Genomic DNA, 161894 nt, shown 5'->3' with positions numbered 1-161894 from the left:
CACCCCAGCACCCGCGCCGGCCCCTGCCCCGGTCCCGGCGCCGGCCCCTGCAGCGGACCCCTCGGCCGCCGCCCAGGAAGTGGAAAAGCTTCTCTCGGCAGAGACGGCGCGTTGCGAAGGCCTCGCCGCCATCGCTGCCCAGGCCGACCGGCTCGGCGTCACCTTCAACGTGGCGGAAGCCATCAAGACGAAAATGAGCGTGGCCGATGCCCGCTCCAAGGTTTTGGACGCGGCGGCGGCCGGCGACGGCGAAAACATTTCGGCCATCGCGAGCCCGAAGGCCAAGGCCGAAACGAGCAAGGTTCTCGACGCGGGCGCCAAGGCCTCCGCGTGGAAAAAGGCAATGAAGCGCAAGTAAGCGCGGCAACAGGAGAATATCGCAATGTCTACCGTTCTCTCAGAAGGCCGCCGCATCGGCGCCCACATCATCAGCGAGTCGGCCGGCGAAACCGGCGGCATGCGCTCGCGTGAGGTCGGCGTGCTCACCGGCGCGACCAAGTTCCTAAATGGAACCGTGCTCGGCCAGGTCTCTGTCGGTGCCGCCGTGGCCGCTGCCAACGCCGGCAACACCGGCAACGCCACGATTTCGGCGGTGACGACCGGCCAGGGTGCAAAGTCCGGCGTCTACAAGGTGGACTTTACCGCCGCGACCAAGTTCGACGTGACCGACCCGGATGGCTTCAAGATCAAGTCCGGCCAGACCGGGGCGGCTTATGCCGACGACCTCGGCTTCACCATCACGGCCGGCGCGACGCCGATGGTTGCGGGTGACGGCTTCACCATCACGGTCGCCGCTGGCGCCAAGAAATACAAAAAGCTGGACCCCGCCGCCGGGGACGGCTCGCAGAACGCCGCCGCCGTCCTGTTCGGCGACGTTGACGCCACCGCCGCCGATCAGAAGGCGGTTGTTTCCGTCCGCGAAACCGAAGTGAGCGACTTCGAACTCGTCTGGCCGGTGGGCATTTCGGACACCAACAAGGCCGCCGCAATCGCCGCGCTCGGCAAAAAGGGAATCATCGTTCGCTAACAACGGCGACGGGAAAACGAGGAACCGCACCTATGCATATGGACATCTTCAACGACGACGCGTTTTCCGCCGTCTCTATGACCGTGGCGCTTGAAGACTACGAATTCAAGCCGAACCTGATCGGGTCCATGAACCTGTTCACGGACGTTCCGATTTCGACCGAACACGTCTCGGTCGAGCGCCGAAACGGCAACGTGTTGAGCATCATTCAGACCTCGGAACGCGGCGCGCCGCTGGAAGAGGGCAAGCGGGATGGTCGCTCGATCCGCAAGTACGATACCAGCCGTATCGCGAAGGGTCACACCATCCGCGCATCCGAGATCCAGAACATGCGCGCGTTCGGCACGGAGTCGGACCTCGAAACCATGATTGCCTATGTGGGCCGCTACGAACAGCGTCTTATCGGCGACGTGGAACTGACCTGGGAAAACATGCAGCTTGGCGCGCTGCAGGGCAAGGTTCTGGACGCTGACGGTTCCGTGATCGTGGACTGGTTTTCCGAGTGGGGAATCGCGGTTCCCGATGAAATCGACTTCGCGCTGGACACCGCCACCACGGACGTCGAACAGAAGTGCCGGGCCGTTATCCGCGTCATGATGGACGCGAGTCGCGGCGCCTGGACGATGGGCACCCGCGTGGTCGGCCTCGCCGGTGACGCCTTCTTTGACAAGCTCACCGGCCACAAGAGCGTTCGCGAGATCTACTTGAACACCTCGCAGGCGCAGACCCTTTCCCGCGCCTTCGGCGTGGCGACTCAGAGCGTGTTCAACGCCGGCTCTTATGCGGTGTTCGACTACGGCGGTATTCTGTTCATCAACTATCGCGGCAGCGACTCGTTCAGCGACGCCGGCACCCCTGGCACCAAGGCCGGCTTGGGCATCAAGTCGACCAAGTGCAAGTTCTTCCCGATGAACGCGCCCGATGTTTTCCAGAAGGCTTTTGCGCCAGGTGAAGCCTTCGACATGGTCAACACCATCGGCCGCCCGCTCTACGCGATGATGATCCGCGACGAGAAGCGCAACTTTTGGGTTCGCCCCGAGGTTTATTCCTATCCGCTGTACATCTGCACGCGGCCGGAAATGCTGCTCACCGCCAAGGCGACCGCCGCCGGTTAATCCGGCGGCTCACTCCCATGGATTGGCACGGCCTCATAGACGATATGACCGGCATAGTTCGGGATACGTTCGGCGAGGCCGTGGCCGTCATCTACAGGCGCGCCGAGACTGGCGAAATCAAGTCGGACCTGATCGCAATCTTCGATTGGGAACACGCCGAGCTTCAGGCCGGCGGCAAGGTGTCCACCACGTCCCGCATTCCGGTGCTTGACGTGCGCAACGCCGACCTCGGCTTTGATCCTTTGCCTGATGACGAAGTGACGATAGCGGGCCAGGGCTCTTTCCGCGTCATCGACACCTTTTCGGACTCGACCAAGAACACAAAGCTGCATCTGCGAAAGAAATAGGCGATGGCCTCGGCACCGCATCCGCGAAAGCTTATCCGCGCCGCCGCCGTCAACTTACTCGCGACGCCGGACGCCAGCACGCCGCCGGTGTTCCCTACGGCGGCAAAGGCCCGAGTCTACAACAGCCGAGACTTTCCCGCCGACGCGCGCATCATGCCCGTGGTCGTGGTCTACAGCGGCGACGATGTCATCGACCCGGACTATCGCCACGATGGCGGGGTGAGGCGACGCTTTCTCAAGCTCATGGTCGAGTGCTACGCGGTCGGCGATGATGGCGCCGAGGCCGTGGACGATTGCGCGCTTGAGGTTGAAAACTGGCTTCACGCAAACCCCACGCTCGGCAATCTGGTTGAGTGGTGCACGATCAACTCGACCGTTATCGCCTTCGCCGAGACGGCCGAGGTCGCGTTGTGGACCGCCATTCTAACCTTCGACGTCATCTATTACACGCAACTGATTGAGGTTGAGGGCCGCCGCCCGACGACCGTCATGCTTGGCTATGATCCCGATACCGGCCCCGGCCATGAGCCCGATTACATCGACGTAACCGGAGTGATGCCCGATGCTTGAGCGCCGCGAAAAGGACATCACGGACCTTGAGCGCCGGGTATCGAATTCGGTCCTTGTGGGCAAGGTTTCGCAGGTCGACCACGCGAAAGCCCGTTACCGCGTGAAGGCCGGCAAGTTCGAAAGCGACTGGCTACCATTTACCAGCGCTCGGGCTGGCGAAACGCGGACCTATGACAGCCTCGACGTGGGCGAACAGGTGGTTATCGTCTCGCCCTCTGGCGACCCCTCTCAGGGCGTCATTGTGGGCTCTATCGCCACCCAGGCGAAGCAAGCGGCGGACAAAGGCAACATTCACCGGACGATATACCCGGACGGCACGGTCGTTGAGTATGACCATGAAGCCAAGGCCTACAAGATGGACGTCGCCGAGGGTGGGAGCTACGCCCTCAACATCGGCGGTGGCGCCTCGATACACGCCAGCGGCGGCGCAATAAAAATCAAGGCGCCTGGGGCCATCGACATAGAGTCCGCCACCCTCACCCACAACGGCAAAGATATTTCCTATCTGCACGAACACACCGGCGTTGAGCCTGGCGGCGCGAACACCGGCCCGGTGGCGTAAGGGGAACCGCAATGCTCGGAATGGACGCCCGCACCGGCAAGCCGCTTGAAGGCCTGGCGCACCTCAAGCAATCCATCACGGATATTCTTTCGACCCGCATCGGCACGAGGGTGATGCGCCGCGAGTACGGTTCGGATCTTCCGAACCTTGTAGACAACCCCGTGAATTCGGATTTCGCGGTCGACCTCTATATGGCCCTCGCCGAAGCGATCACCCGATGGGAGCCGCGCCTACGATTGCGGGAAGCTTCGTTTAATCCGCTCGGCGACGGCGCTATAGAATTCGGGCTAACCGGCGAATATCTGCCGGACGGAAAGATCATCACACTTAGCGGAATTGTCATCAAATGAGCGAGGCGCAATATACGCTTGAAGGACTTCCCGTCCCGGCGGTTATTGCGACCCTCTCTTACGAAGAGATTCGGCAAGCCACGATCAACAAACTTGTTGAGCTTGACCCGGATTATTCCGCGTTGCTGGAAAGCGACCCCGCGATCAAAGTAATCGAAGCGTCGTCTTATCAGGACCTTGTGTTGCGCGAGCGCGTCAACGACGCCGCGAAAGCCAATCTTCTGTTCTTCGCCAAGGGGTCCGACCTCGATCACCTCGCCGCGTTCTATGACGTGCTTCGCCTGGTCGGCGAAACGGACGCCGCCTTGCGAAGCCGCACCGTCCTGGCGATTCAAGGCCGGTCCACCGGCGGGCCGGAAGAGCGCTACAAGTTCCTCGCCCGTACCGCTGATGTCCGCGTAAAAGACGTGGCAGTCTATCAGGTGGACGGCGGGCCAAAACTTCGCGTCGCGTTGCTGTCCCGTGTCAACGGCGGCGTCCCTGATGCGGCCATGCTGGCCGCTGTAGAGGCCGCCGTTACGGCCCCGGATGCCCGTTCGATCAATGACGTTATCGAGGTCGTTTCGGCTACCCAGGCGCCGCAAAACATCGTCTTGAACGTTTGGCTTCTGCCGAACGCGCCTGCCGCGATCATTGGCAGCATGGAAACGCTCATTCGGGCCGCTTTCTTTGACGAAGGCGGAATCGGCTTCGATCTTAATCCGTCTTGGATTTCGGCCCGAGTCCATATTCCTGGCGTCGCCAAGGTCGAGGTCGTCACCCCGGCGGCTCCAGTCATTGAGAATGACAACCAAGCGGCAACGCTCGGCACCATCACCGTGAACCTCGCCGGGAGGTCGCGTTGACGGCACTGCATCTTCTCCCAAACAACGCCTCGCCCTTTGAGCGCGCGCTATCCATGTCGCTGGATAGGACGCCCGATTTCGGCGCGATCATTGATAGTATCGCAGGCCTGAAATACGGCACCATCCCGGCCGCCTTCTCGCCCTGGGTCGTGGCGGAATACGGGCTTGGCCCGATATCCGAGTATTTCGAAAACGACGCCGAAATCATCGCCGCCGGCATCCCGTGGCAGCGGGTCCGGGGCACCCCTGCAGCCGTCCTGGCGGCGCTGTCCTGGCTTGGCTACACCTCGCCCTCAATCGAGGATCAGAACGAACGGCGCCGGAAGTGGAACCGCTATCAGGTCGCCATGGGTTTGGTGCCTGAAGCTGAATTACCCGTGCTTCGCGACGCCGAATATCTGGTCGGCATTTCGGACCCGGCGCGCTCGGCATTCATTCGCGGCTGGCACGGCTACAACGTCCGCGCCCTCGAATGGAGTGAAAAGAAATGGGGCGAGTCCCTTTGGGGTGACGACAGCGGCATTCGGCTGGCCGGCGGAACCGTGAAGTGGAGTCATGGCGAAGACCTCACCGCCAGCATCATGGCGACCCCGGAAGAGCGCGAAGCCCTGGGGGTTAACGTCGCGGTCGGCGACGTGCTTCAATGGGGCGCGTTCCCTTGGACGGCGCCCGGCATTTCATGGAACGGCGTTACCGATGCCGGCGCCTTCAAATCGTTTCTGCTGTCCAGCCTGTCCGTTTACGTGGCCTTCTATGACGCCGCCGGCCAGGTCATCGGCTACCGCCGTCCCGTAGCCGTTCGGGACGTGACCGCGAACCATGACTCGGCGCCGGGACAGGTGTTCTTTCAGGTCGAGGCACGAACCGACTTCGGCGATAGCGAGGGCGAACAATGCGCTTCCGTGGGGCTGGTTTTCCGCGCTCACAACGCTAACGCCGCGAAGCCTGGCAAGCTTTGGCTCGAGCCGCAAGAAATCGCCTTTGAGCCCGGCTTTGACCCCGCCGACATGAAGATCGGTGCCGTCCCGGTCGACTTCACCTTCCGGCGGACAGTCCGCCAGCACGTCACCATCGAATTGGAAATCTGAAAATGGCGAACGAACAATATCTGATCTTCGACAAGGCGACCCGTCCCGACCTGGCCGATATCTATGACCGTTCGCAGGCCAGCCCGCCGCGCGAGCGGGTGTTGATGCGCGAGCGCAAGTTTGCGCAGGGCGCCGAGTTCAACGAAGCGTTTTCTATCGAGGCGAGGAAGCGAACCAACATCGGCAACATGGTTGCCAGTGACGGCGACCGCCGCAAGGGTTGCGAAATCATTGTGGACCCGTTCACCGGCGACACCACTCTGGCGGCCGGCGAGGTGTACGTGCGAGGCGATATCCGCCCGGTTGGCGAAGCCACCTTTGCGGGCCTGCCGATTGTGGGCGATGTCGTGGTCGGCGTTCGCGTTTTGCAAACGGTCGTGACACATGAGGAAGACGAGTCCTTGCTCGGCCTGCATGAGGAAGCGATCGTTTCCTACGGCGAACCTGGCGCGGCTCGCGAAGAGCTTTCGCTTGTGTGGGGATGGGACGGCGACGGCCAAGCCGGCGCCCTGTATCGCGTCTACCAGATCCGCGACGGCTTCGTTGTCGACCAAACCCCGCCGCCCTCGCTGTCCGGGTTTAACGCCGCGATGGCGGCTCAAGACTATGACGCGCACGAAAATTATGTGGCTCGCGGATGCCGGGTTACGGCTCTCGGCCTGTCCGCTGGCAAGCAATGGTTTTCAATCGAGGAAGGCACCGCCAATATCCTCGGGTACAAGCGCACCCGGAACACCGCGACTCGCTTCGGACAGCCCGAAGAGCCGGATATTCTCAACATCGCCTCGGAACCGCATACGTTCGATGATAGCGGCACCGGCACCGCGACTATCGCCCTCAACCGCTCGCCGATCAACTCGGTCGCGCAAGTCATCGTGACGAAGGAAGTTACCGAAACCATCGTGCGCGGCGCGGTCGCGAACACGACCGACTTGCTCGGGCACACCGGCGTGGTGTCTATCTCGCTTGTGAAGCAAGGCGCGACGACCTACGCCTCGCCCGCCAGCTACACGCGCAACGGCGACCGTATCGATTGGTCGCCAGGCGGCCCGGAACCGGCGCCCGGCTCTTCTTTCGATATCACCTATCGTTACCTCGACGCCGTGGTGCCCTCGGTTGTCACGCCTACCGGCATCACCATTTCCGGCGGCGTCACGGGCGGCAACGTGTTCGTGAGCTACAACTTTAATCTGCCGCGCCACGACCTCATCTGTCTCGATAGGGACGGAAATGTCGTTTACCTCAAGGGCATTCCCGCCGTTGAGCAACCGCAGCCGCCGGCCCCGCCTGCTACGTTGCTTGCGCTTTGCGTGGTCGAAAACGATTGGTTCGGAACGCCTGCCATCATCAATAACGGCACGCGGTCGCTTCCGTTCTGGCAACTCCAACGCATGTATGACCGCCTTGTCGACGCCATCGACCTGATAGCGCTGGCGCGTCTGCAAATGGACATTTCGGCGCGTGAGCCGGTGGCGAAAAAGGGCGTGTTCGTGGACCCGCTCAATGACGACCGCTACCGCGATGCGGGCGAGGCGCAGAACGGGGCGGTGTTCAACGGCTCATTCCAGATTCCGATCATCCCGAGCTTCCAAGCCTTTTCGATGGCGGCCCCGGCATGCCTCACCTACACAGAAGAGCCCCTTATCTTGCAAGAGGCGGTGACGGGTTGCACGAAGATCAATCCTTACCAGTCATTCGCGCCGCTTCCGGCGAAAATGTACCTGACGCCCTCGCAAGATTTTTGGACGCAAACCCAAGACGTATCGCTTTCGCCCGTCACTCAGGTGTTCGGCCAAGGGAACCGGACGCGCGTGACCAATGTCGAGGTCATCACGTCTACGCGCGAGGCTACGGCCTACTTCCTTCGGCAGATCAACGTCGCGTTCGAAATCGATGGCTTCGGCTCGGGCGAGATCCTTCAAAAGCTCACCTTTGACGGTATCGACGTGACGCCGGCCGGTCCTCTCGCTGCCGATGTCAACGGCAAGGTGGTGGGTACCTTCACTATTCCGGCGAATGTCCCCTCGGGCACCAAGCACGTCGCCGCCGTGGGCGCTGGCGGCGATAGTGCCGCCGCCGAGTTCACCGGCCAGGGCCGCATTGAGATCAGCACTAGCCAACAGATCACGACCGTACAGCGTTTCCGTGATCCGCCGCCGCGCAACACAGGCGGCGGTAGCGGTAACGGACAAGGCGGGAACGGCGGAAGCCGCACCGACCCGGTGGCGCAATCTTTCATGTTCGGCGAAGGCCGGCACATCGCCTCTATCGAGGTGAAGTTTTGCGCCATCGGCGACGCCTCGCAGCCCGTGCTTTGCGAAATCGTCACGATGGATAACGGCTACCCGACGACCGATGTCATCGCGCAGACCGAAACCGATATGCATTCGGCGATTATCGGAACCTGGCACAAATTCACCTTTGATCCCCCCGTCTTCATTCCGGCCGGCGTGGAAACCGCATTCGTGCTCAAGACGAACGACCCGAACCATTCGGTTTCGTTCGCGGCGCGCGGCGGCTTCGATGCGGCCCGGCAGGAATGGATTGGCGCGCAGCCCTACACCATCGGCGTTCGTTTCAGTTCCTCGAATGCCACGACTTGGACCGCGCACCAAGACGAAGACCTTACCTTTCGCCTCAACGCGGCGAAGTTCGATCCGGTGTCCAAGACAATCGCCCTCGGCACCGTCACCGCGATTTCGCTGTCTGATTTCATCGCGGAAGCACAGGTGTTCTTGCCTACCGGCGACACCCGCGTCGTGTTCGAAATCGAGCCCGTGGGCGAAACTCCGGTGCGGATCGAGCCCGGCCAGGTGTGGGAGCGGCAATCGTTCTTCACCGGCAACGCCGCTTTGCGCGCCATCCTGACGGGCACCGACAAGGTTTCGCCAATCATGGGCCGTGACGTGCTTGCGATCAAAGGCACGATGCAGGCCAACGGCGTCTATGTCAGCGACGCGTTCACGATGGGGAACCTGATCCGCCTCGACGCAGTGATGAAAACCAAGCTGCCGGCAGGCTCGGCCCTTACCGTTCACTACGACAAGGCTGACGATAATTGGCTACTGCTGCCGCAGGCGTCGGCGACGGTCCTGGCGGATGGCACCTTTGAGCGGACTTTCCGAACTACCGGCCTGACCGCAATTCAGGGCCGTATCCGTCTCACGCTCACCGGTTCCCCGGCGGCCCGCCCGGCGGTGTCCGACCTTCGCGCCTTCTCGATTTGAGGTTGACCAATGACCATCGACACCGCAACCCCGAACCGGAACTATCCGCTGCCAAGCGCGGGTAACGACCTCGCGCATGACGTGGCGCGCCTGATAGCCGCTTTGCAGGCCGTAGACGTGGACGTCGCAGCCATTCTCACCGCCCTGGTGCAGAAGGCCCCGCTACTCAACGCCGCGCTTTCTGGAACGCCTACGGCCCCGACGCCGGGCAGCACCGACAACTCGACCCGCATCGCAACCACTCAATGGGTGCGAGCGAACTTCGCTGACTTCATCGGCGCCGCACCGGCGGCCCTGGACACCATCGCGGAACTAGCGGCGGCGTTGCAGAATAACCCGGACATCATCACACAGATTCTGACGTCAGTTGGCCTCAAGGCGCCGCTTGCGAGCCCGGCCCTTACGGGCGTGCCCACGGCGCCCACTGCCGCCGCTGGCACCAATACGACGCAACTCGCCACGACCGCGTTTGTTTCTGCCCTGGGGGCGCTTAAGGCGAATCTCGCTAGCCCCGCGTTCACGGGCGCGCCTACGGCCCCCACGCCTGCAGGCGGGACTAACAGCACTCAGCTAGCCACCACGGCGTACTTGGACGCTGGCCGCCTTGGACTTGTCGCGAAGACCATCACCGACTGGAACACCGCCCTCGACAATGGCTGGTATATGGGAGCGGCAGTTGCCAATGCTCCTGATGCCAATTGGTACATCGGCGTTGTGGATGCACATCGAAACGACGCTTCGGGCTTCTGCACGCAAACAGTCCATAGGTTCGACTCGGCCACCGCTGCGAACACCCTTGCTTGGCGGCGTCATCGCGCAAATGGTGTTTGGGGAGCCTGGTACAAGCTCCAGATCAGTCAAGCCGAACAGGACGCGCGCTACGCCCTGAAAACCTCGGTCGGCACGATGGCAGCGAGGTCTATGACCATCACAACCGCCGCGCCCTCGGGCGGTGTTGATGGCGATGTGTGGTTTCAGGTGTAATCATGTCGTCATATGTGAAAGATGCCGGCGTCTGGAAGCCTGCGCTTACTGCCAATGCTAGCCGGATCCATATCAAGGACGGCGGGGTCTGGAAGCTACCTAAGCAGGGCTGGGCAAAGGATGCCGGTGTATGGAAACCGTTGTTTCCCCCGCGCATTAACTATCTGGGCTACACACTATTCCCGAACCCCGGCAATCAGGACTTCACTGTTGCTTCTGTCACAGTACCAGATGACTGTATTCTTGTAGCTACACTGCTTTCGTACGGCCCGGTGTCAGCGACCCCTACTGCTATGACGGTGGATGGTTCGGCAGGCACACTTGCTATTGCCACGACCTCGAATAACTACAAGGGTAGTATGGGGTACAAGGCTGTTTCAGCCGGCACTCATAGCGTTACTATGAGCCTTAGTGGTGGTAACGGGCAAAGTGGTGTGGCAGACGCTATCATGGCCTTTTGGGCAGTTACCGGGTACAGAAGCGGTGTACCTGTGACACAAAAAGCCACCGGCACTGCTACGTTTGCTTCTGCAACTATGACTGTGCCAAATGACAGTGCAACCATATGGGCACTTCTGCTAAGTAGCAACCCAACTAGGGTGTGGTCACTTGCTACGGAAAACCAATACGTTCTTGGACCTTCTGGCGGACGCAGCTTTGCACTAGCCCTCTTAGGCTATAACACTCCTGGCTCATACACGGAGACCGTTACGCTAAATAGCAGTAACCAGTCAGTGTTCTTGGGCATGAACTTTACATAAGAAAGGATTACTATGAGTAACGACATCTTCCTCGTAACTAACGAGGCTGGACTACGGTATACACAAGGTAATCCTGGCTGGATAACAGGTGACACGCCGGAAACCGCTCGTCGGTTGACGGCTGACGAACTCGTCGCCGCCGGCTATGGGCTGAAACTGATCGATGAACCGCCGACCTTTGATGCCGGTAAGCAGGCGTGCGCGGTCGCGCCGATTGATCAATGGGAACTCACGGAAACCACGGCTACGGTAAAGTACCTTGTCACCGATCTGCCTTTTGAAACTGTCCGCGACCTTAAGCTCGCCGCGTTAGCCGACAAGCGCTGGACCGTTGAGACCGGCGGAATCGCCATCAACGGCGCCCTGGTTCGAACGGACGCGAACAGCCAGGCTAAGATTACCGGCGCGGTTTCGCTTTTCCAGAACGACCCATCCTTGGAAGCGATTGATTGGGAGGCTCAGCCGGGCGTTTGGGTCACGCTGGACGCGGCCACCATGAAGGCTATTGGCATCGCGGTAGGGCGGCATGTCCAAGCCTGTTTCAGCCGCGCCAGGGCGTTGTCGGCCAGCATCATGGCAGCGGCAGATATCGAGGCCTTGGACGCGGTAGATATCGAGGCCGATTGGCCGGGCCAATGAAGCCCCGTCTCGGCGGTAAACGCAACATCCTTCGTTTGCGAAACGTCAACGCTGGCCTATGAAAGCGTTGACATTCGGAGATCGCAACTATGGCTGGCACTCAATTTCTGCACGGCGTCGAACTTATCGAAATCGATGACGGCCCCCGCCCCATTCGCACCGTCCGCTCTTCGGTCATCTTCGTGGTCGGCACCGCCCCGGACGCGGACGCCCTGGCGTTCCCGCTGAATACGCCGGTGTTGATCGCCGGTAGCCGCGCCGAGGCCGCGAAGCTGGACACCTCGGTCGGTAAGACCCGACTCGGCACCCTGCCGAACGCGGTCGACCTCATCCTTCAACAGATTGGCGCCGTCATCGTGGTTTGCCGTGTCGACGTGGGCGCTGACGATGGCGAAACCCTCGCGAACGTGCTTGAGGGCTGTTACAAGGCGCTTGAGGCGCAATCGGCCGTGGGCGTCACCCCGCGTATCCTTATCGCCCCTGGCTTCACCGGCGAGCGACCAGTCGGAATCGCCGGCCATGGCGCCATCACCCCCGGCAACGGCGGCGCAAACGGCACGTTCGCCCTTGCCTTCACCGGCGGAACCGGCTCGGGCGCCGAGGGCACCTTTACGGTTGCCGGCGGCCAACTCACCGCGATTACGATTACCAAGGCCGGCCGCTACAGCGTGGCCCCGGTCTTCTCGTTCGCTGCCTCGGCAGGCCTCGCGGGCGCCGCCTCGCCCGTCACGCTCGGCGCCACAGCGAACGCCGTTGTAGCCGAGCTTATCGGCATCGCGGAACGGCTTAAGGCCGTCATCATCGCGGACGGCCCGAACACGAACGATCCCGCCGCGATCACCTATGCCGACGACTTCGGTTCGAAACGAGTTTACGTGGTCGACCCTGGTGTGAAGGTTCCGCGCGGCGCGAACGTCAACAGCGAACCGGCTTCCTCGGCCGTTGCTGGCCTTATCGCCAAGATCGATAACGACCGCGGATTCTGGTGGTCGCCGTCAAACCAGAACATCAACGGCATTGTGGGCACCGACCGCGCAATCGATTTCGCCCTGGGTGACGCGAACAGCCGCGCAAACCTTCTCAACGAAGGCAACGTCGCAACGATCATCCGCGAAGACGGTTTCCGCCTTTGGGGCAACCGCACGCTGTCCAGCGACCCGAAATTCGCCTTCCTGTCCGTGGTTCGCACGGCGGATATCATCAATGACTCCATCCTTCGCGCTCACCTTTGGGCCGTGGATCGCAACATCACCAAGACGTACATTGATGACGTTGAGGAGTCCGTGAACGCCTACATTCGCAGCCTGGTTGCGATGGGCGCCCTTATCGGCGGCCGGTGCTACGCCGACCCGGACCTCAATTCGCCCGCGTCCATTTCCGAGGGCAAGGTGTGGTTCAACATCGAATTCACGCCGCCGTACCCGGCCGAGCACGTCATTTTCCGGTCGCGCATCGTCAACGACTTCCTTGAGGATCTTGTGCAATGAGCACCCCCACTTTTGCGCTGCCGCGCCAGCTTAAGGCGTTCAACCTGTACAATGACGGTCTTTCCTACGCCGGCCGGTGTGACAGCCTCACGCTTCCCAAGATCGCGTTCACGACCGAAGAGCACCGGGCCGGCGGCATGGATGGCCCGAAGAAATTGGAAATGGGCACGGAAGCGCTCACCGCGTCCATCATTCTTTCCGATTACGACCCTGCCATCATCAGCCTTATCGGCGTCGACGGCATCGCCCTGGTCGCTCGCGGCGCCCTCCAAGCCCAGGGCCAGGCCGCCGAGGCGGTGGTTATCAACATGCGCGGCATGTTGACGGAAGCCGAATTCAGCGAGTGGAAGCCCGGCACGAAGTCCACCAAGACGCTTACCTACGAACTCGATTACTTCCGCTATCGCCAGGCGGATGTCGAGTTTGTGGAAATCGACATCATCAACATGGTTCGCAAGATTGGCGGCATCGATCAGCTTGCCACTCAGCGAACCGCAATCGGCCTGTAAGGAAGCATGAACGATGACGACCGATATTCGCAAGCAGAAGCGTCACCCGCTGGTCGAGCCCATCACGATTGAAGGGCGCGAGGTCACGGAAGCCATCTTGCGCCGGATCAAGGGCAAGGACATTCGGGATATGGACCGCCAGGATTCGGACCTGGACAAAACGGCGTTCATCATTTGCCGCCTCGCCGGCTGGCCGCCCGAGGCGTTCGATGAACTGGACGCCGAGGATATCGACGCGCTCGGCAAGATCATTGAGGGTTTTATGGGGAGGCGGAAGCGAGCGGCCTAACGCTCGAATCCGTCTCTAACCTCATGGCGGATATCGCCGTAATCTTTCACTGGCCGCCGTCCGAACTTTGGGAACTAGACCTTTCGGAACTTGTGATGTGGCGGGGCCTCGCCGCCGCTCGCGCTGGCAAAGCGAAAACGTAAATGGCCGGGAAGCCCACGGCGGAAGCCACCGTAAAGCTATCGCTGATCGACCGGATCACCGGGCCGATTAAGCGGATACAAGCGCGCCTCGCCGCGCTTGGCACGCGCTTGGGCTTTGACCGCATCGGCGCATCCGTCAACCGCCTCGGAAAGAGCATTGTAGGCCTCGGGAACGGCCTTACCCGCACGACCGCGCGGTTGTCTTCGTTCGTGGCCCTTCTCGGCCTCGGCGCCTCGGGTGCCGTCGCTGGCGCCTTCGCCCTGGCGAAGAGTGCGTCGGACCTCGGCAGCGAGATAGGGGAAGCCTCATTCAAGCTCGGCATCGGGGTCGAGGCGCTGCAGGAATACCGCTTCGCCGCCAAAATGAGTGGCATAGAAAATGAAACCCTGACTAAGGGTATTCAGAAGCTCGGAATCAACGCCTCGGAAGCCGTCAAAGGCAATAAGCAGATGGCGAAGAGCTTCCGCGCGCTCGGCGTTCCGTTGAAGGATACCAAGGGCAAGATGCGGTCGACCGAGGCCGTTCTTAATGACACCTTCACGGCGTTGGCGAAGATCAAAGACCCGCTTCGCCGCAACGCCCTGGCGTTCAAGCTGTTCGGCAAGTCCGGCGTCGACATGGTCAAGATGCTTTCCGATGGCGCGGAAGGCCTGGCAGAAATGCGGCATCAGGCGCGGCTAACCGGCACCGTCATGAGCGCCAGGGCCGCCGCCGCCGCCGATGAATTCGGCGACAACCTTGACGCCCTGTTGATCCGTTTCGAAGGCCTGAAGCTTTTTCTCGGGGTCCAGCTTCTGCCCGTCTTAAACGAGGTCATTGAGGCCACCACGCAATGGTTCGATGCCAACGCGGGCCTTGTTCGGCAAACAATTTCGGATTGGGTGAAGAGCTTCGCGCAAGTGCTTCGCGATCTCATGAATCCGGCTTCGGAGATCCGGCAGCATATCGCCGGCATGGCCGAAGGTTTTTCGTCTTTCCTGGCGACGATCAAGCCCGTTGTGGACTTCGTCGGCGGCCCGATGAACGCCACGCTTCTAGTGCTCGGGGCGTGGACGGCGGCACCTCTCATTACCGCCCTTACGGCGGTCACGGCGGCGTTCGTCACTCTCGGCGTCACGATCATGGCGACGCCCGTAGGCTGGATACTGGCGGCTGTTGCCGCCATCGCAGCCGCCGCGTATCTGATCTATCAGAATTGGGATAAAATCGCGAAGTGGTTCGGCGAATTTTGGGATTACGTCAAGGGCCTGTTCGCCTCGGCGGTAGCGTACATCCAAGGAATCGCGGGCAAGCTCTACGATGCCGGCGTCGCCATGGTTCAATCCATTTGGGATGGCCTCAAATCGAAGTGGGCGGACGTGGTCGCCTGGCTGAAAGGCGCCGTCAACGATTTGGTCGGCTGGCTTCCTGATGTCATCAAAACCAAGCTCGGCATTGACATAAACGCCGCCAAGCTTCCCGAGGGGCCGAATGCCCCCGCCGCGCGTGCAGGGGCCGCCGTGGGCGCGCTTGTGCCGCCGAAGGTAGAAACTCCCCCGCCGCCCTCGGCGCCCTTTGTGTCGGGCCAGAAACCGGCGGATATGGGCTCGCTGTCCGCAACTATCCGCGACCTCATGAAGCCGTTGAGCGAGGTGACTAAGCAGGGCTCGCCGACCAAGACTGACGAAGTCGACGCCGGCACCGTCAAGGCGGCTAGCATACAGATAGCGGAACCGCTCACCGTTCATGAGCCGCAACAGATCAATGCGCCGCTCAACGTTGGCGGCATCACCGTGAACGTGCAAGGCATGACGCCAGGCGAGGCGCAGCTAATGGTTACGCGCGCCATCGGCGCCGCCCAAGCCAGGCAGCAAGCTAACATTCAATCGAGCCTTTCGGATTGATGCGATGTCTACAATGATGGGCCTCGGGCCGTTCCGTTTCAGCCTTTCAACGGCGGCCTATCAATCGCTTGAGCGAAGCGATGAATTCCGGTGGGTCGCGCAAGAGCGCATCGGCCGCGAGCCCGCCGCGCAGTTCATCGGGCCAGGTCAAACCACGTTCGCCTTGAGCGGGACGATTTACCCGCACTTCCGGGGCGGATGGGGCCAGGTCGAGGCGATGCGGGCTATTGCCAAGACCGGGGCGCCGCAAATGCTGGTTTCCGGGCTCGGGCGAATATTCGGATTGTTCTACATCGAAAACGTGTCCGAAACGCAAACCATCTTTTGGGATAACGGCGCCCCTCGCAAACAAGAATTCAACCTTGATCTTAAGAGTTACGGCGCCGATGGGGGCCTTTTCTAAGTATCGTGGGTACGGCGACGCGGTAGGTTCGGCTATGGTGTTTGCGAATTGCAAACTGGTGGCAGATGAACATTTACCGCGCCAGCGATGGCGACATGGTCGATGAAATTTGCTGGCGCTTCTATGAGAAGGGCCAACAGCCGCTTGCCGTCGAACGGGTCTATGACGCGAACCAAGGCTTGGCGAAGCTCGGGCCGGTGCTGCCGGCCGGAACTCTTGTCAATCTGCCGGATCTTCCGCGCCCGCAAGCCACCCCGATAATTCGGATTTGGGGTTAGCTATGACCCCGTTTGCTTCCTTCTCTTCCGATGGCGCGGACATCACCGGCGGCCTCGCCGACCGGCTTCTCTCGGTCGAGTGTCATGACGAAGCCGAAGACAAATCGGACCGCGTGACTATCGAGCTTGACGACCGCGCCAGGTGGAGCGACGGCGCCGTCGCCGCGCTTCCCCTTATCGGGTCCACCATCACCGTAACCCTCGGCTACCGCGAGGGGCAGGCGACCGAATTCGGGCCGTACCTCATTGACGATTTGGAAGTGTCTTCGCCGCCCCGGACGCTTCGCGTAACCGGCCGCTCGGCGAAGATGCCGAAGTCGTTCCGCACCCCGAAGACCGAAAGCTATCATCAGAAGACGGTCGGCGCGATCATGAAGGAAATCGCCGGCCGGAATGGCTATGAGGCCAAGATTGATCCGGCGTTGTCCGGCATCGTCATGCGCCATATCGATCAGCGCAACGAGTCGGACATGGCCTTTGCGACGCGGCTCGCGGGCATGCATGACGGCGTCGCCAGGCCGGTGGCGGGCAAGCTCGCGGTGGCGAAGCGTGGCACCGGCAAGAGCGTCACCGGGGAAGCCCTTCCCGAGGTCAAGCTTACCGAAACCGATTGCATCAAATGGTCGTTCAAGTATTCGGCCCGAGACGAAGCAGGCGAGGCCGGTGGCCTGGACGAAGGCGGCGGCGGTTCCTCGGCACAAGGGGCTGCAGGGGACGCCGGGGATACCGCCAGCGGGCAAACCGAAGGCGAGTCCATCATCGACCTGCCGGAAGATGAAGACGGCGGCGAGGGCGATAAGGGCGGCGTCCGGGCCTACTGGACCGATATTCGCACCGGCGAGACGAAGGAAGCCACCTCGGGGCAAGAGCCCTACCACGACCTCCGCTATAGCTATCACAACGAAGCCGAGGCCCAGGCGGCGGCGGACGCCTACAAGAACAAGAGCGCTCGCGGCAAAGCTTCGTTCTCTTGTGACATCGGCGGCGACCCGACCGTGCAGGCCGAGGCAAAGCTTATCCTGTCCAGTTTCCGGCCGTACATTCCGGCGGAATGGCGGATCAAGACGGCGACGCACCGCTACGGCCCGAGCGAGGGTTATACGACCGCGATTGACGCCGAGCTATTCGCGGAAAAGCAGAAAGACGTTCCGGCCGGCGTCAAGAAAACCAAGCCCACGGACGACGACAAGATTGACCCGGACGCGCCGGCCGAGCCGGTCGAGCCCACGGCGCCGACCGATGGCTTCATTATCGATGTCCCGGCCGATGGGGCGGCGCAATGAGGCTGGTCGACAACTGGCGCAAGGTCGCCCGGCACTCTTGGGCTATCCGGCTCAACGGTTTCGCCGTGGTGTCCGTGCTTCTGTACGGCGCCGAACAGGCCTGGCCGTTCCTCTACGGCTACGTGCCGATTTCAACGCCCTTGTTCGCAGCGATCACCGGCGCCCTTTCGGTTGCCGCCGGGATCGCGCGTCTCATCCCTCAACAGAAGATCTCAGGAGCACGAAAGCAATGGCAAGCAGGGCGAGCGCACGCGCGTACAAAGCAATCGCGACCGTCATGGCCGTCGCGTCTCTGGTCGGCGGCCGGTACATGGTTTCGGCGCCCGGCGAAGAGCCGATCCCGGCGGCGGTAAGGCTCGCGGTCGACGCGAATATCATCCCTTGGGAAGGCCTTGTGCTGTCCGCGCATTGGGACCGCTTTTCGAAGCGCTATGACATCTGCCACGGCGACACCCTCATCAACGGCAAGCCCGTCACCGCCGGCATGCGCTTCACAAAGGAAGACTGCTACCGAATCCTGATCGTGCGCGTCGTCCATGACTATTACAAGCCGCTCACCCGCTGCATCGCCGGCTTCGATACCCTGCCGATTTCGCTTCAGGCGTCCATGATTTCCGGCGCCTATAACTTCGGCGTCGGCTCGACCGAGAAGCGGACCGGCCTTTGCGGGTCCAGCGCCGCCAGGTTCGCCCGAGCCCGCAACTTCTATGCCGCTTGCGAGGCGCAAACCGCCTTCAACAAGTCCGGAGGCCAGTTCGTGCAGGGCTTGGACAATCGCCGCAAGAACGGGGACGCAACCCGCATCGGCGAGGCCGAGCTTTGCGAGTCCATGCCGGCGACCGGCCTGCCCGTGAGGCCGAACTAATGGAAAATCTCAAGGCCGTTTTCATCCCGGCAATCGACATGGTGCTTCGCGTCGCTGGCGCCGTATCGCTCGCGGTAATCGCGGGCTTCCTGATTTGGTGGCTGTCATGATGGCAAAGATCAAACTCGCCGTTGGCGTCTTGGTGCTGCTCGCCTTCCTGGCGCTCTTCGGCGCCGCCGCTTGGTATCGAGGCGACGCCATCGAGGCGAAGGCGGAAACCGCACGCGTGCAAGCCAATCTCGACAAGGCGGTCGAGGCAAACAAGGTGAGCGCGGACACCATAGACCGCATGCAGAAGCAAGACGCGCTCAACGACAAGATCTCGGCGGAACTGATGCAAAAGCTTGCCGCCGCGAACACCGCATTGACGGAAAAAACCACGGCTCGGGCCGACCTGAAAGGCAGCAATGAAACCGTTCGCTCTTACCTCGACACTCCTGTTCCTGATGACTTGCGCCGGCTGTACGACCACTAAGCCGGAAGTGATCGTCAAATACGTGACTGTCAAAGAGAAGGTGCCGGCGGACCTCATAGCGCCGGTGCCGCCGGCATGGCGCAAGGCCGGCGGCCCGGCGAAAACCGAAGATTGGATCACGCGCGGCGACGTCAACGAGTCCGCGCTCAAGGTGTGCACTGCCCAGGTTGGCAGCGTGCGCGAATGGAACGGGGAGCCGTAGGGCGATGTCGCAAACCGGTGTAGAGCGGACGCTTGGCATATTGCTAGCCAAGGTCGAGGGCATCGAAAAATCCATTGCCCTGGCGGATACGCAGCGCGCCACCGTGCACCGGCGCCTTGACGAAATGGTGAGCGAAGTCGGCGACCTTCGCGCCGAGGTGGCAACCATGAAAGCGGACGTAAAGGACTCCAAAACGATTACGGACGAAGTGAAGCAATGGAAGCAACGCGGCATCGGCGCGCTGTTCGTGTCCGGCATCGCAGGATCAGCCTTCGGCGCCGCCGCCGTGGGCTTCGTGATCTATTGGTGGGAATCGGTCTTGCGCGTGTTGCGAAGTGCCTAGGGCTAGTCCTTGATATGCAGGGTGTCTTTCAGGCTAACATCGACGCATTGCCACTTCGACGGGGTGTCGTTTTGAGGGTTGATGAGACTGCCATCGTTCGAACAGTTATCACCAATGACCCAAGCATTGTCGCCAAGCTTTACATTGATGCAGTTTTGGAAGTCGCCAGCAGTAGCACACGCCTGGCGGGCTTCACCAAACTTGCTGCATAGGTCTACCCATTTGCACAGGTGAGCGTGCCGAGCTTGGCTTTCCTGATCAGCTTTCGCACGGGCTTGGCTAGCTATCGCACGCTCTGCTGCTTGCTCCTGTTCAAGCTTAATCTGCGCAGCGGATTTTGGAGGCTGTACAGGTGGCGGATCAAAAATTCTTGCCAAAATCCCTATGGAAGCCAACCCAAGGAACGCTATCAGAAGCGGCCTCAGCGTGTTCTTAGTTTGATCGCCCATATCACTTGTCCCCCTTGCGATACAGTAGTCTTTGGAGATCCCTCTATACCGCTTTCTTCGGATACGCGATGACCCGCGCCGGCAGATGCGCGCGGGCGGAGGCCGGAAGCATCATATAGGCCCTCAAGAAATTGATCGCATAGAATGGCGGAGCGCCGCTGTCCACGCGGTCTGTAAGCCACCTATTGACCTGTACCGAGGTCTTTCCGAGAAGCCCGGCAAGCTGTTTCTGTTCCAGCCCGGATTGCTGGAAAAGCAGTTCGAATTCGCGTTTGTCGTCGGCGGCGGTGCTCATTTGCTCACTATACTTTTTGCATATTTTCCGTTCAACGCCGCAATACCGCAACCTTGCCGCCGCCGGTCATGATCGTTTTGACCGATTCCGCCGCCGTGTCCGCCATCTGTTGAGCCGCGCCGGTGAGAAGGTAGGCGTAGCGCTTGGTCGTTTGCGTGTCCATGTGGCCTAGCAGGCCGCCGACTTGCGAAAGCTCCAAACCGGCGGAAAGGCCGGCCGAGGCGAAGAACCGGCGTAGGTCGTGGGGCACAAGATTTTCGGTGATGCCGGCGGCCTTCATCAGGGCTTTCCATGGCTTCGTGACGTTGACAAGGTGTCCGTGGCCGTGGCGGCCGGGTATCAGATACGGGTTGCCCTTCACCTCGGGGATCTTCGCGATGACCTCGCGCGCCAGGGCGGACAGCGGCACGATTTTTTCGCCGGTCTTCGAGTCCGGGAGGTGAAGGCCGTCCGCCTTTACCCACTCGCGTTTAGCGGTCTGGATTTCGTTTCGGCGAGCACCGGTGAAACACAGAAGCTCGACCAGGCCCGCGAAAAAGGGATTCGGTTCCCAAAGCGCATTGATCGCTTGCAGCAACCGGAACGCCTCGTCGGCCTGGGGCACGCGCTTGCGCTTGTGCTCTTTGTACCGCTCAACATGGACCGGATTGGATTTGCGTGGGCGCCAGCCCCATTTTTCGGACAGGTTGAAGGCCTTTGAAAGCAGGGCGGCGACGCGGTTCGCCGCGCTCGGCGTCTTCCTCATCTTGAAATGCAACGCCTCGACCTCGGCGTCCGTCACGTCTGCCACGGCTTTGCCGGGGCCGAAGTGCGGCAGAATATGGTTGTTCCAAAAACCCTCATTGTCTTTCCGATAACCCGCTTTGTTGCGGCCCTCGGAATATTCCAGATGCCGGTCGCGAAGCTCGGCCATCGTCGGCCGCGCCTCAAGTTCCGCCTTCTCCCCGGCGGGGTCTTCGCCCCTGGCGACGCGGGCCAGAACGTCTTTCGCCTGGGTGCGGGCTTCTGTGAGAGTGATGAACCGGAAGTCGCCGACCTTATAGGCGCGTTGCTTGCCGACCTTGTTCCGATAGGACAAGTAAAACACGGACTTTGTCGCCAAGTAGCGAAGGCGAAGGCCTGGCGTCTTAGGATCGTTCCATGCGGTGCCAGGCGGCCCGCTCGCCGCCGGGCCTTTCTTATCCTCGGCCATGGGTCTAGACGCGCATAGGCATGAGCACGGCGAACTCGCCGGCAGGGCCGCCAGCGCTCACCATGAGCGGGTCGCCTGCACCGGTGAAGCCGAGCCGAATCCGCTTCGCCCCGAAGGCCTTTGCCATGTCCGCAAAATAGCGGCTGTTGACGCCGAACGCGTCGACACCCTCGGGCGACTCGCCACGGAAGACGGCGGACACCGTACCGAAATCAGGGTTGTTCGCGGTGACGGAAATGCCGCCCTCACAGGGGGCCACCTTGACCGCTGTTTGCCGCTCGCGCCTCACGCCGCTTGTGGCGCGATGAAGCTTGCCGATCTTGCTGGCGTCCAGTTCGAATTCCTTGAACGGCCCCTTGGGAACAACCCGGCGCCAATCAGGGAAGGTGCCGTCGATAACCTTTGTGCGGATGACGAAGTCGCCGAAGGCAAATTCCGCCCTGATGTCATCAACGGAAAGAACGACCTCTTTGCCAGCCGCGAGGTGAGCGACAGCCTTGATAGCGGCTCGAGGAATGATGACGGTCGGGCGGCTGACGATGTTGGCGACAGTCTTCGCCTGGCGCGAGCCGAGGCGGTGGCCGTCCGTGGCGATGGCCCGCACCATGCCGTCATCGTTGAAGCTGAATTCAAAGGCGACGCCGTTGAGGTAATAGCGGGTTTCTTCGGTCGATATAAACGGCATTGTGAGGCCGAGAAGCCACGACATGACGCCCTCGGCGAGCGGGACGCGGCGGAAGCCAGCGTCGGAGAAGTTCGGCCCGTTGAGGCGCGGTGCATCCTCGGCGGGCATCGGGATAATGGCGGCGGTGAAATCGCCACAGGCGAACGACACGCGCGCCTCGCCCGGCATCTTGCGGATTTCTACCGTGGCGCCGTCCGCGCCCTTGATGAAGTTCGCCAGGGTGCGCAACGGCACCGCGAAAGCATCGCCCTTTCCTTCCGCCGGCACACTGGTTTCAATCGCTAGGCCGATGTCGAATAGCGAGACGCCGAGGCGATGCGCGTCGGCGTCCATAGACAGGGTAACGCATCCGAGAATCGGGATAGTGTTGCGCGGCTCGCTGTATGGCAGGAGGGCGGCCAGCGCGTGCCGGAACGCGGCGGCCTCAACCTCAATGGATAAGCCTTCGTCGGCTTTCTGCGGCTTGCGGACGGTATCGAGCATAGCTAGACCTCATTGATTAAATGCAAACGGTTGATATGCACCATGAATAGGCTAGCGTTTGCAAACTGTCAACATCTGCCAACACATTGCCATCAAACTTTTGCGAAAGGGCGGGAATTGGTGCTATCAGATGCAAAGAGCGGCCCGTGCGAATGATACGGTTTGCGCGGTGCTGATAACCCCTGGAAAAGCTGGAAAGCTGTTTCGTAATGATGGGGTCGCGTGTTCGAGTCACGCAAGCGGCACCAAATTTCTCCACGAGAACCAAATAGTTACCGGAGGCCGGGCGGTGAGCCGTCTGCCCGTGAACCATAGGCAATGGGGCAGGCGATAAAAGATCACCGGCGGGGGAATCTGCCCCAACGGAATAAGGGGCTATATCTTTGGTCCTTTCAGACCATTGCGTTCGTCAGGACGGACCTCGGTCGATTGTGGGCTTGCAGGCAAATCAGACAGTCTCGCGATCGCACCGGCTGATAACCCCAAGCCCCCCGCCCTATCGGTCGGTGCGTGCCCGGCTTGCGGACCTCAAAATCCTAACCACAAAAGCGAGCCGGGCTTCCATCCGCGTGCCCGTGCCGAGACGTAATTTGTCGGAAATGCCATGAGGAGTTGGACGGTCTACCACGTCGATTTCGGAGCAGAGGGCAACAGCCCGCTTCTAACTGAAATCGGAAGCGTTGAAGCCGACAATCTTTTGGCAGCGGTGATGAAGGCACAAGCTTTGTGGCCCGATGAGAGATCAATGACCGTCCGCCCGGCCGGAGAAGACAGCCAATCGGCACAGCCGCCGGCCCCACAGCGCGACACCGATTGAACCCAGGGGGCGATCGGACCGCTCGCTACGGCTCCAAAGCCCCGACATGATCCGGCCACGCCTTCCGTACTACCCGGCGTGTCACACAAGCGGCATGATTTTCACGCCTTCCCAGCCCTGCACCACGTCATCGGCGCATCTCGGCCATTGTCGGGAGTAGCTGTTGGTGGGAAACTCCCTTTGTCAGCATGGGAGGTCGAAATGCCCAATGGTTTCAAGACCGGAGACGTCGTCAGGCTGAAATCCGGAGGCCCGGAAATGACTGTCAGCGACGGGGCGGCTTCCGGCACGTATCTGTGCCACTGGTTCAACCGCGAGGGCGACGTCTGGACGCCGCAGCATGCAGGCTTCAAGCAGGACCAGCTGGTGGCGGTCGACCGGCCGAGATAGTCGTCGCCTTCTGCCCTTAGGAATCCTTCGATCCGGCTGCGTCGGATCCGGTAGGCTTGTCGTCCGGTCGAAAAAGGACCGACGGATTTTGCTTTGCCTCGCGTTCAATGGCTGAAGCGTAGCCGCCAATGGCCACGTCCAACCGGAGACGAGAGCATGATCCGCCCCACCCTATTCGTCGTTGCCCTTGGCCTGCAGACCGCTGCCGCGGTTGCCCAGACAACGGCGCCGGCCCCTGCCCCGGCCCAGACGGCGCCGAGCACCTCGGCTCCGGCCGCCAAGTCCGACCTCACCAAGTCCGGCCTGACGCTGGAAAAGTTCGAGGCGCGTCGAGAAAAGGCGTTCACGCGGGCCGACAGCGACAATGACGGCAAGGTCAGCCTCGCCGAATGGACCGCTTTCCAGACCGCGCGCAAGGCCAAGGCCGATCCGGCCAAATCCTTCGCGCGCATGGACACCAACAAGGACGGCTTCGTCGACAAGGGCGAGCTCGACGCCTTCCTCGCCAAGCGCTTCGCCAGGCTCGACAAGAACAGCGACGGCGTGCTCAGCGCCGGTGAGAGGCCAGGCCACAAAACCGCTCCCAATGAGGAGCAATGACCACGAGGTTATGCCGCGCAATGACACATGGGAGCGCCCCTGTTGATGGGCGCCGATCCGGACGAGGAACTGGTACACCGCATTGGCGCCGGCGACCCCGCCGCCGTGCAGGCGATGGTGGCGCGCAAGCTGCCGCGCATCCTGGCCCTGGCCACAAGGATGCTCGGCGACCCGGCGGAGGCCGAGGACGTCGCCCAGGAGACTTTCGTGCGCATCTGGCGCCACGCATCGGGCTGGCGCCAGGGGCACGCACGCTTCGACACCTGGATCCACCGGGTGGCGCTCAACCTCTGCTACGACCGGGTGCGGCGCCGGCGCGAACGGACGACCGACGAGCTGCCGGAGGTGGCGGACGAGGCGCCGCTTCCCGATGCCATGCCGGGCGACGAAGAGCGCAAGGTCAACCAGGCGCTGCAGCGCATCGCGCCGCGCCAGCGCGAGGCGATCGTGTTGGTGTATTATCAAGAGCTGTCCAACATCGAGGCCGCCGGCGCCATGCAGGTCAGCGTCGATGCGCTGGAAAGCCTGCTCGCGCGCGGCCGGCGCGCTTTGCAGGCCATGCTCGTTGGAGACGATGGCGATGACTGAGACAGCAAGGGCATTGCCGGCTTCGCGGCCCAGGACGTGGGGGGCCACGTCGGAACGGCGGAAGGGGGAACGGGATGGCTGAGAAGAGAACGCAAGGGCCGATGGATGCCAAGCGCTTCGCCGCGCTGGCGGATGCCTATGGCAGCACCTTGCACCGCTGGCCGCCGGCCGAGCAGGCCGCCGCGATGCTGTTTGCCGAGACCGAGCAAGGCCTCGCCATCCTGGCGCGCGCCGGCAGGCTCGACGCCATGCTCGACCGGCATCGGGTCGAAGCACCCAGCCCGGCACTGCATCGCATGATCGTCGTCCGCGCCGCGACCGAGGTCAGGCAGGAGCGCCGCCGGCGGTTCTGGTGGCTGGGCTTCGGGCTCGCGGGCGCCGGGCTGGCCGGCGCCGTGGCGGGGCTGGCACTGGTGACCGTCGTCAGCCCGGATATCCAGCCCGATCATTATGTGATGGACGCCAATGCCACGTCGTTCGGCGACGCCGGCCCGGATGCCGACCAAACCGAGGAAGATTTATGAACCCCCGTCTTGTCGCGGCATCCTTGGTGCTCAACGTCTTTCTGGTCGGCGCGCTCGCGGGCGGAGCGGGCTGGCTGATCGGCAAGTCCAATCCGGGCTATTCGCTGGAATCGGCCGGCGGCAGGTTGCCGGCCGCCGACCGCAAGGTCTTCCGCCAGGCGTTGCGCGAGGTGCGCCGGGAGTCGCGTGACGTGATCCTCGACGGACAGGCCGCGCGGCGCGAGGCGGCGAACCTTCTGCAACAGCCGGCTCTCGACACCAATGCGCTTGCCGCCGCCCTGGAGCGGGCGCGCAACGCCGATCTTACCGTTCGCACCAGGCTGGAACAGCGCATCATCGAATTCGCCGCATCGGGCTCGCCGGAGGACCGCCGGCTGCTGGCGGATGCTTTGTTGCGACGCGCCGGCCGGCAGCCGCCACCTGCAAAAAAATTGCCATAGGCGGCGACGGAAAGGGCAAGCGCGCTCCGTTCAAGGGAAAGAGGGACAGGCCTGTGACCGCCTTCGGCGGCGGGCAGGTTCTCTTCGACCTCGAAACTTTCGGAGTATCCGATGAACAGTCTGACGAAATATTCGCTCGCAGCCGCGCTCGCCATCGGCGGAACGGCCGCCGCAAGCGCCGCCTCGGCGATGCCGATCGCACCGGTTGCACCCTCGCCGGCGCTTATCGAGCATGTCGCCTGGGGCTGTGGCCCGGGCTGGCATCCTAACTATTGGGGCCGCTGCGTCCCCAACCGCCGCGTGATCTATCCCGGTTATTATTACTGGGGCGGGCCGCGCGTCTATGTCGGCCCGGCCTGGCATCCTTACCACCGCTGGCACCACTGGCGCCGCTGGTGATGACCTGCTCATGACGCCGGTGCTGCGGCCGGCGTTGTGAACGCTCTTGCTATCATGCAACATGTCGCCCGGCGCGATCTGCGTCGGGCTCGGACGGAGGCTTCGTTGGCCACACCGGTTTCAAAGTCCGTATCGCCTGATCCGGCGCTGGTGGCGCTCCACCGCTTCGGCCTCGGCGCAAAACCCGGCGACGATTTCGGAAAGATCGCCGCCGATCCGCGCGGTTACCTCAAGGCCGAGCTCAAGCAGCAGGACATCGCGCTCATTTCCCCCGACGACCCACGGAATGCCGGGCTGCTGGACAGCACCGCGGCGATCCAGGCCAGCATGGCGGCAACCATGGAGCGCAAGGCGGCGCGGGCCGAGATGGCGGCGGTCGTCATGCAGCCGATGGCAGCGGATGATCCAGCCGGCCCCGCCGTGGCAAAAGCCAAACCCGCGGTGCCGCGTGTCGAAGCCGACATCTATCGCGACGAGGCGCAGGCCCGGTTCGACAAGGCGCTCACTGCGGCGCCCGGTTTCGTGGAGCGCCTGGTCGGCTTCTGGTCGAACCATTTCTGCGTCTCCGTCGCCAAGGCGCCGGTCGTGCGGGCCTGCGCCGGGGCCTTCGAACGCGAGGCGATCCGGCCCTTCGTGCTCGGCCGCTTCGCCGACATGCTTTTGGCCGTCGAGCATCATCCGGCCATGCTGTTTTATCTCGACAACCGGCAGTCCATCGGCCCCGATTCCCGCGCCGGCAAGCGGCGCGGACGCGGCCTCAACGAGAATCTCGCCCGCGAGATCCTGGAGCTGCACACGCTGGGCGTCGGCAGCGGCTATACTCAGGCCGACGTCACCAGTTTCGCCGCCATGCTGACCGGCTGGACGATGGCCGGGCGCGAGGGGCGGCTGGGCGAGCCGGGAAGCTTCGTCTTCAACGCCAATGCCCATCAGCCGGGCCAGGCCGCGCTGCTCGGCAAGACCTATCCCGACGGCGGCATGGGCCAGGCGGAGGCGGCGCTCAACGACATTGCCCGTCACCCGGCCACCGCGCAGCACATCGCCACCAAACTTGCCCGTCATTTCATTGCGGACGATCCGCCCCCGGCGGCGGTCGCCCGTCTGGCCACGGTCTTCACCAAGACCGACGGCGACCTGCGAGCGATCGCGTTGACGCTGATCGACATGCCCGAAGCCTGGTCGACGCCGCTCACGAAGCTGCGCTCGCCTTTGGACTATGTCGTGGCGCTGCGGCGAGCGGTCGGCGCCACCGCCGGCAACGAACCGCAACGGTCGCTCGGCTGGCTGAACGTGCTCGGCGAGCCGCTGTGGCGACCGCCGGGGCCGAACGGCTTTTCCGACCAAACGGATGCATGGGCCTCGGCCGAGGGCCTGAAGACGCGGCTGGACATTGCCTGGCAGGCGGCGAAGCAGGCGGACGATGTCGGCGATCCAGACGAGATGCTGGCCTCGCTGATCGGCACATCCGTGTCGGCCGAGACACGGCAGGCGATTTCGCGCGCGGAGTCCAAGCAGCAAGGCCTGGCGCTGCTGTTGATGGCGCCGGAATTCCAGCGCCGGTAATTCCAGCGCCGGTAATTCCAGCGCCGGTAACAGTGATGGAGATGCGGCCATGAGCCTTCTTTGCGAAACCCCCAGCCTGTCCCGCCGCGCGGTGCTGATGAGCGGCGGCGCGCTGTTTGCCTGGGCCTATCTGCCGCGCTTGGCGCGCGCTGCCGACAATCGCGATCCACGCCTGATCGTCATCGTGCTGCGCGGCGCGCTGGACGGGTTGTCGACGGTCGGTCCGGTCGGCGATCCAGACTATGCCGGCCTGCACGGCGATATCGCGCTTTCGCTCTCAGGCGCCAACCCGGCATTGCCGCTTGACGGTTTCTTCGCCGTCAACCCGGCAATGCCGGTGTTTGCGCGCCTGTTCAAGGCGGGCCAGGCGGCGGTCGTGCATGCGGCGGCGACCGGCTACCGCGACCGCTCGCATTTCGACGGCCAGGACGTGCTGGAAAGCGGCCTGCCGGCGCCCGGCAACGCCACGACCGGCTGGCTCAACCGGGCGTTGGCCAGCCTGCCGGCGGGCGAGCGTGTGGCGAAGCTCGGCGGACTGGCAGTCGGGCCTTCGACGCCGCTGGTGATCCGCGGCGGCGCGCCCGTGCTCGGCTGGGCGCCGCAGGCGCTGCCGACGCCCGGCGACGCCTTGGCCGAACGCGTGCTCGACCTCTACAACCATCGCGATCCTGTGCTGGCGGCCGCACTTCAGAAAGGGCTCGACGCCGACCGCATGGCGCTGGGCGACCAACTCGACGGCAAGACGATGAAGCCCAAGGGCGGCCTCGACAACGCCGCCGGCATGCGGCAGTCGGCGCAAGGCGCGGCGAGGCTGATGGCGGCCGATGACGGGCCGCGCATCGCAGCACTCGCCTTCGACGGCTGGGACACGCATGTCAACGAAGGCGGCGCCACCGGCCGGCTCGCCAATCTGCTCGGCGGCCTGGACGGCGCCTTCGAGGAGTTCGAGAAAGGGCTCGGCGCGCGCTGGAAGGACACGGCGGTCGTCGCCATCACCGAGTTCGGCCGCACAGCGCGCATCAACGGCACGGTCGGCACCGATCACGGCACCGGCACGGTGGTGCTGCTCGCCGGCGGCGCGATCAAGGGCGGCCGCGTCATCGCCGACTGGCCGGGACTGAAGCCGGCGCAGCTCTACGAAGGCCGCGACCTGGCGCCGACCAGCGATGTGCGCGCGGTGCTGAAGGGGCTACTGGCGGATCAGTTCGGGCTTTCCGCTGCGGTGCTTGGCGACAAGGTGTTTCCGGAGTCGGCGGCGGTGAAGCCGATGCGGGACTTGGTTGTTTGAACGAAATACGCCCGCGCCGTTTTCGGGCGCGGGCGTCCACGCTTTTCTGAAAGCGGTCACCACCTCCAATAGCCGGGGTGCCAGCGGTGATGCGCCCAGAAGCCGGGATGCCAATGGCGCACGGGCCGGATGAACCTGCGTCCGTTGGGCACGCAATTGCCCCAGCGGTTCACGTGCCAGCCGGGACCGCAGCGCCAGCCGACGGTTTCGATGGGCAGCGGCGCAGCAACAGGCTTGGCCATTGGCATGGCCTGCGAGCCGACACTGGACAGCATCAACGTGCCGGCAGCCATGGCGAGAGGCAGAAAGTATTTTGCGAACATGCGTTGTCTCCGTAAATTTGTCCCTACCTCCGTGAAACGGAGGACAGGGCCTAATTCCGTCGGAGCGGTGCGGATCACATCCTCGTTAGCGGCCAGATCGGCGGCAGCAATCCGGATATCCTCTCAATTCCCTTAGTCCCTCGACATTTCCAAGTTGTTTTGCTTTTTTGTCTGGAGATGGGGGAGAATATGTCTATTTCCGTTCTTGTTGTTATTGGTGCCGGTGCGGCTGGCTTAGCAGCAATTGTCAGCGCTGCAAAAAAGTCTGCACAGAAGAAACGTCGCGCTTTGCTTCTAGCAAAATATGGCGACGAGGAGATCGCGGATTGGATCATGATCCGACGAATTTGGCAGGGCATGACCTTTGAGCAATTGATCGATTCCTGGGGAAAGCCAGCGGATATGACCGAGCGGGTCTATAAAACGAAAGTCGCGCACACGTTGAAATACAACCAAACTGGCAAGAACCGCTATAGCGATCGCGTTATAGTAGAGAATGGCATAGTGGTCGGCTGGGATCAGAAATAATCGCCATTTATTTAAGGTGATTCTAGTTGAGCGTCGCCACCGTCTTCAGCGCGCCGTCCAGCATGTCGCCCTTCTCGTCCTTCAGCGCCGCCTCGCGGAGGCGGCGGATCCAGTCGGCGGCGTCCTCCCTGCCCTCGAGCATGGGAAGCGCCGAGAGCACGCGGTCGAATTTCGACTGGGCGCGGGCATGGGTGTCGCTGTAGCCCTTGATCAGCCGCCGGCAGTTCAAGATTTCGACTCCGAACGCATAGTCTTCACCTGCCTTGCTGAGCGCCAGGCCGTACCAGCGCTCGAGATGCTCGACCTCGACCCTGTGGCGCAGCAGGCGGCGGCGCCAGCGGCGCAGGCCGCCGATGAACCACAGCATAGCGAAGCCGGTGAAACTGTCGGTGCGGATGTGACGGCCGCGATTGATGCGGCGGTCGAGGAAGGCGGCGAGTTTTGGCCGGTTCTCGATGTAGCTGCCGAGCCCCGCCGGCAGGGTGCCGCAGAATTCCTCGATGCGCGGATGGAAATATTCGGTGACCTGCAGGACCGAGCCTTCCTTGACGCCGACCTCCTTGCGCACCCGCTTGTCTCGCGTCGAGCGTGTCTTCAAATCCGCGACGCGGATCATGTCGTCGTAGCACATGGCGTTGGCGAGATGCTTTGCCGCGGCGATCGACAGCGTGTAGCCGCGCTCCGCATTGTCCAGCGCCACCGCTTTGCCCAACCGGTCGAGGTATTCGCCGCCATAGGCGATGTCCTGGTAATCGACGACCTTCTTCAGCCCGCGCTCGGCCATGTCGCGCACGGGCTCCGCGAGCAATGCCACGCGACCGGCAAGCTCCTGCCAACCCTGAAGGAGGGTTTCCGGTCCGCTGACCTTCGCCGTCGACTTGGGTTCGGCCGCCGCCGGCTTCGCTGTCTTATCGTCGGCCGGCGCTGCCGCAATCCCGCGCGCGCGATCGTAAGCAGCGCCGAAGGCGGCAAGGCTCGGCTTGACGCCACGGCCGCCGGCGCCGATCGCCTGCTCGTAGCTTTCGCGGGTGAAGGGCAGCGCGTCGGAGCCGGCCAGCGCGCCGAGCAGGCTGGCCGAGATCATCGTGCCGTTCTCGGCGGCAATCTTTTCCATGTCGAAGGCGATGAAGCGCCTGGCCGCCGCTTGCGCCGTCGCATGCACTTTTTCCGACGAGGCGCGGCCGTCGCCCGGCTCGATCTTTTCCGAGACGGCGGCGATGCGGTGCGAGGACGTAATCAGCGTGGTGCGCTCAGGCGTGACGAAACCGCGGATGATGGCGCGGCCCGCCTCCATCAATTCGGCGGCGATCAATATGTCGACGTCACCCTGCGAAGGCGACAGCGCGAAAACCGGCAGCCGGCCGGTGTCGCGGGCCATCTCGATATAATAGATCGTCGCGCCGGTGCGCTGCGCGACGCCGGCCACCGAGGTCGATTGCGCGATATAGCCGTTGCGCTCGGCGACATCGGTGATCCAGTCGGCGAGCACGCCGCCGCCTTGGCCGCCGACGGCGAGCACGGCGAGCTTTATCACACGCTCGTCGTCGGAGGCGCCGGCCTTCGGGCGCAGGGGAGAAGCCTGGTCAAGCATCGGCGAACATCAGGCGGCGGCTCTCGCGGCGGCGCTGCAGAAGGCCGATCGCGGCGCGGCGCGCCCCTTCGAGGAAACGGTCCCAGCGGCCGGGATTGTGGACGACGTCGGCGCGGTAGAAGGACGGGCAAAGCACGGCCGCATCCGCCACCTCGCCGCAATTGCCGCAGCCGACGCAATTCTGGTCGATCGAGGCGACCGGATCGTCGCGCAGCGGATCGTCGAGCGACTTGACCGACAGCGACGGGCAGCCGGAGAGCCGCATGCAGGCATGGTCGCCGGTGCAGATATCCTCGTCGACGCCGAATTTCGGCTTCACCACGCGCTCGCCGCCCTTGATCGCCTTGTCGACCAGGGGCTTCTCGCGGCGCTGGCGGTTGAGCATGCATTCGGACGAGGCGACGATGACCTTCGGCCCCTTCTCCTCAGTGGTCAGCGCGTCGCGCAGCGCGGCTTGCATCTTGCCGACATCATAGGTGCGGTCGATGTGGCGCAGCCATTTGACGCCCATGCCCTTCACCGCTTCGTCGATCGGATGCCTGGTCGACTTGGTCCGGTTGTTGGCGCGTGAGGACAGGATGTCCTGGCCGCCGGTGGCGGCCGAATAGAAATTGTCGACAATGACGATGACGCCGTCATTCTTGTTGAAGACGGCGTTGCCGATCGAGGAGGTCAGGCCGTTGTGCCAGAAGCCGCCATCGCCGACGAAGGAGATCGAGCGCCGCTTGGCGTCCGGCGAATTGAAGGCGGAGGCCGAGGCCGGCCCCAGCCCATAGCCCATGGTGGTGGCGCCGAGCTCGAAGGGAGGCATGATCGAGAACAGATGGCAGCCGATATCGGAGGCGATGTGGTGCTTGCCGAGTTCCTGCTCGACCAGCTTCGTCGCGGCGAAGATCGGCCGCTCGGGACAGCCGACGCAGAAACCCGGCGGACGACCGGGAACGACATTGATGAGATCGGCGGTGTCGACCCCTTCACCCAGCTTGTTCGGCGCGCGGATTTCGCCCGGCAGCAGGTGCGGAGCGTTGGCGCGCAGGAAGGAGCCGATGCCGTCGAGCATGACCTGCCCGGTATATTCGCCGGCCATCGGCAGATGCTCCTTGCCGACCAGCTTCGTGCCGCGGCCGGCCTTGTGCAGCATCGCGGCAAAGGCCTGCTCGATATAGTTGGGCTGGCCTTCCTCGACGACCAGCACCGCCTGCTTGCCTTCGCAGAAGGCGAGGAACTCGTCGTCGACCAGCGGGTAGACGGCGTTCAGCACATAAAGCGGCACGTCGGTGTCGCCATAGGTGTCGGCAAGGCCGAGCCGCTGCAGCGCGCGGATGACCGAATTATACATGCCGCCCTGCATGACGATGCCGACCGAGCCGTGGTCCGGCCCGAACATCTCGTTGATCTTGCGGCTCTTGATGAAATCCACCGCCGCCGGCCAGCGCTTGGCGACCTTCTCCTTCTCATGCAGGAAGGAAGCGGGCGGCAGCACGATGCGGCCGGTGTCGCGGCGCGGCGCAGACAGCGCATCGGCGACAGACATTGGCGGGCGCTTGTTATCCTTGGCGGTGAAGTGGCCGTGGACGTGGCAGCAGCGGATGCGCACCTGCAGCATCACCGGCGTATTCGACGCCTCCGACAGCTCGAAGCCGTCCTCGACCGCCTTGACGATCGACGGCAGGTTCGGGCGCGGGTCGAGCAGCCAGACCTGGCTCTTCATGGCAAAGGCATGGCTGCGCTCCTGCATGATGGAGGAACCCTCGCCATAGTCCTCGCCGACGATGATCAGCGCGCCGCCGGTGACGCCGCCGGACGCCAGGTTGGCCAGCGCATCGGAAGCGACGTTGGTGCCGACCGTCGACTTGAAGGTGGCGGCACCGCGGATCGGATAATGCACGGAGGCGGCGAGCATGGCGGTGGCTGTCGCTTCCGAGGCGCTTGCCTCGAAATGCACGCCTAGCTCGCCCAGGATATCCTGCGCGTCGGCCAGCACGTCCATCAGATGGCTGATCGGCGCGCCCTGATAGCCGCCGACATAGCCGACGCCGCATTGCAAGAGCGCCTTGGTGATGGCGAGGATGCCCTCGCCGGCGAATTCCTCGCCGGCGCCAAGCCTCAGCTTTTCGACTTCCTTGGCAAAAGACCGTTCGGCCATCTCTGCCTCCTTCCGTTGCCGCCTTCCCGTTGCATTTGGGCAGGCGGCGCTTGCGTCAAACTCAGATGTCGTGCTTGCGGATGTTCTTCAGCATCTTCTGCAGGATCGCGATCAGCGCGGCATATTCGGCATCGTCGACACCGTCGAACATCGCCTCGAACGCATCATGCATGGCCGGCCAGGCGCGGGTGAACAGCGCGCGGCCCTCATCGGTCAGGAATACATGGCGGATGCGGCTGTCGGTGACGCCTTGCTCGCGCCGCACCAGGCCCTGCCCTTCCAGCGTGTCGAGCGTGCGGCTCAAGGTCGACTGTTCGATCACCGTGTAGACCGAGAGGTCGTTGACGGTGACGCCGTCGGTGACTGACAGCACGGCGAGCGTCCGCACCTGCTGAATGGTCAGGCCCTGCTTGCGGAAGTCGTCACGTAAAGTAGCGTTGTAGCGGCCCATGATGCGGTTCATCAGATAGGGCGCGAATTGCTGCAGGCCGATCTGGCCGAGGGTCGAGATGCGCTGGCGCTTTTCCGGAAGCTTCTGTTCCATCACAGCCTCCCCGCCAGAAGGAACCCGGAGCCGCCGCCGAGGCCGGCGCCTGGGTGCGTGGAAGCGCCGATATGATAGAGGCCTTTGATGCCGGTCTCGTGGTTGCGGCTCGCCTTGAACGGCCGCCACAGGAAGGACTGGTCGATGGTCGACGAGCCGCCATAGGGATCGCCGCCGACAAGGTTGATGTTCATGGCTTCGAGGTCCGCCGGCGAATAGGCGCGGCGCGCGATCACGCTCTCGCGGAAACCGTCGATGTGGTTGGCGAGGATCGCCTCGACGCGGTCGGCATAGGCTTCGCGCAGCGCTTCGGTCCAGCCGCCGTCGGCGGGCGCTTCGAGCTTGCCGGCGGCATCACCCCTGACGTGGCGCGGCGCCTCCGGAAGCTGAAGCCAGAGGATCGCCCTGCCCTCGGGGCAGCGCGACGGGTCGAGCGCATGCGGCTGGCCGACGCAGATGGTCGGCACTTCGGGCAGCAGGCCGCGCACCGCCTCGTTGCAGGCCTTCGACACGCCATCCAAACCCGGCGTCAGATGCAGCAGCGCCACCTTGTCCAGGCCCTCGCCGCGCCAGGCCGGCGGCTTGTCCAGCGCGTAATGGATCTGGAAATTGCCCTTGCCATAGCGATAAATGCGCGTCGCTTCGACGTCACGCTTTGGAGCCGCGTCGCCGAGCAGGCGGCCATAGAGCTGCGTTGGCGTGACCGAGCAGATGACGCTCTTTTCGGCGTTCAACGTCTCGCCGGAAGCGAGCCGCACGCCGGAGACGCGGCCACCGCTCTGGATGATCGAGACGACGTCGGCGTCGACGCGTATCTCGCCGCCGCGCTCCTTGATCAGCGCCTCGAAAGCGGCGAGCAGGTTTTTCGCGCCGCCCTTGACGATCGGCGCGCCGGCCGCCTCCAGCGCGAAGGCGATGACCTTGGCGATCTGGCCGGAGAAGGCGTCTTCCGGTCCAAGCCCGGCATGCAGCACCCAGGGCGCCCAGAGCGCACGGATAAGGTCGGAAGTGTAGGTCGTTTCCAGCCAGCCGCGCGCGGGCACCAGCGCCTCGCCCATGAACGCGGCAAGGTTGCGCGGGCCTCGCCGCCAGGCCTCGCCGGCGATGAGCTTGGTCGTCGGATAGGACCACAGTGCGCCGCCGAGCAGGCCGAACAGCAGCCCGGCATTGCGCTCGATACCGCTGACATCGCCGCCATGGCGGTCGCCGTCGCCGGAGGCGATCCGGTTCAGCGTCCCGATGTTGGCGGCACGGTCGGTGGTGAGCACGGCATGGCTGCCGTCGGGCGTGAGCACGCCTGTCGGGGTGGCGGTGTGGCAGAACTCCAGTCCATGCCGCGCAAGGTCCTTGCCGAGCGCGGCGAACGCCGGCGAGGTGATGAACAGCACGAAGGTCGTGGCCATCACGTCATGGACGAAGCCCGGCGCCGTGATCTCCTCGCTGCGCACGCAGCCGCCGATACGGTCGTTGCGCTCGAGCACGAGCACCTTGGCGCCCTTGGCGCCAAGCATCGCCGCGCAGACCAGGGCGTTGATGCCGCTGCCGACGATGATGTGGTCGGGGGCGGTCATTGGGCGCCCCCGGATGACGGGAGGCCAATCAGGCTAAGCCGAGTTCCTTCGCGCCCCCCTCTGTCCTGCCGGACATCTCCCCCTCTAGGGGGGAGATTGGCAGTTTTGACGCCCCACATCGTCCTGCGACGTGCGAAATTGGCGAAAGCGGAGGTGACATCCAATCTCCCCCCTAGAGGGGGAGATGTCCGGCAGGACAGAGGGGGGCGCCGTAGAGTGCTGACGCTACAGAACGGCCGCCTTGACTGCATCACTCCATTGCCCTCGAGCATGATCTTCTCCCGAAGACCGCCACCTCGCCTTACTTGCCCGGCACCAGCGCCAATGCGCGGATCGGGCTGCCGGTACCGTGCTCGATCTTGAGCGGGGCGGCGATCAGGATCGCGCCCTTCGGCGGCAGCTGGTCGAGGTTGCAGAGGCTCGCCAGGCCATAACGGTTGGCCTTGTGCATCAGCGTGTGCGCCGGGAATGGCGGCTCCATGCCGCCGGCCTTGCCGGCATCGGTGCCGATCGTCTCCGAGCCCCAGCCCTTGATGTCCTTGGCTATCAGGAACTGGATGGCCTCCGCCGTCGGGCCGGGCGTATGCGGGCCGGTCTCATTGGCGTTGAGGAACTCGGCTTCCGAGCCGTTGCGCTTGTACCAGTCGGTGCGCATCACCACCCACTCGCCGGGATTGATGGCGCCGTGCTTGGCTTCCCAGGCCTTGATGTGATCGACGGTGAGCAGGAAGTCGTGGTCCGCGGCCGCCTCTTTCGAACAGTCGATGACGTTGACCGGGCCGATGAAATTCTGTGCCGGAATGGTGTCGGTGGCGCCGTCCGGATAATCCTTGCCGGTGATCCAGTGCTGCGGCGCGTCGAAATGCGTGCCCGAATGCTCGCCGAGTTTCAGCCAGTTCCAGGCCCACCACGGACCGTTCTTGTCATATTTGGAGATCGCGTGGATCTCGACCTTCGGCGTGTCGACGGCGAGTTCCGGCGGCAGCTTGATCAGGGGCGTATTCGGCCCGAGCGGCGCCGTCAGGTCGACCACCTTGATTGCTCCCGAAAGCAGCTGGCTGGCGACCTCGCCGAGGAGTTTCTGCGTGTCCATGGTCTTTCGTTCCCTCTTGTATCGTGATCATCAAGGCTCGTTGCGGCCCTTAATATACCTACTAGACGAAAACATATGCATCTGCAATTATCTTTAAGCATAAAGCATTTTGGGGCGGGGCGTGAGCGAGTTCGACGCCATCTTTGTCGGGGCGGGCCATAACAGTCTGGCATGCGCCGCGCATCTGGCGCTCAAAGGTTGGAAAATAGCGGTTTTCGAACGCGGCGAGACGATCGGCGGCGCAGTACGGACCGCCGAGTACACGCTTCCCGGCTTCCGGCACGATTTCGGCGCGATGAATTTGAGCCTCTTCGCCGGCTCCGCCTTCCACCGGAAATATGCAAATGAATTGAAAAGCCACGGGCTGGAGTTCGCGCCCGTGGCCGACTGCTTCGCCAGCGCCTTCCCGGACGGGACATGGTTCGGCGTCAGCAACGACCTGGAAAAGACGGCGTCGCGGCTGGCTGCCTTCTCGGCGGCGGATGCAGCCACATGGCGCCGCCTGGTCGGCGCCTTTCCGGGCGAGGCCGAACATCTCTTCCGGCTGCTGGGATCGCCGATGAGCGCAAGGGCGCTGGCCGGCAGCGCATGGAACATCTGGCGCAAGAAGGGCCTGGCCGGCGCGCTCGACACGGGACGATTGCTGCTGTCATCGCCGCGCGCGTGGCTCGAGGAAAATTTCGAGACGCCGCATGTGCGCACGACACTCGCGGCCTGGGGCATGCATCTCGATTTCGCGCCCGACATCGCCGGCGGCGCCGTGTTCCCTTACCTGGAATCGATGGCCAACCAGAGTTTCGGCATGGTGCTCGGCAAAGGCGGCGCCGATACCATCATTCGCGCGCTTGCCGGCATGCTCAAGGTGGCCGGCGGCAAGATCACAACAGGCGCGGAGGTGTCGGAGATCACGGTGGCCGGCGGCCGGGCGACGGGGGTGCGGCTGGCATCCGGCGAAACCCATGCCGCAAGCAAGGCGGTCATTGCCGGGGTCGCGCCGAAAGCGTTGCCGGGCAAGCTTCTGCCCAATGGTTCGGGTGACGCCGGCTTCGATGCGGCGATGAAGACATACCGCCACGCGCCGGGTACGATGATGATCCACCTGGCGCTGGACGACCTGCCCGACTGGAGCGCAGGCGCCGAGCTTCGCCAGTTCGCCTATGTGCATCTAGCGCCGTCGCTCGACGCCATGTCGCGCGTTTATCAGCAGGCGATCGCCGGCATCCTTCCCGATCAACCTGTCCTCGTCGTCGGCCAGCCGACGGCGGTCGATCCGTTGCGAGCGCCGCCAGGCAAGCATGTGCTATGGGTGCAGGTGCGCATGCTGCCGGCGGAGATCCTTGGCGATGCCGCGGGCAAGATCGCGCCCGCGCACTGGGATGCGGTCAAGGACGCCTACGCCGAGCGCGTGCTCGACATCATCGAGAGCTATGCGCCGGGATTGCGCAAAAAGATCCTCGGCCGCGCGATCTTCTCGCCGCTCGATCTCGAACGCGAGAATCCGAACCTCGTCGGCGGCGACCAGATCTGCGGCAGCCATCATCTGGCGCAGAACTTCCTCTTCCGCCCGACGCGGGGCTTCGCGCGCTGGAGCACGCCGGTCTCAAACCTCTACCTCACCGGCGCCGCGACATGGCCAGGCGCCGGCACAGGCGCGGGCTCCGGCTACATGCTCGCCCAACAGCTGGGAGGGAACTAGAGCATGATCCCGAAAGTGGGAACCGGTTTTCGGAGAAAGATCATGCTCCAATAAAGAGCTAGAATTCCGGGATGGACAAGGCGCGGTTGCCCACCACCGAATGAAAACGCCGCGCAGACAATGACAACCAACAAGGGGAACGACCATGACCATCAACAGACGTGACTTGCTTGGATATGGCGCAGCGGCGCTCAGTGCCGCCACGTTTGGCCTGCCGAGGGCGGCAAAGGCGGCGGACGAGCTCACCATCGCCTACAACGTCAACTTGCCTTCATGGGATCCGACGACCGGACCCTCGGCCGTCAATCCGACCATCCAAGGCCTTTATCAATCGGTATTTGACCAGATCATCGGACAGAAGCCCGATCTTTCCTTCACGCCGGGCCTGCTCACCGAATGGGGCTGGAACGACGACCGCACCAAGGTGACGATGACGGTGCGCGACGGCGTGAAATGGCATGACGGCTCGCCCTTCACACCGGAAGACGTGGTGTGGTCGCTGCAGCGGGCCGGTGACGAGAAGACCGGCAATCCGATCCAGTTCGTCTGGAAGAACGTGAACAACTTCAAGATCGACGGCAACAAGATCACCGGCGACGTCGTGCAGTTCGACCCGGTCTATTTCAAATGGATGTCGTTCCTGACCGGCTACATCATGCCGAAGGCCTATTACGAGAAGGTCGGTGCGGAAGGCTTCGAGAAGGCGCCGATCGGCACCGGTCCCTATATGGTCGACAAGTTCGAGCGCAATGCGTTCCTGCGGCTGAAGGCCAATCCGCAGTATTGGGGCACCAAGCCCGCCTTCGAGAATGTGACGATCAAATTCGTCACCGACGCGGCGAGCCGTGTCGCCGAAATCGAGTCCGGCTCCTCGCAGGTGACGCTCGAAATCCCCTATGAGGAATATGACCGGCTGATTGCCAAGGACGGGCTTGCCGGCTCGATCAAGAATGTTTCCGACATCGGCATGATCTTCTTCAACGACATCGAGGCGATGCTGGACAAGAATGTCCGCCAGGCCGCCGTGATGGCAGTCGACAAGGAGCTTCTGGTCAAGCGGCTGCTGCGCGGCTACGGTCAGCCGATCGCCACGCTGGAGACGCCGGAATACACGGCCTTCGATCCATCGATCAAAGTCGAGCACAATCCGGAGAAGGCCAAGGAGTGGCTCGCCGCCTCCGGCTATTCGCCCAAGAAGCCGGTCAAGTTCACCATCCAGACGACCAAGGGCTTCAAGCCCAAGGATTATGAGATGATCCAGGCGATCGTCGGCATGTGGCGCAAGGTCGGCATCGAGGCCAATATCGAGGTCTACGAGATCGCCAAGCATTACGAGCTGCGCGCCGCCGACAAGCTGGCGCCGGCCGCCTTCTACAACTGGGGCAACTCGATCGGCGATCCGACCACCTCGACCGGCTTTGCCATGTATGGCCCAAGCCCGCATTCGGTGTGGGACAGCCAGGATCTGATCGATATGATCACCCCGTTGTGGGGCGAAAAGGACGAGGCCAAGCGCATCGCGGGCTGGAAGGCCGTCGACAAATACATCGCCGAGCAGGCCTATGTGCTGCCGCTGATCCAATATGTGCAACCGATCGTGCATTCGAAAAAGGTCAATGTCGTGCAGCATGTGTCCGGCGCGCTGCTGCCGGCGCTGATGACCCCGGCCGCCTGATCGTCGGTTCTGGATTGCCGCGCGCCGTCCGCAAGACGGCGCGCATTTTCATCCGGACATATGGGCGCATGCTGCTGCAAAGATTCCTCGTTCGTCTTTTGACGATGCTGGTGACGCTGTTCGGCGTCGCCGTCGTCGTTTTCGTCGTCATCCGCGTCGCCCCCGGCGATCCGATCGCGATGATGCTGCCGCCCGGCGCCAGCGACGACGACATTGCGCGGCTGCGCGCGCTCTACGGGCTCGACAAGAGCATCGTGCAGCAATTCTTCATCTGGCTCGGCGGCGTGCTGCATGGGAATTTCGGCACGTCGATCTCGCTGCGCCAGGACGTGCTCGGCCTGGTGTTCAACCGGCTGCCGGCGACGCTGGAGCTGGCGACGGTCGCACTGCTGATGGCGACCGCGATCGGCACCACCGCCGCGATCCTCGGCGCGCGCTCGCGCGGCACGGCGATAGAGGCCGGCATTGACGTCGCCAGCGGCGCGACGCTCTCTATCCCCGATTTCCTCTGGGGCCTGGTGCTCATCCTGCTGTTCGGGGTGCTGGTGCCCGTCTTCGACATTTCCGGCCGCGTGTCGCCGCAGCTCGATTTGCCCTTCGCCACCCAGTTCTATCTGGCCGAGAGCATTCTCAGGCTGCGTTTCGACCTCACCTGGGACCTGCTCAAGCACATGCTGATGCCGGCGGTCGCGCTGGCGCTGCCGCTGGCGGCGATCATCGCGCAGCTCTTGAAACAGTCGCTGAAGGAAGTGCTCGATCTCGATTATGTGGTGCTGGCGCGGGTCAAAGGTTTTTCCGAGACACAGGTCATTCTGCGCGAGGCGCTGAAGAATGCGGCGCTGCCGACGCTGACGCTGGTCGGCGTGCAGTTCACCTTCCTCATCGGCGGCACCGTCATCGTCGAGCGGCTGTTCTCCTATGAAGGCCTCGGCAACATGGCGATCGACGCCGTCATCAACCGCGACCTGCCTCTGATCCAGGGCATCGTGCTGGTGTTCGCGCTGCTCTTCGTGCTGATCAACCTCGCCGTCGACATGATGTATGCGCTGCTCAATCCGAGGCTGCGCCATGGATGAGGCAAATGTCGCCAGGCGAGGTTTGAGCCCGAGGCTGTGGCTAGCCGGCGGCTGGCTTCTGCTGGCACTGCTCGCGGCCATCTTCGCGCCATTGATCGCGCCGCAGGACCCGCTGGCGCAGGATTTGATGCTGGAACGCCTGCCGCCCTTCTGGCTGGACGGGGCCGAACCCGGCTACTGGCTCGGCACCGACAGCCTTGGACGCGATCTGTTGTCGCGGCTGATCTTCGGCGGCCGCATCGCCTTCATCGTCGCCTTCGCGGCGGCGACGTCCGCGTGCCTGCTCGGCTCCGCGCTCGGCCTGATCGCCGGCTATTTCGGCGGCTGGCCCGACCGCATCATCTCGCGCATCGTCGATGTCTGGATGGCGTTTCCGCCGGTGCTGTTCGCGATCCTGCTGGTCGCGGTGCTGGGCACCGGCCTGAGCTCCGTCATCCTCGCCATTGCAATCATCGACTGGACGCGCTTCTGCCGGGTGATCCGGGCCGAGGCGATGAGCCAGGCGCGCATGGATTATGTCGAAAGCGCGCGCATCGCCGGCTATGGCCGCGTCGGCATCATGCTGCGCGAAGTGCTGCCCAATGTGCTGCCATCGGTGGTGGCGCTGCTGTCCCTGGAGATGGGCATCGCTGTCATCGTCGAGGCGATCCTCTCCTTCGTCAATCTGTCGATCTCGACCGACGACCCGACCTGGGGCAGCATCATCGCCGAGGGACGGCTGTCGATCCATCAGGCCTGGTGGGTCCTGGTGTTCCCGCTCATCACGCTGATCCTCACCGTGCTTTCCTTCACCCAATTCGGCGAAGCGCTGAAGGCGCGCTTCGATCCGGTGCTGCGATGAGCGCCTGCCTCGACATTCGCGGCTTGAGCGCCGTGCTTCCCAACGGCCAGCGCGTGCTGCGCTCCGTGTCGCTCAGCGTGCAGCCGGGCGAGGTGCGCGCGCTGGTCGGCGAGAGCGGCGCCGGCAAGACGATGATCGGCAAGGCGGTGCTTGGCGTGCTGCCGAAAAGCGTGCGCATCGTCGAAGGCGAGATGCTGATCGAGGGCGAGGACCTCGGCCGCCTCGATCCGAAGGCGCGGCGGACCTTAATCGGCGCGCGCACGGCGCTGATCCCGCAGGATCCGCTCACCGCACTCAACCCGTCGCGCCGCATCGGCCCGCAAATGACCGACCGGCTGGTGCGCATCCTCGGCTGGAGCACAGAGACGGCGGACCAGCGCATCCGGCAGTTGCTCGACGAGGTGCAGATCCGCGATTCCGAGCGCGTGCTGAAGAGCTATCCGCATGAATTGTCCGGCGGCATGCGCCAGCGTGTGCTGATCGCGGCGGCTTTCGCGGCGGAGCCCCGATTGATTGTCGCCGACGAGCCGACCACGGCGCTGGACGTAACGGTGCAGAAACAGATCCTGCGGCTCATCGCGCAACTGCAGCGCGATCATGGCACGGCGATCCTGTTCGTCACCCACGACCTCGGCGTGGTTGCCAAGATCAGCCAGAAAGTGTCGGTGCTCTATGCCGGCAAGGTGGTCGAGGAAGCTGATTCGAGCGCCCTTTTCGCTAACCCGCAGCACCCCTATACGCGCGCGCTGATGGCGGCGACACCGCGCTACACCGACCCGTTTGCTTCGCTAAAGCCGGTGGACGAAAGCGTGCTTGCCGGATTGGCCGCAGAGATCGCCGCCGCCGACCAGGCCTGGAGGCCCGGCCATGGCTGAGCCGCTGTTTTCCGTGCGCGGGCTGAAGGTGGCGCTGCCCGACATGACGCGCAAGCCGCTGATCGGCCGCGCGCCGCTGGCCGAGATCCTGAAAGGGCTCGACTTCGATCTGCCCATGGGATCGGTGACCGGCATCGTCGGCGAATCCGGTTCGGGCAAATCGACGCTCGGGCGCGCGCTGGTCCGGCTGCTCGAACCTAGCGCAGGCTCCATCGGTTTCGAGGGGCGCGACATCAGCCGTCTTTCGGAAGCCGAGCTCAGGCCGCTGCGCCGCGACCTGCAGATGATCTTCCAGGATCCGATGTCGTCGCTCAATCCGCGCCACACGATCTTCAACATCATCGCAGCCCCCTTGCGGCAGAACGGGCTTGGCGACAGGCTGAAGGAACGTGTCGCGGAAGCGCTGCAGCGCGTCGGCCTGCCGCAGAATTTTGCCAGCCGCTATCGTCACGAATTATCAGGCGGACAGCGGCAGCGCGTCGGCATCGCGCGGGCCCTGGCGCTGTCGCCGAGATTCGTGCTGGCCGACGAGATCGTCTCCGGCCTCGACGTCTCGACGCAGGCGCAGATCCTGACGCTGCTGGAAAAGCTGGCGGCCGAGATGGGGCTGACGGTCGCCTTCATCAGCCATGACCTATCGGTGATCCGGCGGCTCTGCCAGCAGGTCATCGTCATGCGCGAAGGCAGGATCGTCGAGGCCAGCGCCACCGACGCGCTGTTCGAGAACCCGAAGGAGAGTTACACGCGCGACCTGCTCGCCGCCATTCCGCTGCCGGAAATCGATCCGGACTGGCTGCGGCCGGCAGCAAAGGCGCCCGAGTGAAATGGGCCATTCGCACACCGACCAGCGGGCCTCGGATGTGCGCAAGGACAAGTCAGCCCGCCAACGGAGGGTGACATGAAATACGCAATCCAGGCGGCGATCCTCGCGGCCTCTTTGTTCGGCGCAATGGGAGTGGCTTCCGCGGATTCGATCCCCGGCATGCGCGGACACGACCATACCGGCATCACCGTGCCGGACATGAAGCAGGCCGTCGATTTCTTCACCAATATCGTCGGCTGCAAGAAGGCGATGTCCTTCGGGCCGTACGCGGATGACAAGGGCACCTTCATGCAGGATCTGCTTGGCGTCGATCCGAAGGCGGTGATCGAGGAGATCACCTTGGTGCGCTGCGGCTATGGATCGAACATCGAACTGTTCAAATACACGGCGCCCGACCAGAAGGATTTGACGCCGAAGAACAGCGATATCGGCGGCTTCCACATCGCCTTTTATGTCGACGATGTTGCCGCGGCGAAAACCTATCTCGAGGCAAAGGGTGTTAGAACCCGGATGGGACCGCTGCCGGTGAAGGAAGGGCCGGCCGCGGGCCAGACCATCCTCTATTTCCAGGCGCCGTGGGGGCTGCAGCTCGAGGCGATCAGCTACCCCGAAGGGATGGCCTACGAGAAGGGCGCCGAAACCGTTCTGTGGAGCCCGAAGGATCCTACCAAGTGAGCTGTTGCTCGCGAACGGGCGATCGTTCAATTGTGAAACTTTAAGCTTGAAATAATTGCCCGGCAGCGCGATAGTGCTTTTGGGATCGCCGGCGTTGCCGGCGGTTCTCTAAGCCTTAGAGCGTTTCATGCAATTCCGGACGGAAAACCGCTACGCACTTTTCCTGGAATTGCTCTAGAGGAGATCGCAAGACATGAAGGTTGCGGTTCTCGGCGGCGGACCAGCCGGACTCTATTTTGCCATTTCGCTCAAGCTGCACGATGCCGCGCATGAGGTGACGGTCTATGAGCGCAATCGCCCGGACGACACGTTCGGCTGGGGCGTGGTGCTGTCGGCGGAGACGCTGCAGAACCTGACCAGGAACGACCCCGTCAGCGCCGTCTGGATCAAGAAGCATTTCGCTTATTGGGACGACATCGCCGTCATCCATGACGGCGTGCGCACGGTGTCTTCAGGTCATGGCTTTTGCGGCATCGGCCGCAAGCGGCTCCTGGTCCTGCTGCAGCGCCGAGCGCGCGAGCTTGGCATCAAGATGATGTTCGAGACCGAGATATCCGATCCCAAACCGTTCATGGAAACGCATGACCTGGTGGTCGCGGCGGATGGGCTGAACTCGAAATCCAGAGCCGCCTTCGCCGATGTCTTCAAGCCCGATATCGACACCCGCAAATGCAAGTTCGTGTGGCTCGGCACCACGCAGAAATTCGACGATGCCTTCACCTTCATCTTCGAAAAGACGGAGCATGGCTGGGTGTGGGCGCATGCCTACCAGTTCGACAGCGAGACCGCGACCTTCATCGTCGAATGCAGCGAGCAGACCTGGGCTGCGTTCGGCTTCGGTCAGATGACGCAACAGGAATCGATCGCGGTCTGCGAGCGCATTTTTGCAAAGCATCTCGGCGGTCATCCGCTGATGACCAACGCCAACCACATCCGCGGTTCGGCCTGGATCAATTTTCCGCGGGTGCTGTGCGAGCGCTGGTCGTACAAGAACCTGGCGCTGATGGGCGACGCTGCGGCTTCAGCCCATTTCTCGATCGGCTCCGGCACGAAGCTGGCGCTGGAGAGCGCGGCGGCGCTTGCCGACTATGTCGAGTCAGAGCCCGACCTCGAGGCGGCCTTCCGCAAATATGAGGATGCGCGGCGCACCGAGGTGCTGAAGCTGCAGTCGGCGGCGCGCAATTCGCTGGAATGGTTCGAAGAAGTCGAACGATATCTCGGGTTGGATCCAGTTCAGTTCAACTATTCGCTGCTGACCCGCTCGCAACGCATCAGCCACAAAAACCTTCGCCTGCGCGATGCCGAATGGCTGGCGGCGGCCGAGGAGTGGTTCCAGCGCAAGGCCGGCGCCGGCGGCAACATGCTGCGCCGCGCGCCGATGTTCGCGCCGTTCAAGCTGCGCGACATGGCGCTCACCAACCGCATCGTCGTCTCGCCGATGGCGCAGTACAAGGCGGTCGACGGCTGCCCGACCGACTGGCATTTCGCCCACTATGCCGAGCGCGCCAAGGGCGGCGCGGGGCTCGTCTATATCGAGATGACCTGCGTCAGCCCGGAAGGGCGCATCACGCCCGGATGCACCGGTTTCTACAAGCCTGAACACGAGGTTGCCTGGAAGCGCCTGGTCGATTTTGTCCATGCCGAGACCGAGGCGAAGATCTGCGCCCAGATCGGCCATTCCGGCGCCAAGGGTTCGACCCGCCTCGGCTGGGAAGGAACGGACGAGCCGCTGCCTTCCGGCAACTGGCCTGTGATGGCGCCGTCGGCCGTGCCGTGGTCGCCGCAAAACCAGGTGCCGAAGGCGATGGATCGCGCCGACATGGACATGGTGCGCGACCAGTTCGTCGCCTCGGCGGAGATGGCCGAGCGCTGCGGCTTCGACATGCTGGAGATCCATGCCGCGCATGGCTACCTGCTGTCGGCCTTCATCACGCCGTTGACCAACCGGCGCACCGACGAGTATGGCGGCTCGCTTGCGAACCGCATGCGCTATCCGCTGGAGATCTTCCACGCGGTGCGAGCCGTGTGGCCGGCGGAGAAGCCGATTTCGATGCGCATTTCGGCCAATGACTGGGTCGGCATCGAAGGTGTGACGCCGGCCGACGCGGTCGAGATCGCCAGGCTGCTGCATCAGGCCGGCGTCGATCTCTGCGACGTGTCGGCCGGGCAGACTACCATCGCCGCCAAGCCGGTCTACGGCCGCATGTTCCAGACGCCGTTCTCCGACCGTATCCGCAACGAGGTCGGCATGGCGACCATGGCGGTCGGCAACATCTATGAGCCGGACCATGCCAACTCGATCCTGATGGCCGGCCGCGCTGACCTGGTGGCACTGGCCAGGCCGCATCTCACCGATCCCTACTGGACCCTGCATGCGGCGGTGACGCTTGGCGACCGCGGCGTCAAATGGCCGGATCCTTATCTGCGGGGACGCGACCAGATCTACCGGTTGGCGGAGCGCGAAGCAGCGGCGGGGCTGAAAGTATGAGCGCTGCGCGCGAAATTACCGGCAAGCATGCGCTGGTCACCGGCGGCGGTACAGGCGTCGGCCGTGCGATCGCGCTGGCGCTGGCGGAAGCCGGCGTCAACGTCACCATCTGCGGGCGACGGGAAGCAGCACTCGCGGAGGTCGCGAAGGAAAGCGACCGGATCTTCCCCGTCGCTGCGGATGTTTCGAATGAAGCCCAGATGGCGGCTCTCCACGATAAGGCGGAAGCGGAGCGCGGACCGTTCGATATCGTGGTCGCCAATGCCGGCATGGCCGGCAGCGCGCCGGCGCACAAGACATCGCTGACCGACTGGCAGCGTACGCTCGACGTCAACCTCACCGGCGCCTTTCTGACTCTGAAGCCGGCGCTGGCCGGTATGCTCGCGCGGAAGACAGGTCGCATCGTCTTCGTCGCCTCGACCGCCGGGCTGAAAGGCTACGCCTATGTCGCGCCTTACGTCGCCGCCAAGCACGGCCTCGTCGGACTGATGCGGGCCTTGGCCGTTGAAAACGCCAAGTCAGGCGTGACCGTCAACGCCGTCTGCCCCGGCTTCATCGAAACGGACATGCTGGAGGAGTCGGTCCAGCGCATCGTCGAGAAGACCGGCCGCTCGGCGGACGACGCTCGTGCAAGTCTTGCAACGACGAATCCGCAAGGGCGGTTCATCCAACCCGAAGAGGTCGCCTCGGCGGTGCTTTGGCTGTGCAGCGACGCCGCGCGGTCGATCACCGGGCAGGCGATCTCGGTCTCAGGGGGCGAGACATGGTAGCGGGGCCGACCTCCACCGGGCCGGGCAAGGAGAGGCTGCGGCTGTGGATACGCCTGCTGCGCGTCTCGCGCACCATCGAGGCCGAGCTGCGCGAGCGGCTGAAGAAGGAATTCGACACCACGCTGCCGCGCTTCGACGTGATGGCGGCGCTCTACCGCTCGCCCGAAGGCATGCTGATGAGCGACCTGTCGCGTTTCTTGCTTGTCTCGAACGGCAATGTGACGGGCATCGTCGACCGGCTGGTTTCGGAAGGTCTGGTGACACGGGCGCGCCGCAATGGCGACCGCCGCACCTCGATGGTGCGTCTGACCGAGGAAGGCTCGAAATCCTTCGCCGCGATCGCCGCCGCGCATGAGAATTGGGTTGGCGAGCTGCTCGGCACTGTCAGCGAGGACGAGGCGCGCCAGTTGACCGGCATGCTGAAATCGTTCCGCAGCAATTGGGAGGGACGCGAATGAGCGCCATGGCCAAGCTCAAGCCGAAGCACTTCCTGTGGGAGGTCGAAGGCCGGGTCGCGAAAATCCGGCTCGACCGGCCGGAACGCAAGAACCCGCTGACCTTCGACAGCTATGCCGAGCTGCGCGACACATTTCGCGAGCTCGTCTACGCCGAGGATGTCGACGCCGTTGTGTTCCTGCCCAATGGCGGCAATTTCTGCTCGGGCGGCGATGTCCACGACATCATCGGGCCGCTGGTCAAAATGGACATGAAGCAACTGCTTGCCTTCACGCGCATGACCGGCGACTTCGTCAAGGCGATGCTCAATTGCGGCAAACCGATCATTTCCGCCGTCGACGGCGTTGCGGTCGGCGCCGGCGCGATCATCGCCATGGCCTCCGATATCCGCATCGCCACGCCGGAGGCTAAGACCGCGTTCCTGTTCACCCGCGTCGGGCTTGCCGGCTGCGACATGGGCGCTTGCGCGATCCTGCCGCGCATCATCGGCCAGGGCCGCGCGGCCGAGCTGCTCTACACCGGCCGCACCATGAGCGCTGCCGAAGGCGAGCGCTGGGGGTTCTACAATCGCCTGGTCGAGCCGGCCGCGCTCGAGGGCGACGCGCTCGACATGGCGGCGCGCATCGTTTCCGGCCCGACCTTTGCGCATGGCATCACCAAGACACAACTCAACCAGGAATGGTCGATGGGCCTCGACCAGGCGATCGAGGCGGAAGCGCAGGCGCAGGCGATCTGCATGCAGACCGGCGATTTCGAACGGGCATACAAGGCGTTCGTGGCAAAGGAAAAGCCGGTGTTCGAGGGAGATTAGGGATGGGTGTGTTGTTGGAGACGCTGGCGGGACAGCGCCCCCCTCTGGCCTGCCGGCCATCTCCCCCTCTAGGGGGGAGATTGGATGTCGCCCCCGCTTTCGCCAACCACCAACGCCGCAGGATTGAGTGGGGCGCCAAAACTGCCAATCTCCCCCCTAGAGGGGGAGATGTCCGGCAGGACAGAGGGGGGCGCCGTAGAGCGCTGCGCTCGCAGAACTGCGGGGGTGCAAATGCCTGACCGCACCTTCCTCTCGTGGCCCTTCTTTGAAGACCGCCACCGCGCGCTCGCCGAGCAGCTCGACGCCTGGTGCGCGAAAAGCCTTCCCGTCGACCATCACGACGTCGACGCCGCCTGCCGCGAACTCGTGGCTACGCTTGGCCGGGACGGCTGGCTGAAGCCGACGGCGCTCGACCCCGCCAATCCCGGACCACTGGACGTGCGCACGCTCTGCATCACGCGCGAGACGCTGGCGCTCCATGACGGGTTGGCCGACTTCGCCTTCGCCATGCAGGGGCTGGGCACCGGCGCGATCTCGCTGTTCGGCACGGCGGACCAGCAGCGCTGGTTGGAGAAGACGCGGGCTGGCCAGGCAATCTCGGCCTTCGCGCTGTCGGAGCCGCGCTCGGGATCGGACGTCGCCAACATGGAGATGACGGCAGTCCGCGACGGCGGCGACTATGTGCTTTCCGGCGAAAAGACCTGGATTTCCAATGGCGGCATCGCCGATCTTTATGTCGTCTTTGCCCGCACCGGCGAGGCGCCGGGCGCGAAAGGGATTTCCGCTTTCGTCGTGCCGGCGGAGACCAAGGGTCTCGATGTCGCCGAGCGGCTCGAGGTGATCGCGCCGCATCCGCTGGCGCGGCTTTCTTTTGACAGTGTGCGCGTTCCGGCTTCCGGCCTGATCGGCAAGCCGGGCGATGGTTTCCGCATCGCCATGTCGGTGCTCGACGTCTTCCGCTCGACGGTGGGCGCCGCGGCCCTCGGTTTCGCGCGGCGCGCGCTGGACGAGAGCGTCAAACGCGCGGCCGAGCGGAAGCTGTTCGGCGCGCCGATGGCCGAGCTGCAGATGGTGCAGGGCCATATCGCCGACATGGCGCTGGATGTCGATGCCGCGGCGCTCCTCATCTACCGCGCCGCCTGGACCAAGGACATGGGCGCGGCGCGGGTCACACGCGAGGCGGCGATGGCGAAGCTCTTCGCCACCGACAAGGCGCAGAAGGTGATCGATAAGGCCGTGCAGCTGCATGGCGGCGACGGTGTGCGCAAGGGCCATATCGTCGAGAGCCTCTATCGCGAGATCCGGGCGCTGCGCATCTATGAGGGCGCCTCGGACGTGCAGAAGGTGGTGATCGCCAGGCAGGTCATGGGAGCGGCGTAAGACCTTGCGGACCGTATTTGAAACCGGGGGAGGCTAGACATGCACACCATTTTGCAGCCGGAAGGCTGGGCCAAACCGATCGGCTACGCCAATGGCGTCGCGGCGCATGGGCGACTGGTGTTCGTCGGCGGCCAGGTCGGCTGGAACGCCGAATGCAAGTTCGAGACCGACGATTTCGTCGGCCAGGTGCGGCAGGCGCTCGCCAATGTGGTCGCGGTGCTGGCCGAAGCCGGCGGCGAACCGCAGCACATCACCTCGATGACCTGGTATTTCACCGACAAGGCCGAATATCTTGCCAATCTGAAAGGGATCGGCGAGGCCTACCGGGCCGTCATCGGCAGGCATTTTCCGGGGATGGCCGCCATGCAGGTGGTGGCGCTGGTCGAAGACCGCGCCAAAGTGGAAATACAGGCGATGGCGGTTATTCCGGAATGAGGGGCGGCCGGCTTGGGCCAGGGTTGATTCTCGATAGCAGGTTGCTGGCGCGCTCACCCTAAGCCACCAATTCTCAACGTCGGCGCTGCCCCTCATCTGGCTGCCGCCATCTTCTCCCCGTGAAACGGGGAGAAGGGCGCTGTCATCACTCGTCTTCCCCAATCGCCAGCGCTGCAAAAGGCGCCGAGATTGCGGTGGGGAGAAATGCCCGGCAGGGCAATGAGGAGGCAGCGCCAACGTCCCAAGCAGATGCTAATGTGGTTCAGCGACCGTATCGCAAGAGGCATTTCCCAGCCGCTTGGCTACCGCCACAATCTGTGATCAGATGATCACGCTCCCCTTTGGCGGGTATGTATTCGCACATAGACGTTGCCGACACCCAAGGAAAGCAAAAGCGTGGCTCTGGGCTTCGAACCCGTATCGGGACGCATCACTGTACAGGATGGCGTCTACCAGCAGCTTCGCCATGCCTTGATGGTCGGCAGCTTCGATCCCGGGCAGGTGCTGACCATCGCTTCGCTGGCCGAGGCTTTCGGCACCTCGAATATGCCGGTGCGCGAGGCCTTGCGCCGGCTCGCGGCAGAGAATGCGCTGGAGATCTCGCAGAACGGCTCGGCCTGCGTGCCGGTGGTGACGCGGGCGCGGCTCGACGACCTCTGCCGGGCCCGGCTCGCGGTCGAAGGGCTGGCCGCCGAGCTTGGCGGGCCGCGCCTGACCGCGGCCGACGTCGCCTCCCTGCAAAAGGTTACCGACGACCAGCAGGCGATCGGCCGCGACGGCAGCATCTATGAGTTGATCGCCAAGAACCAGCAGTTCCATTTCGCCATCTACCGCGCCTCCGGCTCCGACGTGCTGTTCCAGTTGATCGAGACGTTATGGCTGCGCTTCGGCCCTTATATGCGGCTTTTGTCCAACCACGTCGCGCCGCTGATGCGCGCCGGCACCATGGAGCCCTCGGGCAGGCATGCCGCGATCATCGCCGCGCTCAAGGACAAGGATTTTTCCCGCGCCCGCGACGAAGTGGTGGCTGACATCACCGCGACACAGGAAACCTTGCGCGCGATCTGTCCTGACGTGCCCGAGTCCCGCGCTGTGGATTTCGCCGCCTTCGGCAAGGCACCCTGACTCGAGGGCGCGCCGGCCATCCCGCAGCGATTTGGCGGCGTCTCGTGGACCAAAGATTGCCGCGCACTTCCTGGTTGCCGTCCGGCATTTCTTCTGCGCCGCCAATTGATCCCCGCCCGGTTTTGTGATCACATGATCACAAGGGAGCGAGAGACAGCAAATGTCCGGCTATTTTCTCTATCATTCGATCGGCACTTTCCCCGGCAAGGCCAAGCAAATGGCCGCCGCGCTGGCGGAATTTTCCGGGGTATGGTCGGCAGAGGATGACGGCCAGTGGCCGGCCGCGCTGGCCGCACGCCAGCGCTTCATCGATGCCTGGACGCGATTGATCGAAGCACAGCAGGGCACGTTGACCACGGCCGAGAATGTCACGGCCGCGCTTTACAGCCTGGTCGGCGGCCTGCCGGCCGAGCGCCTGGCGGGAAAGCGGCTGCTGGTTGCCGGCGATTGTTTTCCGAGCCTGCATTTCCTGCTTGCGGGATTGGCCGAGCGCTTCAGCTTCACGCTCGATACCGTGCCGCTTCGGTCCGGCGAGAGCTGGGTGCGCGACGAGGATTTCATCGCCCGCTGGCAGGAAGATGTCGGGCTCGCGCTCATCACCTTCGTCACCTCGACGGCCTCGCATCGCTGCGATGTCGGGCGGCTTGCCGCGCATGGCCGCGCCATGGGCAGCATTGTCGGCGTCGACGTCACGCAGGGCATCGGCGTGGCCCCGTTTTCGGTTGCCGCGACGCCGGTCGATTTCGTCGTCTCGACTTCGCTGAAATGGCTGTGCGGTTCCTCCGGCGCCGGCATCTTGCAGGTCGCGCCGGAATTGCTTGCGGCGTGCCGGCCGGAGCTGCGCGGCTGGTTCAGCCAGCCCAACCCGTTCTCCTGGGATCTCGACGCCTTTACCTATGCCGACGATGCGCGCCGCTTCGACCATGGCACGCCGGCGATCCTGGCCAGCGTCGCCTCGCTGCCCGGGCTGGAATGGGTGGAGAAGACCGGCATCGACGCCATCCGCGCGCAGAATACTGCGCTCGTCGAGCGCATCATCGGCGCGGCGCTCGACAATGGCTGGATGCTGCGTTCGCCGCTCGATGCCGGTGAGCGCGGCGGCAGCGTCATGCTCGGCCTTCCGCAAGGCGAGGAACCGGCGAAAATCATCGCGGCGTTGCGCAACGAGCGGCTCTACTGCGACGCCCGCGGCACGACGCTCAGGCTGTCGCCCGGCATGGTGACCACGGAAGCGGCGGTCGATGCGCTGATTGCGAGGCTTGAGGAGCATATCGGCTCGCGGCATCGCCGCGCATCCTGATTTCAGGCACCGCCTCGCCTGCGACGCCCTGGGAGTTGGGCGCCGGAAGAAGCGGAAGAGGAAATGAGTCACTTTCGACGTGGCCGAACCAGAGGGAAGCACAATGTTGAAACGTCTAGGACTGATTGGGGTGGTGATTGCCGCGGGCATGGCCTTCGCGGCGCCCGCCTTTGCCGACAAGATCATGGTAGGCGCCTACCCGGCCAACCCACCATGGGAATACAAGACCGATTCCGGCGGCTTCGAGGGTTTTGAGATCGACGTTGCCAACGACGTCGCCAAGCGCATCGGCGCCGATGTCGAGTTCCAGGACCTCGGCTTCCAGGCGCTGTTCGCGGCGACCGCTTCGGGCCGCATCGACTTTGCCGTATCCTCGATCTCCGTCACCAAGGAGCGGCTGCAGAACCAGGGCTTCACGCAGCCCTATTACGACAGCGACGGCACGATCGTCGGCAAGGCGGATTCCGCCATCAAGTCGCTCGACGACCTCAAGGGCAAGACCATCGGCGTCATCGCCGGATCGACCGGCGAGGCCTATATGAAGGAAAACGCCGCCAAGCTCGGCGTCGCCGAGACCAAGAGCTACAACGCCCAGCAGGATCTTTTGCTCGACGTGCAGAACGGCCGAATCGACGGCGGCGCCGGCGAGCTCGCCGGCTTCCTGTTCGCCATCAAGCAGATGCCGGCGCTGAAGATCCTGGTGCGCATCCCGACCGGCGAACGCTTCGCTATGATGACCAAGAAGGACCACCCGCTGCTTGAGAAGGTGAATGACGCGATCACTGCGATGAAGAAGGACGGCACCATGGCCGCGATCCACAAGAAGTGGTTCGGCGTCGATCCGGAGGCCGGCACCAGCACCGTGACGCCCGGTCCGATCCCGCAATAAGCCAGCGAACTACCGCCGCGGGGGCGCCGGCCAGGCCGGCGCCCCCGCTTCCACCCTTCAGGCCCGCGAAGGCGGTGGGCTTGGCATTGCCTTCATGGTGAGCCGATGGAACTGATCGATACCTTCTTCAACTGGGGCATCCTGGTCCGATCCTTTCCGATCCTGATCCGCGGACTGGGCAACACCATACTGCTTGGCTGCGCGGCCATCGTGTTAGGCACCATTGCAGGCCTCGCGATCTGCCTGGTGCGGCTCTACGCGCCGAAGCCGTTGAGACGGCTGGCGACGCTCTATATCGATATGTTCCGCGCGCTGCCGATCCTGGTGGTGCTGATCCTGATCTATTACGCCCTGCCCTTCGTCGGCATCCGCCTGTCGTCCTTCGTGTCGGCCGCACTTGCACTGTCGCTGGTGCTCGCGGCCTTCACGGCGGAGGTCTGCCGCGCCGGCATCCAGAACATCCCGAAAGGCCAGTTCGAGGCGGCGGCAGCACTCGGCCTGCCCTTCTGGGTCGCCATGCGCAAGGTGGTGTTGCCGCAGGCGATCCGTGTCGTCATCCCGCCGCTGACCAGCAATTGCGTCTCGGTGTTCAAGGACACCGCGCTCGCCTCCGTCGTGGCGATGCCGGACCTCTTGAAACAGGCGACCGACGCGCAGGCGCTGATGGCCAACCCGACGCCGCTGATCGGCGCTGCGATCATCTATCTCGCCTTCCTGTGGCCGCTGGTGCGGCTGGTCGGCTACCTCGAAGAGCGCGGCAAAGCCCGGTCCGCGCACTGATCCCCACCTGAATTGATGATGACCTGAAGGAGACGCCTCGTGAACCAGCACCATGTTTCGAAAGCGCAGGAGGGCGCCGCCTCGTTCCCGGTCGAGAAGATCCGTGGCATGTTCCCGGCGCTTCAACAGGCCGCCGACTTCATCTTCCTGGACAATGCCGCCGGCGCGCAGATCCCGCAAAGCGTGCTCGACGCGGTGACCAATCATCTGGTGTCGCACAATGTGCAGCGCGGCGGCCGCTATGGCCGCAGCGTCACCGTCGATCAGTCGGTCGCCGACGCACGGACAAGCGTGGCGCTGTTGATCAATGCCTACAGTCCGTCCGAAATCTGCTTCGGCATGAACGCCACCTCGTTCATCCGCCTGGTCAGCCTCGGCATCGGCCAGATGCTTGCCAAAGGCGGAGATGGGGAACGCGACGAGATCGTCGTCACCGAAATGGACCATGACGCCAACATCGCCACCTGGCTGGCGCTGGAATCCGCCGGCGCCAAGTTCAAATGGTGGCGCATGCGCGAGGACGGCAATCTGCATGTCGACGACCTCAAGCCGCTCATGTCGGAGCGCACTCGGCTCGTCGCCTGCACGGTGACCGCCCATTCGATCGGCTCGATCGTCGATGTCGCTTCGGTGGCGAAGATCGCGCATGCGGCCGGCGCGGAAGTATTCCTCGACTGCGTGCATTACGGGCCGCACGGGCTGATCGACGTGCAGGCCTGGGATTGCGACTATCTCGTCTGCTCCGGCTACAAGAATTTCTCGCCGCATATGGGTTTTCTCTGGGGCCGCTTCGAAACGCTGAAGCGGCTGCCGACCTTCCGCGAGGATTTCATTCCCGACGAGCCGCCCTACAAGGTCGAAGCCGGCACCTTCATCTACGAGAATGTCTCCGGCATGGACGCGGCGGTGCGCTACCTGGAATCGGTCGGCCGGAACTTCCTGCCCGAGAACAACCGCTCGCGCCGCGACAACATCGTCACCGGCATGAACGCCATCCGCGACTACGAGGTGATGCTGGCGCGCGAGATGCTGAAGGTGCTGAAGGATTGCAATGCCACGATCTACGGCGTCGCCGACGAGGCGCGCATCCACGAGCGCGTGCCGACCTTCTGCTTCAACATCAGCAAGCTCTCGCCGCAGCGGATCGTCGAGGAGATGGCCGCCATGCAGATCGGCATCCGCGACGGCCACATGTATGCGCCAAGGCTGATGAAGCGGCTAAACCTGTCGATGGACAGCGGCGCGATCCGCGCCTCGCTGGTGCATTACAACACGGTGGAGGAAGTGCTCCGGTTTGGGGAAGCACTGCGGGCGATTATTGCGAAGCTGTCGTGAGCTGATTTCGTGGCGAAATGTCGGCAGGACAGAGAGGGGTGTGAAGGAACGCGGCGCCACAGGCACCTTCTCAATCGCCCTGTCCCAGAAGCTCCCGCACCAGGACGAAGCAGATATCAAGCCGCCTTTTTCGCAAGCCTCGCCTTGATACTAGCTACGTCGGCGCGCGGCGTCGCTGCGAACAGCGTCTTGGTGTAGGCGTGCTTGGGGTCGGAGAAGACCTCGGCGCGCGGGCCGTATTCGACCGCTTCGCCGAAATACATCACCATCACGTCGTCGGCGATGTAGCGCACCACCGACAGGTCGTGGCTGATGAAGACGTAGGTCAGCTGAAACTCGTCCTGCAGGTCGGCAAGCAGATTCAGCACCTGCGCCTGCACGGAGAGGTCGAGCGCCGAGACCGGCTCGTCCAGCACCAAGAGGCTCGGGTTCAGCATCAGCGCGCGGGCAATGGCGATGCGCTGCCGCTGGCCACCCGAAAACATATGCGGATAGCGGTTGTAGTGCTCTGGTCCGAGGCCGACCTTCTTCAGCATCTTCATCGCGAGGTCGCGCCGTTCCTCGGCCGGCTTGTCGGTGTTGATGAGCAGCGGCTCGCCGAGCACGTCGCCGATCTTCTGGCGCGGGTTGAGGGAACCATAGGGGTTCTGGAAGACGATCTGCACCTTGCGGCGCATTTCCTTGGTGAGCCCGTCCCTGGCGATGTCGACCTTGTTGCCGTCGATGAAGAGCTCGCCGGACGTGGCCGGATCGATCAGCGTGATGATGCGGGCGAGCGTGGACTTGCCGCAGCCGCTCTCGCCGACGATCGCCAGCGTCTTGCCCTTCTCGACGCTGAAGGAGACGCCCTTCACCGCATGCACGGTGCGCGCACCGCGGAACAGGCCGCCGCCGACATGGTAGTCGCGCTTGATGTCCTTACCTTCGACGACCTTGGTCATGCCCCGGCTCCCGAGGGTGCCGCCTCGAACAGCATGTCCGTGACGGTCGGCAGCCGGTCGCCTACGGCATTTTCCGGCAGGGCGGAAAGCAGCGCGCGCGTGTAGTTGCTCTTCGGCGATTCAAAGAGCGACAGCACGTCGGCCTCTTCCATCTTGCGGCCCTTGTACTGGACGATGACGCGGTCGGCGGTCTCGGCCACCACGCCCATATTGTGGGTGATCATGATCAGGCCCATGCCGTATTTGGCCTGCAGCGAGACCAGAAGATCGAGAATCTGCTTCTGGATCGTCACGTCGAGCGCGGTGGTCGGCTCGTCGGCGATCAGGAGCTTCGGATTGCAGGCGATCGCCATGGCGATCATGACGCGCTGGCACTGACCGCCCGACATCTGGTGCGGGAAGGAATTGAGCCGCTCCGCCGGTTCCGGAATGCCGACCTGCTTGAAAAGCTCGATAGCGCGGGCCCGGCGCTGGGCCTTGTCCATGCCCATGTGGAAGCGCAGCACTTCCTCGATCTGGAAGCCGACGGTGAAGCACGGGTTGAGGCTGGCGATCGGCTCCTGGAAGATCATGGCAATGTCCTTGCCGATGATCTTGCGGCGGTCGGCCGGGCTGATCTTCAAAAGGTCGCGGCCGTTGAAGGTCATGCGATCGGCAGTGACGGTGGCCGTCCATGGCAAGAGACCCATCACGGCCAGCATCGACACCGACTTGCCGGAGCCGGATTCGCCGACAATGGCGAGCACCTCGCGCTCGTCGACATGAAGCGAGACGCCGTCGACGGCGCGGAACGGGCCGGACGCTGTCTGGAACTCGACGACGAGGTTCTGGATGTCGAGCAGCGCCATCACGACCTCCTGAGCTTGGGATCGAGGGCGTCGCGCAGACCGTCGCCGATCAGGTTGATGGCAAGGACGGTGATGAGGATGGCGAGACCCGGGAAGGTCACCACCCACCAGGCGCGCAGGATGAATTCGCGCGCCGAGGCAAGCATCGTGCCCCATTCCGGCGTCGGCGGCTGCGCGCCAAGGCCGAGGAAGCCGAGAGCGGCGGCTTCCAGGATGGCGTTGGAGAAGGACAACGTGCCCTGCACGATGAGCGGCGCCAGGCAGTTGGGCAGGATGGTGGCAAGCATCAGCCGCAGATGGCCGGCGCCGGCGACCTTCGCGGCCACAACATATTCGCGGCTCTTCTCGGCCATGACGGCGGCGCGCACCAGACGGGCGAAATGCGGCTGCAAGACCAGCGCGATCGCCAGCATGGCGTTGAACAGGCCAGGGCCGAGGATGGTGACAAGCACCAGCGCCAGCAGCAGCGACGGGAAGGCCAGGATCAGGTCCATGACGCGCATGATCGCGACGTCGACCCAGCCGCGGAAATAGCCGGCAAGTAGGCCGAGCGTGATGCCGCCGGTGAGCGCGAGCGTGACCACCACCGCGCCGATGAGCAGCGAGAAGCGCGCGCCGTAGAGCAGACGCGACAGGATATCGCGGCCGACCGGGTCAGTGCCGAGCAGATATTGCGTGCTGCCTCCGGCCTGCCAGGCCGGTGGCCTGAGAAACGCGGTCTTATCCTGGACGTCGGGCGCATAAGGTGCAAGCAGCGGCGCAAAAAGCGCGGCGAGCACCAAAAGGATGAACACGAACAGGCCGATGACGGCGCCGCGGTTCACCGAGAAATAATGCCAGAAGGTCTTGAGGCCGGTGAGACGATCCGGGCTGCCGGCGGCCATCGGGGCGATTTCGGTCTGGGTCATTTATGCCGCCCTGATGCGTGGGTTGATGACGGCATAGAGCACATCGACGATGAGGTTCACCGCCATGACGATGAGCGCGATCAAAAGCAGACCCGACTGCACGACGACATAGTCGCGCTTGAAGATGGAATCGACCATCCATTTGCCGATGCCAGGCCAGGCGAAGATGGTCTCGGTGAGGATGGCGCCGGCGAGCAGCGTGCCGACCTGCAGGCCAATGGTGGTGACGACGGGAATAAGCGCGTTGCGCAGCGCGTGCACGCCGATGACGCGCGCCGCCGAAAGGCCCTTGGCACGCGCGGTGCGGACATAGTCCTCTCCCAGCACTTCGAGCATGGCCGATCGCGTCTGGCGCGCTATCACCGCCAGCGGGATTGTGCCGAGCACGATCGAAGGCAGCACGAGGTGGCTGAGCGCGGAGCGGAACGCATCCCATTTGCCATGGAGGAGGCTATCGATGGTCATGAAGCCGGTAATCGGCTTGAAGAAGAACTGCAGGCCGATGCGGCCGGACACCGGCGTCCAGCCGAGATAGCCGGAAAAGAAGATGATGAGCAGCAGGCCCCACCAGAAGATCGGCATCGAATAGCCGACAAGCGCGGTGCCCATCAGCGACTGGTCGAACCATGAGCCGCGCTTGACGGCGGCGAAGATGCCGGCGGGAATGCCGATGACCATGGCGAAGATCATGGCGAAGAAGGACAATTCCAGCGTCGCCGGGAAGAGCGTCTTGAACTCCTCGAGGACCGGGCGCTTGGACGAGATGGAAACGCCGAAATCGCCGGTGGCGACCTCACCGACATAGCGCGCATACTGCTCCCAGATCGGCAGATTGTAGCCGAACTGTTCCTTGAGCTCTTCGTAGCGGGCGGGGGCGACGCCATGCTCGCCGGCCATGGCGAGGATCGGATCGCCCGGCAGCAGCCGGACAAAGGCGAAGGCGCAGATGGTGATGCCGACCAGGGTCGGAATCAGGAGGGCGATTTTGTTGAGAAGGTATCGGAGCATCATCAAATGGAACGGGGCGGCGCTGGAAGTTGCGCCGCCCCGTTCGCAATATTACTCGGACTTGTCAACGCCGTCGAAACGGTGAATGCCGAGCGGGTCCATCTTGAAACCGGTGACATTGTTGCGAACGACCGCGTAGACCTGGCTGTGAGCCAGGAGGAATGCGGGCGCTTGCTTGGCGAAGATCACCTGCGCCTGCTCATAGAGCTTGGTGCGCTCGGCCTGGTCGCTGGTCTTCTTGGCCTTCTGGATCAGGTCCTCGAAGTCCTTGTCGCACCAGCTGGAGTAGTTCGACACGCCGATGGCCGAGCAGGCGAAGAGGGTGGCGAAGAAATTGTCCGGATCGCCATTGTCGCCGGTCCAGCCAATCTGGAAGGCGCCTGGCCGGTCCTTCTTCTTGCCTTCCTCACGGTACTTCGTCCACTCGTAGTTTACGATGTTAGCCTTGACGCCGACCTTGGCCCAGTCGGCCTGGATCAGCTCGGCGGCGCGCTGGAAGTTCGGGTTGTAAGGACGGACGCGATCGGAAGCCCAAAGCTGGATCTCCTTCAGCCCGGCATCGGCCAGCACCTTCTTGGCCGCTTCCGGATTGTAGGTATCGGTCTTCACGTCCTTGTTCCACGACCACATGGTCGGCGGGATCAGGTTTTCGGCGGGCGTGGCGCCGGCGTCCTGGAACAGCGACTTGATCAGGGCCTCCCGGTCGATCGCCTGGTTGAGCGCATGGCGCACTTCCGGTTTGTCGAGCGGCGGGATGGTGGTGTTGTAGCTCATATAGCCGATGTTGAGGCCGGCCTGGTCGAGCAGGGTAACGTCTTTGTTGGCCTTGATGGTGGCGATGTCGGCCGGATTCGGGTAGGGAGCCACATCGCATTCGCCGGCCAGCACCTTCTGGATGCGGGCGGTCGCGTCAGGCGTGATGGCGAAGACCAGATCGTCGATCTTTTCCTTGCCCTTGAAGTAGTCGGGATTGGCCGCATAACGGATAACCGAATCCAGCTGATAGTCGACGAACTGGAACGGACCGGTGCCGACCGGCTTGGTCGAGAAGTCGGCCATCTTGCCGTCCTTCTGGAGCTGGTCGGCATATTCCTTCGACACGATCGAAGCGAAGTCCATGCCGAGATTGGCCAGCATCGGCGCGTTCGGCTCGGTCAGCGTCAGCTTGACGGTTAGGTCGTCGACCTTCTCCCACTTGGCGACGTATTTCGGCATGTCCATGCCGGTGTAATAGTCCCAGGTGAGGTTCGGCAGATACTTGTCGCCGTTCCATGGATTCTGCTTGTTGAACTGGCGATCGAAAGAGAAGACGACGTCATCGGCGTTGAGGTCGCGCGTCGGCTTGAAATAGTCGGTGGTCTGGAACTTCACGCCCGGATGCAGATGGAAAGTATAGACCAGGCCATCGTCGGAAATTTCCCACTTGTCGGCAAGACCGGGCTCGATCTCGGTGCCACCGTGCTTGAATTCGACCAGTCGCGAATAGACGGTGCGCGAAGACGCGTCGAAGTCGTTACCGCCGGTCGTCGTACCGGGATCGAAATTGGCCGGCGATGCTTCCGAGCAATAAACGAGCGTCTTGGCACTGGCCATGCCGCTGAGGACGCTTGCAGCCAGCAACGCGGCTGCAAAAGTCATTGTCTTTTTCATTGAGCACTCCCTGATGTTCTCTCAAGCCCCTCTATCAGGCTCGCGAAGGGCGCATATAAGCACCGTTTCTTCGCCTTTGGAACACCTCGTTTGCGTACCCTATGGGAAGCAGGAAAAGAATCTATTCTTTGCTCGTATTGCAGAAAAAACGAGTAGTTTTTTCTCCTCACGACATTGTTAATGGTGGCAATTTTTTATTGATCGACCGCCTTTCGAAATGGCGGCGCGAGGCATGCCTGCCCGGGATCGCCCCGCGCCCAGGCACGATGCGGGAGGCGAGCAAAGCGCAGGATTTCGACGGCAAATCTTTCCGCGCATTGCCGCAGGGGCAAGGCTTGCACGGTCGCCGATAGAGGCAATACATAGATGATGGGTGGGATTTCCCGGAAAATCCGCGACGGCGTGGAGGACGCTTCCCTGGAAGCGGGCGCCGAGATCGAAGGCGACAGGGAGAGACAGGTGGCAAAAGCAGCCAAGACGACAGCCCCGGCGAAAGCAAAGGCCAAGGCCGCCGCCGAAAGCGACGCGCCCAAAACTGTGAAAGCGGCTGCCGCGCCGAAAAGGAAGACGGCTGCTAGGGCAGCGCCCGCGAAGGCAGCCGCAAAGCCGGCCAGTGCGAAACCCGCAGCGGCAAAGACCAAGACCGCAGCCGCGAAAGTGGACAGGCCGGCCGGCGCCAGGCCTGCCTCGAAGGACTTGCCGAAGGCGATCACCGAGCTCACCGTCGGCCTCCCGCAAAAGCCGTGGCTGAAAAGCTATCCGAAGAACATGCCGGCCGAGATCGGCGCCCTGCCCTACAAGTCCATCGGCGAGTTCCTCGTCGGCGCCTGCAAGCAATTCGCCGGGCGGCCGGCCTTCGTGTGCATGGGCAAGTCGATCACCTATGCCGAGGTCGAACGGCTGTCGGCCGCGTTCGGCGCCTACCTGCAGGCGAGAGGGCTCGAGAAGGGCGCGCGCGTGGCGCTGATGATGCCGAACGTGCTGCAATATCCGGTGGCGATGATGGGCATATTGCGCGCCGGCTATACGGTGGTGAACGTCAACCCGCTCTACACGCCGCGCGAACTGGAACACCAGCTGAAGGATTCCGGCGCGCAGGCGATCGTCATCCTCGAAAACTTCGCCGGCACGCTGCAGACGGTGATCGCCAGGACGCCGGTGAAGCACGTCATCGTCGCCGCCATGGGCGACATGCTGGGCGGCCTCAAGGGCGCTATCGTCAACCTTGTGGTGCGGCGGGTGAAGAAGATGGTTCCGGCCTGGTCGCTGCCCGGCCATGTCAAGTTCAACGCCGTGCTCAAGACCGGATCGAGCATCGCCTTCAAGCCGCCCACGGTCTCCGGCGACGACATCGCGTTCCTGCAATATACGGGCGGCACCACCGGCGTCTCGAAGGGCGCTGTGCTGCTGCATCGCAACGTGCTTTCGAACGTCGCACAGAATTCGCTGTGGGTGGAGGACGCCTATACGGTGAAGCCCAAGCCGGCGCATCTCAACTTCATCTGCGCGCTGCCGCTCTATCACATCTTCGCGCTGACGGTGAACGCGCTCATGGGCATGCAGCAGGGCGCGCAGAACGTGCTGATCCCCAACCCGCGCGACATCCCGGGCTTCGTCAAGGAATTGGCGAAATACCCGATGCACATCTTTCCCGGCCTCAACACGCTGTTCAACGCGCTGCTCAACAATGAGGATTTCCGCAAGCTGGATTTCAAGCCGCTGATCCTGACGCTGGGCGGCGGCATGGCGGTGCAGAAGGGCGTCGCCGAACGCTGGAAGGCGCTGACCGGCTGCCCGGTGAGCGAAGGCTACGGACTGTCCGAAACCTCGCCGGTGGCGACCGCCAACAAATTCAGTTCGGCCGATTTCACCGGCACGATCGGCCTGCCGCTGCCTTCAACCGAGATCGCCATCCGCGACGATGACGGTAACAACGTGCCGCTCGGCGAAATCGGCGAAATCTGCATCCGCGGCCCGCAGGTGATGGCCGGCTACTGGAACCGGCCCGACGAGACCGCCAAGGTGATGACCAAGGACGGCTTCTTCAAATCCGGCGACATGGGCCTCATGGACGAGCGCGGCTACACCAAGATCGTCGACCGCAAGAAGGACATGATCCTCGTCTCCGGCTTCAACGTCTACCCGAACGAATTGGAAGAGGTGGTGGCGCATCATCCCGGCGTGCTGGAAGTGGCGGCGATCGGCGTGCCGGACGAGCATTCCGGCGAGGTTCCTAAATTGTTCGTGGTCAAAAAGGACCCGGCGCTTACCGTCGAGACGCTGATGGTCTACTGCCGCGAGAACCTGACCGGCTACAAGCGGCCGAGATTCATCGAGTTCCGCACCGAGCTGCCGAAGACGCCGGTCGGCAAGATCCTGCGGCGCGCGCTGCGGGACCAGGCTTGAGCGATTATTCCGCCGGTAAGGCACGGGAGCGAGACAAGCGGCTCGATCCGGCAGGCTTCATCAAGGCGAACATGCGGCTGGCGCCGGTGCCGTCAGTGCCGGAGGTCAGGCTTTATCAGGCGCATCCCGGCAGCAGCTTGCGGCGGCTGCTCGAACCGGACGACGACCGCGACGAGGTCGCGGCCGAGCCGCAGCCGCCCTACTGGGCCTATGCCTGGGCCGGCGGCGCCGTGCTGGCGCGCTATGTCCTTGACAGGCCATCGATCGTTGCCGGCAAACGCGTGCTCGACCTCGGCGCCGGGTCGGGGCTGGTCGGCATCGCGGCGGTAAAAGCCGGAGCGCGCGCAGTGATCGCAGCCGAGATCGACCGCAACGGCGTGGTGGCGCTCCGCCTCAATGCGGAGGCCAACGGCGTCGCCATCGAGATACGCGACGAGGACGTCACCGACGGCCCGCCGCCAGCGGTCGACCTGGTGCTCGCTGGCGACGTCTTTTACGCGCAGAACGTCGGGCAGCGGATGATGCCGTTCTTCGATCGCTGCCTCGCTGCCGGCATCGATGTGCTGGTCGGCGATCCCGGCCGCGCCTGGCTGCCGAGACCGCGGCTTTGCCTGCTCGGCGAATATCATGTGCCGGATGTCGGCGGAAATGGCGGCAGCGAGCCCAAGCCCAGCGCGGTGTTCGCCTTTGTCCCGATAAAGGGCGACTAAGGAGTCCAGCAATCGCCCCTCGCCTCACATCGGGCGGCACCGGTCATACAGCACTTTCTTATTCATGGTTCCGAGAGCAAAGCTCGGAACAGCAACCAGCTAAACCCGTTTTACCAGTTCTAACAGATAGAACGAAAAACGGAGAAGTCATGGAAATCCACGACATAAGTCACCGTCGATCGAAAATCGGCGGCCACACGATATTTCTGCGGGAAGCAGGGCCGCCCGATGCTCCCGTCCTTCTTTTGCCACATGGCTACCCGTGCTCGTCTTACCAGTTCAGACGCCTGATGCCGGGCCTGGCCGATCGCTGGCGGACGGTAGCATTTGACTGGCCTGGATTTGGTTACAGCGACACACCGGACCTCGCGGAGTTCGACTATGATTTCAATACCTATGCCGGCGTTCTCGCTGACGTTGCCGATGCGCTGCATTTGGAGCGTTACGCGCTCTGGCTCCACGATTACGGTTCTCAGATCGGCCTCCGTCACGCGATAGCGCATCCGGACAGGATCGCGGGCCTGATCATCCAGAACGGCGACATCTACGAGGATGTGCTCGGGCCGAAATACGACACGATCAAAGCCTGGTGGGCGGACAAATCGGTCGAGAGGCACCGTCCGCTCGAGGAGGCGGTGAGCGAGGAGGGATTCCGCAAGGAGTTCGTCGGCGAGGTCTCGGAAGAAGTCGCCGACCGGGTCCCTCCGGATTTGTGGAAGCTGCATTGGCCGCTGATGAACACGCCGATCCGGAAGGCGGTGTCGGTCCGGCTGATGGAAAAGCTCGAGCAGAACATCGAATGGTTCCCGCGATACCAATCCTATCTGCGCGAGCACCGACCGCCGACGCTGATCGTCTGGGGGCCGCAGGACGGCTACATGCCCGAGCAGTCGGCGCTCGCCTATCGGCGCGACCTCCCGGATGCGGAACTCCACATCCTCGATGATGCCGGGCATTGGCTGTTGGAAACGCATTTCGAGGAAGCCCTGCGGCTGGTGCGCGACTTCCTCCCGCGAACGCTGCCCTAAGCACGGCACTCTCCGCCAAATCCAGAACCCAAGGAGACAAACATGGCGACGAAACCAACCATCGCACGCATCTGGCGCGGCCGCACCCGTCGCGACGTCGCGAACAGCTACGAACCCTATTTGAAGGCAGAAGGCATTCCTCCGCTTCAGCAGGTTGCGCTCGGCGTCCAACTCTTTCGCGAGGACCGGGAAGAGGAGACCTGGTTCACGACCATCTCCTATTGGCCCGACATCGAAGCGATGACCGCTTTCACCAAGGGCGAGCCGATCAAAGTCCATCATCTCGATCGCGACGCCGAATTTCTGATCGAACTGCCCGAGCGCATCGAGATCCACCGCATCCTCGTCGACGATCAGGATCTGCGCTGAGGTCGCCGCCATGAGCAACCTCGCCCTGTTCGGCGTCATGGCGATGGTCTGGGGGCTGACCTGGGCGGCCGTCAAGATCGGCCTGGATGCCGGCGTTCCCCCGATCCTTCTGGCGGGGCTGCGCTATCTGCTGACCGCGGGAATCCTGGCATTTTGGACACAGGGAGCCTTATCGGCCTTCGCGGAAGGCCGGTCGATGCGAGTCATCATATCGGCCCTGCTGACGAATGCCGGAACCTACGGACTGCTGTTCTGGGGCATGCAAACGGTCCCGTCCGGCCTATCCGGCTTGGTCAATCTCGCGCTGGTTCCGGTGCTTCTGTTTGGCTTGGCGGTCCTGCTACGAGAGGAGCGACCCACCTGGCGCCACGGCCTGGCGCTGGCGCTCGGCTGCACGGGTCTCCTTGGCCTCTTCTGGACGCGTCTTGTCGAGCAGGAATCCGGAAACGGATTGGGGCTTGCCGCTATCGTGGCCGGCACTGCATGCTACTGCGTTGGGAGCGTCGTTGCGCGGCCGCTGATCGGCCCGATCAAGCCCCTGACGCTCACCGCAATCCACGCCGTTCTCGGCGGCGCGGCGCTGATCGTCGTCTCGTTCCTTTTGGGCGAGGTTTCGGCGACGCTGCCAGGAAAGATCGACGTCGCTTCGGCTGCGGCCAGCCTGTTGTTCCTTTCCCTCCTCGGAACCATCGTAGCCTACACGATCTATCTGCGCCTGCTTGAACGATGGGGCACCGCCCGCGCCGGGCTCTATGCCTTCATCTCGCCCATCGTTGCATTGGCCGTGGGTGTTTGGCTCTTCGGCGAAAAGATCGGAGCGGCCGAGATTGGCGGCGCCGCGCTGTTGTTGGTAGCGGCAGGATTGGCGTTGTTTGGACGCGACGGCGCCGAGCCAGCGAGGAAATGAAGGCCGTCGCCGATGTCATTTCCCCATCGCATCGCCGGCAACCTGGCCCTTGACCTCGCCAACACGATCAGCCGGCGGGGCACCGACCGGGAGGTCGACCATCTCGCGACGGCGGCGGACATTCTGGCGTGGTCGAGGCAAACCGGCCTGATCGACAATGATTTCGCCCTTCCTTCGGCCGACCACAAGGCTCTGGTCAAAGACGTTCTCGCCCTTCGCCGCGCTGTAAGCGACGCCGGCTCGGCAATCGCTCACGGCGGCGAACCTCCCGCGGCCGCGCTCGACACCATTCGAAAATACGCAGCCGAGGCACTCAGAACCGCCGCGCTCGCTGGATTGCCGGTGTCGTTGCATTTTCGAGGTGCCAACCGCATCACCGGGGCAATCGCGTGGTCGGCCCTCGATTTGGTTCGCGGCGACGAACTATCGCGCCTCAAACAATGCCCGCCGCACGACTGCCGCTGGCTTTTCATAGATCGCACGAAAAACGGTTCGCGACGATGGTGCGAGATGAACAGCTGCGGCAATCGGGCCAAGAAGCAGTCGCGTCGGAGAATGCCGGATTGAGGCGTTTTCCTGAGACCGCGACCGGTCTAACCAGCCGGCACGTTCACCCGCGCGGCGAGGAAATCCGGCAGGTCGGCGACCGAGTCCAGAACGACGTCTGCCATCGGCGCCAGTGAGTCGCGCGTGCCGGTTCCGGAGAGCACGCCCACCGCCAAGCCACAGCCGCCGGCGCGCGCCATCTCCAGGTCATGGCGGTTGTCGCCGACCATGGCGATCTCACTCGCCTTCAATCCGGTCAGGTCGCAGAAAGCGACGACCGTGTCGGGCGCCGGCTTGGAGTTGGCCACGGCGTCGTATCCGAAGGCGGCATCGAAGAGTTGCGCGATACCGAGCGTGGCGAGCGTCTTTTCGGCGCCGCTGGTGGAATCGTTGGTGGCGACACCCATCCGATAGGACCGGTTGTGCAAGGCCCGCAACGAATCGACGATGCCGGGCAGCGCCACTGCCATGGCCGACCCTTGCGCCGAAGTGATCTCGTTGAAGCGGGAAACGGCGTGCAGTTGATCCTCGTCGGACAGACGCGGGAACCAGAGCTCGACGACGTCCATGTTCGAACCGGAGGCGAAGATCGAATCCGGCTTGAAGCGTTTTGTGACGAAGTCGAAGCCGGCGGCGGCAAGCAGCCGGTCGGCTTTCCAGCGGTCGCCTTCGGCGGCGTCCATCGCCATGAAGTCGGCTATGCCGAGCCAGGTTGCGTTGAAGTCGACAAGCGTGCCGTCCTTGTCGAACAATATTCCCTTGATATCCGCCAATCCTTTTACTCCACGCCACGCAATTGGTGGATATGAGCCACCAATCCGGCAGTCGAGGCGTCGCGTTTTGCGGCAGTCTCCTTGCCTTCAACGACAGGCAGCAGACCCGTTGCCAATTCCTTGCCGAGTTCGACGCCCCATTGATCGAAGGAATTGATGTTGAACAGCGTGCCTTCGACGAAGACGCGATGCTCATAGAGCGCAATGATTCGGCCCAATGTGTGCGGATCGAGCTTGCGGTAGAGGATGGTGAGCGACGGGCGGTTGCCGGAGAAGACCCGATGCGGCGCGATCCTGTTGACATCGGCCGGCTTCATGCCCTTGGCCAGCATCTGCGCGCGCGCCTCTTCCAGCGTACGGCCCTTCATGAAGGCCTCCGACTGCGCCAGGCAGTTGGCGAGCAAGAGATCATGCTGGTGTTTCAGCTCGGGCTCGTGACCGACGGCGGCGGCGAGGAACTCGACTGGGATGAAGTCGGTGCCCTGATGCAAGAGCTGGAAGAAGGCGTGCTGGCCGTTGGTGCCGGGCTCGCCCCAGACCAGCGGGCCGGTGGGTGTGGCGACCGCGGCGCCGTCCAGCGTGACGCTCTTGCCGTTCGATTCCATATCGAGCTGCTGCAGATAGGCCGGCAGGCGCGACAGGCGCTGGTCGTAAGGGATGACGGCGCGGGCCGGATATTTGCAGACGACGCGATGCCACCAGCCGATCAGCCCCAGAAGCACCGGAAGGTTCTTTTGCATCGGCGCCGAGCGAAAATGCTCGTCCATCTCATGCGCGCCGTCGAGGAAGGCGCGGAAGTTGCGCGGGCCCACGGAAATCATCACCGGCAGGCCGATGGCGCTCCAGACCGAATAGCGGCCGCCGACCCAGTCCCAGAAGCCGAAGACACGGTCCTGCTCGATGCCGAACTTCGCCACTAGGTCGAGGGCAGTCGAGACGGCGGCGAAATGCTTGCCGACCGCTTCCTTGCCCAACTCCTTCTGAACCCAATCGCGCGCGGTCTGCGCATTCGTCATCGTCTCGACGGTTGTGAAGGTCTTGGAGGCAATGATGAACAGGGTCGTCTCGGCAGACAGACCCTTCAGCGTGTCGTGGATATGGGCACCGTCGACATTGGAGACGTAATGCGCGCGCGGCCCGTCATGATAGGGCGCGAGCGCCAGCGTCACCATCGCCGGGCCGAGATCGGAGCCGCCGATGCCGATGTTGACGATGTCGGTGATCTTCTTGCCGGTGGCGCCGGCCGCCTTGCCGGAGCGGATGGCGTCGGCGAAGGCGCCCATGGCGTCGAGCACGGCGATCACATCGGCCTTCGTGTCCTGGCCGTCGACGATCACGCTCTTGCCGGTCAGGTTGCGCAGCGCGGTGTGCAGCACGGCGCGGTTCTCGGTGATGTTGATCTTCTTGCCTTCGAACATGGCGGCGCGGCGTCCCGCGAGATCGGCCGCACCCGCGAGCTTTTCCAGCATCGTCATCGTATCTGCGTCGACGGCACATTTCGACCAGTCGAGCAAAAGATCGCCATCGGTCGCTGAGAATGTCTCGAAGCGCTTGGGATCGGCGGCGAAAGCCTCGCGCATCGAGCCCTTGGCCGCCGCGCGCTGATCGCGCAAGGCGGCAAGTTGCTTGTCGAAGGATGACTGGTCCACGGGCAGGCTCCTGGCGGGTTTTTAGACCATTTTAACAGGCCGGATGTTTCCGGCGCGTGTCGGCGAGTCATTCTATTGAGCCGATTTCCGTTTCGTTCAAGCGCGGCTTTGCCGCACTGCATCACGCTTTGATGAAGGGGGTGTTGGATGGTGAGTGCGGGAATTTCGCTGCGGGGCGCTGGGCGGAGGCGACGATGCTGTCGCATCGCGCCTTGGGACAGTGCCGCGATGCTGCGCATCGCGCTCTGATGCTGCGCATCGCGCCTTGAACGCGCCGCGACGACGCTTCGCGTCGCGCTGATAGATCACTGGCATAAATCCCAGCGATCAGAAAAATTGATTGGCGCAACCCCTTATGCCACCCATACACTCCACTGGTCCAGCCAAGTGAAAACAGCTGGCCGTCCGAGGAAGATTTCCCATGCCACAGCGCAATGACACGGCCATATGGTCCGGCCTGTTCCGGATTTCGGCTGAATCCGGCCAAACCCTCCAGGCGCAGATCCGCCAGGCGATCGTCGCGGCCATTCTGGACCGACAGATCGCCGCCTCGATGCCGCTGCCGTCCTGCCGAATTCTCGCGGAAAAACTTGGGGTTGCCCGCGGCACGGTGGTGCTCGCCTTCCAGCAGCTGGTCGACCAGGGTTTTCTGGTGGCGCGCGAGCGGCGCGGCCATTTTGTCAATCCGGACGTGCTGGCCACCCCCGCCAAGCCGCACCAGAAGGCGCCCGACCAGCAGAACGAGATCGACTGGAAGGCGCGCCGGCAGATCGCCGCAAGCGACATGCCGCCGCCGGCCAAGCACGACAACTGGATCAAGTCCTCCTACCCTTTCGTCTACGGCCAGTTCGATCCGGCGCTGTTTCCGACAGCCGAATGGCGCGAGTGCAACCGCATGGCGCTGGCAGTGCTGGAGATCCGCAACTGGGCGTCCGACATGGTGGACCGCGACGATCCGCTGCTGATAGAGCAGATCCAGGCCAGGCTCCTGCCGCGGCGCGGCATCTTCGCCAATCCGGACGAGATCATAGTGACGCTGGGCGCGCAGAACGCGCTTTATATGCTCGCCACGCTGCTGATGACCAAGGGCTCGAAAGTGGCGATGGAAGATCCCGGCTATCCCGATGCCCGCTCGATCTTCCGGCTGGCCGGCGCGGATATCCAGCCGGTCCCGGTCGATCAGTCGGGCATCGTGACCTCGTCGATCCCCAGCGATTCCGGCTTCGTCTTCGTCACTCCGAGCCACCACTGCCCGACCATGGTACCGTTGTCGGCGGAGCGGCGGCAGGATCTTCTGGCGCGCGCCAACCGCAACAACCAGATCATCATCGAGGACGGCTATGACAGCCAGCTGCTCGACGAGGCGCCACAGCAGGCGCTGAAGAGCCTCGATCGCTCCGGCCGCGTCATCTATGTCGGCTCGATGTCGAAGACGCTGGCGCCGGGTCTAAGGCTTGGCTACATCGTCGCCTCGGCCGGACTGATCGCCGAGCTTCGCGCGCTGCGCCGCTTCATGCTGAGGCACCCGCCGGCGAACAACCAGCGCGCCGTTGCGCTGTTCCTGTCGCTCGGTCACCACGAGGCACTGGTGCGCAGGCTCTCCGCCGCATTCGATGAGCGGCGCAAGCGTCTGGTCCATGCGATTTCCGCTTTCCTGCCAGAGTGGCGTTCGACCGACTCGGCTGGCGGCACATCGCTCTGGCTGGAAGGGCCGCGGGGTACCGATTCACGCGGCCTGGCGGAAGCCGCCGCGTCGCGCAGCGTCATCATCGAACCCGGCGACCGGTTCTTCGATCGCAGCGAAAAGCCCTCTCGTTTCATGCGTTTGGGCATCTCCTCGATCTCGCTGCAGCATATCGAGCCGGGCATCCGCGAACTTGCCACTGCTGCCGGCCGCAGGCCCGCGGCCGCCTGATCGCCACAGACCTCCTGAAAAAGAGCCGGCACCGCCGGCTCTTTTTGTTTGGGCGCATGTTTGCCGCTTTAGCATTCTGGCATATTCGACGGGATTGCTTGGCCCATAGGCTGTGCCAATGCCGGCGGCATAGTCGGTGCCAGAAGGGGACGAGGCAGGCCGATGGTGGACCAACCGCCGCGCTCGCCTCGCAGATAAAGACAAAAGGTGGAGTGCTTCCATGTCAGTGGCTCTCGAGAAGCAGGAATCGTCGTCGGACCAGCGTTCGCGGCGTTCCGGCGGGCGCGAAGCGCGCCGCGCGATGCGGGCGGCGCCCTTGGCCGACGACATCCGTCCGGTACGGCCGGGGCTTGAAGGCGGCAGTTATGGCCCATTGAGCCAGAACGACCGGGAGCGCATCCACGAAGCGGTGCTGACGCTCCTGGAGACAGTCGGCTTCGCCAATGCCATCCCGTCCTGCATCGAAGCGCTGACCCGGGTCGGCGGCACCTATGGCGACGACGGCCGCATCCGGCTGCCGCGCGCCTTGGTGCTGGACACCATCAGACAAGCCGCGCGCAATTTCACCCTCTACGGCCAGGATCCGAAGCACGACATGCTGATCCAGGGCAAACGCGTGCACTACGGCACGGCGGGCGCGGCGGTGCATCTGGTCGATGTCGAGAAGCGCGAATATCGCGAATCGCTGCTGCAGGACCTCTACGATGCCGCCCGCCTCGTCGACGGGCTGGACAACATCCATTTCTTCCAGCGCACCATGGTGCCGCGCGACATTCCAGACCCGCTCGATATGGACTTCAATACGCTCTATGCCTGCGTGATGGGGACGTCCAAGCATGTCGGCACCTCGTTCACCGTGCGCGAGAACGTCAAGCCGGCGCTGGAAATGCTCTATGCGATCGCCGGCGGGGAGGAGAATTTCCGGGCGCGGCCGTTCGTGTCGAACTCGAACTGCTTCGTCGTGCCGCCGATGAAGTTCGCCGAGGACGCCTGCGGCGTGCTGGAGGCCTGCGTAGAAGGCGGTATTCCGATCCTGCTTCTGTCGGCCGGCCAGGCCGGCGCCACGGCTCCCGCCGCCATCGCCGGCGCGGTTGTCCAGGCGGTGGCGGAAGTGCTGATGGGCCTGGTCTATGTCAATGCCATCAAGCCTGGACATCCGGCGATCTTCGGCACCTGGCCATTCGTTTCCGACCTCAGGACCGGCGCCATGTCCGGCGGATCGGCGGAGCAAGCAGTGTTGACCGCGGCCTGCGCGCAGATGGCGCAATATTACGACCTGCCCGGCGGCTCGGCAGCCGGCATGTCGGACTCGAAGCTGCCCGATATCCAGGCGGGCTACGAGAAGGGCATCACCAATGTGATGGCGGGTCTCTCCGGCCTCAATCTCGTTTATGAATCGGCCGGCATGCATGCCTCGCTGCTCGGCTTCTGCCTTGAAAGCCTGATCATCGACAACGACATGCTCGGCCACTGCCTGCGCTGCGTGCGCGGCATCGAGGTGACCGACGACGCGCTGTCGATCGACACGATCGCCGATGTCTGCCTCAAGGGTCCCGGCCATTATCTCGGCAATGATCAGACGCTGAAGCTGATGCAGACCGAGTATTTCTATCCCGCCGTCGGCGACCGTTTCTCGCCCAAGGAATGGAACGAGAAGGGCCGGCCCGACATCCTGTCGCGGGCGATCGCGGAGAAGAAGCGCGTGCTTGCCGAGCGTTTCCCGCGCCATGTCTCGCGCCTGCTCGACGACAAATTGCGCGCCCGCTTCGGCGAGATGATCAAATTGCCGCGCAACAAGATGGGCGGCTAGGACACGTCGATATTTCGGTGAGGCCGGCCTGACCGAATATCAACGCGTCCGGCCCAAGTCACTCCGCGCTCAGTCCGTATCGCTCAACCACTTCTGGGTTGATCAGCTTGGCGTGCAGCGTCATCAGCACGATCTGCGCGTCGAAGCTGTCGCCGGCCTCAAGCGCCGCCTCGATGCGGCGCTCCACCTCCAATGTCGGCTCCCGGCCGTTGGCCTGCTCGAACACCTGCGGCCCGGCGACGCAATAGCCGCAGAGCTGCGCCACGAATTGATAGGCGCCTGCCGGCGGCTCATCGGGCCAGCGGTCGTTCATCAGATTGACGACGGTGAGTTTCACCCCCTCGGGCACCAACGCCGGGTGCAGGTCGGCCGCGCGCAACGCGTCGTCGAGCTGGCGCAGATCGCCGGAGCGGCCGAACATGCCGAGAAAGCCGAGGGAAGAGCGCCGCTTGGCCACGATAATCTGTCCCTTCGTGAAGCTGCCGAGGTCGACCTTATCTGTGGGTTCCTCGGAGATGAAACAAGGGCAACAGAAAAGGGCGGCCCGCCGTCGGCAAGCCGCCCTTTTTGATTGGCCGAATATATATATATATGGATTCAGTGATTGTCGCGCGGCACGCCGCTGGTATGGGCGACGTCTTGATACTTTACCGCCGGCTTCAGCACCATGCCGGCCGAGAACTGGTCGACCATGCCGCGCTGGATCTCCTGCCACGGCGTCTGGTGCTGGGGATAGTGATAGCCACCATTGGCCTGCAGCGCCGCCCGCCGTTTGGCAATCTCCTCATCGCTGACGAGGATATTGGCCGTGCCCTTCCTCAGGTCGATGCGGACGCGGTCGCCGCTCTTGAGCAGCGCAAGGCCGCCGCCGATCGCGGCTTCCGGCGAGGCATTGAGGATCGACGGAGAACCCGACGTGCCGGACTGGCGGCCGTCACCGATGCAGGCAAGGGCGTGGATGCCCTTCTTGATGAGGTAGGCCGGCGGCTGCATGTTGACCACCTCGGCGCCGCCCGGATAGCCGACCGGACCGGCGCCGCGCATGAACAGGATCGTGTGCTCATCGATGCCCTGAGCCGGATCGTCGATGCGGGCGTGGTAATCCTCCGGCCCGTCGAAGACCATGGCGTTGCCCTCGAAGGCCTCGGGATCGTTCGGGTTTGAGAGGTAGCGCTCACGGAACTCGGGCGAGATGCCGCTGGTCTTCATGATGGCGGAATCGAACAGATTGCCCTTGAGATTGATGAAGCCGGCATTGGCCTTGAGCGGCTTGTCGGCGCTGCGGATGACATCGTAGTTCTCGTTGACGGCATCCTTGCAATTGTCGCCCATCGTCCTGCCGTTGGCGGTGACGGCGCCAGGATGCGGCAGCAGTCCGGCCTTCATCAATTCGGCGACGACCGCCGGCACGCCGCCAGCATGGTGATAGTCCTCGCCGAGATACTCGCCCGTCGGCTGCAGGTTGACCAGCAGCGGGATGTCGAGGCCGATCTTCTGCCAGTCGTCGTTGTCGAGCGGCACGCCGAGATGGCGGGCGATGGCGTTGAGGTGGATCGGCGCGTTGGTGGAGCCGCCGATGGCCGAATTGACGACGACGGCGTTCTCGAAGGCCTCGCGCGTCATGATGTCGGAGGGCTTCAGGTCCTCATGCACCATCTCGACGATGCGCTTGCCGGTCTCGTAGGCGATCTGGCCGCGCTCGCGGTACGGCGCGGGAATGGCGGCAGAGCCCGGCAGTTGCATGCCGAGCGCCTCGGCCAGCGAGTTCATCGTGGTGGCGGTGCCCATGGTGTTGCAATAGCCGGTCGACGGCGCCGAGGAGGCCACGATGTCCATGAACTCGTCATAGTTGATCTCGCCGGCCGAGAGCCTTTGCCGGGATTCCCAGACGATGGTGCCGGAGCCGGTGCGCTTGCCCTTGTGCCAGCCATTGAGCATCGGGCCGACCGAAAGCGCGATCGCCGGAATATTGACGGTGGCCGCCGCCATCAGCAGCGCCGGCGTGGTCTTGTCGCAACCGATGGTCAGCACCACACCGTCGAGCGGATAGCCGTAGAGCACCTCGACAAGGCTGAGATATGCAAGGTTGCGGTCGAGCGCGGCGGTGGGGCGCTTGCCGGTCTCCTGGATCGGATGGCACGGGAACTCGAACGGGATGCCGCCCATCGAAACGATGCCTTCGCGCACGCGTTTGGCGAGCTCGAGGTGATGCCGGTTGCAGGGCGAAAGGTCGGAACCGGTCTGCGCGATGCCGATCAGCGGCTTGCCCGACATCAGCTCGGCGCGCGTCAGGCCGTAATTGAGGTAACGCTCGAGATAAAGCGCCGTCATGCCCGGATTGTCGGGATTGTCGAACCACTCCTGCGAGCGAAATTTCTTCTTCTTGGTGGGGGCGCCTGCCATGGTGGTCTCCGTATTTGTATGACAAATCGATAGGACAATGCGTCCATGCAGGCAAGAGGCAGGCGCAGCCGGAACCCGGACTTTGGTGCGATAGACTTGTTTCGGGCCGCGCGCTACGACCAACCGGCATAGCAATCCGGGAGGTCTTGATGGCTTTGGTGATCGAAGGCGAGGAGCGGATCGCCGCACCCATCGGGAAAGTGTGGGAAGCCCTCAACGACCCGGAGATCCTGAAAGAAGCCATTCCCGGCTGCCAGAGCCTCGAGAAGAATTCGGACACCGCGATGGCGGCGACCGTGGTGCTGAAGATCGGGCCGATCAAGGCGACCTTCAACGGCGAAGTCACGCTGAAAAACATCAAGCCACCGCATTCCTACACCATCCAGGGCGAAGGCAAGGGCGGCGTTGCCGGTTTCGCCAAGGGCGGCGCCGACGTCACGCTGACCGCCGACGGGGCGGACTCGACGGTGCTCAAATACGCCGCCAAGGCCGAGGTCGGGGGCAAGATCGCGCAACTCGGCAGCAGGCTGATCGAGTCGACATCGAAGAAATTGGCGGGGCAGTTCTTCTCGACATTCGGTGAGAAGGTCGGCGCGTGACCCCAAAGAAAAGGGGAGTTATTCGAAAACGATGCTCGGCACTGCGGCTTCGGCTGCGCCGCGCTCTTCCTGGACCCGATCCCAGACCTTGCTTGCTATGTCGCGATAGATCTTCGCCTCGGCGCCCTCCGGCTTGGAGGCGACGACCGGGGCGCCGGCGTCCGAGCTTTCGCGGATGCCCATCTCCAGCGGCACCTCGCCGAGGAAGGTGACGCCGAGGCGCTCGGCCTCGCGGCGCGCGCCGCCATGGCCGAAAATGTCGTAGCGCTTGCCGGTGTCGGGAGCGAGGAAGTAGCTCATATTCTCGACGATGCCGAGCAGCGGCACATCGACCTTCTTGAACATGTTGAGGCCCTTGCGGGCGTCGATCAGCGCCAAGTCCTGGGGCGTCGAGACGATGACGGAGCCGGCGAGCGGCACCTGTTGGGCCATGGTGAGCTGGGCATCGCCGGTGCCGGGGGGCATGTCGACCACCAGCACGTCGAGCGGGCCCCATTCGACCTCGCGCAGCATCTGCGTCAGCGCCGACATCACCATCGGGCCGCGCCAGATCATCGGCGTCTCCTCATCGACGAGGAAGCCCATCGACATCACCTTGAGGCCGTAATTCTGCATCGGCTTCAGCACCTTGCCGTCGACGGTCTGCGGCCGGCCGCGGATGTTGAGCAGCCGGGGCATAGACGGGCCGTAGATATCGGCATCGAGCACGCCGACTTTCAGCCCGTTGGCGGCAAGACCGAGCGCCAGGTTGACCGCGGTGGTCGACTTGCCGACGCCGCCCTTGCCGGAGGCGACGGCGATGATGGCATCGATGCCGGGCACGCCCCGCTTGCCATGGCTCTGCGAGGCAGGCGCGTGCGGCGCGGGGCGCTGCGGCGCAGGCTGCGGAGCGGCGGGCCGCGGAGGAGCCGGGCGCGGCGGAACCGGCGCTTCCATGCCGCCGCCCTTCTTCTCCGCCGTCAGCGCGACGACGGCGCTGGCGACGCCGGGTATGGCCTTCACCGCGCGCTCGGCGGCGGCGCGCAGCGGCTCCAGCTCCTGGGCGCGCGCGGCGGGAACGGTGATCGAGAAGAAGACCTTGGAATCGGCGATGAAAATCTCGGAGACCATGCCGAGATCGACGATGTTGCCGGTGAAGTCCGGCCCGTTCACCGTCTTCAGGCGCTCGATGACGGATTCCTTGGTAACGGTCATGATCTTTCCTCGGCGTTTGGCGTTCCAAATAGTGCAGTTTCCCGGCAGAACCAAGCCGTGGCGCAACGGCTCGGCCGGCGTGCCCCGGAAAGCGACGGATGGTGTCGGGTTAGCCAACCGGTATCGAGCTTCGAGCCTGAGCCGTGGCCAAACGACCCGGCCGCGCTATCTCCATTGCCATCACGACAATCTGTGAAGGAGACCGTCATGCTCCAAAACAGCAATGCGATAGCCAATCTCGCGGTCAAGGACCTGGACAAGGCCAAGGCGTTCTACGAAGGAACGCTCGGCCTCAAACAAGTAGACGACATGGGCGGCGAGTTGGTCGTCTACAAGAGCGGCGACACATTTATCAACGTCTACCATTCGCAATTCGCCGGCACCAACAAGGCGACGGCGGTAACCTGGGCGGTCGGCGACCGGATCGATGCAATCGTCAAATCGTTGAAGTCGAAGGGCGTCACTTTCGAGCATTACGACATGCCGGGGCTGTCGCTCGAGGGCGACATCCATGTCGGCCAAGGCATGGAGGTCGCCTGGTTCAAGGATCCCGACGGCAATATCCTCAACCTCGCGGGCGGATAGTGACGCGGCCGCGATCCGGCCGTCTCATGCGGCCAGTCGGGTCGCGAAATAGGTCAATGCCGAGATCGTCGCCGTCGCCGGCAAGGTGATCACCCAGGCGACGACGATATTGCCGGCGATGCCCCAGCGTACGGCGGAGACGCGGCGGGCGGCGCCCACGCCGATGATGGCGCCGGTGATGGTGTGCGTCGTCGAGACCGGGACACCGAGCCAGGTGGCGGCGAAAAGCGTTATGGCGCCGCCGGTCTCGGCGCAAAAACCCTGCATGGGATTGAGCCGCGTGATCTTCGATCCCATCGTGTGGACGATGCGCCAGCCACCGAACAGCGTGCCCAGCGCCAGCGCCGACTGGCAGGTGAGGACCACCCACAGCGGCACATAGAAAGTCGGGCCGAGCGCGCCTTGCGAAAAGAGCAGCACGGCGATGATGCCCATGGTCTTCTGCGCGTCGTTGCCGCCATGCCCTAGCGAATAGAGCGAGGCGGAAAAGAACTGCAGCACGCGAAAGCTGTTGTCGACCGCGAACGGCGTCTGCCGCACGAACAGCCAGGAGACGATGAGAACGAGGACAAGCGCCAGCACGAATCCCGTCGCCGGCGAGAGCACGATGGCCGCGACCGTCTTGCCGAGCCCGGACCAGACGATGGCGCCGGTTCCGGCCTTGGCGACGCCGGCGCCGACCAGCCCGCCGATCAGCGCATGCGAGCTGCTCGACGGAATGCCGGCGACCCAGGTGACGATGTTCCAGACGATCGCCCCGATAAGCGCCGAGAAGATCACTGCCGGCGTGACGATGCTGGCGTCGATGATGCCTTTTCCCACGGTCTCGGCGACATGCAGGCCGAAGAACAGGAAGGCGATGAAATTGAAGAACGCGGCCCAGAACACGGCGTAATGCGGCCTGAGCACCCGGGTGGAGACGATCGTCGCGATCGAGTTGGCGGCATCGTGCAGGCCGTTGAGGAAATCGAAGAACAGCGCCACGGCAACGAGGCCGATCAGCAGGGGAAAAGCGATCGTGGCTTCCATCGCCTAAACGTTCTCGATGACGATGCCGCTGATCTCATTGGCGACATCCTCGAACCGGTCGACCACCTTTTCCAGCTGGCCATAGATCTCCGAGCCGATCAGATAGGCCATGGCGTCGCCGCGGCCGTGACGCTTGAACAGATCCTTCAAGCCCTGCTCGTGCAGGTCGTCGGCGCGGCCCTCGACGCGCATGACCTCCTCGGCGATGGCGTTGAGGCGCGCTGCGTTGGCGCCCACTTTGCTGAGCAGCGGGATCGCTTCCGCGACCAATCGGGCGGCCTGGACGATGACCTCGCCCATTTCCCGCATCAGCGGATCGAACTCCCTCACCTCGAACAATTTCACCGTCTTGACGGTCTTGTGCATCATGTCGATGGCATCATCCATCGACTGGATCAGGTCCTTGATGTCGCCGCGGTCGAAGGGGGTGATGAAGGAGCGCCTGACGGCAAGCAGGACCTCGGCGGTGATGCCGTCAGCTTCGTTTTCGAGATCGATGATCTTCTGGCACCAGCGGTCGATGTCCTTGCCCTGCAGAAGCTGCTCGAGGGCCTCGGCGCCGCCGACCACGGTGCGCGAATGCCGCTCGAACATATCGAAGAAACGATCCTCGCGCGGCAACAGCTTGCGAAACCAGCTCAGCATCTTGTCCTTCCTTGCCTCCGCCCTACCCCACATAGCGCCATGCGCGGCGCGGGAAAACAGATAGCCGGCTCAAAAATGTGGACGAGACCCGATTGCGCGTGTCTTGCGAAGCGAGGCGATTTCCTCGACCTTGGACCGAACACTGCGGATCGGATGGCATGATCGACAAGCTGGAATTCTTCATCGCTCTCGCCAAGGAGGAGCATTTCGGCCGGGCCGCGGAGGTGTGCGGCGTCACCCAACCGACCTTGTCGGCCGGCATCAAGCAGCTCGAGGAGCAGTTGGGCGTCATGCTGGTGCTGCGCGGCTCGCGCTTCCAGGGCCTGACGCCGGAAGGCAAGCAGGTGCTGGGCTGGGCGCGCCGCATCGTCGGCGACTCACGCACGATGCGCGAGGAGATGCGGGCGGCGCGCCACGGGCTGTCCGGGCGTATCCGCATCGCCGCGATACCGACGGCGCTCGCCATGGTGGCGCGGCTGACGACGCCATTCCGCGAAAAGCATCCGGGCGTCACGTTCTCGGTGCTGTCGCGCACATCAATCGAAGTGCTGTCGCTGCTCGGCAATTTCGACGTCGATGCCGGCATCACCTATCTCGACAACGAGCCGCTCGGGCGCGTGACCAGCGTGCCGCTCTATGACGAGCGCTATCAGCTGATCACCGCGATCGGAAACCCCTATTCCGACCGCGACAAAGTGACATGGTCGGAGATCAGCCAATTGCCGCTCTGCCTGCTGACGCCGGATATGCAAAACCGCCGCATCATCGACCAGCATCTGGCGGAAGCCGGCGTGCAGGTGCGGCCGACGCTGGAATCGAATTCGATGATCGTGCTGTTCTCGCATATCCGTACCGGCAAATGGTCGTCGATCATGCCGCTCAACCTTGCGGAAACGTTCGGCTTTTCCGAGCCGATCCGGGCGATCCCGATTGTCGAGCCGGACGCCAGCCATACGGTCGGGCTGGTGGCGGCGCCGCGCGAGCCGCACACGCCGCTGGTGCAGGCGCTTCTGGGAGAGGCGATGGCGCTGGCGGACGATTTCCGCGCCCACCGCTAAGTTAGACAATGCAAGCCGCCGGATCTTGATAGAAAATTTCTATCAATCGACGAGAGCGCTTTATTGATTTCGGAGGTTTCCTCTGATTTCGTAAGGACTTAGCGATATTGCGCCCTATGCATGTCGTTGCCCCGAAACCGCTCTATATGCTGGGGTGACATACATTGGCCGCCACGACCAGGGAGGGCGCTGCGTGAGCATGCAGGCCGCAAGTACCGAGATCGCGTCGCGCACGGCGGCGATCATTGACGAGATGAAGGGCCTCGAAGGCCCGTTGCTGCCGATCCTGCACAGCATACAGGAAGAGTTCGGGCACGTTCCGAAGGACGCGCTGCCGGTGATCGCCGATGGGCTGAACCTATCGCGGGCCGAGGTGCACGGCGTGGTCAGCTTCTATCACGATTTCCGCGCCAAGCCTGCCGGCCGGCACGTGCTGAAGCTCTGCCAGGCCGAGGCCTGCCAGTCGATGGGCTCGGATGCGGTCGCGGCCAAGGTCAAGCAGTTGCTCGGCATCGATTTCCACGAGACCACGCGCGACGGATCGGTTACACTGGAGCCGGTCTATTGCCTCGGGCTGTGCGCCTGCTCGCCGTCGGCGATGCTCGACGGCGAAGTCATCGGCCGGCTCGATGACGAAAAGATCGAAGAGATCGTCGCGGAGGTATGTTCATGATCCCGCGCATCTATATCCCGGCAGATTCCGGCGCGCTGGCGCTCGGCGCAGAAAAGGTCGCCAGGGCGATCGAGAAGGAACTCAAGGAGCGCGGCGTCGAAGCCAAGATCGTGCGCAACGGCTCGCGCGGCGCCTATTTCCTGGAGCCGATGGTCGAGGTGGCCACGGCAGAGGGCCGCGTCGCCTACGGGCCGGTCAAGCCATCCGACGTCAAGAGCCTGTTTGACAGCGGCTTTCTCAAGGGCGGCCACCACAAACGCTGGCTGGGCGCGCCCGACAAGATCCCCTTCTTCGCCAAGCAGACCCGGCTGACCTTCGCGCGCTGTGGCGTCATCGATCCGCTGTCACTCGACAGCTACAAATCGCATGGCGGCCTGAACGGTCTGCAGAATGCAGTGGCGATGGCGCCGGCGGACATCGTGAAACAAGTGACCGAATCCGGCCTGCGCGGCCGCGGCGGCGCCGGCTTCCCGACCGGCATCAAGTGGAAGACGGTGCTGGATACGGCGGGCGCGCAGAAATACATTGTCTGCAACGCCGACGAGGGCGACAGCGCCACTTTCGCTGACCGCATGATCATGGAAGGCGATCCCTTCGTGCTGATCGAGGGCATGGCTATCGCCGGCATCGCCACAGGCGCGACCAAGGGTTTCGTCTATATCCGCTCGGAATATCCGCACGCGGTGGCGACGATGAACAAGGCCGTCGCGATCGCCCGCAAGGCGGGCGTGCTCGGCGTCAATGTGCTGGGTTCGCCCAACGCCTTCGACATGGAAATCCGCGTCGGCGCCGGCGCCTATGTCTGCGGCGAGGAAACCTCGCTCTTGAACAGCCTCGAAGGCAAGCGCGGCGTGGTGCGTGCCAAGCCGCCGTTGCCAGCGATCCAAGGCTTGTTCGGCAAGCCGACGGTGATCAACAACGTGATCAGCCTGGCCTCGGTGCCTGTCATCATGGACAAGGGCGCCGCCTACTACAAGGATTTCGGCATGGGCCGCTCGCGCGGCACGATCCCGATCCAGATCGCCGGCAACGTCAAACATGGCGGCCTGTTCGAGACGGCCTTCGGCCTGACGCTGGGCGAGATCGTCGACGACATCGGCGGCGGCACGGCTTCGGGGCGGCCGGTGAAGGCGGTCCAGGTCGGCGGGCCGCTCGGCGCCTATTTCCCGCGCGCCTTGTTCGACACGCCGTTCGACTACGAGGAATTCGCCAAGCGCGACGGGCTGATCGGCCATGCCGGCATCACCGTCTTCGACGACAGCGCCGACATGCTGAAGCAGGCGCGCTTCGCCATGGAGTTCTGCGCCATCGAAAGCTGCGGCAAGTGCACGCCCTGCCGCATCGGCTCGACGCGCGGCGTGGAGGTCCTGGACAAGGTTGCCGCGGGCATCGAGGCGGAGAAGAACCTCGCTCTGGTCACCGACCTCTGCAACACGATGAAGTTTGGATCGCTCTGCGCGCTGGGCGGCTTCACGCCATACCCGGTGATGAGCTCGATCACGCATTTCCCCGAGGATTTCAAGCCCGCGCCGGCGCGCGTGGCTGCTGAATAGGAGCTGGCAAATGAACATCAAGGCCGACTTCCCGACGCTCATCGAAGAGATCGACTACGGCACGCCGGAGTCGAAAGCGACGAAGCAGGTGACCCTGACCGTCGACGGGCAAAGCATCACCGTGCCGGAAGGCACCTCGATCATGCGCGCGGCCATGGAGGGCGGCGTCGAGATCCCGAAGCTGTGCGCCACCGACATGCTGGACTCCTTCGGCTCCTGCCGCGTCTGCCTGGTCGAGATCGAAGGGCGCGGCGGCACACCGGCCTCCTGCACGACGCCGGTGGGCGAAGGTATGGTAGTGCGCACGCAGTCCGAGCGGCTCGACGCCATCCGCCGCGGCGTCATGGAGCTCTATGTCTCCGACCATCCGATGGGCTGGAACGAGAAGGCCGGAACCGGCGCCAGCGAGTTCGATGCGGTGGCGAAGTCAGTGGGCCTCACGGAGAACCGTTACGGCGTCGAAGGCCGCAACCACGTGAAGCAAGAGGGCGGCATCGCGCCCGGCCACGGCTCATTGGCGGTCGACTATATCGCCCGCGACGAATCCAATCCCTATTTCACCTACGACCCGGCGCAGTGCATCGTCTGCTCGCGCTGCGTGCGCGCCTGCGAAGAGGTGCAGGGCACCTTCGCGCTGACCATCGAGGGCCGCGGCTTCGAGTCGCGCATGGTCGCCGGCATGCATGAGGACTTCATCGCTTCCGAATGCGTCTCCTGCGGCGCCTGCGTGCAGGCCTGCCCGACCGACGCGCTGCGCGAGAAGACCGTGCTCGAGAAGGGCATGCCGGAGCGTTCGGCCGTCACCACCTGCGCCTATTGCGGCGTCGGCTGCTCGTTCAAGGCCGAGGTCAAGGGCGACGAGGTCATTCGCATGATGCCCTACAAGGACGGCAAGGCGAACCACGGCCATAGCTGCGTCAAGGGCCGTTTCGCCTATGGCTATGCCACCCACAAGGACCGCATCCTGTCGCCGATGATCCGCGAGAAGATTTCCGATCCGTGGCGCGAAGTGAGCTGGGAAGAGGCGATCGCCCATACGGCAAAGGAATTCCGCCGCATCCAGTATCAGTATGGGCGCACGGCGATCGGCGGCATCACGTCCTCGCGCTGCACGAATGAGGAAACCTACCTCGTCCAGAAGCTGGTTCGCCAAGGCTTCCGCAACAATAATGTCGACACCTGCGCCCGCGTCTGCCATTCGCCGACCGGCTACGGGCTCGGTCAGACCTACGGCACCTCGGCCGGCACGCAGGATTTCGATTCGGTCGAGTTCACCGATGTCGCCGTCATCATCGGCGCCAATCCGGCTTCCGCGCATCCGGTGTTCGCCTCGCGGCTGAAGAAGCGGCTGCGCCAGGGCGCCAAGCTGATCGTGATCGATCCGCGCCGCACCGAGATGGTGAAATCGGCGCATATCGAGGCGGACTACCACCTGCCCTTGAAGCCCGGCACCAATGTGGCGGTGCTGACGGCGCTGGCGCATGTGATCGTCACCGAAGGCCTGTTTGACGAAGCGTTCATCCGCGAGCGCTGCGACTGGGCCGAATTCCAGGATTGGGCGTCCTTCGTCGCCCTGCCGGAGAACAGCCCGGAAACCGTCGGCAAGCTGTCCGGGGTCGACCCGGAAGCTATCCGGGGCGCTGCGCGCCTCTACGCCAAGGGCGGCAATGGCGCGATCTATTACGGCCTCGGCGTGACCGAGCACAGCCAGGGCTCGACCACGGTGATCGCCATCGCCAATCTTGCCATGGCAACCGGCAATATCGGCCGGCAGGGCGTCGGCGTGAACCCGCTGCGCGGGCAGAACAATGTGCAGGGCTCCTGCGACATGGGCTCCTTCCCGCATGAGCTGCCGGGCTACCGCCACATCTCGGGCGACGCGGTCCGCGACATCTATGAGAGCCTGTGGGGCGTCAAGCTGGACGACGAGCCGGGCCTGCGCATCCCCAACATGCTGGACGCCGCCGTCGACGGCTCGTTCAAGGGCATCTACATCCAGGGCGAGGACATCCTGCAGTCCGACCCCGACACCAAGCATGTCGCCGGCGGCCTCGCCGCGATGGAATGCGTGGTCGTCCACGACCTCTTCCTCAACGAGACGGCGAACTACGCGCATGTCTTCCTGCCGGGCTCGACGTTTCTCGAGAAGGACGGCACCTTCACCAATGCCGAGCGCCGCATCAACATGGTGCGCAAGGTGTTGGAGCCGAAGGCCCGCTACGCCGACTGGGAAGCGACGCAGGAGCTTGCCCGCGCCATCGGGCTCGACTGGAACTATACCCATCCGTCGCAGATCATGGACGAGATCGCCCAGACGACGCCGAGCTTCGCCGGTGTCTCGTTCGAGCTGCTCGACCGCGTCGGCTCGGTGCAGTGGCCGTGCAACGAGAAGGCGCCGCTCGGCACGCCGATCATGCATGTCGACGGCTTCGTGCGCGGCAGGGGCAAGTTCATCCGCACCGAATATGTGGCGACGGACGAGCGGACCGGTCCGCGCTATCCGCTGTTGCTGACCACCGGCCGTATCCTTTCCCAGTACAATGTCGGCGCGCAGACAAGGCGCACCGAAAACGTCGTTTGGCATGCCGAGGACCGGCTGGAGATCCATCCGCACGACGCCGAAGTCCGCGGCGTGCGCGATGGCGACTGGGTGCGGCTGGCGAGCCGCTCCGGTGAAACGACGCTGCGCGCGCTGATCACCGACCGCGTCTCGCCCGGCGTCGTCTACACGACCTTCCACCATCCGGACACGCAGGCCAACGTGATCACCACCGACTTCTCGGACTGGGCGACCAACTGTCCGGAATACAAGGTCACCGCCGTGCAGGTGGCGCCATCCAACGGCCCGACCGACTGGCAGAAGGACTACAACGAGCAGGCCAGGCAGAGCCGGCGCATCGCACCGCTGGAAGCGGCGGAGTAGTTCTTGACCGCGCGGCGCAAAGCCACGACGCAAATTTCGCGGCTGGCGCATCGCGCCAGCGGCACCGCTGCCGCGAACCGCATGGTGCCGGAAGAGACGCCGGTGGCGTTCTCCTTTGCCGGCACCACGCATGCGGTGATGATGGCGAGCCCCGCCGATTTCGAGGATTTCGCGCTCGGATTCTCGCTGACCGAAGGCATCATCGCCGATCCAAAAGAGATCGAGGCGATCGAGGTCGAGGATCTCGGTGCCGGCATCGATATCCAGATCAGGCTCAAGGACCAGGCCAACACGCGTTTCCAGGCGCGGCGGCGCAGGCTGGCCGGGCCGGTCGGCTGCGGCTTGTGCGGGATCGAATCCATCGAGGAGGCCATGCGCTCGGTCGACGCCGTTGGTGCGTCGCTCCTTACGCTTCGATCGGAAGATATAGCAAGCGCCGTCCGCCTGCTGTCGAAGCAGCAGCCGCTGCATACTGAAACCGGCGCGGTGCACGCTGCCGGTTTGTATGTTCCCGGCAAGGGCATCGTGATGGCGCGCGAGGATGTTGGCCGCCACAATGCGCTGGACAAGCTCGCCGGCGCGCTGGCCAAGGCCGGCATCGACGGCTCGAGCGGCGCGGTCGTGGTGACCTCTCGCGTCTCGGTCGAGATGGTGCAGAAGACCGCCGCCATTGGCGCCCCGATCATCATGGCGGTTTCGGCGCCGACCGCGCTCGCCATCCGCACGGCCGACGCCGCCGGTATGACGCTGGTGGCGCTGGTGCGCGGGGACGATTTCGATATTTTCACCCACCCCGAACGGGTGACTTCTGGAGTTGCCAAGCATGTCGCATGACGAAGAACACGTCACCAGCACCGCGGAAAAGCTGGTGCGCATGGCCAACCAGATCGCCTCCTTCTTCCATTCGAAGCCGCGCGAGGAAGGCATTGCCGGCGTTGCCGAGCACATCAACAAGTTCTGGGAGCCCCGGATGCGGCGCCAGCTCTTCGAGATGCTCGACGCCGGCACCGAGAATTTCGATGAACTCGTGATCGCCGCCTCGGCCAAGATCAAGCGGCCACCGACGCCGGAGCAGGCCGACAAGAGCCTAGGCTACGCCAGGCCGGCATAGGCTGGAGGCCGTTTCGCGCTGGTGGTGCAAACGCGGCCCAGGCGGCGCCAAGGATCTTACATTCCAACTCTCTAAAGTTTGTCTGCCGTAAGCGGCCTGCCTCTGCTATGCTTGACGCCAGGAAATCGTCTGGCCGGCGGGGTAGTTTGCGTGAGGCCGATCGAGACCAGATACGCCCGGAGCGGGGATGTGCGGATCGCCTATCAGGTGGTCGGCCAGGGATCGTTCGATCTGGTCTTCGTACCGGGCTTCATCTCCAATCTCGACCTGCACTGGGAAGACGAAGGCTACAGCAGGCTGCTGAAGCGGCTCTCGGCCTTTTCGCGGCTGATCCTGTTCGACAAACGCGGCACCGGGCTTTCCGACCGTGTCGACACTCGCCACCTGCCCAGCCTCGAGACCCGCATGGACGACGTGCGGGCGGTGATGGATGCCGCCGGCAGCGGCCGCGCGGCGATCCTCGGCGCCTCGGAAGGCGCGCCGATGGCGATGCTCTTTGCCGCCACCTATCCGCAGCGGACGCGGGCACTGGTGCTTTATGGCGGCTATGCGCATTTCCACAGATGGGTGATGCCGCCGGAGCGTCTCGAAGCTTTCATCGAGACGGCGGAAACGTCCTGGGGAACCGGCGCGACCTTGCCGAATTTCGCGCCCGGCCGGGTGGACGACAGCCACTTCACCCAGTGGTGGGCCCGGTTCGAGCGGCTGTCGGCCAGCCCGACCGCCGCGGCAGCCCTTGCCCGCATGAACGCCGATATCGACGTGCGCGACATGCTCGGGGCGATCAGGGTGCCGACATTCCTGATCCATCGTCGCAACGATGCCCGCGTCGACCCTGACGCCAGCCGCTTCCTGGCCAGGAAGATCCCCGGCGCCCACCTGGTCGAGATCTCCGGGCGTGACCACCCGATCTGGACCGGCGACGTCGACCGCGTGGCCGACCTGATCGAGGAATTCCTGACCGGGGAACCGGCAGTGGCCGATGTCGAACGTGTGCTTGCGGCGCTGCTGGTGACGCGTATTTACGACACGGCCAAGCTCGGCGATCGTATGTGGAGCGAGCGCAGCCTGCACTTCCAGGAAACCTGGCGGCTTTTGGTCGGGCGCCATGGCGGACGCGCGGCCGGAACGCATGCCGAATTGATGATCTCGCGCTTCGATGGGCCGGCGCGCGCGATACGCTGCGCGGCGGCATTGCGCGAGGCGGCACAGCAGATCGGCGTGGCGAGCGCGCAGGGGGTGCATGTCGGCGAGATCGAAATGCGCGGCCAACCGGTCGGGCTGACAGCGCGAGTGACTATGCAGCTCGCTGCCCATGCCGGGCGCGGCGACATCCTGGCCTCGCGGTTGGTCGCCGATCTTGCGGTGGGCTCCGGCCTGCATTTCGTCGATGCCGGCCGCGTCAGCCTTGATGAGCTGGATGAGCCTGTACCGGTGGTTCTGGCGACGTCGGAGCAGCATCTGGAGCCGGCCTGCCGGCCCAAAGCAAAATCTGCCGATCCGGCCGCGCTGACAGCTCGCGAAAGCGAGGTGGTGAGCCTGATCGCCGACGGCAAGAGCAACGCCGCGATCGCCGCCGAACTCAGCCTCAGCGAGCACACGGTCAAGCGCCATGTCGCCAACATACTGCTCAAGCTCGATCTGCCGTCGCGTGCGGCGGCAGCGGCGTTCTCGGCCAGACATGCTGGCCCGGACGGGCCATGAGAGCCATGGCGCTTTCGGGCGAAGCGGTCGAGGCGCCCTAAGAGGTATCAATTCTCCCCATGCGGGCCGGGCGATGCCGCCGAAAAAGCCCCGCGAATTGGAGGATGAAATGCTGAAACTCAGTCGCAAGAGCGGATTGCTGGCATTTGCCGCGGGCGCATTGCTGGCCATCACCCCCGCGATGGCCGAAGACGCTTCAGCCACCGCCGCCTACAAGGACATCCAGGCCACGCTCGGCACAGTGCCGGACATGTTCAAGATTTTGCCCGATGTGGCGGTCGCCGGCGCCTGGGCCGAAATCAAGGGCGTGCAGCTCAATCCGAACACCGCCCTCAACGGCAAGACCAAGGAGCTGATGGGTCTCGCGGTGGCCTCACAGATTCCCTGCCAGTACTGCATCTATTTCCACACGCTGGCGGCCAAGGCGAACGGCGCGAGCGACGAGGAGATCAAGGAGGCCATCGCGATGGCGGCGATCGTGCGCCACTGGTCGACGATGCTCAACGGCAGCCAGGTCGATCTGGCGACCTTCAAGAAGCAGACCGACGACCTGTTCGCTGCGGTCAAAGCCAAGTCGCAATGAGAAAAACCCTGCCCGGCACCAAGCGCCGGGCGGCACTTTCGCACATCAACCGCCCAAGACGATGGGCACATGGAGGATGACATGCTGACCAAGACAGGAAACGTGGACGGCGCCGCGATCAAGAAGGCGATCGAGGGCCGTGACGGCAAGCTGCTGTCGAGCTTCTACACCGACGATGCGCTGGTGCGCGTGATCGATCGCAACAATCCGCCGAGCAAGCCGCGCGAGATCCGCGGCCGTGCGGCGATCAGCACCTTCTGGGACGACATCTGCAGCCGGGCGATGACCCACAAGGTGGATACCACCGTCACCGAGGGGAACAACCTCGCCTTCATGCAAGCCTGCGCCTATCCGGACGGCACGAAGGTGTACTGCGCGGCGATGGTGGAGCTGAAGAACGGGCGGATCGCGCGGCAGACCGTCGTGCAGGCCTGGGACGAGTAGTCAACCGCAAGTCAGGGAGGAGAAAAAACATGTTCAGCGCCAGATGGCAGATCGACGCCAAGTTCGGTCACAAGCAGACCGCGCTCGAGCTGATGCGGAAATGGGAGCGTGAGATCGGCTCTCAGGTCGGGCTCGCCGACATGAAGTTCCAGCTTATGACCGGTTCCGTGGGCGCGCGCGAAGCGACGATCGAGGCGCACCACCAGGTCGAAAGCCTGGCCCAGTTGGAGGAATTCTTCGCCAAGATCGCCAAGATCGACGCACATGCCAAATGGGGCAAGGAGCTGGAGCCCTATGTGGTGTCGGGCACCAGCAAATGGACGATCTTCCGGATCGTGGAGTAGCTGCACCGAAGAGCCGGGGCTGAGAGGCCGCCGGCGAGCACGAAGGCGCGAGCGGCTGCGACGCGGGCGGCCGCTCGTTATCACCAGATCGACAAGGCCAGGGGTCGAGCATCCCGGCACGGCCAATCCGTAGCCTTGGCTGCCTTGTTCATGGCTCACCCGGGCCATGCTCCGCTGGTCCTTTCGGGCGAAGCGGCGCGCACCGGATTGATGCAATGTGCTGTTCCTGCACCATCCAATGCACCCGCCCGTCGAGGCGGCACAACGAAGCAACAAATGCGTCGCGCCGACGCCGCATGGCGGTGGGCGCAATCAAGGGAGCAAATCGATGACCGACGAAACCCATGCAAAACTGCGTGAAAGCCTGCGCGGGAAGGTGATCCTGCGTGACGATGCCGAGTATGACGAGGCGCGCAAGGTCTATAACGGCATGATTGAAAAGCGACCGCTGCTGATTGCGCGCTGCGCCGATGTCGCCGACGTGATCACCGCCGTAAAATACACGCGCGACAACGACCTGCTGATCGCCGTGCGCAGCGGTGGGCACAACGGCGCCGGGTTGGGGATATGCGACAACGGGCTCGTCATCGACCTGGCTACAATGAAGGGCGTCCATGTCGATCCGAAAACGCGCACCGTGAGGGTCGCGGCCGGCTGCACTTCGGGCGACGTGGACCATGCCACCCATCCTTTCGGGTTGGCTGTACCGTCCGGGATCGTCTCGACCACGGGCGTTGCCGGGCTAACACTCGGCGGAGGGACGGGCTATCTCACGCGCAGATACGGTCTCACCATCGACAATCTGGTCGAAGCCGATCTGGTGCTGGCCGACGGCAGCGTGGTGACAGCCAGCAAAACCGAGAACCCCGACCTGTTCTGGGCGCTGCGGGGCGGCGGCGGGAATTTCGGCGTCGTGACCAGCTTCCTGTTCCAGGCCCATCCTGCGAACATGATCTTCGGCGGCCCGGTGTTCTGGGAGGCCAAGGATGCCCTGGCCGTCATGCGGACCTATCGCGACTACCTGCCGGAGGCCCCGGAAGATCTTGGCGCCTTTGTCGGCCTGAAAACCGTTCCCTCGACCGATCCCTTCCCGCGCGAATATTGGGGCAAGCGCGCCTGCGCCATCATTTCCTGCTACAACGGCACCGAGGAGGATGGCCGCAAGGCCATGGCACCGCTGCTGGACAATTTGCCGCCGCCGATCTTCAACTGGATGGGCGTGATGCCGTTCCCGGCCTTGCAGGCGCTGTTCGACCCGCTGTTTCCGAAAGGCCTGCAATGGTATTGGAAGGGCGATTTCGTCAGGTCGCTTCCCGACGAAGCCATCGCGACCCATATCGCGCAGGCCGCCGCGGCGCCGAGCGAATTGTCGCTCATGCATCTTTACCCGATCGACGGCGCCGTTCGCCGCGTCGGCAAGAACGAGACCGCATGGAACGCGCGCGACGCAACCTGGTCGATGGTCATCGCCGCCATCGATCCCGATCCGGCCAAGGCCGCCGACCTCACCAAGTGGGCCAAGACGTATTGGGCGAGCATCCATCCCCATAATGGCGAAGGCGGATACGTGAATTTCATGATGGACGACGAAGGTGAAGCACGCGTGCGGGCGAGCTATGGCGCAAACTACGAGCGGCTGAGCCAGGTGAAGCGCATCTATGACCCCCTAAACGTCTTCCGGGTCAACCAGAACATCAAGCCGGCGACATCGGAGATGGGCAGGACGGCTGCTTAGTTTTTACGCTGCCTCCGCCGACATAGCGACCGTCGCATCCGAGGTCGGATTGCCTCCGGAGCCAGCTTCTCCACGCGGGAGAAGCTGGCGCGGCGTCACCCTACATCAGGCCAAGCTGTTTATAGAAGCCGAGTGCGTCGTAATAGTCGCTCTGGGTCGCGATCTTTCCGTCCTTGATGGAAAACATCGAGGCGCCGGTGAAGGAGAATTTCTTGCCGGTCGCCGCGGTGCCGTCGCCCCAGGCGCCGGTGTTGGTGCCGGAGAACTCCCATTCGAAGGAGACACGGTCGCCATCGACGAGCGGCTTGCCCTTCATCGTCCAGACCGCATCGGGAACAGCCTTCAGGAAATTGTCGATGACGCCGGTCTTGGCGGCCTGCTTGCCCGTGACGGGCTTGCCGACGGACGCGTCGTAATAGGTGACGTCATCGGCGAAGTAGCCGGCGGCCTTGGCCGAGTCGTGCGCATTCCAGGCCGCGACATAGGCCTCGACCACCGATTGCGCGGTATCGGCGGCGAAGGATGGAGCCACGGCAAAAAACGTGGCGGCGATGGCTGCTGATGCAAGAAACTGGCGGCGTTGCATTGTCTTCCTCCCTCTTGGTTGAATGCCTGTCTCCGTCTCCTTCTTCCTGTATGGGAGAAGGTCCGACCTCTCCCACAAGGGAAGGTAAAAGCGCCTAGCCGTGCGCCACCATCACGTGGCGGACGGCGGTGTAGTCTTCCAGCGCGTAAAGCGACATGTCCTTGCCGTAGCCGGACTGTTTCAGGCCGCCATGCGGCATCTCGTTGGCCAGCATGAAGTGGGTGTTGATCCAGGTGCAGCCATATTGCAGGCGGGCAGCGGTCGCCATGGCGCGCGAGACATCCTTGGTCCACACCGACGAGGCCAGGCCGTAATCGCTGTCGTTCGCCCAGCTCACCGCTTCGTCGACATCCGTGAAGCGGGTGACCGAAACGACCGGGCCGAACACCTCGCGGCGCACGATCTCGTCCTCTTGCAGCGCGCCGGCGACGACGGTCGGCTGGTAATAGAAGCCGGAGCCCTCGCCCGGCTTGCCGCCGGTGGTGATCTCGATGTGCTTCAGTTCGGATGCGCGCTCGACGAAGCTCGACACGCGGTCGCGCTGGCGGCGCGAGATCAGCGGGCCGATCTCGTTTTCGGTGTCGTCGGGCCGGTTGTATTTGATGGTCGAGACGGCGGAAGAAAGATCGGCGACGAGCCTGTCGTAGATCTTCTTGCCGGCATAGATGCGGCAGGCGGCGGTGCAATCCTGGCCGGCATTGTAGTAGCCGAAGGCGCGCAGCCCATTGACCACGGCGCCGAGGTCGGCGTCGTCGAAGACGATGACCGGCGCCTTGCCGCCCAGCTCCAGATGCGTGCGCTTGACCGACTTGGCGGCCGCCTGCAGCACCTTCTTGCCGGTGGCGACATCGCCGGTGATCGAGATCATGTTGACCTTGGCATGGTTGATCAGCGTGTTGCCGACGCTGTCGCCACGGCCGAGCACGACATTGACGACGCCCTCGGGCAGGATCTCGGAAAGGATCCTCGCCAGTTTCAGCGCGGTCAGCGGCGTCTGCTCCGACGGCTTGAAGACCACCGTGTTGCCGCCGCCGATCGCCGGCGCCAGCTTCCAGGCCATCATCATCAGCGGATAATTCCAGGGCGCGATGGAGGCGACGATGCCGATCGGGTCACGCCGTACCATCGAGGTGTGGCCAGGGAGGTATTCGCCCGCGACCTGGCCGGGCATCGAGCGCACCGCGCCGGCAAAGAAGCGGTAGCAGTCGACGATCGCCGGAATCTCGTCATTGAGCACGGCATTGATCGGCTTGCCGCAGTTCAGCGCCTCGAGCGCCGCGAATTCCTTCGCCTCGGCCTCGATGCGGTCGGCGATCTTGAGCAGGTAGCCCGAGCGCTGCGCCGGCGTCGTGCGCGACCAGCTGACGAACGCTTGTTCGGCGGCACTGACAGCGGCTTCGATCTGAGCCGGACTAGCCTCCGGCAGATTGAGGATTGTCGCGCCGGTCTTCGGATTGAGAATAGGCTCCTCGGTTTCGGTGCCCTTCTCGAATTTCGAGCCGATCAGCATTTGAGTGTCCATCGGGGTTCTCCCTTAACAGGAGCGAATAGGGAGTAGCGAATAGCGAGTACGTTTGATCATCGATTTCCCTACTCGCCACTCCCTATTCGCTGTTTTTCATTTTCCACTCCCGGCGATCTGGTCGCCGTCGCGGGTCAGGTAATAGGCAAGAAGGATCGGCAGCAGCGTCACCAGCACGACGACCATCGCCACGACATTTGTGACTGGGCGCTGGCGCGGGCGGATCAGTTCCTCCAGCATCCAGATCGGCACGGTCTGCTGCTGGCCGGCGGTGAAGGTGGTGACGATGACCTCGTCGAAGGACAGCGCGAAGGCGAGCATCCCGCCGGCGAGCAATGCGGTTGCGATGTTCGGCAGCACGACATGGCGGAAGGTCTGAAAACCGTCGGCGCCAAGATCCATCGAGGCCTCGATCATCGAGCCCGAGGTGCGGCGGAAGCGGGCGACGGCGTTGTTGTAGACGACGACCACGCAGAAGGTCGCGTGACCGAGCACGATCGTCCAGAACGAGAACGGGATGTCGGCGAGCGCGAAAGCGGAGCGCAGGGCGATGCCGGTGATGATGCCGGGCAGCGCGATCGGCAGGATGACCAGCAGAGAGATGGCCTCGCGGCCGAAGAAGCGCGTCTGCGAGACGGCCGCGGCGCAAAGCGTGCCGAGCACCAGCGCGATCGCCGTCGAGATGGCGGCGACGCGGACCGACAGCGACAGCGCATCCCATACGTCCGGCCGGTTCCAGGTGACGGCGAACCATTGCGTGGTCAGTCCCGGCGGCGGCCAGACGAAACTCTTCTCCTCCGTCGTGAAGGCGTAGACGAAGATCAGCAGGATCGGCAGGTGCAGGAAGAGCAAGCCGCAGGCGGCGGCGATCTTCAGGCCGAGCGGAGCGGATTGACCACGGTCAGAGCGCATCGAAAGCCCCCATGCGCTTGGCGCCCCAGAGGTAGAAGCCCATGATGACGATGGGCACCACGGTGAAGGCGGCGGCCAAAGGAATGTTGCCGGCGGTGCCCTGCTGCGAATAGACGGCCTGGCCGATGAAGAGGCGCGAGGTGCCGATGATCTGCGGGATGATGTAGTCGCCGAGCGTCAGCGAGAAGGTGAAGATCGACCCGGCGACGATGCCGGGCAGCGCCAGCGGGAACAGCACGTTGCGGAAGGTCTGTCCCGGCGAGGCGCCGAGATCGGACGAGGCCTCGACGAGATTGCCGGGCACGCGCTCGAGCGCCGCCTGAACGGGGAGGATCATGAAAGGCAGCCAGACATAGACGAAGACGATGAAGGTGCCGGTGAAAGAGACCGACAGCGAATTGCCACCGACGATGGGCAGCGACAGCCAGGCGTCGAGCAGCCACAGAAGGTTCAGCTTGGCGAGCAGCCAGGTGAGGATGCCTTCCTTGGCCAGGATCAGCTTCCAGGCGTAGATCTTGACCAGGTAGCTCGACCACAGCGGCAGCATGACGCCGAGATAGAACAGCGCCTTCCAGCGGCCGCGCGCATAGTGCGCAGCATAATAGGCAATGGGGAAAGCGATGATCGCCGAAGCAAGCGTGACCAGCGCCGCCATCGTCACCGTGCGCAGGATGATGTCGAGATTGGCGGCCTGAAACAGGTCGCCATAGGTCTTCAGCGTGAACTCACGGTTGATGAGGCCGGAGAACTCGTCGATCGAGAAGAAGCTCTGCAGGAGCAGCGCGAAGAGCGAGCCGATATAGACAATGCCCAACCACAGAAGCGGCGGCAACAGCATGAGCAGCAGCAGGAGTTTCGGGCGGCGCCAGAAGAGGTCGGAGAACGCGCCGCGCATGCCGCCGCTGCCGGGCAGTATGGCGGGCGTGGGGTTGGATTGAACAGCGGCGATGGTCATGGCGCCGCCGCGTGTTGAACGGGATCAGGGGAGGGGCCGCGATCCTTCGCGCAAACCGTTCTCATGCCGGCTCGTCCATCAGATGCAGACTGTCGCGGTTGAAGGTCAGCACCACCGCTTCACCCTCCGCCGGCAGCGCCGCTCCCGCCGGCACCATGGCGTGCAGCCTCAGCCCGTCGGCATCGAGCGCGAGCCTGGTCGTCGCGCCGAGATAATTCGTGCCGACAAGGCGGGCAGCAACGCCGTCGCCGCTTGCCGCGCCTGAAATGCGGATCGACTCCGGGCGCAGGCTTCCCCAGCGGTGCTGGCCAGAATAGCGCTGGACGAAATCCGGCGGCAGCACGTTGGACGAGCCTACGAAATCGGCGACGAAGCGCGTGTTCGGGCGCTGGTAGATATCCTCCGGCGTGCCGACCTGCATGATCCTGCCGTCGTTGAAGACGGCGACGCGGTCGGCCATGGACAGCGCCTCGCCCTGGTCGTGGGTGACGAAGACGAAGGTGATGCCGAGCACCTTCTGCAGCGACTTCAATTCCTCCTGCATGTTCTCGCGCAGCTTGAGGTCGAGCGCGCCGAGCGGCTCGTCGAGCAAAAGCACCTTGGGCTGGTTGACCAGCGCGCGGGCGAGCGCGACGCGCTGGCGCTGGCCGCCGGAGAGCTGTCCGGGACGGCGCGCGCCATAGCCCGGCAGGCGCACCAGCGACAGCGCCTCCTCCGCAGCTTTCAGCCGCTCGGTCCTGCCGACGCCCCTGACCATCAGCCCGTAAGCGACGTTGTCGAGCACGTTGAGATGCGGGAACAGCGCGTAGTCCTGGAAGACGGTGTTGACGTTGCGGCGATAGGGCGGAACGCCTTCGGCGCGCTCGCCGAAGATCGAGATCGAGCCTGCCGTCGGCTGCTCGAAGCCGGCAATCAGCCTGAGGCACGTCGTTTTGCCGGAACCGGATGGTCCTAGCATGGCGAAGAATTCGCCAGGCGCGATGTCGAGATCGACCGCGTCGACCGCGCGCACGCTGCCGAAATGGCGCGAGACTTGTTTGAAGGAAACGGCAGAGGTCATGGGCTCAGTCAGTTCAGTTGCCGGTTAAACGAAGGCGAGTTCGCGCGCCGACCTCCCCCTCGAGGGGGAGGTCGCGGCGAAGCCGCGGGTGGGGGTGGTTGGCGCCAACGTCCATGCTGACCCCCAACCCCGACGCTACGCGTCGACCCTCCCCACAAGGAGGAGGGTAAGGGAGCTCACCGTCCGCCGATGACGCCGATATAATCCGACACCCAGCGGTAATAAGGCACGCACTGGTGGTTCTGGCTGGCGCATTTCGACACCGGCGTCTTCCAGAACTTGATCTTGTCGAAATTCTCGTAGCCGTTGGTCTTGCAGCCTTCGTCGCCGAGCAGCTCGTTGCCCTTGCAGGCGGCGGGCACTACCGGCAGCGAGCCGAACCAGGCCGAGACGTCGCCCTGCACCTTCGGCGACAGGGAATGCTCGAGCCACATATAGGCGCAGTTCGGATGGGCGGCGTCGGCTTCCATCATGGTGGTGTCGGCCCAGCCGGTGACGCCCTCTTGCGGCACGGTCGAGGCGACCGGTTTCTTGGCGGCGACCAGGGTGTTCACTTGATAAGGCCACGAGCCGGAAGCGACCACGCCCTCGTTCTGGAAGTCGTCGACCTGGATCGCGGCATCGTGCCAGTAGCGGCCGACCAGCGTCCGCTGCGTGCGCAAGAGATCCAGCGCCGCCTTGTACTGGTCCTCGTTGAGCTCGTAAGGATCCTTGATGCCGAGCTCCGGCTCGTGGAACATCAGATAGTTGGCGGCGTCTGCGATGTGGATTGGGCCGTCATAGGCCTGGACGCGGCCCTTGTTCGACTTGCCGTCGGGCAGCTTCATCTCCTCGAAGACGACATTCCAGCTCTTGGGCGCTTCCTTGAAGACGTCGGTGTTGTACATCAGGATGTTCGGGCCCCACTGATAGGGTACGCCGTAATGCACCTTGTCGACGGTGAACCAGGGCGCGTCCTTCAGGCGGTCGTCGACGGTCTTCCAGCTCGGGATGAGATCGGTGTTGATCGGCTGCACGCGCTTGCCGGCGACGAGGCGCAGCGAAGCATCACCCGAAGCGGTGACGAGGTCGAAGCCGCCCTCGTTCATCAGCGAGACCATCTCGTCCGAGGTGTTGGCGGTCTTGACGTTGACCTTGCAGCCGCTTTCCTTCTCGAAAGCCGTCACCCAGTCGTAGTTCTTGTCGGTCTCGCCGCGCTCGATATAGCCGGGCCAGGCAACGATGTTGACCTCGCCCTCGCCCTTGCCGAGCTCCTTGACCTGGGCGATGGCCTGGCCCGAGAAGGTCAGCGCAACCGTCAACGCCGTGCATGACTTCAGGAATGCATTCATCATCGATCTCCCATGCTAGGGGCAGCAGCGCTCTCAGGGCGCGGCTTTGTTCCCTGAGCGAAAGGTGCTTTGAAAAATCCGGTTTCGCAAATTCATTTATCAGAAGGCCGATATCGGTTTTTCCGATAGATATCAAAGCCGCTGCCGCGCCATACGCTGCGACTGCGCAAGACCGATGAAGTCGCGCGCGGCCTGCGGCAGACCGGAGCCGCGGCGCCAGACGGTGCCGACCTGGACGACCGGCAGCGAACCGGAAATGTCGCGCGATTCGATGCGGTCGCCTTCCAGAGACCAAGGCCGGTAGACAAGGTCGGGCAGCAGCGCCACGCCGGCGCCGGTGGCGACCAGGCTGCGTACCGCTTCCACCGAACGCGTGCGGAAGGCGACATGCGGCCGGGCGCCGATCGCCGACAGCAGCTTGCCGGTGTTCTCCTCGATCTCGTCGACGGTGAGCATGATCAGCGGTTCGGAGGCGATATCGCCGATCGAGATAATGTCGGCGCTGACGAGCCGGTGGCTGAGCGGGATCCACAGCCTGTAGGCCGAGACTTCCAGGATCTCCGACTGCAGTGCGGTGCGGTCGCGCAGGTTGGACGTGACCATGACGGCGATGTCCAGCTTGCCGCCGACCAGAAGGTGCTCGAGATAGTCGCCATTGTCCTCGATGGCGGAGACCTCGACGCCCGGATAGGCGCGGCGGTAGCGGGCGAGCAGATCGGACAGAACATAGCCGGCGACCAGTGAGGTGACGCCGAGTTGCAGCCGTCCGCCGGCGGCGGCCTGCTCGCTGGAGAAAGACCGGCGCGCATCCGACACATCGGCCAGGATCTTGGTCGCGTGGCGCAGGAACTGGTGGCCCTTGTGGGTGATGTTGAGGCCGCGCGGATGGCGCTCGAAGAGCTCCACGCCGAGGTCGCTTTCCAATTCCTTGATCGCCTCGGTGACCGAGGACTGGGAAATCGAAAGGTTCTGCGCGGCGCCCGAGACAGTGCCCTGCTCGGCGACGGCGACGAAAAATTGCAATTGGCGGATGGTGAAGGCCATGGCGGGACTAAACACCGGCCAATGCAGTGCTGTGAAGTGGGCAAGTGCAAACTTGACGACCTTCCGATTCGTAACTAACTAAGTTACATGAAACGCAACAGCCGATTGTCCTCGACCCTGCATATCCTGGTCCACATGGCCGACGCGCCGGACCGGGCGCTGACCTCCGAAGAGCTTGCCGGCTTCATCCACACCAATCCGGTGGTGGTGCGCCGCACCATCGCCGGGCTGCGCGAGGCCGGCATCGTCACCTCGTCGCGGGGCCATGGCGGGGGATGGCAGCTCGGCCGCGCGCCGGACAGGATTTCGCTGGCCGAGATCAGCGCCGCGCTCGGCGAGACGCTTTTGCCCTTCAGCACCGAGCCGGAAAGCCCCGGATGCCTGGTCGAGCAGGCGGTGATCGCCGTGCTCGACGATTTTCGCCTGGAGGCGGAAAGGCTGCTCGCCGAAAGGCTCAGCCATATCACGCTGGCCGACCTGACGGCCGATTTCCGCCGCCGTTATGACCTGATTGGAATATCCAGCCATGCAGTATGATGTCATCGTCGTCGGCGGCAGCTTTGCCGGCCTCTCCGCCGCCATGTATGCGGCGCGGGGCCGACGCAAGGTGCTGGTGATCGATGCCGGGCAGCCGCGGAACCGCTTCGCCGAACGTTCGCATGGATTCTTCGGCCAGGACGGACGGGCGCCGGCGGACATTCTCGGCGAGGCCAAGGCACAGCTGCTCGCCTATCCCGCCGTCACGGTGATCGAGGGCCGCGCCGAGCGAGCCGCAATTGCCGGCGCCGGCTTCGAGGTTGAGATGGACAATGGCGAGGGTTTCGGCGCGACGCGGCTGGTGCTCGCCACCGGCGTCCGGGACATCCTCCCGGACGTGCCCGGGCTGGCCGCGCACTGGGGCAATACGGTGCTGCATTGCCCCTATTGCCACGGCTACGAGGTGGCCGGCGGGCCGCTCGGCGTGCTGGCGACCGGACCGATGTCGCTGCACCAGGCAGAGCTGATCTCCGACTGGGGCGATGTCACGCTGTTCGCCGACGGACTGTTCGAACCGGACGCTGACCAGGCGCGGATATTGGAGAAGCGCAACATCCGGTTCGAGCCCGCCAAGGTGAGCGAAGTGCAGGACGACGGGTCCGGCGGTCTGGTCGTCAGGCTCGACGGCAATGGCAGCGCTAGCGTGCGGGCGCTGTTCACCGCGCCGCGCAACGTGATGGCAAGCCCGCTTGCCGAGCAGCTTGGCTGCGCCTTCAACGAAGGTCCGCTCGGCCGGGCGATCGTCGTCGACGACAAGCAGCAGACGTCGGTGCCCGGCATCTTCGCGGCCGGAGACGCCGCGCGCCTGATGCACAATATCGCCTTCGCGGTATCCGGCGGCGCGATGGCCGGGGTTGCGGCGCACCAGTCGCTGGTGTTCGGGTAGTTGCTTCCCGTCCCCCGGCAGGGTCAGGCCGTCGCAATGGTCAAGCGCGCGCCGGCATGGCTCAGCGCGGCGGCTATGTCGGGCGGCGGCGGCTGGTCGGTGACGAGCTCGGAAAAGCCGTCGAAGCCGCAGACCCGGACCAGGCCCTGGCGGCCGAACTTGGTATGGTCGGTGACGACCAGCGAGCGCTGGCCGCGCGACAGCACCATGCGGGCGAACTCCGCCTCCTCCAGCTCGTAGTCGGTCAGGCCGGCGGCGGCATCGACCGCGCCGATCGAGATCACCGCGTGATCGACCGAAAAGCGGCTGACGAACTCAATCGCCGAAATGCCGAAAGCCGCGCCCGAATCGCTACGCAGCTCGCCGCCGGCCATATAGACCTTGTTGCCGTTCACCGTCGCCAGCGTGCGGGCAATGTCGGAGGAATTGGTGACCACCGTCAGCCGGCGATGGCCGAGCAGCTCTCGCGCCAGGAAGGAGGTGGTCGTGCCGGTATCGAGCATGATCGCCTCGCCATCGCGGATCGTGGCCGCGACCATCCTGGCGATCAGGCGCTTGGCTTCGGCATTCTCGCGCATGCGCCGCTCGAACGGCGCCTCGGCAACGATCGAGGAAAGGCCAACGGCGCCATGCATCTTCAGCACCGACCCGTCATCGGCGAGCGGCTTGACGTCGCGCCGCACGGTTTCCAGCGAGACGCCGAGCCGCTCGGCAAGGCTGGCTATGGTGATCGTGCCCTCCTCGCTGAGGAGCCGCAGGATTTCGCCGTGCCGTTTCGAATGGATCATCGGGGCGTCCGGGAATTTTGACCGAATTTAAGGCTTTGGCAACGCTTTGAAAGGAGTCGCTTATGTTTTCGGGCAAAACACCCAAAAAAGGTCACAGCTTTTGGATTGACAGCGCTGCCACGCTGGCATGACATTGACCTTGTGACAGGCTCGGAACTGCCGCGGGAGGGTGATGGCAGAGCCGCAACCTAGTGACCAGATCGCCTGGAACCAGCCGGGCGCGAGCTTTTATCGAATCCGCGGGGGCGGATGCCGGGATATCATACCTGGCCAAGGGGCTCGTCGGTGCGGTGCGGGATACCGATCCTGGCGTCTCGCACCGACGAGGCTTTTTTATTTCGTTCCATCGTCGTTGTCAGCGGGGCCAGTTGAGGCCGGAGCGAAGCTGTGAGTGCCGAAGACCGCATCCGCGCCTTGCCGTGCTGGAAAGGCGGCATCGAGATCGAGCCGCTGCCGGGCGGCCTCAGCAACGCCAATTATGTCGTCACGGATGCGGCCGGGCGGCATGTCGTGCGCTTCGGCCAAGACTTCCCGTTCCACCATGTCTTTCGCGAGCGCGAGGTGATGACGGCGCGGGCGGCGCATGCGGCGGGCTTCGCGCCGGCCGTGCACTATGCCGAGCCCGGCATCCTGGTGACGGAATTCCTCGGCGCCAGGACCTTCCTTGCTGAAGACGTGCGGACCAATCTCGGCCGCGTGGCGGCGCTGCTGCGCGGCTTTCATCGCGAGATGCCGAAGCATGTCTCCGGTGCCGGCTTCATGTTCTGGGTGTTCCACGTCATTCGCGACTATGCACGCACGCTGGAGGAAGGCGGCAGCCGCAAGAAGAGTGAGCTGCCACACTATCTGGCCTTGGCCGACGAGCTCGAGCGGGCGCAGAAGCTGCTGCCGATCGTCTTCGGCCACAACGATCTTTTGCCGGCCAATATCCTCGACGACGGCAAGCGGCTGTGGCTGATCGATTTCGAATATGCCGGCTTCAACACCGCGATGTTCGATCTTGCCGGCGCCGCCTCCAATGCCGGCCTGAGCGATGATGAATCCTTCGCCTTCATGACAGCCTATTTCATGAAGGAGCCGGACGGCGAAATCCGCCGCTCGCATGCCGCCATGCAATGCGCCTCGCTGCTGCGCGAAGCGATGTGGAGCATGGTTTCCGAGCTTTATCTCGACGCGCCCGGCATCGACTATGTCGCCTATACCGAGGAAAACCTCGTCCGGCTCGACGCGGCGCTGGAGAACTACCGGACGAAATACGGGACCAAGTCATGACCTTGCCCAGCCATGCCGAAATCGTCGTCATCGGCGGCGGCATCATCGGCTGTTCCACAGCCTATCATCTGGCGCGCGACCACAAGGCCGATGTGGTGCTGCTCGAGCAGGGCAAGCTGACTTCCGGCTCGACCTGGCACGCCGCCGGCCTTGTCGGGCAGTTGCGCTCGTCGGCCTCGATCACGCGCGTGCTCAAATATTCGGTCGAGCTCTACAAGGGTCTTGAGGCCGAGACAGGCCTGGCGACCGGCTGGAAGATGACCGGCTGCCTGCGGCTGGCGACGAACGCCGACCGCTGGACCGAGTTCAAGCGGCTGGCGACCACGGCCAAAAGCTTCGGCATGGACATGCAGCTTCTGTCGCCGGCGGAGGTGAAGCGAATGTGGCCGCTAATGGAGACCAGCGACCTGGTCGGCGCCTCGTGGCTGCCGACCGACGGGCAGGCAAGCCCCTCAGACATTGCCCAGTCGCTCGCCAAGGGCGCGCGCCTGCATGGCGCAAAACTGTTCGAGGACGTGCGCGTCACCGGCTTCATGATGAAGGACGGCCGCATCACGGTGGTGAAGACTTCGAAAGGCGACATCGCCTGCGAGAAGGTGGTGAACTGCGCCGGGCAATGGGCGCGGCAGGTCGGCGCGATGGCAGGCATCAACGTGCCGCTGCAGCCGGTCAAGCACCAATACATCATCACCGAGAAGATCGAAGGGCTTGCCAACGACGGGCCGACGATCCGCGACCCCGACCGCCGCACCTATTTCAAGGAGGAGGTCGGCGGGCTGGTGATGGGCGGCTATGAGCCGAACCCGCAGGCCTGGGCAACCGGACTTCCCGGCGGCGACGTCCCGAACGACTGGGAGTTCCGCCTGTTCGACGACGACTACGATCATTTCGAGCAGCACATGACGCAGGCGATCGCGCGAGTTCCAGCTCTGCAAACCGCCGGCGTCAAGCAGATGATCAATGGACCGGAAAGTTTCACGCCAGACGGCAATTTCATCCTCGGCGTGGCGCCGGAATGTTCCAACATGTTCGTCGGCGCAGGCTTCAACGCCTTCGGCATCGCGTCTGGCGGCGGCGCCGGCTGGGTGCTCGCGCAATGGGTGGTCGACGGCGAGGCCCCGCTCGACCTCTGGGTTGTCGACATAAGGCGTTTTTCTAGCCTGCATCGCGACCGCGACTGGGTCCACGACCGCACGCTCGAAGCCTATGGCAAGCATTACACGATCGGCTTCCCGCATGAGGAATATCTGTCCGGGCGGCCGCGCATCGTCTCGCCGCTCTATGAGCGGCTGAAGGCGCATCGCGCCGTGTTCGGTTCCAAGCTCGGCTGGGAACGGCCGAACTGGTTCGCGCCGGATGGTGCAGCCGCCGCGGACCTCTATTCGATGGGCCGCCAGAACTGGTTCGGCCCGGTCGGCGACGAGCACCGTCATGTGCGCGAGAAGGTCGGCATTTTCGACCAGTCCTCCTTCGCCAAATATGAGCTGACCGGCAGCGATGCGCTGAAGGCGCTCGATTGGGTCTGCGCCAACGATATCAACAAGCCGGTCGGTCGATTGACCTACACGCAACTTCTCAACACGCGCGGCGGTATCGAGGCGGACCTCACCGTGTCACAGCTTGGCGAGGACCGGTTCTACATCGTCACCGGCACCGGCTTCCGCACGCATGACCTGTCCTGGATCCGCGACCATATCGGCTCCGGCCTCGACGCCAAGCTGACCGACGTCACCGAGGATTTCGGCACGCTGTCGCTGATGGGACCGCGCGCCCGCGGCGTGCTCTCGGCGGTGACGGAGGCCGACGTCTCGAATGCCGCCTTCCCCTTCGGCCATGCGCGCGAAATCCAGATTGCCGGCCATAGCGTGAAGGCGCTGCGCGTCACCTATGTCGGCGAGCTCGGCTGGGAGCTGCATGTGCCGATCGCGGCTACCGGTGAGGTTTTCGATGCGCTGATGGCGGGGGGTAAGGCGCATGGCATCCGCCCGGTCGGCTACCGGGCGCTGGAGTCGCTCAGGCTGGAAAAGGGCTATCGCGCCTGGGGTTCCGACATCACGCCGAACGACACGCCCCTGGAAGCGGGGCTTGGCTGGGCGGTAAAGCTTCGCAAGAACACCGACTTTGTCGGGCGGAGCGCGCTGGAGAAAGCGACCGGCAAGACGTCGGCGAAACGCTTTGCCGGCTTCACGGTGGACGAGCCGGAGATCGTGCTGGTCGGACGCGAGACGATCCTGCGCAATGGCGAGCCGGTCGGCTACCTGACCAGCGGGGGCTACGGCTACACGGTGGAGAAGAACATCGGCTACGGCTATGTGCGCAATGCCGATGGCGTCAGCGACGAGTTCCTCGCCTCAGGCGACTATGAGCTGGTGGTGGCGATGGAACGCACGCCGGCAAAAATCCATCTCGAGCCGCTGTACGATCCGGCCGGGACGAAGATAAAGGCCTGATCCGCGCAGCGCAGGTCAGCCGACGCGTAGCGCCAGACAACGGCTCGGCACGGGGTCACGCTCGCCGGGCATCGAGGCATAAGGCCGTGTCTCTTCGAGGCGGCTTATCGTGCCACGCGCTTCCAGCTCGGCGATCCGCCCGGCGAAACCGGCATCCCATAGCGTGTTCTTCACCGTCAGCACGATGACGCCGCCTCGGCGGCAGATGCGGATCAACTCGTCCAGGCCCTCGACCCCGACATGGCCAGAGGTGAAGACACCGGCCGAGACGATGCCGCCATAGGCGTCGTCGGCGAAGGGCAGAGCATCGCCCATCGCCAGGCGATGCAGCGCCGTATAGACGCCCTTGGCGCCGGCCTTGTCCAGCATGCCTTGCGAGATGTCGAGTGCCTCGACCCTCGGATAGCCGGTGATGGCCAGCCATTCGCCGATCAGGCCGGTGCCGGCGCCGGCATCGAGCAAGGGTTCGGCGCCGCGCGGCAAATGGCGGGTAAGCAGCGCCAGGCAGATCGTCGGGTGGCGATAGCCGGCGGACGACATGTCGGCGTCATAGGTCTCGGCCCAACTGTCATAGACCGCGGCCACTTCCTCCGGCCGCTTGGCGGCGTAGGCCGCGCTTAGCGCGTTGTTTTGCTTGCCGTCCGCCATTTCTGCTCCCGCCGCCGAATCGTACCAGCAATGGTAGCCAAGCGGCAAAAACTGTGGAACCGTTCCGCTATAAAACATCGTGTGATGGTAAAGGGGATGACGATGGACGAGGCGCGCGCCGCGTTGGCCACCATTCCGGCGCTGGCAGGCTATGACGGGCCGCTGGAGCGTTTGGCCGGCCTGACCAACATGGTCTACAGGGCCGGCGAAGTGTGTCTGCGCATTCCCGGCAAGGGTACGGAAGAATATATCAACCGCGCCAACGAGGCGGTGGCGGCACGCGAAGCGGCCAGGGCCGGCGTCAGCCCCGAAGTGCTTTATGCCGATCCCGCATCCGGCCTGATGGCGACGCGCTTTATCGCCGGCGCCGAGACGATGTCGCCGGAGAAATTCAAGGCGCGGCCGGGGAGCCCGGCGCGTGCGGGCCAAGCCTTCCGCAAGCTGCATTCATCGGGCGCCGTGTTTCCCTTCCGCTTCGAACTCTTCGCGATGATCGACGACTATCTCAAGGTCTTGTCGACCAAGGACGTGGCGCTGCCTTCCGGCTATCACGATGTGGTGCGCGAGGCAGGCGCGGTGCGCGCGGCGCTTGCCGCGCACCCTATCCCGCTCGCCGCCTGCCATTGCGACCCGCTGTGCGAAAATTTCCTCGATACGGGCGAGCGGATGTGGATCGTCGACTGGGAATATTCCGGGATGAACGATCCGCTGTGGGACCTCGGCGACCTCTCGGTCGAGGGCAAGTTCGATGCGGACCAGGATGAGGAACTGATGCGCGCCTATTTCGGCGGCGAGGCGAGGCCGGCAGAGCGCGGCCGCGTCGTCATCTACAAGGCGATGTGCGACCTCTTATGGACGCTCTGGGGCCTGATCCAGCTCGCCAACGACAATCCGGTCGACGATTTCCGCGCCTATGCCGACGGCCGCTTCGCCCGCTGCAAGGCGCTGATGGAAACGGCGGAGTTTGCGCGGCATCTCGCCGCCGTGCGAGAGGGCTGAACACAGGCCTGAATCCTAGTTCACGCCCTTCGGCACGTTCTCCGGCGGCACCTCGGTCTCCACCACCTTCTGGCGGTGGAAGATGAACATGCCGGCAAGCACGACGATGGCCGCACCGACCAGGATGCGCGGGCTGGGCACGTCACCGAAGAAGACCAGGCCGAAGACCACCGCCCACAGAAGCAGGCTGTAGTGCAGCGGCGCCAGCGTCGAGGCCGGCGCCAGCTTCAGTGCCCTTGTGATCATCAGATGCGCGGCGCAGGAGACGACGCCGAGCAGAAGCATGGCGCCGAAATCGAGCGCCGAGGGCGTGTTCCAGGCGCCGATGGTGAGCAGGCCGCCGACAATCAGCGTGCCGATCGTCTGCCAGGTGACCAAAGTCGTGTCGCTGGTGCCGCGCAGGAGGCGGCCGAGGATGATGGCGAAGCCGAAGGCGATGCTGCCCACCAGCGCGAAGGCCGACGACAGCGAGAAGGCGGCCGAAGACGGCTTCAAAATGATCAGCACGCCGCAGAAGCCGACCAGGATAGCCAGCCAACGGCGCCAGCCGACCTTTTCGCCGAGCAGGAGGTGCGACAGCGCCGCTACGTAGATCGGCCCGGCCATGTAGAAGCTCATCACGTCGGCGAGCGGCAGGTAGACGACCGCGGCATAGAAAAGCCCGGTATCGGTGGTGGTGGCCACGACGCGCAGGAACTGCAAAAGCGGCCGGTCCATGTGAAACAGCCTGGCCGTGCCCTGCTTGGCGATCATAGGGCCGAGCACGATGAAGGCGCCGATCGAGCGGATCAGCACCACCTGTCCGACGGAGAACGAAGCGACCAGCCATTTGCCCATCGCGTCGTTCAGCGCGAACATGAAGTCGCCAGCCAGCATCAACAGGATGCCGGCGAGCAACATGTTCCTGATCGTGAAATTGCGGGCGAGCGAAGCCATGCCGCTCCCTAGCCGCAAGCGGCCGGTTTGACGAGGGAAAATCGGCTAGCCGGTAAGACCAGCGACGGAAATCGGCTGGTTCTAGCCCGCCCTGTGCCGCCGGTTCACCTGCGCCGGCCGGCCGGCGATCGACAGCCGCGTTTCCTGCTTGGTGCGTTCGGCCACCACCTTGCCCCGGGCGATGACGCAGAGACGTTCGGGACGCAGACGCACGGCTTCGATCGCATTGCCGGCATCGAGCACGACGAGGCTCGCCCGCTTGCCGACGGCAAGGCCCAGATGGTCGAGCCCCATGATGGCGGCATTGACGTTGGTCACCATGTCGAAGCAGCGCGCCATGTCGGCCGGGCTCGACATCTGGGCGACATGCAGGCCCATGAAGGCGACGTCGAGCATGTCGGCGGTGCCCAGCGAATACCAGGGGTCGAGCACGCAATCCTGGCCCCAGCCGACGCGGATGCCGAGCGCCTGCATCTCCTTCACCCGGGTCAGACCACGCCGCTTCGGGAAGGTATCGTGGCGCCCTTGCAGCATGATGTTGATCAGCGGATTGGGGATTGCCGAAACGCCGGCCTCGGCGATGAGCGGCAAAAGCTTTGAGACATAGTAATTGTCCATCGAATGCATGGAGGTGAGGTGCGAGCCGGCCACCCTGCCCTGCATGCCGAGCCGTTGCGTCTCGAAGGCCAGTTGCTCGATATGGCGCGACAGCGGATCGTCGGTCTCGTCGCAATGCATGTCGACCATCAGCCCGCGTTTGGCGGCGATCTCGCAAAGCTCCGTCACCGAGCGGGCGCCGTCGGCCATGGTGCGCTCGAAATGCGGGATGCCGCCGACGATGTCGACGCCCATGTCGAGCGCACGGATGGTGTTCTTCAGCGCCGTCGGCGAGCGATAGAGGCCGTCCTGCGGAAAGGCGACCAGCTGCAGGTCGATATAGGGCGCGACGGTTTTCTTCACGTCGAGCAGGGCTTCCACCGCGAGCAGCCGGTCGTCGCAGACATCGACATGGCTGCGGATGGCGAGCAGGCCCATCGAGACGGCCCAGTCGCAATAGGCGAGCGCGCGCTCGCGCACGGCTTCATGCGTCAAAAGCGGCTTCAGCTCGCCCCAGAGCGCGATGCCTTCGAGCAGCGTGCCGGACGCATTGATGCGCGGAATGCCGTAGGAGAGCGTGGCATCCATATGAAAATGCGGGTCGACGAAGGGCGGCGAGACCAGATTGCCGCGCGCGTCGATCTCGGTCGGCGCAGAGCCCGGCAGTTTCTGCTCGACCGCCCGGATGGTTTCCCCGGCAATGCCGATATCGGCAATCCTGCCGTCCGGCAGCGTGCCGCCGCGCACGATGAGGTCGAAATCCATCTGTCGTCACCCTTTTCCCAAGAATCGGCACTCATCGTGGCTGAAAAGACCGCATGGTGCAGCCTTTTCTTTCCCCGGCAGCCGAAAGGTTCCATCGCGCCGCAACTCGCTCTATAAGCCGCCTCTCGTCCTCGTGGCGAATCCGAAATTCTTGGCAAGCCAGAGACAGGATCGGCCGTTGTTTCGCTTCTTCCGCTCCACGGAAAACCAGCGCCTCATCGCGAGGCTGGTGAGGGAATCCTTCCACGAGCATAAATTCGGCTATGGCGCCGCAATCGTGTCGATGCTGGTTGTGGCCGCCATGACCGGGGCCAGCGCCTGGATCCTGCGCGAGATCACCAACGAATTCGTCGTCTTCAAGAGGCTCGACCGCGTCAATCTGATCGCGGCGGGCGTCGCGGCGATCTTCCTGCTCAAGGGCTTTGCAAGCTTCGTGCAGGCCTATTTCATGAGCCGCGTCGGCAACGCCATCATCGCCGACCGGCAGCGCAAGATCTACGATCGCATCCTGGCGCAAGGCATCGAATTCTATCATTCGACCTCGTCGGCCGAGCTGATCGCCCGCATGACCAACAACGCGCAGGCCGCGCGCAGCGTGCTCGATCTCGTCGTCACCTCCTATGTGCGCGACCTGGTGACATTGATCGTCCTGGTCGGGGTCATGGTCTGGCAACAGCCGGCGCTGTCGTTGATCTGCTTCGTCGCTGGGCCGATTGCCATCTACGGCGTCAACCGCATCCTGAAGCGCGTGCGCAAGATCGCGGCGATGGAATTCATCTCGCTCGGCCAGATCGTGCATGTGATGCAGGAGACGGCGATCGGCGTGCGGGTCATCAAATCCTTCAATCTGGAAGCCGCGATGCGCAAGCGCATGCACAAGGCGGTTTCGGATGTCGAAACCCGCGCCAACAACATCGCGACGCTGGAAGCCGCCACCAGCCCGGTTATGGAAACGCTTGCCGGTCTGGCGATCGCCGGCGCGGTGCTGGTCAGCGGCCTGCTGGTGCTGCAGGGCGGCCAGATGCCGGGCAACATCATGGCCTTTATCGCGGCACTTCTGCTGGCCTACGAGCCGGCAAAGCGTCTGGCCCGCGTGCGCATCTCGCTCGAGACGGGCATCGTCGGCGTGCGCATGATGTTTCAGCTCGCCGACCGGCCGCTGACGCTCGCCGAGAAACCCGGCGCCACGCCGCTGCAACCCGGTCCCGGCGAAATCCGCTTCGATAATGTCAGCTTCGCCTATCCGGAGAGCCCGCCGGTGTTCGAAGGTTTTGAGCTGACGCTCGCGGCCGGCAAGATGACGGCGCTGGTCGGGCCGTCGGGCAGCGGCAAGTCGACGATCCTCAACCTGATCATGCGCATGTACGACCCGCAGACGGGCAGAGTGCTGTTCGACGGCCAGGACATCTCCTTCGCGACGCTCGATTCGCTCAGGCGCAAGATCGCTTATGTCAGCCAGGACACGTTCCTGTTTGCCGGCACGGTCATGCACAATATCCGTCTCGGCCGCGAGGGCGCGACCGACGAGGAGGTGATCGCCGCCGCCAAGGCCGCCAACGCGCATGACTTCATCAGCGCCATGGCCAAAGGCTACGACACGGAGGTCGGCGAGAACGGCTCGCTGCTCTCCGGCGGCCAGCGCCAGCGCATCTCGATCGCGCGCGCCATGCTGCGCAACGCCGAGATCCTGCTGCTCGACGAGGCGACCAGCGCGCTCGACGCCGAGTCGGAAGCGCTGTTCCGCGACGCGCTGCAGCAGCTCACCGTCGGGCGCACGACGATCGTCATCGCGCACCGGCTGTCGACCGTGCATCAGGCCGACACGATCGTGGTGCTGGAAAAGGGCAAAGTGCTGGAAAGCGGCCCGCACAAGACCCTGCTCAAGCAGGGCGGGCTTTACCAGAAGCTTTATGAATATCAGCTGATGCCGTGACGCCAGCTTCCCCTTCTCCCCTTGCGGGAGAAGGGGAAATGCGCTCTCTACTCCGGCACGTTCCGCACCGCGCCCTTGTCGGCGCTGGTGGCGAAGGCGGCGTAGGCGCGGAGCGCCGTCGTCACCTTTCGCTTGCGCTTTTCGGCCGGCTTCCAGGCGTCGGCGCCCCTGGCGTTCATCGCAGCCCGCCGGGCATCGAGCTCGGCATCGCTGATGGCGAGGCGGATGGTGCGGTTGGGAATGTCGATCTCGATCGTATCGCCTTCCTGGACCAGGCCGATCGCGCCGCCTTCGGCGGCCTCGGGCGAGACATGGCCGATCGACAGGCCGGACGTGCCGCCGGAGAAGCGGCCGTCGGTGATCAGCGCGCAGGCTTTGCCGAGGCCCTTCGACTTCAGATAGCTCGTCGGGTAGAGCATTTCCTGCATGCCGGGGCCGCCGCGCGGTCCTTCATAGCGGATGACGACGATGTCGCCGGCCTTGATCTCGTTGCCGAGGATCGCCTTGACGGATGCGTCCTGGCTCTCGAAGACGCGGGCCGGGCCAGTGAATTTCAGGATCGACTCGTCGACGCCAGCGGTCTTCACGATGCAGCCGTCGAGCGCCAGATTGCCCTTCAGCACGGCAAGGCCGCCATCCTTGGAGAAGGGCGTCTTGGCCGAGCGGATGACGCCCTTTTCACGGTCGGTGTCGAGCTCGTCCCAGCGGCGGTCCTGGCTGAAGGCCACCTGCGTCGGCACGCCGCCCGGAGCGGCACGGAAGAAGTTACGGACATTCTCGGCCGAGGTGCGCGCGATGTCCCAATGGTCGAGCGCCTCGCCGAGCGTGGCGGTATGCACGGTCGGCAGGTCGCGATTGATCAGGCCTGCCTGGTCGAGCTGGCCGAGGATGGCCATGATGCCGCCGGCGCGGTGGACGTCCTCCATATGCACGTCGGACTTGGCCGGCGCCACCTTGCAAAGCACAGGCACCTTGCGCGACAGCCGGTCGATGTCCTCCATGGTGAAATCGACCTCGCCCTCATGGGCGGCGGCAAGGATGTGCAGCACCGTGTTGGTCGAGCCGCCCATGGCGATATCGAGCGCCATCGCGTTCTCGAACGCGCCCTTGGAGGCGATGCTGCGCGGCAGTGCTGTTTCATCGTCCTGCTCGTAATAGCGCTGGGCGAGATCGACGACGAGATGGCCGGCCTCGACGAACAGGCGCTTGCGGTCGGCATGGGTGGCCAAGGTCGAGCCATTGCCCGGCAGCGACAGGCCAAGCGCTTCCGTCAGGCAGTTCATCGAGTTGGCGGTGAACATGCCGGAGCACGAACCGCAGGTCGGGCAGGCCGAGCGCTCGATGATCTTGACGTCCTCGTCGGAGATCTTGTCGTCGGCGGCCGCCACCATGGCATCGACCAGATCGAGCGCCTGCGTCTTGCCGGCCAGCACCACCTTGCCAGCCTCCATCGGTCCGCCCGAGACGAAGACAGTCGGGATGTTGAGGCGAAGCGACGCCATCAGCATGCCGGGCGTGATCTTGTCACAGTTGGAGATGCAGACCATGGCGTCGGCGCAATGCGCATTGACCATGTATTCGACGGAATCGGCGATCAGCTCGCGCGATGGCAGCGAATAGAGCATGCCGTCATGTCCCATGGCGATGCCGTCGTCGACCGCGATGGTGTTGAATTCCTTAGCGACGCCGCCAGCCTTCTCGATCTCGCGTGCGACAAGCTGGCCGAGGTCCTTCAGATGCACATGGCCCGGCACGAACTGGGTGAAGGAATTGACCACAGCAATGATCGGCTTGCCGAAATCACTGTCCTTCATGCCTGTGGCGCGCCACAGGCCGCGGGCGCCGGCCATGTTGCGGCCATGGGTGGTGGTGCGGGAACGATAGGCAGGCATTGTATGGTCCTTGCTGGCTGGCCACGCCGATGCGCAGCGGGCGGCGCTCGAATTTAGTCGGCAGCGGTTATAGCGGCCATGATCCGGCCTTGCCACATTTTTGCGCTGCACCAGCACGCTTCGGGAAATTTGAGCTGTTCAGGAAATTTTCGCTGCCGCTGTCGGATGATACCTCGGCGGAGCGTCCTTGAGGCAGACGGCATCGAAACGGCACGAAATCGCCGGCGAACCATTTGACAACAAAAGCCAACATGAAGCCCGAGGAGCAAGGCATGCAGAAGATCACCACCTTCCTGTGGTTCGACAACCAGGCCGAGGAAGCCATGAACCACTACATCTCCATCTTCAAGAATTCGAAGGTGCTGAGCGTGACGCGCTGGCCCAAGGGCCATCCCCAGGAGGGCCAGGTGCTGGTCGCCTCGTTCGAGCTCGACGGCGTGCAGTTCCAAGCCCTCAACGGCGGGCCGCAATACAAGTTCACCGAAGCGATCTCGCTGTCGATCGACTGCAAGACGCAGGAAGAGGTGGATCATTTCTGGACCAGGCTCACCGAAGGCGGCGGCGAACCGGGACGCTGCAGCTGGCTGAAGGACAAGTTCGGCGTTTCCTGGCAGGTCGTGCCGGAGCAACTGCCGCGCCTGCTTCAGGATCCGGACCGGGCCAAGGCTGGTCGTGTGATGTCGGCGATGATGCAGATGGGCAAGATCGAAATCGACAAGCTGGAGGCGGCGGCAAAGGGGTGAGCGCGACTTTCCCTTCTCCCCTTGTGTGGGAGAAGGTGGATTGGCGCGTCAGCGCCAAGACGGATGAGGGGTGCTCCAGCGAAGTGAGACGTTGGCTTTCCCTGGAACACCCCTCATCCGTCCTCGCTTCGCGAGGCCACCTTCCCCCACAAGGGGGGAAGGGAAAAACAGGTTACGCCGCTTTGTCGCGCACCTGGTAATCCTTGACCGCGGCGAAGCGGATCGCTTTCCAGCGCTCGGCTTCGTAGTTCAGCGAGAAGGCGTGCTGGGCCAGGAACACCGGATCGTTATCGAGGTCGCGGGCGATGTCGCCGCGATGCGATTCGATGAAACGCTGCACCTCCGCCTTGTCGTCGGCCGAGATCCAGCGGCAGATCGAGAAACGTGACATCTCGAAATCAACCGGCAGCGTGTATTCGACGTTTAGCCGCTCCTTGAGCACGTCGAGCTGCAGCGCGCCGACGACACCGACGATGGCCGGCGAGCCATCCTCCGGCGAGAACAGCTGGACGACGCCCTCCTCGGCCATCTGGTGCAGCGCTTCCTTCAGCTTTTTCGCCTTCATGGCGTCGCCGAGGCGCACGCGGCGCAGGATTTCCGGGGCGAAATTCGGCACGCCGCGGAACAGGATCTCCTCGCCTTCGGTCAGTGTGTCGCCGATGCGCAGCGTGCCGTGGTTGGGGATGCCGACGACGTCGCCGGCGAAGGCCTCGTCGGCTGTGACGCGGGTGCGGGCGAAGAAGAACTGCGGCGCCGACAGGCTCATCGGCTTGCCGGTGCGCACGAGCTTCGCCTTCATGCCGCGCTCAAGCTTGCCCGAGCAGACGCGCACGAAAGCAATGCGGTCGCGGTGGTTGGGGTCCATGTTGGCCTGGATCTTGAAGACGAAGGAGGTCATCTTGTCCTCCGTCGCCTCGACCAGACGTTCGTCGGCCTCTTGGGCGCGCGGCGGCGGGCCATAGGCGCCGAGCGCCTCGATCAGGTCGCGCACGCCGTAATTGCGCAGCGCCGAGCCGAAATAGACGGGCGTCAGATGGCCCTCGCGGAAAGCTTCCACGTCGAGCGGACGGCAGGCCTCGCGCGCGAGTTCCAGTTCCTCGATGAAGGCTTCACGCTCATTGTCCGGCAGCAATCCCGCGACGCGGTTGGAATCGGGACCGTGGACCGGCGTGCGCTCCTTCTCGTCGTCGTTGCGGCGCACCGCGTTCTGCGCCAGGTGGTAGGTGCCCGAAAAGGTCCTGCCGCGGCCGATCGGCCAGGTGACGGGCGCGGTGTCGAGGGCCAGCTTCTGCTCGATCTCGTCGAGGATCTCGAACGGATCGCGGCTCTCGCGATCCATCTTGTTGACGAAGGTGATGATCGGGATGTCGCGCAGCCTGCAGACCTCGAACAACTTCAGCGTGCGCGGCTCGATGCCCTTGGCGGCGTCGATGACCATGACGGCCGAGTCCACCGCCGACAGAGTGCGATAGGTGTCGTCGGCGAAATCCTCGTGGCCGGGCGTGTCGAGCAGGTTAAAGACGTTGTCGTCATATTCGAAGGTCATCACCGAGGTGACGACCGAGATGCCGCGCTCGCGCTCGATCTTCATCCAGTCGGACCGCGTCTGGATGCGGTCCTTCTTGGCCTTGACCTCGCCGGCGAGCTGAATGGCGCCGCCGAACAAAAGCAGCTTTTCGGTGAGCGTGGTCTTGCCGGCATCGGGGTGGGCGATGATCGCGAAGGTGCGGCGGCGCGATACCGCCTGTTCGATGTCTTCTGCCAATTTTTGGAATCCTGTCTGTGGCGCGGGCTTCTAGCAGCGCATTGCCAGCCTGTCGACGGTTTTGGACAGACCGGTTCGACCGGCGCAGCAGGGACACGTGCCGTCGGCAAAAGACCTTGGTCCTCAATTCCACATACCGTCGCGATCGGTCTTGCCGCCGAACCAGGTAACCGACGAGATCTCGGAACGTTTGATACCGATGTCGCGCAACAGGTAGTCCGGCAACTCGTCCAGCCAGGCGCGATCCCTGCGGATGCGGATGATCCGCGCGAGGATGCGCAGGCCGGAACGGCATATTTCGACGCTTGTCGTGAAGAAACGCCCGTTAACGGACGGGCGGGCGACGGGTTTCATTCCCATGCGAAGGGTTGGCATGATCATCTTCCTTTTGTTTGAACGAAGGGACCGGGAGGGCCGTGCAGGCCCTCCCGGTCACGCTGCGCGTGTCAGGACCGATCGTGCTCACAGCTCACATAAGGGTTCCAGTCGGCGAACATGCCGGCGGGGTTGTGCCGCCAGTGCCAGACATGGAGCTCGTAATACGGGTCCACCGGGTGGGCGCCCACCGTCGTCTTGCGCTGCAGGGTGCGGCCGAGGAATTCGGGTACGCCTTTGCCCTTCCAGTCCTTTTCGAAGACGATGTATTCCATGCCGACGAGCTGCATGGAGCCATCGGCCTCCGGCTCGTAGGTCAGCACGTCCGGCTCGCCGAGCACGAGCCTGCCGTCGCCGGCCCGCCCGGGATGGATGAAGTGGACGCCCATCGTGCCGTGCTCGTCATGCGTCGTGCATTCGAACAGCTGCCGGTAGCCATCCGCCTTGGCGACCTCGATGTCGAGATACTTGGCCGACATCTCCCGAGACCGGTTGAGCACCGGATCGGGCATGTCATGGGCGAGCGCGGTGCCGCAAAACAGCGCGGAGGCGCCGACGGCAAGGACAATTTCCGCAAAGCGCTTCACGATCGATCCTCCCCGTCAGGCTGCGGCGTAAGCCGTCGTCGGATCGATCAGGCGCTTGACCTGCGTGATCTTCGTCGCCGGGAAGCCGCTCATCTTGGCGTGACGCTGGATGATCGCCTCGTCCTTGGCGAGATAGACGCAAAAGGTCTTGTCGTCCGCCACGAAGGATTCGACCCACTGGATGTCCGGGCCGAGCTCGGCCAGAACGGCGTTCGAGGCCTTGGAGGCGTCGCGAAGCTGCTCGCGCTCGAAGGTGCCGACCTTGGGAATCTCGCGTTCGATGATGTATTTCTGCATGTCACAATCTCCTTGATCTGGGTTCAAATGCCACCGGCGCCCGACCAGGTCGGTGCCCGTGACATCCCGGGGGCCGCTGAGCTAAACTGCAGCTTGGCCCGCCAGGCAGACGGAGAATTACGAAAGAGGCGGCCAACAGTCCTTATGCCGCCCTGATCTTATTCTGATCCTTTGCCTATTGCCGTTACAGGGATTGCTGCCGATGGGAATTTATTGCTTCGGCGACTTCGAACTCAATGAGGACTCGCGCGCCCTTCGCCTCGCCGGAAGCGAGATCGAGGTGCAGCCCCTGGTCTTCGATTTCCTCGCCGTCCTGCTGCGCCATCAGGAGCGCGCCTTGAGCAAGGACGAATTGCTTGAGACGCTGTGGCCCGACGTGACGGTGACCGAGGCTTCGCTGCAGCGCGTCGCGAGCCTTGCCCGCGGGATTCTTCGCCAGGGCGGCATGGAGACGGCGCTGCGCAACCTGCCCCGCTTCGGCTACCGGATTTGCCTGGATCAACCGGCCGCCTTGCAAACCAGGCCGGCGCCGGCCGATGTGGGCGGCAAGCCCTCGATCCCCGGCCTGCCAATTCTGTCGGCGCGGGCTGCCGTTGCAGCGAGAAAATGGCATGACGCCGCGGCCTCTTTCACGCAAGCGGATGCCGCCGACGAGCTGCTGACGGCCGATCTCGAGGAATGGGCGCTGGCGCTGGAATGCATGGGCCGGCCGGCCGAAGCCATCCCGCTTCTGGCGCGCGCGGTGACGGCTTATGGCGTGGCCGGCGAGCGACTGCGCGCGGCCTCCCCTGCAATCACCCTCGCCAGGATCCATCTCGAGAGAGGCGAGCTTGCCGTCGCCAAGGGCTGGCACAAGCGCGCCGCGCAGTTGATCGATGCCGCTTCCGACAGCAGAGAGCACGGTCTCTGGTGCTGGATGGGGGCGCGCATCATGGGCGCGGAAGCCGAGCCGGAACAGGCGCTTGCGCTGGCTGAACAGGCCTTCGCGGTCGGCAGGCACCTCGACGATCCGGTAGTGGAGTCGCTCGGCCTTATCTATCGCGGCTTCTTCAAACTGTGTCTCGGTGAAACCAAAGCCGGGCAGGAGGATCAGGACCTTGCTGCCGCCCTCGGCCTGTCCAGCGACGTCGACCCGGTCGTCGGCGGGATCCTCTACTGCAACATCCTGTGGGCCTGCCGGAATTTCGGCGACTGGTCGCGCGCCAACCAATGGACGCTTGGCTACGAAGACTGGTGCAGGGGGCACGGGCTGGAAGACCTTTCGGGCTCGTGCCGGCTGCATCGCGCCGAAGTGCTCGGCGTTCATGGCACGCTGAAGGAGGCGGAAGCGCTTGTGCGCGCGGCACTCGACCAGCTCGCGCTCGACGCGCCCTGGGCAACCGGCGACGCCTTGCGCGTGCTGGGCGACATTCACCTGGCGGCCGGAGAATTCACGGAAGCCGAAACGGCCTACCGCGCATCGCACGCGGCAGGCTGGGATCCGCAGCCCGGACTTGCGCTGCTGCAACTCGAGCAAGGACAGGCGGAGGCCGCTTTCAGCGCTCTCGAACGTTCCCTGGTGGGCAATGGCTGGCCGACCCTGCAGCGGCGAGGCATCGTCCTCGCCACGCTCGCCAAGGTGGCGGCGCGGACCAATCGGCGCGAGCGGGCGAAAGCGGTGATCGCCGAATTGGAGACCCAGCCGCAGCGCTGGCCGATGGCCTCCATCCAGGCGCTGACCGCGGAAGCCAAGGCGGAGCTTTTCATGCAGGAAGAGCGCCTCGCCGAGGCCGCGCGGGAGCTGCAGATCGCATGCTCGCGCTGGAACGAGATCGGCTCGCCTATTAATGTTGCCGACGCCAGGCTGTCGCTCGCGGCGCTGCTCATCAGGATCGGCGATCGTTCCGGCGCTGAGCTGGAGCTCGGCACCGCGCTGGCGATTGCGAAGAAAGTCGACTCTTCACGGCTCATGCGGCGCTGCGACGAGCTGAAGGGCCTGATCGCCGGAGCGCAGGCGGTAGCGGTGGGCAGCGTCTAGCTCTCACTTTAGGTCTGGCCGGCGCGGTGGCATGAGAGGGAAATCTCTCTCAAAGGTCCGGCATGAGCAGCGCAAAGCAAGTCATCGTCATCGGCGCCGGCATCATCGGCGCCTCGATCGCCTGGCACCTGACGAAAGCCGGCGCGCGGGTGACGGTGGTTTCGGAAAGCGGCGCCGGCGGTGTCGCAACACCCAATTCCTTTGCCTGGATCAATGCGAGCTGGGGCAATCCGGAAACCTATTTCCGGCTGCGTGTCCGCGCCATGGCCGAATGGAAACGGCTGGCGAATGACCTGCCGGGCCTGCCGCTCGCCTGGTGCGGCGGCCTGTGCTGGGATCTGCCCGCGGACAGGCTCGAAGCCTATGCGGCCGAGCATTCGTCCTGGGGCTATGGCATCGAGCGAGTCGGGCGCGAACAGGCGGCGCGCATCGAACCCAATTTGGCGGAGCTTCCCGAGTTTGCACTTTATGTCGCGCATGAAGGCGTGGCCGAGCCTGTGGCGACCGCAAAGGCGCTGCTGACCGATGCCGAACGGCGCGGCGCGCGGCTCGCTAAGGGAAGCGTCGACAGGCTGGCGCTGGTCAACGGCAAGATCACGGGCGTCGTCGCTGCGGGCGAGATCATCGCCGCCGACGAGGTGGTGATTGCGGCGGGCGCCGGCGCTCCGGCGATCGCCGCGACCGCAGGCATCAAGCTGCCGATCGAGACACCGCCCGGCCTGATCGTGCATTCGCGTCCGCACCCAAAGCTGCTCACCGGGCTGGTGCTGGCCGACAGACTGCATATGCGCCAGACCGCTGAGGGCCGTATTATCGCCGGCTCGGATTTCGCCGGCGGCGATCCGGGCGAAAATCCGGAGGCCGCCGCGCACGCGCTGTTCGCCGCGACGAAAGCGATGCTGCGCGGCGCCAACGGACTGGAATTCGACTTCCACACGATCGGCTACCGTCCGACGCCGGTTGACGGTTTCCCGATCGTCAGCCGCGCGGAAGGCGTCGGCGGCCTCTACGTCGCCGTCACCCATTCCGGCATCACGCTGGCGCCGGCGGTCGGCCTGTTTGCGGCCGGCGAAATCCTCAACGGTGAGCGCGATGCGTTGCTTGAACCCTACGCGCTGTCGCGTTTCGCTCAGTAGCCGGGAGGCCGGCGAAATCCTCCGGTGAGCGGCGCAATCGCGGCTGCAATGCCGAGCAGCCGCGCTTCCGACCATTTCCTGCCGGCTAATTGAAGGCCGATCGGCGAGCCGTCGCGGTCCTGCCGACAAGGGAACGCGAGCGCCGGATGGCTGGAATAATTGAACACCGCGCCATAGGCCGGCAGCATCCAGTAGCTTTCTTCCTTGCCGTCGACCTTGAGCGGGCTGCCCGGCTTGCAGTGCGGGAAGGCCGTGGTCATGGCGACCGGGCAGAGCAAGGCATCGCAGCTGTCAAAGAACCGCTCCCAGGCAAGGATCGATCGGTCGCGGCGGGCAAGCGCGGCGAACCAGCGCGACACCGGCGTCGGCTGCTCCGGCGGTTCCGGCTGCGCGGCTTCCAACATCATGCCGATCAGCTTGCCGCCCTCGGCGAGGTCGTCGCGCAGGTCGAGCTTCGGCAATTTCGCTTTCTCCACAACCGCGCCAGCCGAGGCGAGCTGCGCGGCCAGGCTTTCTACGGCGGCACGGATTTCGGTGGCAACCGGGAAGCCCGGGAAAGATTCGGCCACGGCGATGCGCAACGACTTGAGTTCGAGCTTCGGCATCGGCTCAACCGGCACGGGCGCCAGGTCGGTGTCCGCGCGGTCCGGTCCGGCAATGATCCGATAGATCAGCGCCAGATCCTCGATGTTGCGAGCAAGCGGGCCAACACATGACATCAGCCGCACGCTGCGCGGCAAGGCGCCCGGAGCGGGAAAGGCGCCGGCCAGCGACACGCGATGTTCAGTTGGCTTCAGGCCATAGACGCCGCAGAAAGCAGCGGGCAAGCGTATGGAATCCTGCATGTCGGTGCCGACTTCGAACGGAGTCATGCCTGTCGCTATTGCCGCGGCCGCGCCACCGCTTGAGCCGCCCGCCGTGCGCGACGGATCCCACGGATTGGAAGTGCGCCCGAACAGCGGGTTGTCGGACTGCCAGTCGCCCAGCATAGTGGCGACGTTGGTCTTGCCGACCAGTATGGCGCCGGCTGCTTTCAGCCTTTCGACCACAGGGCTGTCCTGCCTAGCCCTGTAGCCGGCGAAGGGCGGAAAACCGACGGTGGTCCTCATACCCGCCGTCTCGTGCGCATCCTTCAGCGTGAATGGCACCCCGTGCAGCGGACCGAGCGTGTCGCCGCGAGCCTGCGCCGCATCGGCCAGCAGGGCACGTGCCTGCGCCTGTTCCCGATCGAGGATGACGACAGCGTTGACCGCCCCGTTGTGCCGGTCGATCTGGGCAAGCTGCGCATCGAGCGCCTCGATCGCCGAAATTTTTCGCTGGGCAATGGCTGCCGCGAGCTCGGCAGTCGAGGAAAACCCGATATCCATGTACACACTCCGGCTGCTTGCCGCGCTTCGCCTTGAACATGGCGGATGAGGGCGCGGCTTCAAGCCGAATTCAGCATCCGAAGCTTACGGGCGCTTGATCGAAATTGCGCCAAGTGCCGATTTCCCTCACCCTGCCAGAGCCAACCGGACGGCCGCCGGCGCGAAAGGCTTGATGCTGGTGCTGCCGCGGGTCATCGTCACGAAGCTCGACTGCGGAATCTCATGCCAGGTCCGACCGTCCCGATGGAACGGCTCGGAGACGATGCAGCGGCCTACTGTCTTGGCGAAGGCACCGGTATAGAGCGTCGGCGCATGCTCGTCGGTGGCGTAACGAACGGCGTGCAGCGCCCGACCGTCGCTGAAGGCGGCCGTCAACTTCAGCGACGGTTCGATGCCGGCACGGCGCGCAGCATCGAGCACCCGGCTGGTGGCGCGCGACACCGCGCCTTGTGGATCCTGCGCGAGGCCTTCGCCGATCATGAGCTGAAAGAACAGTTCGGAATCCGTGCTGCCTTCGATCTCGTCGAACAACGTATCGGAGAGCGAATTCTCGAGCGCGCGCCGGATCTTCTCGAAGCCGCCGATCTGGCCGTTATGCATGAACGACCAGCGGCCCGAAACGAAGGGATGGCAGTTCGCGCGGCTGGTGGCGCCGCCCGTCGAGGCGCGCACATGGGCCAGGAACAGGCCGGATTTTATCTGGCGTCCAAGGCTCCTGAGATTGGTATCGGACCAGGCCGGCAGGACATCGCGGTAAAGGCCGGGTTCCGGCCGGTCGCCATACCAGGCTACGCCGAAGCCGTCGGCATTGATCGGCGATTTCGCCTCCTTCGCGCCATGGCTCTGAACGATCAGCGAATGGGAGGGTGCGGCGATGACGTCCTCCAGGAAGATCGCGTCGCCGAGATAGGCTGCCCACCTGCACATTGTTTGATCCTCTGTCGATGCGTTCTGGGCGCGAATGGATTCGCGACCCGTCGAGTGCCACAGATGACAGTTAGGAAGCCTGGGCGTCCTTACGCCGCGCTTACGTTTTGCTGATCTCTGCCTGAATCGGGCAGCCTGGATCTTGCTTCAGCCGACCAGCGCCAGCGGGGCCGCCGCCGGCGCAAACGGCCGGATGCCAGTGCCGCCCCTCGTCATGGTGACGAAGCTCGATGGCGGGATCGTCTGCCAGTCGCCACCGTCGCGGTCGAAGGGCTCGGAGACGATGCAATGGCCGGCGCGTTTCGCAAAAGCTCCGGTATAGAGCGTCGGCGCATGGTCGTCGGTGGCGTAGCGCACGGCATAGAGCGCCTCGCCATCGGAAAAGGCCGCGGTCAGTTTCAACGCAGGTTCGATGCCGACGCGGCGCGAGGCCTCGATGACGCGACCGGTTGCCCGCGACACCGCGCCCTGCGGGTCGCTCGCCAGTCCCTGGTCGATCATCAAGAGGAAAAAGAGCTCGGAATCGGTGGTGCCCTCGCGCTGGTCGAAGACCTCGTCGGAGAGCGAGTTCTCCAGCGCGCGGCGGATCTTTTCGAAGCCGCCGATCTGGCCGTTGTGCATGAACGACCAGCGGCCGGAGACGAAAGGATGGCAGTTCATGCGGCTGGTGGCGCCGCCGGTCGAAGCGCGCACATGGGCGAGGAACAGGCCCGACTTGATCTGCCGGCACAGGCTCTTGAGGTTGGGATCGGACCATGCCGGCAGGATGTCGCGGTAGAGTCCAGGCTCGGGCCGGTCGCCATACCAAGCCAGACCGAAGCCGTCGCCGTTGGTCGGCGACTTGGCCTGGGCGCAGGGGCTTTGAGCGATCAGCGAATGGCAGGGCGCGGTGATGATGTCTTCGAGAAAGACCGCTTCACCAAGATAGGCCGCCCACCGGCACATCGTATTCCACCATCAATCAGGCGCGGTCCAGGAGAGCCTTCGGCTCCTTCGCCGCATGCGAGCCTCTGTTGTGCGTGCGCTCATAGAGCTCGCGAACGATTCGGCTGGCCGTAGTCTCGAACAGAAATGGCAAGAAAGCGTGAACGAGCGCGGCGCCAGCCGCCATCGACAGGCGCGAGCAGAACCAGGCGGCGAAAGCCATATGACCGAAATAGGTCTCGCCGACCTTCTCCGGGTGAGCCGTGAACAGTGCCGTAAACCGTGTCGTCATGGTGATCCCTCCTGCCGGGATGAGTCCCGATGGTGAGTATCTTGCCATACGGCTTTGGTTCATTGGTCCCAAATGGTCCTTGCTTTTTGATATTTTGTGGGACATTCATCCCAACATGGCGACGGAAATCGATGAGATTGATCGAAGATTGCTGGCGGAGCTGCAACGCGACGGGACGCTTTCGGTCGACCAGCTGTCGGAGCGGGTGGCGCTGTCGCGCAACGCCTGCTGGCGGCGCGTCAAGCGGCTTGAGGAGGATGGCGTCATCACCGGCCGTGTCGCGCTGGTCGATGCCGACAAGCTCGGGCTCGGGCTGTCCGTCTTCATCCTGGTCCGCACCTCCAACCACGATCCGGACTGGCTGCAGAAATTCCGCGCGGCGGTGACCGGCCTTGCCGAGATCACCGGCGTCTACCGGATGTCGGGTGACCTCGACTACGTGCTGAGGGCCCGCGTCGCCGACGTAAAAGCCTATGACCGTCTCTACCAACGGCTGATCGCCAAGGTGGCGCTGTCGGACGTCTCGGCCTCCTTCGTCATGGAGGAGATCAAGGAGACCACCGTGGTGCCGGTGGAACTGCGCTGACCGGAACTGCCTTGAAAGAAAGGCGTTGATAGCGTCACGGCCGGGTTGACTGAATCGGTACCCGCGCCGATAGGAGTGGGCTCATGCGCACGGCTGTCCATTCTTCCTCCGTCATCGGCCCCACCGTCGGTTTCGTCAGGCTTCCGCATGGCGAAGGCCTGCCTCTGCCGGTCTATGAGAGCGCGGGCGCCGCCGGCATGGATTTGCGCGCCGCGGTGCCGGAGGACCGGCCGCTGCTCATCCTGCCAGGAAAACGCGCGCTGGTGCCGACCGGGCTTGTCCTGGAAATCCCGGAAGGCATGGAAGGCCAGGTGCGGCCGCGCTCGGGTCTCGCCTTCAAGCATGGCCTTACCGTCCTCAACTCGCCCGGCACCGTCGACAGCGACTATCGCGGCGAGGTGAAAGTGCTGCTCGTCAATCTCGGCGACGAGGATTTCCCGGTGACGCGCGGCATGCGCATCGCCCAGATCGTCTTCGCCCCCGTCACCCAGGTTACGGTCGAGGAGCGCGCTCTCGCCGGCGGCACGACGCGCGGAGCCGGTGGGTTCGGATCGACCGGCACCGCTTGAATGGCAATCCCGAAGCTGGTCATCTTCGACTGCGACGGGGTTCTGGTCGACACCGAGAATCTTGCCAATCGGCGCCTTGCGGAATGGCTGACCGCCGCTGGTTATGCGACCACACTCGAATATTGCCGCAAGCATTTCTCCGGTCACAGCATGGTCTCGGTGCAGAAGGAGATCGAAGAGACGACCAAGGTCAGGCTCGGCGGCGACTTCGTCGAGCGCTGGAATGCCGGCCTGCCGGACCTTTTTTCGCACGGGGTCGACGCAATCCCCTATGTGCGCGACTTCATCGATAAGATGCGGGCCGCGGGCATCGCCTATTGCGTCGCCTCCTCGGCGCGGGTTTCGAAGATGCACATCACGCTCGGGCAGACCGGGCTGCTGCCGCTGTTCGAGCATGCGATGTTCTCATCCACCATGGTCAGCCGAGGCAAGCCGTTCCCGGATCTCTTTCTCCATGCGGCAAAGACGATGGGCTTCGCGCCGGCCGAGTGCATCGTCATCGAGGACAGCGTTGCCGGAACGCAAGCCGGCATTGCTGCCGGCATGCGGGTGTTCTCCTATTACGCCGATCCGTTTTCCGATCGCGATGGCCTGGCGGCGGCCGGCGGCATATTGTTCGACGATATGCGCGACCTTGCCGGGCTCGTGCCGATCCGCTGATCGACACGGCTGTGCACCGCAACGCGCCGTGCTAGCGTGAGCGCATCGAGGGGGGCGCGGACTGTGATTTCCACCTTATGCCGCTTCATGTTTGCATGCCTGCTGCTGCAATGCCTGTGCGCGGCCGCGCTGGCCCAGGCCGTCAGCTTTCCGGAACTGACCAGCGCCATTCCCGGGCACCAGGACGTTACCTATTTCGACCTCGCCAAAATGATCGTGCCTGATCTCAAGCCCGGCGACGACGGCTTCTACACAGGAGGCGCGCCTATCGAGATGCGCGACATCCTAGGCGGCAACGACGGCGGATCGCCGCCCGAGACCGTCAACCTGCCGAATGCGGCGGTGCTGGCAATCAAGGCCGGCGGCAAGGACCGGCTGGCGATGCTTCTCGATCTCGGCCAGTCGCAGGACAGCGCCGAAGGATTTGCCGTGCTGGCGCTTTACGACCTCACGGGCAAGCCGAAGCTGCTCGACTCGGTCAATGTCGGAACCGACCAGAGCACCTATTTTCGTGATCCAGGAAAACTCCCGATCAGTGTGGGTGACGACGCGCTGATCACCATGAGCACGCATTTCAATTCGAACCAGGGCTATGTCGGCACGATCCTTATCCTCGTCCGGAATGACCGGTTCGAGGCGATCGACCAGATCAATACGTTCGACGAGAATGTCTGCGCCTACAAGCGCACGCAGGACCTGTCCTTCCAGACGCACGGTGGCGACAGGCCCTACGCGGCGATCGAAGTAACGGTGACCGATGCCACCAAGCCGAGCGGGGAAAGCTGCGAGGAACCGGCGGCCAAGGCCGCCTCGCACGACATTTCCGTCACCTATCGCTGGGACGATGCCAAATCGCGCTATGTCAGGAATTCCGATGCCTTCGAGAAATTGTCGGCAGAGAACGAGAAACGCTTCTGAACGAACCGCAATCATTTGCCCGGCACCGGCCCGCGCGATAGATTTCTCCCACAACCCCGATCATGATTGAGGATCCATCATGGACAAAGGCAAGATTTTTCGCGATCTGCATGCCTCCACCTTCGTCATGCCCAACCCTTGGGACGTAGGCACGACCAAGCTTCTTGCTTCGTTCGGCTTCAAAGCGCTGGCGACGACCAGCGCCGGCTTCGCCTTCTCGCGCGGCCTGCCGGACGGCGCCGTGACCTTCGAGGCCATGATCCATCATTGCCGCGAGGTGACGGCGGCGACAGACCTGCCGGTTTCGGCCGATCTGGAGCGCGGCAAGGGCGACAGCCCCGAACAGGCCGCCGAAACCATCTTCGCGGCCGAAGCCGCCGGCCTTGCCGGCTGCTCGATCGAGGACCACACCGGCGACCAGTCCAATCCGATCTACGATTTCTCGCTGGCGGCCGAACGCGTCGCGGCCGCCGTCGAGGCGGCCCGGGCGCTCAAGCATGATTTCGTCTTCACCGCGCGGGCCGAGAATTTCCTGTGGGGCAAGAGCGATCTCGACGACACCATCAAGCGGCTGCAGGCCTTCGAGAAGGCCGGCGCCGACGTGCTTTATGCGCCCGGCATCGGCGACGTCGAGATGGTGCGCACGATCTGCTCGTCGGTGAGCCGGCCGGTCAATGTGATGGCCCGGCCCGGCTTCACCATCGCCGACCTTGCCATGGCCGGCGTCAAACGCATTTCGCTCGGACCGTGGCTGACCAATTTCGCCTATGGCATGCTGGAGACGGCAGCGCGCGAAATCCAGCAGGACGGCACCTTCGGCTTCACCCGCGCGGCGATGCCGTTCGGCAAGCTGCAGGCGCTGTTCCGTGGCGGCGACACCGACTAAACCAGCTCCTTCGCCGCAACCGCCTTGTGCAGGTGCACCATCATGGCAGCCGCGAAGAGCGGCGTCAGGAGGTTGAGCAGCGGTACGGCGAGGAACAGGGCGATGACCAGCCCGGCCAGGAACACCGTGCCGGCATATTTGCGGCGCAGCGCCTTGGCCTCCGCCTCGGGGCGGAAACGCATGGCGGCGAACTCGAAGAATTCGCGGCCGAGCAGATAGCCGTTGACGATGAAGAAAGCGGCAATGTTGATGCCCGGCACCAGAAGCAAGAGCAGCGCTCCGATGTTGCCGAGGACGACCACGCCAAAGAATTTGATCGCCAGCACAAGCGAATGCAGAGCCGGCACGGCATGGCCGGGCCGATCATTGGGATAATCGGTGCGCTCGATCACTTCGGTGACATCGTCGAGGAACAGGCCGGCGATGATCGCCGTCACCGGCGCGATGAGCAATGCCAACCCCACGGCCAGAACGATGCCGGCGATGATGCTGCCCAGCCACCCGGCCCAGGACGGCAGGCCCGGGAACAGCGTTTGCAGCCAGGGCCAGGCCAGCCATTCGATCAGGCTTTCCAGGCCGACCCACAGCGCCAGCAGAGCGAGCAGCGTCAGCCCCAGCGTCTTCAGGAAGACGGAGCGGAATTCAGGCGAGAACAGCCGGCTGGCGGCGGCACGGGCGGCGTCTAGGATCACGGCAGGTCCAAGCCCTCATCGAGAAACGACGCCTCGCAGATAGGCCGGCTTGATCCTACGCGCAACTATTGGGCGAGCCGGGTCTGTCGAGCCGGAATCGTCATTGCCGCGACGCCGGCGACGACGAAGGCCATGCCGACCCAGGCCGTGGTCCCGAGGCTTTCGCCCAGGAAGACGGCGCCGATGCCGACGCCGATCGGCACGCGCAGATAGGCCTGCGAGGTGGTGCCGACCGAGCCCAGCGTGTGGATCAGGCGGAAATAGATGACGAAGGCCAGCGCCGTCGAGAAGACCGACAGGCCGAGCAGGGCCAGGATCGATGCACCCGACGGCGCAAGCGTCCATGGCCGGTCGACGACCAGGCTCAGCGGCACAAGGATGACGGCGCCGCAAAGCATCGAACCCGCGGCGGGTATCATCGGATCGAGGCCCTTGAAGCCGCGGCCGAAGATCGCCGCGCCGGCATAGGAGACCGTCGCGATGACGATCGCAAGCTGCGCCCACAATTGATGGCCAAGCCCGCCGAGCGCCTGCGTACCGATGATGAGACAGATGCCGACGATGCCAGCGCCGACGCCGACCAGCTTGCGCGCCGTGACGGGCTCATGGCGCGTGATCAATGCCGTCAGCAGGAAGGTGAAGATCGGCGATGTCGAATTGAGGATGGTGGCGAGGCCGGCATCGACCGAGCGCTCGGCGGCGGCGATCAGCGTGAACGGCACGACGCTGTTGAGGCAGGCCTGGAAGGCGAACCGGCGCCATGTTGCCGCATCGGCCGGCATGGCAAGGCCGCGCCAGCGGATGATGGTGAAGAGAATAGCCCCGGCGATCAGGGTCCGGGCGGCAATGAAGGTCACCGGCGGGATCGTCTCGACCCCGATCTTGATGAAGGTGTAGGAAGCGCCCCACAGCACCGCCAGGACGCCGAGCAGCGCGAGGTCGGTGGACATGTCGGTCTTTTCGGAGATTTCTGCGCCTTCCGTTGCGGGGACGATCCGCTTTGTTGTTACGCAATGCCGGACGGAAAACCGGCACGCACTTTTCCTGGAATTGCTTCTAGCCCATGGCGACGCGGAAATGTTTCGATCGCCGTGGAACCATAGCGGCGAAGGCCGCGGCCGATATGGGCCAGTTGCACGCGAACACTGCCGCAGCCGGCGAACAATCGGCGCCAAGGCCGGCCAGACAGATTTTCGGGGTAGGCAAAGCAATGCCAAGTCGCTAGACCCGCGCCCGGCCCGCATGCCAGATAGCTGGGCAGTACTTGGCGGAGATTTTGATGCCGGAATATGACGTGCTTTGCATCGGCAATGCCATTGTCGACATCATCGCGCAGTGCGACGAGGCCTTTCTCGAGACCAACGGCATCATAAAGGGCGCGATGAACCTCATCGATGCCAGGCGCGCCGAATTGCTTTACAGCCGCATGGGACCGGCGATCGAGGCTTCCGGCGGCAGCGCCGGCAACACCGCGGCCGGCGTCGCCAGTCTCGGCGGCCGCGCCGCCTTCTTCGGCAAGGTGTCGAACGATGCGCTGGGCGACATCTACACCCACGACATCCACGCCCAGGGCGTCGCCTTCGATACCAGGCCGCTCGAGGGCGCCCCCCCGACGGCGCGCTCGATGATCTTCGTTACGCCCGACGGCGAGCGTTCGATGAACACCTATCTCGGCGCGTGCGTCGAGCTTGGCCCGGAAGACGTCGAGGCCGATAAGGCGGCTGGCGCCAAGGTGACCTATTTCGAGGGTTATCTTTGGGATCCGCCGCGCGCCAAGGAAGCCATCCGCCAGACGGCGAAGCTGGCGCATGCGGCGGGCCGCGAAGTGTCGATGACGCTGTCGGATTCCTTCTGCGTCGACCGCTACCGCGACGAATTCCTCGAGCTGATGCGTTCGGGGACCGTCGACATCGTCTTTGCCAACAGCCATGAGATCAAGTCGCTCTACCAAACCGCTTCCTTCGAGGAGGCGCTCGCGGCCATCCGCAAGGATTGCAAAATAGCCGCCGTCACCCGTTCGGAAAAAGGCTCGGTGATCGTGCGCGGCGGCGAGACCGTCACCATCCAGGCCACGAGGATCAAGGAACTCGTCGACACGACAGGCGCCGGCGATCTCTATGCCGCCGGCTTCCTCTACGGCTACACGACCGGACGCAGCCTCAAGGATTGCGGCGACCTCGGCTCGCTGGCCGCCGGGTTGGTGATCCAGCAGATCGGCCCGCGTCCGCGCCAGAACCTGCGCCGCGAGGCCGAGCAAGTGGGGCTTCTTTAGAGCTGCCCAACAAGTACCGTTGCGTCACCGCCAATAGGGTCAAAACCGGCTTCCCTGTCGCGCCCCTGTCACAGAGCGCTCCTACACGCAATCTGGGTGTTCCGCGACTGACATTGCGGCACGCCAAACCAGGGATGTGAAGATGCAAGCCAGCAACCTGCCGGGCCGCGGGGCCCGATGCCGTCTCGATTTTTGCTTTCCGCAATAAGATTTTCAGCAATCGCCGGCGCCTGGGAGGAGCGCGGGCCGCAAGACAGATTGATGACCAGATTCCAGAACCCGTCCGACGGGATTTCACAAGAGGCATTGGCAGGCCTTATAACCGAAGCCGTGCACGAGGCGCTGACGCAGCATGGCGTCATGCTGGACGCCGAGGCGCTTGCTTCAGCAAGCAAGATCGCGGGCCATGTGGCTGCCGCCCTGCCCTTCCTGCCGCAAGCACAGCGCCTTGCCATCAGCTCCTTCAAGGGTGAGTGGACCGACCTTGCCTACGACTTCTTTCGTGTGATGACGAACAAGGCCGCGGGCGACGGTGCGGCCATGTCCGGCCGCGCTCTTGAGCGCTCGCCGCCGAAATCGGAGACAGAGAGGCCTGCGGCCCAGCCGATCGCCGAGCGCGCCGCGGAGCTCCAATCGATGCTGATCGAGGATTGGGCCGGCGAGGTCGCCGGCTCGACCTATCTGGAAGAGAAGCTCCGCATCCCGCGTTCCACGCTGCATCGCTGGCAAAGGCGCGGCGAGGTCGTTGCGCTGCGCAGGGGCGGCCGCAAACATGTCTTCCCATTGGCCCAGTTCGTCGACGGCAGGCCGGTTCCTGGGATCAGCGACGTGCTTTCGGCGATCGCCAATCCGAGGCTTGCCTGGTTTTGGCTGAGCCGGCCTTCGCCCGAGCTCAATGGCCGCGTCCCCATCGAGATGCTGAGGGAAGACATGGTCCAGGACGTCATCCGCGCCGCCCGCACCCTATCCTGACTCCTGTTTCGCGGAGTCGATTTTTCCATGTTTATCCGGATTTTTAGAAATTTATCCGGCAAATCATTCGTCATAAAAATGTAACAATTGGCACATTTGGCACATTTCGCAGATTACCTGGCGTTCCGACTGTACTTATTGTTCAGAATGTCCCATCATTGCATTTATATGACGTGATATTTGCGCAACAAGACTTCCATAAGAGTTCAAAAAGCCGCCCTTCCGACACAATCCCTGTTGTCTGAGGCCAACGATTGGGCCATGTCCAGGGCGAAGAAGCGGCGCCGGTGCGCGTGCTTTTTCAACGATGGGGACGGGGGTGGCAAAGCCGAACGGCACGTCAGGCCTGTCTTGAACCTTTGACTGGAGATTCAAGAAAATGAACATCAAGAGCCTTCTACTCGGCTCCGCTGCGGCTGTGATCGCAGTTTCGGGCGCCCGCGCCGCCGACGCGGTCACCGTCGCCGAGCCGGAACCGGCCGAATACGTGAAGATCTGCGACGTCTATGGCGCCGGCTATTTCTACATCCCCGGCACCGAGACCTGCCTGCGCATCGGCGGCTACCTGCGCTATGACATCGGCGTCGGCGATTCCGGCACGCTGGACGGCGTCAATAACGTGCCGGATCACCAGGACGGCCGCGACCACGACACCTATTACAAGAACATGCGTTTCACGCTGAGGACTTATACCGGCCAGGAAACCGAGCTCGGCACGCTGAAGACCTTCACCGAAACCCGCTTCCAGTTCGGCAACTCCTCGGGCGACTACGAATTTGGCGGCTCCGGCTGGCAGGCCGGCAACAAGACGACCACCCTCAACTTCGCCTGGATCCAACTCGGCGGGCTGCGCGTCGGTAAGGATGAAACGGCATATGACCAGTTCATCGGTTATGCTGGCAACGTCATCCAGGACACGATCATCCCTTACGGCATCAAGGACACCAACGTCGTCCAGTACAATTTCGACGCAGGCAACGGCATCACCGGCGTGGTCTCGCTTGAAGAGGGCACCGGCGTCAACACGATCGACAGCTATGTTCCGCATGTCGTCGGCGGCCTGAAGTACAAGGGCGACTGGGGTGCCATTACCGGCGTCGCCGCGTATGACAGCAACTACGAGGAAGTGACCGGCAAGGTTCGCTTGGACGTCAACGTCAGCAAGGAACTGACGCTGTTCTTCATGGGCGGCTACGGCACCACCGACAACAGTGACGACTTTGCTCCGAGCGGCCGTACCCAGTACAAGCCTTGGGGCGGCAACTGGGCTGTCTGGGGTGGCGGCACCTACAAGTTCAACGAGAAGACGGCGTTCAACGTTCAGGCTTCGGCCGACGACGACAAGAATTACGCTCTCGCCGCGAACGTCGCCTACACCATCGTGCCCGGTTTCACGGTCACGACCGAAGTCGACTGGGATCACTACGGCAACTTCGGCAATCCCTCCATCTACGGCAACTTCACCAAGGCCGACAAGAAAGACAGCATCGGCGGCATCGTTCGCTTCCAGCGCAACTTCTGATCGAGCGCAAAAATCATAAACGAAAGGCCCGCGGCACCGCCGCGGGCCTTTTGCTTTGGCTCAAATAAAGAAACAATCGCCGCTACCGCGTCAATTCCCCGCCGTATAGGACGCGATCGCCGCCATGTTGACGATATCGCTGTCCTTGGCGTTGAGCGACACGATCTGCACGGGCTTGTTCAATCCCACTAGCAGCGGACCGATAACGGTCGAGCCGCCAAGCTCCTGCAGCATCTTGGTCGAGATCGAGGCCGAGTGGAAGGCGGGCATGACGAGCACATTGGCCGGGCCGGTCAGGCGAATGAAAGGATACTGCGCCATGACGCGCGGGTTCAGCGCCACGTCGGCCGCCATCTCGCCGTCATACTCGAAATCGACGCGGCGCTTGTCGAGGATGCGCACCGCCTCCTGCACGCGCTCCGACCGCTCGCCCTGCGGATGGCCGAAGGTCGAGTAGGCAAGCATGGCGAGCCTTGGCTCGTAACCCATGCGGCGGGCAAAACCGGCCGCCTCCTCGGCGATGTCGGCGATCTGCTCGGCGTTCGGCATGTCGTGTACGGCGGTGTCGGCGACCATCACCGTCCTGCCACGCGCCAGCACGATCGACACGCCGATGACGCGGTGGCCGGGCTTGGCGTCGATGATGCGGCGCACGTCGTCGAGCGCGGTGGAATAGTTGCGGGTCACACCCGTGACGATGCCGTCGGCGTCGCCCAGCGCCACCATGCAGGCGGCGAAATGGTTGCGGTCGTTGTTGATCAGCCGCTGGCAGTCGCGGAACAGGAAACCCTTCCGCTGCATGCGCTCGTAGAGATAGTCGGTGTAGATGCCGTTGCGGCGCGACAGCCTGGCATTGATGATCTCGAGGCCCGGCTTGTTGAGGTCGATGCCGGCGTTGCGAGCATTGTCCTTGATGACGTCGTCCCGGCCGAGCAGGATCGCCGTGCCGAGCCTCTGGTTCACATAGGAGACGGCGGCGCGCATCACCTGTTCCTCCTCGCCCTCGGCAAAGACGATGCGCTTGGGCTGGCGACGCACGCGGTCATAAATGCGCTGCAGGGTGGAAGCGATCGGGTCGCGGCGGGCGGACAGTTCCTGCGCGTAGCGGTCGAGATCGAGGATCGGCTTGCGGGCGACGCCGGATTCCATCGCGGCCTTGGCCACCGCCAGCGGGATCGCCGAGATCAGGCGCGGATCGAACGGCACCGGGATGATGTAGTTGGGGCCGAATTTCGGCCGGTTGCCCTGATAGGCGGCGGCGACATCGTCAGGCACGTCCTGGCGCGCCAGCTCGGCCAGCGCCCTGGCGGCCGCGATCTTCATCTCGTCATTGATGGTGGTGGCGCGCACATCCAGCGCGCCGCGGAAGATATAAGGGAAGCCCAGCACATTGTTGACCTGGTTCGGATAATCCGAGCGGCCGGTGGCCATGATGGCGTCGGTGCGGATCTCGGCCACTTCCTCCGGCGTGATCTCGGGATCTGGATTGGCCATGGCGAAGATGATCGGATTTTTCGCCATGGATTGCACCATGGCTGGCGTCAGCATGCCCTTGGCGGACAAACCAAGGAAGACGTCGGCGCCGTCCAGCGCTTCGGCGAGGCTGCGCAGATCGGTCTTGACCGCATGCGCCGACTTCCACTGGTTCATACCCTCGGTGCGGCCCTGGTAGACCACGCCCTTGGTATCGCACAGGATGACGTTTTCGGGCGGAAAGCCCATCGCCTTCATCAGTTCGATACAGGCGATGCCGGCGGCGCCCGCGCCGTTGCAGACCATCTTTGTGGTCTTCATGTCGCGGCCGGTGATCTCCAGCGCGTTGATCAGTCCGGCGGCCGAGATGATTGCGGTGCCGTGCTGGTCGTCATGGAAGACGGGAATGTCCATCAGCTCTCGCAGCCGCTGCTCGATGATGAAGCACTCCGGCGCCTTGATGTCCTCAAGATTGATGCCGCCGAAGGAAGGGCCGAGGAAGCGCACGCAATTGATGAACTCTTCGGCATCCTCGGTCGCCACTTCGAGGTCGATCGAATCGACATCGGCGAAGCGCTTGAACAGCACCGCCTTGCCTTCCATCACCGGCTTGGAGGCCAGAGCGCCGAGATTGCCGAGACCGAGAATGGCGGTGCCGTTGGAGATGACGGCGACCATGTTGCCGCGCGTCGTATAGTCGAAAGCGCGGCTCGGATCCTCGGCGATGGCGCGCACCGGAACGGCGACGCCCGGCGAATAGGCGAGGCTCAGATCGCGCTGCGTCGCCATCGGCTTGGTCGCGACGATCTCCAGCTTGCCGGGCCGTCCCATGGCGTGGAATTCCAGCGCCTCCTCGGGGCTGACGGAGGGGCCGCTGCTTTCGGTTTTCCTGGCCATGATGCTTTTGGTTTCCTCGCCTTCGCGCACCCTTGAGGCAGGTGCATGTTTATGTCTTCGGATTAAGGCTACACGGCAGCGCTGTAAACGGCCAAGCGGTCAGGCCCGGTCCGGCTTGCTGACGAGCGCGGCAATTTCCCGCACGGCGGCCCACCGCATCAAAGCCCTCCGTGCCGGAGAACGGCCACTTCTCAAGCCAGAGGCGCTCGCCGGTCGACCGGGCCGACCATCTCGTCGAAGGTCTCCTGCTGGTCGCGATCCGCCAAAATCCCCGCCGCCTTTACCACAAGGGAACCATGGCGTGCTCGACCGGCCCCGGCGCAACCGGGCTCCGTCACGTCAGGTCGCCGCCAGTCTTCCCCTGCTTTTCGCGCCGCCGGCATTAAACCGGGCCGCCACATCTGCTAGCGTTTTGGCATGAACATGCACATGCCGACAGATAACGACGCCCAGGAGACGACGACGCCTGCGCCCGCCACGGCCGGCGTTACGCCGATGATGGAGCAATTTATCGAGATCAAGGCGGCGAACCCGGATTCGCTGCTGTTCTACCGCATGGGCGATTTCTACGAGCTGTTCTTCGACGATGCGGAGAAGGCGAGCCAGGCGCTCGGCATCGTTTTGACCAAGCGCGGCAAGCACCAGGGCAACGACATCCCGATGTGCGGCGTGCCGGTGCATGCGGCGGACGATTATCTGCAGAAGCTGATCGCGCAAGGTTTTCGCGTTGCCGTCTGCGAGCAGATCGAGGACCCGGCCGAAGCCAAGAAACGCGGCTCCAAATCGGTGGTGCGGCGCGATGTGGTGCGGCTGGTCACGCCGGGCACGATCACCGAGGACAAGCTGCTCGCGCCCTCGGAATCGAGCTTCCTGATGGCGCTCGGCCGCGTGAAGGGAGGCGCGACCAGCCAGGCCGGCTTTGCGCTGGCCTGGATCGACATTTCGACCGGCGCCTTCCGCGTTGCCGAGACGAGCGCCGAGCGGCTGCTTGCCGACATCTTCCGCGTCGACCCGCGCGAATTGATCGTCGCAGAGCCGGTTTTCCATGATCCGGAGCTCCGGCCGGTCTTCGACGTGCTGGGCCGGGTCGCCAACCCGCAGCCGCCTTCGCTGTTCGATTCGGCTTCGGCCACAAGTCGCATCGCGCGCTTCTTCCAGGTTGCGACGCCCGACAGTTTCGGCACCTTCTCACGCGCGGAACTATCGGCGATTTCCGGTGCCATTGCTTACGTCGAAAAGACGCAAAAAGCCGAACGCCCGCCGCTGTCGCGCCCCGAGCGCGAGGAGCAGGGCTCGACGCTGTTCATCGATCCGGCGACCCGCGCCAATCTGGAACTGCTGCGCACGCTGTCCGGCAGCCGCGACGGCTCGCTGTTCAAGGCTATCGACCGCACCGTCACGGGCGGCGGCGCGCGACTGCTCGCCGACCGACTGATGGCGCCGCTGACCGACCCGATGGCAATCGCGGCCAGGCTGGATTCGGTGTCGTTCTTCCGCTCCGAGACGCGGCTTTGCCAGGACCTGCGGGCGAGCCTCAAAAGCGTCGCCGACATGCCGCGCGCGCTGTCCCGGCTGGCGCTCAACCGCGGCGGACCGCGCGATCTGGGCGCGCTGCGCGCCGGCTTCGAGGCGGCCGCCGCAATCGCCGAATTGTTCGCGGCGGCCGATCTGCCCGCCGAACTCGCCGCGGCACTGGCCGCGATTCACGCCTTGCCCGCGGCGCTTGCCCGCCACCTCAGCGAAGCGCTCGACGACGAGCTGCCGCTGATCAGACGCGACGGCGGCTTCGTGCGGTCGAGCTACAATGCCGAGCTCGACGAGATGCGGGCATTGCGCGACGAATCGCGAAAAGTGATCGCCGGGCTGGAGCGCTCGCTGATCGAGGAAACCGGCATCCGCTCGCTAAAAATCCGGCACAACAATGTGCTGGGCTATTATATCGAGGTTACGGCCAACCATCATTCGATCATGACCGGCAGCGACGCCGCCAAGGCGCGCTTCATCCATCGCCAGACCATGGCCAACGCCATGCGTTTCACCACGACCGAACTGGCGGAGCTGGAATCGAAGATCGCCAACGCCGCTAACCGGGCGCTGAGCATCGAGCTCGCCGCCTTCGACCGGCTGACGGCGGAGGTGGTGGGCGAGGCCGAACCAATCCGCGCCGGTGCGGACGCGCTGGCGGTTCTGGATGTTTCGTCTGCCCTGGCATTGCTTTCCGAAAGCGAGGGCTGGTGCCGGCCGCTGGTGGACTCCAGCCTCGCCTTCGAAATTGCCGGCGGGCGCCACCCGGTGGTCGAACAGGCGCTCAGGCGTTCCGGCGACGGCCCGTTCGTCGCCAATGATTGCGACCTGTCGCCCCAAGGCGGCGCCAAGGCCGGCGCGATCTGGCTGCTCACCGGCCCGAATATGGGCGGTAAGTCGACATTCCTCAGGCAGAACGCGCTGATTGCCCTCCTCGCCCAGACCGGCTCCTTCGTGCCGGCGCAAAGCGCCCATATCGGCGTGGTCGACCGGCTGTTCTCGCGCGTCGGCGCCTCGGACGACCTGGCGCGGGGCCGCTCGACCTTCATGGTCGAGATGGTCGAGACGGCGGCGATCCTCAATCAGGCCGGCGAGCGGGCGCTGGTGATCCTCGACGAGATCGGCCGCGGCACGGCAACTTTCGACGGGTTGTCGATCGCCTGGGCGGCGGTCGAATATCTGCATGAGAAGAACCGCTGCCGGGCAATCTTTGCCACGCATTTCCATGAGATGACGGCGCTGGCCGGCAAGCTCCCGCGGCTTCACAACGTCACCATGCGGGTGAAGGAATGGGAAGGCGACGTCGTCTTCCTGCACGAGGTCGGCAAGGGTGCCGCCGACCGCTCCTACGGCGTGCAGGTGGCACGGCTCGCCGGACTGCCCGAGGAGGTCGTCGCCCGCGCCAAGGAAGTTCTGCATCAGCTTGAGGAAGGCGAGGTTTCGGGCAAGACCAACCGGCTCGTCGACGACTTGCCGCTGTTTTCGGTGGCGGTGAAGCGGGAAGCGCCAAAGCCGGTCAAGAGCGATGCGCTGGGCGACGCGCTCGGCGCGATCAACCCCGACGAGATGACGCCGCGCGAGGCGCTGGAGGCGCTATACCGGCTGAAGGGGTTAGCAACGAAGCAGTAGAACCAGGCGTGGCCGTTGACTCATTGTACCGATCGGTACAATGTCGGTTATCGACATCGGAACCGACAGGAGATCTCATGAGCCGTCCGCCATTGCCGCCCTTCACGGCCGAGACGGCGGCGCAAAAGGTGCGCCTTGCGGAGGATGCCTGGAACAGCCGCGACCCCGAACGGGTTTCGCTCGCCTATACCGAGGACAGCAGTTGGCGCAACCGGGCCGAATTCATCGCAGGCCGCGCCGAGATCGTCGGCTTCCTCAGGCGCAAATGGGCGCGCGAGCTGGATTATCGTCTGATCAAGGAGGTCTGGACCTGGAACCGCAACCGCATCGCGGTGCGCTTCGCCTATGAATGGCGTGACGACAGCGGCCACTGGTTCCGCTCCTACGGCAACGAGAACTGGGAATTTGACGACGCCGGGCTGATGCGCCGGCGCGTGGCAAGCATCAACGACCTGCCGATTGCCGAAAGCGAGCGGAAATATCATTGGCCGCTCGGCCGCCGACCGGATGATCATCCCGGCCTTTCGGAACTCGGGCTTTAGAGCATGATCCCAAAAAGTGTGTAGCGGTTTTTTGGAAAAGATCATGTTCAAACAAGAACGCTAAGCATGCGACGCATCGCTCCGGACCGCGACCAGTTGCTGGCGATCGTGGCCGAAGTCTTCCGCGAGCACGGATATGAGGGCGCCAGCCTGGCCTCGATCGGCGAGGCGACGGGGCTCGGCAAGGGGAGCCTCTACCACTTCTTTCCCGGCGGCAAGGAGGAGATGGCGAGAGCCGTCATTGCCCATATCGACGGCTGGTTCGAGGACAATGTGTTCGCGCCGCTGCGCGACGGCGCCGATCCGTCGGCCGGGATCGAGCAGATGCTCGCGGCGACGGACAGCTATTTCCGCTCCGGGCGGCGCGTCTGTCTTATCGGCGCCTTCGCGCTTGATGAATCGCGCGACCTCTTCGCCGGCCAGATAAGCGACTATTTCGGCCGCTGGGTCACGCATCTGGCCGATGCGCTGGCGCGATCCGGGCAGCAACCGGACGAAGCCAGCGAACTGGCCGAGGAAGCCGTCGCCGCCATTCAGGGCGCACTCACGCTTGCCCGCGCCGCGGCCGAAACCGATCTGTTTTCCCGCGCGTTGCGAAGGATCCGCAAGCGGCTGGGCGTCCCGGTAAGCGGCTAGATCATTTCCAGGCCGCGCTTGCGCGTCGGCGGCGGGAAGGCGCGGTCGAGCTCGGCAAGATCTTCCGCCGTCAGAGCGATGTCGAGCGCGGCGGCGTTCTGGCGGACATGCTCCTGGCGACCGGCCTTCGGGATTGCGATGACGCCGTCCTGCATCATTATCCAGGCAAGCGCGATCTGCGCGGCCGTGGCGTTGTGTCGGGCGGCGACCGCCTCGAGCCGCGCATTGCGGGCCAGCGCGCCCTGCTCCACCGGCGAATAGGCCATCAGCGGTATGCGGCGCCGCCGGCTCCACGGCGCAAGGTCGAATTCGAGCCCGCGCCGCGACAGGTTGTAAAGCACCTGGTTGGCCTGGACATTGCCGCCGGACGGCAGACTGACAAGATTCTCCATCTCGTCCATGTCGAAATTGCTGACGCCCCAGTGGCGGATCTTGCCTTCAGCCTTCAGCGCCTCGAACGCCTCCACGGTTTCGGACAGCGGCACGTTGCCCGGCCAGTGCAGCAGATAGAGATCGATACGATCGGTGGCGAGGCGCTTCAGGCTGGCCTCGCAGGCGCGCTTCACGCCGGCTCGCGAGGCGTTGGAGGGCAAAACCTTGGAGACCAGGAAGGTCTCGTCGCGGCGCCCCGCGATGGCCTCCGCCACCACTTCCTCGGCGCCGCCGCTGGCATACATTTCGGCGGTGTCGATCAGCGTGATGCCAAGGTCGAGCCCGAGCTTCAGCGCCGCGACCTCGTCGGCGCGGCGGCGCCGGTCCTCACCCATCTTCCAAGTGCCTTGGCCCAGCACCGGAACGGCTTCGCCGGACGGCAGCTTGAGGGTTCTGACTGTTGACGGCATGGCTTTCTCCGCGTAGGGCCGGATCGCAGCACAGCCAAAATCGGAAATCCAGACCAAAGCCGCCTGGCTGCCTGGATTTCCCGGAGTGGGTTAGAGCGGTTCAGCGTTTCGCGGAATCGCCGAACCGCTCTAAGTATTTGTTTCTTCGCAATTTCCAGACGGAAAACCGCTACACACTTTTCCTGGAATTGCTCTAGTTCGCCGGGTGCTTGGCGAGCCAGTCCTGCATCTCCTTGATCTCGGCTTCCTGCGCCTTGACCACGCCTTCGGCGAGCTTGCGAATTTCGGGATCCTTGCCATTGGCGATCACCACCTTGGCCATGTCGATCGCGCCCTGATGATGCGGGATCATGCCGCGGACGAAGTCGACATCGGCATTGCCGGTGTATTTGATCGCCATGTCCTTGTGCATCTTCTTCATCGCCTTCTCGTAGCCGACGGTGGCCGGGCTCTGGGCGCCCATCGCCATCTTGGACATGTCGTGCTTCATCTCCTCCGACGAGGCCGGCACGCTTTCCAGGAAGACGGCAAGCAGCATTCCGGCGGCCATCAGCAGCAGCACGATTTTCTTGGCCAGGGTCATTCAAGCTCTCCTTGTGGTTGGGGTTCGTATCTGGGGGTTTTGCTCAGAGTTTCAACGTTCTCAGCCGCAAGGCATTGGCGATGACCGACACCGACGACAGGCTCATTGCCGCCGCGGCGATCATCGGCGACAGCAATGTGCCGGTGAGCGGATAGAGCACGCCGGCCGCGACCGGCACGCCGAGCACGTTGTAGAGGAAGGCGAAGAACAGGTTCTGGCGGATGTTGCGGATCGTCGCCTGGGCGAGCGTGCGCGCCCTGACGATGCCGTTCAAGTCGCCCTTGACCAGCGTGATGCCGGCGCTTTCGACGGCGACGTCGGCGCCGGTCCCCATGGCGATGCCGACATCGGCGGCGGCCAGCGCCGGCGCGTCGTTGACGCCGTCACCGGCCATGGCGACGACAGCGCGCTTGGCACGCAGTTCCTCGATCAGCCCGCCCTTCTCATCTGGCAGCAACCCGGCGCGGACCTCGTCGATGCCGAGCCTGCCGGCGATCGCTTTTGCCGTGCGCTCGTTGTCGCCAGTGGCCATGATGATCTTCAGGCCCTTGTCGTGCAGCGCCTTGATCGCCTCGGCCGTCGTTGCCTTTACGGGATCGGCGACAGCGACGATGCCGGCGAAGCTGCCGCCGACGGCCACGAACATGGCCGTCTTGCCGTCGGCCTGCAGCGCCTCGGCATCGGCCGCCGGCGTTTGGACGCCGAGATCAGCCATCATCGCTGCATTGCCGAGCGCGACCTTCCGGCCCGACACCATGCCAGAAACGCCCTTGCCGGTGACGGCTTCGAAACCGACGGCATCGGCCAGCTTCAAGCCGCGCGCGGCGGCCCCCTCGACGATCGCCTCGGCCAGCGGATGCTCCGAGCCCTTTTCAAGCGCGGCGGCGAGGCCCAGCAGCTCGTTCTCATCGATGCCGTCGGCCGCAACGACGTCGGTCAGCCGCGGCTTGCCCTCCGTCAGCGTGCCGGTCTTGTCGACGATCAGCGTGTCGACGGCGGCGAAGCGCTCGAGCGCCGCGGCTTCCTTGATCAGCACGCCGGCATGCGCGCCGCGCCCTGTCGCCGTCATGATCGACATCGGGGTGGCGAGGCCAAGCGCACAGGGACAGGCGATGATCAGCACCGACACCGCCGAGACGACGGCGAAGATCAGGCTCGGTTCGGGGCCGAAGATCGACCAGGCGATGAAGGCCAGGATCGCCACCAGCACGACGACCGGGACGAAATAGAAGGACACGCGGTCGGCCAGCCCCTGGATCGGCGCCCGCGAGCGCTGCGCCTTGGCGACCAGCTCGACGATGCGCGACAGCGTGGTTTCCGCGCCGACCTTCTCCGCCCGCATGACCAGCGAGCCGTTCTTGTTCAGCGTGCCGCCGGTGAGTGTGTCGCCTTCCGTCTTTTCGACCGGCAGCGGTTCGCCGGTGATCATGGATTCGTCGATCGCCGAGCGGCCCTCCAGCACGATGCCGTCGACCGGTACCGCATCGCCGGGGCGGACGCGCAAGCGGTCACCCGACTTGACGCTGTCGAGCGGCACGTCCTTCTCGGAGCCTTCGGCGCCGATCAGCCGGGCCGTCTTCGGCGCAAGGTCGAGCAGGGCGCGGATAGCCGAGCCGGTGCGCTCGCGGGCGCGCAGCTCCAGCACCTGTCCAAGGAAGACCAGCGCGACGATGACGGCAGCGGCCTCGAAATAGACCGGGACCGCACCGTCATGGCCGCGGAACTGATGCGGGAAGACGTCCGGGAACAATGTCGCGACGAGGCTGAAGAGATAGGCAGCGCCGACGCCCAAGGAAATCAGCGTCCACATATTCGGGCTGCGGTTGAGGATCGATTCCCAGCCGCGATGAAAGAACGGAAACGCCGCCCACAGCACCACCGGGCTCGCCAGCGCCAACTCTATCCCGGTCTTGGTGTGACCGTCGATGAGGGTTTCGAAGCTGAAGCCCAGCATCGGCGCCATGGCGACGATCAGGAGAGGCACCGAGAGCACCGCGCTGACCCAGAAGCGGCGCGTGAAATCGACGAGCTCGGGGTTAGGGCCTTCATCGCCTGTCGGCACGCCTATCGGCTCAAGCGCCATGCCGCAGATCGGGCAGGAACCTGGCTTGTCGCGGATGATCTCGGGATGCATCGGACAGGTGTACTGCGTGCCCCTCGGCATCGGCTGCGGCTCGGGCCGGCCGGCGAGATATTTTGCCGGCTCCGCCTCGAACTTGGCCTTGCAACCGGCGGAGCAGAAATAGAAGCCCTGCCCTTCATGGCGAACGAAGTGCTTCGCACTCGCGCGGTCGACGCTCATGCCGCAGACGGGGTCCGTGGCCGTCAGGTAGCTCTCAGGCTCGGCCTGGAATTTCGTGCGGCAGCGCTCGCTGCAGAAATGAGAGGTCCGGCCGCCATGCTCGGCCGTCGGCTTGCCGGCGGCCGGATCGACCGTCATGCCGCAGACAGGATCGCGAATCACCGGCTCGCCGACGGGCGCGGTGTTCTTCGCGGAGCAGCAGGCGTCGCCATGCGCATGATGGTGGTGATGGTCGGAATGGGTCATCAGCAATGCCTCCGAATTCTCGAATTGAGGCGGAGGTAGTCCTTCCAGTAACTGGAAGGTCAAGGGGCGGTTTCGACTTTTGCGAAAATCGGCCGGGGCGATTGCGGTACGCCTCGCCGCGCGATGGCAATCGTGGCCGCAGGCCCATACACAGCGCCGCGAAAACAGGCTATAGACGCCGCCGAATGGCAAAGATCTCCTTGAAACTCGACGAAATCATCGATGGCGACGCGCTACGCCGCGACTTGACCGCGCTGACGGCGGCGAGCGCCGGCGACGGTTCAGGCCCGGCTGTTCGCACGGCCGTCCTCCAGTTGCTCAAGGCCAGGATGGCCGAAGGGCGAAAGATCGCCGAGGCCATGCTCAAGCAGGATGGCGGCGGCAATGCCTGCGCCGAGCGGCTCTCGCATCTGATGGATGATCTGATCCGGGCGCTCTATGATTTCGCAGCCACCCATATCTACCGCGTCAAGAACCGGTCCGCGGCCGAGCGCATGGCGGTCGTGGCCGTCGGCGGCTATGGCCGCGGCACGCTGGCGCCGGGCTCCGACATCGACCTGCTTTTCCTGCTGCCCTACAAGCAGACCCCATGGGGCGAGCAGATCGTCGAATACATGCTCTACATGCTGTGGGACATGGGCCTGAAAGTCGGCCACGCCACCCGCAACATCGACGAGTGCCTGAGGCTGTCGCGCAGCGACATCACCATCCGCACGTCGATCCTGGAAGCGCGTTTCCTGTGGGGCGAACGCAAGCTCTATGACGAGTTGCTGACCCGCTTCGACCATGAGGTGGTTCGCACGACCGGGCCGGAATATGTTCAGGCCAAGCTTGCCGAGCGCGACGAGCGCCACGCCAAGGCCGGCGAAAGCCGCTATCTGGTCGAGCCCAACGTCAAGGACGGCAAGGGCGGGTTGCGCGACCTGCAGACGCTGTTCTGGATCGGCAAATATTTCTACCGCGTGCGCACCGGCGAGGAACTGGTCGAGAAAGGCGTTTTCACCCAGGCCGAATATCGCGAGTTCCAGAAGGCCGAGGATTTCCTGTGGGCGGTGCGCTGCCACATGCATTTCCTCACCGGCAAGGCGGAAGAGCGGCTGCATTTCGACATCCAGCGCGAGATCGCCGAGGGGCTGGGCTATACGACGCATCCCGGCCTGTCCGCAGTCGAGCGCTTCATGAAGCACTATTTCCTGGTCGCCAAGGATGTCGGCGACCTCACCCGCATCTTCTGCGCCGCGCTCGAGGAAGAGCAGGCCAAGCATGTGCCGGGCTTCAACCGCATCTTCCTCACCTTCCAGCGGCGCAAGCGCAAACTTGCCGGCACGTCCGACTTCATCGTCGACAATCACCGCATCAACGTCGCCGACGACAGCGTGTTCGAGCGCGACCCAGTGAACCTGCTCAGGCTGTTCTGGTTCGCCGACAAGCACGGATTGGAGTTCCATCCCGATGCGCTGAAGCTGCTCACCCGTTCGCTGGGCCTGGTCAACAAGTCGCTCCGGCGCGACGAGGAAGCCAACCGGCTGTTCCTCGACATATTGACCTCGGACCGCAACGCCGAACTCAATCTGCGGCGCATGAACGAAGCGGGACTGCTCGGCCGGCTGATCCCCGACTTCGGCAAGATCGTCGCCATGATGCAGTTCTCGATGTACCATCACTACACGGTGGACGAGCATCTGATCCGCTGCATCGGCGTGCTGGCCGAGATCGAGCGCGGCGACGGCGCCAAGGTGCATCCGCTGTCGCATACGCTGATGCCGGGACTGAAGAAGAGCCGCGAGGCGCTCTATGTTGCCGTGCTTTTGCACGACATCGCAAAGGGCAGGCCGGAAGACCATTCGGAAGCCGGCGCCAGGATTGCCCGGCGCATCTGCCCGCATATGGGGCTGTCGGCGGCCGACACCGAGACCGTCGCCTGGCTGGTCGAGAACCACCTGGTGATGTCGATGACCGCGCAAACGCGCGACCTCAACGACCGCAAGACGATCGAGGATTTCGCCTCGATCGTGCAGTCGGTCGAGCGGCTGAAGCTGCTTTTGATCCTCACGGTCTGCGACATACGCGGTGTTGGGCCCGGCGTGTGGAATGGCTGGAAAGGCCAGCTGCTGCGCACGCTTTATTTCGAGACCGAGCTGCTTCTGACCGGCGGTTTTTCCGAAGTGTCGCGCGCCGAGCGCACGGCGGCGGCGCGCGAGCGGTTGGCTGAGGCGCTGTCCGCCTGGCCGGCGAAGGAGCGCAAGCGCTATGTCGCCCAGCATTACGAGAACTATCTGCTGACCGTCGACCTGCCCGACCAGCTGCGCCATGCCGAATTCATCCGCGAGGCGGATGGGGCAGGCAAGAAGCTCGCCACCATGGTCAAGACGCATGAGTTCGAGGCGGTGACGGAGATCACCGTACTGGCGCCGGACCATCCGCGCCTGCTGTCGATCATCGCGGGAGCTTGCGCCGCGGCGGGCGGCAACATCGTCGACGCGCAGATCTTCACCACCTCGGACGGCCGCGCGCTGGACAGTATCCTGATCTCCCGCGAGTTCGACCGCGACGAGGACGAGCGCCGCCGCGCCGAGCGCGTCGGCCGGCTGATCGAGGACGTGCTGTCAGGCAAGAGCTGGCTGCCCGAGATGATCGAGAAGCGGACCAAGCCGAAGCGCGGCGCCAAGGCTTTCCGGATTCCGCCGCGCGCCGAGATCCGGAACACGCTGTCGAACCGCTTCTCGGTGATCGAGGTCGAGGGTCTGGACCGGCCGGGGCTTTTGTCCGAGATCACCGGAACGATCTCCGACCTTTCGCTCGACATCGCCTCGGCGCATATCACCACTTTCGGCGAGAAGGTCATCGATACGTTCTACGTCACCGACCTGACCGGACAAAAGATCGACAGTCCGACGCGGACCGCCGCCATCCACAAGCGGCTGATCGATACGCTGGAAGGCAGTTCGTCGGAACGCAACGGCAAGGCCAAGGCGGCGGCCGAGTGACCATCCATTTGACGCAATTTTTCTGGCAGTCATTCCCAGCATGAGCCTCGTCAAGAAATTCGCCACCGTCGCGTCCGGCACGCTGATGAGCCGCGCGCTGGGCTTTGGCCGTGAGATGCTGATGGCGGCGGCACTCGGCACCGGGCCGGTCGCCGATGCCTTCAACGCGGCCTTCCAGTTTCCCAACACCTTCCGCCGGCTGTTCGCCGAAGGCGCCTTCAACGCCGCTTTCGTGCCGCTCTTCGCCAAGGAGATCGAGCAGCACGGCACCGATGGCGCCAAGCGCTTTTCGGAGGAAGTGTTCGGCGTGCTGTTCTCGGCGCTTTTGGCGCTGACGATCGCGATGGAACTCGCGATGCCGCTGATCGTGCGCTACCTGGTGGCGCCGGGCTTTGCCGACATTCCGGGCAAGTTCGAGACGACCGTACGGCTTGCGACGATCATGTTCCCGTACCTGATCTGCATGTCGCTCGGCGCCATGATGGCGGGCATGCTGAACTCGCTGCGCCGCTATTTCGCGGCGGCGATCGCGCCCGCCTGCCTCAACATCATCCTGATCAGCGTGCTCGCCTATGCCTGGTATCATGGGCTCGACGCGCATGATGTCGGCTTCGGCCTGTCGTGGGGCGTGTTGGCGGCGGGCATCGTGCAGTTGGCGATCGTCTGGATCGCGGTGCGCCATGCCGGCATCTCGATCGGCTTCCGTCGGCCGAAGATGACGCCCAACGTCAAGCGGCTGCTGATCCTGGCGCTGCCGGCGGCGATCACCGGCGGCATCACCCAGATCAACCAGCTGATCGGCACGGCGATCGCTTCGGCGCAGAACAGCGCCGTGTCCTCGCTCGCCTATGCCGATCGCATCTACCAGCTGCCGCTCGGCGTCGTCGGCGTGGCCGTCGCCATCGTGCTGTTGCCGGAACTGTCGCGGGCGCTGAAATCGGGAAATCTGGTCGAGGCGGCCAATCTGCAGAACCGCTCGGTCGAGTTCACCTTGTTCATGACCTTGCCGGCGGCGGCGGCGCTCTGGGTGATGTCCGAGCCTATCGTGCGGCTGGTCTATGAGCGCGGTGCCTTCGCCGCCAACCATTCTACGCCGATCGTTGCCTCGATCCTGGCGATCTTCGGCCTCGGCCTGCCGGCCTTCGTGCTGATCAAGGCCTTCACGCCAGGCTATTTCGCGCGCGAGGATACGCGCACGCCGATGATCTTCGCCGCCATCTCGGTCGGCGTGAATGTCGCCACGGCGCTCACCCTGTTCCCGTCGATGGGCGCGCCTGGCATCGCGGTGGCTTCGGCCGTCGCGGGATGGGTCAACGCACTGATGCTGCTCGCCATGCTGATCAGGCGCGGCCATTGGGGCCGCGACGTCCCGCTCTTGAAGCGCATTCCGCGGCTGGTGCTCTCCGCCGTAATTATGGCCGTGGCGCTTTACTTCGCCGAGCACTACTTCGCCGCACGGCTCGGACCCGGCTCGCCGCTGGTGGTGAAGGCGACAACGGTGCTTGGGCTGGTTGGCGGAGGCGCCGCGCTTTACTTCATCGCCGCCTTCGGCACCGGCGGCGCCGACTTCGGCATGATCCGCAGGAACGTGAAACGGGGCTCGGGGAAATCTGCGCCGCGGGAATCGAATACTGGCCTGGACGAATAACTCGAGCTGGCTTGCAGCAACACCGGTCTTGATCCCCTCGCGCCCTTCGTCCATAAGCGCGCCGTCGCAAGACTTTCGCCGCGCGCGGTTTCCAGCCGCGTGATTGGCTCCAAAAAGTCTGCAACTTTTTGGAATCACGCTTATACGGCCCTCCACAAGCCCTGAGGAAATCATGTCCGCCTTCAAGCCACTCGTCTTTTCAGGCGTCCAGCCGACCGGCAATCTGCATCTCGGCAATTATCTCGGCGCCATCAAGAAATTCGTCGCCCTCCAGGAACAGTCCGACTGCATCTATTGCGTCGTCGACCTTCATTCGCTGACGGCGCAGCTCGTGCATCAGGACCTGGGTGACCAGACGCGCTCGATCACCGCGGCGTTCCTTGCCTCCGGCATCGACCCGAGGAAGCACATCGTCTTCAACCAGTCGCGGGTCATCCAGCATGCCGAGCTTGCCTGGATTTTCAACTGCGTGGCGCGCATCGGCTGGATGTACCGCATGACGCAGTTCAAGGATAAAGCCGGCAAGGACCGCGAGAACGCCTCGCTCGGCCTGCTCGCCTATCCGAGCCTGATGGCCGCCGACATCCTGCTCTACCGCGCCACCCATGTGCCGGTGGGCGAGGACCAGAAGCAGCATCTGGAGCTCACCCGCGACATCGCGCAGAAATTCAACAACGACTTCTCCGAGAAGATCGCAGCACTTGGCGTCGGCGTCGAAATGCGGGTCGGCGAAGAGACGGTGAACGGCTATTTCCCGATCACCGAACCGGTGATCGGCGGTCCGGCGGCGCGCATCATGAGCCTGCGCGACGGCTCCAAGAAAATGTCGAAGTCGGACCCGTCCGACCTGTCGCGCATCAACCTGACCGATGACGCCGACACCATCTCGAAGAAGATCCGCAAGGCCAAGACCGATCCGGAGGCCTTGCCGAGCGAGATCGACGGACTGGAAAGCCGGCCCGAGGCGGAAAACCTGGTCGGCATCTATGCCGGCCTCGCCGAGATCTCGAAGGAAGACGTGCTGAAGGAATATGGCGGCCAGCAGTTTTCCGTGTTCAAGCCGGCGCTTGCCGATCTGGCCGTGGAGAAGCTGGCGCCGATCGCTTCCGAGATGCGCCGGATCGAGGGTGACCGCGCCTATGTCGACGCCGTGCTCAAGGATGGCGGCGAGCGGGCCCGCGCAATCGCCGAGGGCACGATGAAGACGGTTCGCGACATCATCGGCCTGCTGCAGGACTGATCGAGCGGTCTTGCTGAGCCATCGCCATGCCGGCCGGCGGCTTGCCGCCGGCTCCTGGCGGTGGCAGATTGCGGCCGAACCATACCGAGCAGATAGAAATGGTCTCCAAACGCCTCAGCCGCGAAGCCGGCCATCGCCGCAAGTTCCTGGCGATCATCGACGACACGCCGGAATGCGAGCGCGCCGTCGCCTACGCCTCGAAGCGGGCGCAGCACACCGGCGGCGTGCTGGTGCTGCTCTATGTCATCGAGCCGGACGATTTCCAGCACTGGCTTGGCGTGGAAAAGATCATGCGCGAGGAAGCCAACGCGACGGCGCGCGGAGCGCTCGACGGCTACGCCAACAAGGTGCGTCAGAGCGTCGGCATCGAGCCGGAGCTGGTGGTGCGCGAGGGCAAGCCGACCGAAGAGATCCACAAGCTGATCGAGGAAGACCAGGACATTGCCATCCTGGTGCTGGCGGCCGGCGCCGGCAAGGAAGGTCCGGGACCGCTGGTCAGCGCGGTTGCCGGCCGCGGCGCGGCCTTTCCGATTCCGGTGACGGTCGTGCCGCAGAACCTGTCCGACGAAGAGATCGACAGCCTGGCCTGATTTGCGAAGGCCCTCCGGCCAGCGCTGGGCTTCTCACCCGCGGCGCATAATACCCAAGCCGACACAAGAATAACGCCACCCTTGGCCGGCGTTTGCGGCGCGCCATTTGGAATCATGTGCATTCCAATGGAGGGCCGATGACCGAAACAGAACAACGGGCAGGCCGACGCGAACAATCGAGGGCGAAAGCGACGGGCGCCGAACCACCAGCGCGGCCGCGCCCGCAATCGGCCCGAGCCCAGGAAAAAGCCCGGCAGACGCCTCGTGCGCAGCAAGAGCGCAAGCATCGGGTGCTTACCAAGGGCCACCCGGCGATGGTCGACAGCATCGCCGGAGCGATCACCGTCAAGAGCCTCGATCTGTATTACGTCATCGCCGCCGATGCGCAGATACCTGTAAGCGAAGGGCACGGCTTCGGGCTCTATTTTCATGACTGCCGCTTCATCGGCGGCTATCAGATGACTTTGGCCGGCCTGACGCCGATCGTCCTGGCCTCGACCGCTCAGAAAGGGTACGCGGCACTCTTCGAGCTGACCAACCCCGACCTGCACTCCAACAAGGATCGATTGATCCCCAAGGACGAACTCGGCATTCGCTGGGAACGCATTCTGGACGCCGAACAGACATGCGTCAGGGAAGTCTTGACCATCCAGAATCTGGGACATGAGGCGCACGAGTTTCCGCTGAGCCTGCAGTTCGGCGCCGGCTTCGAGGACATCTTCAACGTCCGCGGGCTGGTGCGGCAAAATCTCGGCAGGGCCGAACGGCCCGCCTGGCGGGACGGCAGGCTGCATTTCGCCTATCACGGCGCCGACCGGCTCCGCAGGATGGCGACGGTCGCATTCTCGCCCCGCCCTGACGCCACGCACAAGACGGCGGCCGAATTCCAGATCGACGTGCCGGCCGGAGCCACACGAACCATCGCGGTGACCATCGCCTTGGAGGAACAGCCGGAGGACGCCGAGGCCGGGCAACTGGATCAGCGTCCGGCGGCCACACTCGAGGGCGTTGCCGGCAAACTCCGGACGAATTCCGAAGAATGGCTGGAGCAGCATACGAAGCTCGACAGCGACAGCCTTCTGCTCAACAGCATCATGGAGAGATCCCTGCGCGATGTCGCGATGCTGCGCTCGGAGTTGGGGAGGCGTGAATATTTTGCCGCCGGCGTGCCATGGTTCGTTGCCCTGTTCGGGCGAGACAGCCTGATCGTCGCGCTGGAAATGCTGGCCTTCCAGCCGGAGATCGCCGCCCAGACGCTCCGCCTCCTGGCCAGCTATCAGGGAAGCCGTACGGATCGATGGCGGGAGGAGCAGCCCGGCAAGATCCTGCACGAACTGCGCGTCGGCGAGCTCGCGCGCGCCGGCGATGTCCCTCATGCCAGGTTCTATGGCACGGTGGACGCTACCCCGCTCTTCCTGTTGCTTCTCGGCCGTCATGCCGCCTGGACCGGCGATCTCGACCTGTTTCGCGAATTGCAGGCGCCGGTGGAAAAGGCGTTGGATTGGATCGCCAAGGCGGGAGACTACCATGGCGAGGGCTACGTTAAATACCGGAGCAGTTCCACCGAGGGTCTCATCAACCAGGGATGGAAGGACTCGGGCGACGCGATCGTGAGAGCCGATGGCAGCCTCGCCAGACCGCCGGTCGCCCTCGTCGAGGTGCAGGGCTATGTCTTTGCCGCCAAACAGGCCATCGCCGACCTCTATGAGCGCAACGGCGAAGCTGACCGCGCAAGACAGCTTCGCCAAGAGGCCGACAGGCTTCGAATACGCTTCAACCGCGACTTCTGGTGCGAGGACCAAGGGATCTTCGCCCTCGCGCTGGAAGCAAGAAGCCGCCCGGTCGCGGTCGTTTCCTCGAACCCCGGACATGCGTTGTGGTGCGGTATCGCGGACCGCGACAAGGGCCGCCGTTCCGTGGCGCGGCTGATGCGGGACGACATGTTCAACGGCTGGGGCGTGCGCACGCTTGCCACCTCGGAAAGGCGCTACAATCCCGTCGGCTACCACCTCGGAACGGTCTGGCCGCACGACAATGCGCTGGTGGCGGCCGGCTGCCGGCAACATGGCGAGGACGAGGCGGCGCTGCGCATCTTCACGGGCATCGCCGAGGCTGCGATGCACTTTCGTCATCACAGGCTGCCCGAAGCGATGGCGGGCTTTCCGCGCAACGATTTCCAGGTGCCGGTACATTACCCGGTGGCTTGCCACCCGCAGGCCTGGGCGGCCGGAACAGCGCCCTTCCTGCTGACGGTGTGCCTTGGCCTGGAACCCGACGGTTTCGCGAACAAGCTGCGGATCGTGCGGCCGCGGATGCCCGGTTTCGTGAATCGTATCGCGCTTCGCGGATTGCGTGTCGGCAAGGGCAGCGCCGATCTCGAATTCAGGCGAACGGATGGCGGCGCCGAGGTCAATGTCCTGCAGACGAGTGGACAATTGACCGTCGAAGTCGGAGGATGAGGGCTGCCATGGTTCGAACCTCCAGCCATGGCAAAAACATTCCGCCAGCCAGCCGTTCCGGCGACGCGTTTCGCTTGAATGTCCAGCCGATAGAGCCTATTTAGAATTATTCCAAACTATCGGCCCGCGAAGGGCTTGGAGATACCCATGTTCATCCAGACCGAATCGACGCCGAACCCGGCAACGCTGAAATTCCTGCCGGGCAAGGAAGTGCTGCGCGAAGGCACCGCCGATTTCCGCAACGCCGAAGCCGCGGCGGAGGCCTCGCCGCTGGCCGGCCGTCTGTTCGAGATCCCGGGCGTCACCGGCGTTTTCTTCGGCTATGACTTCATCACCGTGACCAAGGACGGCCCTGACTGGCAGCATCTGAAGCCGGCGATCCTCGGCGCCATCATGGAGCATTTCATGTCCGGCGCGCCGGTCATGGCCTCGGCCGCTCCGGCGAGCGACGCCGGCGGCACCGCCGAGTTCTACGACAAGGCAGACGAAGAGCTGGTGCTGACCATCAAGGAACTGCTCGACACGCGCGTGCGCCCAGCCGTTGCCCAGGACGGCGGCGACATCACCTTCCGCGGTTTCGAGAACGGCACGGTGTTCCTGCATATGAAGGGCGCCTGCGCCGGCTGCCCGTCGTCGACGGCGACGCTGAAGCACGGCATCCAGAACCTGCTTCGCCATTTCGTTCCCGAAGTGCAGCAGGTCGAGCAAGTCGCCTGACGCATTCCCGGCCGGTTGCTGCGCAACCAGCCCTATCGCAAAAACAAAAAACCGGGCCCCAACAGCCCGGTTTTCTGTTTTCAGGACGTCTTGTGTTGCCTAGACGGTCCGCCTGCGAAACTTTTTAGTTGACCATGATCTTTTCCGAAAACCGGTTCCCACTTTTCGGGATCATGGTCCTTACAACACGATGACCTTGGCGCCGACCGACGTGCGGTCGTAGAGGTCGATAATATCCTGGTTCATCAGCCGGATGCAGCCCGACGACATCGCCTTGCCGATCGAGAACCATTCCGGGCTGCCATGCAGGCGATAGCCCATGTCGCCGCCCTTGTTGAAGAGATACATGGCACGCGCGCCGAGCGGGTTCTTCAGGCCCGGCTCCATGCCGCCGGCGAATTTGGCGAGCTCGGGCTGGCGCTTGATCATCGGCGCTGGCGGCGTCCAGGTCGGCCATTCGCGCTTCAGCGCGATATGAGCGGTGCCGTGCCATTCAAAACCTTCGCGGCCGACGCCGATGCCATAGCGCATCGCCATGCCGTCGCCTTCGACAAAATAGAGGAACTTGTTCTGGGTATCGACGATGATGGTGCCCGGCTTCTCCGAAGTGTCATAGCGCACTTCCTGCCGATGATATTTGGCGGGCACCTTCTCGATCGGAATACGCGGCAGCTGATAGCCGGCATCGGTCATCGCGCCATAGTTGTTGGTGAAGATTTGCCCGCCGATGGTGCTGCACCCGCTGATCGCGGCCGACAGCGCAAGAGCGGCGAGGATTGCAAATGACTTCAAGCGCATGAATTGGTCCGATGCCCCGCCTGGATGCCAGCGGCACGAGTCGGCCGCTTTGTTGTCATCATTCATGCTGGCATTTCTTTTGCTTGCCAAGCGCGCACTGCCTATATGCAAGACCTTACGCGCCGGTAAGTGCCGAACTGCGGCATTTCCGCAACAGGCCTCACCGGATTGTGAAACAAAATCAATGAGGCGGTTCATAGAGCCGCCTGGGTTCGAGGAGAGCGTCATGAATGTCGGTGATGCCGCCGAGCGTTCCGGCCTGCCGGCCAAGACCATCCGCTACTATGAGGAGATCGGTCTGATCCGCCCGGCGCGGGCCGAGAACGGCTATCGCGATTACTCGGGCGAGGATATCCACCGGCTGGCCTTCCTGCGCCGCGCGCGCAATCTCGGCTTCTCAATCGACGATTGCAGGCAGCTTATGGCGCTCTATCAGGATCGCGACCGCGCCAGCCACGACGTGCGCGAGATCGCCGCCGCCCATGTCAGGGCGATCGAGGAGAAGGTGCGCGAATTGCAGTCGATGCGCTCGACGCTGCAGAAGCTGATCCATGCCTGCCACGGCGACGACCGGCCGGACTGCCCGATCCTGGACGACATGGCGGGAGCGGCCTGAGGCCCAAGGCCTGTCAGCGCTTCCAGAAATCGCGGTGCGGGGCGAGCATCTCGTCTGCGATTTCGGGAAAGGGGCCGAAGACCTCGATCTTCTTCTGGCCGGAGGCGAAGACGGTGCGCGAGGCGAGATTCATCGTCGGATTCTCCGCATGATCCCCGGTGAGCGCCAAGAGGCTGGTTTCCTCGACCCCGTAGACCAGGCGCCCGATATTCGCCCAGTCCATCGTGCCGGCGCACATCGCGCACGGTTCGAAGGTCGAGACCAGTGTGCATTGCCACAGGAACTCCGGCTCATAGGCCGCCGCGGCGCGACGGGCCAACTCGGTCTCGGCATGGCGCACCGTGTCGAGATTGCCCTGCCGCATCAAAACGCGGTCGTCCGGCCCGACCAGCACGCAGCCGAACGGATGCCCATGCGCCGCCGCCTCGCGCGCGACAGCATCCGCGGACCTAAGGTGGGCGAGCATCTGATCGCGGGTCATGGGAAATCCTCTTACGGCGAGATTGCTGCCAAGGAATATGATTAGCAATAATTAATCTTCGCTCGACTACGGCTCGAACGTCCCCATTTGGCTTTGCGCTCCGCCTATTCTGATTTTGGTGCTATTCTGACGACCGCACAAATGAGATTGCCGGCCATGGGTTTCCAGGACGACATCGAACGTGTCGAGCAGCACATCCGCGAGATCGAACAGCGGATCGAGCGCCAGCGCGCGGTCATCACCCAAGCGGAAGAGAACGGCCTGCCGACAGACGGTCCGAGCAACTTCCTGTGGTTCCTGAAAGAGGCATTGAGCCTGAGCCGCGACCACCTCGCCAGGCTTCTGGCGGATGAATTTCGAGCGAGGGACTCACGGTAAGGAGCCAGCATTCGGGCGGGCGGGGCGGCTATCGCGGTGAACGCCTAGCGTGTCAGCGACCCTTGTAGATATACCGGAGCGGCAGAGCTACGAGCGCGCCTAAAATTGCAACCAGCAGGAACCAATAGAGATATGGGTCTTCAACCCGATCCAAGGTTACCAAGCCGCCGCCGTGCTTTGGGATGGTGGCCTTCCCCGTCCATAGCCAAAAGGCGACAAATGCGCCGCCAACAAGCACCTCGGCGATGAGAATACCTCTGATGATTGGTGAGTGCTGACTTTTGTCGGCCATGGCTGCTCCTGAGTTCCCGTAAGTTGGCATGGCTTGGCCTGTCAAATTATATAATCGCCTGCGTAAAGGCGATTATCTGGCTGACAAACCCAAACCGATTACGTAGGGTAAACGGCATAGGAGTTAGCCATGTCCGTTCTGTCCCGCCCCGAATTCCATGACGAAGCCAAGGCTTTCGGGCATGTCGAATCCATACTGTGGCCGAATGGTCCTGTTTGCCCCAAGTGCGGTAGCGTTGATCGCCACTATGCTTTGAAAGGCGTTCGCACCAAGCCTTCCAAAAAGAACCCGAACGGTGTCGAGCGCCACGGCCTGTACAAATGCAGCGCCTGCCGTTCGCAGTTCACCGTCCGCATGGGCACGATCTTCGAGGAAAGCCATCTGCCGCTCACCAAGTGGCTACAGGCCATCCACCTTATGTGCGCCTCTAAGAAGGGTATCAGCGCACACCAGATGCACCGCATACTCGAATGCACCTATGAGGCCGCTTGGTTCCTGTGCCATCGCATTCGCCTTGCTATGGCCTCTGGCGAGCTTGCTCTGATGGGCGGCAACGGCAAGACCGTTGAGGCCGACGAAACGTATATCGGTCATTTGCAGGGCTCTCCCGTCAAGCGTGGTGGCAGCGCCCACAAGAACACTGTTGTCACGCTTGTCGAGCGCGGCGGCAAGGCCCGTTCCTTCCATGTCGATACCGCCCGCATGGGCAACGTCATGCCCATCGTCCGCGCGAACATCGCCAAGGAAAGCGCGCTCATGACCGACGAAAGCGGCATCTATCGCCAGGTCAGCCGGGATTTCGCCTCGCATGAATTTGTCACGCACTCCAAGAATATGTTCGCGGCAACGTCCACACCAACACCGTTGAAGGCTTCTTCTCGATCTTCAAGCGCGGCATGAAGGGCGTCTACCAGCATTGCAGCGAACACCATCTGCACCGCTTGCCGAGTTTGATTTCCGCTATTCGAACCGCGTCGCGCTTGGTATCGATGACGGCACCCGCGCTTTCATCGCCTTGAACGGCGTGAAGGGTAAGCGCCTCACCTATCGCAGACCTGCTTGACGATAAGCGCAGGCACTGCCGCAAGCCGACTCTGGCGATGTGCTACCGCAAGAAAAAGCCGGGGATCTAGTCCCCGGCAAGTTAGGTTGATCGGAACGGCAAGGCGGCTACGCCGCTAGCGCCGTCTTATCGGCTTCGAAAATGGCCGCAGACGGATTCGATGCGTCCGAAACGGAAGCGCGTGTAGGGATTGACCCATACCATCGCAACACCTTCTTTTCAGAGCGGGGGCCTTGAAAAGAGGCGGCAGAGATGCGATTCTAGGGTGTGAACTCTAGTGGTCGCGGGGCCTCTACCGCCCTTTTCGACTGCTGGTCATCTGGGCCGCATTCCCGTTGAAGCCGGGTTTGCGGCCTTTCTATTAGTCTCCCCTCTAACGCCGATGGCCGGAGCGCGAGAGGCTGCTGGTTCCGTTCATTCCCTATCCTCATGGAATCATGTTGGCGGCTTGCCGCGCGTGGCAATAGGACACATCTGCGTCCGACCGTCAATGCCTAACCTTCGTGCGGCGGCGCGCTAACCTCCATAATGCATAAAATCAGGCCATTGCCATTTTCTGCATATTTCTATATGAGAGCTATCCAAGGTTCTAACATTGTTCTGTTCATTTTTTGAAAGAAGGATGCCTCCGGGATGAACACAGAGTTTGAACATCAGGAAGAGCAGACAACCGAAGAAAGTTCGGGATCGATGGAACGTGAACGTTCCACGATACAATTCCCCTACATGTCCCTATCGGACGCGCTTGAAGTCGTTCGGAAGCTTCATGAGAACGTGGGACAGGGAGAGGCCACAGAGGACCAGTTGGCCGCTTGGATGAACCTGAGCCCCAAAAGCAGCGGGTTCCGAGTCCGCATCGGCACTACTCGAATGTTCGGGCTCATGGAACCGAATGGGCCGGGCCTCAAGTTAACACCGCTCGGACGTATGTCCGCCGACCCAACTCAAGAGCGCAAGGCCAAGGTAGAGGCCTTCCTGACGGTTCCTCTCTACAAGCTCGTATATGAGAATTATAAAGGCGGAGTTGTGCCGCCTGCGGCTGCTTTCGAGCGCGATATCAAAACCTGGGGCGTAGCGGCCAAACAGACATCACGGGCTCGTCAAGCCTTGGAACGATCCGCTGAGGAAGCGGGATTTTACGAGAGTGGCCGCAATCGCTTGGTCGTACCCGCATCTGCATCGTTCAGGGCAAACGATGACGGAGTAGGCAAGGGTGGTAGTGGTGGAGGATCAAGTGGCGGGGGCGATACGCCGACTTTGGATCCCATCATTAAGGGATTGATAGATCGCCTGCCCCCTCCGGGTTCAAATTGGACAAAAGCTAAGCGGAAACTCTGGCTTCAAATCCTCGAAAATAGCTTTGATTTGGTTTATGAGGACGACAGCGACAAAGGAGACGCTTTCCAGTGACCAAGAAGCCCGCCCCAAGGGCGGAGGAATCACAAGTCGAGAAGTTTCGCAAAGCCGCGCGGGAACTTGGAACTGACCAATCGGACGAAGCCTTTGAGTCCGCTCTAGGCAAGATCGCTCACGCGCCGAAGCTCACCAATGCGCAGATAAAGGAACTGGCGCGGCGGAAGCGCGAAGGGAAATAATTATCCGTCAATTGCCCTGAAACATTCCAGAGTAGCCCTTATCGGGCGTTCCGGCTGTATGCTCGAATACAAGTTGGCAAATCCACATCCCGGCGTCTAGAACGACTTCGTTCTGCCCAAAATTAAACATTTCTAATTGAATGCGATTGTTGAACCCGGCGTGTACGATAGGAGCCGTAACGTGGACGCTTACTCCGAGCCTTGCCAGTGAACTTTTCCCCTCAACCCTAGCTGCGAGACGGGATGTGTAGGGAATGTTAACCCTCTGCTTTGTCCACGCTAGCACGAAACGACCAGGTTGCAGGGCGAAGGTGGGCGACTGTTGTTTTACCTGAAGACCGGCAACTGCTGCGTAGCTGTAACCTGGGGCGCCGGGTCGAATTGAAAGGCCGTTAATTTGAGGCCAAGTCGCAAAATTATCGTCTAGAGTTAGATCAATACTAGTTGAGGAAATTGCGATTGTGAGATGGGGCTCGGGGTCAATGACGATCTGCTTTTGCTGCAAAGCTATTCGGATCTCTCTATCCGTCAGTATCATTGACCCCTCCCAAACGGGCTTAGGCAGCCTTGCTGCTAAATTGAGAATCCGCCACCCAAATTCTCCATCTGCCGGAGGCCGATTCTGTAGGCAACTCAATCAAAACCTTATCCGACGTGCTGACAATAGGGGGGCCAACTTCCAGAAAACCATTATTGACAAGACCCTTATATACAGCAACCTCCTCCTGAGTCCCTTCCGCGGTTTGAATTTTAACAATCGTCTCTAGGGGGCCGGGACCATCCATTATGGGCGTGCATTTTAAAAACATTCTTGACCTCCTGTAGCGGGCTTCATTTTTCAAGGTTTTCGCCAAACTGGGCCAACGGACCTGATTTGCCTATCCGCCCAGCTTGTTTTCAACACCTTTCCTTGCTCCAGCCTGACTGCAGAACAAAGCAGGAACATTATGCCTAATTTCCTCAAACAATCGAATCACGTTTTGTTCTCATAATCGAACGCAAGGGTTAATGATCCGTTCCTTGGTTTGTCAACCAGATAATCGCCGGCCCGACAGGGGTTCAAACCGTGAACAAAATCTGGCATGGTGCCTCCCATGCCACTCGTTTCCCCGATTTCCCTCAACCCGTTGATTGACGGCCGCCAGTCGGAGCGCGCCATGCTGGTGCGCCGCGGCGTGCAGCGGCTGCTTGCCGAAATGGGCGCGCATGTGATGCCGGAGCTTTCCCTGGCCACAGGGCGGCGCGCCGATCTCGTGGCGCTGACCAGGCAGGGCGACATCTGGATCATCGAGATCAAATCCTCGATCGAGGATTTCAGGGCCGACCGCAAATGGCCGGACTACCGGCTGCATTCCGACCGCTTCTTCTTCGCCACCCATCCCGGCGTTCCCCAGGACATCTTCCCCGAGGAATGCGGCTTCATCCTTTCAGACGGCTATGACGCCGAGATCCTGCGCGATGCACCCGAGCACCGCATGGCGGCTCCGACGCGCAAGGCGCTGATGCTGCGGATTGCCCGCGCGGGCGCCGCGCGGCTCCTGGCGGCCGAGCTTGCCGGCGTGGCGGTGCCGGCGCTGGATGGCGAGAGCGAGTAGCGTCTGTTCCTCGCCGCACTAGGCGGAAGAGGAAATAGCCGTTGCAGCCTGACCTATTCCACTTCCTCTTCCGCCCCGCCGGCCGCCGCCGTTAGCAGGACGGCGGCGCCGAGCAGCGCGGCAATCAGCGAGCCGGCAAGGATGCCGACCTTCACCGTGTCCTGGAGCGCCGGGTCGCCGGCGAAGGCGAGCAGGCCGATGAACAGGCTCATGGTGAAGCCGATGCCGCAAAGCAGCGAAATGCCCAGCATATGCAGCCAGCCGGCATTGGCCGGCAGGTCGGCGAGGCCGAAGCGGATCGCCAGCGCCGAGGAGCCGAAAACGCCGACCAGCTTGCCGAGAACCAGGCCGGCGGCGACGCCCAGCGTCAGCGGCTCGACAAGGGCTGCAAAGCTCAGGCCGCCGAGCGAGACGCCGGCATTGGCGAAGCCGAAGATCGGAATGACGAGAAACGGCACAAGCTTGTGCAGTCCGTGCTCCAGCCGGTGCAACGGCGAATGTTCTGTTTCGTGGCCGATGCCGGGCGAACGCTCCAGCGGAATGGTGAGCGCCAGCGCGACGCCGGCGAGCGTGGCATGCACGCCCGATTTCAGCACCAGCACCCACAAGACGACGCCGAGCAGGAGATACGGCCAGAGCTTCATGGCCTGCATGCGGTTGAGCACGACGAGCAAGGCGATGACGACGAAGGCGGCGGTCAGATAAGTGAGCGACAGGCCGCTGGTGTAGAACAGCGCGATGATGATGACGGCGCCGAGATCGTCGATGATGGCCAGAGCGGTGAGGAAGACCTTCAGCGAAGCGGGCACACGGCTGCCGAGCAGCGACAGCACGCCCAGCGCGAAGGCGATGTCGGTGGCGGTGGGGATCGCCCAGCCGGAGAGCGCTGCCTGATTTTCGCGGTTGACCAAGACATAGACCAGCGCCGGCACCGCCATGCCGCCGGCAGCGGCAATGCCCGGCAGCACGCGGCGGGGCCAGGTCGAGAGCTGCCCGTCGAGCATCTCGCGCTTGATCTCCAGCCCGACCAGCAGGAAGAACACCGCCATCAGCCCGTCATTGATCCAGTGCGAGACGCTGAGCGGCCCGAGATAGGCGTGCAAGACGGCGAAATAGGTTTCAGCCAAAGGCGAGTTGGCGACGATCAGCGCAAGAGCTGCGGCCACCATCAGGATGATGCCGCCGGCGGCCTCACCATCGAGGAAATCGCGCAGGATCGATTTCGACCGTTCGTCTCGCATGGTCCCTCCGCCCGTCACCCCGACCTGACGGCCGGAAACCTATAACGTAATGATGCGCAGCCCCGCTGGCGAAGCAAGCCTGCTTCGGAAGTTGGCCGAAACGCCCGTCGCTTCGTCATCCACGGGCGAAGCAAGCGAAGCGACGCGGCGCAGACCGGAGGATCCTGTGTGTTGGTTCTGGTGTATGGTTGAAGTGGGAAGGAGGCCGAGTGGATCCTGGTCGTCCTTTCGGAC

159 protein-coding genes and 2 pseudogenes are annotated in these 161894 nt (G+C 63.8%); 106 read left to right on the top strand and 55 right to left on the bottom strand.

What is annotated here, in order from left to right; translation table 11 throughout:
* From LB528_RS12075 to LB528_RS11960, 24 genes and pseudogenes are all read left to right on the top strand, one after another.
* Positions 1–358: pseudogene (locus LB528_RS12075) on the top strand (hypothetical protein); the annotation flags it as partial.
* Positions 359–382: 24 nt separating this feature from the next.
* Positions 383–1027: a head decoration protein gene (locus tag LB528_RS12070; protein ID WP_224715038.1), complete on the top strand. Its 645-nt coding sequence runs from the start codon at positions 383–385 to the stop codon at positions 1025–1027.
* A 32-nt stretch (positions 1028–1059) separates the two neighbouring features.
* Complete coding sequence (locus tag LB528_RS12065) at positions 1060–2142, top strand: major capsid protein (RefSeq protein WP_224715037.1); 1083 nt, start codon at positions 1060–1062, stop codon at positions 2140–2142.
* A gap of 17 nt (positions 2143–2159) precedes the next feature.
* A complete protein-coding gene (locus LB528_RS12060) occupies positions 2160–2489 on the top strand; it encodes a hypothetical protein (RefSeq protein WP_224715036.1) in 330 nt (109 codons plus the stop codon).
* A gap of 3 nt (positions 2490–2492) precedes the next feature.
* Entirely contained in the window at positions 2493–3059 is a 567-nt protein-coding gene (locus tag LB528_RS12055; RefSeq protein ID WP_224715035.1) for a hypothetical protein, read from the top strand.
* Positions 3052–3621, top strand: a complete 570-nt coding sequence (locus LB528_RS12050) for a phage baseplate assembly protein V (RefSeq protein WP_224715034.1) — start codon at positions 3052–3054, stop codon at positions 3619–3621. Before LB528_RS12055 ends, LB528_RS12050 begins: the two co-directional genes overlap by 8 nt.
* A 20-nt stretch (positions 3622–3641) precedes the next feature.
* Positions 3642–3971, top strand: a complete 330-nt coding sequence (locus LB528_RS12045; RefSeq protein WP_127256511.1) for a GPW/gp25 family protein — start codon at positions 3642–3644, stop codon at positions 3969–3971.
* Complete coding sequence (locus tag LB528_RS12040) at positions 3968–4816, top strand: baseplate J/gp47 family protein (protein ID WP_224715033.1); 849 nt, start codon at positions 3968–3970, stop codon at positions 4814–4816. The genes LB528_RS12045 and LB528_RS12040 overlap by 4 nt, the downstream gene beginning before the upstream one ends.
* Positions 4813–5904 (top strand): phage tail protein, encoded by a 1092-nt coding sequence (locus LB528_RS12035; RefSeq protein WP_224715032.1) that lies wholly within the window; start codon positions 4813–4815, stop codon positions 5902–5904. The genes LB528_RS12040 and LB528_RS12035 overlap by 4 nt, the downstream gene beginning before the upstream one ends.
* 2 nt (positions 5905–5906) lie before the next feature.
* Positions 5907–9131 carry a DUF4815 domain-containing protein gene (locus tag LB528_RS12030; protein ID WP_224715031.1) on the top strand — a complete coding sequence of 1075 codons (3225 nt, stop codon included), beginning with the start codon at positions 5907–5909 and terminating at the stop codon, positions 9129–9131.
* A 9-nt stretch (positions 9132–9140) separates the two neighbouring features.
* A complete protein-coding gene (locus tag LB528_RS12025; protein WP_224715030.1) occupies positions 9141–10115 on the top strand; it encodes a pyocin knob domain-containing protein in 975 nt (324 codons plus the stop codon).
* 773 nt (positions 10116–10888) lie between these two features.
* A complete protein-coding gene (locus LB528_RS12020) occupies positions 10889–11515 on the top strand; it encodes a DUF4376 domain-containing protein (RefSeq protein ID WP_224715029.1) in 627 nt (208 codons plus the stop codon).
* An 89-nt stretch (positions 11516–11604) separates the two neighbouring features.
* Positions 11605–13002, top strand: a complete 1398-nt coding sequence (locus LB528_RS12015) for a phage tail sheath subtilisin-like domain-containing protein (RefSeq protein WP_224715028.1) — start codon at positions 11605–11607, stop codon at positions 13000–13002.
* Positions 12999–13511, top strand: coding sequence for a phage major tail tube protein (locus LB528_RS12010; RefSeq protein ID WP_224715027.1), 513 nt, complete (start codon positions 12999–13001; stop codon positions 13509–13511). The genes LB528_RS12015 and LB528_RS12010 overlap by 4 nt, the downstream gene beginning before the upstream one ends.
* A gap of 13 nt (positions 13512–13524) precedes the next feature.
* Positions 13525–13800 (top strand): phage tail assembly protein, encoded by a 276-nt coding sequence (locus LB528_RS12005; RefSeq protein WP_224586727.1) that lies wholly within the window; start codon positions 13525–13527, stop codon positions 13798–13800.
* Between the two features lie 23 nt (positions 13801–13823).
* Positions 13824–13943 carry a GpE family phage tail protein gene (locus LB528_RS12000; RefSeq protein ID WP_127255541.1) on the top strand — a complete coding sequence of 40 codons (120 nt, stop codon included), beginning with the start codon at positions 13824–13826 and terminating at the stop codon, positions 13941–13943.
* Entirely contained in the window at positions 13944–15827 is a 1884-nt protein-coding gene (locus tag LB528_RS11995) for a phage tail tape measure protein (RefSeq protein WP_224715026.1), read from the top strand.
* A gap of 4 nt (positions 15828–15831) precedes the next feature.
* Positions 15832–16230: a phage tail protein gene (locus LB528_RS11990; RefSeq protein WP_224715025.1), complete on the top strand. Its 399-nt coding sequence runs from the start codon at positions 15832–15834 to the stop codon at positions 16228–16230.
* A gap of 65 nt (positions 16231–16295) precedes the next feature.
* A complete protein-coding gene (locus LB528_RS11985) occupies positions 16296–16508 on the top strand; it encodes a tail protein X (protein WP_127255545.1) in 213 nt (70 codons plus the stop codon).
* 2 nt (positions 16509–16510) lie between these two features.
* The gene (locus tag LB528_RS11980; protein WP_224715024.1) at positions 16511–17791 is read left to right on the top strand and encodes a phage late control D family protein; all 1281 of its coding nucleotides are present in this window, start codon (positions 16511–16513) and stop codon (positions 17789–17791) included.
* Between the two features lie 277 nt (positions 17792–18068).
* The gene (locus LB528_RS11975; protein WP_224715023.1) at positions 18069–18656 is read left to right on the top strand and encodes a glycoside hydrolase family protein; all 588 of its coding nucleotides are present in this window, start codon (positions 18069–18071) and stop codon (positions 18654–18656) included.
* Between the two features lie 106 nt (positions 18657–18762).
* Positions 18763–19131: a hypothetical protein gene (locus LB528_RS11970; protein ID WP_224715022.1), complete on the top strand. Its 369-nt coding sequence runs from the start codon at positions 18763–18765 to the stop codon at positions 19129–19131.
* Between the two features lie 7 nt (positions 19132–19138).
* Positions 19139–19333 (top strand): hypothetical protein, encoded by a 195-nt coding sequence (locus tag LB528_RS11965; RefSeq protein WP_224715021.1) that lies wholly within the window; start codon positions 19139–19141, stop codon positions 19331–19333.
* A 4-nt stretch (positions 19334–19337) separates the two neighbouring features.
* Positions 19338–19676: a DUF1515 family protein gene (locus LB528_RS11960; protein WP_224715020.1), complete on the top strand. Its 339-nt coding sequence runs from the start codon at positions 19338–19340 to the stop codon at positions 19674–19676.
* A gap of 2 nt (positions 19677–19678) precedes the next feature.
* On the opposite strand, the gene LB528_RS11955 is transcribed toward LB528_RS11960, so the two are convergent.
* The 4 genes from LB528_RS11955 to LB528_RS11940 are packed head-to-tail and all read right to left on the bottom strand — an operon-like array spanning position 19679 to position 22780.
* Positions 19679–20125, bottom strand: coding sequence for a hypothetical protein (locus LB528_RS11955; RefSeq protein WP_224715019.1), 447 nt, complete (start codon positions 20123–20125; stop codon positions 19679–19681).
* A gap of 43 nt (positions 20126–20168) precedes the next feature.
* On the bottom strand, positions 20169–20420 hold the full coding sequence (locus LB528_RS11950) for a hypothetical protein (protein WP_224715018.1): 252 nt from the start codon (positions 20418–20420) through the stop codon (positions 20169–20171).
* 31 nt (positions 20421–20451) lie between these two features.
* Positions 20452–21612 carry a site-specific integrase gene (locus tag LB528_RS11945; protein ID WP_224715017.1) on the bottom strand — a complete coding sequence of 387 codons (1161 nt, stop codon included), beginning with the start codon at positions 21610–21612 and terminating at the stop codon, positions 20452–20454.
* A gap of 4 nt (positions 21613–21616) precedes the next feature.
* Complete coding sequence (locus LB528_RS11940; protein ID WP_224715016.1) at positions 21617–22780, bottom strand: DNA polymerase III subunit beta; 1164 nt, start codon at positions 22778–22780, stop codon at positions 21617–21619.
* Between the two features lie 604 nt (positions 22781–23384).
* Between LB528_RS11940 and LB528_RS11935 the strand changes: the two genes are divergently transcribed.
* From LB528_RS11935 to LB528_RS11895, 9 genes are all read left to right on the top strand, one after another.
* A complete protein-coding gene (locus LB528_RS11935; protein WP_224715015.1) occupies positions 23385–23597 on the top strand; it encodes a hypothetical protein in 213 nt (70 codons plus the stop codon).
* A 201-nt stretch (positions 23598–23798) separates the two neighbouring features.
* Positions 23799–23987, top strand: a complete 189-nt coding sequence (locus LB528_RS11930; RefSeq protein WP_224715014.1) for a YodC family protein — start codon at positions 23799–23801, stop codon at positions 23985–23987.
* A 156-nt stretch (positions 23988–24143) separates the two neighbouring features.
* Positions 24144–24587 carry an EF-hand domain-containing protein gene (locus LB528_RS11925; protein WP_224715013.1) on the top strand — a complete coding sequence of 148 codons (444 nt, stop codon included), beginning with the start codon at positions 24144–24146 and terminating at the stop codon, positions 24585–24587.
* A 45-nt stretch (positions 24588–24632) separates the two neighbouring features.
* Positions 24633–25175, top strand: coding sequence for an RNA polymerase sigma factor (locus tag LB528_RS11920; protein WP_224715042.1), 543 nt, complete (start codon positions 24633–24635; stop codon positions 25173–25175).
* A gap of 74 nt (positions 25176–25249) precedes the next feature.
* Positions 25250–25699 (top strand): hypothetical protein, encoded by a 450-nt coding sequence (locus LB528_RS11915; protein ID WP_224715012.1) that lies wholly within the window; start codon positions 25250–25252, stop codon positions 25697–25699.
* Positions 25696–26139, top strand: a complete 444-nt coding sequence (locus LB528_RS11910) for a periplasmic heavy metal sensor (protein ID WP_224715011.1) — start codon at positions 25696–25698, stop codon at positions 26137–26139. Before LB528_RS11915 ends, LB528_RS11910 begins: the two co-directional genes overlap by 4 nt.
* A gap of 111 nt (positions 26140–26250) precedes the next feature.
* On the top strand, positions 26251–26538 hold the full coding sequence (locus LB528_RS11905; RefSeq protein WP_224715010.1) for a GCG_CRPN prefix-to-repeats domain-containing protein: 288 nt from the start codon (positions 26251–26253) through the stop codon (positions 26536–26538).
* Between the two features lie 54 nt (positions 26539–26592).
* Positions 26593–28101: a DUF1800 domain-containing protein gene (locus tag LB528_RS11900; RefSeq protein WP_411962148.1), complete on the top strand. Its 1509-nt coding sequence runs from the start codon at positions 26593–26595 to the stop codon at positions 28099–28101.
* 49 nt (positions 28102–28150) lie between these two features.
* On the top strand, positions 28151–29389 hold the full coding sequence (locus LB528_RS11895) for a DUF1501 domain-containing protein (RefSeq protein WP_224715008.1): 1239 nt from the start codon (positions 28151–28153) through the stop codon (positions 29387–29389).
* A gap of 56 nt (positions 29390–29445) precedes the next feature.
* Here LB528_RS11895 and LB528_RS11890 read toward each other — a convergent pair whose 3' ends face one another.
* The gene (locus tag LB528_RS11890) at positions 29446–29712 is read right to left on the bottom strand and encodes a GCG_CRPN prefix-to-repeats domain-containing protein (protein WP_224715007.1); all 267 of its coding nucleotides are present in this window, start codon (positions 29710–29712) and stop codon (positions 29446–29448) included.
* 189 nt (positions 29713–29901) lie between these two features.
* Between LB528_RS11890 and LB528_RS11885 the strand changes: the two genes are divergently transcribed.
* Complete coding sequence (locus LB528_RS11885; protein WP_224715006.1) at positions 29902–30240, top strand: hypothetical protein; 339 nt, start codon at positions 29902–29904, stop codon at positions 30238–30240.
* 22 nt (positions 30241–30262) lie between these two features.
* On the opposite strand, the gene LB528_RS11880 is transcribed toward LB528_RS11885, so the two are convergent.
* The 5 genes from LB528_RS11880 to LB528_RS11860 all read right to left on the bottom strand — a co-directional run bounded on the left by LB528_RS11880 (position 30263) and on the right by LB528_RS11860 (position 37185).
* Entirely contained in the window at positions 30263–31831 is a 1569-nt protein-coding gene (locus LB528_RS11880) for an indolepyruvate oxidoreductase subunit beta family protein (protein ID WP_224715005.1), read from the bottom strand.
* Positions 31824–33977, bottom strand: a complete 2154-nt coding sequence (locus LB528_RS11875; protein WP_224715004.1) for an indolepyruvate ferredoxin oxidoreductase subunit alpha — start codon at positions 33975–33977, stop codon at positions 31824–31826. Before LB528_RS11875 ends, LB528_RS11880 begins: the two co-directional genes overlap by 8 nt.
* Before the next feature lie 61 nt (positions 33978–34038).
* On the bottom strand, positions 34039–34521 hold the full coding sequence (locus tag LB528_RS11870) for a MarR family winged helix-turn-helix transcriptional regulator (protein WP_224514196.1): 483 nt from the start codon (positions 34519–34521) through the stop codon (positions 34039–34041).
* Positions 34521–36092, bottom strand: coding sequence for a phytoene desaturase family protein (locus LB528_RS11865; protein ID WP_224715003.1), 1572 nt, complete (start codon positions 36090–36092; stop codon positions 34521–34523). Before LB528_RS11865 ends, LB528_RS11870 begins: the two co-directional genes overlap by 1 nt.
* 301 nt (positions 36093–36393) lie before the next feature.
* The gene (locus LB528_RS11860; protein ID WP_224514200.1) at positions 36394–37185 is read right to left on the bottom strand and encodes a cyclase family protein; all 792 of its coding nucleotides are present in this window, start codon (positions 37183–37185) and stop codon (positions 36394–36396) included.
* A 121-nt stretch (positions 37186–37306) separates the two neighbouring features.
* Here LB528_RS11860 and LB528_RS11855 point away from each other — a divergent pair, with 121 nt between their 5' ends.
* The 18 genes from LB528_RS11855 (at position 37307) to LB528_RS11770 (ending at position 56615) form a co-directional block, all read left to right on the top strand.
* Positions 37307–38881, top strand: coding sequence for a phytoene desaturase family protein (locus LB528_RS11855; RefSeq protein WP_224715002.1), 1575 nt, complete (start codon positions 37307–37309; stop codon positions 38879–38881).
* A gap of 145 nt (positions 38882–39026) precedes the next feature.
* On the top strand, positions 39027–40556 hold the full coding sequence (locus LB528_RS11850) for an ABC transporter substrate-binding protein (RefSeq protein WP_224715001.1): 1530 nt from the start codon (positions 39027–39029) through the stop codon (positions 40554–40556).
* 68 nt (positions 40557–40624) lie between these two features.
* A complete protein-coding gene (locus LB528_RS11845) occupies positions 40625–41632 on the top strand; it encodes an ABC transporter permease (RefSeq protein WP_224514206.1) in 1008 nt (335 codons plus the stop codon).
* Positions 41625–42473, top strand: coding sequence for an ABC transporter permease (locus tag LB528_RS11840; protein ID WP_224514208.1), 849 nt, complete (start codon positions 41625–41627; stop codon positions 42471–42473). Before LB528_RS11845 ends, LB528_RS11840 begins: the two co-directional genes overlap by 8 nt.
* Positions 42470–43348: an ABC transporter ATP-binding protein gene (locus LB528_RS11835; RefSeq protein ID WP_224715000.1), complete on the top strand. Its 879-nt coding sequence runs from the start codon at positions 42470–42472 to the stop codon at positions 43346–43348. Before LB528_RS11840 ends, LB528_RS11835 begins: the two co-directional genes overlap by 4 nt.
* On the top strand, positions 43341–44171 hold the full coding sequence (locus LB528_RS11830; protein ID WP_224714999.1) for an ATP-binding cassette domain-containing protein: 831 nt from the start codon (positions 43341–43343) through the stop codon (positions 44169–44171). Before LB528_RS11835 ends, LB528_RS11830 begins: the two co-directional genes overlap by 8 nt.
* A 75-nt stretch (positions 44172–44246) precedes the next feature.
* Positions 44247–44846 carry a VOC family protein gene (locus LB528_RS11825; protein WP_224714998.1) on the top strand — a complete coding sequence of 200 codons (600 nt, stop codon included), beginning with the start codon at positions 44247–44249 and terminating at the stop codon, positions 44844–44846.
* Positions 44847–45039: 193 nt separating this feature from the next.
* Positions 45040–47334, top strand: coding sequence for a bifunctional salicylyl-CoA 5-hydroxylase/oxidoreductase (locus LB528_RS11820; protein ID WP_224714997.1), 2295 nt, complete (start codon positions 45040–45042; stop codon positions 47332–47334).
* A complete protein-coding gene (locus LB528_RS11815) occupies positions 47331–48104 on the top strand; it encodes an SDR family NAD(P)-dependent oxidoreductase (RefSeq protein ID WP_224714996.1) in 774 nt (257 codons plus the stop codon). The genes LB528_RS11820 and LB528_RS11815 overlap by 4 nt, the downstream gene beginning before the upstream one ends.
* A complete protein-coding gene (locus LB528_RS11810) occupies positions 48098–48562 on the top strand; it encodes a MarR family winged helix-turn-helix transcriptional regulator (RefSeq protein ID WP_224714995.1) in 465 nt (154 codons plus the stop codon). Before LB528_RS11815 ends, LB528_RS11810 begins: the two co-directional genes overlap by 7 nt.
* Positions 48559–49371, top strand: coding sequence for an enoyl-CoA hydratase family protein (locus LB528_RS11805; protein ID WP_224714994.1), 813 nt, complete (start codon positions 48559–48561; stop codon positions 49369–49371). Before LB528_RS11810 ends, LB528_RS11805 begins: the two co-directional genes overlap by 4 nt.
* Positions 49372–49602: 231 nt before the next feature.
* The gene (locus LB528_RS11800; RefSeq protein WP_224714993.1) at positions 49603–50751 is read left to right on the top strand and encodes an acyl-CoA dehydrogenase family protein; all 1149 of its coding nucleotides are present in this window, start codon (positions 49603–49605) and stop codon (positions 50749–50751) included.
* A 39-nt stretch (positions 50752–50790) separates the two neighbouring features.
* Positions 50791–51186 carry a RidA family protein gene (locus tag LB528_RS11795; protein ID WP_224714992.1) on the top strand — a complete coding sequence of 132 codons (396 nt, stop codon included), beginning with the start codon at positions 50791–50793 and terminating at the stop codon, positions 51184–51186.
* A 396-nt stretch (positions 51187–51582) separates the two neighbouring features.
* A complete protein-coding gene (locus LB528_RS11790; protein WP_224714991.1) occupies positions 51583–52311 on the top strand; it encodes a GntR family transcriptional regulator in 729 nt (242 codons plus the stop codon).
* A 160-nt stretch (positions 52312–52471) separates the two neighbouring features.
* A complete protein-coding gene (locus tag LB528_RS11785) occupies positions 52472–53611 on the top strand; it encodes an aminotransferase class V-fold PLP-dependent enzyme (RefSeq protein WP_224714990.1) in 1140 nt (379 codons plus the stop codon).
* Between the two features lie 103 nt (positions 53612–53714).
* Positions 53715–54500, top strand: a complete 786-nt coding sequence (locus LB528_RS11780; RefSeq protein WP_224714989.1) for a substrate-binding periplasmic protein — start codon at positions 53715–53717, stop codon at positions 54498–54500.
* A gap of 105 nt (positions 54501–54605) precedes the next feature.
* A complete protein-coding gene (locus LB528_RS11775) occupies positions 54606–55280 on the top strand; it encodes an amino acid ABC transporter permease (protein WP_224514234.1) in 675 nt (224 codons plus the stop codon).
* A gap of 39 nt (positions 55281–55319) precedes the next feature.
* A complete protein-coding gene (locus LB528_RS11770; protein ID WP_224714988.1) occupies positions 55320–56615 on the top strand; it encodes a cysteine desulfurase-like protein in 1296 nt (431 codons plus the stop codon).
* Positions 56616–56731: 116 nt separating this feature from the next.
* Here the strand turns inward: LB528_RS11770 and LB528_RS11765 are convergent, their stop codons facing one another.
* The 6 genes from LB528_RS11765 to LB528_RS30395 all read right to left on the bottom strand — a co-directional run bounded on the left by LB528_RS11765 (position 56732) and on the right by LB528_RS30395 (position 62692).
* Positions 56732–57556, bottom strand: coding sequence for a dipeptide ABC transporter ATP-binding protein (locus tag LB528_RS11765; protein ID WP_224714987.1), 825 nt, complete (start codon positions 57554–57556; stop codon positions 56732–56734).
* Positions 57553–58404, bottom strand: a complete 852-nt coding sequence (locus tag LB528_RS11760) for an ABC transporter ATP-binding protein (protein WP_224514238.1) — start codon at positions 58402–58404, stop codon at positions 57553–57555. The genes LB528_RS11765 and LB528_RS11760 overlap by 4 nt, the downstream gene beginning before the upstream one ends.
* Positions 58404–59312: an ABC transporter permease subunit gene (locus LB528_RS11755; RefSeq protein WP_126079684.1), complete on the bottom strand. Its 909-nt coding sequence runs from the start codon at positions 59310–59312 to the stop codon at positions 58404–58406. Before LB528_RS11755 ends, LB528_RS11760 begins: the two co-directional genes overlap by 1 nt.
* Positions 59313–60320: an ABC transporter permease subunit gene (locus LB528_RS11750; protein ID WP_224514312.1), complete on the bottom strand. Its 1008-nt coding sequence runs from the start codon at positions 60318–60320 to the stop codon at positions 59313–59315.
* A gap of 51 nt (positions 60321–60371) precedes the next feature.
* Positions 60372–61970 (bottom strand): ABC transporter substrate-binding protein, encoded by a 1599-nt coding sequence (locus LB528_RS11745; protein ID WP_224514240.1) that lies wholly within the window; start codon positions 61968–61970, stop codon positions 60372–60374.
* A gap of 194 nt (positions 61971–62164) precedes the next feature.
* Positions 62165–62692 (bottom strand): hypothetical protein, encoded by a 528-nt coding sequence (locus LB528_RS30395; protein WP_224714986.1) that lies wholly within the window; start codon positions 62690–62692, stop codon positions 62165–62167.
* Here LB528_RS30395 and LB528_RS11735 point away from each other — a divergent pair.
* The 6 genes from LB528_RS11735 to LB528_RS11710 all read left to right on the top strand — a co-directional run bounded on the left by LB528_RS11735 (position 62667) and on the right by LB528_RS11710 (position 67957).
* On the top strand, positions 62667–64376 hold the full coding sequence (locus LB528_RS11735; protein WP_224714985.1) for a long-chain fatty acid--CoA ligase: 1710 nt from the start codon (positions 62667–62669) through the stop codon (positions 64374–64376). The genes LB528_RS30395 and LB528_RS11735 overlap by 26 nt on opposite strands.
* 71 nt (positions 64377–64447) lie before the next feature.
* A complete protein-coding gene (locus LB528_RS11730) occupies positions 64448–65086 on the top strand; it encodes a class I SAM-dependent methyltransferase (protein ID WP_224715041.1) in 639 nt (212 codons plus the stop codon).
* A gap of 149 nt (positions 65087–65235) precedes the next feature.
* Complete coding sequence (locus LB528_RS11725) at positions 65236–66114, top strand: alpha/beta fold hydrolase (RefSeq protein WP_224714984.1); 879 nt, start codon at positions 65236–65238, stop codon at positions 66112–66114.
* 42 nt (positions 66115–66156) lie between these two features.
* The gene (locus LB528_RS11720; protein ID WP_224714983.1) at positions 66157–66483 is read left to right on the top strand and encodes a hypothetical protein; all 327 of its coding nucleotides are present in this window, start codon (positions 66157–66159) and stop codon (positions 66481–66483) included.
* A gap of 10 nt (positions 66484–66493) precedes the next feature.
* Positions 66494–67390: a DMT family transporter gene (locus LB528_RS11715; protein ID WP_224714982.1), complete on the top strand. Its 897-nt coding sequence runs from the start codon at positions 66494–66496 to the stop codon at positions 67388–67390.
* Between the two features lie 12 nt (positions 67391–67402).
* Entirely contained in the window at positions 67403–67957 is a 555-nt protein-coding gene (locus LB528_RS11710; RefSeq protein WP_224714981.1) for a CGNR zinc finger domain-containing protein, read from the top strand.
* Positions 67958–67983: 26 nt separating this feature from the next.
* Here LB528_RS11710 and LB528_RS11705 read toward each other — a convergent pair whose 3' ends face one another.
* On the bottom strand, positions 67984–68709 hold the full coding sequence (locus tag LB528_RS11705; RefSeq protein WP_224714980.1) for an HAD family hydrolase: 726 nt from the start codon (positions 68707–68709) through the stop codon (positions 67984–67986).
* Positions 68710–68714: 5 nt separating this feature from the next.
* Positions 68715–70358 carry a glucose-6-phosphate isomerase gene (gene pgi / locus LB528_RS11700; RefSeq protein ID WP_318012297.1) on the bottom strand — a complete coding sequence of 548 codons (1644 nt, stop codon included), beginning with the start codon at positions 70356–70358 and terminating at the stop codon, positions 68715–68717.
* 56 nt (positions 70359–70414) lie between these two features.
* Here pgi and LB528_RS11695 point away from each other — a divergent pair, with 56 nt between their 5' ends.
* The 3 genes from LB528_RS11695 (at position 70415) to LB528_RS11685 (ending at position 74083) form a co-directional block, all read left to right on the top strand.
* Positions 70415–70627 carry a hypothetical protein gene (locus tag LB528_RS11695; RefSeq protein ID WP_224714979.1) on the top strand — a complete coding sequence of 71 codons (213 nt, stop codon included), beginning with the start codon at positions 70415–70417 and terminating at the stop codon, positions 70625–70627.
* Positions 70628–70779: 152 nt separating this feature from the next.
* Complete coding sequence (locus LB528_RS11690; protein ID WP_140815004.1) at positions 70780–72273, top strand: PLP-dependent aminotransferase family protein; 1494 nt, start codon at positions 70780–70782, stop codon at positions 72271–72273.
* Positions 72274–72493: 220 nt separating this feature from the next.
* Entirely contained in the window at positions 72494–74083 is a 1590-nt protein-coding gene (locus LB528_RS11685) for a trimethylamine methyltransferase family protein (RefSeq protein WP_224714978.1), read from the top strand.
* A gap of 58 nt (positions 74084–74141) precedes the next feature.
* On the opposite strand, the gene LB528_RS11680 is transcribed toward LB528_RS11685, so the two are convergent.
* Both LB528_RS11680 and LB528_RS11675 read right to left on the bottom strand, forming a co-directional pair.
* The gene (locus LB528_RS11680; RefSeq protein WP_224714977.1) at positions 74142–74540 is read right to left on the bottom strand and encodes a hypothetical protein; all 399 of its coding nucleotides are present in this window, start codon (positions 74538–74540) and stop codon (positions 74142–74144) included.
* Positions 74541–74680: 140 nt separating this feature from the next.
* Complete coding sequence (locus tag LB528_RS11675; RefSeq protein ID WP_224514259.1) at positions 74681–76486, bottom strand: IlvD/Edd family dehydratase; 1806 nt, start codon at positions 76484–76486, stop codon at positions 74681–74683.
* A 149-nt stretch (positions 76487–76635) separates the two neighbouring features.
* Here LB528_RS11675 and LB528_RS11670 point away from each other — a divergent pair, with 149 nt between their 5' ends.
* Positions 76636–77085 (top strand): SRPBCC family protein, encoded by a 450-nt coding sequence (locus tag LB528_RS11670; protein ID WP_224514260.1) that lies wholly within the window; start codon positions 76636–76638, stop codon positions 77083–77085.
* Between the two features lie 18 nt (positions 77086–77103).
* On the opposite strand, the gene LB528_RS11665 is transcribed toward LB528_RS11670, so the two are convergent.
* On the bottom strand, positions 77104–78279 hold the full coding sequence (locus LB528_RS11665) for an Mrp/NBP35 family ATP-binding protein (protein WP_224714976.1): 1176 nt from the start codon (positions 78277–78279) through the stop codon (positions 77104–77106).
* A gap of 207 nt (positions 78280–78486) precedes the next feature.
* On the opposite strand from LB528_RS11665, the gene LB528_RS11660 reads away from it, so the two are divergent.
* Entirely contained in the window at positions 78487–78864 is a 378-nt protein-coding gene (locus LB528_RS11660; protein WP_224714975.1) for a VOC family protein, read from the top strand.
* Positions 78865–78888: 24 nt separating this feature from the next.
* Here the strand turns inward: LB528_RS11660 and LB528_RS11655 are convergent, their stop codons facing one another.
* Both LB528_RS11655 and LB528_RS11650 read right to left on the bottom strand, forming a co-directional pair.
* On the bottom strand, positions 78889–79893 hold the full coding sequence (locus tag LB528_RS11655; protein ID WP_224714974.1) for an inorganic phosphate transporter: 1005 nt from the start codon (positions 79891–79893) through the stop codon (positions 78889–78891).
* A gap of 3 nt (positions 79894–79896) precedes the next feature.
* The gene (locus LB528_RS11650; protein WP_224514264.1) at positions 79897–80538 is read right to left on the bottom strand and encodes a DUF47 domain-containing protein; all 642 of its coding nucleotides are present in this window, start codon (positions 80536–80538) and stop codon (positions 79897–79899) included.
* 158 nt (positions 80539–80696) lie between these two features.
* Between LB528_RS11650 and LB528_RS11645 the strand changes: the two genes are divergently transcribed.
* The 11 genes from LB528_RS11645 (at position 80697) to LB528_RS11595 (ending at position 92666) form a co-directional block, all read left to right on the top strand.
* Positions 80697–81596 (top strand): LysR family transcriptional regulator, encoded by a 900-nt coding sequence (locus LB528_RS11645; protein WP_224514265.1) that lies wholly within the window; start codon positions 80697–80699, stop codon positions 81594–81596.
* A 193-nt stretch (positions 81597–81789) separates the two neighbouring features.
* Positions 81790–82269 carry a formate dehydrogenase subunit gamma gene (locus LB528_RS11640; RefSeq protein ID WP_224714973.1) on the top strand — a complete coding sequence of 160 codons (480 nt, stop codon included), beginning with the start codon at positions 81790–81792 and terminating at the stop codon, positions 82267–82269.
* A complete protein-coding gene (locus LB528_RS11635; RefSeq protein WP_224714972.1) occupies positions 82266–83822 on the top strand; it encodes a formate dehydrogenase beta subunit in 1557 nt (518 codons plus the stop codon). The genes LB528_RS11640 and LB528_RS11635 overlap by 4 nt, the downstream gene beginning before the upstream one ends.
* Before the next feature lie 10 nt (positions 83823–83832).
* Positions 83833–86745 (top strand): formate dehydrogenase subunit alpha, encoded by a 2913-nt coding sequence (gene fdhF / locus LB528_RS11630; protein WP_224714971.1) that lies wholly within the window; start codon positions 83833–83835, stop codon positions 86743–86745.
* A 3-nt stretch (positions 86746–86748) separates the two neighbouring features.
* Positions 86749–87579 (top strand): formate dehydrogenase accessory sulfurtransferase FdhD, encoded by an 831-nt coding sequence (fdhD, locus tag LB528_RS11625; RefSeq protein WP_224714970.1) that lies wholly within the window; start codon positions 86749–86751, stop codon positions 87577–87579.
* A complete protein-coding gene (locus LB528_RS11620; RefSeq protein ID WP_224714969.1) occupies positions 87569–87856 on the top strand; it encodes a formate dehydrogenase subunit delta in 288 nt (95 codons plus the stop codon). The genes fdhD and LB528_RS11620 overlap by 11 nt, the downstream gene beginning before the upstream one ends.
* Positions 87857–88045: 189 nt before the next feature.
* Positions 88046–89560, top strand: a complete 1515-nt coding sequence (locus LB528_RS11615; protein WP_224714968.1) for an alpha/beta fold hydrolase — start codon at positions 88046–88048, stop codon at positions 89558–89560.
* 109 nt (positions 89561–89669) lie between these two features.
* Positions 89670–90143: a carboxymuconolactone decarboxylase family protein gene (locus tag LB528_RS11610; RefSeq protein ID WP_318012298.1), complete on the top strand. Its 474-nt coding sequence runs from the start codon at positions 89670–89672 to the stop codon at positions 90141–90143.
* A gap of 81 nt (positions 90144–90224) precedes the next feature.
* On the top strand, positions 90225–90587 hold the full coding sequence (locus LB528_RS11605) for a nuclear transport factor 2 family protein (protein WP_224514277.1): 363 nt from the start codon (positions 90225–90227) through the stop codon (positions 90585–90587).
* A 29-nt stretch (positions 90588–90616) separates the two neighbouring features.
* Complete coding sequence (locus tag LB528_RS11600) at positions 90617–90931, top strand: hypothetical protein (RefSeq protein WP_095766062.1); 315 nt, start codon at positions 90617–90619, stop codon at positions 90929–90931.
* A 328-nt stretch (positions 90932–91259) separates the two neighbouring features.
* Positions 91260–92666 (top strand): FAD-binding oxidoreductase, encoded by a 1407-nt coding sequence (locus LB528_RS11595; protein WP_224714966.1) that lies wholly within the window; start codon positions 91260–91262, stop codon positions 92664–92666.
* Between the two features lie 100 nt (positions 92667–92766).
* Here LB528_RS11595 and LB528_RS11590 read toward each other — a convergent pair whose 3' ends face one another.
* The 7 genes from LB528_RS11590 to LB528_RS11560 form a co-directional block, all read right to left on the bottom strand.
* Positions 92767–93252 (bottom strand): ester cyclase, encoded by a 486-nt coding sequence (locus LB528_RS11590; RefSeq protein WP_224714965.1) that lies wholly within the window; start codon positions 93250–93252, stop codon positions 92767–92769.
* Between the two features lie 94 nt (positions 93253–93346).
* Positions 93347–94774 (bottom strand): gamma-aminobutyraldehyde dehydrogenase, encoded by a 1428-nt coding sequence (locus LB528_RS11585; protein WP_224714964.1) that lies wholly within the window; start codon positions 94772–94774, stop codon positions 93347–93349.
* Positions 94775–94870: 96 nt separating this feature from the next.
* Complete coding sequence (locus LB528_RS11580) at positions 94871–95686, bottom strand: ABC transporter permease (RefSeq protein WP_201413112.1); 816 nt, start codon at positions 95684–95686, stop codon at positions 94871–94873.
* On the bottom strand, positions 95676–96641 hold the full coding sequence (locus tag LB528_RS11575; RefSeq protein ID WP_411962146.1) for an ABC transporter permease: 966 nt from the start codon (positions 96639–96641) through the stop codon (positions 95676–95678). The genes LB528_RS11580 and LB528_RS11575 overlap by 11 nt, the downstream gene beginning before the upstream one ends.
* Before the next feature lie 61 nt (positions 96642–96702).
* The gene (locus LB528_RS11570; RefSeq protein WP_224714963.1) at positions 96703–97701 is read right to left on the bottom strand and encodes an ABC transporter ATP-binding protein; all 999 of its coding nucleotides are present in this window, start codon (positions 97699–97701) and stop codon (positions 96703–96705) included.
* A 176-nt stretch (positions 97702–97877) separates the two neighbouring features.
* A complete protein-coding gene (locus LB528_RS11565; protein ID WP_224714962.1) occupies positions 97878–99032 on the bottom strand; it encodes an ABC transporter substrate-binding protein in 1155 nt (384 codons plus the stop codon).
* A 132-nt stretch (positions 99033–99164) separates the two neighbouring features.
* A complete protein-coding gene (locus LB528_RS11560) occupies positions 99165–100076 on the bottom strand; it encodes a LysR substrate-binding domain-containing protein (protein ID WP_224514285.1) in 912 nt (303 codons plus the stop codon).
* An 87-nt stretch (positions 100077–100163) separates the two neighbouring features.
* Here LB528_RS11560 and LB528_RS11555 point away from each other — a divergent pair, with 87 nt between their 5' ends.
* Together LB528_RS11555 and LB528_RS11550 are read left to right on the top strand one after the other, a co-directional pair.
* Positions 100164–100613, top strand: a complete 450-nt coding sequence (locus tag LB528_RS11555) for an RrF2 family transcriptional regulator (RefSeq protein ID WP_224714961.1) — start codon at positions 100164–100166, stop codon at positions 100611–100613.
* Entirely contained in the window at positions 100603–101499 is an 897-nt protein-coding gene (locus tag LB528_RS11550) for an NAD(P)/FAD-dependent oxidoreductase (RefSeq protein WP_224714960.1), read from the top strand. The genes LB528_RS11555 and LB528_RS11550 overlap by 11 nt, the downstream gene beginning before the upstream one ends.
* Positions 101500–101522: 23 nt before the next feature.
* Here the strand turns inward: LB528_RS11550 and LB528_RS11545 are convergent, their stop codons facing one another.
* The gene (locus LB528_RS11545; RefSeq protein WP_224514288.1) at positions 101523–102287 is read right to left on the bottom strand and encodes a DeoR/GlpR family DNA-binding transcription regulator; all 765 of its coding nucleotides are present in this window, start codon (positions 102285–102287) and stop codon (positions 101523–101525) included.
* Positions 102288–102674: 387 nt separating this feature from the next.
* Between LB528_RS11545 and LB528_RS11540 the strand changes: the two genes are divergently transcribed.
* Together LB528_RS11540 and LB528_RS11535 are read left to right on the top strand one after the other, a co-directional pair.
* Positions 102675–103559, top strand: a complete 885-nt coding sequence (locus LB528_RS11540) for a phosphotransferase (protein ID WP_224514289.1) — start codon at positions 102675–102677, stop codon at positions 103557–103559.
* Positions 103556–106009 carry an FAD-dependent oxidoreductase gene (locus LB528_RS11535; RefSeq protein WP_224714959.1) on the top strand — a complete coding sequence of 818 codons (2454 nt, stop codon included), beginning with the start codon at positions 103556–103558 and terminating at the stop codon, positions 106007–106009. Before LB528_RS11540 ends, LB528_RS11535 begins: the two co-directional genes overlap by 4 nt.
* Positions 106010–106024: 15 nt before the next feature.
* On the opposite strand, the gene LB528_RS11530 is transcribed toward LB528_RS11535, so the two are convergent.
* On the bottom strand, positions 106025–106657 hold the full coding sequence (locus LB528_RS11530) for a class I SAM-dependent DNA methyltransferase (protein ID WP_224714958.1): 633 nt from the start codon (positions 106655–106657) through the stop codon (positions 106025–106027).
* A 96-nt stretch (positions 106658–106753) separates the two neighbouring features.
* On the opposite strand from LB528_RS11530, the gene LB528_RS11525 reads away from it, so the two are divergent.
* Positions 106754–107656 (top strand): phosphotransferase family protein, encoded by a 903-nt coding sequence (locus tag LB528_RS11525; protein WP_224714957.1) that lies wholly within the window; start codon positions 106754–106756, stop codon positions 107654–107656.
* Between the two features lie 15 nt (positions 107657–107671).
* Here LB528_RS11525 and LB528_RS11520 read toward each other — a convergent pair whose 3' ends face one another.
* Both LB528_RS11520 and LB528_RS11515 read right to left on the bottom strand, forming a co-directional pair.
* Entirely contained in the window at positions 107672–108592 is a 921-nt protein-coding gene (locus LB528_RS11520; protein WP_224714956.1) for a DMT family transporter, read from the bottom strand.
* A gap of 81 nt (positions 108593–108673) precedes the next feature.
* Positions 108674–109954, bottom strand: coding sequence for an amidohydrolase family protein (locus tag LB528_RS11515; RefSeq protein WP_224714955.1), 1281 nt, complete (start codon positions 109952–109954; stop codon positions 108674–108676).
* 178 nt (positions 109955–110132) lie between these two features.
* Here LB528_RS11515 and LB528_RS11510 point away from each other — a divergent pair, with 178 nt between their 5' ends.
* A complete protein-coding gene (locus LB528_RS11510) occupies positions 110133–111887 on the top strand; it encodes an ABC transporter ATP-binding protein (protein ID WP_224714954.1) in 1755 nt (584 codons plus the stop codon).
* Between the two features lie 47 nt (positions 111888–111934).
* Here the strand turns inward: LB528_RS11510 and ilvD are convergent, their stop codons facing one another.
* Complete coding sequence (ilvD, locus tag LB528_RS11505; RefSeq protein ID WP_224714953.1) at positions 111935–113779, bottom strand: dihydroxy-acid dehydratase; 1845 nt, start codon at positions 113777–113779, stop codon at positions 111935–111937.
* Positions 113780–114051: 272 nt separating this feature from the next.
* On the opposite strand from ilvD, the gene LB528_RS11500 reads away from it, so the two are divergent.
* Complete coding sequence (locus LB528_RS11500) at positions 114052–114522, top strand: VOC family protein (protein ID WP_224511484.1); 471 nt, start codon at positions 114052–114054, stop codon at positions 114520–114522.
* A gap of 172 nt (positions 114523–114694) precedes the next feature.
* Here the strand turns inward: LB528_RS11500 and LB528_RS11495 are convergent, their stop codons facing one another.
* The 4 genes from LB528_RS11495 to LB528_RS11480 all read right to left on the bottom strand — a co-directional run bounded on the left by LB528_RS11495 (position 114695) and on the right by LB528_RS11480 (position 117546).
* Complete coding sequence (locus LB528_RS11495; RefSeq protein ID WP_224714952.1) at positions 114695–116287, bottom strand: peptide chain release factor 3; 1593 nt, start codon at positions 116285–116287, stop codon at positions 114695–114697.
* Positions 116288–116410: 123 nt separating this feature from the next.
* Entirely contained in the window at positions 116411–116668 is a 258-nt protein-coding gene (locus tag LB528_RS11490) for a DUF1127 domain-containing protein (protein WP_224714951.1), read from the bottom strand.
* A 65-nt stretch (positions 116669–116733) separates the two neighbouring features.
* Complete coding sequence (locus LB528_RS11485; RefSeq protein ID WP_224511487.1) at positions 116734–117249, bottom strand: hypothetical protein; 516 nt, start codon at positions 117247–117249, stop codon at positions 116734–116736.
* A gap of 15 nt (positions 117250–117264) precedes the next feature.
* Positions 117265–117546, bottom strand: a complete 282-nt coding sequence (locus tag LB528_RS11480) for a DUF4242 domain-containing protein (RefSeq protein ID WP_224714950.1) — start codon at positions 117544–117546, stop codon at positions 117265–117267.
* 202 nt (positions 117547–117748) lie between these two features.
* On the opposite strand from LB528_RS11480, the gene LB528_RS11475 reads away from it, so the two are divergent.
* Both LB528_RS11475 and LB528_RS11470 read left to right on the top strand, forming a co-directional pair.
* Positions 117749–119563 (top strand): winged helix-turn-helix domain-containing protein, encoded by a 1815-nt coding sequence (locus LB528_RS11475; RefSeq protein ID WP_224714949.1) that lies wholly within the window; start codon positions 117749–117751, stop codon positions 119561–119563.
* A 62-nt stretch (positions 119564–119625) separates the two neighbouring features.
* A complete protein-coding gene (locus LB528_RS11470; RefSeq protein WP_224714948.1) occupies positions 119626–120699 on the top strand; it encodes an NAD(P)/FAD-dependent oxidoreductase in 1074 nt (357 codons plus the stop codon).
* Here the strand turns inward: LB528_RS11470 and LB528_RS11465 are convergent.
* From LB528_RS11465 to LB528_RS11450, 4 genes are all read right to left on the bottom strand, one after another.
* Entirely contained in the window at positions 120693–122066 is a 1374-nt protein-coding gene (locus LB528_RS11465) for an amidase (RefSeq protein WP_224714947.1), read from the bottom strand. The genes LB528_RS11470 and LB528_RS11465 overlap by 7 nt on opposite strands.
* Before the next feature lie 126 nt (positions 122067–122192).
* The gene (locus LB528_RS11460) at positions 122193–122993 is read right to left on the bottom strand and encodes a class II glutamine amidotransferase (protein WP_224714946.1); all 801 of its coding nucleotides are present in this window, start codon (positions 122991–122993) and stop codon (positions 122193–122195) included.
* A 147-nt stretch (positions 122994–123140) separates the two neighbouring features.
* Complete coding sequence (locus tag LB528_RS11455) at positions 123141–123938, bottom strand: class II glutamine amidotransferase (RefSeq protein ID WP_224714945.1); 798 nt, start codon at positions 123936–123938, stop codon at positions 123141–123143.
* Positions 123939–123954: 16 nt separating this feature from the next.
* Positions 123955–124209: a DUF6356 family protein gene (locus LB528_RS11450; protein ID WP_224511495.1), complete on the bottom strand. Its 255-nt coding sequence runs from the start codon at positions 124207–124209 to the stop codon at positions 123955–123957.
* A gap of 115 nt (positions 124210–124324) precedes the next feature.
* Between LB528_RS11450 and LB528_RS11445 the strand changes: the two genes are divergently transcribed.
* The 5 genes from LB528_RS11445 (at position 124325) to LB528_RS11425 (ending at position 127828) form a co-directional block, all read left to right on the top strand.
* The gene (locus LB528_RS11445) at positions 124325–124795 is read left to right on the top strand and encodes an Lrp/AsnC family transcriptional regulator (RefSeq protein ID WP_224714944.1); all 471 of its coding nucleotides are present in this window, start codon (positions 124325–124327) and stop codon (positions 124793–124795) included.
* Between the two features lie 83 nt (positions 124796–124878).
* Entirely contained in the window at positions 124879–125364 is a 486-nt protein-coding gene (gene dut / locus LB528_RS11440) for a dUTP diphosphatase (protein ID WP_224511497.1), read from the top strand.
* Complete coding sequence (locus LB528_RS11435) at positions 125365–126024, top strand: HAD family hydrolase (protein ID WP_224714943.1); 660 nt, start codon at positions 125365–125367, stop codon at positions 126022–126024.
* Positions 126025–126111: 87 nt separating this feature from the next.
* A complete protein-coding gene (locus LB528_RS11430; protein ID WP_224714942.1) occupies positions 126112–126942 on the top strand; it encodes a hypothetical protein in 831 nt (276 codons plus the stop codon).
* A 79-nt stretch (positions 126943–127021) separates the two neighbouring features.
* Entirely contained in the window at positions 127022–127828 is an 807-nt protein-coding gene (locus tag LB528_RS11425; RefSeq protein WP_224714941.1) for an isocitrate lyase/phosphoenolpyruvate mutase family protein, read from the top strand.
* Here LB528_RS11425 and LB528_RS11420 read toward each other — a convergent pair.
* Positions 127825–128520, bottom strand: a complete 696-nt coding sequence (locus tag LB528_RS11420; protein WP_224714940.1) for a sulfate transporter family protein — start codon at positions 128518–128520, stop codon at positions 127825–127827. The genes LB528_RS11425 and LB528_RS11420 overlap by 4 nt on opposite strands.
* A gap of 65 nt (positions 128521–128585) precedes the next feature.
* A complete protein-coding gene (locus tag LB528_RS11415) occupies positions 128586–129470 on the bottom strand; it encodes an EamA family transporter (protein WP_224714939.1) in 885 nt (294 codons plus the stop codon).
* Positions 129471–129799: 329 nt separating this feature from the next.
* Here LB528_RS11415 and LB528_RS11410 point away from each other — a divergent pair, with 329 nt between their 5' ends.
* The 3 genes from LB528_RS11410 to LB528_RS11400 all read left to right on the top strand — a co-directional run bounded on the left by LB528_RS11410 (position 129800) and on the right by LB528_RS11400 (position 133286).
* Positions 129800–130792 (top strand): adenosine kinase, encoded by a 993-nt coding sequence (locus LB528_RS11410; RefSeq protein WP_224714938.1) that lies wholly within the window; start codon positions 129800–129802, stop codon positions 130790–130792.
* Positions 130793–131053: 261 nt separating this feature from the next.
* The gene (locus LB528_RS11405) at positions 131054–131764 is read left to right on the top strand and encodes an antitoxin Xre/MbcA/ParS toxin-binding domain-containing protein (protein WP_224714937.1); all 711 of its coding nucleotides are present in this window, start codon (positions 131054–131056) and stop codon (positions 131762–131764) included.
* A 379-nt stretch (positions 131765–132143) separates the two neighbouring features.
* Positions 132144–133286, top strand: a complete 1143-nt coding sequence (locus LB528_RS11400; RefSeq protein WP_224714936.1) for a porin — start codon at positions 132144–132146, stop codon at positions 133284–133286.
* Between the two features lie 90 nt (positions 133287–133376).
* Here the strand turns inward: LB528_RS11400 and LB528_RS11395 are convergent, their stop codons facing one another.
* Complete coding sequence (locus LB528_RS11395; RefSeq protein ID WP_224714935.1) at positions 133377–135656, bottom strand: NADP-dependent malic enzyme; 2280 nt, start codon at positions 135654–135656, stop codon at positions 133377–133379.
* A gap of 423 nt (positions 135657–136079) precedes the next feature.
* Between LB528_RS11395 and mutS the strand changes: the two genes are divergently transcribed.
* From mutS to LB528_RS11380, 3 genes are all read left to right on the top strand, one after another.
* Positions 136080–138809: a DNA mismatch repair protein MutS gene (gene mutS, locus LB528_RS11390; protein ID WP_411962147.1), complete on the top strand. Its 2730-nt coding sequence runs from the start codon at positions 136080–136082 to the stop codon at positions 138807–138809.
* A 77-nt stretch (positions 138810–138886) separates the two neighbouring features.
* Complete coding sequence (locus tag LB528_RS11385) at positions 138887–139351, top strand: DUF1348 family protein (RefSeq protein ID WP_224714933.1); 465 nt, start codon at positions 138887–138889, stop codon at positions 139349–139351.
* Between the two features lie 66 nt (positions 139352–139417).
* Complete coding sequence (locus LB528_RS11380; RefSeq protein WP_224714932.1) at positions 139418–139987, top strand: TetR/AcrR family transcriptional regulator; 570 nt, start codon at positions 139418–139420, stop codon at positions 139985–139987.
* Here LB528_RS11380 and LB528_RS11375 read toward each other — a convergent pair.
* From LB528_RS11375 to LB528_RS11365, 3 genes are all read right to left on the bottom strand, one after another.
* On the bottom strand, positions 139984–140829 hold the full coding sequence (locus LB528_RS11375; RefSeq protein WP_224714931.1) for an aldo/keto reductase: 846 nt from the start codon (positions 140827–140829) through the stop codon (positions 139984–139986). The genes LB528_RS11380 and LB528_RS11375 overlap by 4 nt on opposite strands.
* 193 nt (positions 140830–141022) lie before the next feature.
* The gene (locus tag LB528_RS11370; RefSeq protein ID WP_224714930.1) at positions 141023–141412 is read right to left on the bottom strand and encodes a DUF305 domain-containing protein; all 390 of its coding nucleotides are present in this window, start codon (positions 141410–141412) and stop codon (positions 141023–141025) included.
* A 43-nt stretch (positions 141413–141455) separates the two neighbouring features.
* On the bottom strand, positions 141456–143960 hold the full coding sequence (locus LB528_RS11365; RefSeq protein ID WP_224714929.1) for a heavy metal translocating P-type ATPase: 2505 nt from the start codon (positions 143958–143960) through the stop codon (positions 141456–141458).
* Between the two features lie 185 nt (positions 143961–144145).
* Here LB528_RS11365 and LB528_RS11360 point away from each other — a divergent pair, with 185 nt between their 5' ends.
* The 6 genes from LB528_RS11360 to LB528_RS11335 all read left to right on the top strand — a co-directional run bounded on the left by LB528_RS11360 (position 144146) and on the right by LB528_RS11335 (position 153601).
* Entirely contained in the window at positions 144146–146947 is a 2802-nt protein-coding gene (locus LB528_RS11360; RefSeq protein WP_224714928.1) for a [protein-PII] uridylyltransferase, read from the top strand.
* A 40-nt stretch (positions 146948–146987) separates the two neighbouring features.
* Positions 146988–148595 (top strand): murein biosynthesis integral membrane protein MurJ, encoded by a 1608-nt coding sequence (gene murJ / locus LB528_RS11355; RefSeq protein ID WP_224714927.1) that lies wholly within the window; start codon positions 146988–146990, stop codon positions 148593–148595.
* 172 nt (positions 148596–148767) lie between these two features.
* Positions 148768–149835 carry a tryptophan--tRNA ligase gene (gene trpS / locus LB528_RS11350; protein ID WP_224511531.1) on the top strand — a complete coding sequence of 356 codons (1068 nt, stop codon included), beginning with the start codon at positions 148768–148770 and terminating at the stop codon, positions 149833–149835.
* A gap of 98 nt (positions 149836–149933) precedes the next feature.
* Positions 149934–150425: a universal stress protein gene (locus tag LB528_RS11345; RefSeq protein WP_224511534.1), complete on the top strand. Its 492-nt coding sequence runs from the start codon at positions 149934–149936 to the stop codon at positions 150423–150425.
* A 290-nt stretch (positions 150426–150715) separates the two neighbouring features.
* Complete coding sequence (locus LB528_RS11340; protein ID WP_224714926.1) at positions 150716–152884, top strand: glycogen debranching N-terminal domain-containing protein; 2169 nt, start codon at positions 150716–150718, stop codon at positions 152882–152884.
* 147 nt (positions 152885–153031) lie between these two features.
* The gene (locus tag LB528_RS11335) at positions 153032–153601 is read left to right on the top strand and encodes a NifU family protein (protein WP_224511537.1); all 570 of its coding nucleotides are present in this window, start codon (positions 153032–153034) and stop codon (positions 153599–153601) included.
* A gap of 180 nt (positions 153602–153781) precedes the next feature.
* On the opposite strand, the gene LB528_RS11330 is transcribed toward LB528_RS11335, so the two are convergent.
* The gene (locus tag LB528_RS11330) at positions 153782–154399 is read right to left on the bottom strand and encodes a L,D-transpeptidase (protein ID WP_224511539.1); all 618 of its coding nucleotides are present in this window, start codon (positions 154397–154399) and stop codon (positions 153782–153784) included.
* 226 nt (positions 154400–154625) lie between these two features.
* On the opposite strand from LB528_RS11330, the gene cueR reads away from it, so the two are divergent.
* Complete coding sequence (cueR, locus tag LB528_RS11325; RefSeq protein WP_224511540.1) at positions 154626–155015, top strand: Cu(I)-responsive transcriptional regulator; 390 nt, start codon at positions 154626–154628, stop codon at positions 155013–155015.
* A 13-nt stretch (positions 155016–155028) separates the two neighbouring features.
* Here the strand turns inward: cueR and LB528_RS11320 are convergent, their stop codons facing one another.
* Complete coding sequence (locus LB528_RS11320) at positions 155029–155496, bottom strand: nucleoside deaminase (protein WP_224714925.1); 468 nt, start codon at positions 155494–155496, stop codon at positions 155029–155031.
* Between the two features lie 156 nt (positions 155497–155652).
* Here LB528_RS11320 and LB528_RS11315 point away from each other — a divergent pair, with 156 nt between their 5' ends.
* Positions 155653–155874 carry a hypothetical protein gene (locus LB528_RS11315; protein ID WP_224714924.1) on the top strand — a complete coding sequence of 74 codons (222 nt, stop codon included), beginning with the start codon at positions 155653–155655 and terminating at the stop codon, positions 155872–155874.
* A gap of 52 nt (positions 155875–155926) precedes the next feature.
* Here the strand turns inward: LB528_RS11315 and LB528_RS11310 are convergent, their stop codons facing one another.
* Complete coding sequence (locus tag LB528_RS11310) at positions 155927–156166, bottom strand: hypothetical protein (RefSeq protein ID WP_224714923.1); 240 nt, start codon at positions 156164–156166, stop codon at positions 155927–155929.
* A 129-nt stretch (positions 156167–156295) separates the two neighbouring features.
* Here LB528_RS11310 and LB528_RS11305 point away from each other — a divergent pair.
* From LB528_RS11305 to LB528_RS11295, 3 genes and pseudogenes are all read left to right on the top strand, one after another.
* Positions 156296–157229, top strand: a pseudogene (locus LB528_RS11305) (IS1595 family transposase).
* Positions 157230–157862: 633 nt separating this feature from the next.
* Positions 157863–158639, top strand: a complete 777-nt coding sequence (locus tag LB528_RS11300) for a hypothetical protein (protein ID WP_224714922.1) — start codon at positions 157863–157865, stop codon at positions 158637–158639.
* The gene (locus LB528_RS11295) at positions 158636–158824 is read left to right on the top strand and encodes a hypothetical protein (RefSeq protein ID WP_224714921.1); all 189 of its coding nucleotides are present in this window, start codon (positions 158636–158638) and stop codon (positions 158822–158824) included. The genes LB528_RS11300 and LB528_RS11295 overlap by 4 nt, the downstream gene beginning before the upstream one ends.
* A 7-nt stretch (positions 158825–158831) precedes the next feature.
* Here LB528_RS11295 and dcd read toward each other — a convergent pair whose 3' ends face one another.
* Positions 158832–159362 carry a dCTP deaminase gene (gene dcd, locus LB528_RS11290; protein WP_224714920.1) on the bottom strand — a complete coding sequence of 177 codons (531 nt, stop codon included), beginning with the start codon at positions 159360–159362 and terminating at the stop codon, positions 158832–158834.
* Between the two features lie 19 nt (positions 159363–159381).
* The gene (locus LB528_RS11285; RefSeq protein WP_131802866.1) at positions 159382–159666 is read right to left on the bottom strand and encodes a hypothetical protein; all 285 of its coding nucleotides are present in this window, start codon (positions 159664–159666) and stop codon (positions 159382–159384) included.
* A 252-nt stretch (positions 159667–159918) separates the two neighbouring features.
* Here LB528_RS11285 and LB528_RS11280 point away from each other — a divergent pair, with 252 nt between their 5' ends.
* On the top strand, positions 159919–160419 hold the full coding sequence (locus LB528_RS11280) for an MmcB family DNA repair protein (protein ID WP_224714919.1): 501 nt from the start codon (positions 159919–159921) through the stop codon (positions 160417–160419).
* Between the two features lie 53 nt (positions 160420–160472).
* Here LB528_RS11280 and nhaA read toward each other — a convergent pair whose 3' ends face one another.
* Positions 160473–161660 carry a Na+/H+ antiporter NhaA gene (nhaA, locus tag LB528_RS11275; protein WP_224714918.1) on the bottom strand — a complete coding sequence of 396 codons (1188 nt, stop codon included), beginning with the start codon at positions 161658–161660 and terminating at the stop codon, positions 160473–160475.
* Positions 161661–161894: the final 234 nt, after the last annotated feature.

Origin of the sequence: Mesorhizobium sp. CA4 (genome assembly GCF_020165075.1) — a bacterium.
GTDB lineage: Bacteria > Pseudomonadota > Alphaproteobacteria > Rhizobiales > Rhizobiaceae > Mesorhizobium.
This window is presented reverse-complemented; position numbering and strand designations above follow the sequence as displayed.

Coding starts and splice junctions, on each gene's coding strand:
- LB528_RS11960 (WP_224715020.1), top strand. CDS start 19,338: ATGTCGCAAACCGGTGTAGAGCGGACGCTTGGCATATTGCTAGCCAAG.
- LB528_RS11535 (WP_224714959.1), top strand. CDS start 103,556: ATGACCTTGCCCAGCCATGCCGAAATCGTCGTCATCGGCGGCGGCATC.
- LB528_RS11565 (WP_224714962.1), bottom strand. CDS start 99,032: ATGAATGCATTCCTGAAGTCATGCACGGCGTTGACGGTTGCGCTGACC.
- LB528_RS11660 (WP_224714975.1), top strand. CDS start 78,487: ATGCTCCAAAACAGCAATGCGATAGCCAATCTCGCGGTCAAGGACCTG.
- LB528_RS11885 (WP_224715006.1), top strand. CDS start 29,902: ATGTCTATTTCCGTTCTTGTTGTTATTGGTGCCGGTGCGGCTGGCTTA.
- LB528_RS11800 (WP_224714993.1), top strand. CDS start 49,603: ATGCCTGACCGCACCTTCCTCTCGTGGCCCTTCTTTGAAGACCGCCAC.
- LB528_RS12010 (WP_224715027.1), top strand. CDS start 12,999: ATGAGCACCCCCACTTTTGCGCTGCCGCGCCAGCTTAAGGCGTTCAAC.
- LB528_RS11980 (WP_224715024.1), top strand. CDS start 16,511: ATGACCCCGTTTGCTTCCTTCTCTTCCGATGGCGCGGACATCACCGGC.
- LB528_RS12015 (WP_224715028.1), top strand. CDS start 11,605: ATGGCTGGCACTCAATTTCTGCACGGCGTCGAACTTATCGAAATCGAT.
- LB528_RS11860 (WP_224514200.1), bottom strand. CDS start 37,185: ATGGACACGCAGAAACTCCTCGGCGAGGTCGCCAGCCAGCTGCTTTCG.
- LB528_RS11515 (WP_224714955.1), bottom strand. CDS start 109,954: ATGGATTTCGACCTCATCGTGCGCGGCGGCACGCTGCCGGACGGCAGG.
- LB528_RS11455 (WP_224714945.1), bottom strand. CDS start 123,938: ATGTGCCGGTGGGCGGCCTATCTTGGTGAAGCGGTCTTTCTCGAAGAC.
- LB528_RS11335 (WP_224511537.1), top strand. CDS start 153,032: ATGTTCATCCAGACCGAATCGACGCCGAACCCGGCAACGCTGAAATTC.
- LB528_RS11550 (WP_224714960.1), top strand. CDS start 100,603: ATGCAGTATGATGTCATCGTCGTCGGCGGCAGCTTTGCCGGCCTCTCC.
- LB528_RS11460 (WP_224714946.1), bottom strand. CDS start 122,993: ATGTGCAGGTGGGCAGCCTATCTCGGCGACGCGATCTTCCTGGAGGAC.
- LB528_RS11425 (WP_224714941.1), top strand. CDS start 127,022: ATGGACAAAGGCAAGATTTTTCGCGATCTGCATGCCTCCACCTTCGTC.
- LB528_RS11570 (WP_224714963.1), bottom strand. CDS start 97,701: ATGACCTCTGCCGTTTCCTTCAAACAAGTCTCGCGCCATTTCGGCAGC.
- LB528_RS11985 (WP_127255545.1), top strand. CDS start 16,296: ATGAACATTTACCGCGCCAGCGATGGCGACATGGTCGATGAAATTTGC.
- LB528_RS11610 (WP_318012298.1), top strand. CDS start 89,670: ATGCTGAAACTCAGTCGCAAGAGCGGATTGCTGGCATTTGCCGCGGGC.
- nhaA (WP_224714918.1), bottom strand. CDS start 161,660: ATGCGAGACGAACGGTCGAAATCGATCCTGCGCGATTTCCTCGATGGT.
- LB528_RS11585 (WP_224714964.1), bottom strand. CDS start 94,774: ATGGACACTCAAATGCTGATCGGCTCGAAATTCGAGAAGGGCACCGAA.
- LB528_RS11780 (WP_224714989.1), top strand. CDS start 53,715: ATGTTGAAACGTCTAGGACTGATTGGGGTGGTGATTGCCGCGGGCATG.
- LB528_RS11650 (WP_224514264.1), bottom strand. CDS start 80,538: ATGCTGAGCTGGTTTCGCAAGCTGTTGCCGCGCGAGGATCGTTTCTTC.
- LB528_RS11745 (WP_224514240.1), bottom strand. CDS start 61,970: ATGAAAAAGACAATGACTTTTGCAGCCGCGTTGCTGGCTGCAAGCGTC.
- LB528_RS11665 (WP_224714976.1), bottom strand. CDS start 78,279: ATGACCGTTACCAAGGAATCCGTCATCGAGCGCCTGAAGACGGTGAAC.
- LB528_RS11845 (WP_224514206.1), top strand. CDS start 40,625: ATGCTGCTGCAAAGATTCCTCGTTCGTCTTTTGACGATGCTGGTGACG.
- LB528_RS11715 (WP_224714982.1), top strand. CDS start 66,494: ATGAGCAACCTCGCCCTGTTCGGCGTCATGGCGATGGTCTGGGGGCTG.
- LB528_RS11315 (WP_224714924.1), top strand. CDS start 155,653: ATGGGTTTCCAGGACGACATCGAACGTGTCGAGCAGCACATCCGCGAG.
- LB528_RS11590 (WP_224714965.1), bottom strand. CDS start 93,252: ATGCAACGCCGCCAGTTTCTTGCATCAGCAGCCATCGCCGCCACGTTT.
- ilvD (WP_224714953.1), bottom strand. CDS start 113,779: ATGCCTGCCTATCGTTCCCGCACCACCACCCATGGCCGCAACATGGCC.
- LB528_RS11670 (WP_224514260.1), top strand. CDS start 76,636: ATGGCTTTGGTGATCGAAGGCGAGGAGCGGATCGCCGCACCCATCGGG.
- LB528_RS11435 (WP_224714943.1), top strand. CDS start 125,365: ATGGCAATCCCGAAGCTGGTCATCTTCGACTGCGACGGGGTTCTGGTC.
- LB528_RS11950 (WP_224715018.1), bottom strand. CDS start 20,420: ATGAGCACCGCCGCCGACGACAAACGCGAATTCGAACTGCTTTTCCAG.
- LB528_RS11500 (WP_224511484.1), top strand. CDS start 114,052: ATGCAGAAGATCACCACCTTCCTGTGGTTCGACAACCAGGCCGAGGAA.
- LB528_RS12055 (WP_224715035.1), top strand. CDS start 2,493: ATGGCCTCGGCACCGCATCCGCGAAAGCTTATCCGCGCCGCCGCCGTC.
- LB528_RS11480 (WP_224714950.1), bottom strand. CDS start 117,546: ATGCAGAAATACATCATCGAACGCGAGATTCCCAAGGTCGGCACCTTC.
- LB528_RS11940 (WP_224715016.1), bottom strand. CDS start 22,780: ATGCTCGATACCGTCCGCAAGCCGCAGAAAGCCGACGAAGGCTTATCC.
- LB528_RS11300 (WP_224714922.1), top strand. CDS start 157,863: ATGAACACAGAGTTTGAACATCAGGAAGAGCAGACAACCGAAGAAAGT.
- LB528_RS12020 (WP_224715029.1), top strand. CDS start 10,889: ATGAGTAACGACATCTTCCTCGTAACTAACGAGGCTGGACTACGGTAT.
- LB528_RS11400 (WP_224714936.1), top strand. CDS start 132,144: ATGAACATCAAGAGCCTTCTACTCGGCTCCGCTGCGGCTGTGATCGCA.
- LB528_RS11785 (WP_224714990.1), top strand. CDS start 52,472: ATGTCCGGCTATTTTCTCTATCATTCGATCGGCACTTTCCCCGGCAAG.
- murJ (WP_224714927.1), top strand. CDS start 146,988: ATGAGCCTCGTCAAGAAATTCGCCACCGTCGCGTCCGGCACGCTGATG.
- LB528_RS11310 (WP_224714923.1), bottom strand. CDS start 156,166: ATGGCCGACAAAAGTCAGCACTCACCAATCATCAGAGGTATTCTCATC.
- LB528_RS12040 (WP_224715033.1), top strand. CDS start 3,968: ATGAGCGAGGCGCAATATACGCTTGAAGGACTTCCCGTCCCGGCGGTT.
- LB528_RS11490 (WP_224714951.1), bottom strand. CDS start 116,668: ATGATCATGCCAACCCTTCGCATGGGAATGAAACCCGTCGCCCGCCCG.
- LB528_RS11830 (WP_224714999.1), top strand. CDS start 43,341: ATGGCTGAGCCGCTGTTTTCCGTGCGCGGGCTGAAGGTGGCGCTGCCC.
- LB528_RS11710 (WP_224714981.1), top strand. CDS start 67,403: ATGTCATTTCCCCATCGCATCGCCGGCAACCTGGCCCTTGACCTCGCC.
- LB528_RS11445 (WP_224714944.1), top strand. CDS start 124,325: ATGGCGACGGAAATCGATGAGATTGATCGAAGATTGCTGGCGGAGCTG.
- LB528_RS11405 (WP_224714937.1), top strand. CDS start 131,054: ATGACCAGATTCCAGAACCCGTCCGACGGGATTTCACAAGAGGCATTG.
- LB528_RS11545 (WP_224514288.1), bottom strand. CDS start 102,287: ATGATCCATTCGAAACGGCACGGCGAAATCCTGCGGCTCCTCAGCGAG.
- LB528_RS11690 (WP_140815004.1), top strand. CDS start 70,780: ATGCCACAGCGCAATGACACGGCCATATGGTCCGGCCTGTTCCGGATT.
- LB528_RS11655 (WP_224714974.1), bottom strand. CDS start 79,893: ATGGAAGCCACGATCGCTTTTCCCCTGCTGATCGGCCTCGTTGCCGTG.
- LB528_RS11810 (WP_224714995.1), top strand. CDS start 48,098: ATGGTAGCGGGGCCGACCTCCACCGGGCCGGGCAAGGAGAGGCTGCGG.
- LB528_RS12000 (WP_127255541.1), top strand. CDS start 13,824: ATGGCGGATATCGCCGTAATCTTTCACTGGCCGCCGTCCGAACTTTGG.
- LB528_RS11410 (WP_224714938.1), top strand. CDS start 129,800: ATGCCGGAATATGACGTGCTTTGCATCGGCAATGCCATTGTCGACATC.
- LB528_RS12030 (WP_224715031.1), top strand. CDS start 5,907: ATGGCGAACGAACAATATCTGATCTTCGACAAGGCGACCCGTCCCGAC.
- LB528_RS11935 (WP_224715015.1), top strand. CDS start 23,385: ATGAGGAGTTGGACGGTCTACCACGTCGATTTCGGAGCAGAGGGCAAC.
- mutS (WP_411962147.1), top strand. CDS start 136,080: ATGCACATGCCGACAGATAACGACGCCCAGGAGACGACGACGCCTGCG.
- LB528_RS12025 (WP_224715030.1), top strand. CDS start 9,141: ATGACCATCGACACCGCAACCCCGAACCGGAACTATCCGCTGCCAAGC.
- LB528_RS11280 (WP_224714919.1), top strand. CDS start 159,919: ATGCCACTCGTTTCCCCGATTTCCCTCAACCCGTTGATTGACGGCCGC.
- trpS (WP_224511531.1), top strand. CDS start 148,768: ATGTCCGCCTTCAAGCCACTCGTCTTTTCAGGCGTCCAGCCGACCGGC.
- LB528_RS11320 (WP_224714925.1), bottom strand. CDS start 155,496: ATGACCCGCGATCAGATGCTCGCCCACCTTAGGTCCGCGGATGCTGTC.
- LB528_RS11465 (WP_224714947.1), bottom strand. CDS start 122,066: ATGGATATCGGGTTTTCCTCGACTGCCGAGCTCGCGGCAGCCATTGCC.
- LB528_RS11900 (WP_411962148.1), top strand. CDS start 26,593: ATGCAACATGTCGCCCGGCGCGATCTGCGTCGGGCTCGGACGGAGGCT.
- LB528_RS11840 (WP_224514208.1), top strand. CDS start 41,625: ATGGATGAGGCAAATGTCGCCAGGCGAGGTTTGAGCCCGAGGCTGTGG.
- LB528_RS11890 (WP_224715007.1), bottom strand. CDS start 29,712: ATGTTCGCAAAATACTTTCTGCCTCTCGCCATGGCTGCCGGCACGTTG.
- LB528_RS11755 (WP_126079684.1), bottom strand. CDS start 59,312: ATGACCCAGACCGAAATCGCCCCGATGGCCGCCGGCAGCCCGGATCGT.
- fdhF (WP_224714971.1), top strand. CDS start 83,833: ATGAACATCAAGGCCGACTTCCCGACGCTCATCGAAGAGATCGACTAC.
- LB528_RS11555 (WP_224714961.1), top strand. CDS start 100,164: ATGAAACGCAACAGCCGATTGTCCTCGACCCTGCATATCCTGGTCCAC.
- LB528_RS11620 (WP_224714969.1), top strand. CDS start 87,569: ATGTCGCATGACGAAGAACACGTCACCAGCACCGCGGAAAAGCTGGTG.
- LB528_RS11380 (WP_224714932.1), top strand. CDS start 139,418: ATGCGACGCATCGCTCCGGACCGCGACCAGTTGCTGGCGATCGTGGCC.
- LB528_RS11575 (WP_411962146.1), bottom strand. CDS start 96,641: ATGACCATCGCCGCTGTTCAATCCAACCCCACGCCCGCCATACTGCCC.
- LB528_RS11850 (WP_224715001.1), top strand. CDS start 39,027: ATGACCATCAACAGACGTGACTTGCTTGGATATGGCGCAGCGGCGCTC.
- LB528_RS11910 (WP_224715011.1), top strand. CDS start 25,696: ATGAACCCCCGTCTTGTCGCGGCATCCTTGGTGCTCAACGTCTTTCTG.
- LB528_RS11470 (WP_224714948.1), top strand. CDS start 119,626: ATGAGCAGCGCAAAGCAAGTCATCGTCATCGGCGCCGGCATCATCGGC.
- LB528_RS11645 (WP_224514265.1), top strand. CDS start 80,697: ATGATCGACAAGCTGGAATTCTTCATCGCTCTCGCCAAGGAGGAGCAT.
- LB528_RS12045 (WP_127256511.1), top strand. CDS start 3,642: ATGGACGCCCGCACCGGCAAGCCGCTTGAAGGCCTGGCGCACCTCAAG.
- LB528_RS11725 (WP_224714984.1), top strand. CDS start 65,236: ATGGAAATCCACGACATAAGTCACCGTCGATCGAAAATCGGCGGCCAC.
- LB528_RS11415 (WP_224714939.1), bottom strand. CDS start 129,470: ATGTCCACCGACCTCGCGCTGCTCGGCGTCCTGGCGGTGCTGTGGGGC.
- LB528_RS11675 (WP_224514259.1), bottom strand. CDS start 76,486: ATGGCAGGCGCCCCCACCAAGAAGAAGAAATTTCGCTCGCAGGAGTGG.
- LB528_RS11395 (WP_224714935.1), bottom strand. CDS start 135,656: ATGGCCAGGAAAACCGAAAGCAGCGGCCCCTCCGTCAGCCCCGAGGAG.
- dcd (WP_224714920.1), bottom strand. CDS start 159,362: ATGATACTGACGGATAGAGAGATCCGAATAGCTTTGCAGCAAAAGCAG.
- LB528_RS11865 (WP_224715003.1), bottom strand. CDS start 36,092: ATGACCGCCCCCGACCACATCATCGTCGGCAGCGGCATCAACGCCCTG.
- LB528_RS11635 (WP_224714972.1), top strand. CDS start 82,266: ATGATCCCGCGCATCTATATCCCGGCAGATTCCGGCGCGCTGGCGCTC.
- LB528_RS11925 (WP_224715013.1), top strand. CDS start 24,144: ATGATCCGCCCCACCCTATTCGTCGTTGCCCTTGGCCTGCAGACCGCT.
- LB528_RS11560 (WP_224514285.1), bottom strand. CDS start 100,076: ATGGCCTTCACCATCCGCCAATTGCAATTTTTCGTCGCCGTCGCCGAG.
- LB528_RS11815 (WP_224714996.1), top strand. CDS start 47,331: ATGAGCGCTGCGCGCGAAATTACCGGCAAGCATGCGCTGGTCACCGGC.
- LB528_RS11805 (WP_224714994.1), top strand. CDS start 48,559: ATGAGCGCCATGGCCAAGCTCAAGCCGAAGCACTTCCTGTGGGAGGTC.
- LB528_RS11365 (WP_224714929.1), bottom strand. CDS start 143,960: ATGACCCATTCCGACCATCACCACCATCATGCGCATGGCGACGCCTGC.
- cueR (WP_224511540.1), top strand. CDS start 154,626: ATGAATGTCGGTGATGCCGCCGAGCGTTCCGGCCTGCCGGCCAAGACC.
- LB528_RS12065 (WP_224715037.1), top strand. CDS start 1,060: ATGCATATGGACATCTTCAACGACGACGCGTTTTCCGCCGTCTCTATG.
- LB528_RS11955 (WP_224715019.1), bottom strand. CDS start 20,125: ATGGGCGATCAAACTAAGAACACGCTGAGGCCGCTTCTGATAGCGTTC.
- LB528_RS11880 (WP_224715005.1), bottom strand. CDS start 31,831: ATGCTTGACCAGGCTTCTCCCCTGCGCCCGAAGGCCGGCGCCTCCGAC.
- LB528_RS11930 (WP_224715014.1), top strand. CDS start 23,799: ATGCCCAATGGTTTCAAGACCGGAGACGTCGTCAGGCTGAAATCCGGA.
- LB528_RS11375 (WP_224714931.1), bottom strand. CDS start 140,829: ATGCCGTCAACAGTCAGAACCCTCAAGCTGCCGTCCGGCGAAGCCGTT.
- LB528_RS11920 (WP_224715042.1), top strand. CDS start 24,633: ATGGGCGCCGATCCGGACGAGGAACTGGTACACCGCATTGGCGCCGGC.
- LB528_RS11760 (WP_224514238.1), bottom strand. CDS start 58,404: ATGGCGCTGCTCGACATCCAGAACCTCGTCGTCGAGTTCCAGACAGCG.
- LB528_RS11520 (WP_224714956.1), bottom strand. CDS start 108,592: ATGGCTTCGCTCGCCCGCAATTTCACGATCAGGAACATGTTGCTCGCC.
- LB528_RS11795 (WP_224714992.1), top strand. CDS start 50,791: ATGCACACCATTTTGCAGCCGGAAGGCTGGGCCAAACCGATCGGCTAC.
- LB528_RS11820 (WP_224714997.1), top strand. CDS start 45,040: ATGAAGGTTGCGGTTCTCGGCGGCGGACCAGCCGGACTCTATTTTGCC.
- LB528_RS11370 (WP_224714930.1), bottom strand. CDS start 141,412: ATGACCCTGGCCAAGAAAATCGTGCTGCTGCTGATGGCCGCCGGAATG.
- LB528_RS12060 (WP_224715036.1), top strand. CDS start 2,160: ATGGATTGGCACGGCCTCATAGACGATATGACCGGCATAGTTCGGGAT.
- LB528_RS11730 (WP_224715041.1), top strand. CDS start 64,448: ATGCGGCTGGCGCCGGTGCCGTCAGTGCCGGAGGTCAGGCTTTATCAG.
- dut (WP_224511497.1), top strand. CDS start 124,879: ATGCGCACGGCTGTCCATTCTTCCTCCGTCATCGGCCCCACCGTCGGT.
- LB528_RS11385 (WP_224714933.1), top strand. CDS start 138,887: ATGAGCCGTCCGCCATTGCCGCCCTTCACGGCCGAGACGGCGGCGCAA.
- LB528_RS11990 (WP_224715025.1), top strand. CDS start 15,832: ATGTCTACAATGATGGGCCTCGGGCCGTTCCGTTTCAGCCTTTCAACG.
- LB528_RS11945 (WP_224715017.1), bottom strand. CDS start 21,612: ATGGCCGAGGATAAGAAAGGCCCGGCGGCGAGCGGGCCGCCTGGCACC.
- LB528_RS11525 (WP_224714957.1), top strand. CDS start 106,754: ATGACGATGGACGAGGCGCGCGCCGCGTTGGCCACCATTCCGGCGCTG.
- LB528_RS11330 (WP_224511539.1), bottom strand. CDS start 154,399: ATGCGCTTGAAGTCATTTGCAATCCTCGCCGCTCTTGCGCTGTCGGCC.
- LB528_RS11605 (WP_224514277.1), top strand. CDS start 90,225: ATGCTGACCAAGACAGGAAACGTGGACGGCGCCGCGATCAAGAAGGCG.
- LB528_RS11450 (WP_224511495.1), bottom strand. CDS start 124,209: ATGACGACACGGTTTACGGCACTGTTCACGGCTCACCCGGAGAAGGTC.
- LB528_RS11685 (WP_224714978.1), top strand. CDS start 72,494: ATGTCAGTGGCTCTCGAGAAGCAGGAATCGTCGTCGGACCAGCGTTCG.
- LB528_RS11915 (WP_224715012.1), top strand. CDS start 25,250: ATGGCTGAGAAGAGAACGCAAGGGCCGATGGATGCCAAGCGCTTCGCC.
- LB528_RS11895 (WP_224715008.1), top strand. CDS start 28,151: ATGAGCCTTCTTTGCGAAACCCCCAGCCTGTCCCGCCGCGCGGTGCTG.
- LB528_RS11975 (WP_224715023.1), top strand. CDS start 18,069: ATGGCCGTCGCGTCTCTGGTCGGCGGCCGGTACATGGTTTCGGCGCCC.
- LB528_RS11905 (WP_224715010.1), top strand. CDS start 26,251: ATGAACAGTCTGACGAAATATTCGCTCGCAGCCGCGCTCGCCATCGGC.
- LB528_RS11825 (WP_224714998.1), top strand. CDS start 44,247: ATGAAATACGCAATCCAGGCGGCGATCCTCGCGGCCTCTTTGTTCGGC.
- LB528_RS11345 (WP_224511534.1), top strand. CDS start 149,934: ATGGTCTCCAAACGCCTCAGCCGCGAAGCCGGCCATCGCCGCAAGTTC.
- LB528_RS11580 (WP_201413112.1), bottom strand. CDS start 95,686: ATGCGCTCTGACCGTGGTCAATCCGCTCCGCTCGGCCTGAAGATCGCC.
- LB528_RS12070 (WP_224715038.1), top strand. CDS start 383: ATGTCTACCGTTCTCTCAGAAGGCCGCCGCATCGGCGCCCACATCATC.
- LB528_RS11875 (WP_224715004.1), bottom strand. CDS start 33,977: ATGGCCGAACGGTCTTTTGCCAAGGAAGTCGAAAAGCTGAGGCTTGGC.
- LB528_RS11430 (WP_224714942.1), top strand. CDS start 126,112: ATGTTTGCATGCCTGCTGCTGCAATGCCTGTGCGCGGCCGCGCTGGCC.
- LB528_RS11360 (WP_224714928.1), top strand. CDS start 144,146: ATGGCAAAGATCTCCTTGAAACTCGACGAAATCATCGATGGCGACGCG.
- LB528_RS11750 (WP_224514312.1), bottom strand. CDS start 60,320: ATGCTCCGATACCTTCTCAACAAAATCGCCCTCCTGATTCCGACCCTG.
- LB528_RS11720 (WP_224714983.1), top strand. CDS start 66,157: ATGGCGACGAAACCAACCATCGCACGCATCTGGCGCGGCCGCACCCGT.
- LB528_RS12050 (WP_224715034.1), top strand. CDS start 3,052: ATGCTTGAGCGCCGCGAAAAGGACATCACGGACCTTGAGCGCCGGGTA.
- LB528_RS11970 (WP_224715022.1), top strand. CDS start 18,763: ATGATGGCAAAGATCAAACTCGCCGTTGGCGTCTTGGTGCTGCTCGCC.
- LB528_RS11595 (WP_224714966.1), top strand. CDS start 91,260: ATGACCGACGAAACCCATGCAAAACTGCGTGAAAGCCTGCGCGGGAAG.
- LB528_RS12005 (WP_224586727.1), top strand. CDS start 13,525: ATGACGACCGATATTCGCAAGCAGAAGCGTCACCCGCTGGTCGAGCCC.
- LB528_RS11765 (WP_224714987.1), bottom strand. CDS start 57,556: ATGACCAAGGTCGTCGAAGGTAAGGACATCAAGCGCGACTACCATGTC.
- LB528_RS11475 (WP_224714949.1), top strand. CDS start 117,749: ATGGGAATTTATTGCTTCGGCGACTTCGAACTCAATGAGGACTCGCGC.
- LB528_RS11775 (WP_224514234.1), top strand. CDS start 54,606: ATGGAACTGATCGATACCTTCTTCAACTGGGGCATCCTGGTCCGATCC.
- LB528_RS11835 (WP_224715000.1), top strand. CDS start 42,470: ATGAGCGCCTGCCTCGACATTCGCGGCTTGAGCGCCGTGCTTCCCAAC.
- LB528_RS11600 (WP_095766062.1), top strand. CDS start 90,617: ATGTTCAGCGCCAGATGGCAGATCGACGCCAAGTTCGGTCACAAGCAG.
- LB528_RS11870 (WP_224514196.1), bottom strand. CDS start 34,521: ATGGAACAGAAGCTTCCGGAAAAGCGCCAGCGCATCTCGACCCTCGGC.
- LB528_RS11995 (WP_224715026.1), top strand. CDS start 13,944: ATGGCCGGGAAGCCCACGGCGGAAGCCACCGTAAAGCTATCGCTGATC.
- LB528_RS11530 (WP_224714958.1), bottom strand. CDS start 106,657: ATGGCGGACGGCAAGCAAAACAACGCGCTAAGCGCGGCCTACGCCGCC.